The 220286-nt window shown below is 57.4% G+C and carries 209 protein-coding genes, 1 tRNA gene, 2 pseudogenes and 3 riboswitches (1 of these 215 only partly in view); of the genes and pseudogenes, 106 read left to right on the forward strand and 106 right to left on the reverse strand.

What is annotated here, in order from left to right; translation table 11 throughout:
• Both CMN55_RS05200 and CMN55_RS05205 read left to right on the forward strand, forming a co-directional pair.
• A protein-coding gene (locus CMN55_RS05200; RefSeq protein ID WP_293948482.1) for a CoA transferase subunit A crosses the window boundary here: on the forward strand, positions 1-602 show its 3' portion. 106 nt of this gene lie to the left of the window's left edge; 602 of the gene's 708 nt are visible here — the last part of the coding sequence; its start codon lies off the left edge, out of view; it ends in the stop codon at positions 600-602.
• A 29-nt stretch (positions 603-631) separates the two neighbouring features.
• Entirely contained in the window at positions 632-1276 is a 645-nt protein-coding gene (locus tag CMN55_RS05205; RefSeq protein WP_293948483.1) for a CoA transferase subunit B, read from the forward strand.
• A gap of 86 nt (positions 1277-1362) precedes the next feature.
• Here the strand turns inward: CMN55_RS05205 and CMN55_RS05210 are convergent, their stop codons facing one another.
• From CMN55_RS05210 to CMN55_RS05225, 4 genes are all read right to left on the reverse strand, one after another.
• Positions 1363-2313: a DMT family transporter gene (locus CMN55_RS05210; RefSeq protein WP_293948484.1), complete on the reverse strand. Its 951-nt coding sequence runs from the start codon at positions 2311-2313 to the stop codon at positions 1363-1365.
• A gap of 63 nt (positions 2314-2376) precedes the next feature.
• Positions 2377-3615 (reverse strand): class I SAM-dependent methyltransferase, encoded by a 1239-nt coding sequence (locus CMN55_RS05215; protein WP_293948485.1) that lies wholly within the window; start codon positions 3613-3615, stop codon positions 2377-2379.
• 7 nt (positions 3616-3622) lie between these two features.
• Positions 3623-4603, reverse strand: coding sequence for an NADPH:quinone oxidoreductase family protein (locus tag CMN55_RS05220; protein WP_293948486.1), 981 nt, complete (start codon positions 4601-4603; stop codon positions 3623-3625).
• 79 nt (positions 4604-4682) lie between these two features.
• A complete protein-coding gene (locus tag CMN55_RS05225; protein WP_293948487.1) occupies positions 4683-5729 on the reverse strand; it encodes an asparaginase in 1047 nt (348 codons plus the stop codon).
• Positions 5730-5802: 73 nt separating this feature from the next.
• On the opposite strand from CMN55_RS05225, the gene CMN55_RS05230 reads away from it, so the two are divergent.
• The 3 genes from CMN55_RS05230 to rlmN all read left to right on the forward strand — a co-directional run bounded on the left by CMN55_RS05230 (position 5803) and on the right by rlmN (position 8176).
• A complete protein-coding gene (locus CMN55_RS05230; RefSeq protein ID WP_293948488.1) occupies positions 5803-6342 on the forward strand; it encodes an RNA methyltransferase in 540 nt (179 codons plus the stop codon).
• A 101-nt stretch (positions 6343-6443) separates the two neighbouring features.
• Positions 6444-6962, forward strand: coding sequence for an invasion associated locus B family protein (locus CMN55_RS05235; protein ID WP_293948489.1), 519 nt, complete (start codon positions 6444-6446; stop codon positions 6960-6962).
• A 47-nt stretch (positions 6963-7009) separates the two neighbouring features.
• Positions 7010-8176 carry a dual-specificity RNA methyltransferase RlmN gene (gene rlmN, locus CMN55_RS05240; RefSeq protein ID WP_293948490.1) on the forward strand — a complete coding sequence of 389 codons (1167 nt, stop codon included), beginning with the start codon at positions 7010-7012 and terminating at the stop codon, positions 8174-8176.
• On the opposite strand, the gene CMN55_RS05245 is transcribed toward rlmN, so the two are convergent.
• A complete protein-coding gene (locus tag CMN55_RS05245) occupies positions 8177-8647 on the reverse strand; it encodes a GNAT family N-acetyltransferase (RefSeq protein ID WP_293948491.1) in 471 nt (156 codons plus the stop codon).
• Between the two features lie 34 nt (positions 8648-8681).
• Complete coding sequence (locus CMN55_RS05250) at positions 8682-9854, reverse strand: benzoate/H(+) symporter BenE family transporter (RefSeq protein ID WP_293948492.1); 1173 nt, start codon at positions 9852-9854, stop codon at positions 8682-8684.
• Between the two features lie 96 nt (positions 9855-9950).
• Here CMN55_RS05250 and CMN55_RS05255 point away from each other — a divergent pair, with 96 nt between their 5' ends.
• The gene (locus tag CMN55_RS05255; protein ID WP_293948493.1) at positions 9951-10517 is read left to right on the forward strand and encodes a helix-turn-helix domain-containing protein; all 567 of its coding nucleotides are present in this window, start codon (positions 9951-9953) and stop codon (positions 10515-10517) included.
• A gap of 120 nt (positions 10518-10637) precedes the next feature.
• Positions 10638-11849, forward strand: a complete 1212-nt coding sequence (locus CMN55_RS05260) for an argininosuccinate synthase (protein ID WP_293948494.1) — start codon at positions 10638-10640, stop codon at positions 11847-11849.
• A 16-nt stretch (positions 11850-11865) separates the two neighbouring features.
• On the opposite strand, the gene CMN55_RS05265 is transcribed toward CMN55_RS05260, so the two are convergent.
• The 5 genes from CMN55_RS05265 to CMN55_RS05285 all read right to left on the reverse strand — a co-directional run bounded on the left by CMN55_RS05265 (position 11866) and on the right by CMN55_RS05285 (position 15441).
• A complete protein-coding gene (locus tag CMN55_RS05265) occupies positions 11866-12180 on the reverse strand; it encodes a hypothetical protein (protein WP_293948495.1) in 315 nt (104 codons plus the stop codon).
• A gap of 8 nt (positions 12181-12188) precedes the next feature.
• On the reverse strand, positions 12189-13073 hold the full coding sequence (gene folD / locus CMN55_RS05270) for a bifunctional methylenetetrahydrofolate dehydrogenase/methenyltetrahydrofolate cyclohydrolase FolD (protein WP_293948496.1): 885 nt from the start codon (positions 13071-13073) through the stop codon (positions 12189-12191).
• Positions 13074-13103: 30 nt separating this feature from the next.
• Positions 13104-13415 carry a DUF167 domain-containing protein gene (locus CMN55_RS05275; RefSeq protein WP_293948497.1) on the reverse strand — a complete coding sequence of 104 codons (312 nt, stop codon included), beginning with the start codon at positions 13413-13415 and terminating at the stop codon, positions 13104-13106.
• A gap of 2 nt (positions 13416-13417) precedes the next feature.
• Positions 13418-13753, reverse strand: a complete 336-nt coding sequence (locus tag CMN55_RS05280) for a YggT family protein (protein ID WP_459253646.1) — start codon at positions 13751-13753, stop codon at positions 13418-13420.
• Positions 13754-14580: 827 nt separating this feature from the next.
• Positions 14581-15441 carry a crotonase/enoyl-CoA hydratase family protein gene (locus tag CMN55_RS05285; RefSeq protein ID WP_293948499.1) on the reverse strand — a complete coding sequence of 287 codons (861 nt, stop codon included), beginning with the start codon at positions 15439-15441 and terminating at the stop codon, positions 14581-14583.
• A gap of 123 nt (positions 15442-15564) precedes the next feature.
• Between CMN55_RS05285 and CMN55_RS05290 the strand changes: the two genes are divergently transcribed.
• Complete coding sequence (locus tag CMN55_RS05290; RefSeq protein WP_293948500.1) at positions 15565-15927, forward strand: DOPA 4,5-dioxygenase family protein; 363 nt, start codon at positions 15565-15567, stop codon at positions 15925-15927.
• Here CMN55_RS05290 and CMN55_RS05295 read toward each other — a convergent pair.
• Together CMN55_RS05295 and CMN55_RS05300 are read right to left on the reverse strand one after the other, a co-directional pair.
• Entirely contained in the window at positions 15924-16247 is a 324-nt protein-coding gene (locus CMN55_RS05295; protein ID WP_293948501.1) for a GcrA family cell cycle regulator, read from the reverse strand. The two genes, CMN55_RS05290 and CMN55_RS05295, sit on opposite strands and share 4 nt — an antisense overlap.
• Positions 16248-16381: 134 nt before the next feature.
• Positions 16382-17638, reverse strand: coding sequence for a PQQ-dependent sugar dehydrogenase (locus tag CMN55_RS05300; RefSeq protein WP_293948502.1), 1257 nt, complete (start codon positions 17636-17638; stop codon positions 16382-16384).
• Between the two features lie 135 nt (positions 17639-17773).
• Here CMN55_RS05300 and CMN55_RS05305 point away from each other — a divergent pair, with 135 nt between their 5' ends.
• Positions 17774-18520 (forward strand): glutamine amidotransferase, encoded by a 747-nt coding sequence (locus CMN55_RS05305; RefSeq protein WP_293948503.1) that lies wholly within the window; start codon positions 17774-17776, stop codon positions 18518-18520.
• Here CMN55_RS05305 and CMN55_RS05310 read toward each other — a convergent pair.
• The 3 genes from CMN55_RS05310 to CMN55_RS05325 form a co-directional block, all read right to left on the reverse strand.
• Positions 18498-19688 carry a CaiB/BaiF CoA transferase family protein gene (locus CMN55_RS05310; RefSeq protein ID WP_293948504.1) on the reverse strand — a complete coding sequence of 397 codons (1191 nt, stop codon included), beginning with the start codon at positions 19686-19688 and terminating at the stop codon, positions 18498-18500. The two genes, CMN55_RS05305 and CMN55_RS05310, sit on opposite strands and share 23 nt — an antisense overlap.
• Before the next feature lie 123 nt (positions 19689-19811).
• Positions 19812-20333 carry a cold-shock protein gene (locus CMN55_RS17080; RefSeq protein ID WP_366931973.1) on the reverse strand — a complete coding sequence of 174 codons (522 nt, stop codon included), beginning with the start codon at positions 20331-20333 and terminating at the stop codon, positions 19812-19814.
• A 319-nt stretch (positions 20334-20652) separates the two neighbouring features.
• Positions 20653-21174: a putative pterin-binding protein gene (locus CMN55_RS05325; protein ID WP_293948505.1), complete on the reverse strand. Its 522-nt coding sequence runs from the start codon at positions 21172-21174 to the stop codon at positions 20653-20655.
• 148 nt (positions 21175-21322) lie between these two features.
• On the opposite strand from CMN55_RS05325, the gene CMN55_RS05330 reads away from it, so the two are divergent.
• Positions 21323-22276 carry a glycosyltransferase family 9 protein gene (locus tag CMN55_RS05330; RefSeq protein WP_293948506.1) on the forward strand — a complete coding sequence of 318 codons (954 nt, stop codon included), beginning with the start codon at positions 21323-21325 and terminating at the stop codon, positions 22274-22276.
• A 16-nt stretch (positions 22277-22292) separates the two neighbouring features.
• On the opposite strand, the gene CMN55_RS05335 is transcribed toward CMN55_RS05330, so the two are convergent.
• Positions 22293-24095: an ABC transporter ATP-binding protein gene (locus tag CMN55_RS05335; protein ID WP_293948507.1), complete on the reverse strand. Its 1803-nt coding sequence runs from the start codon at positions 24093-24095 to the stop codon at positions 22293-22295.
• A 359-nt stretch (positions 24096-24454) separates the two neighbouring features.
• Here CMN55_RS05335 and CMN55_RS05340 point away from each other — a divergent pair, with 359 nt between their 5' ends.
• Complete coding sequence (locus CMN55_RS05340; RefSeq protein WP_293948508.1) at positions 24455-24937, forward strand: MarR family winged helix-turn-helix transcriptional regulator; 483 nt, start codon at positions 24455-24457, stop codon at positions 24935-24937.
• Here the strand turns inward: CMN55_RS05340 and CMN55_RS05345 are convergent.
• Positions 24934-25821 carry a DMT family transporter gene (locus CMN55_RS05345; protein ID WP_293948509.1) on the reverse strand — a complete coding sequence of 296 codons (888 nt, stop codon included), beginning with the start codon at positions 25819-25821 and terminating at the stop codon, positions 24934-24936. The two genes, CMN55_RS05340 and CMN55_RS05345, sit on opposite strands and share 4 nt — an antisense overlap.
• Positions 25822-26036: 215 nt before the next feature.
• Here CMN55_RS05345 and CMN55_RS05350 point away from each other — a divergent pair, with 215 nt between their 5' ends.
• A complete protein-coding gene (locus tag CMN55_RS05350) occupies positions 26037-27077 on the forward strand; it encodes a metal-dependent hydrolase (RefSeq protein WP_293948510.1) in 1041 nt (346 codons plus the stop codon).
• Between the two features lie 188 nt (positions 27078-27265).
• Complete coding sequence (locus CMN55_RS05355) at positions 27266-28204, forward strand: DMT family transporter (RefSeq protein ID WP_293948511.1); 939 nt, start codon at positions 27266-27268, stop codon at positions 28202-28204.
• A gap of 18 nt (positions 28205-28222) precedes the next feature.
• Here the strand turns inward: CMN55_RS05355 and putA are convergent, their stop codons facing one another.
• From putA to CMN55_RS05385, 6 genes are all read right to left on the reverse strand, one after another.
• A complete protein-coding gene (putA, locus tag CMN55_RS05360; protein ID WP_293948512.1) occupies positions 28223-31930 on the reverse strand; it encodes a bifunctional proline dehydrogenase/L-glutamate gamma-semialdehyde dehydrogenase PutA in 3708 nt (1235 codons plus the stop codon).
• A 192-nt stretch (positions 31931-32122) separates the two neighbouring features.
• Positions 32123-33670: an acyl-CoA carboxylase subunit beta gene (locus tag CMN55_RS05365; protein WP_293948513.1), complete on the reverse strand. Its 1548-nt coding sequence runs from the start codon at positions 33668-33670 to the stop codon at positions 32123-32125.
• A 144-nt stretch (positions 33671-33814) separates the two neighbouring features.
• Entirely contained in the window at positions 33815-34690 is an 876-nt protein-coding gene (locus CMN55_RS05370) for a pirin family protein (protein ID WP_293948514.1), read from the reverse strand.
• A gap of 31 nt (positions 34691-34721) precedes the next feature.
• Positions 34722-35504 (reverse strand): 3-hydroxybutyrate dehydrogenase, encoded by a 783-nt coding sequence (locus CMN55_RS05375; RefSeq protein ID WP_293948515.1) that lies wholly within the window; start codon positions 35502-35504, stop codon positions 34722-34724.
• Between the two features lie 56 nt (positions 35505-35560).
• Positions 35561-37336 carry an SLC13 family permease gene (locus tag CMN55_RS05380; RefSeq protein ID WP_293948516.1) on the reverse strand — a complete coding sequence of 592 codons (1776 nt, stop codon included), beginning with the start codon at positions 37334-37336 and terminating at the stop codon, positions 35561-35563.
• Positions 37337-37383: 47 nt separating this feature from the next.
• On the reverse strand, positions 37384-37773 hold the full coding sequence (locus CMN55_RS05385) for a nuclear transport factor 2 family protein (RefSeq protein ID WP_293948517.1): 390 nt from the start codon (positions 37771-37773) through the stop codon (positions 37384-37386).
• Between the two features lie 183 nt (positions 37774-37956).
• Between CMN55_RS05385 and CMN55_RS05390 the strand changes: the two genes are divergently transcribed.
• The 12 genes from CMN55_RS05390 to CMN55_RS05445 all read left to right on the forward strand — a co-directional run bounded on the left by CMN55_RS05390 (position 37957) and on the right by CMN55_RS05445 (position 57489).
• Positions 37957-39204 carry an MFS transporter gene (locus CMN55_RS05390; RefSeq protein ID WP_293948518.1) on the forward strand — a complete coding sequence of 416 codons (1248 nt, stop codon included), beginning with the start codon at positions 37957-37959 and terminating at the stop codon, positions 39202-39204.
• 151 nt (positions 39205-39355) lie between these two features.
• Positions 39356-40690 carry a TolC family protein gene (locus tag CMN55_RS05395; protein WP_293948519.1) on the forward strand — a complete coding sequence of 445 codons (1335 nt, stop codon included), beginning with the start codon at positions 39356-39358 and terminating at the stop codon, positions 40688-40690.
• Positions 40691-40692: 2 nt separating this feature from the next.
• On the forward strand, positions 40693-41820 hold the full coding sequence (locus tag CMN55_RS05400) for an efflux RND transporter periplasmic adaptor subunit (protein WP_293948520.1): 1128 nt from the start codon (positions 40693-40695) through the stop codon (positions 41818-41820).
• 33 nt (positions 41821-41853) lie between these two features.
• Entirely contained in the window at positions 41854-45486 is a 3633-nt protein-coding gene (locus CMN55_RS05405; RefSeq protein ID WP_293948521.1) for an efflux RND transporter permease subunit, read from the forward strand.
• Between the two features lie 89 nt (positions 45487-45575).
• Positions 45576-46592: a TRAP transporter substrate-binding protein DctP gene (gene dctP, locus CMN55_RS05410; RefSeq protein ID WP_293948522.1), complete on the forward strand. Its 1017-nt coding sequence runs from the start codon at positions 45576-45578 to the stop codon at positions 46590-46592.
• A gap of 109 nt (positions 46593-46701) precedes the next feature.
• A complete protein-coding gene (gene pgi / locus CMN55_RS05415; RefSeq protein ID WP_293948523.1) occupies positions 46702-48327 on the forward strand; it encodes a glucose-6-phosphate isomerase in 1626 nt (541 codons plus the stop codon).
• A 182-nt stretch (positions 48328-48509) separates the two neighbouring features.
• On the forward strand, positions 48510-49649 hold the full coding sequence (locus CMN55_RS05420; RefSeq protein WP_293948524.1) for an efflux RND transporter periplasmic adaptor subunit: 1140 nt from the start codon (positions 48510-48512) through the stop codon (positions 49647-49649).
• Positions 49649-52771 carry an efflux RND transporter permease subunit gene (locus CMN55_RS05425; RefSeq protein ID WP_293948525.1) on the forward strand — a complete coding sequence of 1041 codons (3123 nt, stop codon included), beginning with the start codon at positions 49649-49651 and terminating at the stop codon, positions 52769-52771. The genes CMN55_RS05420 and CMN55_RS05425 overlap by 1 nt, the downstream gene beginning before the upstream one ends.
• Before the next feature lie 18 nt (positions 52772-52789).
• The gene (locus CMN55_RS05430) at positions 52790-55111 is read left to right on the forward strand and encodes a heavy metal translocating P-type ATPase (RefSeq protein ID WP_293948526.1); all 2322 of its coding nucleotides are present in this window, start codon (positions 52790-52792) and stop codon (positions 55109-55111) included.
• An 83-nt stretch (positions 55112-55194) separates the two neighbouring features.
• Positions 55195-55779 (forward strand): HdeD family acid-resistance protein, encoded by a 585-nt coding sequence (locus tag CMN55_RS05435; protein ID WP_293948527.1) that lies wholly within the window; start codon positions 55195-55197, stop codon positions 55777-55779.
• Between the two features lie 158 nt (positions 55780-55937).
• Positions 55938-56672, forward strand: a complete 735-nt coding sequence (locus tag CMN55_RS05440) for an SDR family NAD(P)-dependent oxidoreductase (RefSeq protein WP_293948528.1) — start codon at positions 55938-55940, stop codon at positions 56670-56672.
• Between the two features lie 37 nt (positions 56673-56709).
• On the forward strand, positions 56710-57489 hold the full coding sequence (locus tag CMN55_RS05445; RefSeq protein ID WP_293948529.1) for an SDR family NAD(P)-dependent oxidoreductase: 780 nt from the start codon (positions 56710-56712) through the stop codon (positions 57487-57489).
• Between the two features lie 36 nt (positions 57490-57525).
• On the opposite strand, the gene CMN55_RS05450 is transcribed toward CMN55_RS05445, so the two are convergent.
• From CMN55_RS05450 to CMN55_RS05460, 3 genes are read right to left on the reverse strand one after another with little or no spacing between them, the layout of a single operon-like run.
• On the reverse strand, positions 57526-57990 hold the full coding sequence (locus CMN55_RS05450) for a MaoC/PaaZ C-terminal domain-containing protein (RefSeq protein WP_293948530.1): 465 nt from the start codon (positions 57988-57990) through the stop codon (positions 57526-57528).
• A 58-nt stretch (positions 57991-58048) separates the two neighbouring features.
• Positions 58049-59284, reverse strand: a complete 1236-nt coding sequence (locus CMN55_RS05455) for an MFS transporter (RefSeq protein WP_293948531.1) — start codon at positions 59282-59284, stop codon at positions 58049-58051.
• A 3-nt stretch (positions 59285-59287) separates the two neighbouring features.
• A complete protein-coding gene (locus CMN55_RS05460) occupies positions 59288-59797 on the reverse strand; it encodes a nuclear transport factor 2 family protein (RefSeq protein ID WP_293948532.1) in 510 nt (169 codons plus the stop codon).
• 87 nt (positions 59798-59884) lie between these two features.
• On the opposite strand from CMN55_RS05460, the gene CMN55_RS05465 reads away from it, so the two are divergent.
• A complete protein-coding gene (locus CMN55_RS05465) occupies positions 59885-60667 on the forward strand; it encodes an enoyl-CoA hydratase/isomerase family protein (protein WP_293948533.1) in 783 nt (260 codons plus the stop codon).
• 42 nt (positions 60668-60709) lie between these two features.
• On the opposite strand, the gene CMN55_RS05470 is transcribed toward CMN55_RS05465, so the two are convergent.
• From CMN55_RS05470 to CMN55_RS05505, 9 genes and pseudogenes are all read right to left on the reverse strand, one after another.
• Positions 60710-61687 carry an NAD(P)H-dependent flavin oxidoreductase gene (locus CMN55_RS05470; RefSeq protein WP_293948534.1) on the reverse strand — a complete coding sequence of 326 codons (978 nt, stop codon included), beginning with the start codon at positions 61685-61687 and terminating at the stop codon, positions 60710-60712.
• 149 nt (positions 61688-61836) lie between these two features.
• The gene (locus CMN55_RS05475; protein WP_293948535.1) at positions 61837-63507 is read right to left on the reverse strand and encodes an acyl-CoA dehydrogenase family protein; all 1671 of its coding nucleotides are present in this window, start codon (positions 63505-63507) and stop codon (positions 61837-61839) included.
• A gap of 47 nt (positions 63508-63554) precedes the next feature.
• Positions 63555-65441: an acyl-CoA synthetase gene (locus tag CMN55_RS05480; protein WP_293948536.1), complete on the reverse strand. Its 1887-nt coding sequence runs from the start codon at positions 65439-65441 to the stop codon at positions 63555-63557.
• 248 nt (positions 65442-65689) lie between these two features.
• Positions 65690-68032: a 5-methyltetrahydropteroyltriglutamate--homocysteine S-methyltransferase gene (gene metE / locus CMN55_RS05485; protein ID WP_293948537.1), complete on the reverse strand. Its 2343-nt coding sequence runs from the start codon at positions 68030-68032 to the stop codon at positions 65690-65692.
• Between the two features lie 109 nt (positions 68033-68141).
• Positions 68142-68358: riboswitch (cobalamin riboswitch) on the reverse strand.
• A gap of 154 nt (positions 68359-68512) precedes the next feature.
• Positions 68513-68692: pseudogene (locus CMN55_RS17085) on the reverse strand (Arm DNA-binding domain-containing protein); the annotation flags it as partial.
• Positions 68693-68856: 164 nt separating this feature from the next.
• Positions 68857-68931: transfer RNA gene (locus tag CMN55_RS05490), tRNA-Gln, on the reverse strand.
• 79 nt (positions 68932-69010) lie between these two features.
• Positions 69011-69868, reverse strand: a complete 858-nt coding sequence (locus CMN55_RS05495; protein ID WP_293948538.1) for a 4-(cytidine 5'-diphospho)-2-C-methyl-D-erythritol kinase — start codon at positions 69866-69868, stop codon at positions 69011-69013.
• 15 nt (positions 69869-69883) lie between these two features.
• Positions 69884-71626, reverse strand: coding sequence for a tetratricopeptide repeat protein (locus tag CMN55_RS05500; RefSeq protein WP_293948539.1), 1743 nt, complete (start codon positions 71624-71626; stop codon positions 69884-69886).
• Positions 71627-71762: 136 nt separating this feature from the next.
• On the reverse strand, positions 71763-73412 hold the full coding sequence (locus tag CMN55_RS05505; protein ID WP_293948540.1) for an electron transfer flavoprotein-ubiquinone oxidoreductase: 1650 nt from the start codon (positions 73410-73412) through the stop codon (positions 71763-71765).
• A gap of 311 nt (positions 73413-73723) precedes the next feature.
• Between CMN55_RS05505 and CMN55_RS05510 the strand changes: the two genes are divergently transcribed.
• The 7 genes from CMN55_RS05510 to CMN55_RS05540 all read left to right on the forward strand — a co-directional run bounded on the left by CMN55_RS05510 (position 73724) and on the right by CMN55_RS05540 (position 81216).
• A complete protein-coding gene (locus CMN55_RS05510; RefSeq protein ID WP_293948541.1) occupies positions 73724-74551 on the forward strand; it encodes a uracil-DNA glycosylase in 828 nt (275 codons plus the stop codon).
• 1228 nt (positions 74552-75779) lie between these two features.
• On the forward strand, positions 75780-76388 hold the full coding sequence (locus tag CMN55_RS17445; protein WP_459253648.1) for a lytic transglycosylase domain-containing protein: 609 nt from the start codon (positions 75780-75782) through the stop codon (positions 76386-76388).
• Positions 76375-76923: a molybdenum cofactor biosynthesis protein B gene (moaB, locus tag CMN55_RS05520; protein WP_293948543.1), complete on the forward strand. Its 549-nt coding sequence runs from the start codon at positions 76375-76377 to the stop codon at positions 76921-76923. The genes CMN55_RS17445 and moaB overlap by 14 nt, the downstream gene beginning before the upstream one ends.
• Before the next feature lie 902 nt (positions 76924-77825).
• Positions 77826-78923, forward strand: coding sequence for a PA0069 family radical SAM protein (locus CMN55_RS05525; RefSeq protein WP_293948544.1), 1098 nt, complete (start codon positions 77826-77828; stop codon positions 78921-78923).
• A gap of 25 nt (positions 78924-78948) precedes the next feature.
• Positions 78949-79566, forward strand: coding sequence for a ribonuclease HII (locus tag CMN55_RS05530; protein WP_293948545.1), 618 nt, complete (start codon positions 78949-78951; stop codon positions 79564-79566).
• Positions 79567-79676: 110 nt separating this feature from the next.
• Entirely contained in the window at positions 79677-80759 is a 1083-nt protein-coding gene (locus CMN55_RS05535; RefSeq protein ID WP_293948546.1) for a site-specific DNA-methyltransferase, read from the forward strand.
• Positions 80760-80814: 55 nt separating this feature from the next.
• Positions 80815-81216 carry an EF-hand domain-containing protein gene (locus tag CMN55_RS05540; protein ID WP_293948547.1) on the forward strand — a complete coding sequence of 134 codons (402 nt, stop codon included), beginning with the start codon at positions 80815-80817 and terminating at the stop codon, positions 81214-81216.
• A gap of 19 nt (positions 81217-81235) precedes the next feature.
• Here CMN55_RS05540 and mutY read toward each other — a convergent pair whose 3' ends face one another.
• Positions 81236-82330: an A/G-specific adenine glycosylase gene (gene mutY / locus CMN55_RS05545; protein ID WP_293948548.1), complete on the reverse strand. Its 1095-nt coding sequence runs from the start codon at positions 82328-82330 to the stop codon at positions 81236-81238.
• A 72-nt stretch (positions 82331-82402) separates the two neighbouring features.
• Here mutY and CMN55_RS05550 point away from each other — a divergent pair, with 72 nt between their 5' ends.
• The 8 genes from CMN55_RS05550 to CMN55_RS05585 all read left to right on the forward strand — a co-directional run bounded on the left by CMN55_RS05550 (position 82403) and on the right by CMN55_RS05585 (position 89731).
• Positions 82403-82885 (forward strand): DUF721 domain-containing protein, encoded by a 483-nt coding sequence (locus CMN55_RS05550; RefSeq protein WP_293948549.1) that lies wholly within the window; start codon positions 82403-82405, stop codon positions 82883-82885.
• 107 nt (positions 82886-82992) lie between these two features.
• The gene (locus CMN55_RS05555) at positions 82993-83664 is read left to right on the forward strand and encodes a DsbA family protein (protein ID WP_293948550.1); all 672 of its coding nucleotides are present in this window, start codon (positions 82993-82995) and stop codon (positions 83662-83664) included.
• Positions 83665-83685: 21 nt separating this feature from the next.
• The gene (gene smc / locus CMN55_RS05560; protein WP_293948551.1) at positions 83686-87147 is read left to right on the forward strand and encodes a chromosome segregation protein SMC; all 3462 of its coding nucleotides are present in this window, start codon (positions 83686-83688) and stop codon (positions 87145-87147) included.
• 124 nt (positions 87148-87271) lie between these two features.
• Positions 87272-87622, forward strand: coding sequence for an AtpZ/AtpI family protein (locus tag CMN55_RS05565; RefSeq protein WP_293948552.1), 351 nt, complete (start codon positions 87272-87274; stop codon positions 87620-87622).
• Between the two features lie 63 nt (positions 87623-87685).
• Positions 87686-88423 carry a F0F1 ATP synthase subunit A gene (locus CMN55_RS05570; RefSeq protein ID WP_293948553.1) on the forward strand — a complete coding sequence of 246 codons (738 nt, stop codon included), beginning with the start codon at positions 87686-87688 and terminating at the stop codon, positions 88421-88423.
• Positions 88424-88476: 53 nt separating this feature from the next.
• The gene (locus CMN55_RS05575; RefSeq protein ID WP_293948554.1) at positions 88477-88701 is read left to right on the forward strand and encodes a F0F1 ATP synthase subunit C; all 225 of its coding nucleotides are present in this window, start codon (positions 88477-88479) and stop codon (positions 88699-88701) included.
• Between the two features lie 53 nt (positions 88702-88754).
• The gene (locus CMN55_RS05580; RefSeq protein ID WP_293948555.1) at positions 88755-89246 is read left to right on the forward strand and encodes a F0F1 ATP synthase subunit B family protein; all 492 of its coding nucleotides are present in this window, start codon (positions 88755-88757) and stop codon (positions 89244-89246) included.
• Positions 89246-89731 (forward strand): F0F1 ATP synthase subunit B family protein, encoded by a 486-nt coding sequence (locus tag CMN55_RS05585; protein ID WP_293948556.1) that lies wholly within the window; start codon positions 89246-89248, stop codon positions 89729-89731. The genes CMN55_RS05580 and CMN55_RS05585 overlap by 1 nt, the downstream gene beginning before the upstream one ends.
• A gap of 121 nt (positions 89732-89852) precedes the next feature.
• On the opposite strand, the gene gcvPB is transcribed toward CMN55_RS05585, so the two are convergent.
• The 5 genes from gcvPB to CMN55_RS05610 all read right to left on the reverse strand — a co-directional run bounded on the left by gcvPB (position 89853) and on the right by CMN55_RS05610 (position 95164).
• Entirely contained in the window at positions 89853-91424 is a 1572-nt protein-coding gene (gene gcvPB, locus CMN55_RS05590; protein ID WP_293948557.1) for an aminomethyl-transferring glycine dehydrogenase subunit GcvPB, read from the reverse strand.
• The gene (gcvPA, locus tag CMN55_RS05595) at positions 91424-92767 is read right to left on the reverse strand and encodes an aminomethyl-transferring glycine dehydrogenase subunit GcvPA (protein WP_293948558.1); all 1344 of its coding nucleotides are present in this window, start codon (positions 92765-92767) and stop codon (positions 91424-91426) included. The genes gcvPB and gcvPA overlap by 1 nt, the downstream gene beginning before the upstream one ends.
• Positions 92764-93141, reverse strand: a complete 378-nt coding sequence (gene gcvH / locus CMN55_RS05600) for a glycine cleavage system protein GcvH (RefSeq protein ID WP_293948559.1) — start codon at positions 93139-93141, stop codon at positions 92764-92766. The genes gcvPA and gcvH overlap by 4 nt, the downstream gene beginning before the upstream one ends.
• A 20-nt stretch (positions 93142-93161) precedes the next feature.
• Positions 93162-94271 carry a glycine cleavage system aminomethyltransferase GcvT gene (gcvT, locus tag CMN55_RS05605; protein ID WP_293948560.1) on the reverse strand — a complete coding sequence of 370 codons (1110 nt, stop codon included), beginning with the start codon at positions 94269-94271 and terminating at the stop codon, positions 93162-93164.
• Between the two features lie 63 nt (positions 94272-94334).
• A riboswitch (glycine riboswitch) is annotated at positions 94335-94438 on the reverse strand.
• A 3-nt stretch (positions 94439-94441) separates the two neighbouring features.
• A riboswitch (glycine riboswitch) is annotated at positions 94442-94532 on the reverse strand.
• 65 nt (positions 94533-94597) lie between these two features.
• Positions 94598-95164, reverse strand: a complete 567-nt coding sequence (locus CMN55_RS05610; protein ID WP_293948561.1) for a hypothetical protein — start codon at positions 95162-95164, stop codon at positions 94598-94600.
• A gap of 305 nt (positions 95165-95469) precedes the next feature.
• Here CMN55_RS05610 and ispH point away from each other — a divergent pair, with 305 nt between their 5' ends.
• Both ispH and thrB read left to right on the forward strand, forming a co-directional pair.
• Positions 95470-96429: a 4-hydroxy-3-methylbut-2-enyl diphosphate reductase gene (gene ispH / locus CMN55_RS05615; protein ID WP_293948562.1), complete on the forward strand. Its 960-nt coding sequence runs from the start codon at positions 95470-95472 to the stop codon at positions 96427-96429.
• A 2-nt stretch (positions 96430-96431) separates the two neighbouring features.
• Positions 96432-97397, forward strand: a complete 966-nt coding sequence (thrB, locus tag CMN55_RS05620) for a homoserine kinase (RefSeq protein ID WP_293948563.1) — start codon at positions 96432-96434, stop codon at positions 97395-97397.
• A gap of 11 nt (positions 97398-97408) precedes the next feature.
• Here thrB and CMN55_RS05625 read toward each other — a convergent pair whose 3' ends face one another.
• Positions 97409-98131 carry a hypothetical protein gene (locus CMN55_RS05625; RefSeq protein WP_293948564.1) on the reverse strand — a complete coding sequence of 241 codons (723 nt, stop codon included), beginning with the start codon at positions 98129-98131 and terminating at the stop codon, positions 97409-97411.
• A gap of 185 nt (positions 98132-98316) precedes the next feature.
• Here CMN55_RS05625 and rnhA point away from each other — a divergent pair, with 185 nt between their 5' ends.
• Complete coding sequence (rnhA, locus tag CMN55_RS05630; protein WP_293948565.1) at positions 98317-98766, forward strand: ribonuclease HI; 450 nt, start codon at positions 98317-98319, stop codon at positions 98764-98766.
• Positions 98767-98839: 73 nt separating this feature from the next.
• Here rnhA and CMN55_RS05635 read toward each other — a convergent pair whose 3' ends face one another.
• Entirely contained in the window at positions 98840-99319 is a 480-nt protein-coding gene (locus CMN55_RS05635) for a peroxiredoxin (RefSeq protein WP_293948566.1), read from the reverse strand.
• Positions 99320-99421: 102 nt separating this feature from the next.
• Positions 99422-100267: a protein-disulfide reductase DsbD domain-containing protein gene (locus CMN55_RS05640; protein WP_293948567.1), complete on the reverse strand. Its 846-nt coding sequence runs from the start codon at positions 100265-100267 to the stop codon at positions 99422-99424.
• A gap of 135 nt (positions 100268-100402) precedes the next feature.
• On the opposite strand from CMN55_RS05640, the gene CMN55_RS05645 reads away from it, so the two are divergent.
• Complete coding sequence (locus CMN55_RS05645; RefSeq protein WP_293948568.1) at positions 100403-100978, forward strand: YqgE/AlgH family protein; 576 nt, start codon at positions 100403-100405, stop codon at positions 100976-100978.
• 10 nt (positions 100979-100988) lie between these two features.
• On the opposite strand, the gene CMN55_RS05650 is transcribed toward CMN55_RS05645, so the two are convergent.
• The 12 genes from CMN55_RS05650 to coxB all read right to left on the reverse strand — a co-directional run bounded on the left by CMN55_RS05650 (position 100989) and on the right by coxB (position 112003).
• Positions 100989-101576 carry a GNAT family N-acetyltransferase gene (locus CMN55_RS05650; RefSeq protein ID WP_293948569.1) on the reverse strand — a complete coding sequence of 196 codons (588 nt, stop codon included), beginning with the start codon at positions 101574-101576 and terminating at the stop codon, positions 100989-100991.
• Positions 101577-101599: 23 nt separating this feature from the next.
• On the reverse strand, positions 101600-102859 hold the full coding sequence (locus CMN55_RS05655) for a M16 family metallopeptidase (RefSeq protein WP_293948570.1): 1260 nt from the start codon (positions 102857-102859) through the stop codon (positions 101600-101602).
• 13 nt (positions 102860-102872) lie between these two features.
• The gene (gene thrC / locus CMN55_RS05660) at positions 102873-104273 is read right to left on the reverse strand and encodes a threonine synthase (RefSeq protein WP_293948571.1); all 1401 of its coding nucleotides are present in this window, start codon (positions 104271-104273) and stop codon (positions 102873-102875) included.
• Between the two features lie 110 nt (positions 104274-104383).
• Positions 104384-105883 (reverse strand): carboxypeptidase M32, encoded by a 1500-nt coding sequence (locus CMN55_RS05665; RefSeq protein ID WP_293948572.1) that lies wholly within the window; start codon positions 105881-105883, stop codon positions 104384-104386.
• Positions 105876-106601, reverse strand: a complete 726-nt coding sequence (locus CMN55_RS05670; protein ID WP_293948573.1) for an SURF1 family protein — start codon at positions 106599-106601, stop codon at positions 105876-105878. The genes CMN55_RS05665 and CMN55_RS05670 overlap by 8 nt, the downstream gene beginning before the upstream one ends.
• A gap of 1 nt (position 106602) precedes the next feature.
• Entirely contained in the window at positions 106603-106959 is a 357-nt protein-coding gene (locus CMN55_RS05675) for a DUF983 domain-containing protein (RefSeq protein WP_293948574.1), read from the reverse strand.
• Between the two features lie 29 nt (positions 106960-106988).
• A complete protein-coding gene (locus CMN55_RS05680; RefSeq protein WP_293948575.1) occupies positions 106989-107798 on the reverse strand; it encodes a cytochrome c oxidase subunit 3 in 810 nt (269 codons plus the stop codon).
• A 64-nt stretch (positions 107799-107862) separates the two neighbouring features.
• Positions 107863-108450, reverse strand: coding sequence for a cytochrome c oxidase assembly protein (locus CMN55_RS05685; protein ID WP_293948576.1), 588 nt, complete (start codon positions 108448-108450; stop codon positions 107863-107865).
• Positions 108450-108581, reverse strand: coding sequence for a hypothetical protein (locus CMN55_RS05690; RefSeq protein WP_293948577.1), 132 nt, complete (start codon positions 108579-108581; stop codon positions 108450-108452). Before CMN55_RS05690 ends, CMN55_RS05685 begins: the two co-directional genes overlap by 1 nt.
• Position 108582: 1 nt before the next feature.
• Positions 108583-109503: a heme o synthase gene (locus tag CMN55_RS05695; protein ID WP_293948578.1), complete on the reverse strand. Its 921-nt coding sequence runs from the start codon at positions 109501-109503 to the stop codon at positions 108583-108585.
• 17 nt (positions 109504-109520) lie between these two features.
• Entirely contained in the window at positions 109521-111125 is a 1605-nt protein-coding gene (gene ctaD, locus CMN55_RS05700; RefSeq protein WP_293948579.1) for a cytochrome c oxidase subunit I, read from the reverse strand.
• A gap of 26 nt (positions 111126-111151) precedes the next feature.
• Entirely contained in the window at positions 111152-112003 is an 852-nt protein-coding gene (coxB, locus tag CMN55_RS05705) for a cytochrome c oxidase subunit II (RefSeq protein ID WP_293948580.1), read from the reverse strand.
• Between the two features lie 479 nt (positions 112004-112482).
• On the opposite strand from coxB, the gene tldD reads away from it, so the two are divergent.
• Positions 112483-113913, forward strand: a complete 1431-nt coding sequence (tldD, locus tag CMN55_RS05710; protein WP_293948581.1) for a metalloprotease TldD — start codon at positions 112483-112485, stop codon at positions 113911-113913.
• Positions 113914-113977: 64 nt separating this feature from the next.
• A complete protein-coding gene (locus tag CMN55_RS05715) occupies positions 113978-114751 on the forward strand; it encodes a hypothetical protein (protein ID WP_293948582.1) in 774 nt (257 codons plus the stop codon).
• On the opposite strand, the gene CMN55_RS05720 is transcribed toward CMN55_RS05715, so the two are convergent.
• Positions 114745-116112 carry a glutamate--cysteine ligase gene (locus CMN55_RS05720; RefSeq protein WP_293948583.1) on the reverse strand — a complete coding sequence of 456 codons (1368 nt, stop codon included), beginning with the start codon at positions 116110-116112 and terminating at the stop codon, positions 114745-114747. The two genes, CMN55_RS05715 and CMN55_RS05720, sit on opposite strands and share 7 nt — an antisense overlap.
• Before the next feature lie 140 nt (positions 116113-116252).
• Positions 116253-116996, reverse strand: a complete 744-nt coding sequence (locus tag CMN55_RS05725) for a 16S rRNA (uracil(1498)-N(3))-methyltransferase (RefSeq protein WP_293948584.1) — start codon at positions 116994-116996, stop codon at positions 116253-116255.
• Positions 116997-117095: 99 nt separating this feature from the next.
• Between CMN55_RS05725 and ubiA the strand changes: the two genes are divergently transcribed.
• The 7 genes from ubiA (at position 117096) to CMN55_RS05760 (ending at position 123952) form a co-directional block, all read left to right on the forward strand.
• Complete coding sequence (ubiA, locus tag CMN55_RS05730; RefSeq protein WP_293948585.1) at positions 117096-118025, forward strand: 4-hydroxybenzoate octaprenyltransferase; 930 nt, start codon at positions 117096-117098, stop codon at positions 118023-118025.
• A gap of 73 nt (positions 118026-118098) precedes the next feature.
• Positions 118099-119607 carry a UbiD family decarboxylase gene (locus tag CMN55_RS05735; protein WP_293948586.1) on the forward strand — a complete coding sequence of 503 codons (1509 nt, stop codon included), beginning with the start codon at positions 118099-118101 and terminating at the stop codon, positions 119605-119607.
• A 62-nt stretch (positions 119608-119669) separates the two neighbouring features.
• On the forward strand, positions 119670-120440 hold the full coding sequence (locus tag CMN55_RS05740; RefSeq protein WP_293948587.1) for a sulfite exporter TauE/SafE family protein: 771 nt from the start codon (positions 119670-119672) through the stop codon (positions 120438-120440).
• A 61-nt stretch (positions 120441-120501) separates the two neighbouring features.
• The gene (locus CMN55_RS05745) at positions 120502-121857 is read left to right on the forward strand and encodes a TldD/PmbA family protein (RefSeq protein WP_293948588.1); all 1356 of its coding nucleotides are present in this window, start codon (positions 120502-120504) and stop codon (positions 121855-121857) included.
• Positions 121854-122657, forward strand: a complete 804-nt coding sequence (locus tag CMN55_RS05750) for a 3'(2'),5'-bisphosphate nucleotidase CysQ (protein WP_293948589.1) — start codon at positions 121854-121856, stop codon at positions 122655-122657. Before CMN55_RS05745 ends, CMN55_RS05750 begins: the two co-directional genes overlap by 4 nt.
• A 97-nt stretch (positions 122658-122754) precedes the next feature.
• Positions 122755-122922: a hypothetical protein gene (locus tag CMN55_RS05755; RefSeq protein WP_293948590.1), complete on the forward strand. Its 168-nt coding sequence runs from the start codon at positions 122755-122757 to the stop codon at positions 122920-122922.
• A 583-nt stretch (positions 122923-123505) separates the two neighbouring features.
• Entirely contained in the window at positions 123506-123952 is a 447-nt protein-coding gene (locus CMN55_RS05760; protein WP_293948591.1) for a hypothetical protein, read from the forward strand.
• Here CMN55_RS05760 and CMN55_RS05765 read toward each other — a convergent pair.
• Both CMN55_RS05765 and xseA read right to left on the reverse strand, forming a co-directional pair.
• Complete coding sequence (locus CMN55_RS05765) at positions 123949-124761, reverse strand: M23 family metallopeptidase (protein WP_293948592.1); 813 nt, start codon at positions 124759-124761, stop codon at positions 123949-123951. The two genes, CMN55_RS05760 and CMN55_RS05765, sit on opposite strands and share 4 nt — an antisense overlap.
• Positions 124761-126203 carry an exodeoxyribonuclease VII large subunit gene (xseA, locus tag CMN55_RS05770; RefSeq protein WP_293948593.1) on the reverse strand — a complete coding sequence of 481 codons (1443 nt, stop codon included), beginning with the start codon at positions 126201-126203 and terminating at the stop codon, positions 124761-124763. Before xseA ends, CMN55_RS05765 begins: the two co-directional genes overlap by 1 nt.
• Positions 126204-126288: 85 nt before the next feature.
• On the opposite strand from xseA, the gene purD reads away from it, so the two are divergent.
• From purD to CMN55_RS05785, 3 genes are read left to right on the forward strand one after another with little or no spacing between them, the layout of a single operon-like run.
• A complete protein-coding gene (gene purD / locus CMN55_RS05775) occupies positions 126289-127569 on the forward strand; it encodes a phosphoribosylamine--glycine ligase (RefSeq protein WP_293948594.1) in 1281 nt (426 codons plus the stop codon).
• A gap of 29 nt (positions 127570-127598) precedes the next feature.
• Positions 127599-128669, forward strand: a complete 1071-nt coding sequence (locus CMN55_RS05780) for a phosphotransferase family protein (RefSeq protein WP_293948595.1) — start codon at positions 127599-127601, stop codon at positions 128667-128669.
• A 50-nt stretch (positions 128670-128719) separates the two neighbouring features.
• A complete protein-coding gene (locus CMN55_RS05785; protein ID WP_293948596.1) occupies positions 128720-129769 on the forward strand; it encodes a phosphotransferase in 1050 nt (349 codons plus the stop codon).
• Positions 129770-129843: 74 nt separating this feature from the next.
• Here CMN55_RS05785 and CMN55_RS05790 read toward each other — a convergent pair whose 3' ends face one another.
• The 3 genes from CMN55_RS05790 to CMN55_RS05800 all read right to left on the reverse strand — a co-directional run bounded on the left by CMN55_RS05790 (position 129844) and on the right by CMN55_RS05800 (position 131936).
• Complete coding sequence (locus CMN55_RS05790; RefSeq protein WP_293948597.1) at positions 129844-130074, reverse strand: hypothetical protein; 231 nt, start codon at positions 130072-130074, stop codon at positions 129844-129846.
• Positions 130075-130220: 146 nt separating this feature from the next.
• The gene (locus CMN55_RS05795; RefSeq protein WP_293948598.1) at positions 130221-131423 is read right to left on the reverse strand and encodes an acyl-CoA dehydrogenase family protein; all 1203 of its coding nucleotides are present in this window, start codon (positions 131421-131423) and stop codon (positions 130221-130223) included.
• Positions 131424-131477: 54 nt separating this feature from the next.
• Entirely contained in the window at positions 131478-131936 is a 459-nt protein-coding gene (locus CMN55_RS05800) for a nucleoside deaminase (RefSeq protein WP_293948599.1), read from the reverse strand.
• A 113-nt stretch (positions 131937-132049) separates the two neighbouring features.
• On the opposite strand from CMN55_RS05800, the gene CMN55_RS05805 reads away from it, so the two are divergent.
• The 3 genes from CMN55_RS05805 to rsmD are packed head-to-tail and all read left to right on the forward strand — an operon-like array spanning position 132050 to position 134311.
• Entirely contained in the window at positions 132050-132763 is a 714-nt protein-coding gene (locus tag CMN55_RS05805) for a gamma-glutamyl-gamma-aminobutyrate hydrolase family protein (RefSeq protein ID WP_293948600.1), read from the forward strand.
• A 4-nt stretch (positions 132764-132767) separates the two neighbouring features.
• Complete coding sequence (locus tag CMN55_RS05810) at positions 132768-133706, forward strand: pseudouridine synthase (protein WP_293948601.1); 939 nt, start codon at positions 132768-132770, stop codon at positions 133704-133706.
• Positions 133706-134311: a 16S rRNA (guanine(966)-N(2))-methyltransferase RsmD gene (rsmD, locus tag CMN55_RS05815; protein ID WP_293948602.1), complete on the forward strand. Its 606-nt coding sequence runs from the start codon at positions 133706-133708 to the stop codon at positions 134309-134311. The genes CMN55_RS05810 and rsmD overlap by 1 nt, the downstream gene beginning before the upstream one ends.
• Here rsmD and CMN55_RS05820 read toward each other — a convergent pair.
• From CMN55_RS05820 to CMN55_RS05865, 10 genes are all read right to left on the reverse strand, one after another.
• Complete coding sequence (locus tag CMN55_RS05820; RefSeq protein ID WP_293948603.1) at positions 134259-135023, reverse strand: phytanoyl-CoA dioxygenase family protein; 765 nt, start codon at positions 135021-135023, stop codon at positions 134259-134261. The two genes, rsmD and CMN55_RS05820, sit on opposite strands and share 53 nt — an antisense overlap.
• Entirely contained in the window at positions 135016-136194 is a 1179-nt protein-coding gene (locus CMN55_RS05825) for a BaiN/RdsA family NAD(P)/FAD-dependent oxidoreductase (RefSeq protein WP_293948604.1), read from the reverse strand. The genes CMN55_RS05820 and CMN55_RS05825 overlap by 8 nt, the downstream gene beginning before the upstream one ends.
• Positions 136195-136244: 50 nt before the next feature.
• Positions 136245-138086, reverse strand: coding sequence for a DNA mismatch repair endonuclease MutL (gene mutL / locus CMN55_RS05830; protein WP_293948605.1), 1842 nt, complete (start codon positions 138084-138086; stop codon positions 136245-136247).
• A gap of 67 nt (positions 138087-138153) precedes the next feature.
• Positions 138154-139503, reverse strand: coding sequence for a M16 family metallopeptidase (locus tag CMN55_RS05835; RefSeq protein ID WP_293948606.1), 1350 nt, complete (start codon positions 139501-139503; stop codon positions 138154-138156).
• A 10-nt stretch (positions 139504-139513) separates the two neighbouring features.
• Positions 139514-140881, reverse strand: coding sequence for a M16 family metallopeptidase (locus tag CMN55_RS05840; protein WP_293948607.1), 1368 nt, complete (start codon positions 140879-140881; stop codon positions 139514-139516).
• Positions 140882-141012: 131 nt separating this feature from the next.
• Positions 141013-141618, reverse strand: a complete 606-nt coding sequence (locus tag CMN55_RS05845; RefSeq protein ID WP_293948608.1) for a DUF3035 domain-containing protein — start codon at positions 141616-141618, stop codon at positions 141013-141015.
• Positions 141615-142091, reverse strand: a complete 477-nt coding sequence (gene lspA, locus CMN55_RS05850) for a signal peptidase II (RefSeq protein WP_293948609.1) — start codon at positions 142089-142091, stop codon at positions 141615-141617. Before lspA ends, CMN55_RS05845 begins: the two co-directional genes overlap by 4 nt.
• A gap of 1 nt (position 142092) precedes the next feature.
• Positions 142093-144912, reverse strand: a complete 2820-nt coding sequence (gene ileS / locus CMN55_RS05855) for an isoleucine--tRNA ligase (RefSeq protein ID WP_293948610.1) — start codon at positions 144910-144912, stop codon at positions 142093-142095.
• Between the two features lie 267 nt (positions 144913-145179).
• On the reverse strand, positions 145180-146160 hold the full coding sequence (locus CMN55_RS05860) for a bifunctional riboflavin kinase/FAD synthetase (RefSeq protein ID WP_293948611.1): 981 nt from the start codon (positions 146158-146160) through the stop codon (positions 145180-145182).
• Positions 146161-146188: 28 nt separating this feature from the next.
• Positions 146189-146620 (reverse strand): MaoC family dehydratase, encoded by a 432-nt coding sequence (locus CMN55_RS05865; protein ID WP_293948612.1) that lies wholly within the window; start codon positions 146618-146620, stop codon positions 146189-146191.
• A 234-nt stretch (positions 146621-146854) separates the two neighbouring features.
• On the opposite strand from CMN55_RS05865, the gene CMN55_RS05870 reads away from it, so the two are divergent.
• Positions 146855-147241: a response regulator gene (locus CMN55_RS05870; RefSeq protein ID WP_293948613.1), complete on the forward strand. Its 387-nt coding sequence runs from the start codon at positions 146855-146857 to the stop codon at positions 147239-147241.
• On the forward strand, positions 147241-147870 hold the full coding sequence (locus CMN55_RS05875) for a protein phosphatase CheZ (protein WP_293948614.1): 630 nt from the start codon (positions 147241-147243) through the stop codon (positions 147868-147870). The genes CMN55_RS05870 and CMN55_RS05875 overlap by 1 nt, the downstream gene beginning before the upstream one ends.
• Positions 147871-147901: 31 nt before the next feature.
• Here CMN55_RS05875 and CMN55_RS05880 read toward each other — a convergent pair whose 3' ends face one another.
• Together CMN55_RS05880 and CMN55_RS05885 are read right to left on the reverse strand one after the other, a co-directional pair.
• Complete coding sequence (locus tag CMN55_RS05880; RefSeq protein ID WP_293948615.1) at positions 147902-148777, reverse strand: TIGR01459 family HAD-type hydrolase; 876 nt, start codon at positions 148775-148777, stop codon at positions 147902-147904.
• A 12-nt stretch (positions 148778-148789) separates the two neighbouring features.
• A complete protein-coding gene (locus tag CMN55_RS05885) occupies positions 148790-150019 on the reverse strand; it encodes an EAL domain-containing protein (protein ID WP_293948616.1) in 1230 nt (409 codons plus the stop codon).
• 155 nt (positions 150020-150174) lie between these two features.
• Between CMN55_RS05885 and CMN55_RS05890 the strand changes: the two genes are divergently transcribed.
• On the forward strand, positions 150175-151008 hold the full coding sequence (locus CMN55_RS05890; RefSeq protein WP_293948617.1) for an SDR family NAD(P)-dependent oxidoreductase: 834 nt from the start codon (positions 150175-150177) through the stop codon (positions 151006-151008).
• A gap of 16 nt (positions 151009-151024) precedes the next feature.
• Here CMN55_RS05890 and CMN55_RS05895 read toward each other — a convergent pair whose 3' ends face one another.
• From CMN55_RS05895 to CMN55_RS05915, 5 genes are all read right to left on the reverse strand, one after another.
• Positions 151025-151981 carry an acetyl-CoA carboxylase carboxyltransferase subunit alpha gene (locus tag CMN55_RS05895; protein WP_293948618.1) on the reverse strand — a complete coding sequence of 319 codons (957 nt, stop codon included), beginning with the start codon at positions 151979-151981 and terminating at the stop codon, positions 151025-151027.
• A gap of 112 nt (positions 151982-152093) precedes the next feature.
• Entirely contained in the window at positions 152094-153080 is a 987-nt protein-coding gene (locus CMN55_RS05900; RefSeq protein ID WP_293948619.1) for an HpcH/HpaI aldolase/citrate lyase family protein, read from the reverse strand.
• 93 nt (positions 153081-153173) lie between these two features.
• Positions 153174-154067 (reverse strand): site-specific tyrosine recombinase XerD, encoded by an 894-nt coding sequence (gene xerD / locus CMN55_RS05905; protein WP_293948620.1) that lies wholly within the window; start codon positions 154065-154067, stop codon positions 153174-153176.
• Position 154068: 1 nt separating this feature from the next.
• Entirely contained in the window at positions 154069-155865 is a 1797-nt protein-coding gene (locus CMN55_RS05910; RefSeq protein WP_293948621.1) for a hypothetical protein, read from the reverse strand.
• The gene (locus CMN55_RS05915; protein ID WP_293948622.1) at positions 155846-155986 is read right to left on the reverse strand and encodes a hypothetical protein; all 141 of its coding nucleotides are present in this window, start codon (positions 155984-155986) and stop codon (positions 155846-155848) included. The genes CMN55_RS05910 and CMN55_RS05915 overlap by 20 nt, the downstream gene beginning before the upstream one ends.
• A gap of 211 nt (positions 155987-156197) precedes the next feature.
• Here CMN55_RS05915 and CMN55_RS05920 point away from each other — a divergent pair, with 211 nt between their 5' ends.
• From CMN55_RS05920 to CMN55_RS05935, 4 genes are read left to right on the forward strand one after another with little or no spacing between them, the layout of a single operon-like run.
• Positions 156198-156800 carry a shikimate kinase gene (locus CMN55_RS05920; RefSeq protein ID WP_293948623.1) on the forward strand — a complete coding sequence of 201 codons (603 nt, stop codon included), beginning with the start codon at positions 156198-156200 and terminating at the stop codon, positions 156798-156800.
• On the forward strand, positions 156797-157936 hold the full coding sequence (gene aroB / locus CMN55_RS05925) for a 3-dehydroquinate synthase (RefSeq protein ID WP_293948624.1): 1140 nt from the start codon (positions 156797-156799) through the stop codon (positions 157934-157936). The genes CMN55_RS05920 and aroB overlap by 4 nt, the downstream gene beginning before the upstream one ends.
• 20 nt (positions 157937-157956) lie before the next feature.
• Positions 157957-159234, forward strand: a complete 1278-nt coding sequence (locus CMN55_RS05930; RefSeq protein WP_293948625.1) for an HlyC/CorC family transporter — start codon at positions 157957-157959, stop codon at positions 159232-159234.
• A 38-nt stretch (positions 159235-159272) separates the two neighbouring features.
• Positions 159273-160148, forward strand: coding sequence for an AEC family transporter (locus CMN55_RS05935; RefSeq protein ID WP_293948626.1), 876 nt, complete (start codon positions 159273-159275; stop codon positions 160146-160148).
• Between the two features lie 4 nt (positions 160149-160152).
• Here CMN55_RS05935 and CMN55_RS05940 read toward each other — a convergent pair whose 3' ends face one another.
• Complete coding sequence (locus CMN55_RS05940) at positions 160153-160419, reverse strand: ribbon-helix-helix domain-containing protein (RefSeq protein ID WP_293948627.1); 267 nt, start codon at positions 160417-160419, stop codon at positions 160153-160155.
• 127 nt (positions 160420-160546) lie between these two features.
• On the reverse strand, positions 160547-160804 hold the full coding sequence (locus CMN55_RS05945) for a BolA family protein (RefSeq protein WP_293948628.1): 258 nt from the start codon (positions 160802-160804) through the stop codon (positions 160547-160549).
• Between the two features lie 213 nt (positions 160805-161017).
• Between CMN55_RS05945 and CMN55_RS05950 the strand changes: the two genes are divergently transcribed.
• Genes CMN55_RS05950 through cobT form a run of 3 tightly spaced genes read left to right on the forward strand, consistent with a single transcriptional unit; the run spans position 161018 to position 164547 of the window.
• Positions 161018-161620, forward strand: coding sequence for a J domain-containing protein (locus CMN55_RS05950; protein ID WP_293948629.1), 603 nt, complete (start codon positions 161018-161020; stop codon positions 161618-161620).
• 48 nt (positions 161621-161668) lie between these two features.
• A complete protein-coding gene (gene cobS, locus CMN55_RS05955; protein WP_293948630.1) occupies positions 161669-162670 on the forward strand; it encodes a cobaltochelatase subunit CobS in 1002 nt (333 codons plus the stop codon).
• Between the two features lie 8 nt (positions 162671-162678).
• The gene (cobT, locus tag CMN55_RS05960; protein WP_293948631.1) at positions 162679-164547 is read left to right on the forward strand and encodes a cobaltochelatase subunit CobT; all 1869 of its coding nucleotides are present in this window, start codon (positions 162679-162681) and stop codon (positions 164545-164547) included.
• Between the two features lie 3 nt (positions 164548-164550).
• Here the strand turns inward: cobT and CMN55_RS05965 are convergent, their stop codons facing one another.
• The 3 genes from CMN55_RS05965 to meaB form a co-directional block, all read right to left on the reverse strand.
• Entirely contained in the window at positions 164551-165318 is a 768-nt protein-coding gene (locus CMN55_RS05965) for a dienelactone hydrolase family protein (RefSeq protein ID WP_293948632.1), read from the reverse strand.
• Positions 165319-165459: 141 nt separating this feature from the next.
• Positions 165460-165747: a 50S ribosomal protein L28 gene (rpmB, locus tag CMN55_RS05970; protein ID WP_366931974.1), complete on the reverse strand. Its 288-nt coding sequence runs from the start codon at positions 165745-165747 to the stop codon at positions 165460-165462.
• A 112-nt stretch (positions 165748-165859) separates the two neighbouring features.
• Positions 165860-166852: a methylmalonyl Co-A mutase-associated GTPase MeaB gene (meaB, locus tag CMN55_RS05975; protein WP_293948633.1), complete on the reverse strand. Its 993-nt coding sequence runs from the start codon at positions 166850-166852 to the stop codon at positions 165860-165862.
• A 115-nt stretch (positions 166853-166967) separates the two neighbouring features.
• Here meaB and CMN55_RS05980 point away from each other — a divergent pair, with 115 nt between their 5' ends.
• Entirely contained in the window at positions 166968-167972 is a 1005-nt protein-coding gene (locus CMN55_RS05980) for a proline racemase family protein (protein ID WP_293948634.1), read from the forward strand.
• Positions 167973-167976: 4 nt separating this feature from the next.
• Complete coding sequence (cdd, locus tag CMN55_RS05985) at positions 167977-168381, forward strand: cytidine deaminase (protein WP_293948635.1); 405 nt, start codon at positions 167977-167979, stop codon at positions 168379-168381.
• Here the strand turns inward: cdd and CMN55_RS05990 are convergent.
• Complete coding sequence (locus tag CMN55_RS05990; RefSeq protein ID WP_293948636.1) at positions 168378-169415, reverse strand: histone deacetylase family protein; 1038 nt, start codon at positions 169413-169415, stop codon at positions 168378-168380. The two genes, cdd and CMN55_RS05990, sit on opposite strands and share 4 nt — an antisense overlap.
• 62 nt (positions 169416-169477) lie before the next feature.
• On the reverse strand, positions 169478-171628 hold the full coding sequence (gene scpA / locus CMN55_RS05995; protein WP_293948637.1) for a methylmalonyl-CoA mutase: 2151 nt from the start codon (positions 171626-171628) through the stop codon (positions 169478-169480).
• 377 nt (positions 171629-172005) lie between these two features.
• Here scpA and CMN55_RS06000 point away from each other — a divergent pair, with 377 nt between their 5' ends.
• The 8 genes from CMN55_RS06000 to CMN55_RS06035 all read left to right on the forward strand — a co-directional run bounded on the left by CMN55_RS06000 (position 172006) and on the right by CMN55_RS06035 (position 179344).
• Positions 172006-174948 (forward strand): helicase-related protein, encoded by a 2943-nt coding sequence (locus CMN55_RS06000; protein WP_293948638.1) that lies wholly within the window; start codon positions 172006-172008, stop codon positions 174946-174948.
• 3 nt (positions 174949-174951) lie between these two features.
• The gene (locus CMN55_RS06005; protein WP_293948639.1) at positions 174952-175362 is read left to right on the forward strand and encodes an RNA-binding S4 domain-containing protein; all 411 of its coding nucleotides are present in this window, start codon (positions 174952-174954) and stop codon (positions 175360-175362) included.
• Positions 175363-175389: 27 nt separating this feature from the next.
• Positions 175390-175881 (forward strand): hypothetical protein, encoded by a 492-nt coding sequence (locus tag CMN55_RS06010; RefSeq protein WP_293948640.1) that lies wholly within the window; start codon positions 175390-175392, stop codon positions 175879-175881.
• 16 nt (positions 175882-175897) lie between these two features.
• Entirely contained in the window at positions 175898-176587 is a 690-nt protein-coding gene (locus tag CMN55_RS06015) for a fumarylacetoacetate hydrolase family protein (RefSeq protein ID WP_293948641.1), read from the forward strand.
• 115 nt (positions 176588-176702) lie between these two features.
• The gene (locus CMN55_RS06020) at positions 176703-177062 is read left to right on the forward strand and encodes a hypothetical protein (protein ID WP_293948642.1); all 360 of its coding nucleotides are present in this window, start codon (positions 176703-176705) and stop codon (positions 177060-177062) included.
• A 314-nt stretch (positions 177063-177376) separates the two neighbouring features.
• The gene (locus CMN55_RS06025; RefSeq protein WP_293948643.1) at positions 177377-178102 is read left to right on the forward strand and encodes a hypothetical protein; all 726 of its coding nucleotides are present in this window, start codon (positions 177377-177379) and stop codon (positions 178100-178102) included.
• A 92-nt stretch (positions 178103-178194) separates the two neighbouring features.
• On the forward strand, positions 178195-178857 hold the full coding sequence (locus tag CMN55_RS06030; RefSeq protein WP_293948644.1) for a glutathione S-transferase: 663 nt from the start codon (positions 178195-178197) through the stop codon (positions 178855-178857).
• On the forward strand, positions 178847-179344 hold the full coding sequence (locus tag CMN55_RS06035) for a DUF1643 domain-containing protein (RefSeq protein ID WP_293948645.1): 498 nt from the start codon (positions 178847-178849) through the stop codon (positions 179342-179344). The genes CMN55_RS06030 and CMN55_RS06035 overlap by 11 nt, the downstream gene beginning before the upstream one ends.
• Positions 179345-179419: 75 nt before the next feature.
• Here the strand turns inward: CMN55_RS06035 and CMN55_RS06040 are convergent, their stop codons facing one another.
• From CMN55_RS06040 to CMN55_RS06055, 4 genes are all read right to left on the reverse strand, one after another.
• A complete protein-coding gene (locus CMN55_RS06040) occupies positions 179420-180553 on the reverse strand; it encodes an acyl-CoA dehydrogenase family protein (RefSeq protein WP_293948646.1) in 1134 nt (377 codons plus the stop codon).
• A 12-nt stretch (positions 180554-180565) separates the two neighbouring features.
• Positions 180566-181762, reverse strand: coding sequence for an acyl-CoA dehydrogenase family protein (locus tag CMN55_RS06045; RefSeq protein ID WP_293948647.1), 1197 nt, complete (start codon positions 181760-181762; stop codon positions 180566-180568).
• A 183-nt stretch (positions 181763-181945) separates the two neighbouring features.
• On the reverse strand, positions 181946-183544 hold the full coding sequence (locus tag CMN55_RS06050) for a rhodanese-like domain-containing protein (protein ID WP_293948648.1): 1599 nt from the start codon (positions 183542-183544) through the stop codon (positions 181946-181948).
• On the reverse strand, positions 183541-184119 hold the full coding sequence (locus CMN55_RS06055) for a cysteine dioxygenase family protein (protein WP_293948649.1): 579 nt from the start codon (positions 184117-184119) through the stop codon (positions 183541-183543). The genes CMN55_RS06050 and CMN55_RS06055 overlap by 4 nt, the downstream gene beginning before the upstream one ends.
• A 41-nt stretch (positions 184120-184160) precedes the next feature.
• Between CMN55_RS06055 and CMN55_RS06060 the strand changes: the two genes are divergently transcribed.
• The gene (locus CMN55_RS06060; protein WP_293948688.1) at positions 184161-185678 is read left to right on the forward strand and encodes a M20 family peptidase; all 1518 of its coding nucleotides are present in this window, start codon (positions 184161-184163) and stop codon (positions 185676-185678) included.
• A gap of 3 nt (positions 185679-185681) precedes the next feature.
• On the opposite strand, the gene CMN55_RS06065 is transcribed toward CMN55_RS06060, so the two are convergent.
• The gene (locus tag CMN55_RS06065; RefSeq protein ID WP_293948650.1) at positions 185682-185927 is read right to left on the reverse strand and encodes a ParB N-terminal domain-containing protein; all 246 of its coding nucleotides are present in this window, start codon (positions 185925-185927) and stop codon (positions 185682-185684) included.
• 110 nt (positions 185928-186037) lie between these two features.
• Here CMN55_RS06065 and CMN55_RS06070 point away from each other — a divergent pair, with 110 nt between their 5' ends.
• The 5 genes from CMN55_RS06070 (at position 186038) to CMN55_RS06090 (ending at position 189470) form a co-directional block, all read left to right on the forward strand.
• The gene (locus tag CMN55_RS06070) at positions 186038-186226 is read left to right on the forward strand and encodes a YegP family protein (RefSeq protein ID WP_293948651.1); all 189 of its coding nucleotides are present in this window, start codon (positions 186038-186040) and stop codon (positions 186224-186226) included.
• A gap of 74 nt (positions 186227-186300) precedes the next feature.
• On the forward strand, positions 186301-186711 hold the full coding sequence (locus CMN55_RS06075) for a PaaI family thioesterase (RefSeq protein WP_293948652.1): 411 nt from the start codon (positions 186301-186303) through the stop codon (positions 186709-186711).
• Between the two features lie 165 nt (positions 186712-186876).
• Positions 186877-188595, forward strand: coding sequence for a long-chain-fatty-acid--CoA ligase (locus CMN55_RS06080; protein ID WP_293948653.1), 1719 nt, complete (start codon positions 186877-186879; stop codon positions 188593-188595).
• A gap of 60 nt (positions 188596-188655) precedes the next feature.
• Positions 188656-189207 carry a 3'-5' exonuclease gene (locus tag CMN55_RS06085; RefSeq protein WP_293948654.1) on the forward strand — a complete coding sequence of 184 codons (552 nt, stop codon included), beginning with the start codon at positions 188656-188658 and terminating at the stop codon, positions 189205-189207.
• Positions 189208-189302: 95 nt separating this feature from the next.
• Entirely contained in the window at positions 189303-189470 is a 168-nt protein-coding gene (locus CMN55_RS06090; protein ID WP_293948655.1) for a hypothetical protein, read from the forward strand.
• 37 nt (positions 189471-189507) lie between these two features.
• On the opposite strand, the gene CMN55_RS06095 is transcribed toward CMN55_RS06090, so the two are convergent.
• Positions 189508-189714 carry a hypothetical protein gene (locus tag CMN55_RS06095; RefSeq protein ID WP_293948656.1) on the reverse strand — a complete coding sequence of 69 codons (207 nt, stop codon included), beginning with the start codon at positions 189712-189714 and terminating at the stop codon, positions 189508-189510.
• A gap of 107 nt (positions 189715-189821) precedes the next feature.
• Positions 189822-190124, reverse strand: coding sequence for an SCP2 sterol-binding domain-containing protein (locus CMN55_RS06100; RefSeq protein ID WP_293948657.1), 303 nt, complete (start codon positions 190122-190124; stop codon positions 189822-189824).
• Between the two features lie 190 nt (positions 190125-190314).
• Between CMN55_RS06100 and CMN55_RS06105 the strand changes: the two genes are divergently transcribed.
• Positions 190315-191187, forward strand: a complete 873-nt coding sequence (locus CMN55_RS06105) for an SDR family oxidoreductase (RefSeq protein WP_293948658.1) — start codon at positions 190315-190317, stop codon at positions 191185-191187.
• On the forward strand, positions 191187-192347 hold the full coding sequence (locus CMN55_RS06110) for an acyl-CoA dehydrogenase family protein (protein ID WP_366931980.1): 1161 nt from the start codon (positions 191187-191189) through the stop codon (positions 192345-192347). Before CMN55_RS06105 ends, CMN55_RS06110 begins: the two co-directional genes overlap by 1 nt.
• A gap of 107 nt (positions 192348-192454) precedes the next feature.
• On the opposite strand, the gene CMN55_RS06115 is transcribed toward CMN55_RS06110, so the two are convergent.
• Positions 192455-192988: an EF-hand domain-containing protein gene (locus CMN55_RS06115; protein ID WP_293948660.1), complete on the reverse strand. Its 534-nt coding sequence runs from the start codon at positions 192986-192988 to the stop codon at positions 192455-192457.
• 150 nt (positions 192989-193138) lie between these two features.
• Here CMN55_RS06115 and CMN55_RS06120 point away from each other — a divergent pair, with 150 nt between their 5' ends.
• The 3 genes from CMN55_RS06120 to CMN55_RS06130 are packed head-to-tail and all read left to right on the forward strand — an operon-like array spanning position 193139 to position 195135.
• Positions 193139-193762, forward strand: a complete 624-nt coding sequence (locus CMN55_RS06120) for a TetR/AcrR family transcriptional regulator (protein ID WP_293948661.1) — start codon at positions 193139-193141, stop codon at positions 193760-193762.
• Positions 193763-193801: 39 nt separating this feature from the next.
• Positions 193802-194233, forward strand: coding sequence for an acyl-CoA thioesterase (locus tag CMN55_RS06125; RefSeq protein WP_293948662.1), 432 nt, complete (start codon positions 193802-193804; stop codon positions 194231-194233).
• Positions 194230-195135 (forward strand): thioesterase family protein, encoded by a 906-nt coding sequence (locus CMN55_RS06130; RefSeq protein ID WP_293948663.1) that lies wholly within the window; start codon positions 194230-194232, stop codon positions 195133-195135. Before CMN55_RS06125 ends, CMN55_RS06130 begins: the two co-directional genes overlap by 4 nt.
• On the opposite strand, the gene CMN55_RS06135 is transcribed toward CMN55_RS06130, so the two are convergent.
• Positions 195118-195759: a TetR/AcrR family transcriptional regulator gene (locus tag CMN55_RS06135; protein ID WP_293948664.1), complete on the reverse strand. Its 642-nt coding sequence runs from the start codon at positions 195757-195759 to the stop codon at positions 195118-195120. The genes CMN55_RS06130 and CMN55_RS06135 overlap by 18 nt on opposite strands.
• 220 nt (positions 195760-195979) lie before the next feature.
• Between CMN55_RS06135 and CMN55_RS06140 the strand changes: the two genes are divergently transcribed.
• Positions 195980-196921 (forward strand): homocysteine S-methyltransferase family protein, encoded by a 942-nt coding sequence (locus CMN55_RS06140; RefSeq protein WP_293948665.1) that lies wholly within the window; start codon positions 195980-195982, stop codon positions 196919-196921.
• 201 nt (positions 196922-197122) lie between these two features.
• Here CMN55_RS06140 and CMN55_RS06145 read toward each other — a convergent pair whose 3' ends face one another.
• The 5 genes from CMN55_RS06145 to CMN55_RS06165 form a co-directional block, all read right to left on the reverse strand.
• Positions 197123-198259 carry an acyl-CoA dehydrogenase family protein gene (locus CMN55_RS06145; RefSeq protein WP_293948666.1) on the reverse strand — a complete coding sequence of 379 codons (1137 nt, stop codon included), beginning with the start codon at positions 198257-198259 and terminating at the stop codon, positions 197123-197125.
• 171 nt (positions 198260-198430) lie between these two features.
• Entirely contained in the window at positions 198431-200221 is a 1791-nt protein-coding gene (locus CMN55_RS06150; RefSeq protein WP_293948667.1) for an acyl-CoA dehydrogenase C-terminal domain-containing protein, read from the reverse strand.
• A gap of 13 nt (positions 200222-200234) precedes the next feature.
• Positions 200235-202568, reverse strand: coding sequence for a 3-hydroxyacyl-CoA dehydrogenase/enoyl-CoA hydratase family protein (locus CMN55_RS06155; protein ID WP_293948668.1), 2334 nt, complete (start codon positions 202566-202568; stop codon positions 200235-200237).
• A 1-nt stretch (position 202569) separates the two neighbouring features.
• The gene (locus tag CMN55_RS06160) at positions 202570-203706 is read right to left on the reverse strand and encodes a thiolase family protein (RefSeq protein WP_293948669.1); all 1137 of its coding nucleotides are present in this window, start codon (positions 203704-203706) and stop codon (positions 202570-202572) included.
• A gap of 120 nt (positions 203707-203826) precedes the next feature.
• Complete coding sequence (locus CMN55_RS06165) at positions 203827-204255, reverse strand: MerR family transcriptional regulator (RefSeq protein ID WP_293948670.1); 429 nt, start codon at positions 204253-204255, stop codon at positions 203827-203829.
• A gap of 166 nt (positions 204256-204421) precedes the next feature.
• On the opposite strand from CMN55_RS06165, the gene CMN55_RS06170 reads away from it, so the two are divergent.
• The 10 genes and pseudogenes from CMN55_RS06170 (at position 204422) to CMN55_RS06215 (ending at position 214503) form a co-directional block, all read left to right on the forward strand.
• Positions 204422-204757 (forward strand): DUF962 domain-containing protein, encoded by a 336-nt coding sequence (locus CMN55_RS06170; RefSeq protein WP_293948671.1) that lies wholly within the window; start codon positions 204422-204424, stop codon positions 204755-204757.
• 354 nt (positions 204758-205111) lie between these two features.
• The gene (locus CMN55_RS06175) at positions 205112-206029 is read left to right on the forward strand and encodes a sulfite exporter TauE/SafE family protein (protein ID WP_293948672.1); all 918 of its coding nucleotides are present in this window, start codon (positions 205112-205114) and stop codon (positions 206027-206029) included.
• The gene (locus CMN55_RS06180; protein WP_293948673.1) at positions 206029-206814 is read left to right on the forward strand and encodes a TIGR02186 family protein; all 786 of its coding nucleotides are present in this window, start codon (positions 206029-206031) and stop codon (positions 206812-206814) included. The genes CMN55_RS06175 and CMN55_RS06180 overlap by 1 nt, the downstream gene beginning before the upstream one ends.
• A gap of 129 nt (positions 206815-206943) precedes the next feature.
• Complete coding sequence (locus tag CMN55_RS06185; RefSeq protein WP_293948674.1) at positions 206944-208179, forward strand: MFS transporter; 1236 nt, start codon at positions 206944-206946, stop codon at positions 208177-208179.
• Positions 208180-208203: 24 nt separating this feature from the next.
• Positions 208204-209034 carry a CoA transferase subunit A gene (locus CMN55_RS06190; RefSeq protein WP_293948675.1) on the forward strand — a complete coding sequence of 277 codons (831 nt, stop codon included), beginning with the start codon at positions 208204-208206 and terminating at the stop codon, positions 209032-209034.
• Positions 209031-209786, forward strand: coding sequence for a CoA-transferase (locus tag CMN55_RS06195; RefSeq protein WP_293948676.1), 756 nt, complete (start codon positions 209031-209033; stop codon positions 209784-209786). Before CMN55_RS06190 ends, CMN55_RS06195 begins: the two co-directional genes overlap by 4 nt.
• Positions 209787-209823: 37 nt before the next feature.
• Entirely contained in the window at positions 209824-211020 is a 1197-nt protein-coding gene (locus tag CMN55_RS06200; protein WP_293948677.1) for a CaiB/BaiF CoA transferase family protein, read from the forward strand.
• A 123-nt stretch (positions 211021-211143) separates the two neighbouring features.
• A pseudogene (locus CMN55_RS06205) lies at positions 211144-213474 on the forward strand (xanthine dehydrogenase family protein molybdopterin-binding subunit).
• A 9-nt stretch (positions 213475-213483) separates the two neighbouring features.
• Entirely contained in the window at positions 213484-213933 is a 450-nt protein-coding gene (locus CMN55_RS06210) for a YaiI/YqxD family protein (protein ID WP_293948678.1), read from the forward strand.
• A 135-nt stretch (positions 213934-214068) separates the two neighbouring features.
• Positions 214069-214503, forward strand: coding sequence for an SET domain-containing protein (locus CMN55_RS06215; protein ID WP_293948679.1), 435 nt, complete (start codon positions 214069-214071; stop codon positions 214501-214503).
• Positions 214504-214579: 76 nt separating this feature from the next.
• Here the strand turns inward: CMN55_RS06215 and CMN55_RS06220 are convergent, their stop codons facing one another.
• Positions 214580-214981 (reverse strand): DUF1398 family protein, encoded by a 402-nt coding sequence (locus tag CMN55_RS06220; RefSeq protein ID WP_293948680.1) that lies wholly within the window; start codon positions 214979-214981, stop codon positions 214580-214582.
• 50 nt (positions 214982-215031) lie between these two features.
• On the reverse strand, positions 215032-215493 hold the full coding sequence (locus CMN55_RS06225) for a MarR family winged helix-turn-helix transcriptional regulator (protein ID WP_293948681.1): 462 nt from the start codon (positions 215491-215493) through the stop codon (positions 215032-215034).
• A 363-nt stretch (positions 215494-215856) separates the two neighbouring features.
• Here CMN55_RS06225 and mobC point away from each other — a divergent pair, with 363 nt between their 5' ends.
• Entirely contained in the window at positions 215857-216240 is a 384-nt protein-coding gene (mobC, locus tag CMN55_RS06230) for a plasmid mobilization relaxosome protein MobC (RefSeq protein WP_293948682.1), read from the forward strand.
• Positions 216237-217664: a relaxase/mobilization nuclease domain-containing protein gene (locus CMN55_RS06235; protein ID WP_293948683.1), complete on the forward strand. Its 1428-nt coding sequence runs from the start codon at positions 216237-216239 to the stop codon at positions 217662-217664. Before mobC ends, CMN55_RS06235 begins: the two co-directional genes overlap by 4 nt.
• A gap of 150 nt (positions 217665-217814) precedes the next feature.
• Here the strand turns inward: CMN55_RS06235 and CMN55_RS06240 are convergent, their stop codons facing one another.
• Positions 217815-218165, reverse strand: coding sequence for an ArsR/SmtB family transcription factor (locus CMN55_RS06240; protein ID WP_007803330.1), 351 nt, complete (start codon positions 218163-218165; stop codon positions 217815-217817).
• Between the two features lie 63 nt (positions 218166-218228).
• Between CMN55_RS06240 and CMN55_RS06245 the strand changes: the two genes are divergently transcribed.
• Positions 218229-219080: a cation diffusion facilitator family transporter gene (locus tag CMN55_RS06245; protein ID WP_007803328.1), complete on the forward strand. Its 852-nt coding sequence runs from the start codon at positions 218229-218231 to the stop codon at positions 219078-219080.
• Between the two features lie 377 nt (positions 219081-219457).
• Here the strand turns inward: CMN55_RS06245 and CMN55_RS06250 are convergent, their stop codons facing one another.
• On the reverse strand, positions 219458-219706 hold the full coding sequence (locus tag CMN55_RS06250; RefSeq protein ID WP_293948684.1) for a hypothetical protein: 249 nt from the start codon (positions 219704-219706) through the stop codon (positions 219458-219460).
• 371 nt (positions 219707-220077) lie between these two features.
• Between CMN55_RS06250 and CMN55_RS06255 the strand changes: the two genes are divergently transcribed.
• Positions 220078-220257 carry a hypothetical protein gene (locus CMN55_RS06255; protein ID WP_008891788.1) on the forward strand — a complete coding sequence of 60 codons (180 nt, stop codon included), beginning with the start codon at positions 220078-220080 and terminating at the stop codon, positions 220255-220257.
• Positions 220258-220286 lie beyond the last annotated feature (29 nt).

A 220286-nucleotide genomic window follows, 5' to 3' on the forward strand; every position in this document is an offset into this window, starting at 1 on the left:
AAACCCTGATCGACGCCGTCAAGGACTCCGGCATTACCGGACTGACGGTCATCTCCAACAATGCGGGCGTTGACGGGATCGGTCTCGGCGTTCTTCTGGAAAGCAAGCAGATTTCCACCATGATCTCCTCCTATGTCGGGGAGAACAAGCTGTTTGCCGAACAGTTCCTGAACGGCGATCTGGAAGTTGTCTTCACGCCGCAGGGAACCCTGGCGGAACAGATCCGGGCGGGCGGCGCCGGAATTCCGGCTTTCTTCACCAAAACCGGTGTTGGCACCCTTGTCGCTGAAGGCAAGGAAGTCCGTAACTTCGATGGCGAGGATTATGTGATGGAGCGCGGACTCGTCGCCGATGTCTCGCTTGTCCATGCCTATATGGCGGACAAGGAAGGCAATCTCGTTTTCCGCAAAACCGCCCGCAATTTTAACCCCATGATGGCAACCGCAGGCAAGATCACTGTTGCCGAGGTGGAACATCTGGTCGAACCCGGCGAGATCGACCCCGATCATATCATTGTGCCGGGCATCTATGTCCAGCGGATCGTGCATGTGCCCAATCCGGTCAAGCATATCGAAAAGCGCACCACCCGCCCCCGTAATTAAGACGCCCCGCAGAGGAAAAGGACAAAATCATGGCCTGGACAAGAGAACAAATGGCGCAGCGCGCCGCCCGGGAACTGCAAGACGGCTTTTATGTCAATCTTGGCATCGGCATTCCCACACTGGTCTCCAACTACATCCCGGACGGGATGGAAATCATGTTTCAGAGTGAAAACGGCATGCTCGGCATGGGTCCGTTTCCCTACGAGGGAGAGGAAGATCCGGATCTCATCAATGCCGGCAAGCAGACGGTGACCGAACTGCCGACGACCAGTTATTTTTCCAATTCCGACAGCTTCGGCATGATCCGCGGCGGACATATCAACCTGTCCATCCTCGGCGCCATGCAGGTCGCGCAGAATGGCGATCTCGCCAACTGGATGATTCCCGGCAAGATGGTCAAGGGAATGGGCGGCGCCATGGATCTGGTCGCCGGGGTGAAGAAGGTGATCGTGGTGATGGAGCATACCGCCAAGGGCGATCCGAAACTCCTCAAATCCTGCAACCTGCCGCTGACGGGCAAGGGCGTGGTTGACATGGTGATCACCGATATGGCGGTCTTCAGGTTCGATAAATCCGGCGACACCACGGTGATGAAGCTGATCGAGCTGGCCGATGGGGTGACCCTCGATGAGGTCAAATCATCAACAGAGGCCGAATTTGAGACGCATCTGTGATCGCGCCCGCATAAGATAAAGGCCCCGGATGAGATATTCCGGGGCCTTTTTTCATTCCACCCCTCTGACAGGGATTAGCTCGTCCCTCATGTCGGGCCGGTCCGGGTTTCCGCCTTGGTCTGCGCCAGGATTTCCCTTTTCGCGCTGCTGCGCCGCGCCTCGCGAATAGCGATATAGATGGAGGAGGCAAAAATCACCGCCGCGCCGATATAGGTATAAAGATCCGGCTCCTGCATGAAGAAGATAAACCCGATCAGGGCGGAGAAAATAAGCCGGAAAAAATCGAACGGCATCACCACCGACGCATCGGCCAGCGAATAGGCCTTGGTGAAGGACAGATGACCGAGCGTTGCCAGAAGCCCGATCAGGAGAATGGCGATCACCTGCTCCAGCGTCGGCATCTCCCAGACGAAAATCGCTGGGATCAACGACATGGGCAGAATCAGTATCTGGGTCCAGGCGACAATTGCCGCCGGGCTTTCGGTGCGGGAAAGCAGTTTCACCATCATCACCGCAAACGCCATGGTCACGGCGGAAAAAATCGCCGCATAGGCCCCCAGGCTGAGCTCGGCAAAGCCCGGCCGCAGAATGATCATCGCGCCGCAAAACCCGACCAGCATGGCAAGGCTGCGGCGGATACCAACCATCTCTTTCAGAATGAAAATGGCGAGAATGGTGCCGAAGATGGGCGCCGTGAAGTTCAGCGCCACGGCATCGGCCAGCGGCAGGACGCTGACCGCATAGAACCAGCTCAGCATGGAGGCGAAGCCGACCATGCTTCTCAAGCCATAAGCACCGATCCGCCGTGTCTTTAGAACACCGAGCCCGTTTTTGAACAACCAGGGCAGAAAGTAAAGCAGCCCGGCCACATTGCGCAGGAAAACAAGCTCAAAAACATGCATTCCCGTATCGGCGACATAGCGGATCACCCCCGCCATGATCGACAGGACAAGACAGGCAATAATCATCAGAATGACGGCCTGCAACACCGGAGAGATTTTCTGAAAGGGGGTCGTAAAGAAACGAAATAGGGCCATGGACCAACAAATTTTACCCGGTTAATTGAGGCGTGTCAGAGGTTTTCCGATGCACCATATACCTTATCCCGTCTTAAGCCATAGAAGATTGAGTCCGTTCAGCATTTTATAGACCGGCGCAAAACGGGCGCGAAACGTCGGCCAGCTTAGGGAAAGGCTGGCCTGAATGTCGCGCAAACTCCGTTTGCCGTCAAGCAGGCGGACAAATTCCGGGCTGTGTTCGGGAATGTCTATCCGGGTGGCAACGGAATCAAAATTCACCGTCAGAACCGTCTTGCCCATGAGCGCCCGCGCGAGTGGCTCCGCCTTTCCCTCTTTCAGGATGGGAATCATCTGCGGATCGAAGGCGGCAACACCCGGCGCCGTCCCCGTCTTTTTGCGGATATAGAAGCTGTGCGTCTTGATTGTGCCTGCAAGGTTTTCCGCGAGCGCGGCCCGGTCCGCGTCGTCAAGCTCGCGGGCACGCTTGCGAAGCTCCTTGTCTTTCAGGTAAGTCTCCGGCTCATAGCGCACGGGCTCGATAAAGCCGAGAAGCGCCATCCCGGCGCTGTCCAGCAGCTCGATAATTTCCGGTACGAGATATGCCCGATCCCGCGGATGCAGCAGCAGATCATACAGCGCCGCATCCTCTCCCAGCTTGTGATCGCCCAGCATGGGGTTGCGGTTAAACCAGTGACTTGGCGGCAGCTCTTTCAATAGATCCTTGGCAAGCGTGACCTGATCCGCCGTACCATCCCCGCCGGTCAAGGCCTTCAAGGCATTCTGCACCGGGTAAACCCCGCTCCGTCCGAGAGTTGCATACAGCATCAGCCCCATGCCGCCTTCCGGCTTCAGAACGGCCGCAAGGGCGGCAAGCCCCGCCTCCGGTTCCTCCAGATGATGCAGAACCCCGCAGCAATCGATATAGTCAAAGGGGCCAATACCCATATCCGTCAGATCAAGCAGGGAACCGGTCAGGAAGTTGATATTCCGAAGGTCCCGCGCCTCGGCCCGCGCTTCCGCCACTTTACGGCTGGCGGTAGAAAGATCGAGATAGGTGACACGGCCCGCCTCTCCCCGATCCGCAAGATGCTGCGCCAGCATGATGGCGGCATCGCCCGTCCCACCACCGGCAACAAGCGCATGAAAGGGCGCGGAAAAATCCCGCGCCCCGGCAAAAAGATAGTGGTTCAGCTCATCCAGATGGCTCGGGCTACCTTCAATCAGGCGGCTTTTTTCATCCCTGGGATCACGAGGGGGATAGGGAAAATCCTCATACTGGCGTTTGACCGCCCGGTCACGCCCCCCTCGTCCCCTGGCCATCCGGCTGTCAGTCCTTAACCGTGATGATGACTTTACCCGTGCTCTTGCGCGACAGCAGCGCCTTCATCGCCTCCGCGCCTTTTTCAAGCGGGAAATGCATGGAGACATGCGGCTTCAGCTTCCCCTCCTTCACCATGTCCAGCATGGTGATGAAGTTGGCGCGGTTCTTTTCCGGATAGCGGCGGGTCCACTCGCCCCAGAACACGCCGATGACGGAACAGCCCTTCAGAAGCACCAGATTGGTTTTCAATTCCGCGATCCGGCCGGAGGCAAAACCGATCACCAGCAGACGGCCATCCCAGTTGATGCAGCGCATGGACTGGTCAAACGCATCGCCGCCAACGGCATCATAAATCACATCGGCGCCCTTATCGCCGGTGAGTTCCTTGACCCGGTCGCGGATATTCTCTTTTGAATAGTTGATGACATGATCGGCGCCATACTGGCGGACGATATCCATTTTCTCGTCCGATCCGACCGTGCCGATCACCGTCGCGCCGAGGGCCTTGCCGAGTTCAACGGCATTCAGCCCGACGCCGCCCGCCGCGCCATGCACCAGCAGCACTTCCCCCGGCTGCAACCGTCCGCGATCCACCAGCCCGTGATAGGTGGTGCCATAGGTGACCGGGAAACCGGCGGCCTGATCATAGGGCATGTTATCCGGGATTTTGTAGGTGTTCTGCGCCGGGGCGAGCACATATTCGGCAAACCCGCCAACCCCGTGATTGGCCATCACCCGGTCGCCCACGGCGATATCGGTGACCCCTTCGCCCACTTCGGTCACGATGCCGGAAGATTCCATCCCCGGTGAAAAGGGAAAGGGCGGCTTGAACTGGTATTTACCGGCGACCATCAGGGTATCGGGGAAGTTGAGACCGACGGAATGCACCTCGATCTTGACCATGCCCTTTGTCACCTTTGGTTCCGGTACATCCTCCATCACGAGGATATCGGGATCGCCAAATTCCTTACAAACCAGTGCTTTCATGTTTTCCTGTCCTGTCACATATTATTATTCTGGATCGTCTGATTGCTGCCCACAAACTAACCCCGATCAAAAGCCGAGGTCAATCACCGACGCCCGTCCGGGGCGGAATTACCGCCCGGACATGCCCAACCACCCGGTTATTGCGGTTATGCAACTCGGGGCGGACATACGGATCAATCGCCCGGTGAATCTCTTCATCCAGAACGCCAAGCTCATCCAGAAGGGCGCCGAGCGCCGCCTCCGCCGCGCGGGTCGTGCCGTCCAGCGCCTTGATGGCCACGCCGAGCCCGGCGTCCGGCAGGGCGGCGAGATACACCGCCTCCGCCCCGACCTTGGCAATCACCCGCCCCTTCGCCGCGCGGTTGATCGCGGTGCACAGCCGGTCGGAACCGGCAATCATTTCCGGATGGGCCGCAATTGCCTTTTGCAGCCGCAGGCAGGCCGCCGCGCGGTCTGCCCCAAGTTTTGCAGGATCGGCGAAACGGGCAATCGCCGTCGCGGCCTTATCCAGCGGGATGCCGATTGTGGGGGTGGAGCATCCATCAATGCCGACCGGGGCCCTGGAAAGATCGAGGCCGGTGAAATCTTCAAGCACCCGGACAATGCGTTGCTGCACCGGATGATCGAACGAGATATAGCCTTTCACCCCCTCCTGCAAATGCAGGGCGGTGCAGAGGAAACCCGTATGCTTGCCCGAACAGTTGTTATGCGCGGCGGTGGGTTTCTTCCCTTCGGCGGCGAGCGCCCGCGCGGCGGCGTCATACGTCGGCCAGTGGCTGCCGCATTCAAGATCGCCAATCCCGAGACCCATCCGCGCCAGCCAGCCGGTTACCGCCGCCACATGGATCGGCTCCCCCGTATGGGAGGCGCAGGCAAGCGACAGCTCCTTCGCGGAGACATTGAAGGCGTCCGCCGCCCCGCTTTCAATCAGCGGCAGCGCCTGCAACGGCTTGATGGCCGAGCGGAGATAAACCGGGCTTTCGACATCTCCCCAGCTTCTGACCAGCCGCCCCTTGGCATCAGAAATGGCGGCAATGACCATATGACGGCTCTCCACCATCGGGCCGCGGGTTACCTCGACAGTGAAAGGAAGGCTTGCGGTATCACGGGAGGAACGGGTATTCATGGCATCCGGATCATGTCGCTGTTGGAAACAAGATGGCTTTTTACCAGCAAACAGGTCAGGAGAGTAGGATATTATGACAATTTCCCGTGGATATTTCGGGGTCGGCGTTGAGGGAATCAGCAAGCCGATGAACGCCGGCAATCTTTTCCGCACGGCCCATGCCTTCGGCGCCAGCTTCGTTTTCACCATCGGCGCGGATTATTCCGTGCGCCGCGCCCGCTCCGACACTTCCGTCGCGCCAAAGAATATCCCCTGGTATGACCATGACACGATAGACGACATGCTGCTGCCCAAGGGATGCAAGATCGTCGGCGTGGAACTTCTGGACGAAGCGACGGACCTGCCAAGTTTCTTTCACCCCATCAATGCGGCCTATGTATTGGGGCGTGAACGCGGCTCCCTCTCCCCCGCGATGCAGGAAAAGTGCGATTATTTCATCAAAATTCCGACAAAGTTCTGTCTCAATGTTGCAACCGCAGGGGCAATTGTTATGTATGACAGGGTTGTTTCTCACGGACGGTTTGCCCGGCGCCCGACAAACGGGCTTGGCGCGGCGGAACCCGTGAAGCCCCATATTCAGGGCGCGCCCAAGAAACGGCGGGCGCAGATTTGATGACGCGCAAATAAAAGCAGGTTGAGTAAATGTTCCCGATTAAACAAAATTTGAACAAGCCCGGGCTGGAAAAAGCGGTCCGGGGCGGTTATGCTTTGTCCATGAGCAAGTTGGCATCCCTTTTGTTTCTGATGACGGCCCTTTCGCTGGGTCTGCCCGGCCCGGCCCACGCGCAGCAATCGGAGCCGCGGGCCCTCGGCAGCTTTACCGACTGGCTGGCCTATAGCTGGATCGAAAATGGCAATAAAGTCTGCTACATGCTGTCCCGGCCGCTCAAATCCACGCCGCAGAATGTGAAACGCGGTGATATATATATTATGATCGCCTATCGGCCGCAGTCCAGCTCCAAGGAAGAGGTGAGCCATGTCGCCGGTTATCCGTTCAAGGACCAGTCAACGGTGGAGGCCATGATCGGCAATGCGAAATTCCTGCTGGCGACCAATGGCGAGGTTGCATGGGTCCCGGAAGGGGAAAGCGATGCGAAGCTGATCAACGCCATGCGCGGCGGATCGAGCATGGTCGTCCGGGGCACCTCAAGCCGCGGCACCCTGACAGTCGATACCTATTCCCTGCAAGGCTTCACCGCCGCCCATCAGCAGATTAGAAAAAGCTGTACTTGACCGGCTGTACAAGAGTATAAGCCGCTTTTTAACCTGAAGTGAAAGCCATGGAACATCTGATTCCCGACGTCGATGCCATTGACCGGCAGCCGGAGTTGCTCGCCATCCGCAAGAGCCTGATCGGCCTTGACCGGACCGAGATTGCGGCTGCCCTGATGGAGGCGGGCGTCGATGCCAAGGCGGCCAAGATGCGCGCCCGGCAGCTTTTTCACTGGCTGTATTACCGCGGCGCCAGCAACTTCGAGGATATGACCTCGATCTCCAAGGACATGCGTGCCTGGCTGCCCGCGCATTTCACGGCGGACCGGCCGGAAATCACCTCGCTGCTTGAATCAACCGACGGCACCCGCAAATGGCTGGTGAAATTCCCGGACGGGCAGGAAGTCGAATCCGTGCATATCCCCGAGGAAGACCGCGGCGCGCTCTGTGTTTCCAGCCAGGTCGGCTGCACCCTCACCTGTAGCTTCTGCCATACGGGCACCATGAAGCTGGTGCGCAACCTGACGGCGGGCGAAATCATCGCCCAGATGCTGGTGGCGCGCGATACCATCAATGAATGGCCGAGCCCGAAGGGCGAGCGGATGATCTCCAACATTGTCATGATGGGCATGGGGGAGCCACTGCTGAACTATGACAATGTGGCGAAGGCGCTGAAGATTATCATGGACGGCGAAGGCATTTCCCTTTCCAAACGGCGGATCACCCTTTCAACATCGGGTGTTGTGCCGAAAATCCGCCAGTGCGGTGAGGAACTCGGCGTCAATCTCGCCATTTCGCTGCATGCGGTTAATGACGATGTGCGCGACATTCTGGTGCCCATCAACAAGCGCTACCCGATCAAGGAACTGCTCAAAGCCTGCAAGGAGTATCCGGCCAGCAACAATGCCCGGCGGATTACCTTCGAATATGTCATGCTGGACGGGGTGAATGACAGCCCGGCCGATGCGCGGGAGCTGGTGCGGCTGCTGAAAGACATTCCGGCGAAGGTCAATCTGATCCCCTTCAACCCCTGGCCCGGCACCAATTACATCTGCAGCAGCAACAACGCCATGCACCGCTTCGCCAAGATCGTCAATGATGCGGGCTATTCCTCCCCCATCCGGGTGCCGCGCGGGCGGGACATCATGGCGGCCTGCGGGCAGCTCAAATCCGCGAGCAAGAAACTCACCGCCGCAGAACGGCGGGCGGAAAACCCGGCATCCCCCGCCCTCTGATCATAACTCAATTTCCATGACAATGGCTGTCGGACGATCATAGCCGGTGTGGGCGGTCGTCCCGGTCTGGCGGAACCCCTGCCGCCGGAAGAAATCATGCACTTCGGAGAGTTCCACACGGGATTCGAGCATGATCCGCCTCTTGGCCCTTGACCGGCAATGGGAGAGGGCATGATCGACCAGCGCCCTGCCAATCCCCGATTGCTGCGCCGCCGGGTCAACGGCCAGCTTGCCAAGATACATTGTCTCACCCAGATCGCGCAGGAACACGCAGCCGATCAGCCGGCCCTCCTCATAGGCCAGCAGCAGCGTTTCCGCCTGCGCCTTCTCGGCAATCGTCTGCTCATCCAGCAGCCGCAGGGAGGACGGCGGATCAATGCGCGCCTCCATATAGGCGAAGGCGTGCCGGATCAGCGCCAGAAGCTGCGGCCAGTCATCAAATTTTTCGTCCCTGATTGCAATATCAACCACAGATGCTTCCCTTGTCCGGTGATGGCATGGATTTTCACCCCTTTGCCCGCGACGTAAAGCGTTTTCGAAACAGATAGGCGATCATGCCGATCACCAGTCCCCAGAAGGGTGCACCGATGGACAGCAGCGTCATGCCCGAGGCAGTCACGGCGAAGGTGAGGATGGCGGCATCGCGCTCCGCCTCATCGCGCAGCGCCGCGTCAAGGCTGTTCGCTATGGTGGTGAGCAGCGCAAGACCCGCAATCGCCATGACGAGGGACGCCGGAAAGGCAATGAACAGCGCCGTCAGGGCCGCGCCGAACAGCCCTGCAAGGCAATAGAAGAACGCCGCCCAGATCACCGCCGGATAGCGTTTTGCCGGATCCGGATGCACCTCCGGGCTCATACAAAGGGCCGCCGTGATGGCCGCCAGATTGAAGGCAAAGCCGCCGAAGGGGGCCAGCACCAGCCCGGTAAAGCCGGACCAGCCGATCAGCGGCGATGCGGGCACGTCATATCCATGGGTGCGCAGCGCCGCGATCCCCGGCACATTCTGCGAGGCCATGGTGACGATGAACAGCGGGATACCGACGCCGATCAGCGTTGCGATGTCAAATGTCGGAAAAGTGAAAACCGGCATGGTGAGGGAGAAATCCCCCGCAAACGGTTTCATCTGGCCCGTCGCGGCGGCCAGGATGATCCCGACCAGAAAGGTCAGCGGGATGACATAGCGGGGGACAAACTGCTTCGTCAGCAGATAGGTCACGACCATCAGCCCGACCATCAGCACATCCGACTGCAGGGCAACAAAGGCATCAAGGCCGAAACGCAGCAACACCGCCGCCAGCAGGGCCGCCGCCAGGGATTGCGGCACAAAAGCCATGATCTTCTGAAACAGCCCGGTCACCCCGCTCAAGGTCAGCAGCAGGGAGCAGAACAGAAAAGCGCCGATGGCGTCACTCATCGGCACCCCCGGCAGGCTGGTCACCAGCAGCGCCGCGCCAGGCGTTGACCAGGCGATCAGCACCGGCTGCCGGTAGCGCAGCGTCAGGGCCAGGCTGCTCACCCCCATACCGATGCCGAGCGCCCACAGCCAGGAGCCAATCTCAGCCGGGCTGGCCCCCGCTGCATTGGCCGCCTGAAAAATGATCGCACCGGCCCCCGCATAGCCGACAAGCACCGCAACAAACCCCGTCAGAACATATCCGGGGGAGAAAAAGCGCAGCATTTGATCTGTTCCCTTCCGCTTTTATACGTTATAACGCACAGGCGGTGACGCTAACAGATATACGTTATAACGCACAAGCACAAATTCGGAGCCTGAATGCAGAATCTGAAAGACCATCTTGCAAAGACATTGAAAGACCTGCGGAAATCGCGCGGCTGGAGCCTTGACGCGGCGGCGGCGGCAACCGGCGTCAGCAAGGCGATGCTGGGGCAGATTGAACGCGGCGAATCAAGCCCGACGACGGCTGTCCTGTGGAAGCTGGCGACGGGGTTTCAGGTCTCTGTCTCCTCCCTCATGGAGCCACTGCCGGAACTGGTCGCGGAAACCCTGATCCGCGATGCCGGGACAATCCGCAATATCCCCGGCGACAAGGGCATGGCGGTGGCCCCCCTCTTCCCGTTTGAGGCGCGGTTCGGCTTTGACCTGATGGAGCTGACTTTCCTGCCCGGATATGAACGGCTGTCGGAGCCGCATGAGGCGGGCGTCATTGAACATGTCACGATTATTTCCGGGGCAATGGAAATCTGCACGGAGGGGGAATGGCACCCGCTCACGGCCGGTCAGTCCATCCGCTTTCGCGGCGACCGGCCGCATGGCTATCGCAACCGGAATGAGGAAAAGGCCGTCACCCTGTCCGTCATTCATTATCCGCACCGCGCCTGATTTTTGCGGAATTTAGCGGAAATATGCGGAAAAGGGCGCTTGCGAAGGCGCGTCTTTTCGCCTAGGTTGCGCGCTGCAAATTTGCCCGAATAACAGATTCCTTAATCGAGGTTGCCTGTCATGTCCCAACAAATCAAAAAAGTCGTTCTCGCCTATTCCGGCGGGCTTGATACCTCCGTTATCCTGAAATGGCTGCAGACGACCTATAACTGCGAAGTCGTTACCTTTACCGCCGATCTCGGCCAGGGGGAGGAGTTGGAACCCGCCCGCGCCAAGGCGGAGCTGCTGGGCATCAAGGAAATCTTCATCGACGACCTGCGCGAGGAATTCGTCCGCGATTTCGTCTTCCCCATGTTCCGCGCCAATGCGGTTTATGAGGGGCAGTATCTTCTCGGCACCTCCATCGCGCGGCCGCTGATCGCCAAGCGCCAGATTGAAATCGCCCGCGAAGTCGGCGCCGATGCTGTCGCCCATGGCGCAACCGGCAAGGGCAATGATCAGGTCCGGTTCGAGCTGGGCTATTACGCCCTCAATCCCGATATCAAGGTGATCGCGCCATGGCGGGAATGGAACCTCAATTCACGCACCAAACTGATTGAATTTGCCGAGAAGAACCAGATTCCGATCCCGAAGGACAAGCGGGGCGAGGCTCCCTTCTCCGTTGACGCCAACCTGCTGCATATCTCGGCGGAGGGCAAGGCCCTCGAAGATCCGTGGGAGGAAGCGGGCGAATATGTCTATTCCCGCACCGTCGCGCCGGAGGATGCCCCGAACACCCCGACCTATATCGAAATTGAATATGAGAAAGGCGATCCCGTCGCCGTTGACGGCAAGCGGATGAGCCCCGCCGAACTGCTGACCGCGCTCAACAAGCTCGCGGGCGATAACGGCATTGGCCGTCTTGATCTGGTGGAAGGCCGCTTTGTCGGCATGAAATCCCGCGGCATTTACGAGACACCGGGCGGCACCATCATGCTGGAGGCGCATCGCGGCATTGAACAGATTACGCTGGATCGCGGCGCCATGCATCTGAAAGACGACATCATGCCCCGCTATGCGGAGCTGATCTATAACGGTCTGTGGTTCTCACCGGAACGGTTGATGCTTCAGGCGCTCATCGACAAGAGCCAGGAAAAGGTCACCGGCACGGTGCGGCTCAAGCTCTATAAGGGCCGGGTCAGCGTTGTCGGCCGCAAGAGCCCCTATTCGCTTTACTCGATGGAACATGTCACCTTCGAAGAAGATACCGTTTATGACCAGCGCGATGCGGAAGGCTTCATCAAGCTGAACGCCCTGCGCCTGCGCCTCCTGCACCGGCAGAAGGGCGAATAATCCGCCAATGAGGTGATCAGTGAAGGCGGGGGCCCGATCCCGGGTCCTCGTCCTCCTCCTCGAAATCGGGGACATCCTCCACATAGGGGACATAGCGATCCTTGATAAACAGGATCGCGGCAAAGCCCGCGCCCGCAATCGCCCCGGCGGTGAGGATAAGGGGCGCGGACGGCACCCATGGCAAGGACCAGCCCATATCCAGGGCGCTTGTCACAAACAGCAGGGCCGCCAGCGGCAGGGCGACAAAGACCACGCTGAACACAATCCCGACCAGCGCCCCCACCGCGACAAATTTGCCAAACCGCCCCAGAAGTTCGCGGGAAAAACGCACAGGTTTCCTTATACCTCCGGCACCTCGACCCCGGCCTGACGGCAGGCGGCGGTGATGGTATTGGCCAGCAGGCAGGCGACGGTCATCAGCCCGACGCCGCCCGGCACCGGCGTGATGGCGCCCGCCACTTCGACGGCCTCAGCAAAGCAGACATCGCCGACAAGGCGTGTCTTGCCATCCTCTTTCGGAATGCGGTTAATCCCCACATCAATGACGGTGGCGCCCGGTTTGATCCAGTCGCCGCGGATCATCTCCGGCCGTCCGACGGCGGCGACCAGGATATCGGCCCCGCGGCAGACCGCCGGAAGATCTTTCGTCCGCGAATGGGCAATGGTGACGGTGCAGTTTTCCGCTAGCAAAAGGCTCGCCATCGGCTTACCAACGATGTTAGAGCGGCCGACGACAACGGCGTTGAGACCGGAAAGATCGCCCAGCACCTCTTTCAGCATGATGATACAGCCAAGCGGCGTGCAGGGCACCATGGCGGGCAGCCCAACGGCCTGACGCCCCGTGTTGATGACATGAAAGCCATCCACATCCTTCATCGGATCAATGGCGTCAAGGATAACCATTTCATCCACCTGTTTCGGCAGGGGAAGCTGCACTAGAATGCCGTGGATGGCGGGGTCCGCGTTGAGCCGCCGGACAACGGCCAGCACTTCATCCTGCGATGCCGTATCCGCCAGGCGGATTTCCTCCGACTTCATGCCCGCTTCCGCCGTCGCCTTGCCCTTGTTGCGGACATAGACCTGGCTGGCCGGATCCTCCCCCACCAGAACAACGGCGAGGCCCGGCGTCAGCCCGTGCGCCGCCTGTAGCGCCGCGACCTGCCGTCCGGCCTTCTCACGGACGCGGCTTGAGAAAATCTTGCCGTCAATGATTGTTGCCGTCATCCACTCATCCCCTCACCGGCAATCCGCCAGTCACACAGTTTCAAGCCACTTTTTAATGTCGATTTCGGTTTCCGCCGGATCGCCCAGAACCAGCACCGTCTTGTTGCGATCCAGCTTGCCCGCGGCCACTTCGATCCGGCCCTTGCCGCATTTCAGGGATTTCGCGAGCAGTTTGACCAGCGCCTCATTGGCTTTTCCCTTTTCCGGGATTGCGGTCACCTTGACTTTCAGCCGCACCCGGCCGTCGCCATCCATGAAAATCTCTTCAATCCGGTTTTGCGCCGCGCCCGGCGTCAGGCGAATATCCAGAAACGCCCCCGCCGCCCCGCGTCGAACGGGCAACGTCACATCACCCGTGGCGCATATTCAAACAGGAGGTTGCGCAGGAAGATCAGCACCAGGATCAGCACCACCGGCGAAATATCCAGCCCCCCCATGGTCGGGATGATCTTGCGGATCGGCCGGAGCGGCGGTTCGGTCACCCGATAGAGGAAACTGCCGACCGTGTTGACGAACTGATTGCTCGTATTCACCACATTGAAGGCGACCAGCCAGCTCAGGATCGCNTTGGCGATCAGCAGCCAGATAAAGATTTCAATCAGGGTACTGATCAGAATAAGGAAAGATGCCATGTATATACCTGTTCGATTCAACCCCCCTACATTTAGGCCCTCAGGCATAAAAAGGCAACTGTCGAGCGGGGCGGACGGCGGTAAATATTCCCCCGCCCCGGCCTCATTCGCGCGCTCTAGTAATGCAGGGCGGCGGCGACGGACTTATTGACCGTCTCTGTCAGCAGCGCCTTGGCAAAATCCGCCTGGCTCAGGCCCGCCTCTCCCCCGCCCAGATTCTGCATCGCAATATCCGGCAGGGTCAGGGAGAGTTTCGTCGAAAAGGGATAAAGACGGCCGCTGAGCTTGCCGCCGGTGATCGCAACATGGTCAACGCGCAGCTTTTTATCGTCCCCGCCCGCCCCGTCGGANGCCAGCGCATAGGCCGCNGCCGCCGCCAGAATAATCGCGAGGTTGGANCTGGTGGCGCTGGTTTCAAGGTCAATGGCCGGACCCGCAACCTCAATNGACTGGATATGCAGCGGCCCCCACANAAGGCTCCAGGGCACGATGCGGATTTCCGCCTTATCGACAACAAAACTGGTTTTTGAGGAACCAATTGACGAATTGGGCACGGTCAGACCGGATATGGCGCCGCGGCCGGTGAAGATATTCACCTCGAATGCGCCGAGCGTGACTTTCTCGCCGGTGGCCGCGCTGCCAACCGTGACGATGGCGCCTGCGCCCGCCTCATTGGCATATTTTTCCGCCTCCCGCACACCCACGACAACCGCCGCAACGATGACAACGAAAAGGCCGCCCGTAACAAGAAGGGATGAGAGTTTCATGGATTATCTCCGGCTCCTGTAAATTGANAACAGGAACCGGATATAATTCATGATTGATTATATTCAATCAGAAATNCNCTTTATNNGTGCATTTCATACGCCGCTATATCACTTGAACTCCGGNTCATCCCACCAGGGNTAAAAATCCGGCATTTCCGTCGCCGGGCTCATGGTGAATTTCGCCGGGCGCTTTTCCAGGAAGGANGTGACGCCTTCCGCCACATCCTTGCNNTGCCCCATGGTGGCAATGCCCCGGCTGTCCACGCGATGCGCCTTCATCGGGTGATCCTCACCCAGCATNCGCCACATCATCTGACGGCAGAGGGCAACGGAAACGGGCGCCGATTCCGCGATCANCTCCTTGGCNAGCGCNCGCGCCGCCGGGATCAGATCATCGGGNGCATANACCTCTTTCACGAGACCGCCGGACTTGGCTTCCGATGCCGGGAAAATCCGCCCCGAATAGACCCATTCGGCCGCCTGCGAAATGCCGACAAGGCGCGGCAGGAACCAGCTGCTGCAGGCTTCCATNACNATGCCGCGGCGGGNGAANACAAAGCCGATCCGNGCATTTTCCGATGCCAGGCGGATATCCATCGGCAGCGTCATNGTGGCGCCGATCCCGACCGCCGGGCCATTGATGGCGCCAATGATCGGCTTTTTCGACTGATACATGCGCAGCGTCACCTGACCGCCGCCGTCGCGGTGCAGGCCGCCCACTTCCTGTTCGCCCTTGGCGACATAGTTGAAGGTTTTGGCGCCGCTGCTGAGATCGGCCCCGGCGCAGAAGGCCCGCCCCGCCCCGGTCACGATGATGGCGCGCACGTTATCATCCGCATCCGCCTTGTCATACGCATCAATAAGTTCCTCCCGCATGATGCTTGTAAAGGCGTTGAGTTTGTCGGGCCGGTTCAGGGTGATGGTCAGGATCTGATCCTCAACGTCATACTGGATATGTTGATAGGACACGTCTTACCTCTTGTTATTTATATGTTCATTTTCCCGCATCATATGCGGTGACAAAGCGGTCAGGCTTCCCTATCTTTACAAATATCACCCGATCACCGCCAGCGAAATTTAAGGAATGTCCAGATGCCTGTAGCGGCGAAAGACCTTATCAGGGGCTATCACGCCCATATCTATTACCGGCCCGCGACAAAGGCCGTGGCCGCGGAAATCCGCGAGCAGATTGCCGAAAATTTTGATGTGCGGCTCGGCCGCTGGCACGATATGCCGGTCGGCCCGCATCCCATATCCATGTATCAGGTTGCCTTCGATATCGCCCTTTTCGCGGAGTTCGTGCCCTGGCTGATGCTGAACCGTCAGGGGCTCGACATTCTTGTGCATCCGGAAACGGGCGATGATCTGGTTGATCACCGCGACAACGCCCTGTGGCTTGGGAGCAAGCTGCCGCTCAAGCTGGAAATGTTTGAAAAGGGGATAGCCGGCCCTTAATTGCCGTCCTTGTTCTGATACGCCATATTGCAATGCTTGAGGCAATAGGGCTTGCTGGGCACCGCTTCATCGCCGCAGAAGTGGAAATTATCCTCCCCTGGATGGCCGATCGGCCATTGGCAGGCGCGATGCGCGGGAACGACCTTCTTTTTCGGTTTGGCGGTGGCGGGCGACGATTTGGTCGACAGGCCCAGCCGGTTCGCCTTGCCGATGACGGCATTACGGGTCACATCCCCCAGCTCATCGGCAATTTCGGCGGCGGTTTTGCCCGATCCCCATAACTTTTTGAGTTTTTCAATCCGTTCTTCGGTCCAACTCATTCCAAGATCTCTTGTTGCGTTTGCATGATATCCGTTAATGCGGCGCCCGATACGCGACAGTCAATTCCGGCCGCTAAAGCCCCCCTGATATATCCTCGCTCTCGCGCTGAGTCTATAGAATATCCACAATCCCCCTATTCGCCGTAAGAGATGCGCCAGACCGTCTGGCTTACCGCGTCCGAGATCAGCAGGCTGCCGTCCGCCGCCATGGTAATGCCAATCGGCCGTCCCCAGACATTCGCCGCGCCGGGTTTTTCCGCCTCTATGCGAAAACCGGTGGCGAAATTCTGATAAGAGCCAATGGGCCGCCCGTTTTCAAACGGCACACGGACAATCTTGTAACCGGTCGGAACGGACGCGTTCCAGGAGCCCTGAAAGGTAACAAAGGCATCACCGCGATATTCCTCGGGAAACATGTCACCGGTATAGAACGCAAGGCCGAGCGAGGCGGAATGCGCCTGGAACAGGACATCGGGCAGAAGGGACTTCGCCACCATATCGGGCGCCTTGTCGCCATAATCGGGATCCGGTATCTGCCCCGAATAGGCGTAGGGCCAGCCATAGAAGCCGCCCTCCTTCACTTCCGTCAGATAATCGGGCACCAGCCCGTCGCCATAGCCATCGCGTTCATTGACAACCGTATAAAGCGCGCCCGTGTCGGGGTTGAAGTCCATCCCCACCGGATTGCGCAGGCCCGAGGCGAATGTCTCCATCCGCCCGTCATCGAGATAATATTTCTGGATGGTCGCCCGCGGCAGCGCCTCAACCCCGATGTTCGAGCGGCTGCCAATGGCGATATAGAGGACATTTTCAGCGGGATCATGCAGCAGGATGCGGGTCCAGTGCCCGCCGCCATCGCCGAAGGTACCCGGCTTTGTGACATGCTCCACCTCCCCCGTTACCTCCAGATCGCCGACCTTGAAGGGAACGCGGGAAAGCTGCATGCGCTCACCGATATAGAGCCCGTCACCGATCACCGCCATGCCGTGCGGCGTATCCAGGCCGCTGACCAGCAGGCGCTCGATCTCCGCTTCCCCGTCGCCATCGGCATCCCGGAGCAGGGTAATCTTCTGCCCCCGCGGCTCGGCCAGCAGGATATCGCCATTTTCCAGCGTATAAAGCCAGCGCGCATGGGTCAGATCCTTGCGAAAGGCATTGACGCGAAAGCCGGGCGGCAGGTTAAGTTCCCCCTCCTTGTTGCTGCTGACCCGGTTGGGGCCCAGCGCCTCGACCGGCGTCTCGTAGGGTTTGGGCAGATCTTCCGCGCGGATGGTGATGCTCGCGCCGATCTCGTCCGTATCCTGGGCCTGGCCCGAGGATAGCGGCACCGCCGCCAGCAAAAGCGCAAAAATCGTCCCGAGGTATCTTGCGCGCGCCGCTGTCTCTCCCATATTTCCTCCACGGTAATGAATTACCAACCATTTTCTCATAATATCGGGATATGGTCTTGTCACTGCCCGAAGGAAAGCTAAACTGTCCGTGAGGGCGGAACAAGTGTAGGGTTATCAGCTATATTGCATCACAACATGCCACAAAAAGTACTTCTGGTTCTTCATCAGGCCTCCTCCGATCCCGGGCGCGTCGGGGAAGCCATCCGCACGCGCGGGTTTGAACTCGACATGCGCATTCCGGCAATCGGGGAGCCGCTGCCCGAGACGATGGAAGGCCATGCCGCCGCCGTCATCTTCGGCGGCCCGATGAGCGCCAATGACGAGCAGCCGTATATCCGCGACGAAATGAAGCTGATCGAGCGGCTGCTGAAGGCGGAAACGCCCTATCTCGGCATCTGCCTCGGCGCGCAGCTTATGGCGCGCACGCTCGGCGCCCGCGTGGCGGAGCATGGGGAGGGGTTTCGCGAAGTCGGTTATTACGAACTGACCCCGACCGCTCCGGGATGCCCGCTGTTCCCCCGCCCGATGATGGCCTATCAGTGGCACCGGGAAGGGTTTGACCTGCCGGAGGGGGCGACCCTGCTGGCCAAGGGGAATGTCTTTCCCAATCAGGCCTGCCGCGTCGGCCGCAACGCCTATGGCATCCAGTTTCACCCCGAAGTGACCGAGGCGATGAACCGCCGCTGGGCCACCCGCGCCGCGCATATGCTGAGCGATCCGGGCGCGCAATCGCGGGAGGCTCAACTGGAAGGGCGCCGCCTGTATGACGACGCCCTTCGGGAGTGGCTGGATAGTTTCCTGGATCACTGGCTGCCGCCCCTTGACGGGGCGCCGGCCGCGACTTCAGGCGCGGCTGCGCTCAGACAACCCGCTTTTTCCTGAGTTCGGCAATCTCATCCGCCGAATAGCCGAGACTTTCCATAATCTCGTCCGTATGTTCGCCAAGGGTCGGCGCGCGGCGCTTCATTTTCGTATCGGTTTTTGACATCTTGATCGGCAGCTCGGCGACCGGGATTTCCTTGTCGAACCCCGGATAGGATGTCTTCGTCAGCAGCCCCATGGCTTTCAGATGCGGATCATCCAGCACCTGCTGCGGGCTGAGAACCGGGCCGCAGGGAAGGCGGATCGCCTCCATTTCGGCGAGCGCCTGTTCCGTCGTCCGCTCGGCGCACCATTCGGCCATCCGGTCCGACAGCACATCATTGTTATCGCCGCGCTTCTGATCGGTGGTAAAGCGCGGATCGGAGAGCCAGTGATCTTCTCCCATCAGCTTCGCCCAGCGTTCGAACAGCGGTTGGCCGAGCGCCTGCACCAGCACCCAGCCGTCCTTGGTCTTGAAGGTATCGGCCGGCCCGGCATTCTGGCCGCGGTTGCCCGTGCCGACGCGATTGATCTTGAGCATCTCCTGTTCGATCAGCGCGACGCTGGAAATCAGGATGGAGGAGCCGAACAGCGAGGTCGTCACAAGCTGCCCCTCCCCCGTCATGTCGCGGTGGCGCAGCGCCGCCATGGTGCCGAGCGCGCTCATCATCGCCGTTGTATAATCGACCCACGGGCCGAACAGCTTGCGCGGCTCCCCGTTATCGCCGGTCATATACATGACGCCGGACATGGCCTGTCCGAGACCGTCAAACCCGACGCGGTTCTTGTAAGGCCCGACATCGCCAAAAACCGACCCATGGGTGAGGATGATATCTTCCTTGATCGCCTTCAGGCTGTCATAGTCGAGGCCCATCGCCTCCAGCGTTTCGATCGGCAGGTTGGCAACCACCACATCGGCGGTCTTCACCAGCCGCTTGACCACGTCGCGCCCTTCCGGCTTCATCGGGTTGAGCGTGAGGCCCTTCTTGTTCTGCCCCATCTGCATGATCATGGCGCCATCGCCGGACTGGTCTTCGGTCATCGGGGTGATATAGCGGTCTTCACTGCCGTCGAGCTTTTCAATGCGGATCACTTCGGCCCCGAAATCGGACAAAATCGTCGCGCAATAAGGTCCCGCGATATAGCGGCCGAAATCCAGCACCCGGATTCCTGAAAGAATATTTGTCATAACACGCCCTCCAGACGACTGTTCTTGATTATTATTTAAGGCATTCCGGCCTTTCGAAAGCAGGGCAAGAGTGCCCGCAATCGCCGTTCTTGGCAATCGTTTTAAGGGGAGTAGTGACGGAAATCAATCGTCGGCTGGCGTCTCATGCGTTAAAATCTGCAATCCCTCCGCCGTGGGTCCTTTTTCGTTATCCAGCACCTTCAGCCGGACACGCTGCCCTTCGCGTAGCGCCCCAAGGCCGGATTTTTCCAGCGCCTTCATATGCACGAAGATGTCCGTGCCGCCCGCATCCGGCGTCACGAAACCGAACCCCTTGCGGCCGTTGAAGAACTTGACCGTGCCGAGAATGAAACGGCAGGCCGCGTCATCATTTTCAAGCACCGGCGCCGGGCCGAGATCAATAATCCGCAAAACCTGCAACCCGCGCTCCGTGACATCAAGGTCGCAGATAATCATCGCCCCTTCGGGAAGCCCCTGCAGATTGTGCGGGACCAAAGCGGAGATATGGACGAAGGCATCCTCATTCCCGTCAACGGGCGCGACAAATCCGAACCCTTTTGTGGTATTGAACCATTTGACCCGGCATTTGACCGCCTTGTGCGATTCCCTCGCCGGGTTCTTCGTCCTTTCAACATTCTGCATCATACACCCCTACCCCGTGCAACCGAAACGTCTCTCTCGGAACCGCAGACAGTCCCGCCTCTGATGACAGCCTGAACTGCCCATAAGACTGCCATTCTGTGCGGATTTATCCGCGAGTGCATTGATTTGCGTCAAATTGTCATCTTTTCCGCCCTCTTGAGGATAAGACGCTCCCCATTCGGATTTCAGGAAAAATATTTGCGCAGGCAGGATAGGAGAGCGGCCGCATCACCCGTGACATGGCAGGGAGGGGCGGAATATTTTTCTGCTACTGCGGGGCGGGGCAAGGCCTCAGCGCGGTGGGGAAACCAGAAGGCGCCGCCTAGTCCACGACAATCTTCGTCACCTGCCAGAGCGACCGGGCATAGTATTTTTCCTGCGCCAGCTCTTTCTGGCTGTTGTAGGGGTAAATGATCCAGAAAGGCCCATAGTCCCCCGGTTTCAGCCATTCCCCGTTCATTTTATAGGCAATGATGACATCATATTTCTCGGCATCGGAGACGGGAATTTCGACCGTATAGCCATCTGCGGCGGAGACTTTCAGCACTTTGCCGCTGGCCGCGACATTTGCCAGCACATCGCGCAGCAATACCCCGCGAAATACCGTTTTGCCGGTCGTCCAGGGGCTGGACGTGGTAATTTCCGTTGCCGGGGACGCCGCCATATCGCCGGGGGTGTAGTAGATCAGCCCCTGTTCGGACTTGACCTTGCCGCTGATCGTCAGCCATTCGGAGGAGGCGCCGGCCATCACCGGAGACAGCAGATTACCAGCCGCCAGACAGAGTAAAATAAATGATATCCGTCCAATGGGGCGCCATTTGCGGCGTCTGAGTATCCTCGTCAAAATACCATCCTCTGTGTCACGTTCGGATGCGGCGCCTGCCTCATCTGCCAAAAACAAACCGCCCCCGTGACGGCGCATTAATGATGGAGGCGCGGGCAATAATCGTATATGTAGCCGATACTGAAGATGACGTTCAAAGGTTTTTTTGATGAAGCGCACGCTATTCGTCGCCTCCAACCGGCTCGGGGATGCCGTTCTGACAACGGGCGTTCTCCATTACCTGCGGGAAACGGAGCCGGACGCGGCCATCACCGTGGTCTGTGGCACCATTCCGAAAAGCCTGTTTGAAGATATTCCGGGGGTTGAACGGGTGATCGGCATCGAAAAACGCCGCTTCAGCCTGCACTGGCCGGAAGTGGCCCTGAAGCTTGGTCCCGTCTTCTGGCACCGCATCGTCGATTTTCGCGCCTCCCTCCTCGGTTTCCTGCCCGCCCGTCACCGGCATATCTGGCGCGGCGGCAATGACACGGTGCACAAGGCCGTCGCCAATGCGGCGCTGATCGGCGTCGATCATCCCCTCCCGCCGCGCCTTATCCCGACGGCGGAACAGCGCGCCCGGGCGGCAAGATGGCTCGGGGATGATCCGGGGGAACGCCCCCTCCTTGCCCTCGCGCCGACGGCCAATTTCTATCAGAAACAATGGCCGCATGAGAATTATCTGGAGCTGGCAAAACGCCTGACCGCGGCGGATGGTATTCTTCCCGGGGCGCGGGTCGCCGTCTTCGGCGCGCCGGGGGAAGAGGCGCAGGCCCTGCCGGTGGTGGCGGGGCTCCCCGCCTCCCAGGCGATCAATCTGGTCGGCAAAACCAGCCCGATGGAGGCGGCGGCCCTGCTCACCCGCGCGGCGCTGTTTGTCGGCAATGATTCCGGCCTGATGCATACGGCCGTCGCCGTCGGCATCCCGACGGTCGCCCTGTTCGGCATCGGCAAGCCCGCCGTTTACGGACCGTGGGGAGAAAAATCGCTGTGCCTTGAAAGCACGCCCAAAGGCACGCCGATCATCCGCGGCGGCAATCCCGCCGATCCATCCGGCGATCCCCTGCCGCTGGACCGGGTGCTGGCGGAGACAGAGGCGTTTTACCGGCGGATAACGGCCGCCTGAGCCTGGTTTCGCCGGATCAGGGTTTAATCTCGCGCAACGGCGTGACCTGCCCGTCGAAGGAAAACTGGTGCCGGTACAGATCCGCATAGACGCCGCCCAGCTTCAACAGCGCCTCATGCGTCCCGCTTTCAACAATCTCGCCCGCGACCACCACATTGATCACATCCGCATCAAGAATGGTCGAGAGCCGATGCGCAATCACCAGCGACGTGCGCCCCTTCATCAACTGATTGAGGGCGATCTGGATCTTGCGCTCCGATTCCGTATCAAGGGCCGATGTCGCCTCATCAAGCAGCAGGATCGGCGCATCCTTCAGCATCGCCCGCGCAATGGCGATACGCTGCTTCTGCCCGCCCGACAGGCGCACCCCGTGGCTGCCGACAAGGGTGTCATACCCGTTCGGCAGGGCGACGACAAAATCATGGACGGCGGCGGATTTCGCGGCCGCAACAATTTCCGCGTCCGTCGCCTCTTCCCGGCCATAGGCGATATTGGCGCGGATGGTATCGTCAAACAGGAAAGTATCCTGACTGACCAGCGATATTTTCTGGCGCAGCGACGCGAGGGTGACATCGCGCACATCCTGCCCATCCACGAGAATCTGCCCCGCATTGACATCGTAAAAGCGCGGGATGAGGTTGAGAATGGTGGATTTGCCGCCGCCCGACGGCCCGACCAGCGCGACCCGCTTCCCCGCCTTCATTTTGAGGGAAATGCCTTTCAGAACGCTTTCCTGCGGATTGTAGGAAAAGGCGACATCGCGGAACTCCACCTCGCCGCGGTGAAATTCGAGCGGCGCCGCCTCCGGCTTGTCGATGATTTTATGCTCCAGATCGAGGAGGTTGAAAATCCGCTGCGCGGCAGCCAGGCCCGTCTGCATGCGCGGGAACAGCTTCGCGACGCTTTTGATCGGCTGATAGGCCAGCATGATCGCCGTGATGAAGGCAAAAAAGGTGCCCGGCGTCGTCACCCCTTCAATGACATTGCTGGCGCCATAAAAAATGACACCGGCGATCAAAAAACCGGCCAGCGTCTCGACAATCGGACTGCTGGAGGCTTCAATCCGGAGCGCCTTGAATTGCAGCCTGAATCGGTCCTCCACCACCTTATCGCCCTGCGCCACCGCCATTTTCTCGCGGTTATAGGCCTTGACGACGCGGATGCCCTGAAAATTCTCCTCCAGGAAAGAGCTGAGATCGGCCGTCTGCTCCAGCACCCGGTTCGACGCCTTGCGCGACCGCTTGCCGAGCTGGCGGATGGCGAGAATCCCGGGCGGCAGCGCGACCAGCGTTACCAGCGCCATTTTCCAGTCGTAATAAAACAGCGACGCGATCAGGAAAATCGCCGTCAGGCTGTCCTTCGTCAGCACCACCAGGGTCTGGGTCGCCACGGTTTTCAGATAATTGGTGTCAAACACCACCCGCGAAATCAGATGCCCCGATGAATGATCATGAAACCACGCAAGATCGGCATGGACGAGCTTGTCAAACAGGACTTTCTGGATATCCGAGATGACCCGCGTCCCCACCCAGTCCATGACAATCGTCTGGCCATAGGTGGCAAACCCGCGCGCCGCAAAAATCGCCACAACCGCGAGCGTCGTGTAAATCACAAACGCCGGATTCTGGTCAAAAAACACTTCATCGACGATCGGCTTCATGACAAAGGCCGTCGCCGTCGCCGTCAACGCGCTGATGATCATGAAAAAGATCGCCAGCAGCAAACGCCATTTGTAACGGGAAACATACTCCCGCACGAGACGGCCATAAATCGCCGTCGTCGCCGTATTCTGGACTGTTTCTGGATTGGAATGGGTCAATTTCTGTCCGGTGCCCCGTTAAAATTGACCAACAGGTATCATAGGGCCTTTCTGTGCAATAGGAAAAAAGCAGCCCCGCCATGCCGTTCTCAACGTCACTAGGACCGAGATACAACAGTTCTCGCCCGTATCCTCCGGGGGCGAGCCTAAAAATCTGCGGGAATGTGGAAATTAAGGACAATATTATATAGTCTTTCCGAATATAACGCAAGAAAAATCGACCACACCCCCGGAGGCCCGGCGACAAAGGCGGCATATCCGGCGCGGGAGATGCCCAGCCGACACTTTCCCGTCATCTATCTGGGCCGCGCCTATAATTTCACTTCCACAGACTGTAAAATCACTGGTATAATAAAATCATGAATGCAAAAACCGAGACCGGCAAATATGACCGGAAGGATGAACTGCCTTCCTCGGATTTTCGGATCATTAACTGGATTACGACCATCAGCCAGTTAAGCGATACGAAAATGCGACAGCTTCTCGACGGGACGGACGTGCCGCCACCGCAATTTTTCATTCTCAATCATTTCATCCATCAGCCCGAAGACAGCAAAACCGTCTCCAGCATCGCCTGGGCCATGCAGCAGCCGCAGCCGGGCATCACCAAAACGGTGGCCAAGCTGCTCAAAAAAGGGTTCTTGCGCGCCGAAAACAATCCCGCCGACGGCCGGTCCAAATTTCTCTATCTGACCGACAGCGGCATGGCCGCCCATGCCCGGGCCAAGAAACGGCTGGAAGCGGCCTTTGCGGAAACATTTGACGGCTGGCGGGAATGGGAGAAGAAGGACCTGTTCGGATTGCTCGACCGTCTCAAAAGCTATCTGGAAGAAACCCGTTAAGCACCGTCTTCGCTGGCCGCCTTTGGGGGCGCGGCATGGGACGCCCGCAGATTAATGATGGCCACCCCGATCAGGGTGATAACGCCGCCGATCACAAATCGCAGCGTAATCGGCTCGGCAAACAGCACAACGCCAAACGCCACGCCGAAGATCGGCGCCAGCAGGCCAAACGGCGTCAGCACGGAGATCGGATAGCGCTGCAACAGGTAATACCAGCCGCCATGGCCAATGATGGTGGTGATGATCACCACAAAGGCCAGCGCGCCGACATCCAGCCACGTCGCCGTCTTCAGGGCCTCCATCTGGCCGCTTTCCGTGAACAGCGAGAGCAGCATCAGCGGCAGGACGGAAATAATGCCGATCCAGCCCTGCATCGCCATTGTCCCCACATTCCGGATCTGCCGCATCAGAATCAGCCCGACCGCCATGAACAGCGCGGCGACGGTGACCAGCGCCACCCCTTCAAGCTGATCGAAGATAACCGGATCAAATCCGAGGAACATAACCCCGCCGAACGCCAGCACAATGCCGAGAATACGCCGCCAGCCAACGGTTTCTTTCAGCACGATAACCGCCAGAATGACCGAAAAAGGCGCGATAAGCTGGCTGGTGATGGCCACCGCCGTCACCCCGCCCGCGGCATAAATTCCGAGATAGAGAAAGGTAAAATGAAAAACCCCGACGGCCAGCGCAATCCACAGCACCGATTTCATCTGACCTTTGACAATGCGCAAAAAGGGCGACAGAAGAAGGGCCACCAGCAGAAACCGCAGCCCGGTGAAAAACAACGGCGGGAAATGATCCAGCCCGACTTTCGAGGCGACAAAGGAAAAGCCCCAGATCGCGCTGACCACCAGTGCAATGAAAAGATGCGGAAGGGCCATTTGACAGTCTCACAAATCTTGCGCCGGAGGCGCCGGCCGGTCACGCGCGCACATAAAATGGATACGTACTGTCGCGACATGAATTATCTTTTCCGTCATTTAAATGTCGCAACGGGAACGTAACGTCACTATTTCAGCTTCATGCACACAATGCAATTATGAAGTTTCAGGATAGGAACCGGCGAATTCATCAGGACGCGCCGAGGGAGTAACAGATGGATTCAGTCACCCAGTTTCTGTTGGGCGCCAGTATTTCGGGCGCTTTGCTTGGTCCGCGCATCGGCGCAAAATCCCTGCTGATCGGCGGGCTTGTCGCGACGCTGCCCGATCTTGACAGCCTTATNCCCTATGACGATCCCATCGACAGCATGACCCATCATCGCGGCTTCAGCCATTCGCTGCTGGTGCAGACGGCGCTCGCCCCGCTCNTCACCCTTGCTGTCGGGAAAATCGTGCCCGCCGCGCGGGNGCATCTGAAAATGCTGCTGCTCACCATCTGGCTGGTCCTGATCACCCACAGTGTGCTCGATTCCCTGACAACCTATGGCACGCAAATNTTCTGGCCGCTGAATGTGGGGCCGCCGGTGGCCTTTCCCGCNGTCTTCATCATTGATCCCGTCTACAGCCTGATGCTGCTGGCGGGGNTCCTGACCTTCTTTTTTGCGCGGAAAAAGCCGGGCGGCGGCCTNCGNTTNAACCGGATCATGCTGACGCTGAGCNGCCTCTATCTNGCTCTCGGGATCGTCGGCAATNTCGTCATCACCAACCGGGCNAGCCAGGATCCNATGCTCCGCGACATGCGCCTTCATGTGCAGCCGACCGCGTTCAACCTGCTGATCTGGCAGGTGACCGGCGTNTCCGAGGATCGGCTNGTCACCGGGCTGATGAGCCTGACGGGGGAGTGCGCGCTGCGTCATGCGGTGACGGCGGANCGCCACGCCGCGCCCACCGGNCTGACCGAGGTTTCCCCNTCCGTCAANCGGCTGGAATGGTTTACGGACGGTTTCTATTCCTATGGCGTTCGGGANGGGGTTGAAACCATCACCGATCTGCGCATCGGNTTTTANCCCAANTATGCCTTCTCCTTCAAAATCGGCGAAGAGAGAGACCNNGCCTTCANCCCCGTGCCGCCGGAGCGNNTCCGGCTCAGCTATNAGGANCGGGCGGGGGANATGTTCTCCCTGATNGCNNANACCGCNNCCGGCTGCGNNGATNCGNCGGANCGCGACACGGCATGGCAACAGGGANCAAATTAACGCTGGCGACATTCGGCGACGGGGGCTAGTCTTAANAAAAACAAAGAATGGCAGGGGGCGGAAATCGATAGCTTTGCAGNAACAGNCGGGATTTTANGGCGCCCNATGACGGAANANCCCCTTCTGCGGAACAATCTGCCCGCCNNCCGGTTCAAGNGACAGCGCCGGGCGGAAGCCGCCGCCGCGTCATGACCGANCCNGTTATCCCGGCCGATCCCCCGCATGATCCGGGACACGCCGCGCCGCCGTTTGCGGGCCTGTTGCCGCATNTNGCGCTNTTAAGCGCGGTGTTTCTGCTCGGCCTGTCCTTTGTCGGCATCCGCGCGATCATGGCCGATAGCGANGCCGCCGCCTCGCTCGGGTTTTTCCGCTACGGTCTGGCGGTGATCATGCTGCTGCCGTTTCTGCTGTTCCGCCCCNTCGTCCTGCCGCCGCCGCGGGCGCTGCTGACCATCATGCTGCTGGGCGGCNTCCAGTTCGGCATCTTCCATCTGCTGGTCAATACGGCGCTGGAACAGCTTCCNGCGTCNCGCGGNGCGGTGATNTTCTCCCTGATCCCGATTTTGACGATGCTGATCGCCGCNCTGTCGGGNCGCGATTCNCTNAATAAAATCAAGCTGTTCGCTGCTGTCCTGTCGGTTGTCGGCGTTTNCCTCGCNCTNGGNGAGAAGGCNTTTTCCGCCGCGCCCGGCGCCACGGGCTGGACCGGNGAATTATTCTTCCTCATCGCCGTCTGCTGCGGCGCGACCTATAANGCCTTTTCAAGCCGGTTGATGCAGAACCGCTCCGTCGTTCTCCTCACCGTCATCGGCATGAGCGTCGGCACNCTCACCATTTTCCCCTTTGCCTATGCCGAGGGTCTGCCGCGTGTGNTCGCGAGTTATGACATGCAGGACTGGCTGTGGGTGCTGTTTCTCGCCGGNCCGGCGGCCGCCCTCAGCCTGTTTCTGTTCAACTGGGGCCTGCANCAGCTCTCCCCGTCGAAGGCGGCGATCTATGTGCCCATCGCNCCGATCATTTCNGCGGCCTCCGGCGCNCTGCTGCTGGGGGAGCATCTGTCCAGCCTNTTCCTGATCGGCCTCGCCTGCGCCGTTGCCGGNCCGCTGCTGGTCAACTGGCGGCGCTAGGCGGTCCTTGCCAGGCTATCAGGCTTCATTGGCGGCGAGCAGGCGGGTATTGCCGCCCGACGCCGTCGTATCAATGCACAGCGCCCGCTCGGCAACATAAGCCTCCCACATCTCCGCACCGACAATCAGCGGCACAATCGCCCCCTCCCGGCCTGCCAGCGCCCGGCGATAGGCGCCGAGATCATACTGCCCCGGCGTCAGTGCGAGGGCGGCAAGATGCGGCATCTCCTGCGCCAGGGCCGGGGTGAGTGCCGCATCAAGGCGGGTGACCAGCCCCGACAGGCCCTTTTCTTTCGCCAATTCCGTGACAAGCGCGTCCAGTGAGGCCGCAACATCGGCGAGCAGAACGGCATTGCCCGTCAGCAGCGCCATAGCGGCCAGCCGCACTGCCCCCTCCCCCGCGCAGAGGATGACGCCCCGGCCATGCAGGCTGAGGCGGTTACTCTCCCCCGTTGGTCCCGTCAGATCGGTAGGCTGCGGGCTGTAGTCCGCCGCCCCCTCCAGCGTTGCGGTGAAAGCTGCGGCCGCGTCCTTTTCCAGCCGCGCGGCCAGCTTTTTCAACACCTCCCGGCGATCCTCCCGCCGGTCCCAGATCCCTTGCGCCGCCCGCGCCGCCTTGAGCGTTCCCGCCGGAAGCATAATCTCCGTGCCGCTGTCCGAAGATGCGGCCTTGTCCACTCCGCATAGGCGCGGCGCCGTCTCCCCTGACCTTCTCATAAACCGGCGCAGGTAAAGCGGGCCGCCCGCCTTGGGGCCGGTGCCGGACAGCCCTTCCCCGCCGAACGGCTGCACGCCGACAACCGCGCCGATCTGGTTGCGATTGACATAGAGATTGCCGACATGGGCCCGATCACAAACCTCCTGCACGCGGGTATCGACACGGGTATGCAGCCCCATGGTCAGGCCATAGCCGGTCGCATTGATGCGGCCGACCACCTCATTCACCTCTTCCGCCCGGAACGGGACGACATGCAGGATGGGGCCGAAGATCTCCCGCTCCAGCGCGTCGATCCCGTCGATGCGATAGGCGGCGGGCGCAACAAAGCAGCCGTCATCCGCCGCCGCCGGAAGCGGCAGCTTGCGGATCAACTGGCCCGCCGCCTCCAGCCTGGCGGAATGGGCCTCAATAACCTCTTTCGCCTCCGCGTCAATAACCGGGCCGACATCGACGGAGATATCCCACGGATTACCGATTTTAAGCTCGCTCATGGCGCCGTCCAGCATGCGGATCACCTTATCGGCCACATCCTCCTGCACATACAGAACCCGGAGGGCCGAACAGCGCTGCCCCGCCGACTGGAAGGCCGACGCGACAATATCCCGCACCGCCTGCTCGGGCAGGGCGCTCGAATCAACGATCATGGCGTTGAGCCCGCCCGTCTCGGCGATCAGCGGAGCCTCCGGATCGGCGTTGTCTGCCATGGCGCGGGCAATGCGCTGCGCCGTCTCGGTCGAGCCGGTAAAACAGACCCCGGCAATCTCCGGATGGGACACCAGGCCTGCGCCAACCACCGCGCCGTCGCCGGGCAGCAGTTGCAGCACCTCATCCGGAATACCGGCCTCCCGCATCAACGCCACCGCGCGGGCGGCGATCAGCGGCGTCTGCTCCGCCGGTTTGGCGATGACCGTATTGCCGCCGACCAGCGCCGCCGCGATCTGCCCGGTAAAAATGGCAAGCGGGAAATTCCATGGCGAGATGCAGATAAAAACGCCCCGCCCTTCCTGCCCGGCAAGCCGCGGGTCTGTTCGCATTTGATGCGCATAATAACGGCAGAAGTCCGCCGCCTCCCGCACCTCGGAAATTCCATCCAGCAGGGATTTCCCGGCTTCACGTGACAACAGCGCCATCAATTCAACCCGGTTTTCCTCATACAGATCGGCGACCCGTTCCAGCAGGGCGGCCCGCTCTTCCCCCGGGGTTTTCCGCCAGGCCGGGCTCGCGGCAACCGCATTCCGCACTGCCTCCGCCACCTGCTCCGCCGTGGCGTCAACGCAACTGCCGACAATATCCCGGCGATCCGACGGGTTCCGCACGTCATGGGCCTTGCCTTTGGCCGCCTTGCCGCCGATCAGCGGCGCGGCCTGCCAGCCTGCCGTTGCAAAGGGTTGGCGCGCCTTGTCAAACGCCTTCAGCACAGACGGGTTCGGGAAATTGATCCCGGCGGAGTTCCGCCGCACCGGCGCATACAGATCGGCGGGCAGCGGGATGCGGTCATTCCTGATAGCGGGATAGCCGAGAAGGGTGCTGACCGGATCGCGCACCACCTGCTCAGGCGGGACTTTTTCGTCCAGCACCTGATTGACAAAAGAACTGTTGGCGCCGTTTTCCAGCAGGCGGCGCACCAGATAGGCCAGCAAATCCTCATGCACGCCAACGGGCGCATAGATGCGGCAGCGGTTGCGATGCCGTTTCATGACAAGATCATGCAGCCCCTCCCCCATGCCATGCAGGCGCTGAAATTCGAAATCCTCCACCCCGTCGGCCATTTGCAGGACGGCGGCGATGGAATGGGCGTTATGGGTCGCGAACTGCGGGTAGATGTGATCCGTCATATTGAGCAGCTTTTTCGCGCAGGCGAGATAGCTCACATCCGTCGCCGCCTTGCGGGTGAAGACGGGATATCCCTCATACCCCATGACCTGCGCCAGCTTGATCTCCGTATCCCAATAGGCGCCCTTGACCAGCCGCACCATGATCTTGCGGTTATGCTTGCGGGCCAGCGCATAAAGCCAGTCCAGCACATAAGACGCGCGCGGGCCATAGGCCTGCACCACGACGCCGAAGCCGTCCCAGCCTTTGAGGTCCGGGCTTGCCAGCACGGCTTCGATTATATCGAGGGAGAGATCGAGACGGTCCGCCTCCTCCGCGTCGATGTTGAAGCCCATATTGGCGTTTTTCGCCTGAAAGACGAGCGAGGAAAGCCGCGGCACCAGCTCATGCAGGACGCGGTCCCGCTGCGCATATTCATAGCGCGGATGCAGGGCCGACAGCTTGACGGAAATGCCGGGATTCATGCGGATATCGGTGCTTTGGCTGTGTTCGGAGATACTGGAAATCGCCTTTGAATAGGCCATGAAATAGCGTTGTGCATCCGCTGCGGTCCGCGCGGCTTCCCCCAGCATGTCATAGGAGTAGCTGTAGCCCTTCGCCTCCATCCCCCGGGCGCGGGCCATGGCTTCCTGAATATTCCGGCCGAGCACGAACTGATGGCCGAGAATCTTCATCGACTGGGCAACGGCGGTCCGGATGACCGGTTCCCCGACCCGCTTCACCAGCCGGCGCAGCTGTCCCACGACATCGAGCGCGGCGTCCCCCCGCGGATGCACAACCTTGCCCGTCAGCATCAGCCCCCATGTCGATGCATTGACGAGCGGAGAAGCGGAATGCCCGAGATGCTTGCTCCAGTCCGCAGGCGCGATCTTGTCGCTGATCAGGGCATCCATGGTGGTTTCGTCCGGCACGCGCAGCAGCGCCTCCGCCAGACACATCAGCGCCACCCCCTCATCGGTGGAGAGGCCATATTCGCTGAGGAAGGTTTCCATCACCCCGGGGCTGTCGGCCCGGCGTAACTCGCTGACCAGCGCTGCCGCCGATGCGGCAATGGCGGCGCGCTCCGCATCCGGCAGATCGAGAAAATCAATGAGGCGGTGCACCGCCGCCGCTTCATTGGTTATGTAATGAAGCCTGATATCGTCGCGCAGACGCTGAAGCGATTTAACGGCCATGGCAGCCCTGATCCCTGACTGGAGTAAGATGGAATTGATCCCATCTTACCCGCAATCCGGCAGGCCATGTGACTAAAGAAATACCTCCAATCACGCCAAAGTCGCGCAGGAGAGATCAAATATTGCCCTTTCTCCTTCCGGCTGGAAAAATAGCAGGCAATATGACTAGCGTCTGTTTCTCACCGTCACGCGTCAGGGACGCACGCCGAAGCGCGGCTCTCCCACCTCACGGAGCGGCGCCGCCATATCGGCAAAATCGCAGAGCAGGCGGCGTGTCTCGCGGGGGTCGATGATTTCCTCCACCATGAAGCGTTCCGCCGTGCGGAAGGGGGAGCGGAGGCGGTTGAGCCGCGCCTCGATCTCCTCCAGCTTCGCCTTGGGATCCTCCGCCGCCTCGATTTCCGATTTATACGCGGCTTCCAGCCCGCCGGCGATGGGCAGCGAGCCCCAGTCGCCGGACGGCCAGGCGTAACGCAGATTGAAACGCCCGGCGTTCATATGCGCAGCGCCCGCCACACCATAGGTCTTGCGCAGGATGACGGCGCACCAGGGAACGGTGGCCTGGGCCACGGCGGCAAAGGCGCGCACCCCATGGCGGATCGTCGCCTGCTCTTCCGCCTGCCGCCCGATCAGGAAGCCCGGTACATCGACAAGATGCACGACCGGCAGATGGAAGGTCTGCGCCAGATCGACAAAGCGGATCACCTTCTGCGCCGTGTCGGCCGTCCAGGCGCCGCCGAACTGATACGGATCACTCGCCATCAGGGCAACGGGCCAGCCATCCAGACGGGCAAAACCGGTGATGCAGGAACGGCCCCATTTGCGGCCGATCTCGAAAAAGCTGTCCTTGTCGACGACCGCATTGATAATGTTGCGCATCTTGTAGACCTTGCGGGAATCGCGCGGGATCGCCTCGATCAGCCATTCGTCGCGGCGCGCCGGATCATCGGTCGGCGTTGTCCGCTCCGGCAGTTCATAGACCGACTGCGGCAGATAGGACAGAAACCTGCGCGCCATTTCAAAGGCTTCTTCCTCTGATTCCGCCTCGTCATCGACCGCGCCGTTACGGGTATGGATATTGGAACCGCCGAGCTCGTTCTTCGACAGATTCTGCCCGGTGCGCGCGACAACCGGCGGCCCGGCCACAAACATCTGCGAGGTTTCCTTCACCATCACCGAATAATGGCTGGCGGCCACCCGCGCCGCGCCAAGACCGGCGGTGGAACCGAGCGCCAGCGCGACCACCGGAATTTTCGACAGGCTGTCCGTCACCAGATCCCAGCCGCGCACGGCCGGAATATAGGTTCTGCCGTCATCTTCGATATTCTTGACGGAGCCGCCGCCACCCGTGCCATCGACAAGGCGGATCATCGGCAGGCGCAGCGAATTCGCCATATTCTCCACATGCACCAGCTTTTCCCGGATGCCCGCATCGTTGGCGCCGCCGCGCACGGTGAAATCATCGCCCGCGATGACCACCCGCCTGCCATTGACCCGCCCGCGCCCGGTGATCAGATTGGCGGGCTGCAGACTGGTGATGTTGCCCTGATCATCATATTCGACCTTGCCAGTGACCGAACCAACCTCTTCGAAGGAGTCCTTGTCCAGCATTCTGTCAATGCGATCGCGAACCGTCAGCTTTCCGGCATTGACATGGCGGGCGACCTTTTCCTCACCGCCCATATTCAGGGCCAGCTCTTTACGTTTCTTCAGCTCTTCGACTTCTTTTTCCCAACTCATGTTCGGTGTCCTTGTTATTGTTGTTATTCGGGCGCCTGACAGATTAGGAATGCCCTCAGAAATACGCCGGTGACTGGCCGGCAACATCAAACCTTTCCCGGCAGGGACTGTCAACTGCTTGTGCGCAAGATTCAATCCTGACGATCAGTCCGGCAGCGGGGTGAAGCTGTCATCCCCCGGAACCCCGGCAAAGCGCTGCGCTTTCCAGTCTGCTTTCGCCTGTTCGATCCGCTCCCGACTGGTGGAGACAAAATTCCAGTAGATAAACCGCGGCTCCGGCATTGTATCGCCACCCAGCACCGCGATGATGGAATTTTCCCGCGCCGTCAGGGTTACCGCCGGATTTTTACGCAAAACGGCGCATGTCCCGGCTTCCACGAGCTCGCCGTCCACCTCGATCTCGCCCTCCACCACATAAAGGGCCGCCTCGTCATAGTCCGGTGCGAATTGGACGCAGGCACCGGCCGCGCAGCGGATATCGGCGAAAAAATAGCGGCTCAATGTTTTGACCGGCGATGTTTCCCCGAACAGCGATCCCGCGACCAGCCGTCCCTGCCAGCCATCGCCAGAAATGGCGGGCAGGCCGGATTGCGGCGTATGGCTGAAGGCAGGCGCGGTTTCTTCATGCTCTTTCGGCAACGCGACCCACATCTGCAACCCGTTGACGGCGCGTTCCGTCTTGCGGGCCTCCTCACTGCTTCTTTCGGAATGGACAATGCCCCGCCCGGCGGTCATCAGATTGACATCGCCGGGGCATATCTCCTGCACCCAGCCAAGGCTGTCACGATGCATGATGGACCCATCATAAAGATAGGTCACCGTCGCCAAACCGATATGTGGATGCGGCAGGACATCCATTCCCTCCCCCACCTTCAGCATGGCCGGACCCATGTGATCGAGAAACACGAAAGAGCCGACGGCGCGGCACTCTGCCACCGGGATGATCCGGCGCACGCCAAACCCGCCGATATCCCGCTTCTTGCCGGTCAGCCGCAGGGCAATACTGCTGTTATTTTCCATTCATTCTGTCCTTCCGGATACGCGATACCGGTTACTGCGCGGTCCAGCCGCCGTCAATGGAATGCAGGGCGCCGGTAATATTCTCCGCCGCATCGCTGCACAGGAATACCGCAAAGGCGGCAATCTGCTCAATCGTCGTGAATTTCTTCGTGGCGGCGGCGGCCAGCATGACCTCGTTGATCACCTGTTCTTCCGTCATGCCGCGGGTGCGCGCCGTGTCGGGGATCTGCCGTTCCACCAGCGGCGTCCAGACATATCCGGGGCAGATGGCATTGACGGTGATGTTATCGCGCGCCACTTCCAGCGCCGCCGTCTTGGTCAGACCGGCGATACCATGTTTCGCCGCCACATAGGCCGCCTTGTTGGGGGAGGCGACAAGCGCATGGGCGGACGCGGTATTGATAATCCGCCCCCAGCCCCGTTTTGTCATGATCGGGATGGCGTGACGCATGGTGTGAAAGGCGGAGGACAGGTTGATGGCAATGATCGCATCCCATTTTTCAACCGGGAAGTCCGCAATCGGCGAAACATGCTGGATCCCCGCATTGTTGATGAGGATATCCATCCCGCCAAATTCCCGGACCGTCATGTCGAACATTTCGGCAATGTCATCCGGTTTTGTCATATCGGCGGAGCTATACAGGCATTTGATGCCATGTTCCTGTTCGATGGAGGTTCTCAGGGTTTCAATCTCTTGTGCATCGCCGAAACCGTTGATCACAAGATGACATCCCTCCTTGGCCAGCGCCCGCGCATAGCCTTCACCGATACCGGAGGTTGATCCCGTGATAACCGCAATCTTTCCTGATAGCATATCGCGCCTTTCCCTTGATGAATGAAGCCGGTCAGCAACCGCAGCAGGCCCACTCCTCAGAGCGGCCAGAAAAACAGGATGGCCGGAATGGAAACCGCAATGACAATGATTTCAAGCGGCAGGCCCATCCGCCAGTAATCCCCGAATTTATATCCGCCGGGGCCCATAATCAACGTGTTATTCTTATGCCCGATCGGTGTCAGAAAGGCGCAGGACGCCGCCACGGCGACAACCATCAGAAAGGCGTCCGGGTTGACATTCAGGCGACCCGCGATATCCACCGCGATCGGGGCGCTGACAACCGCCGTCGCCGTATTGTTCAGAACATCCGAAAGCGTCATGACGATAACCATAAGGACTGTCATCACGATCACAATCGGCAACCCCTCGGTCAGATCGACGATACTTCCGGCAATGAGGGCCGTTCCCCCTGTCGTCTCAAGGGCGGTGCCGAGCGGGATCATGGATCCCAGCAGGACAATGACCGGCCATTCGATATGGCTGTAGACTTCCTGTATGGGCACGATATCGAGCACCACATAGGCAATCACGACCACCGCGAGCGCAACCGCCAGATAGAGCCAGCCGAAACTCGCCATCGCGACGGCCGCGGCAAAGATACCGGTGGCCAGCCCGGCGCGGCGATACTGGGTCACGGACAGCCCGCGTTCGGCGAGCGGCAGGACGCCAAGCCATTGCGCCACCTCCGGCACCCGGTCAACCGGGCCGAGCAGCAGCAGGATGTCCCCCGCCTCGATATCCAGCTTGCGAACGCGGTCACGGAATTTCTGCCCCTGCCGCGACACGCCGAGCAGCGTGACCCCGTGGCGCGTCATCAAGCGCAGGGACATGGCGGAGCGGCCTTCGATGCGGGCCAGGCGCGGCACGACGAATTCCATCAGAATCATGCCGCCGGAGGCCGCTTTCTCATGGCGCTTCTCACCATCGAATTCCAGCTTCATGGCGCCGCGGAACTGGTCTATGCCTTTCGCCCCGGCATCCACAACCAGCAGATCCCCCTCGCGGATTTCCACATTGCGCGCCATTCCGGCAAGCCGTTTGTTATTGCGGACAAGGCCGACGACAGTCGCATCGCTGTCATCTGCGGGCTCATCCAGCTCGCGCACCAGCATGCCGATGGCGGGCGACCCCTCCGGCACCAGAAGCTCGGCGAGATAGCCTTCCTGATCCAGCAGATCGACAGACGGGGTATCGCTGTCGCGCGATCCGGGAATCAGCCGCCAGCCGATGAACATGATAAACAGAATGCCGACAACCGCGCAGGTGAGCCCGACCGGCGCGAAATCGAACATACCAAAGGGCGCGCCCATCGCATTTTCGCGATAGGCCGCGATAATGATATTCGGCGGCGTCCCGATCAGGGTGATCAAACCGCCGAGGATGGTGGCGAAGGCCAGCGGCATCAGCGAAACGCGCGGCGAGCGCTTGGCTTTCGCGGCGGCCTGCAAATCCACCGGCATCAGCATGGCCAGCGCGGCCACATTGTTCATAAAGGCGGAGAAAATGGCGCCCAGCCCACCCATCGCCGCGATATGCGACGGCAGCTTGAGCTCCATCGAGGTGAGCTTGCGTGTAATGAGGTCAACGGCGCCCGAATTCAGCAGCCCGCGCGAGACAACCAGCACCAGCGCAATAATCACCGTCGCCGGATGGCCGAATCCCGAAAAGGCCTGCTCCGTCGGCACCAGCCCCAGAATGAGCGCCACCACCAGCGCCGCAAACGCCACCATGTCATAACGCCAGCGCCCCCAGATCAGCAAAATGAAGACAATGACAAAGAGGCCGAACAGCAGGATTTGATCTGTGGTCATGTTTTTCTCTCGGTTACCAGTACTCTTATCCAGGGGCGATGATCACATCAGCGTTGCTTCGCCAGCATTGCCGCCATTTTCTGATGCACAAGGTTGATCGCCTTTAATGGCCGTATCATGACCTTGAAATCAATAATACGACCATCCTCCCCCCAACGGATAATATCAACACCATTGATGAGAATGCCGTCAAGAGTTGTCGTAAATTCAAGCATCGCCTCCCGCGCGCCCGCAATTTCCCGGACATAGGTAAACTCATCGCCGTTCAGAACCTTGAAGGCCGACATCAGATATTTATGGGTGACCTCCCGCCCCTGCTGCGGTGTGTGCACAACGGGGCTGTGAAAAACCGCCTCTTCATGCAGCAGGGCATGAAGTTTTTCCGCATTCTTTGTCTCCACACAGTCATGCCAGGCTGCGAGCGTATCCTTGATCATGCTTCCCCCTCTGTTTTAGAGGTGAATCTTAAACCTCTCGCGTCCGAATTCAAACCGCGATTGTCGTCTTTACATCATTCTCCTTTATTCAATAAATTTGATACGGAACACGGCATAGCTGTGATAAGGTTGTTGAAAAGCAAACAATTCAATGCTCATCGCTCAGCGGGAAAGGGCGGTTTCTTGTCTTCGGTTCATTCTCCGGGTGGTGCGGATACGGCTTACCTTGACAGCGGCTATTCATGGACCCGGCTTGCCATTTCCATGCTCATCGCCGTTGTCGGCAGCGCGGGCATGTGGGCGGTGGTTGTGGTGCTGCCGTCCGTCGAGGCGGATTTCGCCATTGCCCGCTCCGAGGCCTCCATTCCCTATACGGCGACCATGATCGGCTTTGCGCTCGGCAATTTCGTCTATGGGCGATTGATCGACCGTTACGGCATTGTGTATCCCCTGATTTCCGCCGCCATCCTGCAAGCCGCCGGATTTGCCCTTGGCTCCATGACGACAAATGTATGGATGTTCGCGCTGATGCAGGGCGGCCTGATCGGCCTTGGCTCGGCCATTACCTTTGGCCCGCTGATCGCCGACATCTCCCACTGGTTTTCCCGCAACCGCGGCATTGCGGTCGCGGCAACGGCGAGCGGGAATTATCTCGCCGGTTCCATCTGGCCGCTCATCCTCAAGGAAATTATCGCCGCCGGTGGCTGGCGGGACGCCTATATGCTGGTCGCCATCGTCTCCATCACCGCGATGATACCGCTTGCCTTTCTGCTGCGACGGCGCCTGCCGGTCCAGGTTCCGGATGTGACACCCACTGACGCGGGCATTTCCATCACGCGCCAGAAAGTCGATATCTCTCCCCGTCTGCTGCAACTCCTGCTGTGCATCGCCGGGATAAGCTGCTGCGTCGCCATGTCCATGCCGCAGGTTCATATCGTCGCCTATTGCGCCGACCTCGGCTTCGGCGTTGTCGCCGGGGCGGAAATGCTTTCCGTCATGCTGGCCGGGGGAATTGTCAGCCGCCTGCTGTCCGGCTTTCTGGCCGACCGCATTGGCGGCGTCCGCACTGTGCTGCTCGGCTCCTTCCTGCAATGCCTGGCGCTATTCCTGTATATTCCGTTCAACGGGCTGGCCTCCCTTTACATGGTGTCGCTGATCTTCGGCCTGTCCCAGGGCGGCATTGTGCCGAGTTACGCCATCATTGTCCGGGAGTATCTGCCCGCGCGGGAGGCGGGAGAGCGCGTTGGCCTTGTCATCATGATGACCGTTATCGGCATGGCGCTTGGCGGCTGGCTGTCGGGGCTTATCTACGACCTGACCGGCTCCTATCAGGCCGCCTTCGTCAATGGCATTGCCTGGAACATGCTGAATATCGGGATTATGGCCCTGCTGCTGTGGCGCAGCCGGGAGAGAGATCCCGCCCCCGCATAATCTATCCTGACCTCTGATGTGACGGCGTTTCCCGTTGCCCGATAATGTTGTTTCATCAGCCTTTCGAATCGCGCTATCGTTTTGACAGCGGCGGCGGGAACGTTTATTCTCCGCTTGTCATTATCAGGCTTGTTCAAGGGGGACTGTCGGGGTGGAATTGCGTCCGGTCATCGCTGCCGTTCTTCTCTCGCTCGCATTATCGCCGGGCCCTGCCTTTGCGGATGAAGTGCCGCTTCTCACCCTCGAAGATGCCATCCACATGGCGAAGGCGCAGAATTACCAGCTTAAAAACGCCGGGCTACAGATTGATGTGGTGGACGCCCAGAAAAAGGCGGTCGCCGCGAAACGCTATCCGCAGCTAAGCGCGCAGGTTCACGGGTTGCGCAATTTTGAAGATAATGAATATACCTTCGAGGAAGGATCCCTCGGCACTGTCGCAGGCAGCCCGGTTCCCTCCAGCAATGTGGCCATCGGCACCAGCTCCGGCTTCACGACCCATTATTCCCTGACGGCGACACAGCCGCTTGTCGGGCTGTATGAGATCAATCTCAATGTGGACAAGCTGGAAACCGAAAAGGAAATCGCCCGCCAGCAATCCCGGCAGGCGGAACAGTCCATCGCCCTGCAGGTGAAACAGCTCTATTATCATATCCTCAGCAGCGAAAGCACGATTGCCGCCGCCACGGCCTCTGTCCGCTTCAATGAAGAGCTGGTGAAAATCCTGGGCGATAATGTGGCGGCAAAAACTGAACTGGAATATCAGCTTCTGAATGGAGAGGCGCAGCTCGCCGCGGCGCGGCATCAACTTTTCGCCGATGAAAATGACATGCTGACCAGCAAGCAGCAGCTCAACGCCCTTCTCGGCCGTAATATCGCGACGGCCTTCCGGGTCACGCCGCAGGGCGCCGAGCCAGAAGCGACTTATGATACCGCCGTGGCCGCGGATCAGGCTCTCGCCAACCGCCCGGAAACGCAAGAGGCGCGGCTGCAGGTAAAGGCGGCCGAAACGGACCTTGAGATCAACAAGAGCGGATATCTTCCGGAAGTGAATCTCGTGGCCAGCTATGGCCGATCTGAAAAGACCCGGCTTCTCCCCGATGAAAGCCTGTATGTCGGCGTTCTCGCCAAGTGGGATTTCTTTACCTGGGGCGCCAATGAAAACAAAGTGTCGGGGGCCCGCCTTGCCCTGCTACAGGCGCAGAACGCCCTGCGCGACAATGAAGACCAGATCCGCGCCGAAGTCAGCCAGAATATTCGCAATCTTGAAGTGGCGCGCGCCCTTGTCCCCGTGACGGAACTGGCCAAAAAGGCCGCGGAAGAGGCGCTGCGGGTGAGTTTCAATCAATATAAGGAAAAAGCCATTCTGCTGAGTGATCTGCTGAACGCCCAGTCGGAACTGGAAGACGCCAACGACAATTATCATCAGGCATTGCTCGGCGTCTGGAATGCCAGCGCCGCGCTGGAACAGGCCTTGGGAGCGGAATGATCATGAACCGGTTTGCCCTCACCGCATGCGCCCTGATCGCCCTTGGCGCCCTTGCAGCCTGTGATTCCGAAACCGACCAGCCAGCAGCGCCCCTGCAACCGGTGCGAGCGGAACTGCCGACGCATGATTCCGGTATCGGCAATATCCACTATTCCGCCAATATCGAGGCAAATACGCAGATCAATGCAACCTTCAAGGTGACGGGCTATGTCACCTCCCTGTTGCAGGTCAAGGACAGCGGCAGCACGGATCGCGCTGTTCAGGCCGGGGATCCTGTTGCCAAGGGCGCCGTTCTGGCGACGGTCGATTCCAAGGATATCCGCGACAGCCTTACCCAGGCCAACAGCCAGGTCGCCGCGGCCGGGGCCAACCTCAACAAGGGCAAGCAGGATTTTGACCGGGCGACATCACTGTTCAATTCCGGCAGCATGACCGCGCCCAATTATGACGCGGCGAAACAGGAATATGAAAACGCCGTGGCGCAGATGGAAAATGCCCGCGCCGCCCAGAAAATCGCCCAGAATAATATTGCCGACTTCAATCTGACATCGCCGCTTGACGGGGTGGTGCTTCAGCGCAACGTCGATGTGGGAACACTGGCGTCGCCGCAGGTGGTGGCCTTTGTGATTGCCGATACCGCCACGGTGAAAGCTGTCTTCGGTGTGCCGGACAGCGCAGTGCAATCCCTCAAACTCGGGGATGAGATCCGCCTGACCACGCAGTCCCTGCCGGACCGCCAGCTGACCGGGCGGATTTCCGAAATTGCCCCCTCCGCAGATACCAGCAGCCGCGTTTTTAACGTCAAGGTCACGCTTGATAACAGCGACAGCCTGCTCAAGGTCGGCATGATTGCCGCCCTCAACCTGCCGAAAGGCGCGCCGACGGCAACGCTGCCGCCGCTGATCCCGCTGTCCGCCGTTGTTCGCGCCGCCACAGACCCCAAGGGCTATGCCGTGTTCATTCTCAACGATGGCGGCGACACGACGACCGTCCGGCTGACGGATGTCCGTCTCGGTGATGTGCATGGCAACCGGATTGCCGTTCTCGGCGGGCTGGATGAAAAGGCGCGGGTTGTTGTCAATGGCGCCTCCTTCCTCCGGGATGGGCAGCAGGTCGCGGTCATTCCGTGATGAGTTCGTGTTAATCTGACGGGGAGGCCGCCGGTGAAGGATATTACGGAAACCCGCAATACTGCACGCTATTTTACCGAAAACAGGAATATCGCCTGGGTCTTGCTGCTGGCGGTGCTGATGTGGGGCGCCTATGGCTATCTAGCCATGCCCAAAGCCAAGGATCCCGCCATTCAGGTGCGCGTCGCTTCCGTTATCACAAGCTGGCCCGGCGCCGAGGCAACAAAGATCGAACAGCTTGTTACCCGCCCGATCGAGCGCCAGATCGCCCTCAGCTCCGCGCTGCATCCCGTCACGCCAACGAAATTCGCTGTCAAATCGATGACATTGCCCAGCCTGTCCATTGTGCAGATACAGCTTGACGAAGACCTGAAAGACACCAAATCCGCCTTCAATGAGATAAACCTCAACCTTCAGTCCCTCAGCCTGCCTGCGGGGGCGGGCCCGATCCAGTTCAATGACGGTTTCGGCGATACGGCGGCGATCCTGATGACCATCGCAAGCCCGACGGAAAGCCCGATTGAAATCTCCCTTCGCGCCCGCGATATCGCGCGGGAGATCACCGCCGCCCGGCAAAGCGCGACGGGCACGGACAGCAACAGACGTTCGCTTATTGTCGTGATGCCCCGTGATATCTCCCTTGCCACCCCGGCCCGGCATATGGAGATGTTCAAGGATTTCCTGCGGGCAAGCGGCGCCATCGCCGATCCCGTCACGGTGAGCGGCGCAGGCTTTATCGGCCTTGATTTCACCTCCGGCCTTGCGGATACGGAGATATTGCAGGAGCTGGATCAGTTTCTTGAAACGAAACTCGCGCAGGCAAGTTTTCATGAAGACGCCTGGCCCGCCATCATGATTGATGATCCGGCTACGACGGAAGCCCGGTTGCTGGCCTCTCCCGGTGGCAAATACAGCTATCGGGAGCTCGATAATTTCAGCGACCTGATCATCCGCCACTTGCAAACCATTCCGCTGGTGACGGTGATCAACACCTCCGGTACGGTGGATGAGCGGATCTATCTTGAATATTCGCAGGATCTGCTTGCTTCCTACGGCCTGACGCCCGGCGATGTCAGCAACGCCATTGCCGCCCGTAACAGCGATATTTCCGGCGGCGAGTTTCATGCCGGTGGATCAAATGTTCTGGTGCAGCCCGTTGGCAAATATAAAAGCCCCGAAGAAATCGGCGATACCGCTTTCACCAAATCGTCGACCGGCGCGCCCGTTTATCTCCGCGATATCGGCGCGGTCGTACCGGGCTATGTCTCCCCGCCGAATTTCCTGAATTTCTACAACTGGCGGGATGAAAACGGCAATTGGCAGCGCGGCAAGGCCATCTCGCTGGCCATCCAGATGCGCGAGGGCGGACAGATCGGCAAATTCGGCGAGGCCGTCGATGCGGTCTTGCAGGAAATCCGTCCGCATCTGCCCGATGATCTGGTGATCGAGCGGGTATCGGACCAGCCCTCCCAGGTTGCGGAGAATATCGACCTGTTCATGACCGCCCTGATCGAGGCGATCGTGCTTGTCGTCGCCATTTCCTTCCTCGGATTCTGGGAGTGGCGGTCGGCCATTCTGATGATGGTTTCCATTCCGATTACATTGGCCATGACCTTCGGCATTATCGACACCCTCGGGATCGAGCTGCAACAGGTTTCCATCGCGACATTGATCATTGCCCTCGGCCTGCTGGTTGATGATCCGGTTGTCGCCGGCGACGCCATCAAGCGGGGCCTTGCCGAAGGCCAGCCGCGCACGCTGGCCTCCTGGCTGGGCCCGACGAAGCTGGCCCATGCCATCATGTTTGCGACGATTACCAATGTGGTCGCCTATCTGCCGTTCCTGATGCTGAGCGGGAATACCGGCGAATTTCTCTACAGCCTGCCCATTGTCATGACAACGGCGTTGGTCTGTTCGCGGATTGTGTCGATGACCTTCCTGCCATTGCTGGGCTATTACCTGCTGCGTCCGCGCAACCGGGCGGAACCCACCATCGAGGAACGGCGCCAGCGCGGCTTCAGCGGCCTTTATTTCAGGGTGGGCAGCTTTCTGATCAATCACCGGAAAAAAGCCCTGCTGGCGTCCTTGCTGTTCATCGCGCTGGCCATTCCGCTCGGCAAGACGCTGAAGTCTTCCTTCTTCCCCGATGATGTCCAGTACATCTTCTATGCGGATGTCGCATTGCGCAACAATGCCACAATCTATGAAACCCGGAAGGTGACCGAACAGGCCGTCGCCATCATCCAAAAGGTCGCGCAGGATTTCGGTGCCAGCCTTGATGCGGAGAGCAAGGGCGATCCGCTTGAGTCTATTGCCAGCTTTATTGGCGGGGGCGCGCCGCGTTTCTGGTTTTCCGTCACGCCCCAGCTGCATCAGCGCAACTATGCGCAGCTCGTCATGCAGGTCAATGACAAGGAACTGACCGGCGAGATTATTCCGCATATCCAGAAAGCGTTGAGCGCAGGCATACCCGAAGCCATCATTGATGTGCGCCAGCTCCAGACCAACCCGGTCCCCTACCCGATTGAAATACGTCTGTCGGCAAGATCCGCCGTGCAGTCGGAGGGGCCGGAATCGGAAGCGGAAATTGCGACCCTGCGTCGTCTTTCGGCTGAGCTTGTCACACTTCTCGCCAATGCCCCGACTGCCGCCCGGGCGCGGGATGACTGGGGCGGGGAGTCCCTGCAACTGCGAATCGACATTGACCCTGACAGGGCCTTTCTCGCGGGTGTCAGTAATGAGAATATTGCCGCCTCATCTTCCGCCGGGCTCAACGGCAACCAGGTCACGACTCTGCAGCGCGGCGACAAGAATATTCCCGTCGTCACCATTCTGACGCCATCGGAGCGGGCGCAGCTTTCCGATCTCGAAAATCTCTATGTTTTTCCATCCGTCGGCACGACCAAGGTGCCGCTTGGCCAGATTGCAACGGTGGAGTATCAGCTGCATACCGAACGCCTGCTTCGCGAGGAGCATTTCAGGACCGTCAATGTCCGCGCCTTCCCGCTTGACGGCGTTCTTCCTTCCGAAGTGATGGCGGAGATCAGGAGCGACCTTGAGGCCTTTGAAAAACGCCTGCCGCCCGGATTTTCCATGGCCATCACCGGCGAGGAAGCCAATGCGAAGAATGGATTCCAGCAGCTCATCATGGTGCTCGGCGTGTCGGTTGCGCTGATCTTCATCGCGCTTGTCTTCCAATTCAAAAGCACCGTGAAACCCTTCATTGTCCTTGCCGCCGTTCCCTATGGCGTGATCGGCGCGCTGATCGCGCTCGCCCTCACCGACAGTCCGTTCGGTTTCATGGCATTTCTCGGCATTGTCGCCCTGATCGGCGTGATCGTCAGCCATATCATCGTACTGTTCGATTTTATCGAGGAAATGCACAAAAAAGGCGAGCCCTTGCGGGAGGCGCTTCTGGATGCGGGAATTGTCCGTCTGCGCCCGGTTCTGATTACCGTCGGGGCGACCGTTTTCGGGCTTATCCCGCTTGCCGTGCATGGCGGGCCGCTCTGGCAGCCGCTCTGCTATGCGCAAATCGGCGGACTGACCATCGCCACCTTTACAACCTTGCTGCTGGTGCCCGTCATCTATTCCATATTCGTCCTGGATCTGAAGGCCGTGAAGTGGGAGGACAGGGAATCTTACCGAGTGCAAGCGAATGCGTGACAAATACGGTGCGGTATCAGTATAGTCTGCGGCGATATCTTCATCGGCTCCGGCCGTAAGGAATGGTGCATCAGCAGATCGTTAAAAAAATGTTCAAAATAAAGTATATGTTCGCAGTCCTGCTCGGCCTGTTTCTTGCTGTTGGAAGCGGTTATAACGCCGATGCCGCCCAGCTCATGCGATGCAGCCATCAGCTTCCGCCTGGTAGTCATATTGCAAAAGTCATTGATCAATGGGCGACAGAAATTGAAACACTGACCGACGGCAAGCTCGATGTTCAGATCAATGGGGCCAACAGCCTGGTTCTGGCGCCCCGCAACGCCGCCGCCGTTCGCGCCGGAGAGATCGAATGCGCCTTTTCCATGAACAGTGAGTGGGCCGAAAGCCTGCCCCTGATGGATGTGACGCTGGAACCCTTCGCCCTTCGCAATGTCGAGATATTGAAACGCTGGGACGGATCGCCACCCGCTGAGCTGCTTGAGCGGGAGATCCAGAAAACCGGCCTGACCAATCTGGTCTGGCTGTTTACCACCTGGCGGACCGCCATCACCTCGAACGATCAGTTTCTGATCAAGCCTGACGATTTCAAGGGTGTCCGCATCCAGGGTCTTGGCCCCCACTCGAATGCCGCTTTTGCAGCGCTGGGCGCCACGCCTGTTGAAATGGCCGACATGGCCGCTGTCGAGGCGTTACGGGAGGGAAAGCTCGACGCGGGGCTGACAAATCTCTCCTCCGCCCTGTCCAGCCGCTATTACACGGTACAGGATCATGTGACCATTCTGCCTCTTTTTGCGGTTTATTATAACGGCTACATCAATACAGAATGGTTTGCTGCCTTGCCGCTGAATTATCAGGAGGCCATCCGGGAGGCCAGCCGCAAGGCGGCTCTCTGGGCCATCGAAGCAAGTGAGATTTCCGCCGCCGCCGCGCCCGGATTGCTGCGGGAGGAGGGCATGAAAATCCATGTCGCCACGGAACAGGAAATCGAGGCACTGCAAAATATCATGCGCCCCGCCTTTAACCGGGCCTTTCTCGGTCAGACCGGTGAAAATGGCCGCAGGCTGCTGGAATACATGGACAGATATGTAACGGGGGCAACGCCATAAATTCGCCTTTTAGGCAAATTATCTGCATTTTGAAGAGTTCCTTAACCCGTCGCGGAATATGTTTGCCGAAACCGCTGGCGGCGGAATGCAGATTGGCAGGAGAGAAGGCATGCAAGAAGATATTTGGTCGGACCTGACCGGATATTACGAAACAGTACGCGACCTGCCTCTGACCGGGCTGTTTGAGCGCGATAGTGCGCGGTTCGACCACTTCTCCGTCATCTTTGATGACATGCTGCTGGATTATTCCAAAACCGCCATCGACAGGCGGGCCCGTGACCTGCTTCTCCGCCTCGCAGACGCGGCAGATGTGGAAGGCAAGCGCGATGCCATGATGCGCGGCGGCATTGTCAACCGGACGGAAGGGCGCGCCGCCCTGCACACCGCCCTTCGAAACCGCAGCAATCACCCTGTCACTGTCGGCGGTGAGGATATCATGCCCGGTATCAATGCCAATTTGGTGCGGCTCGCCGCCTTCGCCGACGGCATTCGCAGCGGCCGGATCACGGCGGCGGACGGCGGACCTTTCACGGATGTCGTCAACATCGGCATTGGCGGATCGGACCTTGGTCCGGCCATGGCGACCTTTGCCCTCTCCCCCTATCATGATGGTCCGCGTCTGCATTTCGTCTCCAATATCGACGGGGCGGAGATAGGCGACCTCCTGAAGCGGCTGGACCCGCAGCGCACGCTTTTCATTGTCGCTTCCAAGACCTTCACCACGATCGAAACCATGACGAACGCCGAAACAGCCCGGCGCTGGATGCAATCGGCGCTTGGTGAGCGCGCCGCCGATCATTTCGCCGCCGTCTCCACGGCGCTTGAAAAAACCACCGCCTTTGGCATACCGCCGGAACGGGTTTTCGGATTTGCCGACTGGGTTGGCGGGCGTTATTCCCTCTGGGGCCCAATCGGACTGCCCCTGATGATCGCCATCGGACCCGAGCGATTTGACGAATTCCTGTCCGGCGGGCATGAGATGGACCGGCATTTCTGCACCGCAGCGGGGGCACAGAACATGCCGCTCATGCTCGCCCTTGTCGGCATCTGGCACAATAACATCTGTGGTTTCAGCAGCCGCGCCATTCTGCCGTATGATCAGCGGCTTGCCCGCCTTCCGGCTTATTTGCAGCAGCTCGACATGGAAAGCAACGGCAAACGCATCACCCTTGATGGAGAGTTGATCCTCCGCGATAGCGGACCCATTGTCTGGGGTGAACCCGGCACCAACGGCCAGCATGCCTTTTACCAGCTTCTGCATCAGGGCAGCCGCATTATCCCGTGCGAATTTCTGGTGGCCGCGCAATCCCATGAAGCGCATTTGCAGAACCATCACCGGCTGCTCCTCGCCAATTGCCTGGCCCAGTCCGAAGCCCTGATGAAGGGCCGAAGCTATGAGGAAGCCTCAGCGCGCCTTGCCGAGGAAGGCAAGACAGCCGCCGTGCTTGACCTGGCGCGCCACAAGAGTTTTCCGGGCAACCGGCCCTCCACCACCCTGCTGTATCGCAAGCTGGATCCGCGCACCCTTGGCCGGATTATCGCCCTTTATGAGCATCGCGTTTTCGTCGAAGGCGCGATCTGGAACGTCAACAGTTTCGACCAATGGGGCGTTGAACTTGGCAAGGAGCTGGCCGCCCTCCTGCAACCGATGATCGGAGAAGACGGGCAGTACGCGGGCCGTGACGGCTCCACCCACGGTCTTCTGACGGCCATTGCCCGGCTCCGCCGCGACTGATCCCATATCCGGCGCTTTCCGCTGCCGTTTCAGGAAATTTTACATCTCCAACTGACCGTTTTGTTGAATTGGTCACACTTTTGGCGGAAATCCTCCCGTTACATACGAACCTGTGGTTTACGGATCGCGGCAGAAATGAAAGAATGCCGCTTCGGTTGTTGTCCCCCATCAGGAGAAGTTTTATGCGGCGGGTTTCCGGTTCCTTTTGTTCCCTCATTCTGGTTCTGGCGGCCATCGTCGTGGCCATTATTCCCACCGGACAGGCCGCCGCACAAGGCGCCCCCAACGGCGCGCCGCCCGTGCCTGCGGTACTGGTTTCAAAGGCCGCGGAGATGGATATTTCTGATGAAGCCATCTTTTTTGGTCGCGTCGAGGCGACGGCCCGTGTCGATATCAACGCGCGGATCGACGGCTATCTTGCCGAAGTTGCTTTCACCGAAGGCAGTATGGTGCAGGCAGGCGATCTGCTGTTCCGGATTGAAAGCGGCGTCTATGAGGCCAATGTGGCGCAGGCGCGCGCCAACCTGGCAAGCGCCAATGCCGCTGAAAAGCTCACAAAGCTGAGCTATGAACGCTCCCGCGAACTGGTCAGCCGCAAAACTGTCTCTCAGGCCCAGCTTGATCAGGACCTTGCCAAATATGAGGAGGCGCAGGCGAATGTCGCCGCCCGCCGGGCTGAACTCACGCTGGCGGAAATCAATCTCGGCTATACGGAAATCCGCGCGCCCATCACGGGCCGCATCGGCAAGGCGAACCAGTCCAAAGGCTCGCTTGTCGGCCCGGCGAGCGGCTCCCTCGCCCTGCTGGTGGCGCAGGATCCCATTCATGTCGCCTGGCCGGTATCCGACAAGCTGTTTACGGAAATCAGCAAAACCCGCCCCGATACAAAGAATGTGACGGTGCGCCTCAGGCTGCCCGATGACAGCATCTATGAACATACGGGACATATCATCTATGCGGAGCCGAGCGCGAACAGCACGACCAACACGATTACCGTTCGCGCCGAATTTCCAAATCCCGACCAGCTGCTGGTGGACCGTCAGCTCGTCAATGTCCTGATTGCCAGTAACGATACGCAGAAATATCTTGTCATCCCGCAGGATGCGCTGCTGCTCGATCAACAGGGCGCCTATGTCTTTGTCGTCAACGATGAAAACAAGGTGGAAATACGGCGGATCACAACTGGCCCACAGCGGGGCCTGTCGCTCGTCGTTGAACTGGGGCTGAAAACCGGTGATCGCGTGATTACCGCCGGGCAACAGAAAGTGCAACCGGGCATGACCGTTAACGCGACACTTGCGCCTGAAGCTGCGGGGAACTGATGATCTACGATTTCTTTATCCGCCGGCCGAAATTCGCGCTGGTGCTTTCCATCGTCATCACCCTGGCCGGCATTCTGTCCATGTATGTCATTCCGGTGTCGCAATATCCGGAGATTACCCCGCCGACGGTTCAGGTCTCCACCAGCTACGCCGGGGCCAATGCCAAGGTTGTCGCCGATACGGTTGCGCAACCGATTGAAAGCGCGGTCAATGGCGTTGACAACATGCTCTATATGAAGTCCGTCAGCAATTCCGACGGCAGCTATGCCCTGACCATTTCCTTTGCTGTCGGAACAGATCCGGACCTTGCTACCGTGAACACGCAGACACGGGTCAGCCAGGCCCTGTCCCTGCTTCCCGATACGGTGCAGCAGAACGGTGTGACGGTCCGCAAGCAGTCCAATTCGATATTGCAGATTTTCGGCTTTTATTCCGATGACGCCAGCCTCGATCAACTGCTGATCAGCAACTATCTGACCATCAATGTCATTGACCAGTTAAAACGCATCCCGGGGGTTGGCGATGCGTCTGTCCTCGGCGCCTCCACATATGCCATGCGCATCTGGATCGACAACCCGACGCTGATGTCCAATCTGAGCCTGACCAATCAGGACATCATCAACGCCATCCAGCGGCAGAATATTCAGGCCCCCGCCGGTCGGTTGGGGGCGCCGCCCGTTTCCGATAACCAGAGCCTGCAACTCATCGTCACCACCAAGGGGCGGCTGTCCTCGGCGGAAGAGTTCGGCAATATCATCCTGCGGGCGCAGGCGGACGGCTCCATTGTCAGGCTGCGCGATGTCGCACGGGTTGAGCTTGGCGCCCAGAGCGCGCAACAGGAAGTCAAGCTCGGCGACGCGGAAACCGCAGGCGTTGCCATCTATCTGGCGCCCGGCGCCAATGCCGTGGTCACCGCCAAGGCCGTGGATGAGAAGATTGCAGAACTTTCCGAACGTTTCCCGGCCAGCATGACTTATCGGAAATTCGTCGACAGCGCCGAATTTGTCGATGACATGATCACAAAAGTCATTGAGACCCTGCTGGAGGCCTTTGCGCTCGTCGCTATTGTCGTCTTTGTCTTTCTCGGGCGCTTCCGCGCGACCATTATTCCGCTGTTTGCCGTTCCCGTTGCCATCATCGGTGCCATAGCGGTGATCTATCTTTTTGGCTATACGGCCAATATCATCTCACTTCTCGCCCTTGTGCTGGCCATCGGTATTGTCGTCGATGACGCCATTATCGTCGTTGAAAATGTCGAGCGGGTGATGGAGGAAGACCCTCACCTCACCCCCGCGCAAGCGGCCAAAAAGGCAATGAACGAAATTGCCGGATCGATTATCGCCATCACTTTCGTGCTGCTCGCCGTTTTTGTCCCGGTCGCCATTCTGCCCGGCTCCTCCGGCGTGCTGTTCCGGCAGTTCGCCATTGCCATATCGGCCGCCATGGTGATTTCGGCCATCAATGCCCTGACCCTGTCTCCGGCGCTGTGCGCCCTCTTTCTGCGCCCCGGCAAGCCGATTGTCTTCATGCGCCCCGTCACCGGCTTTATCAACCGGATCGGCGATGGCTATGCCGGTCTGATCAAGAAGCTGGTGCGGGTTTCCGTCCTCTCTATCGTTGTCGCCATCGGCTTTGGCGCGATTGCGGGATACGGCGTGAAGACGACCCCGGCCGGGTTTGTCCCCGAGGAGGACAAGGGCTATGTCATGATCATCTTCCAGCTACCTGCGGGCGCGTCATTCAATCGCACCATCAAGGTCGCGGAAATGACAAGCAAGGCCCTGGAAGGCGATCCGGCCGTCAATGTGGTGGGCCGGGTGACCGGCCTCGACCTTCTGAGCGGAAGTATCGCGTCCAACGCCGGTGTCGTCTTCATCAACCTGAAGCCCTATGCAGAGCGCACAACGCCCGAGATGAGCTCCACCGCCGTGCTGATGCGGGCGATGCAGAAACTTTCCGGCATTGCCGAAGCCACCTTCATCCCCATTAATCCGCCCGCCATTGACGGCCTTGGCAATGCGGGCGGCTTCGAATATGTGCTGCAAGCCCTGCAAGGGCAGGAGCCCTCGGAAATGGGCGCGGTGCTGCGTAATCTGCTGGTTGCCTCCAATCAGAATCCGCATATCGCCGCCGCCTTTTCAACCTTTGAAGCCAACACGCCGCAAGTCTCTCTTGATATCGACCGGGACAAGGCAATGACTCTCGGGGTTGAGATCGCCGATGTGTTCGGCGCGCTGCAAAGTCAGCTTGGCGGCTATTATGTCAACGACTTCAATCTGTTCGGACGGACATGGACCGTCTATGTTCAGGGCAGCGAGGAGTATCGCTCCAGTATCGACGATATCTACGATATCCAGATCCGCAATTCGGACGGCGAAATGGTCCCCGTCTCCAGCTTCACCGAAGCAAAGCTGATCAGCGGGCCGCGCCAGATAACGCGTTATAACAACTATGAAGCCGCCTCCGTCATCGGCAATCCGGCGCCAGACAGCGGCATCGGCGTTGCCATGACAGAGATGGAGGCGATTTCAGCGGAAAGCCTGCCCTCAGGCTACGCTTACGAGTGGACGGGGCTCGCCCTGCAACAGGTGGAGGCGGCGGGAAAAACCTCTCTGGTGATCGGTCTCGCCTTCGTTTTTGCCTATCTGTTCCTCGTCGCGCTTTATGAAAGCTGGAGCATTCCTGTCGCCATTCTGGCCTCTGTCATTGTCGCCGTGGTGGGGGCTGTGGCCGGGATTCGCATCGCCGGATTGTCGTTCGATCTCTACGCCCAGATCGGTATCGTGGTGCTGATCGCGCTGGCCGCGAAAAACGCCATTCTGATCAATACCTTTGCGCTGGAGCAACGCAATCTCGGGCATCCGCTGGCCCAATCGGCATCAGATGGCGCCCGGCTTCGCTTCCGTCCCGTCATGATGACCAGCTTTGCCTTCATCATGGGGCTGGTGCCGCTGGTCATCGCCAAAGGGGCCGGGGCCGGGGCGATGGTGGCGCTCGGCATCCCCGTCTTCGCCGGCATGCTGGCCGCCGCAACTGTTGGCATGATCCTCATCCCGATGCTATATGTATCCTTCCAGTGGCTGCGCGAGAAGGCGGGCTGGAGACCCATCGTCGAAAGGTAACATAGCAGGATTATCCTCATGACCAGTACAGGCGCGGAAACGGCGATTGATCCGGTCTGCGGCATGACCGTCAGATTGGACGCGGGCAAGCCGACCCACACCCATAATGAGGAGACCTTTCACTTTTGCAGCCAGAAATGCTGCAATCGCTTTGCCGCCGACCCCTATTTTTATCTAAGCGGTGGCCACAAGAAGCGCCAGAAATCCGCGCCGAAAGCCGCGCAATACACCTGCCCCATGCATCCGGAAGTCATCAGCGATCATTTCGGGGACTGTCCGAAATGCGGCATGGCACTGGAACCCATGGGCGCGCCGACGGCGGATGACGGGCCAAATCCTGAACTGACAGACTTCACCCGCCGTTTTTGGGTCAGCCTGGTGCTTGCCATACCGCTGATGATTGTCAGCATGGGCGAAATGGTCGGCCTGCCGATTGAAAACTGGCTTGGCGCCCATCTTGCCAACTGGCTGCAGCTTGCGCTCGCCACCCCTGTTGTGCTGTGGGCCGCTCTTCCGTTTTTCAAACGCGGCTGGTCCTCGATCGTCAATAAAAGCCCCAACATGTGGACTCTCATCATGCTGGGGGTCGCCGCGGCTTATGGCTTCAGTGTTATTGCGACCCTGCTGCCCGGCAGTTTCCCCCCTTCCTTCCAGACCGCCGCGGGTGTTGTGCCCGTCTATTTCGAAGCCGCCGCCGTCATTATCGCGCTTGTCTTTCTCGGGCAGGTGCTGGAGCTGCGGGCGCGGGAACAGACAGGCTCGGCCATTCGGGCATTGCTCAATCTCTCCCCCAAGACCGCGCGGCGGATCAACCCCGATGGATCGGAATATGACGCGCCGCTTGAAAATATTCTGGCCGGGGATCTTATTCGTGTGCGGCCCGGCGAGAGCATCCCGGTTGATGGTGTCGTGACCGATGGATATTCCGCCGTTGATGAAAGCATGATCACCGGCGAGCCGGTTCCTATCGAAAAGATTGCCGGGGATAAGGTAACCGGTGGCACGTTGAACGGTACCGGATCCCTCGTCATGCGCGCCGAACTTGTCGGTGCCGATACCATGCTGTCCAAGATTGTCGATATGGTGGCCAGTGCGCAACGCTCCCGCGCCCCCATACAGGGCATGGCGGACAAGGTGGCGGCCTGGTTCGTACCGACGGTGGTGATTGTCGCCGTAATCGCCTTCATTGCCTGGAGCCTGGTCGGACCCTCTCCCGCCCTGATCCATGCCATTGTCGCCGCTGTCTCGGTTTTGATCATTGCCTGCCCCTGCGCCCTTGGCCTTGCCACACCGATGTCGATCATGACCGCCACGGGGCGCGGCGCCTCTGTTGGCGTGCTGGTCCGCGATGCCGAAGCACTGGAACGCTTTGCCGGGGTTGACGTACTGGTGGTTGATAAAACCGGCACACTGACCGAAGGCCGCCCGCAGCTAACCGATGTCATCACTGCAAAACCGGGGGAGGAGGATATGCTTCTCACCCTTGCGGCCGCTCTTGAAAAAGGCTCAGAGCATCCGCTGGCCGAGGCAATTGTCGCGAGCGCGACCGAACGCGGCCTCCGTCTTCCCGCGGCCACTGAATTCAATGCGGTGACCGGCATGGGGGTTGTAGGTCAGGTTGACGGGCAACGTATCATACTTGGCAACCGGGCGATGATGGCGCGCCATGCTATTCAGCTGGACGATTTCGAAGGCCACGCGATCAAACTACAGGAAGACGGCAAAACGGCCATGTATGTGGCGCGTGAAAAGTCCCTTGTCGGCATTGTTGCTGTCGCGGATCCCATCAAAAAAACGACGGAACAGGCCATCGCCAAGCTGCATGAGCTTGGCCTGAGCATCATCATGGCGACCGGTGATAATGAACGGACGGCGAAAGCCGTCGCCGCCCGCCTCCATATTGACGATGTCCGCGCCGATGTGCTGCCCGCAGACAAACAGAAGTTGATCGAGACATTGCGCGCAAAAGGCCATCGCATCGCCATGGCGGGGGACGGGGTCAACGACGCCCCCGCCCTTGCCGCCGCAGATGTCGGCATCGCCATGGGCACCGGTGCGGATGTCGCCATGGAAAGCGCCGGGATCACTCTGGTGAAAGGGGATCTGACCGGTATTGTCCGGGCCCGCAAGCTGGCCATCTCCACCTTACGTAACATCAAACAGAATCTCTTCTTCGCCTTTGCCTATAACGGCGCCGGTATTCCGATTGCCGCCGGCATTCTGTATCCGTTCACCGGCAGCCTGCTCTCGCCGATGATTGCCGCCGCGGCGATGAGCCTGTCTTCCGTTTCGGTTATTTCGAACGCCCTGCGGCTTCGCACCCTCACGCTTGACGAGTGATGCGATCCGCAAAATTCCGCTTTTGATTTATAGCACTCTGGTTTTATAGTTCCCGTATGCCCTTGACTTCTCGGGAGCCTGCCATGAGTGAAATCACACCGCCCAGTCTCGACGATCTGAGACAGAAAATGTCCATTGAACTCGCCAAACACTGGAAACTGATTATGTTCCAGGGGCTGCTGATCGCCCTGCTCGGCGCCGGGGCCATTCTGCTGCCGCAATTTGCAACGCTGGTTGTTAATATCTTCATCGGCTGGCTGCTGATCATTGGCGGTATTTTCCGGGCGCTGACCCTGTTCCAGTCTCCCCGCATGCCGGGCATGGCATGGTCCGCTCTGGCCGCCTTGCTCGCGATTGTGCTCGGCGTGCTGCTGGTCGCCAAACCAGTTGAGGGCATGATGACCCTGACCATGATCATGGTTGCCTTCTTTATTATTCAGGGCGTTCTCTCCATCCTGCTTTCCCTGCATTTTCGCCGCATAGTCCGCAGTTGGGGCTGGACATTGCTGAGCGGCATTGTCGATCTCATCCTTGCCTACCTGATCTGGCAGGGCTGGCCGGACACCGCTACATGGGCCATCGGCCTGCTGGTGGGTATCAATATGCTGTTTGCGGGGATGGCGTTGATCACTGCAGCAATCTCATTGCGAAACACGGGAGGTAGCTAAACCATCCCAACCTCAGCTACTCCGAAGCCCCGCCGATTTTCAGCGGGGCTTTTCACTTATATGGAACAGACGCACCGCGCAGGGGATTATGCAACTAATGCTTTACTCCCGCCTCCTCTCGCCTCTAGACTTCAAGAAAATAAAAAGGGAGATTAAGCGTGAAAGACCTCGACTTTTCCAACAAAACAGCCCTCGTCGTCGGCGGATCCAGCGGGATCGGAAACGGCATCGCCCACGCGCTGAAAGACCGGGGCGCAACCGTTCATGTCTGGGGCACGCGCGATGCCGCCAAAGATTACGATGGCGTCGAAGGGTCGGATTTACGCGGGCTGCATTATGACAAGATGGATGTCGCGGATTTTGACGCGATTGAGAATTATACTTCGCCTTTTGACACGCTGGACATTCTGGTGCTCTCGCAAGGCACAGTCGTTTATAACCGGGGCGAGTTCGAGATGCCCGGCTGGCTGAAGGTTATGGATGTCAATCTCAACAGCCTGATGGCCTGCGCCGCCAAGTTTGACGACATGCTGGAAGCCTCGAAAGGCTCCCTCGTCATCATCAGCTCCACCGCCGGATATCACGCGACAAAAGGCAACCCCTCCTATAACGCCTCTAAAACCGGCGCGATCGGTCTTGTCCGCACGCTCGGACAGGCATGGGCCGGGCGGGGCATCCGGGTCAATGGCGTGGCGCCGGGACTTGTCGATACCAAGCTCACCAAGGTCACTACGGACAATCCCACACGCCGGGAAGCCGCCATTTCCCACATCCCGGCCAAACGTCTTGGTACGCCGGAGGATATTGCCGGGGCGGTGCTGTATCTCGCCTCTCCGCTCGCAAGCTATGTCTGCGGTCAGACCATTCCGGTCGATGGCGGGCTGATCCTTTAACAGACCGGATAACAGGGAACAGAAAAGGGAGCCGACAATGGCGCGACTATCAAAACTGAGCCGGTCCATCGCGGGCAAAACCGCCCTCATCACCGGGGCGGCGAGCGGCATGGGGCGGGCGACGGCGCATCTGTTTGCCGATGAAGGCGCAAAAGTCGCCGTTATTGACCTGAATGCGGAGGGGGTGGAAAAGGTCGTCTCGGAAATTCGCGATGCAGGTGGCAATGCACGGGGCTGGCAGCTTGACGTGGCCGATAAGGCGGAGATTGAAAAGGTTGTGCAGGAGGTTGCCGATCATTTCGGCGGGCTGGATATCCTGATCAACAATGCCGGTTTTTCCCACCACATGTCCGTTGAGCATGACGAGTTTGAAGCCAACTGGGCGCGGCATATGGATGTCATGCTCACCGCCCATGTCCGGATGGTGCGCGCGGCGTTGCCTTATCTCAAAAAATCCGGCGCAGGCCGGATTGTCAATATCGCCTCAACCGAAGGCCTCGGCGCAACGCCGGGTATCTCTCCCTATACGTCCGCCAAACACGGGGTGATCGGTCTGACCCGGTCCCTGGCCGTGGAGCTGCCGAAATACGGCATTACCGTCAACTGCATCTGCCCCGGCGCTATTCATACCGGCATCACGGCCCGCATCAAGGATGAGCATAAGCAGATTTTCTCCCGCCGCCGGATCCCGCTCAACCGCTACGGAGAGCCGGAGGAGGTCGCGCATGCGACGCTCAGCCTTGTCCTGCCGGCCGCATCCTATATCAATGGCGTGGCCCTGCCCGTTGATGCGGGACTGACGATCAAGAACGCCTGACGCAGGGCGCGAATAGCGGGCAGGATCGCCGAAAATTCAGTTGCCGTTCCGGCATTTCATCATGCGCAGCGGTGTGTATTCGATCACCGTTTCTCCCCGCTGATTGACAATGCGATTGCGGGTGCGGACCAACCCGCGGCCGCGCTTCGAGGTCAGTCGTGCCTCGACCACTTCGCATTCCACATGAATGGTATCTCCGGCCACGACGGGCCCGAGAATATTCAGCTCCATCCCGAGAAAGGCAACGCCGGTATGCTGAAGCGTGGCGACAAGAACCAGCCCTTCGGCCATGGAAAAGACCAGCGAACCCGGCGCCACACGCCCGCCCTTGATATCGGAATGCTGGGCAACATATTCCATATCCGTGAACAGGACTTCCGTCATGCCCGTCGCGCCGACGAAGTTGACGATATCCGGCTCTGTAATGGTTCGCCCTACCGTGCGAAAGGTCCGGCCAACGGGCAGATCCTCAAAATGCAGTCCCAGTCCGATCGTTTCCATGAAGCTGTTTTCCTTTGCTTGTTTTCATTTTTGCCGATACCGGCTTCTTTTTTGCAGCTTACGTCCCCGTTCGCGGGCTGGCAAGCATCAGCCAGAGTCCAACCGCCCCGACCATAAGGGCGCAAACGCCATAGGCAGGCCAGTATTCACCGGTCTGCCCGACAATAAAACCGAACATTGTCGGCAGCATCAGGACACCCAGCGCCATCGTACTTGCGCCGAGGGCTGTTGCTTCGGTTCGGTACTCTCCGCCATAGGCCGCAAAGGCGGCATATCCGATGCCTGTGAACCCGCTTGCCGTTGAGCCGGCAAGGGATGCAATAAACAGAATGAGCCAGATAGACCAGTCTTCCGAGATTTGGCCCGCCGCGAGAGCGGCGACCGCCATCACTAACCCGAGAATACCGAGCAGCCGGACGGAAGTGATAAATTTATCCGCCACCCAGCCCCAGAGCGGCCGACTGGCAACGCCCGATATCTGATACACCGCCAGCACCTGCCCTGCCATAATCAGATCGACCCCGGCCCGCTCCGTCAGATGCAGGGCCATAAAACCGATAAAACAGAGCTGAACTCCGGCATAGAAAAAACAGGTCAGCGACAATCGCCTAAGCAACACGCTATCCCGCAAAAGATAGAAGGGGCGCCAGAATTCCGTCTTGAAAAGCTGATGCGCCGGTTTGCGGTCGACATCCCAGTCTTTGCGATATATCTGCAAAATAAAGATGACCAGCAGGATCGGCAAAATCTGTGCCCAGAACGCATGCTGCCAGCCGATCATCTGCGCCAGCCCGGGCATGATCAGCGCCGCCAACACACCGCCAAGCGGCACGCCGATCTGACGGATCGAGAAAACGAGATTAAGCGTTTTCGGATTTGTGCGCGGTATCAGCAAATGTGTGGAAATCGGCGCAATCGCACCATATCCCACGGCCATAACAAAGGCACAGATCGCCATTGCGCTAAAACTGCCAATCCCGGCAATCATCAACATCGATATGGCGCACAACATGGTAAACTGTGCAACCCGGACGCCGCCGAATTTCTGGATGAAATCCGGTGAAAAAAGCGCCGAGAACATGCTGAGGCCATATATGGTAGAGACAAAATAGCCGATCAGATGGCCATCCACTTCAAGATCACGAACAATGTCGGGAGCAAGCGTGGGCACCGCAAAAATTGCCATTGTCGCGAGTGCCTGCATGGCCGTCGTCATGACAAGCGGACCAAGAGGAAAGCCGGTCGGTGGATGGCTGTTATTCCCGGTTTCGCCCGGGTTATTATTATTGGACATATGTTAGGATCCGTTTCCCCGCGATCCCTTTTCCCGTGCGAGAAAGTCTTGCGTTTCCGGCGTCGCAATCAACATCTTCGCCCATTTGGCGCAAACTTTCGCAAGGCGTTCCGGCTGTACGCCGAGTTGCGCCATCGCGACCCCGCCATTTACGGATTCGCGATAATCAGCGATCAGGCCGCCCCTGAGTTCAAACCGGCTCATGCCGTCAATCACGACGCGGCGGCCCGCGAATTCCGGAACCGTCGATGTGAAGCTGGAAAGCGACCAGGCATAGGCGAGATCACCGTTACAGACAGGATCAAACATCTCCCAACGGTAATCATCGCCCGCATCCCGGTGAAAAAGGTCCGACATCATATGGGAGATATCGGCCCGTCCCGTATGATCGCCATAGACATAATCATGATAAACGGCATCCTCTGTAAAGCAGGCGGCGAAGGCATCCCCGTCCCCAGCCTCCGCCGCGGCGGAGAATCGTGCAAGCAATTCCGTGAATTCAGCAGTATTCATCCCTGTCTCTTTTTATTGTTTTTCTGGCAACAGCATGCGATACGAATTTGATTCAATCCAGAGAATACTGAAAGAAACGAAATAAAAATGCACGAATTCTCCCTGCTTCACTACACTGTAGAAGATGGCATTGCGGAAATCATTCTCGATAATCCGCCAGCCAATGTCATCAACCCGGAAATGACGGCGGAATATTTTACCGCCCTTGATCTGGCGAACACAGACCCGGATGTGAAGATCATTCTCATCTCTGGCAAGGGCAAGGGGTTATCCGGAGGTGTCGACCTTAAATTGCTCGATACCTATGGCCCGACCGACATGAAGATCTTTCTGTCTAAATTCTATGTGGAAATGATCGAAAAAGTACGTAGCCTGTCCAAGCCCATTATGGCTGCGGTCCACGGTTATGCCATGGAAGGCGCCTGCACTCTTGCCTTCGCCTGCGACATGGTGATCGCATCTTCGGATGCAAAGTTCGGCTATCCGGGCGTTCCCAATCTTGCCGCCCCGCCCGGTATGCATGTCTGGTTCTTGCAGCGCTTGATCGGCCGCATGAAAGCTGCCGAGCTGATTTATACGGGCGACAGCATCTCCGCTGTGGAAGCGGAACGGCTCGGGATGATCACCCGTGTTGTCCCGCCGGAAGAGCTGATGTCAGAAAGCCGGAAGCTGGCGACAAAGGTTGCATCGATGTCTCCTGTCGGCTTGAAAGCGGCGCGGGAACTGATCTATCGGATGGAAAATATGGATTTCAAAACCGTCCCGGGTACGGCCCTTGATGCGGTCGCGCTCGCCTTCGCATCAGAGGACAGCAAGGAAGCCAGAAGGGCCTTTGTTGAGAAGCGCAAGCCCGTCTGGACAGGGAAATAGGGCTGAAAGTTGGAATACTTTCAGCCCGGAAGATAAGCGCTATTAAGCGGACAGCATCTTTGCCAGACGCCCCTGGATGATCTCTTCCGCATCCCCCATGATCCGGTCGATCAGTTCCTTGCAGCTGGGCACGTCATGAATAAGGCCCGCAACCATGCCGCAACTCCAGGCACCGACATCCACGTCGCCCTTCTGCATCACCTTCGGATAAACGCCGCCCACCAGATCGACAATATCCTCGATCTTTGTATTGGCGCCTTTCTCCCGCTCGATCTCGATTACCTTTTCAACAGCCGGGTTGTTCAGCACCCGCTCGGTATTGCGCAAGGGGCGCATGATGAGGCGGGTGTCCAACTCGCTCGCCTTGACGATGGCATCCTTGACATTCTGATGAACCGGGGCTTCTTTCGTAACCATGAAACGGGTGCCCATGTTGATGCCGTCCGCGCCAAGCGCGAGAGACGCCGCAAGCTGCTGACCATTGCCGATACCGCCGGAGGCAACGAAAGGCACCGTCAATTCCTCCGCTGCGCGGGGCAGCAGGATCATGTTGGGGATATCATCTTCACCCGGATGGCCACCGCATTCAAACCCGTCCACACTCACCGCATCACATCCGATTTTCTCGGCCTTCAGGGAATGGCGAACAGAGGTGCATTTGTGAATAACCTTGATCCCGGCATCTTTCAAAAGCGGCATATAGGCTTCGGGGCTGCGGCCCGCAGTTTCAACGATTTTCACCCCGCCTTTCACGATGGCGTCGATATACTCCGGATAGGGCGGCGCGCTGAAGGTCGGCAGGAAGGTCAGGTTAACGCCGATCGGCTTGTCCGTCATATCCTTGCAACGCGCGATCTCGTTGGCGAGGTCCTTCGGCGTTTTCTGAGTGAGCGCCGTAATGATGCCAAGACCGCCCGCATTTGACACGGCCGCCGCCAGTTCGGCCAGCCCGACAAAATGCATGCCGCCCTGAATGATCGGATGCTCGATGCCAAAAAGTTCCGTGATTCTCGTTTTCATGGATGTCTCCAGTTGTTGTCATTCTTGATTTTATAGAAAGGATCACCCGTACCGCAATAGACCGTCGCATGGGGTAACCGTCAGGATATGATTCCGGATTGATCGCTTCCGGAATCAGGCGTGTTTTTATTGCTTATTTCTCTCCCTTGTTACATCGGCGCCCCAGCCCGTTCCAGTATACTATTGAAATCCGCCGTGTCCGCAAGCGTTCCATACGCACCGGACCAGTGATTGCCAAGACGCGAGGCACAAAACGCATCGGAGACCGCCTCAGGCGCATGCTGCACCAGCAGCGCCGCTTGCCAGGCGAGCGCCATCATTTCGGTAATACGGCGCGCTTTCGCTTCAAAATTGCCGCTCTCCCACACCATTGCTTTCAGAGAATCAAGATGGGCGTCCAAAAGGCTGTTGCCTCCCCTCGCCTGCTCGATTTCCTGAAGAAACGCCGGCAGCGCTCCCTCATCGCGGTACAGCGCTCGCAGCACATCGAGGCAGATGACATTGCCCGACCCCTCCCAGATGCTGTTGACCGGCGCTTCCCGATAGAGGCGCGGAAGAATGCTTTCCTCGATATATCCGGGGCCACCATGGCATTCCATCGCCTCATAAACAAATCCGGGAGTTCGCTTGCATATCCAGTATTTTCCAATGGCCGTCCCGATCCTTGCCAGCGCCGCCTCCGCCGGATCCGTCTCAGCCGCGCCGATCGCCCGGCCAAGGCGCAGGAAAAGTGCCGTCGCCGCCTCGGATTCCAGCGCCAGGTCAGAAAGCACATTCTGCATCAGCGGCTGCTGGATCAGCTTTTTCTGAAAGGCGGACCGGTGGGATGTGTGGTGGAGGGCCTGTGTCAGAGCCTGCCGCATTAGCGACGCTGATCCGATGGCGCAATAATAGCGGGTCCCCTGCACCATCTCGATAATTGTCCGGACACCGCGCCCTTCTTCGCCCAGCATCAGCCCCCAGCAATCGACAAGCTCCATCTCGCTCGACGCATTGGATTTGTTGCCAAGCTTGTCCTTCAGCCGCTGGATATAAAGGCCGTTTCGCCCCCCATCCGGACGCCAGCGCGGCAGCAGGAAGCAGCTCAGACCATTTTCCGTATAGGCAAGCGACAGAAATGCATCCGACATGGGGGCGGAGCAGAAAAATTTGTGTCCGGTCAGGAGATACGGCGCACCGGGGCCGGTCGCCGCCCCCTCGGGCCGCGCTGTCGTGGCGTTGGCGCGCACATCGGAGCCGCCCTGCTTTTCCGTCATGAACATGCCCATGGTGATGCTTTTCTTCTCGGCGGCCGGAATATCACGCGGGTCATAATCGGTTCTCAACAGGCGCGGAATCCATACATCGGCAATCTCCGGCGTCGCCTTCAATGCCGGAACCACCGCATAGCTCATCGCCATGGGACAGAGAACGCCCCCCTCAATCTGGTTGAGCAGATAGGAAAGGGCCCCATGGGCCACATGATTGCCCGGCCGCGGATTGTTCCAGGCAAAACTCGGGAGGTCATTCTCAATCGCCAGCGCCATCAGGCTATGGTAGGCGGGATGAAAGGTCACCTGATTGACCCGCATGCCATTCCGGTCAAAGGCCTTCATTTCCGGCGGATACCGGTTGGCCTGATTGGCCCATTCCATCACCTCTTCCGCCCCGGCCTTTCTGGCGAAATCGGCAACTTCCTGCATGGCCCAGCCCGCACCTTCCCGCGCCAGCCCTTCCTGCAGCGGTTTATCCACGCCCCACAGATCCTGATCCCCGAGGATGGGCGGAACATTTGTCACTTCGTGGGTAGGCAGGTTGGAAATCGGGCTTCGGGCGGTCATGATGAACTCCTTGGCAAGGCGCGATCCCTCTTTATACATCCATCCTTTCAACTCTGCCAAACAACTTCATGACGCAGGGTATAAGGGCCCAGCTTCTCGGCAATGATCGGGGCCAGCGATGCCTGATCTCCCCCCTTGACCGTGACGGTCGCCAGGCTGCCATGCACAGGGTGATTGTCCACATTCACGGAAATATCGACACCCTTTCCTGAAAGGGAGGCCAGATCCGCCATAAAAACCTTTATCGCCGCATCATGGCGCAGCGCCGGCTTGAAAATCTTGCCAACGCCGGTCAGCGGCATCGTTTCGATCAGGGTCATGTCAACCGGATTGGCCGCCCGCTCGGGGATCCGCGCCCGCGCAAAATCCTTAAGCTCATCCGCCGTCGCTTTCGCGCCGGGCTTCAACTGCACATAGGCCACCGGCAATTCGCCCGCATAGGAATCAGGCCGCCCCACCGCCGCCGCCAGCTCAACTGCCGGATGTTCATGCAAGGCCTCCTCAATGATGGATGGATCAATATTATGGCCGCCCCGGATAATGACATCCTTGGCCCGCCCGGTCAGCCAGATATACCCGTCCGCATCAATCCGGCCCAAATCACCGGAGCGCAACCAGCCATCTTTTGTGAAGGCCTTCCGGTTATAATCCGTCTGCACATAGCCCGGCATGATCGAAACGCCCCGCATGATGATTTCACCGATTTCGTCCGGATCCGCAAATCGTTCGATTTGCCCCTCCTCATCCACATGCGCCGCGGCAATATCGGCATAGGGAAGCCGCAACCCGACAGACCCGGGACGAGCCTCTCCGTTTTGCGGCTGCATGGTGATAAAGCATGTGGTCTCCGTCATGCCATACCCTTCAAGAATAGGCGCCCGCGCATAGCCCGTCATTGCCTTCAGCACCTCTACCGGCGCAGCGGAACCCCCTGTCAAACCCGCGCGGAGTGTGCTGATATCCGCCTCCCCAACCGGAATATTCAACAGCGCCGACAGCATGGTCGGCACCCCGCCAAGAACGGTGATCCCGTATTTTTCCACCAGCCGCCAGTAATTGCCGACAATCAACGGGTCGCGAAACCCCTGCGGACTGGTAATCACCAGCGTCGCGCCGTTCATGATGGGCACAATGCCGACAACAATGGAACCGCTGATATGAAACATCGGCAGGCCGGCAAGCAGACAATCCTTATCGGAATAGCCGAGCCCGAAGCCGCTTGACGCAATCTGTGCAAGCTGCATCCGGTTTGTATGCGGGGCGAGCTTGGGCACTCCGGTCGTCCCCCCCGTATGATAGTAGCCGACGATATCATCCGGTTCCTCGTTGATCGGCCCGTTAATCCGCGTCGCATCCTGCTGCATGATCATGTCATCAAGGGGAAAAATCTTCTTCCCGTCGCATTCCGACCCACCGCCGAGAACATACACCGCCTTTAGGTTCGGCATCCGCTCCATCACATAGACGGCTTTGTTCCAAAGCTCTTCACTTAGGGCGCGCCCCGTGGCGATCAGAATGGTGGCATTCGCCGCCTCGGCAATCCCGAGAATATGCTCCGGCTCCAGCAATGGATTGACGGCATTCACCGTCCCCACCGCTTCCGCGCCGAACATCGTGAAATAAGCCTGCGGACATAAGGGAATGAGATAGGTAACGGTTTCCCCCTTCCGCAATCCTGCGGACAGGAACAGATTGGCCGTCTGATGGACCCTCGCCAATAACTCGCGATAGGTAATGACCCTGGGCTCTCCCATCGGATCCCCCGGCGGCAGGGCGATCAGCGATGGCTTGTCACCATATTGTTCCACAACCCCTTTGAGGGCGTCATAAATATTCCGGTACGGCACCCATTGTTCAACCGGAGTCTGTTCGAATTTTTCGACATCCTTGAGGGTAACAAAGGGCAAATTGAATTTTTTGAAGGCTTCCGCCATCCTGTTCCTCCCATTCAGTGCCTGAGGATGGTTCACCATCCTTCTGTTGGCGTTCATGATGCCAGATACCGAACAGGATACAACCAAAAATAATATCAGATTACGCGCAAGTGAATGGCAAGGAGAGTCCGCATTATCCCTCAATCGGGTGTCTTTGGGACATCGGCTAGAAAGCCGGAAAAAGAAGGAGTTTCCATTTCGATGGAGTCAGGCTGCGATGTCCAGACCGCCGCCTGATACATGAAACCTCAAACCCGGTCAGCCCGCAGCGCTTTCGCCGCCGCCACCATATTGACGAGCGCCGGGCGCACCTCTTCCCAACGCCGGGTTTTCAATCCGCAATCCGGATTGACCCAGAGCTGTTCCGGCGTAAGACGCTGTTTCGCAAGTTTAATCAGCGCCGACATGTCGTCAGCACCGGGAATACGCGGCGAGTGAATGTCATAGACACCCGGTCCGATTTCATTCGGATATTGATAGTTCAGGAAGGCATCCAGCAATTCCATCTTGGATCTGGATGTTTCAATGGAAATTACATCCGCATCCATATCTGCGATCGCCGCGATGATATCATTGAACTCCGAATAACACATATGCGTATGAATTTGGGTCGCATCCGCGACGCCGGACGCGCAGAGGCGGAAGCTGTCAACGGCCCAGTCAAGATAGCTTTTCCATTCCGATGTTTTAAGCGGCAGCCCTTCACGCAGCGCGGCTTCATCAATCTGGATCATTTTTGCCCCCGCCTTTTCAAGGTCGGCCACCTCATCCCGGATGGCCAGTGCAATCTGGCGGCAGCTTTCACGCCGCGGAATATCATCCCGCACAAACGACCAGTTCAAGATCGTCACTGGGCCGGTCAGCATCCCCTTGACAGGCTTTTCCGTGCATGACTGCGCAAAGTTCCACCAGTCAACGGTCATTGCATGGGGGCGGGAAACATCTCCAAACAAAATCGGAGGCCGGACATATCGGGAACCATAGCTTTGCACCCACCCGTGTTTCGTAAAGGCAAAGCCGGACAGCTTCTCCCCAAAATACTGCACCATGTCATTGCGTTCAAATTCGCCATGGACCAGCACATCGAGGCCGATTTCCTCCTGCCAGTGAATTGCCGCTTCGGTCTCGTTTCGAAGGAAGCTTGCATACTCCGTATCACTCAATTGCTGCTTTGTATGCGCGGCGCGCGCCTTCCTCACCTCAGCAGTCTGCGGGAAAGAGCCAATCGTCGTCGTTGGAAAAAGCGGCAGCTTCAGTATATCNCGCTGCACACGGGCACGGGCTGCATATGCGCTGTGACGATGGCCCATGNCGGGCGTNACGGAACGCAGCCGGGCCGTCACGGCCGGATCATGAACTTTTGGGGAAGCCTTTCTGCGATCCGCCGCAAGCCTGGAAGCGGACAGTTGCCCGGCCACCGCATCGGGGCCAGTTTTCAGCGCCGTTGCCAGGGTTACCAGCTCTTCGATTTTCTGAACCGAAAAGGCGAGCCACTCCTTCACGTCCGGATCAAGATCGATCTCCTGGTCCAGGTCAATCGGGACATGCAGCATGGAACAGGAGGGGGCGAGCTCAATGCTGCCATCGGCACGCTGCGCAATGACAGGCTTCAGCCATCCATACAGACGCTCAAGATCCGCGCGCCAGACATTGCGGCCATCTATCACGCCGAGGGACAATACAAGATCATGCGACGCTTGCGAGACCGCCGTCTCCAGCATCTCGGGCGCCCGGACAAGGTCCAGATGCACCCCTGAAACGGGCAGGTTCAGCGCAAGGTCAAGATCATCCCCCAAACCGCCAAAATAGGTTGCAAGCATGATTTTCAGTTCGGGCAGCTTTTCAGCAAAATACGCATAGCTGCGACGCAGGGCATCCCGCGTCTCCGTATTCATGTCAAGGACGAGGCAGGGCTCNTCCATCTGTACCCAGTCCGCCCCGCTGGCACTCAGCTTACCGAGGATTTCCGCATATACGGGAAGCAGCCGGTCCAACAGGGAGAGCGGATCGAAATCGGCGTCCGCACTTTTACCAAGTCGAAGGTAAGTCACCGGCCCCAGCAAGACGGGGCGTGTGTGATGCCCAAGCGATTTCGCCTCCAGAAAATGTTCCAACGGCTTTTGCGACGCCAGTGTGAAGGCCTGATCCTGCGTAAATTCAGGCACCATGAAATGATAGTTAGTATCGAACCATTTGGTCATTTCCTGCGCCGGGGCGCCCGCCCGGGACTCACCTGGCCCACAGCCGCAAGCCGTCTGATCGCCACTTTTACCGCTGCCNCGGGCCATGGCGAAATAGACATCCAGTGCCACCTCGCCACTTTTCCAGCCATAAATATCGGGGATCGCACCGACCATCACGCTGGTATCCAGCACATGATCATAAAGGGAGAAATCATTCGAGGGAATATTTGCCACTCCGGCAGCCGCCTGCCGCGCCCAACTCTCCGCCCGGAGGCGCGCCGCCGTCTCAAGAAGCGACGAGGCATCTGATTTGCCGGACCAGTATGATTCCAGTGCAAATTTAAGCTCCCGTCGTGAACCGATCCGTGGCACGCCGAGAGTAGTGACATGAAGTGATTTAAAAGACATCGGTTTAACCTCTTTGAATTTGGGGGAGGCAAGGACCGAGCGGACACGAAAGTTCCTTCAGCAGCCGAGCTGCTGTGAAACGGACGGACCACCGGGGCACCCCGCCCAGGGTTGTCATATTGTCGTGGCAGGTCTCCTGGCTCGCAGGTCCTCACCCTTATCCTGCCTTCCCGTAGCATATCTTGCCACAGTGGCGTTCGTCGGATAACGGTTCGCTGCATACAGTTGCGGGGGCAGCTCCGGCCTTGCTTGCAAGCGCACCGGATTCCCTTTTAATCCGGGAAACAACATCTGCATCCCGAAAAACCATGACTCGCGAACTATCTCACTTCGCATATAAGATTGTCAATATAAATATATTGTTATATCTTTATGTAAATTTTAAACTATGTAAGATACGATAGTTGTCCTGATTGTCAAACCCGGCGAAAGACTGATGGGCGCCAGACGGCTCTGCCAGCAACAGGGCGGCAGATTTTATGACGTTTCTGGATATACCCCCAAGGCCAGAAGCTTTTCCTTGCCGACAAACCGGTATTTATAACGTCAGTATTTGCTGCCATTAGGCCGGACCTCCAGATAAAGGCCTTTTCCATCGGACAGCTTATAAGCTTTTTCCTTCGCTGCTGCCTTCTTGGTTTTGATATCGGTTAGCGGCATTTTGGGGGTACATTATTTTTGGCATTTTCGATGCACCCCCGAGTTTACCCCCAAATTTTTTAGATGTAAGAGGTTAATATCGGGCAGAGTAAGACGTAGAATATACGCAATTCATTGTTTTACGTTATATTTTGGATGATATTGGATTTGGGGAAATGAGGTTCTGGCTGGGGTGGCAGGATTCGAACCTGCGCATGACGGGATCAAAACCCGTTGCCTTACCGCTTGGCGACACCCCAAAGAGGAGCCTCTTTCTATCGAAAGGACCCGCCAAGCTCAAGCCAAATTTTGAAAAAACGCCACGCTTTACGGCAGGCGTCATGCCCCTGTCATAATGCGGGCGGCCGACACCCACCAGTCGGGATGCTGCTGGCCGATCCGCCGGGCTGCCGCCTCCGCGGCCTCGGCTGCCGCAAACAGCCCGAAGACAGTCGCCCCGCTGCCGCTCATCCGTGCAAACTGGCATCCATCCAGATTTTCAACGGCATTCATGACCTCGGCAATCTGCGGGACGATTGCAATGGCCGGAGCCTGCAGATCATTCCGCGTTCCTTCCAGCAGAGCGGCAAACTCCACAGCTCCTACGGGAGGGGTAAAGTTCGCCTCTCCTGTATTTTGAAGGGTCAGCCGCCTAAAAACTTCCGCCGTAGAAACCTGTTTTTTACAATTAACCAGTAATATGGAGCTGATGCCGGAAAGCTTTACTACCTGTAGCTCTTCGCCGATCCCCCGCATGAGGGCAGGCTTTTCCAGCAGGCAAACGGGTACATCCGCCCCGAGGGAGAGACCCAGTTTCGCCAGCCTCTCATCAGTGATATCAAGGCGCCAGAGACGGTTCAGAAGCTTCAGCGTTGTCGCCGCATCCGAGGATCCGCCGCCGATACCGGACGCCACCGGCAGTCTCTTGTAGAGACGGATGCGCGCACCCGGCCTCCCCCCACATTCCTGTTGCAGAAGGCGCGCCGCTTTCAGCACCAGATTATCAGGGCCCGCGTCTATATCGTGAGCGAACGGGCCGGAAATCTCAAGACTAAGGTCATCCGCCTGCTCAACAGAGATGTCATCGCCATAATCCGCAAAGACGACAAGACTTTCAAGGAAATGATACCCGTCGGCACGCTTGCCTGTCACATGCAGGAACAGATTGATTTTTGCCGGCGCCAGTGAGGTGATCATCCGTATATGATCTGCTTATTTTTCAGCCTTCGGCGCATCCACAAGCCCATGCTTCAGCTTCTCTTCGATCAGGGGAACCTGATCTTCCGCCGGGTCGAGCCAAAGTGCCCGCTGCCATTGATAGCGCGCCTCTTCCCGCCGACCAACACGCCAGTAGGCATCGGCAAGATGGTCGGTAATTGTCGGGTCGGCCGCCTCCAGCGAAACGGCCTTCTCAAGCTGGATAACCGCATTGTCATACTCGCCCAGCCGGTAATAGAGCCACCCGAGACTATCAATGATAAACCCGTCCCGCGGCCGCAGGGACACGGCCTTGATCAGCATCTCCCGCGCCTTGTCGAGATTCTCATTTCTGTCCACCCATGAATAGGCGAGATAGTTGAGCACCTGGGGATGATCCGGGCGTAACTCCAGCGACCGCATCAAATCCGCTTCGGCCAGCGGCCATTGACGGGACTGTTCATGGGCCACCCCCCGGGCATAGAAGAGCGACCAGTGCCGCGGTTCATATACCTTGATGCGATCAATCGCCCGGCCATATCCCTTTGCGGCCTCCGTCCATTCTTTGGCGTCCCGGCTGACATCGGCCAGCACGACCAGCGCCTCAATATCATCCGGATAGGCGGCGGCGACATTCTCAAGGCGCGCCCGCGCCTCTTCCTTGCGGCCAAGCTTGTAAACGGCCCAGGCCGCGCGGATTTCCGCATTCTTGCCATAGGGCGACGCCGGATTGATATTGCTGTAAAGATCGAAGGCCTCCTGCCAATTGCCCCGGTCCTCAGCCGTTTCCGCCAGCAGCATCCGCGCCATCGGCAATTCAGGTTCCAGATGCAGGGCAAAATGAATATAAGTGGCCGCCACACCGATCGCGCGTTCCTGTCCAATGATTGACGCCGCGCTGTACAGGGCCTCCGCCGCACCGGAACGGGCATCGCTTACAACCGGCTCAAGCGGCCGCCCCGCAGCAAGGTTGTCAAGTTCCGCCTGAATGGTCGGGCTGAGCGGAAACTGGGCGAGATATTCTTCATAGATCGGTTTCACCTGATCCCGGCGCCCGGTTCGATCAAGAAAGGCCCCGTATGATTGAACAAGGCGAACAGTCCGTCCGGACGGCCCGTTAAGCGCTTCGGAATATTTCTGATCGGCAAGCAGCCTGTCGCCCGAGACATCGGCCAACAGCGCTGACTGATATTCCTTAAGGGCGTCAAAACCATTATATCTGTCCAGCGCGTCGAGCTCAGCGAAGGCATCATCCACATTGCCAAGCGCCAGCCGGACCCAAGCCATGAGAAGCGGTTTCAAAAGAACGTTAAAGCCATTATCCGAAGTTTGCTGAAAATATCCTTCAGCCGCCGCGAAGTCGTTTTTCGCCAGCGCCTCAATCGCGAGGACTAGATTGGCGGTTGACTGATCTCCCTCCCCCTTGACGGCGAAAGGGGCAATTTTGACAGCCCGCGCGATATCTCCCTTGGCGAGCGCCGCCTGTAACGCCATGCCGAGCAGAATGGTATCGTCGGCGCGTTCTTCCAGCGCATCATCGAAATAATGCAGCGCCGCGTCGGCATCCTGCTCACGCAGGGCCTCGCGGCCCGCCAGATATTCGCCAAAATAGGTTGACGAAAGGACATCCGTTGTCCCTCCCGCATCCTGAAAGGCATTCGGCAGAGCGTTGCCTTCACTTGACACGCCATTTGTGGCGCAGGCACCGAGCAGGACTGTTAAAATAACGCCGCTGATAACCGTTTTATACTTTTCCACGCCTGCACCCGCCATTCCTGCACATCCATTGTCACTTTCCGGCTTTGACGGCCGACCAGTCGGACGCCCGCGCTTTTATTATGTAGGGCGCCCTTCACCGGCATTAAACAAATTTCCTGTGCCCAGGAACGATTTTCTACATATTCGGATAGTTCGGCCCGCCGCCGCCTTCGGGAACCACCCAGTTGATATTCTGCGTCGGATCCTTGATATCGCATGTCTTGCAATGCACGCAATTCTGCGCATTGATCTGCAATCGCGGATTGGAACCATCATCATCGGTCAGGAATTCATAGACCCCCGCCGGGCAGAAGCGCTGCTCGGGCCCGGCATATTCATCATAGTTGATTTTGACCGGGACCGTCGCGTCTTTGAGCGTCAGGTGAACCGGCTGATCCTCTTCATGATTGGTATTGGACAGGAAAATCGACGACGGTTTGTCAAATGTATAGACCCCGTCATACTTAGGATAGTCGATTTTCTTGCAGTCCTTCGCCTTTTTCAGCACTGAATGGTCGTCATGATTCTGGAATGTCCAAGGCGCCTTGCCGCGCAGGATTTTGAGATCAAGGCCGGTGTAAAGAGTGCCCGCCAGCAATCCCCAGCGGAAAGACGGACGGCTGTTGCGGACCCGGTACAGCTCATCATAAACCCAGGAATTGCGATATAATTCCGGATATGCCTCCAGAACTTTTGCCGGGGCATCGGCATTTTCCTTCAGTTGCTCTATGATTGCTTCCGCCGCCATCATGCCGGACTTCATAGCGGTATGGGAGCCTTTGATCTTCGGCACATTGAGGAACCCGGCTGTGCAACCGATCAGGGCTCCACCCGGAAAGACCAGTTCCGGCACGGACTGGAAGCCGCCCTCATTGATGGCGCGGGCGCCATAGGAAATTCGCTTACCGCCCTTCAGCATGTCCTTCATCATCGGATGGGTCTTGAAACGCTGAAATTCATCGTAGGGCGAGAGATACGGATTTTCGTAATCCAGCGCGACAACAAAGCCCACATAGGCCTGGTTATTCTCCAGATGGTAGACGAAGGAGCCGCCGTAGGTATCGCTGCCGAGCGGCCAACCGAAGCTGTGGAAAATCTGCCCTTCGTGATGCTTTTCCGGGTCGAGCTCCCAAAGTTCTTTGATGCCGATGCCGAAGGTCTGCGGATCGCAATTCTTCCGCAGGCCGAATTTTTCGAACAACCCCTTGGTCAGTGAGCCACGCACCCCTTCCGCAAAGAGAGTGTATTTGGCATGCAGCTCCATCCCCGGTTCATAGCCGCCTTTCTTTTCGCCATCGCGGCCGACCCCCATGTCACCCGTCGCAACGCCTTTGACGCTGCCATCCTCGTTATAGAGAATTTCCGCGCCCGCAAAACCGGGATACACCTCAACGCCGAGTGCTTCCGCCTGTTCCGCCAGCCAGCGGCAGAGATTACCAAGACTGATGATGTAATTACCATGGTTATGAAGCTGCTTGGGCAGCAGGAAATTGGGGAATCGCAGCTCGCTCGATTCCGTCATGAAGAAGAATTTTTCCGTCTTAACCGGAACATTGAGCGGCGCGCCTTTTTCTTTCCAGTCCGGGATCAGCTCATCCAGCGCGCGGGTTTCGAACACATTACCCGAAAGGATATGGGCGCCAATCTCGGAGCCTTTCTCAATGACGCAGACAGAGACATCAAGTCCTGCTTCCTCGCTGAGCTGGCGCAGCTTGATCGCCGCCGATAGCCCCGCCGGGCCGCCGCCGACAATAACGACATCAAACTCCATAGATTCGCGTTCCATTACAACCCTCTTCTTACTCTTACGGTCGGTTTGCGACCATTGCTTGTTGTTAGTCCGGGACCCGGGCCAGCACCCGCTTCAACGCCGGGACAGCCGCATAGCTCGTGATTCTCAAGCCCTTTTATTGCGCATCATATCCGATTGCAAAGGGTTTTGGCGGATTTCTGCGATTTCAACAGATGAAAAAACAGCCCAAGATGACCCGGTTTCCCTAATTTCTCACTGAAACTAACATATCAGATTGGAAAAGTTCCAGAAAATCCTGCCACTGTCCGCTTCTCGAAACGGAACTGGTGCTGTTATGATACGGCATGGACATGAAGATCGACATGCAAAGCCTGATCCATTTTTATCTGGAGGCTGGCGTTGACGAAACAATTGACGATGCACCCGTCAACCGGTTTGTACAGTCTCCCGATCGGGAGATGCCCCTGGTGGCTGGCCGTGAAACAGGGCCTTCAGAGCCATCTGCGCCTGTCAGGCCTTTAGCGGCCCGAAAAAAAGCGGAAAGCGCCCCTCCCGCTCCGGTCCCGCAACTTACCGACGCCATCCGCTTCGCACAGCAGGCGGCGCAAAACTGCAAGACAATTGACGACCTCCGTCAGGCCGTTGAAACTTTCGAATACTGCTCCCTCAGAAAATCAGCCAACCATACGGTTTTCGCCAAAGGTGACCCCGGCGCCCGGCTGATGATTATTGACAGACAGCCTTGCGATGAAGAGGACCGCAGCGGCCTGCCCTTTTCCAATGGCTCCGGTGAACTGCTGGAAAAGATGCTGGCGGCGATCGGCCTGTCTCCCGCGGACGCGTATTATGTCAGTGCGATTCCCTGGCGCCCGCCTGGAATGCGCGAACTCACAGACGAGGAAAAGGCACTCTGCCTGCCCTTCATCCACCGCCATATTGAGATCACAAACCCGGGTTATATCCTTGCCTGCGGGGAAGCTGCGGGCTACCTGCTCGACGTCAAAACAGGCATCAACAAATTACGCGGGAAATGGAAAGATTTGCAAATCGGGCAAGGGCACGCAAAAATACTGCCTATATTTCATCCTGCCTTTCTGATGAGCCAACCGGCCCTGAAGAAATATGCCTGGGCCGATCTGTTGATGCTGAAGGCGGCGATGGGGGATGACTAAACCTGTTCAGTGCGGATCTGCCATCCCCGGCAGATCCCTTATTCGATAAATGGCGACTGGTATGAATGAGCGTTTCGGAATTCTCACCGTTCTGACGATCCTTGCCTCCATCGTGCTGGCGCTGGGCCAGGTTGCAAGAGCAGAAGGCGCCCCCTCTGTTCTCTCTGCCGATGACACGGCCCGTTACAAATCCATCTTCGAATATCAGAACCGCGGAGACTGGAAACAGGCGGACAGGCTGATCTCCGCCTTAAAGAGTGATCTGCTTCTTGGGCATGTAAAATTTCAGCGCTATATGCATCCGACAAAATACAGGGCCCGATATGAAGAGCTGCATTTGTGGATGAAAGCCTACGCCGACCATCCCGGAGCAGAGCGTATTTATAAACTGGCGGAAGGCCGCCGCGAGCGCGGCTGGAAACCCCTGCCGGAACCCGTTCATGGTCAGTATCTCGGCGGACATGGATCCGGTCAGCCGGTCTATCTTTCACGCTCTTATAAAAGTAATACAAAGCGCAGTGCACAACAACGCAATGATGTCGAGCATACAAGACGTGTTATAAACAGATATATACATAACGATCAGCCAACAAAGGCCGCCGAATATCTGTCACAGAAAAATGTCATAAAGCTCCTTGACCAGGTTGAGATAGACCAGCTTCGTGAAAAAATCGCCCAGAGTTATTTTCTTAATTCCCGCGATGATAAAGCCATTGAATTCGCCGAAGCGGCCCTTCGCAAATCCCGCGATTATGTTCCGCTCGCGGACTGGACCGCCGGGCTTGCCGCCTGGCGAAGCGGTGATATNGCAAGAGCCGCCGAGCATTTCACCGCTCTTGGTGAGGTGAANGACCTGTCCGACTGGAATTCAACAGCGGCGAACTGGTGGGCCTCNCGCGCCTATCTGAAGCTGGGCNCNCCCGAAAAGGCTTATCACTATCTGGAACGTACGGCGAGCCAGCCCAGAACCTTCTACGGCCTTCTCGCNCTGCGCCAACTCGGGATTGACAAGCCGTTCAACTGGGANCTGCCGGATCTCGACAANGGTGAAATNGCCTTTCTGATGAAAATCCCCGCGGTGAAACGCNCCATTNCTCTCNGTCAGATCGAAGAGTATGACCTNGCGGCGGAGGAGCTCCGCAGTATTTTNCTGAATGCCGATGANAATCTGGCGCCGCAACTTCTGGCCCTGTCAGAACAGATTGGCATCCCGTCCGTCGCCATGCGTATGGGGCTCTATCTNTGGGATACGGAGAATGTCACATGGGACGCCGCNATTTATCCGGTNCCCAAATGGCAGCCGGAAGAAGGTTTCAAGGTNGATCGCGCCCTTCTCTATGCCTTCATGCGTCAGGAATCGGGCTTTCTGGCAAGCGCGCGGAGCGGCGCGGGCGCCACCGGCCTCATGCANATTATGCCGGTGACTGCCAGCTATATCTCCGGNGANAAATCGCTGCGCAACGGGAAAAGTGAAAAGCTGCTCGANCCCGCNTACAANCTTGANCTTGGCCAGCAGTATCTCAATTACCTGATGAATTACAAGGATGTGGACCGCAACCTGTTCCATCTCGCNGCCGCTTACAATGGNGGCCCCGGCAACCTCAAGAAGTGGAAGTCGGAAACGGCGGCNGGCGANGACCCNCTCTTTTTCATCGAAGCCATGCCGAGCCGGGAGACACGTATTTTCATAAAGCGGGTTCTGACGAATTTCTGGATATANCGCCACCGCATGGGGCAGGACCTGCCCGGCCTTGACCAGATTGCCCGCGGCGAATGGCCGGAATANCAACCGCTCGACCAGCAAGAAAGCGAGATAGCCGACAATGCCGGGAATTGACACATCNCGCCCTTTCATCCCTGTCCGTATCGCCGTTCTGACGGTCTCCGACAGCCGCGGTNTGGCCGAGGACCGNTCCGGCCAGACCCTTNTCGANCGGCTGGANNCNGCNGGNCATATCCTTGGTGATCGCAAAATCGTCAGAGATGAATTAACCGAAATACAGCGGGTTATCAAAGGCTGGCTCATTGANCCGGATATNGANGTGNTCATNTCAACNGGNGGCACCGGCGTNACCGGNCGCGATGTNACACCCGAAGCTTTCGCCGGTCTTTTTGAGAAGGAAATTCCGGGATTTGGNGAATTGTTCCGGATGCTGAGCTATCAGAAGATCGGCACNTCGACCATCCAGTCCCGCGCCACGGCGGGCGTCGCGAAGGGAACCTATCTGTTTGCGTTGCCCGGCTCCACCGGCGCNGTCAAGGANGCCTGGGACGATATNCTCGTNCATCAGCTTGATTATCGCTTCATGCCCTGCAATTTCGTCGAACTNTTNNNCCGNCTTCAGGAACANCAGAAACGCAGCAAGGATTAAGCCTGCCGGGNGCGCCGCTGGCCATATCGTAATGGATTNNCTCCANTTCCACCCCCCGCAAGCGGCTAGATCGAANCCCAGTAACCCCGCCGGTCAAGGCAGGAGATTTCCACATGGCGCGTCGTGCGCCCCCGCTGNGTCAGGGTCTGGCGGTATTGCCGACAAAGATTACCATANCCATCAAAGCCTTCGCGCAGGATCACAACACTGCCGGACATCAAGCCGTCCTGCCACCGGATCATTTTGCCGACGGGAGCATCAAGCGCNATATAGACCGACTGATGATGATGTTCGATTTGTCGTGGCGACAGGGGNTATATGAAGGTTACATTGATGAACGGCCAGAAAAACCCNCGNTAGGAATATGNNCCCCGATAGCGCGNGGTATGGTGCGGCTTNACATATACATATGTCGGGCCNCGGTAGCTGTAGCGCGGAACCGGTTTATGCCANGCATCATGCCCNCGTCCCTTNCCCCANTTCGGNCCCCTGAAATCCGAATNCTTGCGGTGCCATTTTCCGCCGTCGTTATGTTGCAAATATCCGTGGTGCTTCTTATCCCGCGACNTTTTATGCGCTTCTTTCTTTTTATGAGGCCNGTCCCGGTCGGCCCCCTGTTTGCCATAATGGAGNTTCTGACCGATATTCGGTTGCCCCTGTTGCCATTTGTCAAAGGGGGAACNGCCTCCCCCGGCTTTTCCATCCTGNTGCGCCGCCGTTGGCCCGGCGAGAAGACACATGNACAATATGATCCCGGTTGCCAGCCATCCCGATTTTTTCATTTTATCCTCCTCCCGATGACGCGGAATACTCATTGAACGGNCGGNCCAGACAAATCCGTCGCCTCTTTAACATAATAAATATGTTCTTGTTTTGTTCTNTTNTNGTGNTATTCTGATTANATGTCAGATGATATCATACCCATCCCCAAAGAACAGCGCCGGGGCCGCGGAGCGACAAAAAACCCCGAAGGGCGGTTCGAGATCGCCGCACGGGACTTTATTGATGACGGCTGGCATCACATGGCGCAGGGAGAAGAGACAGAAAGCCCCGTCACCACCATCACAACCGAGTTTCCAAAAACGATCATCAGCCGGAACAGCTCGCCCGATCTGCCATTTGACCGCTCCATCAACCCCTATCGCGGGTGTGAACATGGATGCATCTATTGTTATGCCCGCCCGTCCCATGCCTATATGAATCTCTCCGCCGGGCTTGATTTCGAAAGGCTGCTGTTCGCCAAGCCTAATGCGCCGGAGTTGCTGGCACGGGAGATTGCGCGGCCCAGCTATAAATGTGCCCCCATCGCCCTTGGGACCAATACGGACCCGTATCAGCCGATTGAGCGCCGCCTTGCCATCACGCGTCAGGTTATCGAACTGCTTGGCCAAGCCCGGCATCCTTTCACAATCACGACCAAGTCAAACCTGGTGCTGCGGGATATTGATCTGCTCGCGAAGCTGGCAAAGGACGATCTCGTCGCTGTCGGCATTTCCGTTACGACTCTGGATCGGCGTCTCGCCCGGCTGATGGAGCCGCGGGCAACTGCCCCCCACAAACGGCTGGCCGCCATCGAGGCCTTGGCCGCGGCCGGGGTTCGGACATTCGTTCAGGCTTCGCCGATGATCCCCGGCCTCAACGATCAGGAGCTGGAGGAGATATTGACGGCCGCCCGTGAAAAAGGAGCAACGAATGCGAGCTGCATTCTGCTCCGCCTGCCTTGGGATGTAGCTGAACTGTTTGAAAGCTGGCTGCAGGAGCACTTCCCCGACCGCGCCGCCCGGGTGATGAGCCTTGTTCGCTCCACACGGGAGGGAAAGAATTATGACGCCGCATTCAGCCAGCGTATGGTTGGCAGCGGGCCTTACGCAAAACTTATTGGCAACCGTTTTCAACTTGCCTGCAAACGGCTCGGTTTTGAAAGGCACGGCAAATATAATCTCCGATCCGATCTTTTTATCCCGCCGGGGCGGGACTGGCGACAAATGGATTTATTTTAAGTTGCGCGCCTGTTAATCAGAAGGGATGCAATATGTCATTCCGCCGATGCCGGACTTCTCTCTTGAAAATGCTGAAACGGGTCTTGTCGTCGGCATTGACGAGGTGGGGCGCGGCCCCTTTGCCGGTCCCGTTGTTGCCGCGGCGGTTATACTGGATCGCGGCAACATTCCGCTCGGGATTATGGACAGCAAGAAAATCCCCCGCGCGAAAAGGGAACAGCTTTTCAATCGTATTCTTGAGACCGCCCAGGTCGGGATCGGCGAAGCTTCGGTTCAGGAAATCGACAGCCTCAATATCCTTCAGGCCAGCCTGCTCGCCATGCGACGGGCATTTACCGCCCTGCCACACCGCCCCGATATCGCCCTGATCGACGGAAACCGGGACCCAAATCTGGGCATTCCGAGCCGCCTGATCGTGAAAGGGGATGCCTGTTCCCTCTCCATTGCGGCGGCTTCCATTGTGGCAAAAGTGACACGCGACCGGAAAATGTGCGCCCTCGCCGAGGAATTCCCGCATTACGGATGGGAGAGAAATGCCGGATATGGAACCGCCGAACACCGCAAGGGGTTGCGGCAGTTTGGCGTGACGCCACAACATAGGCGAAGTTTCGCCCCAATCCGCGCTCTCCTCTCTACGGATTAGGAACTGCATAAGGATTCTTCCATAACATACTGATTCAACAAAATATATTGACGCGGCGAATCGACCGAATCACTATATTCGACAGTTGGAAAAACAGCATTGTTTGAAAAATGAAGAATCAGAAACTACCACTTGACCGGATCCTGAAGGGTGACTGCATCGAGTTGATGAACAGCCTGCCTGAAAATTCCGTTGATATGATTTTCGCCGACCCCCCCTATAACATGCAGCTTTCGGGGGAATTGCGACGCCCCGATGACAGCTTCGTCGATGCGGTCACCGATGACTGGGACCAGTTCGAAAGCTTTGCAAGTTACGATGCTTTCACCCGTGACTGGCTGACGGCCGCGCGGCGCGTGCTAAAAGAGAATGGCACGCTCTGGGTCATCGGTTCCTATCACAATATTTTCCGCGTGGGTGCGAGTTTGCAGGATCTTGGCTTCTGGATTCTCAACGATGTGATCTGGCGCAAGACAAACCCCATGCCGAATTTTCGCGGCACCCGTTTCACCAATGCCCATGAGACCCTTATCTGGTGCTCCAAGGGGCCGGACGCCAGAAATATCACCTTTAATTATGATGCCCTCAAAGTCATGAATGACGATGTGCAGATGCGCTCCGACTGGCATCTGCCGATCTGCAACGGCGGCGAAAGATTGAAGGTAGAGGGGGAAAAGGCCCATACCACCCAGAAGCCGGAGGCCCTTCTCTACCGGGTGCTGACCGCGGCCTCCAATCCCGGTGATGTTATTCTCGATCCGTTTTTCGGCACCGGCACGACCGGCGCCGTTGCCCGCAGACTGGGGCGGCATTTTATCGGGCTGGAGCGGGAAGAAAAATATATCGCCGTCGCCCTTGATCGAATCCGTAAGGTTCGCCAGATGCCTGAAGAGGATCTGGAATTTACGCGCGGTAAAAGACAGGAACCACGCATTCCGTTCGGCTCGGTCGTTGAACGCGGCCTGCTGTCCGCCGGGCAGGTTCTCTTCGATGCGCGCAAACGTTACAGGGCGCGGGTTCGCGCTGATGGTAGCCTCATTGCGTCCGATGTGTCAGGCTCCATCCACAAGGTCGGCGCCCAGCTACAAGGCGCCAGCAGTTGCAACGGCTGGACTTTCTGGCACTTCGATGTGGAAGGCAAGGCCGTCTCCATCGATGTGCTCCGCCAGCAGGTGCGCGCGGAAATGAACTAGGGGCCATCCACTGCCCCGTATGACTGAAAAAGGGGACGTGATGAGAAAATATTGCATGACACTTCTCGTTTGCGGCGGCCTGCTGTCCGCCGCAATACAGCCTGCCCATTCCTTTGCGGAGAGCCGCTTCCTCGGCATGGATCGGGATGCGGATAATTTCATCTCTCTTGAGGAGGCGGAAGCCTATCGCATCCGGTTGTTCAAGGAATATGACCTCAATAGCGATGGAAAGGTGGAATTTGAGGAATATGTTGAGGCAAAACGCCTGCGACCGGCAACTGCCGCGCCCCATTCCAAAGTAGACGTTCCGGATGAATATCGGGAAATGGACGCAGATGGCGACAGCATTCTGACCCTCGAAGAAGTCAAGTCGGTCGGCGTCAAACGGTTTCAGGCCCTCGACAAGAACGGCGATGGAAAGATCTCGAAGGAAGAGTTCGTCAGCCCCGGCCTCTGATCAGGGGGCGGCAGGACAATTATTTCCGGTCCGTTCCCAGAACTGACCGGGCAACTTTTGTCATCAGTGTCGGCAACGCATACTCACCAAATTCATGTGGGCTGGCCCAGACAACTTCCTCAAGAGGAAGGAGATCCGGGCGGCTCACCCCGAGAATAACGGGTTGCAGCGTCAGATGAAAATGAGTGAAGGTATGGCGAACTGGGCCTGTCAGAGTCACTTCCGTAAATTCCCCCCGCCCTTCAATTTTAAAGAAATTATTTATCGCCGCCTCGGGTGTGACCGCCTCTTCCTGCCAGTCGGTTGACGGAAACTCCATCATCCCGCCGAGCAGTCCTGTCTCAGCCCGACGACGGAGGAGGATCCGCCCATCCGGCTGCTGCAGCCAGAATATGACCGCCTGACGTGTCGGCTTTTGTTTCTTGGGCGCCTTGACCGGATATTCCGTCATATTTCCGGCGGCGCTGGCCGCACATAACTTGCGGGCCGGGCAAAGACCACAAGCCGGATTGCGGGGCGTACAGATGGTTGCGCCCAGATCCATCAGCGCCTGCGCATAATCCCCGGCCCTTTCCCGGGGCGTGAGCAACGCGGCCCGTTCGGTGATTTCCTTCTTGGCGGCCGGCAGGGGTGTCGCAATTCTGTAAAGGCGGCTGATCACCCTCTCGATATTTCCATCCACCACCGTTTCGGGCCGATCGAATGCAATTGCCGATATTGCCGCCGCCGTATAGGGGCCTATGCCGGGCAGGGCGAGCAGCGCCGCCGGATCATCGGGAAAGCGGCCATTATGATTCTCCGTCACCGCAATCGCGCATTTATGGAGATTACGCGCACGAGCATAATAACCAAGCCCCGCCCAGGCTGTCAGGATATCATCAAGGGGCGCCGCCGCCATATCTCCAACCGTCGGCCAGGCATCCAGGAATTTGTGGAAATAGGGTCCCACCGTCACAACCGTTGTCTGTTGCAGCATGATCTCGCTCAGCCAGACGTGATAGGGATCGGACTGCTTGCCAGGCGGGCTGCGCCAGGGCAGTTTGCGGGCGTGCCGGTCATACCATTGCAGTATCTGGCGGGAAAAAGTCTTTTTATCGGGCGCTGTATAGATCATATTAACTGGCAGTTATGATCAATTACAGTCCTCCGGGTCAATGAGAGTTTCGATTTCCAACAAAGGATCAGGATGAGACAGTCCCGAACGCAGCAGGGTCCGAAAGCGATTGCCGCGCTTGTCGGCAAGTCATCCCGCGCGGCGCTGGTCCGGCGCGGCTTCGCAGAGGCCGACATTCTCAATCAATGGGGCTCGATCGTCGGTCCGAATCTCGCGGAAGTGTCGAGCCCGGAAAAGCTTGGCTACACCCGACAGAGCAACCGGGAAGCCACGCTCCGTATTCGTGTCGCACCGGGCTGGGCCCCTGAATTCCAGCATTTCGAACCGCTGATTATCGAGCGTGTCAACAGTTTCTTCGGTTACAAGGCCGTCGCGCGCCTCCAGCTTATACAGGCGCCGGTCAAAAAAAATACTCCCCCGAAACGGATCCCCCCCACCCCGCTGACAGACGCGGAAAAACAATGGATAGAAGCCTCAGTTGCAAAGGTGACCGATGAAGAATTAAAGCAACGACTCATTGCCGTCGGAACGGCCCTGCTACAGGCCCGGCGATAAGACAAAATCTCGTGATGATCCTTTCTTCGCATTTGTTTACCGGTTTTAAATGACGTATTTCCCGCTGATCTGTAGGTGGACTGCAGGAATCATTTGAGGATTGAGAAATGAGCAGCTATACTGACACCATATATAGTAGGAAAGATAAAATTTTGGCTATTTCCAGGCGACATTTTGTAGCGGCAGCCGCCGCACTTCCCGCGGTCTCGCTGGCGGGCGGCATGCTGATGCCTTCCACGGCGCACGCGGCAAAACCGCAGATCCTGCAAAGCGATCATGTTCTCGGCATGCCTACGGCGCCGATCACTATCATCGAATATGCCTCGCTGACCTGTGGCCATTGCGGCAATTTTCACAAATTCACCTATGGGGAACTCAAGAAAAATTACGTCGATACCGGCAAGGTGAAATTTGTCTATCGTCACTTTCCTCTGGATCGGTATGCGTTCATTGGCGCCATTCTTGCCGAGTGTGCAGGCGAAAAAGGCGACTTCTTCGGCATGATTGATGCCATTTTCCAGCAGCAGGAAGCCTGGACACGACAATCCGACCCGGCTCTCGCCCTGATCGAACTTGGCCAGCAGAATGGCGTAGCGCTTGAGGAATTCGTGACCTGCCTGACCAATCAGGAGCTTGTGGGTGCCATCGCGTCGGAAAGCCTGATCGGCTCGTCCCAGTATGGCGTCAACTCCACACCGACAATTTTCATTCAGGGCGAAAAATATGAACGCAGCCGGGATTTTCAGGTGATGGACGATTATCTCAAAACCCTTATGTAGCTTACGTGTAATGGTGAGGCAGTGAAATTTGCGCATTTGAAACTGTCGGGCTTCAAGTCATTCGTTGAACCGACAGAACTTCTGATCAAAGACGGGCTGACCGGCATCGTCGGCCCGAATGGATGCGGCAAATCCAACCTTGTGGAAGCCCTCACCTGGGTCATGGGAGAAACATCGGCCCGGAACTTACGCGGCGGGGCAATGGATGATGTGATCTTTGCAGGCACGACATCCCGCCCGTCCCGCAATGCGGCCGAGGTGACCCTCGGCCTCGACAATCGGGAGCGCAAGGCCCCTCCGCTCTATAATGAATCGCCGGAACTTGATGTCACCCGCCGCATCCGGCGTGACACGGGATCCGATTACCGGATCAACGGCAAGGTTGCCCGCGCCCGTGATGTGCAGCTGTTATTTGCCGATCTGGCGACCGGCGCTCATTCCACCGCAATTGTCAGCCAGGGCCGCGTCGGGGCACTGATCAACGCCAAGCCGAAGGAACGACGGCATCTTCTGGAAGAGGCCGCCGGGATTTCCGGGCTGCACTCCCGGCGACATGAAGCCGAGCTCCGGCTCAATTCGGCCGAAAACAATCTGGAGCGGGTGGACGATGTGATCGAGCAGCTCGAAGCGCAGCTCGGCAATCTCAAACGGCAGGCACGGCAGGCGAACCGGTACCGCAATATCTCCGGGCATATCCGCAAGACGGAAGCCATGCTGCTGTATCGCAAATATCAGCAGGCACAGCAGAAAGCGGCGCAAGCGCGCGAAAAATATGAACAGGCGGTTCTTGCCGTCAATGAGCTCACCCGTCAGGCCGCGGCGGCAGAATCGGCCAGCCTCAGAGCAAACGAAGCGTTAAAGCCGCTGCGGGAGGCCGAAGCAAGCGCCGCCGCCGCCGCACATCGCCTCACCCTTGCCCGCGAGAATCTCGACGCCGAGGAAGAGCGGGCCAAGCGGCTGAAACAGCAGCTTGAAGACCGGCGCAAGCAAATTGCCGGGGACATGATCCGTGAAAAGGATCTGGAAAAGGATGCCGCAGAAGCAATGGAGCGGCTGGAAGCAGAAAAAATCACCCTTGCCGAAGCGGAAGAAACCGCCGGACCGCGCGCCGATTCACTCCTTTCCAATGTCAATGAAAAGGCCGCCGCGCTCGAGGAATTACAGTCCGCTTATGACCTCAAAACCGAAATCGTCGCCACCCAGTCGGCGGAACGAAACAGCCTCAGCCAGCAGATTGATACCGCAACTTTGCAACTTGAAAAGCTGACGACGCGTCTTGGCGACCTTGCGCAAGAGAAAGCAAGACTTGAGCAGCAGCTTGGCGCAGGCGGATCGGAACCGGCCTCATCTGCGGCCCTTAAGAATGCTGCCGCCGCCTTTGCCGAACTTAATACCGCCTGCGACGAAGCGGAGCTGTCACGTCAGGCCGCCGATGGCGCGGAGCGGGAAGCGCGCGAGAAAGTCAAACATGCGGAACGGGATGTCACGGCACTTGAGGCTGAAGAAAAAGCCCTGTCCCGCCTGCTGGAAAATGCCGAGCGGGGCGAATGGCCTGGGATCATTGAAGGGCTGAAGGTTAGCAAAGGCTATGAAGTGGCCCTTGGCGCCGCCCTTGGCGATGATCTGGAGGCCCCGGCCAACGAAGCGGCATCCGCCTACTGGCCCGCCACTGGCGGCAAGCAACCGGATCAGGGGTTTGCAGATAATCTTGCAACCCTCGATCAATTCGTGACCGGCCATGATGCCCTCAAGGCCCGGCTCTACCAGATCGCTATTGTCGAGGCAAAAGATGGCCCGGCCCTTCAGGAAACACTCAAACCCGGACAGCGACTGGTCAGCCGGGAAGGCGATCTCTGGCGTTGGGACGGATTTGTCTGCCGCGCCGGGGCCAAAACAGCCGCCGCCGCACGGCTGGAACAGCGCAATCGACTTGCCGAGATTGAAAAGGAACTGACGGGCAAGCGTAATCACCTTAACAACGTGTCAAATGATCTCAAGGGGTGCGCCGCTCGCCTCTCTGAGGCAACGAACACCCTCAAGGATCTGCGGCGCAAACAACGCGAGCAGGAACAGGAGCTCAGCAAGCTCAGGGCTGTCAATGCCAATGAAATCCGCGAAAATGCGGCGCGCCAGTCACGACTCTCCTCTCTTGACGAATCCATGGCCGATCTTGCCGGGGAGAAAAGTGAGCTTGCGTCCAGCCTTGAGGCAAAACAAAAACTGCTGTCTGAGCTGCCCGACATGACGGAAAGCCGCACTGAAGTTGATAATCTGCGCGGTCAACTCCATGAGAAGCGCGATGAACTGGCCGTTTTGAGGAGCGAATCGGATCAGCTAACCCGTGAGGCCGCAAGCCGCCGAGATCGAAACGCCGCCATCGACAAGGAAATCACCGGTTGGATCGACCGGAACCGCAATATGGCAGAGCATTTCACACAGCTTGAAATGCGCTTCCGGGATACTGCCGCGGAGCTGGAAGAGATTGACGGAAAGCCGGAAGAGATTGCGCAGAAACGCAACAACCTGATGGACGAAATTGCCCTTGCCGAAGGTCGGCGCAGCAACGCCCGCGACCGTCTCGCGGAAGCCGAATCGGTTCTGGCAGAATGCGATGCGGCCCTGAAAAAATGTCAGGATTCACTTACCCAATGTCGTGAAGAACGGGTCCGCCATCAGTCTGACGTCGAGCATATGACAGAGGTCCTGAAAGGCCTTGCCGAACAAATTCGCGAAAAATTGAAATGCGCGCCCGAACAGATAAAGACGGCGGGCGGCATTGAGGAAGGTGAGGAAATTCCGCCGACTGAGGAAAGCGAACGCAAACTTGAAAGGCTGAAACGCGAACGGGACAGCATGGGTCCGGTCAACCTGCGCGCCGAAATCGAAGCGGATGAAGTGCAGGAGCAGCTCACCACACTGATCAATGAACGCGAGGATTTGCTGGCGGCCATAGCACGGCTCCGGCAGGGAATTTCCGCCCTCAACCGCGAAGGTCGGGAGCGGCTGCTGGCAGCTTTCACCAAAGTTGACGAACATTTCCAGCAGCTCTTCCGTCAGGTGTTCGGTGGCGGCCAGGCACATCTGACGCTGACCGAATCCGATGATCCGCTGGCCGCCGGCATTGAAATCATGGCCAGCCCGCCCGGCAAGAAATTGCAGCTCATGTCCCTTTTATCGGGCGGCGAACAGGCATTGACGGCCGTCGCCCTGCTGTTTGCAGTCTTTCTGACGAACCCGGCGCCGATCTGCGTTCTCGATGAAGTGGACGCCCCGCTTGATGATGTGAATGTGGAACGGCTTTGTCATCTGCTGGACAATATTGCCCGCAATTCCGACACCCGTTTCCTTGTGGTGACCCACCATCCCATCACCATGGCCCGCATGGACAGGCTGTTCGGGGTAACGATGGCGGAACGCGGCGTATCGCAGCTTGTTTCCGTTGATCTCGCAAAAGCGAAAGAGATTACGGAGAGCGCCGCCTGAGCCTGATTTGCACTGCAACAAAAAAATCCGGACAGCAATAACCAATGAGGCGAAAAAGCGGCGTGTAAGGGCTTGACACCCAAGGGGGCAGACCGTATGTTTCCCGCGCTTTCTATGGGGGTGAATGGACGGCAGCGTTTGCTGTCAAAGGACGACAATGGGCGCATCTGAACCTCCCTCGAAAGAAGATTTCAAGGCTCGGCTTGAAAAGGCGCAGCAAAAACGGGAGGAAGCCTCCTGGGAACGCAGCGACTTGAAGATCGAGCAGTCCGGCGCAGCCGGCAAGGCATGGCGACTGTCCGTCGAGATGGTGGCTGCATTGCTGGTGTGCGGCGGTTTTGGCTGGCTGCTCGACAAATGGTTGGACACGAAGCCATGGTGGATGCTGGTATTTTTGGTTGTCGGCGGCATTGTTGGCATATACAACGTGTTCAAGGTTGCCCGGCGCATGAATAACGGCGGAATTGAGGAATAGGCGGCGATCTTCGGATTTGGCGCCTTATTACTGGTTGATACAGGTAAAGACAGGAAGAGCATCGTGGCGTCAGATCATAGCCCTCTTGCACAATTCGAGATTAAGCGTCTGGTTCCGATGGAAATAGGCGGCCTCGACGTTTCTTTCACCAATTCTTCTCTGTTTATGGTCATTGCCATTGCGGCGATTACCCTTTTCCTGACCTGGAGCATGCGGAGCCGTTCACTGGTTCCCGGCCGGATGCAGTCAATGGCCGAGCTCAGCTATGAGTTCATCGCCAATATGATCAAGGACAATGTGGGCTCGGAAGGGCGGAAGTATTTCCCCTTCATCTTCTCGATCTTCATGTTTGTTCTGTTTTGCAACCTGCTCGGCATGATCCCCTATAGCTTCACGGTGACGAGCCATATCATCGTCACTTTTGCCCTGGCGGCGCTGGTTTTCCTTGTTGTGACAATCGTTGCAATTGTCCGCCATGGTTTCAAATTCCTCGGCTTTTTCATTCCGAGCGGCGTTCCGGCGATCCTGCTGGTTCTGCTGGTGCCGATCGAAATTATCTCTTATTTTGTACGCCCCGTCAGCCTGTCGGTCCGACTGTTCGCCAACATGCTGGCCGGCCATACGCTGATGAAAGTTTTTGGCGGGTTCGTGATTGCCCTCGGAATTTTCCTGGGCTGGCTGCCGCTCGCCTTTATCGTTGCCTTGACGGGCCTTGAATTCCTGGTCGCATTCCTGCAGGCCTATGTGTTCGCGATCCTGTCATGCCTCTATCTTAACGATGCACTTCACCTGCATCATTGAGTTTAACCTAGACATCAAACATTGGTTGTTCTTGTTTTAGAAGGAAGAATATTATGGAAGCAGAAGCCGCAAAGTATATTGGCGCAGGCCTTGCAACTATCGCTCTGACGGGTGTTGGTTTGGGTATCGGAAACATCTTCGGTTCCTACATCTCCGGCTCCCTGCGTAACCCTGCTGCAGCTCCGAAGGTTTTCGGTAACGTGCTGCTCGGCTTTGCGCTGACGGAAGCTGTTGCTCTGTTCGCACTGGTTATCGCCTTCCTGATCTTGTTCAGCTAATCAGAAATTCGCTTAATTTCTGATAACTGACCCTACAGGATTAAGGAGCCGGTATGCCGCAACTTAATATTGCTGATTTCCCGCCCCAGCTTATATGGCTCGCGATAACTTTCGTTGTCCTCTATTTTCTGATGGCGAAAGTCGCGGTACCCGGTATTTCCGACGTTCTGGAAAACCGGCAGAACCGTATTACGTCGGATCTGGAAGAGGCAAAACGGCTGAGTGAAGAAGCGGAAAAGGCAAGAGCCGATTATGAAGAGGCCCTTGCCGAAGCCCGCAGCCAGGCCCATGGCATCGTTTCCGAACTGAAAGCCCAGGTGGCGAAAGAGCAGGAAACGAGCAAGGCGGAGCTGGATGCAGCCCTTGCCAAGAAGACAAAGGCCGCAGAAACAAGCATCCGCGAAGCCAAGGAAACAGCGCTTAGCCATGTGCGTGAGATTGCGGCGGATACCGCAAAATCGGCTGTCGCCAAGCTTGTCGCCCTTGATATATCCGACAAGGATGTCGATGCCGCCGTGGCTGCCAGCATGAAAGGAGAGGCGTGATGCTGCAAGATCCCTCATTCTGGGTCGCCGTTGCTTTCTTTGCGTTTCTAGCGGTTCTTGTGTATTACAAGGTTCCGCCGCTGATTGTCCGTCAGCTGGACGCCCGGGCAGACAAGATCCGCGCCGAGCTTGATGAAGCCAAGCGGCTTCGCGAAGAAGCGCAGGTTCTTTTTGCTGATTACCAGCGCCGCCAGCATGAAGCCATGCAAACGGCAGAGGATATTGTTGCCAAGGCCAAGGAAGATGCTGAAATTCTTCGCGCACAAAGCGTGAAAGAGTTGGAGATCGCTCTGGCGCGGCGTCAGGAAATGGCCGAAGCGAAGATTCGTCAGGCTGAAGAAAAAGCCGTCGCCGAAGTTCAGGGCATTGCCGTTGATGTCGCGATTGCCGCTGCCTCCAAGCTGATGCAGGACGGCATGAAAGCCGACAAGGCCAATGCACTCATTGATCAGTCCATCAAGGACCTTCAGACACATCTGAACTGATCGAGAGCCATTACCAATATAAAAAAGCCCCGTCTTAAACGGGGCTTTTTTTGTTGTCCGCCCTAACTTGCTGTAATCACAGAAAACCCCGCCAAATGGCGGGGCTTTCATTTCCGCTATATCAGGAGGCTGCTGTCCCCTTCTCCTCTTCCGTCGAGGGCGAATAGCGCAGCACCGGATTACGTGCCGCGCCGGTTTCATCAAGCCGCCTGCGAGGGGCGAAATGCGGCGCTCCTTGAAAATACGCCACGTCCCCCGACTTCGCCCGTTCCAGCAGATGCCGCATCGCGCCAATGAACTGATCCAACGTCTCCCGACTCTCACTTTCCGTTGGCTCAATCAGCATCGCCCCATGCACAACCAGCGGGAAATACATGGTCATAGGGTGGTAACCCTCATCAATCATTGCCTTGGCAATATCCAGTGTGGTGACACCGGTGCCCTTGAGCGTGCTGTCATCGAACAGCGCCTCATGCATGCAGATTCCGTCAAACGGTGAGTTCAGCATGTCATTAAGCCCGACCCTAACATAATTGGCATTCAGAACCGCATCTTCGGCAATCTGGCGAAGACCGTCCGCCCCATGGCTCTGCATATAGGCAAGGGCGCGGATAAACATGCCCATCTGGCCGTGAAACCCCTTCATGCGACCGAAGCTGTCCTTCGCAAGGCCATGACGTGTCTCCAGAAGCTCAAAACCTGCCTCTCCCTGCACGACATAGGGCAAGGGCGCGAAGGGCGCCAGCGCCTCCGACAGGACGACAGGCCCTGCGCCGGGCCCTCCTCCCCCATGGGGAGTGGAGAAGGTTTTATGCAGATTGATATGCATGGCATCCACGCCGAGATCGCCGGGACGCACCCGCCCCAGAATGGCGTTGAGGTTGGCCCCGTCACAATAGAAGTAACCGCCGACCTCATGGATCATATCGGCAATCTGTTTCACTTCGGTTTCAAACAGCCCACAGGTGTTCGGGTTTGTCAGCATCACCCCGGCAACATCAGGGCCCAGCTTTGCCGCGAATGCCTCCAGATCCATCCGGCCATCTTTCCGTGCCGGAACTGCGTCAACCTTATATCCACAAAGCGCCGCTGTTGCCGGATTGGTGCCATGCGCCGATTCCGGGACCAGAATGCGCAGCCGTGTTTCACCTTTCGCTTCATGCGCCGCCCGGATCGCCATCACACCGCACAGCTCCCCATGAGCGCCCGCCGCGGGCGACATGGCCACTGCCGGCATACCGGTAATCGTTTTCAGCCAGTGCGCCAGACTGTCGATCAGCTCCAACGCCCCCTGTACCGTGCTGGCCGGTTGAAGCGGATGCAGATCGCCAAGACCTGAAAACCGCGCCACCTTCTCATTGATCCGCGGGTTATGCTTCATCGTACAGGAGCCAAGCGGGTAAAAACCCGCATCAATGGCGTAATTCTGACGGCTGAGACGCACAAAATGACGCAGCACCTGCGGCTCGGACAAATCGGGAAGACCAATTTCGCCTTTGCGCGCCAGATTGCCAAGGCGGCTTTTCACGGGCGCAGGTTCTTCCATATCGACGCCGACACGGCCGGGCACGCCCTGCTCGAATATAAGCGGGGTTTCAAGCGCAAGGCCATGATTCCCGGTGAAAGTTTCCACCGTTACCATATTGTCATCCGTTTCCATTGGCTGTGTCGGGCGCCCTACATTATTCAACATCAGAGCACCTCTCTCAGCGCTGCGGCAAAAGCATTCATATCCGTCTCCGTGCAGGTTTCCGTTGCGGCGACAAGCAGCAGATTGGCCAGTTCCGGCTGTTCGGGGATCAGGCGGGAGACGGGAACACCGCCCAAAATACGCCGCGCTGCCAGCTTCTCAACCACGGTGGCCGCCTCTGTTGGCAGCTTGACGGTGAACTCATTGAAAAAGCTGTCATTGAGAATTTCAACGCCATCAATTTTTTCCAGCCTGTCCGCCAGCGTGGCGGCCTTGGAATGATTGAGCGCCGCCAGTTCGGTAAAACCGGTCTCGCCGAGCAGGCTCATATGAATGGTGAAGGCGAGCGAACACAGCCCCGCGTTGGTGCAGATGTTACTGGTCGCCTTTTCGCGGCGGATATGCTGCTCTCGCGTTGAAAGGGTCAGGACAAAACCCCTCTTGCCATTCTGATCAACCGTCTGGCCGCAGAGCCTTCCCGGCATTTGGCGGACAAATTTCTGGCGGGTGGCCAGAAGGCCGACATGCGGCCCTCCAAAGGAAAGTGGCACACCGATTGACTGACCTTCCCCTGCAACAATATCCGCGCCCATCTCACCGGGTGATTTGACAGCACCGAGGGAGATGACCTCATTCACCACAACGACCAGCAGCGCCCCCGCCTCATGGCATTTCTCTGCCAGTGCGGAAAAATCCTGCAACCGCCCGAAAAAGTCCGGATTCTGCACAACGACACAGGCGATATCCGGCCCGATCAGGGAGGTGAAGTCCTCCACATCCGTAGCCCTCGCCGGAAGCGTAGCCGTCTCAAACTCGGTGTATTGCAGCGTTGTCGAGGTGACATCACGATAATGGGGATGCAGGTTTCCCGACAGCAGGGCTTTTTTGCGCCGCGTCACCCGGCAGGCCATCAGCACCGCCTCGGCGCAGGAGGTCGCACCGTCATACATGGAGGCATTGGCCACCTCCATCCCGGTGATCAGCGCGACCTGGGTCTGAAATTCAAACAGGGCCTGCAATGTGCCCTGGCTGATTTCCGGCTGATAGGGGGTGTAGGATGTCAGAAACTCCGATCGCTGGATCAGATGGTCGGCGACAGACGGAATATGATGCTGATAAGCCCCCGCCCCAAGAAAAGAGGGCACATCACCGGGGGAGAGATTCTTGGCCGCCAATGTCCGGAAGTTCTTCTCAACCGCCATTTCGCTTTGGTGCAGCGGCAGATCAAGCAGGCCATCGAGACGCGCCTCTTCCGGGATATCGGTGAACAGATCGTCTACCGATCCGACCCCGATTTTCGCCAGCATTTCCTTCCGCTCATTGGCGGTATGAGGCATATATCTCATTCGTCGAGGCCTTCAACAAAACTCTTGTATGCGGTTTCATCCATGAGCTCTTCAATCTCCGATGCATCCTTGATGCGGATTTTGGCGAACCACCCAGTATCCATGGCGTCTTCATTGACGAGGGTCGGCGCGCCTTCCAACTCGCCATTCACCTCGACAACCTCACCGCTGACGGGGGAATAGACTTCGGAAGCGGCCTTGACACTCTCGACAACTGCCAGTTCATCCCCCTTGCTTACATCACCACCGACAGACGGCAGTTCCACATAGACCACATCGCCAAGCTGACCTTGCGCATAATCGCTGATCCCTATTGTTGCGATATTGCCTTCCACCAGCACCCACTCATGATCTTCCGTGAACCTATAGGACATTCAATGCCTCCACTTGATGATTAACCCCGATAATAACGCTGTTCGACGAAGGGCATTTTCGCGACCATGGCCGGTCGCGGCTTCCCCCTGACAAGAAGATTTATTTTCGTTCCCACATCTGAAAATGCAAGCGGGACATAACCCATGGCGATGGGTATTTCGAGACTGGGAGAGAATCCGCCCGATGTGATCTCGCCGATGACATTGCCTGCCTCATCGGTAATTTCTGTATGTTCCCGCGCAGGCGCCCGCCCTTCGGGCAGGATCCCGACACGCCTCATCGCTGGTTTGTTGGCAATTTCCGCCTGAATGGCTGCCGCGCCGGGAAAGCCGCCTTCCGTCCGGCGCCGCTTTGAAATGGCCCAGAGAAGCCCGGCGGCAACCGGTGTCGTTTCCTCTGTCAGGTCATGTCCGTAAAGGCAAAGCCCCGCCTCCAGGCGCAGCGAATCACGCGCCCCGAGACCAATCGGCTTCACTTCCGCTTCGCCCAGTAGCTTACGGCAGAGCGTAACCGCCTGATCCAAGGGGATTGAGAGTTCAAATCCATCCTCCCCGGTGTAGCCGGACCGGGTCACAAAACAGGGAACCCCCGCAATTGTCATCTCGCGATAGGTCATGAACGGCATGGTGGCCACGTCTTTTGCGAATCGCGCCAGAACCTCCGCCGCTTTCGGTCCCTGCAACGCGACCAGCGCCCGATCGGCAAGCTCCGTCACCTCAGCCTGCCCGCGAAGGCCGTCCCTCAACAGGGCCGTATCCTGTTCCTTGCAGGCCGCATTGACGACGACAAACAGATCCGCCCCCCGACGGGTAACGATCAAATCATCCAGAATGCCCCCCTTGTCATTGGTGAGAAAGCTATAGCGCATTTCTCCGGGTGCAAGGGACTGGATATCGCCGGGAATCAGGCTTTCGATGGCCTTCGCGGGGTCTGCACCGCTGATAACAAGCTGTCCCATATGCGACACGTCGAAAAGGCCGGCTGCACTGCGGGTATGAAGATGCTCCTTAAGGATGCCATCCGGATACTGGACAGGCATGTCATAACCGGCGAAGGGCACCATTTTGGCGCCCAGCTCGACATGCAAATCAAAGAGAACGGTCTTTTTTATCGACGGATTTTCACTCATGGTTCGATCCCGGTTAATGACAAAGGACAAGCAACCCCGGCACGCAGCGCCGTGGCTTACCCCCTCTGTCTTATAACCTGAGAGATTTGACGTTACCGGCCCCTGTTGACAGAACCAGTAGCGCTTACCCCTTCGGTGAAATTACCAAGGTAATTTACTTTCCAGAGTTTCATCCCCCTGCGGTCCGTTTGCCTGAGAGTTTCCGGGGCGGTTGCTCCTTCGGCGATAGCCCCTTACGGCCATCTCTCCCGCCGGGATCGACTGAATGGGCGGAATAATATAGGCCGAAGCGGAATAGTCAAACGCTATTGAATCAAAGCACGAAATTAGCTTTGCAGACCCATCTGCTCTTTCGTCAGTTGAAATCCGATGATGATGACATAGTCATATCCGGTCTTAATACCGGTCAGCGGGATACGCTGTTCGATCTCTTCCTGAACGGCACCGCGCCGACGCCCTTCCGCAATTTCAACCGGGCTCGAAAAAACCTTTTTCGCCAGAATTTTACCATCCCTCTGGGCAATCGCGACGAAGAAGGGAAAATCCTCGCTCTGGCTGGTGGCGGCGGGACCTTTCGTTGCATCAATGCGCAGGATCAGATTTGCAACAACTGCCGTTTCATCGTCCACATACTGGCATTCCCCGCTGACCGGGGTAATGACCCCTTCAAAGCGGACATCAACGAGATCACGTCCCACTCCTTCGCGAAAGATCGTAATGGCGTCCGCGCCCGGCAACACTTCCACCTGCGGGCAGGGCAACGGCGCCTTCGGCCCGCTGAAAATGCTCATCACATCTGTATCGAAACTGCCGCTACAGGCCGAAACAGCAAAAAGCGAGCCCGCAAGCATCATCCCGCGTGACATATTTCTGAAGCAATCAACGAAAGACATTATGTACCAGCATTTTGAAATTCAATCAGTTTGCAAGCTCTGCAATGCACAGGCCTTGCTCCGGGTTCTGCCATGAAATCCGCCGCCGCGCCACGCGAAATTGACGGATTTTCCGATATGGCGGGATTATGGTCGAAAGTTCCTGCTTTGTGGCCCATTTTCCCGCCCTCACCACAATTTACGTTGCCTTGAACTGGCATTCCCCTTGAAACTGTTGTATGAGTTCCGCAAATCTAGAATGGACGGCCGGAAATGGCAAGCATTCACGAGACATCGGGCGGCTCAGGCCCGGGCCAGGATTGATCATGGAAAGAGAAAAGCGGACATTGCGGCTCGCCGCACCGCGGGGGTTCTGCGCCGGGGTGGACCGGGCAATACAGATTGTCGAGCGGACGCTCGAAAAATATGGCGCGCCGGTCTATGTACGCCATGAAATTGTTCACAACCGTTTTGTCGTCGAAAGCCTGGAGCAGAAGGGCGCTGTTTTTGTTGATGAACTGGCCGACATCCCAAAAGGCTATCCTGTAATTTTTTCGGCGCACGGGGTCGCAAAATCCGTCCCCGCCGAAGCGGAAAACCGGCAGATGTTCTATATTGACGCCACCTGTCCGCTGGTCAGCAAGGTGCACCGGGAGGCGGAACGCCATGAACGGGACAATCATGAAATCATCCTGATCGGTCATCGTGGTCACCCGGAAGTGATCGGCACCATGGGCCAGCTCGCCGAAGGGGAAATTACGCTGATCGAAACAGCGGAGGAAGCGCGCAACTTCCGCCAGAAACAGCCCGGTAAAAACCTTGCCTATCTGACGCAGACCACTCTCTCCGTTGATGAAACCCGGGATATTGTCGATATTCTGCGCGAACGCTTTCCCGGTATCGAAGCGCCAAAGAAGGAAGATATCTGCTACGCAACGACAAACCGACAGGCCGCCGTCAAAATCCTTGCCGACCGGTGCGATGGCCTGCTGGTTATCGGCGCGCCCAATTCGTCCAACTCCATGCGGCTGGTCGAGGTCGCGGAAAAGGCCGGCTGCCCCAATGTCGCCCTGGTCCAGCGGGCGAGCGATATCCCCTGGGATTGCCTGAAATCTGCAAAGACGGTTGGCATCACGGCGGGCGCGTCCGCCCCCGAAACGCTGGTCGAAGAGGTTGTTGCCGCCTTTTCAGAACGCTACGACGTTACGGTTGAGGAAATCGTCACGAACGAAGAGCAGGTCGTTTTCAAAATGCCAAAAATTCTTGCCTCCGAAGCGGCAGAATAAGGATGGCCGTTTATACAGAGATTTCCGATGACGAGCTGGATGCCCTGCTGGATCAGTATGATCTCGGACAGGCGCTGTCGTGCAAAGGTATTGCCGAAGGGGTCGAAAACTCCAACTTTCTGCTGCATACGGAAGGCGGATATTTCATCCTCACCCTGTATGAAAAACGCGTGAATGCGGAGGATTTGCCATTTTTCCTCGGCCTGATGGAGCATCTGGCAGCGGGCGGTTTCATGTCCCCCACGCCGGTCACCACCAGGGATGGCCGCAACCTCACCGAAGTTGCCGGACGCCCTGCCGCCATAATCGAATTTCTTGACGGACGGTCCGTCCGGCGGACCACGCCCGCTCACTGCGCCCTGCTTGGACAAACACTGGCAAAACTCCATACCATCGGCAGTGATTTCACACTGAAACGGCCCAATACATTGTCATTGGCAAGCTGGCGCCCCCTGTATGAGGCCTGTGCACGCAGCTGCGCGACCAGTCTGGAGCCGGGCCTGCTTTCCGAAATTGAGGCGGAGATCACCTTTCTGGAGGGCCATTGGCCGTCAGACCTTCCCTCCGGCGTGATCCATGCGGATCTATTCCCGGACAATATTTTCTTCCTTAAAGAGGAAGTCAGCGGCGTTATCGACTATTATTTCGCCTGTAACGACTTTTTCGCCTATGACCTTGCCATATGCCTGAACGCCTGGTGCTTTGAAAGCGACGGCAGTTTTAATATTACCAAGGCGCGCAAGCTGCTGAATGGATATCGGGAAATCAGGCCCTTTTCACAGGAAGAGCTGGCGTTTCTGCCCCTGCTGTGCCGCGGGGCAGCGATCCGGTTTCTGCTGACACGCCTTTACGACTGGCTTAACCAGGTTGAAGGAGCCCTCGTCAAGCCAAAAGACCCGATGGAGTATTTCCGGAAATTACAATTTCATCAGGCGGTGAGCAGTGTCGCCGCCTATGGTCTGGACTGACAGGCCGGGGATCAGCCAAACAGGGAATCAATCTCATCCTGTGATATTTCATGCCCTTCGGGGCGCGGACCGCTGAGTTCGACATCTTCATCAAACTGCGGGACGAATGGAACCACCTCCATATCCTTGAATTCATCTTCCCCACCCAGAATATCAACCATCTTGGTGATGCGTTCATCAACGAAGCCAAGAGTGGCAACAACCTTTGAAATTCTCTGTCCCGTTACATCCTGAAAATTACAGGCTTCATAAATCTGCATGACGGATTTGCTGATCGCTTCAATGCATTCCGTCTCTTCGGGAGACCCGGCGTTAAGCTCAAGGCTTTCATTCTTGTCCTCGATAATCTCCACCGCTTCCAGAATGGAATTAGTCGCGGCTTCTGTATCGCCAACAACCGCGCCGAGCTGATCGGTGACGGAGTTCAGCTTCTGCCCATGTCTGGAGGAGTTGAGCGATGCAATTTCCCGCCGCGTTTCATGAATGACATCCGATAGTTCCTGCAATTCCTGATGCAGCCGGGCCAGTTCCGCAACCGCCTTTGATTCCACGTCATCGACCGGCGATGCAGGACGGGAGCTGTCATCAATCCCGAGCCCGGCCTTGATTTCGACCAGGGCGTCCATAATTTCCTTGTATTGCGCGGAGTTGATCGTGGAGACTTCCGATCCAATAGCCTCGTATTCGGCTCCGCCAAGCTTCCGGATTTCCGCCGAGAATAGTTTTTTCTGCATATTGTCCACTCCACTTCATCGCGGGAAAGAGTAAGGGTTCCCGCCTTGACCCTGGAGCAGCATAGGTAAAAGCCGCTAATTTTAGGTTAAAGAAATACCGCCGCAGGATTTGCCGTCCCCCTTTAACCATGCTAAGAGCCGAAACGCCGGACCAGTGTCATATATCGCGTATCGGGAGTTCCAGTATGTCGGAAAATATTGTTGTGATTTATACGGATGGCGCCTGCTCCGGAAATCCCGGTCCGGGAGGATGGGGCGCCCTCCTGCACTATAAAGAGCAGACAAAGGAACTTTGCGGCGGCGAGATGGAAACCACTAACAACCGCATGGAACTGACCGCCGCAATAAAGGCAATCAGCGCGCTGAAACGCCGTTCCGTGGTGGAGCTTCACACCGACAGCACCTATGTCAAGGACGGCATTACCAAATGGATGGAAGGCTGGAAACGCAACGGCTGGAAGACAGCGGCCAAAAAGCCGGTAAAAAATCAGGATCTCTGGCTGGCGCTAGATGAGGCGATTTCCCAACATCAGATTCGCTGGAAATGGGTCAAAGGCCATGCGGGCGATCCGGGGAACGAGAAGGCGGATGAGCTCGCGAACAAGGGGATGGAAAAGTTCAAAAAGAAACGTTGAGAATTCCCGATAAAGGCAAAAGGGGAAAGCATCGCCTTCCCCTCACCGCCGTTAGAGCTCGGAGTGACCTGCGTCAGAGCTGCCCGAGCAGCGTATCCGCATCAGACACTTCGAAGCCGCCCGTCTCTTCAAGGTTGAGTTGCTTGACCACGCCATCATCTACCAGCATCGAATAACGGCGGGACCGCACGCCAAGCCCCGCGCCCGAGGCATCAAATTCCACGCCCATTGCCTTGGTGAAGGCCGCATCGGGATCAGCAACCATCTTGATGTGGCCCGCATTGTGATCCTTGCCCCAGGCCGCCATGACAAAAGGATCATTCACCGAAAGGCAAACAATCTCATTGACGCCTTTTGCCGACAATTTTGCCGAATTATCAACGAACCCCGGCAAATGCTTTGCCGAACAGGTCGGGGTATAGGCCCCGGGAACCGCAAATAACGCGACTTTCTTGCCACCGAACAGATCCGCCGTTGACATTTTCGTCGGTCCCTTCTCGGTCATCATCATCAAATCTGCATTCGGAAGTTTGTCACCAACTTTTATCGTCATCATCATTTCCCATTTCAAAGTTGCGGCGTATCGCCCCTGATAACCTTAACATATATTGGCAGATGAAAATGAAAAGCTTTTGATATTTAGGGCTGCGGTTTTTTACTCTACCGCGACTCTTTTTTGCGTGGCGCGCTCCCCGTCAATAATCGTCACCATGAGGTGCTGATCCGCGAGCCGGTCAGCTTTTGACGGCAAATCCGCCCTCATGAAAAAGCGGGCTTCCTGTCCCGCCGACATAAATTTCCGGGAAATCTCCTCGAAATAGCTGCCCGCCTTGCCCTCAACAATAACCTGCGGCGCGGCAAGCGGCTGCGTACTCAGAACGATCAGGGTAAACTTCCCCTCCTCCGTCGCCTGCACGGCAACATCCGTAGCGATGGCGCCGACTGCGCCTGCCTCAGCCGGAACGCGGCGGGCGAAGGTTTCTATCAGGTCCGCCTCGCGGGAGCGTACAGCCGCGCCTGCGGCCAGTGACAACTCCAATTCCTGTTCATAGGGGATGCAGATCTTTTCGCATAGTCCGAGTTGCAGACGCAGCTTCAGATCGAGCGGTGCGCCTTTTTCTTCGAGAACCACATCTATGGGAAAAACAACTTCGTCTTCATATCCCCAGCTGCCGATGCCGTAGGATTCGAAATATTCCGGGACCGGCCAGTGAATATGCGCTGCATCCAGATTGCGTGATCCGCTCCAGTCGAATGTTGGCGGGATGCCAGCCTCTCCCGGGCTGCGCCAATAGGTTTTCCATCCGGGCGCCAGGCGAATTTGCACACCGATCCGCACCGCCTCCTGTCCCTTTGTTCCTTCTACGGCGGAAACCAGTTGAAGGTGCGCCTGCTCAAGAACCGGTGGGCCATCGGCTGTCGCAACCAGCGGATTACCGGGCAGGCACACAAAAAATACGGAAAAAAACAGGCCGATTGTGGCGATTTGAGGATTTTTCATTGCCGATGTACTTCCATCTTACAATGGGATTTCAACCGCTTATATAAAAGATTATTAAGGGTTGGTGTGTCACAATCGCGTCATGAATATCACCACGCTCTGGGCTGCTCTATAACAGATACATATATTCATACTATGACGATACATAAAATCGAAGGCGGATATCTCGACGGTAAGTTGCTGGTTGCCATGCCAAACATGAGCGATCCGCGATTTCAGAAGGCCGTTATTTTGCTCTGCGCCCATTCGGATACCGGCGCTATGGGTATCCTGCTCAACCGGTCGCTCGACGCCCTCAGCTTTGATGACCTGCTGGAACAGCTCGATATTCCCAAAACGGATAAGGACAGCCATATCAATATCCATTTCGGCGGTCCAGTTGATACCGAACGCGGTTTCGTTGTCCATTCCACGGACATCCTGTATGAAACAACACTCAAAATCGGGCAGGATATGGCCCTGACCGCCACCGTTGACATGCTGAAAACCATCGCAGGCGGCAGCGGTCCGGAAAGCAGCTTTCTCGCTCTCGGATATTCCGGCTGGGGCCCGGGGCAGCTTGAACAGGAAATACAGGAAAATGGCTGGCTTGTCGTCGATCCGGATCTTGATATCGTCTTCGGACCGGAACTCGATTTGAAATGGGAAGTCGCCATTCACAAACTCGGGATTGACCCTCGTCTGCTTTCAGGTGACGTGGGGCACGCATAGGCAGACCGTCCTAACGCGGGGCAACAGGGTCTTTGTCCAGCAGCGCATAAAGCAGATGGTCGTGCCAGACGCCGTTGATGCACAGATATTCCCGCGCCCGCCCCTCCCGGGAAAAACCTACTTTTTCAAGCAGCTTCGAACTTGGAATATTGGATGGCAGGCAGGCCGCCTCGATCCGGCGTAAACTGAATTCATAAAACAGGAAAGGCATCAGGCCGCACAGCGCCTCAAACATATATCCTTTGCGGGCATGCGGTGCCCCCGTCCAATAGCCGATGGTGCCGGTCTGGGCAACGCCGCGGCGGATATTGCCAAGCGTGATACCGCCGACAAGATCGTCGCTATCGCGGCGGAAGAGAAAAAAGCCTTGCCCCTGATCGTCTCTCACATCCCTTGAAATCCGGCGGAGCCGGGCGCGGAAACTTGCTTTCGACAGGGAATCCGGACCCCATAACGGCTCCCACGGGACAAGGAAAGAACGACTTTCCCTCCGCAATTCCGCCCATTGCTCCCAGTCTGACATTTTCGGGGGCCGCAGGATGAGACGTTCGGTTATCACCTGCGGCGCGCGTCCCATCAGTGACAACTTTTCAAGCATCCCCCCGCCCCCGTCATTCGGACCTAGTTGAATCTGGCGGCAATCCGCTCATAGGGATCAAGGTTTTTGAGCGGTCCCAAAGCGGCAATCGTCGGCGTTACACCATAAAACAGCCTGCCCGCCAGATTTTTTACCTCCTCCAGGCTGACCGCATCAATGCTTTCAGTAATTTCCGCGGCGGGCAACACCCGGCCATAGATTTGCAACTGACGGGCATGCACTTCGGCCCGCGCCGCCGGCCCTTCCATGCCCATCAGCAGGGACGCTTTCAATTGCGCCTTCGCACGTTCGACCTCCGACGTCGATAGATCATCGCTGACCCGTCGCAATTCATCCGTCAGGACATGGCTGAGCTCATTGATGTGCTCTTCGCCTGTTCCGGCATAGACCGTGAACGTGCCCGAATCCATGAAGGAGGAGGCAAAGCTGAAAACCGAATAACACAGCCCGCGTCGCTCCCTGATTTCCTGGAAAAGTCGCGAGGACATTCCCCCGCCCAGCAGACCGGACAGAATTTGCAGCGCGTAATAGTCATCATCCATATAGGACGCGCCCGGTACGGAAAGCGCATAATGCACCTGTTCCAGCTTCCTCGCTTCCCGATAGTCGCCGCCCCGGTAAACGGCGGGCTCCATTTCATATCCCCCGCTCGCGGAAAGATCTCCAAAGGCCTCCTCCGCCAGCCGGACGAGGGCATCATGATCCACCGCCCCTGATGCGCTCAACACCATGCCGGGGGCCAGATAATGCCGGTTCATGTAATCGGCGATCATCCCTCTCTCAAATCCGCGCACCTGCGAAACCGTCCCCAGGATGGAACGGCCGATCGGTTGATCGGGATAGGAGGTTTCCTGAAGATAATCGAAAATGATATCATCCGGTGTGTCGAACGTTTGACCGATTTCCTGAACTATCACTTCTTTTTCACGAGCGATTTCCTGCTCGTCAAACACGGAATGTTGCAGTATATCGCTGAGGATATCAACGGCGAGGGGCACGTCATCTTTAAGCACCCGCGCATAATAGGCGGTCTGATCCCGACTGGTATAGGCATTGAGATGCCCGCCAACCGACTCAATTACCTCGGCAATCTGCAGGGCCGAACGTTTCGACGTGCCCTTGAACGCCATATGTTCCAGCACGTGGGAAATACCGTTTTCCGCCGCCGTTTCATGTCGCGCGCCGGTATCGACCCAGACTCCCACGGCTGAGGTTTCAAGACCCGGCATCGGATCCGAGATCACCCGTAAACCATTCTTCAACGTGGTGACTTTAACATCCATCAATTCATTCACCTCAATGCGGCGCCAAAATACGCGCCCGTTCCCTTATATAGGATTTTACCGTTTCAATATCATTAGGCAATTGCGCAAACCGCTCCTCGCGCGCGAAAAGGTCAGACATATGTTTAGGCAGGGCGGGGCGTTCACCCGTCGCCTTTTCCACCGCGTCCGGAAATTTCGCCGGATGCGCCGTTGACAGGGTAACCAGCGGGATATGGCTGTCTTTACGGCAGTTTTGGCCCGCGAACAGACCAACCGCAGTATGCGGATCGACCAATGTCCCCGTCTCCTCGAAAGTTCGGCGAATGGTTTCAATCGTCTCCGCTTCCCCGCACTTTCCGGCAGCGAAGAGACTATCATTCAGACGCAGCCGATCAATGACGAACCCGCCATCGCTGTCCAGTCGGGCCATCAACTCCGAGACTGCCGCCCCGTCACGACCATATAGATCGGCAAGGTAACGCTCAAAATTGCTGGAGACCTGGATATCCATGCTCGGGCTGATGGTGGGATCCACACCCGCCTTGCGGTATTCGCCGCTGTTGAAGAAACGGGACAGGATATCGTTGCGATTTGTGGCGACGATAAGCTGCTCGACCGGCAGCCCCATTCGGCTGGCGGCATAGCCTGCATAGACATCGCCGAAATTGCCACTCGGCACCGAGAAGGAAACAGGCCGGGCCGGGCCACCAAGACTGACCGCCGCCGTGAAATAATAGACGATCTGCGCCATCACCCGCGCCCAGTTGATGGAATTAACGGCGGAGACGGCAAGGCTGTCGCGGAAGTCGTGATCGTTGAACATGGCCTTGACCATGGCCTGACAATCATCAAAATCCCCCTCCACGGCGATATTATGGACATTCGCATCCAGCACGGTGGTCATCTGCCGCCGCTGCACTTCGGACACGCGCCCCTTCGGATGCAGAATGAAGATATCCACCGCTTCTCGGCCGCGGCAGGCTTCAATCGCGGCAGACCCTGTATCGCCAGAGGTCGCGCCAATAATGGTCACGCGCTTTCCCTGCCGGGCCAGCAGATGGTCATAAAGCAGGCCGAGAAGCTGAAGCGCCACATCCTTGAAGGCGAGCGTCGGGCCGTGATACAGCTCCATCAGGAAGTCATTTGCGCCCATCTGCCGGATCGGCACCACCGCCTCGTGGGAGAAGGCGGTATAGGCCTTCTCGGTCATGGCGTGGAAGTCCGCCGCCTCTATGCTGTCCCCGAGGAACGGTTGCAACAGAAACGCCGCCGCTTCTGCATAGCGCATTCCGGCAAGGGATTGGATATCGTCATGCGAAAACTGCGGCCAGCTTTCCGGCAGGTAAAGGCCGCCATCGCGCGCGAGACCCGTCAGGACCACTTCTTCAAAATTCAGTACCGGCGCTTTGCCGCGCGTGCTGATATAACGCACTGTCTAACTCCTTACACGGAACAAAAGGCGGCTGAGAGTAACCATATGCCGCCGCATCACGCAAGGGGGGATATCTCCAAAAGGCGTGCAAACTCCCGGCTATTAACGCCCTAAAGATACCGTTCCTGCAAATGCGCCTTGAATGCGGCAGCGGTGAGCGGTGCGCCCGTCGCCGACTTCAGGATATCATCCGTCGAGCGAGAACTGCCAAGCGCATGGACATTGTCACGCAGCCATTGCAGCAGGGGGGCAAACTCTCCTTTTTGCACCTGCGCTTTCAGAGCCGGGATAGTCTCCTTCGCCGCCTGGAATATCTGCGCCGCCGCCATAGCGCCGAGGGTATAGGTCGGGAAATAGCCGATCGCCCCGCCCGGCCAGTGAATATCCTGCAAACAGCCAAGCCGGTCATTGGGCGGCGTGATGCCAAGAGCCTTGCGCATCCCATTGTTCCAGGCCGCCGGAAGATCGGCGACGGGCAGGTCACCGGACAGCAGCGCCGTTTCCAGTTGATAGCGCAGGATGACATGCAACGGATAGGTGACCTCATCCGCATCGACCCGGATAAAGCCCGGCGCCACCTGCTGATAGAGGCGCAGGATATTGTCCATCTCCCACGCCGGCCCCGATCCGTTAAAGGCCGCCCTGATCCGCGGCAGCGCATAGACCATGAAGTCCGCACTGCGGGAAAGCTGCATCTCAATCAGCAGCGACTGGCTTTCATGCAACGCCATACCGCGCGCCAGCCCGACAGGCTGGGACCGCCAGGCTTTCGGCAGGCCCTGCTCGTAAAGGGCATGGCCGGTTTCATGCAGGGTCCCCATCAGGCTCTGCGTGAAATCATCCGCTTCATAGCGGGTGGTCAGCCGGACGTCATCAGGGACACCCCCCGTAAAAGGATGATGGCTGATATCAAGGCGTCCGTGATCAAAATTGAAACCCAGGGCCGTCATGAATTCAAGACCGAGGCTTCGCTGCACGGCTTCATCAAACGGGCCATCGGGCCGCAGACCCATGCCATAGCTTTTTTGCCTGTCCAGCACCGCCGCCAGAAAATCCGGGAGGAATCCTTCCAGATCGGCAAACAGCGGATCAATCATGGCCTGACGGCAGCCCGGTTCATACTCATCCAGCAAGGCATCATAGGGCGACAGATCAAATGCCGCTGACTTGGCGGCGGCAATCCGCTGCGTCAGTAAAACCACTTCCTCCAGATGCGGGCGAAGCGTGGCAAAATCATTATCCAGCCGGGCCGTGCGCCAAACCATTTCGCATCGCGACGTCGACCGCGAATGGGCTTCCACCAGATCCGGGTCCACTGCCGTCGCATGGCGCCAGCGATGGCGCATTTCCCTGAGATTGGAGCGCTGCCACTCGTCAAGGCTTGCGGTTGCGTCTTCCGCTTCCGTCAACAGATCCGCAATCTCTGGCCGGGTCAATGTTTCATGTGAAACAAGGCTGAGGGCGGCGAGCTGTTCGGCGCGCGCATCGGCGCCGCCCGTCGGCATCATCGCCGCACTGTCCCAATGCAGCATGGCCGCCGCCCCCGAAAGGGCCGAGAGCCGCGCAAATTTCTGCTCAAGCTGTTGATAGGCCGTAATTGGCTCAGGCATTTTTCTCATTCAGCGCCCGGCCGCGTTTCAGACCATAGAGCAGATAGATAATCACCATCGCCCCCGCCAGCCCCAGCCATGTGAAGGCATATTGAATATGGTTATTGGGCAGCGTGATGCGTGTCTGCCCGCCAATCGGCAGACCGCCCGGCACATTCGCCTTATCAAGCTCGACAAACACCGGCTCAACCGGAACCCCGAGATGTTCCGCCATCTCGTCAAGCTCCCCATACAGCCAGACATTATCTTCCCAGTTGTTATCCGGCATGAAAGACCAGGCCTTGCTCCAGGGTTTACGGACAATGCCGGTGACCGTGACCAGACCTTCAATCTGCCCTTCGGGGCGTGTGGCAGGCTCCTTGTTTGCCTCCGGCACCCAGCCGCGATTGACGAGAACAAGATCCCCTTCAACTGTGCGACGGAAGGGCGTGATAATCTGAAATCCCGCCCGTCCCTTGTCCGCATGGGCGAACAGGTGAATTTCCTTATCATGCTCAAATTCGCCGGTCAGGCGGACCCGTCGATATTGCCATTCTTTGGGATCAATATTTCCAGGAGGAAGCGTAACCGGAGCCTCCGCCAGCTGGCTGTTGATCGTGGCGACCAGATCGGTTTTCCAGTCATACCGGTTAATCTGCCACACCGTCAGCGCCAGCAGGATAAGAACGCATGGAATTGTCACCAGCGTCGGCACAAGCCCGGGGGAAAAATTTTTCATATCAATAACGCTCAATCTCTGAGCTGGCCTTATGCTTGATTTGCAGGGCGATCAGATAGGCCTTCGCGGGCCGCAACAGACCAACACTCAGAATAAATATGACCGGCAGCCAGATCGCGAGCTGCACCCAGTAAGGCGGGTGATAGATCAATTCCGCCATGACGGCAAGCCCGCAGACCAGAAAACCAACAATAAGTATAATGAAAACAGCCGGGCCGTCACCGCTGTTGACGGCGCTGAAATCCTGCCCGCAGGTATCACAGCAATCGGTAACATCCAGGAAACCGGAAAAAAGTTTCCCCTTTCCACAGGACGGGCATTTGCAGGTAAGCCCGGCGCGCAAAGGGGAAACTGGCATGCCATAGGAATATGCCATTACTTAACAGGTCAACTCCATGCAGGACCCGCGCCCCACCAGTAAATGGCGAAGAACAGGAACAGCCAGACCACGTCAACGAAATGCCAATACCATGCCGCCGCTTCAAAGCCGAAATGGTGGGTCGGCGTGAAATGGCCCTTCATCGCCCGGATCAGACAGACCAGCAGGAAGACCGTGCCGATGAACACATGGAAACCATGGAATCCGGTCGCCATATAAAAGGTGGACGGGTAAATGCCATCAGAGAAGGCGAACTGCGCATGGCTGTATTCATAAATCTGAACGCAGGTGAACGCGACACCCAGAATGACCGTCAGTGTCAGCCCTTGCACAAGCCCTTTGCGATCCCCATGCTGAAGCGCATGATGCGCCCAGGTGACAGTTGTTCCGGACAGCAGCAGGATAATCGTGTTCAGAAGCGGGATATGCCACGGATCAAACGTTTGAATGCCTTCCGGAGGCCAGACGCCGCCGGTGACTTCCGTCGGGAACAGACCCGCATTGAAATAGGCCCAGAACCAGGCGACGAAAAACATCACCTCGGACGCGATGAACATGATCATGCCATAGCGGAGACCTAGCTGGACAACCGGCGTATGGTGACCTTCATGCTCCCCCTCCCGGACAACATCACGCCACCAGGCGAAAGCCGTATACAAAAGGACAACCATGCCGACGGCGAAGACGGCATATCCTTTGTCATGCATCCACATAACGGCACCGATTGCCGTGACAAATGCCGCAATCGACGATAACGCGGGCCAGGGGCTCGGATCCACCAGATGGTAGTCATGCTGCTTGGCGTGAGAATCTGCCATTCTAAACTCCTGCAATTCGTCCGGATTTCATCCGGTCCTACTGATTATCAATATTTCCCGTTGGTCAATTTACATCAACCGATTTTTTATCGACTGTTGCCGACACATCCGTTTCTTCCTCTTCATCACTGACAAAGAAGGTATAAGAAAGCGTAATAACCTTGACATCCTTCGCGTTCGGGTCCTGATCAATGGCCGGATCGACAAAGAAAGTGACCGGCATTTCCACCCGTTCACCGGGCTTCAATACCTGTTCTGTAAAGCAGAAGCATTCGATCTTGGTAAAATACTGACCGACCTTTTGCGGCGTCACATTGAATGCCGCAGTTCCCGTCACCGTCTTGTCAGACGGGTTATAGGCTTCATAAAAGGCAAGGGCGGATTCCCCGACTTTCAACGTCATTTTATGCTGAACCGGTTTAAACGCCCAGGGCATGTCCCGCGCCGTGTTGGCGTCGAACTCAACCACGACCTCCCTGTCCAGCACCGTATCCGGGGCAAGGCTCGCCTGCTGTGTTGTTCCGCCATATCCGGTCACCCGGCAGAAAAGATCATAGAGCGGAACCGATGCATAGGCGAGGCCGACCATACCGGCCGCAACCGACGCCAGAATAAGTGCAAGACGTTTGGATTTTCCCTGTGTCTTTTTCATCAGCCTGTCGCTCCACCCGTCATCTTTACAATCGTGATAAGATAGAACAGAACCACCAGCGCCGCGAGAACGCCGCCAACGACAATGTTGCGAATGCGCCGCCGCCGGATAAAGTCATCATCCTTTGCCATATCAGATCACCGTGCGAGCCAAGCTTTCGCCGAGCAATATGGCGAATAGCAGAAACAGATAGAGCAGGGAAAAGGCAAAAAGCTGCTTGGCGCTTTTCTCATCCTTGCCTTGCCATACCTTCAACGCCAGCACAAGAAACAGGCCGCTCAAAACAGCGGAACCCGCCCCGTAAACCACGCCTGCATAGCCAAGAAAATACGGCATAACGGCAATCGGGAACAACAACACACTGTATAGAACAACATAGCGGCGGGTCACGTCACGCCCGGCAACAACCGGCAGCATCGGCACCCCGGCCTTGGCGTAATCAATATCGCGCCACAGGGACAAAGCCCAGAAATGCGGGGGCGTCCACATGAAAATAATGGCAAACAGCACCAGCGATTCAACGCTGACATCCCCGGTCACCGCCGCCCAGCCGATCATCGGCGGAAAGGCCCCTGCGGCACCGCCGATCACGATATTCTGCGGCGTCCGGCGTTTCAGCCACATCGTATAGACAAAAACATAAAAAGCGATGGTGAGGGCGAGCAGCGCCGCCGCCACATAATTGATCGCAAGCCCCATCAAAACGACCGACGCAACAGAGAGCACCGTCCCGAAGGCGAGGGCTTCATTCGCACTCACCCGACCGGCCGGGATGGGACGCTCTTTCGTGCGTTCCATCACCGTGTCGATATCCGCATCATACCACATATTAATCGCGCCGGACGCGCCTGCGCCGACCGCAATGCAGAGAAGCGCCGTAAACGCCAGCACCGGGTGCAGACTGCCAGGCGCAACCACCAGACCAACAAGGCCGGTAAAAACGACAAGCGACATGACCCGCGGCTTCAGCAGGGCGAAATAGTCGCTGACCCGCGTCAAATCCGTATTGACGCGGGCCTCGATCGTTTCTTTTACAACGCTTGTGTCAGACACAAGAAACTCCTCAGGCCTTATTTGATGACCGGCAGTTCATTGAACTGATGGAAGGGAGGCGGAGAGGACAGCGTCCACTCCAGTGTCGTCGCGCCCTCGCCCCACGGATTATCAACCGTTCTCTCCTTACGGACAAAGGCATGGATAACCGTGAACAGGAAGATCAGTACGCCGACGCCGGAAATATAGGATCCGATGGACGAAATCTCATTATAGCCGGCAAAGGCGTCCGGATAATCCGGGATACGACGCGGCATGCCCGCCAGCCCGAGGAAATGCATCGGGAAGAAGATCATGTTGACGCCGATAAAGGTGACCCAGAAATGCAGATGCGCAAGCTTTTCCGAATAGGTGTATCCGGTCATCTTGCCGAACCAGTAATAGAAGCCCGCAAAGATCGCAAACACCGCACCGAGGCTCAGAACATAATGGAAGTGGGCAACCACGTAGTAGGTGTCATGCAGCGCGACATCAAGACCGGCATTCGCCAGTACAACGCCCGTCACACCCCCGACCGTAAACAGGAAGATAAAACCAAGCGCCCAGACCATCGGCGGCTTGAATTCGATGGAGCCGCCCCACATCGTCGCAATCCAGGAGAAGATCTTGACACCCGTCGGAACCGCAATCACCAGCGTGGCGACCAGGAAGTACGCACGTGTATCAACATTCATACCGACGGTATACATGTGATGCGCCCAGACGATGAAGCCAACGGCGCCAATCGCGACCATGGCGTAGGCCATACCGAGATAGCCGAAAACGGGCTTGCGCGAGAAGGTCGACACAATCTGACTGATGATGCCAAAACCGGGCAGGATCAGAATATACACTTCCGGATGGCCGAAGAACCAGAACAGATGCTGGAACAGGATCGGGTCTCCGCCGCCCTGCGGCACGAAGAAGCTGGAACCGAAGTTGCGATCCGTCAGCAGCATGGTGATGGCGCCCGCCAGAACCGGCAGCGACAGCAGCAGCAGGAACGCCGTAACCAGCACCGACCAGACAAACAGCGGCATCTTGTGCATGGTCATGCCCGGCGCCCGCATGTTGAAAATGGTCGTAATGAAATTGATCGCGCCCAGGATGGAAGACGCACCGGCGATATGCAGGCTGAGGATGGCAAAATCGACAGCCATTCCGGGATGCCCGAGCGCAGACGAGAGCGGCGGATACATCGTCCAGCCCCCGCCGACACCAGTAGCGCCGGCCGGACCTTCCACAAAAATGGAAATCAGCAACAGCGCAAAAGCGGGCGGAAGCAACCAGAAAGAAATATTATTCATGCGCGGGAACGCCATATCCGGCGCCCCGATCATCAGCGGCACGATCCAGTTGCCAAAACCACCAATCATCGCTGGCATGACCATGAAGAAGATCATGATCAGCCCATGGCCCGTCACAAGAACGTTAAAGAAATGATAGTTGCCGTTCAGAAGCTGATCGCCCGGAAACTGCAATTCGGCCCGGATGAAAACCGACATGCCGCCGCCAATGATACCCGCAATAATCGCGAAAATCAGATACATCGTTCCGATGTCTTTGTGGTTGGTCGAATAGACCCACCGCTTCCAACCCTTCGGAGTATGATCGTCGTGTCCGGCTGCTGATGCGTAAGCCATTTTGTCTTGCCTCTTTCCTAGCCTGTTTATTCTGCGCTTGTCGCGGCAACCTTGGCGAATTTCATCGCCGGAGCGCTATTACTTGCAAACTGTTCTTTCGCCGTGACGAGCCAGCTTGCATATTCTTCCTTGCTGACGGCCTTGACCATGATCGGCATGAAACCATGCAGGGCACCGCAAAGCTCCGAGCACTGTCCGTAATACATGCCCTCTTTCTCGATCCTGATCCATGTCTCGTTCAAACGACCGGGCACCGCATCCATTTTCACGCCAAGAGACGGCATCGCCCAGGCATGGATCACGTCTTCAGACGTCACAAGAACCCGGATATTGGTATCCACGGGAAGGACAATCGCGTTGTCGGTCGTCAGCAGGCGCGGCTGGCCTTCTTTCAGGTCTTCCTCCTGGATCATCACGGCTTCGAAGGCGAGCCCTTCTTCATCCATATATTCATAACCCCAGTACCATTGATAGCCAATCGCCTTGAGAGTCATGTCCGGCTCTTCAATCCGGTCACCGAAATACAGCAGTTTCAGCGACGGAATCATGATGACAATCAGGATCATGATGGGAACCACGGTCCAGATAATCTCGATCAATGTGTTATGGGAAGTCTTCGACGGGGCGGGGTTGGCCCGCTTGTTAAAACGCAGGATTACGTAAATCAGCAGCGCCAGAACAAGCAAGGATATCGCACTGATAATCCAGAGCAGCAACTCGTGGAATATATGCTGTTCAGTCGCGACAGGAGAAAGCGCCTCCTGAAATGTCAGCTGCCAGGGCGAAGGCTGCCCTGCCCCTGCTGTCGCATTTCCCATTGTCAGGATCATGCCTGAAATTGCGGTCATAAATGCGACAAGATTTCTCACCATACTCATCTTTGCTTCCCGTCTGTGGTAACGTGACTATTTCTTATGGCTTTGCCTGTGAACCAGTATACCCCGGCCCGGCCTTATTTTGGACAGTTTTTTGATCCGGGCCGGCCCCTTGGCGGCAAATCAAAAAAAGCGATCCACTCGATTGCGCCGGAAACTACACCACCGATATGCTCCATAACAAGCCTGAGGTTGCATTTAATCGATTGAGCGGGTGAATTTTTTTTCAGCACGCTTTCGGAAAAAATGCAGTATCTTGTTATTTTTCAATATGTTAAAGCATATCTTCCTAACCTCCATTCGATAGCCTACACCCCCTTGATTTCAAAGGAATTGTGACATTTTGTCACAGCATATTGGCGCAAAATACTTGTCTCCTTTTAGAATCTTTCAAATCACTTTCAGCCTTGCCTCGACAATCCCCTTCAAAAGTCACATATTCCCTTAAACGGAATGATTTATGAAACGGCCGGAGCCATTTGATGACTGATATAACAACCGCCAACAACCTGTTCTTCACGCCGATGGGGATGGACCGGGGAAAGGTGGAAAAACAGGTCACGCAAGCCTTGGAAAATGCCGACGATGGCGAATTATACCTTGAATACCGCCAGTCGGAGGGATTTTCCTTCGATGATGGACGGCTGCAAAGCGCAAGTTTCGATACGACACAGGGCTTTGGTCTGCGCGCCGTCATTGGAGAGGCAACAGGCTTCGCCCACGCCTCAGAACTTAGTGAACAGGCGATCCGCAACGCGGCGAGTACCGTACAGGCCGTCCAGTCTGGCAAAAGCGGCGTGATGTCCCTGCCCGCCGCCGGATCAAACCGGTCACTTTATCGCGATGACAACCCGCTCAGCGAAATTCCGTTTGACGCCAAGGTCAAAGCCCTTGCGGAAATCGACGCCTACGCCCGGTCAAAGGACAGCCGCGTTGTACAGGTCTCCGCCTCTCTGGCTGGATCCTGGCAGGCCATCGAGATTATCCGCGCGGGCGGCGAACGGGCGGGCGATATCCGGCCTCTTGTCCGTCTCAATGTGACCGTGATCGTCGAGCAGAATGGACGGCGCGAAGCGGGTTCCTTCGGCACCGGTGGCCGTACCGGCTACGGCTTCTACCTGGAGGAGGCAACCTGGAAACGCGCCGTTGACGAGGCCTATCGCCAGGCTGTCATCAATCTTGACTCCGTCGATGCCCCGGCAGGCGAGATGGATGTGGTGGTCGGCCCTGGCTGGCCGGGCATCATCCTGCATGAAGCCGTCGGGCACGGGCTGGAAGGAGACTTTAACCGCAAGAAAACATCCGTTTTCTCCGGACTTATGGGCGAACGGGTGGCGGCACCCGGCGTGACCGTTGTGGATGACGGAACCATCCCGGATCGCCGCGGATCCCTCAGCATTGACGATGAAGGCACGGCGACAAGCTGTACCCCCCTGATCGAGGATGGCATTCTCGTCGGCTATATGCAGGATCGGCAGAATGCCCGCCTGATGGGCGTGGAACCCACCGGCAACGGCCGCCGGGAAAGCTACGCCCACCTGCCCATGCCGCGCATGACCAATACCTATATGCTGGCGGGTGACCGCGATCCTGAAGAAATTGTCAAGTCGGTCAAAAAAGGTCTGTACACCGTCAATTTTGGCGGCGGACAGGTGGACATTACCTCTGGCAAATTTGTCTTTACCTGCACCGAAGCCTATCTGATCGAGGACGGCAAGCTGACCGCGCCCGTCAAGGGGGCGACCCTTATCGGAACGGGAAGTGAGGCTCTCAAGAAAGTTCGCGCGATTGGCAATGATATGGCGCTGGACAGCGGTATCGGCACCTGCGGCAAGGCCGGACAGAGTGTGCCGGTCGGAGTCGGGCAACCCACGATGCTGATTGAGGGGCTGACCGTTGGCGGCACCGCATAACAGAACGGAATGGCGCGCATCAGGGCCTCTTATATGCCTGCTGTCACCACTCCTGATGTTTTGCATGATCTTGCCGCTGCGGGCGGACGAGCGAAACTGGCTGCCCCCCGGCAGCATGACAGACATAACCCGGGACCCACCCGCCGAATTGATACGGCAGGATACCGTTCGTGATAAGCAATGGCTTTATGGTCGGCTGCTGTTTCACAGCCCCGCCCTTCTCGGGGAAAGGGCCGTCCGGATCGGCCTCTCCTGCAATAGCTGCCATACGAACGGCCATATCAATGCCGATTTTTATATAGAGGGGCTGTCCGACCGACCCGGCCGCGTCGATGTGACCCATCGCTTCTGGCAAGCGGGGTTTGATGACGGAAAGGACAATCCCCTTGATATCCCTACTTTGCGTGGCATTCGGGATAGCGCTCCTTATGGAACAGCCGTGCGTCTCCCGGACCTTCCATCCTTCACCCGGCATGTGATCGTCACCGAATTCGCGGGGCCTGAACCGAATAGCGGCGATCTTGATGCGCTCATCCACTATCTCGCCTCACTAATGGACACTCCTCCCGCTCATGCGGATGAAGCGCAGCAATCCGGACCGGAAACATCCTATCTGACGCTTCTTGCGGGTCCGGTCGAGACAGAAAATTTTCACGAAGTTGACCGGCTTTACGAGCTGATCCGCAGTGATTACGGCCGCCGCATTGCGAAAATGGACACTATCCCCGCCAGTCTGCGCAATGAGGTCACCCTGCTCAAATCGCTGCATGAAAAAGCCGCCGCAGATGATTTTGCGGCGGCGCGGGTTTCCTATCAGGCGCTTATCGCCCGTCAGTAGGCATATTCCCTGAAAACCGGGTCGATATTCTCTTTCCATTCGCCATTAAACCGCTCCAGCATTTCTTCCGCGGGTGTACGGCCCTGCTTGACGATGGTCTTGAGAGCATTCAGAAAATGACTTTCATCTTCCCCGAAGCTGTCCAGCCGTTTACGCGCCTTGAGACCCGCCGCAGCGATATCCAGCACTTCAACTGCCAGTTCCTGCATGCGGCGTCCATCGGGCATGGGAGTTTTAAGGGCCATCGTATAGACGTCATTGCGGATGCGCTGGCGATCTTCCGCGGTCCAGCCTTTGACCAGATCCCAGGCCGCATCCAGCGCATCATCATCGTAAAGTAACCCGACCCAAAGCGCGGGAAGCGCACAGAGCCGCCGCCAGGGGCCTCCGTCCGCACCGCGCATTTCGAGGAAGCGTTTCATGCGCACTTCGGGAAAAAGCGTTGTCAGATGATTGTCCCAGTCAACAAGTGTCGGCTTCTCTCCCGGCAGGGCGGGCAGCTTTCCGGCAAGAAAATCCCGGAAAGACTGACCGGACGCATCCAGATAATCGCCATCGCGATAGACGAAATACATCGGCACATCCAGCGCATAATCGACATATTGTTCAAATGAAAACCCGTCTTCAAAAACAAACGGGATCATGCCGGTGCGGTCGGGGTCCGTATCGGTCCAGATGAAGCTGCGATGACTGAGGTGGCCGTTCGGCCGCCCTTCGGTAAAGGGCGAATTGGCGAACAGAGCCGTGGCCAGCGGTTGCAGGGCAAGGCTGGTGCGGAACTTTTTCACCATGTCGGCTTCGGAGCCATAGTCAAGATTGACCTGTACGGTGCAGGAGCGGAACATCATATCCAGCCCATGCTGTCCGCGCGTTGGCATATATCTTTTCATGATCTGGTAACGCCCCTTCGGCATGATCGGCGTTTCCTTCAGGGTCCATTTGGGGCTGAAGCCAAGCCCCAGGAAGCCCACCCCCATTTCATCGCCGACCTCACGCACCTGGGCAAGATGAGTATGCACCTCAGCGCAGGTTTCATGCAGGGTTTCTACGGCGGCGCCGGAAAGCTCAAGCTGGCCGCCCGGTTCCAGGCTGACCGAGCAGCCTTCCTTGGACAGGGCGATGATATTGTCGCCTTCATACTCCGGATGCCAGCCGAACCGCTGCAACCCCTCCAGCATGGCGCGAATGCCTTTCGGCCCTTCGTAGCTTAAAGGTTCATGAGTATCGAGAGTGAAACCGAATTTTTCATGCTCTGTGCCGATGCGCCATTTATCGCTCGGTTTACACCCGCTCGCCGCAAATTCGACGAGTTGCGCCTTGTCATTGATTTCAACGGCATTGCCTTTGGAAGGTCCGGACATGTGATCCCCTTGTTTATTCTCATGGCCGGGCAATGCGCCCTTAAGTCCGGCCTTGCATCCGAATTAAAGAATTGCGATGGCCGCATCAAGACAAAATTACATATTTTGTCTAACGGTCACATTTTCAGCGGTCTTCAGCGTCAGGAGGTCCAGTCGCCATGAAAGGCCTGAAGCAGGGCAAGGGCCGCAATCACTGCCGTTTCCGCCCGCAAAATTCTGGGGCCAAGTGAGATGGCATGGGTATTCGGTCGGGCCGCTATCATGGCAATTTCCTCATCCGCAAATCCCCCTTCTGGTCCGGTGACAATGGCCCATTTTTGCGCAGCCGCAAGAGCAGGGATAACGTCTCCGGCGCCATTGCCGGTCAGTCGTTCGTTACAGAACAACAGCACCCGCTCCGGCTCCAGCGCCTCAAGCGCCTGCTGCAGGGGCATCAGCTCGCCAACTATAGGGATATTAAGGCGCTCACATTGTTCAGATGCTTCCAGCACCTGCAATTCCATCTTGTCCTCGCGCAGCCTTTCCGCATTGGTGCGCGCCGTCTGCACCGGTTGCAGGTTCGCCACCCCGAGCTCCGTTGCCTTCTGAACGATGAGAGCCGTCTGAATTTTTTTGACCGGCGCAAACAAAAGGGAAATGTCCGGTTCATCAATCTGTGGCCGCAATTGCTCCGTCACATGGACAAGACAATGGTTCTTATGTACCTCTTGCAGGGTACCAATCCACTCCCCGTCCCGCCCGTTGAAAAGCGCGATCCGCTCCCCCGCCGACTTGCGCATGACATTCGCCACATAATGCGACTGGCTTTTGTCCAGCACCACGCCGACATCCCGGCCAAGATCACTCGGAACGAACAGACGAAGCGAATATGGTTTTGGAAACATGTATCTGAAAACCCGCGGCTGGATTGATGTGTTATATTGCGATACATAGCAATGAATATCATCTGCGTCATCTGTTGAGAGATCAGGAAACAAGTGAATATGCGACGAGCCGACCGGATTATAGCCGATGCCAGCAAGCAGAACTGGGTGGATTTATACGCGCCCGATGGCCTGCAGCCCTATATGAAGCTGTCCCGGCTGGACCGCCCCATCGGCACCTGGCTGCTATTGCTGCCCTGCCTCTGGTCCATCGCCCTTGCCGCCCCCGCAGGGGAATTTCCCGATTTGTGGCTGTTCATCCTGTTCGGGATCGGCGCACTGGTCATGCGCGGTGCGGGCTGCACCCTCAACGATATTGCCGACCGCAATTTCGACGGTCAGGTTGAACGCACCAAAAAGCGCCCCATCCCGAGCGGCCAGATCACTCTCATCCAGGCCTTCCTCTGGCTGGGTCTGCAATGTCTGATCGGCCTGATGATCCTGTTGCAGTTCAATCTCTTCGCCATCCTTCTGGGCACCGCCAGCCTGATTCTTGTCGCCATCTATCCCTTTGCCAAACGCTTTACCTACTGGCCGCAATTCTTTCTCGGCCTCGCCTTCAACTATGGCGCGATGCTGGGTTGGGCGGCAGTCAAGGGAGACCTCATCCTCGTCCCTGTCATCCTGTATCTCGGCGGCATCGCCTGGACACTCGGCTATGACACCATTTACGCCCATCAGGACAAGGAGGATGATATCCTTATCGGCGTCAAATCAACGGCTCTGAAACTGGGCGAGCAGACAAGACCCTGGCTCGCCGGATTTTATGCCGTGCTTTTCGCCTGCCTGCTGCTGAGCGGGTATCTCGCCGGCCTCACCCTCCCTTTTTATATCCTCATGGCGGGCGCGGGCGCTCATCTTTTCTGGCAGGTCAAATCGCTGAGAATTGACGATTCCGATCTCTGTTTGCTGCTGTTCAAGTCCAACAAGATATTCGGCCTGATTGTGCTGGCAGCCATCATCGCCGGGAAATTCGCGCTGCCCTTTTAAACCATGCTTTTGCTTTACCAAAGCAGCCCTCCTCGGGCATAGTCACGACGAATGCGAGTTTGAGGGAAAAAGAATGGCGTACGGATCACTACGGGACTTCATGGCGCAGCTGGAGCGGGACGGGAAACTCGTTCGGGTGAGCGAGCCGGTCTCAACCGATCTGGAGATGACGGAAATCCAGACCCGGCTGCTAGCCGAAGGCGGCCCGGCTGTCCTGTTTGAAAATCCGGTGAATGAGAAGGGTGAGAAGAGCGACATGCCTGTTCTCGTCAATCTGTTCGGTACTGTGGATCGTGTCGCCATGGGCATGAACCGCAAACCGGAAGAACTGCGCGAGGTCGGTGAAACCCTTGCCTTCCTGCGCCAGCCGGAACCCCCGGAGGGCGTCCGCGAAGCCATGGGAATGCTGCCGGTTCTTAAAACCGTGATGAGCATGCGGCCGAAAACGGTGAAATCCGCTGCGTGTCAGGAAGTGGTCCTGACCGGAGAGGATATTGACCTCGATCTGCTGCCGATCCAGACCTGCTGGCCGGGAGAGCCTGCCCCGCTGATCACCTGGCCACTGGTGGTGACAAAAGGCCCCGGTAAAGACAAGACGGACGATTACAACCTCGGTATCTACCGGATGCAGAAACTGGGGAAGAACCGAACCCTGATGCGCTGGCTGAAACATCGCGGCGGGGCACAACATCATGCGCGATGGGGCAAGGAAAAGCGGGAGCCGCTGCCCGTCGCTGTCGTGATTGGCGCTGACCCCGGCACCATCCTTGCCGCCGTCACGCCCATCCCCGATAATCTGTCGGAATATCAGTTTGCCGGGCTGCTGCGCGGGCAGAAGCTGGAACTGGTGGATTGCAAAACAGTCCCGTTGAAAGTGCCCGCCAGCGCCGAAATTATTCTGGAGGGGCATGTTTCTCTCGATGATTATGGCGATGAAGGGCCCTATGGCGACCATACGGGTTACTATAATTCGGTGGAAAGCTTCCCCGTCTTTACCATTTCGGCCATCACCATGCGGAAAAAGCCGATCTATCTGTCCACCTTTACCGGTCGGCCACCGGATGAGCCGAGCGTCCTTGGCGAAGCCCTGAATGAATTGTTCATCCCGCTGATCCAGCAGCAATTTCCCGAAATCACCGATTTCTGGCTGCCGCCGGAGGGGTGCAGCTACCGCATTGCCGTCATCTCCATGAAAAAAGCCTATCCCGGCCATGCCAAGCGGGTGATGATGGGCGCCTGGTCCTACCTCCGGCAGTTCATGTACACGAAATTCCTGATCATTGTGGATGACGATATTAATGCGCGCGACTGGAAGGATGTCATGTGGGCCGTCTCAACGCGGATGGACCCGGTGCGCGATATTACAACTGTCGAGAACACACCGATCGACTACCTTGATTTTGCCTCCCCGGAATCCGGGCTCGGTGGCAAGCTTTGCCTTGATGCCACCAACAAGCTACCGCCAGAAACCCATCGGGAATGGGGACGCCAGATCCGTATGGATCAGGAGATTATCGAAAAGGTTGACGATCTCTGGGACAGGCTCGGACTCCCGGGAAGCGGAAAAGCCATCTGGAAATAATACTGTTGCAGATCAGACAATAATTCTGACATTGCCGTCAGAGATAATAATGGAAGCGTCATATGACAATCATCCCGGATCCAGCCTTCTATCTGCTCGCCATACCTGTCGTCCTGATGATTGGCATATCCAAGGGGGGCTTTTCCGGCGCGCTCGGTATTCTGGCCGTCCCGCTTCTCACCCTGATCATGTCCCCGATGCAGGCCGCGGCGATCATTCTGCCTATCCTTTGTGTCATGGATATTTTCGGGCTGCTCGCCTATCGGCAAACGGCGCACTGGCAAAATCTGTTCTATATGCTGCCAGGGGCAATAATCGGCATTACGGTCGGATATCTCCTGTTCAATTATTTGAGTGCGGACATCATCAAAGTCCTGCTTGGCGTGATGTGCGTGGCGTTCACGCTCAATCACTATCTGCGCCGCGATCCGGCAGGCAAAGTGATGCAGGCAAGTCTGTGGCGCGGTTCTTTCTGGGGATCTATCGCTGGTTTTACCAGCTTTGTTGCCCATGCGGGCGGACCGCCGGTGCAGTTCTACATGCTGCCGCAAAAACTTAACAAAACACTGTATGTCGGGACATCCGTCTGGTTCTTTTTCGCCATCAATTATGTGAAGCTGATCCCATATGCCATGCTGGATCAGTTTTCGACGGAAAATCTCGGCACATCCCTCGTTCTGCTGCCCCTCGCCCCCATCGGCATATGGCTTGGCGTCAAGGCGCACAAAATGATCCCGGAAGTCATTTTCTACCGCATCGCCTATATCCTTGTGCTTGTGACGGGGGCAAAGCTGCTGTGGGACGGACTTCGGGGAATGGGAGTATTTTTCTGATTCCCATTTGCCGGAAGACTGCCTATGTATGAAGGGTTGTTACGTCAAGATCAGGAAATCCATGTCCGACCAAACCGCAGAAATGCAAAACTCGCTCGATATTCTCGCAGATCTGATCAAGATCGCCCGGCGCAAGGGAGCCGAGACCGCCGACGCCGTGCGCCTTCAGGGCTCCTCCGTTCAGGTATCGGTGAGGCAGGGAGAAACCGAGGAAGTCGAACGTTCGGAAGCGCATGATCTCGGGCTGCGCGTATTGATTGGCAAGAAACAGGCTTTCGTTTCCTCCAACGATGCGCGCCCCGTTGTCCTTGAAGAACTTGCAGATCGCGCCATCGCCATGGCCCGCAACATGCCGGAGGACAAATACTGCGGCCTAGCCGATCCGGCGAAACTCGCGCGTGATATCCCGGACCTTGACCTCTTTGACAAGACCAGTCTCACGGCGGACGATCTCGTTATCTCCGCCAACGAGGCTGAGGCGGCCGCCCTCGCTGTCAAAGGCGTCACAAACTCTGAAGGGGCCAGCGCCTCCAGTGGGCGCGTTTCCGTCGCCCTCGCCACATCGGACGGCTTCAGCGGCGCCTATTCGTCCAGCAACTTTTCGGTGGTTGCTTCCGTCATCGCGGGAGAAGGGCTTGGCATGGAGCGGGATTACGATTTCGACAGCCGTCATTATCACGCCGACATGATGCCTGCCGCCGATATCGGCAGAAGCGCCGGGGAGCGGGCCGTGAAACGGCTTTCCCCTCGCAAGATGCCAAGCGGCAAGGTCCCGGTTGTTTTCAGCAAGCGGGTTTCCGCCTCCCTGCTCGGGCATCTGGCCAGCGCCATATCCGGCGGCGCCATTGCCCGCGGCAGCAGCTTCTTACAAGACAGCCTGGACAAGAGAATTTTTGCCAAGGGGATCCGCGTCATTGATGATCCGCATCGCAAACGCGGAGCAGCGTCCAAGCCCTTTGACGGCGAAGGCGTCGCCAACGGCCGCCTTGATCTGGTGGACGACGGCATTCTTCGTTCCTGGATTCTGAATACGGCCACGGCCAAGCAGCTCGGCCTTGAAACGAATGGGCGGGCAACGCGCGGTACGGCTTCTCCGCCCGGCGCCAGCACGACCAATCTCTATATGGAAGCTGGGACGACTACTCTGAAAGAGCTGATCAGCGATATCAAATCAGGCTTTTACGTCACCGACCTGATCGGCTTCGGCGTCAACGAGATAACCGGGGATTACAGCCGGGGGGCGTCCGGTTTCTGGATTGAAAATGGCGAGATTGCCCACCCGGTTTCGGAACTTACCATTGCCGGAAACCTCAGAGGCATGTTCGAAAACCTGACACCGGCCGATGATCTGGAATTCCGCCGCGGCACAAACGCACCCAGTCTGCGTATCGAAGGGATGACGGTAGCCGGTACATGACAGAAAATCTTGATACAGATTTTGCCCTGCTCGATCACGCCATGCAGGAAGCCGGAGATATCGCCCGGCGATATTTTAACGGCACCGTCAAAAGCTGGGAAAAGAAGCCCGGCGATCCGGTGAGTGAGGCGGATCTGGCTCTTGACGCCCATTTCCGCGACAGCTTGCTCGCGGCGCGGCCTGATTATGGCTGGCTGTCAGAGGAAACCGCCGACAATCACGTCCGCCTCGGTAAATCCAGGGTGTGGGTCATTGACCCGATCGACGGCACACGCTCCTTCATTGCGGGCAAGCCGGAATTCACCATTGCCGCCGCGCTGGTGGAAAACGGGCGGCCGGTCATCGGCATCGTCTATAACCCGGTACTGGAAGAATATTATGAAGCGATCAAGGGGCGCGGCGCGAAGCTGAACGGCCGTCTGATCACCTGCAGCCCGAAAAGTGATCTTGCCAATACGCGCCTTATCGCCAGCCGCAATTCCTTCGATTGGCATGGCTGGCTGGAGGATGTGAAAGGCGCCAGTTTCAGCCATGTCAATTCCATCGCCTATCGTATGGTCAAGGTTGCCTCCCGCCATGCGGATGCCTCCCTTTCCCTCACCGAGAAAAGCGACTGGGACATCGCCGCGGCGGACATCATCCTTTCCGAAGCGGGCGGCATTACGACAACTACCGGCGGCGACTCTCTTATATATAACAGAAAATCCATCCATCAAAAGAACGTCATTTCCTCAGGCGAGGCGCTGCATCCGCAACTCATGAAGTTGCTGGAAAGTTTCGGACGCGCGAAATCCGGCTGACGAAGTGCCCGCGCTTCCCTCACTGCGCAAACAGTTGTAAATGCCGAATTCTTCACCTAAATTGTTTGCAGTGTATAATGAGGCGGAGGGCGCCAGAATGAAATCCATTGCCAAAGCAGTCTTAACCGTATCTTTTCTGTCCGTTGCCTTGCTGACTGCCGGATGCAGCAATACCTGGCAAGGCGTGAAATCGGACACCAGCAAGAATATGGACAAGGCAGGTGATACCGTCATCAAGGCGGGCGAGAAAATGAAATCCGACTAACCGTCACCGGACGAAGGGGGCTTCTCTTTCGATCCCGCGATCATGTCGCAGGCCTTTTTGGAAGGCCATGTCTCAAAGCGCCGGAAATCCCGTTTTCCGGCGCAAATTTTTCGGCTTTTCTTCCCTGCCTGATGGCTTAAACGGCATCGCCTGACCGGTAAATGGCAAGTTGTTGTGAATAAAGCGATTCGCCCTGCAACAGGCCCGTATGCTGATTATCGCAGCGAGATATATTTTTCACAAAAATTAACCATTTTCATTAACCATATAACATTCCGAATCCGTCAATATTTTTTGACATTTCCGTGATAGAAGCAAAACTTCAATCCGCACATAAAAAATACAACACTATGTAATGATTATATTTTTAGACGTATTTTATGCATATGAAGACGCTTTTCCATCTAAGTCTGCGTCCGCGGCCCGATTGACGGCTCCCCCTATGCTCCCGTAAAATTCCGTTTATGCCAGAGCTTTAACAGCCTGATCGCACATTAGCTTCAAAAGTAACTGTATTGATCTTCCGGAAAGAACTTCCCGGAACGGGGCCCATATGAGATCTTGGTCATACGCAATTTGCTGCTTGTTATTAACGGCGTTCTGGACGGCAGCCAAAGCCGCGCCGGTTCATGAAACTGAACGTCTTGCTCAGAATTTTGTAAATCAGGGCTGGATCACCGAGCTCTATCAAACCACAGCAGAGACATCCGTCGCCTATCTTGCGCATGAACAGTTCAGAAGCTTCCCGCAAGGCAAAACCATCCCGCTTGATTTCGGCAATGCCGGCAAAGACCGCCTTGATTTGCCATTTCGGGATCAGGGAACGGGAATTGCCCGGTTCCAATATGGCTGGATCAGCCAGCTGTTCGGGCAGCACTCATGGATTTTTGGGAATGACAGCAATGATATCTCCATTTCGGTGCATTCCACCTCTGCCATACCGCTGCCTGCCGCCCTGCCCCTGTTCATGGGTGCCTTTGCCTTATTCTGCGCAGGACTTGCTTTTGCGCGGCGGCGCAAAAGCTGTTAATCACCCGGCATTCCCTCAAGCAGAAGCTGTGGATCAAGGCGTGTATCGAACCAGTTGAGGCGCCAGTCAAGATGCGCCCCCGTTGATCGTCCGGTTGATCCGACTTCACCGATCTTCTCGCCCTTCTGTACAAACTGCCCCTCCTTGACCGTCAGCGCGCTGAGGTGCGAATAAACCGATATCAGGCCGTACCCATGGTCGATCATTACGGTACCACCGGTATAGTAGAGATCCGCCTCGGCCATCCGGACAGTTCCATCGGTGGAAGCCAGAACTTCCGTGCCTTCCGATGCAGCAATATCCAGACCGAAATGCGGCCGCTTCGGAATGCCGTTCAGAACCCGCTGGCTCCCATATACACCGCTGACACGGCCTTTCGCTGGCCATTGCCAGCCGGAAAGATACCACTCCTCTCCGGTCTCTATAGATCGGATGCGAGCGATCTCGGCATTTTCCGCATTGATCCGGGCAAGAGCTTCGGGGCTCGGCGTTACCTTGTCCGTCGCCAAACCATCAACCCGTTCGATCGGATACTCCCGTTGCGATACTTCAAGCAGCCTGTCCTCGGTCTCTCCATTCTTATAAAGAATTTTCAGAATGGCTGTCGGCTTGGAATCCCGGCCGAAACCAAACACAAAACGTCCTGATGGCGCCACGGTCAGAAGCTTGCCATCCAGATACAATGTTGCTTCGGGGTCGGTTGTGCCCACAACAAGCCCGCCTTGCGTCATATCACCGGATAGGCTGGTCCGGTCCGCGAATGCGGGCGTCGAGATGAATAAAAAAATGAGTAGAAGACAAAATCGCATTAAAAAAGAGTTTCCTGTTTTGGTTTCGAAGGCGATTTTCGTGGTTTTTTGGCTGCTGGTGATGCCTTCACGTCACCCGGTGCAGCACCAGAGAATATAGCGGCGGCCCGGCCATCGGCAAATTCCACTGCCACCTGACTCCCGGATGTCGCCCCACTCACGGAAGAGATCGGACGGCCGTCTTCATCCCAGACAATGCTGTATCCGCGCTTCAGCACCCGCCGGAACGACAGGCTTTCCAGAAGGCGTGCCGTCGCCGCCAGACGATCTGTTGCCCGTTCGCGGCGGCTTTCCACGCCACGCGTCATCTGCCTGTCAAATTGCTGCAGGCGTTCACTGTACTGCGCGAGTGTCCGTTCCAGAAGTTGCGGCCTGAGATTTGAGGCAGTAGCCGTAAATTGCTGGCCTTTGATATTCAGGTTGCCGACCACCGATTGCCTGAGCCTGCTCTCGAGATGATCGAGATGCTGCGTTTTTTCTGCAATCATTGAGGCGGGATCACGAAGGCCACGCGTCAACCCGGCAAGACGGTCCCGCCTGTCAGCAATGGCACGGGTCAGGTTGCGCCGAATACGCCGTTCCTGGTCTTCCACATAGGCAAGAAGCTCACTACGGACGGGCACCGCAATTTCCGCCGCCGCCGTCGGCGTTGGCGCCCGCTGGTCCGACGCGAAGTCAATCAGGGTCGTATCCGTTTCATGACCAACGGCAGATATCAGCGGAATCGCACTTTCTGCGGCGGCACGCACCACCTCTTCCTCATTGAACGCCCACAGATCTTCAAGACTGCCACCGCCGCGCGCCACAATCACAAGATCAGGACGCGGGATTTCCCCATCTGGTGGCAGGGCATTAAATCCACGAATGGCCTCCGCAATCTGTCCGGCTGCCGTTTCCCCCTGCACCAGAACGGGCCAGAGAAGCACATGCACCGGGAACCGATCCCGCAGGCGATGCAGGATATCACGGATCACCGCCCCGGTCGGTGATGTCACAACACCAATGACGGACGGCAAATAGGGTAATGGCCGCTTGCGCGCCGGATCAAAGAGCCCCTCGGCGGCGAGTTTCTTTTTACGCTCCTCCAGCAGCGCCATAAGAGCGCCGACGCCCGCCGGTTCCATCGCCTCGATCACAATCTGATATTTGGACCGGCCGGGATAAGTCGTCAACTTACCCGTACAGACCACTTCCAGCCCATCTTCGGGACGAAAGCCAAGCCGGTCGGCCGTCCCACGCCACATGACGCCGTCTATCACCGCCCGGTCATCTTTGAGCGTCAGATAGACATGACCCGATGCCGCCCGTTTGAGGCCGGAAATTTCGGCCCGGACCCGGACGTGACCGAAAACATCCTCCACCGTTCTTTTGAGGGCGCCACTCAGTTCGGAGACGGTATATTCATGAATATTTGAAGAGCCGGAATGATGATTATCTGACACGTTTTTCCTTCAACCTGTTTGGCCTGTCGCCACAGTATGCTACAAAACCTGCACTGTCCTTCAAGGGAAAATAAAGATTAAGAATATGAATATACTTGTGATTGGCTCTGGCGGCCGCGAACATGCTCTGTGCTGGGCGCTGAAAAAATCCCCCCTCGTCACACAGCTTTTCTGTGCGCCCGGGAATGGCGGCATTGCCGAAGTAGCGGAATGTGTCGCCATCAGTGCCGAAGATATTGAGGCTATTATCAAATTCTGCAAGAGCAAAGCCATTGACTTTGTCGTCATCGGCCCGGAAGTTCCCCTCGTCATCGGGCTGGTGGATGATCTGGAAGCGGCCGGAATCCGGAGCTTTGGACCCCGCGCGGCCGCGGCCGCCCTCGAAGGTTCGAAAGGCTTTATGAAAGATCTCTGCCGCGAGCATGGCATTCCGACCGCCGCCTATCGCCGCTTTGCCGATGCGGCAGCAGCAAAAGCCTATGTCGCAACACAGGATTTGCCAATCGTCGTGAAGGCGGACGGTCTTGCTGCCGGAAAGGGCGTGATCATCGTCCAGACACGTGATGAAGCCAACGAAACCATTGATGACATTTTCGATGGCATGTTCGGCGGCGCGGGCGCTGAAATCGTCATCGAACAGTTCCTGGCGGGAGAGGAGGCAAGCTTCTTTGTGCTGACGGACGGTGAAACCATTCTGCCGCTGGCCACCGCGCAAGACCATAAAGCCGTCGGTGATGGTGATACAGGCCCCAATACGGGCGGGATGGGCGCCTATTCCCCGGCCCCGGTGATGACGGACGAGATGATCAATGCCACGATTGAGCGGATTATCAAACCGACCGTCAAGGCTATGAAAGAACGCGGCACCCCCTTCACCGGTGTTCTTTACGCCGGTCTCATGATCACCGATGAGGGACCGCAACTGATTGAATATAATGTACGGTTCGGTGATCCGGAATGTCAGGTGCTGTGCGCCCGAATGGCGAGCGACCTGCTGCCTGCCCTGATGGCCACGGCCAATGGCAGCCTTGCCGATATCCGTCTGGAATGGCGGGAGGAAACCGCTCTTGTTGTCGTGATGGCGGCCAATGGCTATCCCGGCAATTACGAGAAAAACACGGTCATCGAGGGTCTTGATGAGGCCGCTAGAATCAAGGATGTCATCATCTTTCACGCCGGGACAAAACAGCAGGAGGGAAAGATACTGGCGACAGGCGGGCGAGTGCTTGGCGTCACCGCAATAGGAAAAACCGTTAAACAAGCGCAGAAAAATGCGTATAGTGGTGTCCACGCGATTCGCTGGCCGGATGGATTTTGCCGATCCGATATTGGCTGGCGGGCTATCAATCGCGGCGGGGAAGAGTAGAGGTAGACATATAACAAGAAAGGGCATCAATGTCCGACGAATCAACACAGTTTTCCGGAACGATGGAAGTGCGCGAGCGCCACCGCTTCGATGTTGCCGCACTGGAAGAATATCTCAAGAAAAACATAGTCGGCTTTAAAGGACCGCTTGACGTGGCCCAGTTCAAGGGCGGACAGTCAAACCCGAGCTATATGCTGAAAACGCCCGAGAAACAATATGTCCTGCGGCGCAAACCTCCGGGGAAACTCCTGCCCTCCGCCCATGCGGTGGACCGCGAATACCGGGTTCTGACGGCGCTTGCAAGAACGGATGTGCCGGTTCCGAAAACCTACTGCCTGTGCGAAGATGAAAATGTCATCGGGACGATTTTTTATGTCATGGAGTTCCTGAACGGCGATATCGAGTGGGATCCGTCCCTGCCCGGCTATTCGAAGGCCGGTCGCGTTGCCGCCTTTGACAGCATGAATGCCTCTCTCGCCGCGCTGCATATGGTGGACTACAAGGCCGCCGGGCTGGAAGATTTTGGCAAGCCGACAGATTATATCGCCCGGCAGGTGAACCGCTGGACGAAACAGTACCGGGCTTCCGAAACCGAGAAAATCGAAGCAATGGAAAATCTGATGGCATGGCTGCCCGACAATATTCCGGCAGCCGATGAGACTTCCATTGTGCATGGGGATTACCGCCTGGACAATACGGTTCTCGACAAGGAAAGTCATCGGGTGATCGGCATTCTCGACTGGGAGCTGGCAACGCTCGGCCATCCGCTCGCCGATTTTTCCTATCATTGCATGACCTGGCGCCTCGAGCCGGAACTGTTCCGTGGCCTCAAGGGGCTGGATTTGCCCGCACTCGGCATCCCGACTGAAGAGCAATATGTGAAAATGTATTGCGAGCGCACCGGCCGGGACGGCATCGAGAATTGGGACTTCTATTTTGCCTACAACATGTTCCGTCTGGCGGCCATCCTGCAAGGGATCGTCGGCCGCGTGAAAGAGGGAACGGCTTCCAACAAGAATGCCGCGGATGTCGCCGAGCGGGTCAAACCACTTGCCATGCGCGGATGGGAACAGGCGGAAAAAGTCATCAGGGGGAGCTGAGCTCCCCCTCACTTCCCTATAAAATCAAAAGTATATAAAGGAGGGACCCCATGTCTGATGGGACCATAATCATCCCGGTTCGGGAAGCGCACCAGTTCGACGAAGGGGCTTTATACGAATATCTCAAAGCCAATATCGATGGATTCAAAGGACCCCTGAAAGTCAGGCAGTTTCAGGGCGGGCAATCCAATCCAACTTTTCTGCTGGAAACCCCGGAGCGCGACTATGTCATGCGGAAAAAACCTCCCGGGGTTCTGCTTCCTTCCGCGCATGCCGTCGATCGGGAATATCGGGTCATCTCCGCCCTTCAGAACACCAATGTCCCCGTCCCCCGGACATATTGCCTGTGCGAAGATCCGGAGATTATCGGCACTGCTTTCTATGTCATGGAAAGAATTAACGGACGCGTGATCACGATCCCCTCAATTCCAAAAATGGCGCCGGAGCAGCGTTCTGCCATTTACGATTCCATGAATGATGCATTGGCCAAAATGCATAATGTCGATGTTGATGCGGTAGGCCTGTCCGATTTCGGCAAAAAAGGCGGCTATCTAGCCCGCCAGGTCAACCGCTGGAGCAAACAGTATCGCGCCTCCCAGACCCATGAGCTGGAAGGAATGGAAAATCTCATCAAATGGCTGCCAGACAACATCCCGGCGGATGATGAAAGCACCATTGTGCACGGTGACTTTCGCCTCGGTAATTTGATCCTGCATCCGACGGAGCCCCGGGTTCTCGCCATTCTCGACTGGGAACTGGCAACAATCGGGCATCCGCTTTCCGATCTCGCCTATAACTGCATGGCCTACCATTTCGTGCACCCTATCAACGGTGGGCTGGTTGATTTCAACCTGAAAGAAATGGGCATCCCATCGGAACAGGAATATATTGACGCCTATTGCAAACGCACCGGGCGCGATGGCATTGATAATTGGGAATATTACATTGCCTTTTCCCTGTTCCGCGTGACAGCGATTGTTCAGGGTGTTTACAAACGCGGCCTGGATGGCAACGCCAGTTCCGAAGTCGGTGAAGAATATACGAAATACGCAAAGATGGTGGCCGATCTCGGCTGGCAGTATATCGAGAAACGGGGCTGAAACTTTCCGCACGCACGAACAGGCCCTAATAAGCCGGGGCGGCACTCTCACCAGGCCGTCCCGCTTGCATCAGTTCAGTGACTTTCTGCATCCTCGACGCGCAAATCGGCCCAGCGCTGCACGCATTCCATTGGCTCCATCACAATACCGGCCGCCTCTCCTAAACCCTGAACCGGTTGCAATCCGGCATGCGCCGCCAGATCCTGTGTCAACCATTCGCAAGGATTAAGGCTTTCATATCGATAGAGAAAGCCCGCGACGACGACAATCACGCCAAGCATTATCCAGCCCAGGAGTTTGATCATTATTTCATTCCGTGAAAAGGCGGCAAAACGGAGATATGCGCCTGTATATAGGAAAGGCGGATCACCATGCTAACAAAAAATCAATCGTCAAAAAGAAAAGCCCTTCCGAAGAAGGGCTTTTCGCCATGTCGTCAATCAATAGCCGCTCAGTCGTACTTTTTAAGTTCCAACCGGCCGATCTGGTTACGATGCACCTCATCCGGCCCGTCGGCGAGGCGCAATGTCCGTGAGCGCGCATAGGCATAGGCGAGACCGAAGTCTTCGCTGACACCCCCAGCGCCATGTGCCTGGATCGCCCAATCAATGATTTTGCCGCACATATTGGGCGCGATAACCTTGATCATGGCGATTTCCGCCTTGGCAGCCTTGTTCCCGACGGTGTCCATCATATAAGCGGCTTTCAGCGTCAGCAGACGAGCCTGCTCGATCATCGCGCGGGATTCAGCGATACGCTCAAGGGTAACGGTCTGCTCCCCGATCGTTTTACCAAAGGCAACGCGATGCTTGACGCGTTTGCACAGCTTCTCCAACGCCCGCTCGGCAACGCCGATCTGGCGCATGCAATGGTGAATACGGCCCGGGCCAAGCCGTCCTTGCGCAATTTCAAAACCGCGTCCTTCACCGAGCAGCATATGGTCCGCCGGAACGCGGACATTTTTGAACTCCACTTCCGCATGGCCATGCGGCGCATCATCATACCCGAACACAGGCAGGAACCGCTTGATGTGAATGCCGGGTGTATCCATCGGCACGACAATCATCGACTGCTGTGTATAAAGCGATGCGGTTTTGTCAGTCTTGCCCATGAAGATCAACACTTTACAGCGCGGATCGTTTGCACCGGATGTCCACCACTTGGTGCCGTTGATGACATATTCATCCCCGTCACGCGTGATTTCAGATTCGATATTCGTTGCATCCGAAGAGGCCACCGCCGGTTCCGTCATCGCGAAGGCGGAGCGGATTTCCCCTTCCAGAAGCGGTTTCAGCCAGCGCTCTTTCAGCTCCGGGCTGGCATAACGCTCGAACACCTCCATATTGCCTGTATCCGGAGCAGAACAGTTGAAAACTTCGGGCGCGAAGCTGACCCGACCCATGATTTCACAAAGCGGAGCATATTCAAGGTTAGTCAATCCTGCGCCGAGATCACTTTCCGGCAGGAACAGATTCCACAAACCCGCCGCCTTCGCTTTGGCCTTGAGTTCATCAAGGATGGCCGTTGGCTGCCACCGGTCTCCTTCAGCGATCTGGTCGTAATAGACCTGCTCATTAGGATAGACATGCTCATCCATGAAGGCCTGCAATCTTTCCTGCAGTTCCTTCACCTTGTCAGAATATTCGAAAATCATCCGCTGTTTCCTTTTTCATTTTGTTCTTTTCATCGAGTCTGCATCTTTCAATATTTAGCGCCGGGTTTCAAAGAATTTCTTTAAAAGCCCTGCTGATTTACTCTCCTGTAAACCGCCGTAAATCTCGGGACGATGATGGCAGCTCGACTGATCGAAGATGCGGGCGCCATATTCGACGCCACCGCCTTTGGGATCATAAGCGCCAAAATAAAGACGCCGGATGCGCGCCAGCGAGATGGCCGCCGCGCACATGGGGCAAGGTTCCAGCGTCACATATAGATCGCAATCCACCAGCCGCGAACTGCCCAGCATATTTCCCGCCGCCCGGATCGCCAGCATTTCCGCATGCGCTGTCGGATCATGACGTCCGATCATCTGATTACCGCAATTAGCGACGACACGGCCGGTCCGCGTATCGACGATAACGGCGCCCACCGGCACTTCGTTACGATGCCCGGCAATTTCAGCCGTGGCCAGCGCCATATCCATATAATCAACGATTTCACGATCCATGCCGCACAGTCGCAATTAGAACCACGGCCGTCAAGAGACAGAAAAGCACGTAAATATATCTGCCCGTCAAAGAGGCCGGTTGAGTTACGATCAAGACAGGATTAAAAGGAGCTATGAAAACTCCTGTTATTGGCATCACCCTCGATTCAGAGGAAGCTGGCGGTTATTCCAAAATGCCGTGGTACGCGCTGCGGCAGAATTATGCTGATGTGGTGACGGCGAGCGGCGGTCTCCCATTCGCTTTGCCTCATGAACCGGACTTTGCCGCGGAATATGCCCGCCTGCTGGATGGCCTTGTCGTCACTGGCGGAGCCTTTGATGTGGACCCGGGGATGTTCGGCGCAACAACACGTCACGATACCGTGATCACCAAGGATCGCCGCACCCTGTTCGAGAGACGCATCACCGAAGCGATGCTGGCCGCGGACAAGCCCGTTCTTGGCATTTGCGGCGGGCAGCAGCTTCTGCATGTCATTCTGGGGGGTACGCTGATCCAGCATATCCCCGATGAAGTGGATAACCCGCTCGCCCACGAACAACCCAACCCCCGCACCGAGGCGGGCCATGACGTAAAAATTGTTCCGGGCACACTCCTGCATCGGATTGTCGGGAGCGACCGCCTGCCCGTCAATAGCGCCCATCATCAGGCCGCAAAAGATATCAGCGACAATATAACGATCAATGCCATTGCCGAAGATGGCGTGATTGAAGGGATCGAAGACAGCCGCTATCGCTTCTGCCTCGGGGTGCAGTGGCACCCTGAATATATGATCTCAACGGGCGATCGCCTTATCCTTGATGCCTTTATCAATGCCGCTGCGACGTAAAATCATGACAACAGAAACGGAACAGACAGAACGGATTGCCAAGCGGATGGCACGCGCGGGGCTTTGTTCCCGGCGGGAGGCGGAACGCTGGATCGAGGCCGGACGGGTCGCTGTAAATGGCAGAACCCTGGAAAGCGCGGCTGTCAATGTGACGCCTAATGATCAGATCACGGTAGATGGCAAGGAGCTTCCAGCCATCGAACGTCCCCGTCTCTGGCGTTATCACAAGCCCGCCGGTCTGGTGACAAGTCACCGCGATGAAAAGGGGCGGGAAACCGTCTTCGAAAAGCTGCCCGAGGAATTGCCCCGCGTCATTTCAGTCGGCCGACTTGACCTTAATTCGGAAGGGCTGCTGCTGCTCACCAACGACGGGGAACTGGCGCGCAAGCTGGAACTGCCTGCCACCGGATGGAAGCGGAAGTACCGTGTCCGCGTTCACGGTCACCCGAAGGACGCCGACATGCAGAAGCTGGCCAAGGGGCTGACAATCGATGGCATTAAATATGGCTCTATCGACGGCACAATTGACAGCACGAAAGGCGCCAACAGCTGGCTGACCCTTTCCTTCCGGGAAGGTAAAAACCGCGAAGTCAGAAAGGTAATGGAACATCTCGGCTATCAGGTCACGCGGCTGATCCGCGTTTCCTACGGCCCGCTCCAGCTTGGCGATCTACCGGCGGGCGCCGTGGATGAAGTAAAATCCAAGATCCTCCGCGATCAGATGGGTGTCGCCAAATTCGAGGAAGATGAGGCCGAGCCGCCGGTGAAAGGCCAGCGGCCGCCCCGTGGCATCCGTAGCAAAGGCCGTCCCGCTGCGTCAAGGCAGACAACAGGTGGCAGAAAAGCGTCGCCCGCCCCTTCCGGGAAAACGGCCCGATCGACCGGTCCGTCCAGCAAGCGGCCAACCTTGCGTGCCCGTCCCGCAAGAAGTAATAAAAGCTGATGCGCATTGTCGGCGGCAGCAAAAGGGGCAAGAAACTCCTGCTGCCCCAAGACAAACGCATTCGACCTACCGCGGATCGCACCCGCGAAGCCCTGTTCAACATTCTCGCCCATGACAGTGATATGAGATCGGATCACGGTCCCTTGCCGCAAGGTGCACGCGTTCTCGACGTATACGCCGGAACCGGTGCGCTGGGGCTTGAGGCGCTCTCGCGCGGGGCGGCACATGTCACTTTCATGGATAATCACCCCGACAGCCTCAATATCATCCGCGCAAATATCAGAGAGATGGGATTTCTGCGCAGCAGTGATGTGCTGAACCGGACGGCTCTCACCCCCGGGAAGCCGGGCGGGCCCTATGACCTGGTTCTCATGGACCCGCCTTATGGGGAAGGCCTGGCACTGCCGACCTTGCAGGCGCTTCAGGAAAATGGCTGGCTCGGGCAAAGAACCGTCATTGTGATGGAATTAGCGAAAAAGAGTGCCTTTGAAGCACCTGCCCGGTTTGACATTCTGAAAGACAGGCATTACGGCGCCGCGCGGCTGATTTTCCTCAGGCAAGTGCCGGATCAATATGACGATACTTCGCAAACTGCGCCTGAATAATATTGAGACGCTGCAGAAAATCCGGAAGACGGCGCGGGTCAATCAGCGGTTCCGCCAGCGGATCAAACGCGCAGTTTTGAAATTCGAATGACAGGCTCATCCGTGGATTGCGGGCATTATCGCCATATGTTCCGCCCCGGTGATACAGGTCCTGCCGCCAGCCGAGGACGCTTCCGGCTTTTGCGGGCAACGGCGTCTCTGTCCGCTCATTCTTCGGCTGCACATACATACAGCCGTTACTCTCATCCACATCGGTGAGCGGCAGCCATAGGGAAAGACTCATCAGAATGGCATCCTCCCCCTCACCAAAGACTGTCTCCGCATTGCAGTCGCGGTGCAGGGGCCATCCCGTCTCTCCTGCCTTTGACAAGTGCCAGGCCCAGAGATTTGGAAGGATGGCGTACTCCTCCCCAAGAAAATGCCGCAGCATTTCACCCAGCCGCGCAAATAACTGCCATGGCTGGTCATACAGATAAATATAGACGGGAGGAATGGTCGCTTCGGACAAACGCAGCATCCCCTGCCGCAGCGGTCTCAGTTCATCTTCGGAAAAGACGGGAGGAACGGCAATATATCCTTTTTCCCACAGGGAGCGGGAAAGAGGTGAGAGCTGATCCGGATCGAACGGGATTTCCTTCACCTCTCCTCCTGCGCCGATCGAAAGCTCCGGCAGCAATGCGCACCAGTCATCTTCTGTCATTCGCTCAGGCATACTGCCCCGCCACATAACCTGATGACCAAGCCCACTGGAAATTATACCCGCCAAGAAAGCCCGTGACATCAACCGCTTCCCCGATAAAGAAAAGCCCGGGCACATTCCGGCATTCCATGCTTTTGGAATTAAGCGCGGCCGTGCCGATCCCGCCAACCGTTACCTCTGCCTTGGCATAACCTTCTGTTCCCGTTGGATATATTTTAACCAGTTTAATATTATTTATAAGTTTCGATATCAGCCGATCGGAACAGTTACCAACTTCTGGCAGGTCATTAAAACCTGCCAGCAATGCTTCCACCAGCCGGTTCGCCAGATGCTCTTTCAGAAGCGTCGCAACCTTCAGCCGCGGCTGCGTTCGGCGGGCATCTTTCAACAGGCTTTCAAGATTGAGATCGGGCAGGAAGTCAATTTCAATGGCCTCCCCCGCCTGCCAGTAAGATGAAATCTGCAAGATGGCGGGACCGCTCAACCCGCGATGGGTAAACAGCAGATTCTCACGGAACACCCGCTTGTGAAAGCGAATATCAACATCCGCGGAGACACCGGACAGATTGGCAAAACGCCGCTTGTCCTCCTCCCCGAAGGTGAGCGGGACAAGCCCCGGGCGAGGGGACGATAGGGGCAGGTTAAAATGCTTCGCCACCCGATAGGCAAAATCATTGGCGCCAAGCTTCGGAATGGAGAGCCCGCCGGTGGCAATCACCACACTCTCCGCCCTCATCTGCCGTTCGCCCGCCATAACGAGAAAGCCCGTCGCCTCCTCGACTATTCTGTCCGCGCCGGTGCTCCGCCAGATGACAACGCCCTGCTGTTCACACTCCGTCTCCAACAGGGCTACGATATCGCGCGCACTCTTATCACAGAAAAGCTGCCCCAGCTTTTTTTCATGCCAGGCAATCCCGTGCCGCTCGACCAGGGCGATGAAGTCCTGCTGCGTATATTGTCGAAGCGCCGATTTGCAATAATGGGCATTATCGGAGATGAAGCGGTCAGGCCCGGCATGAAGGTTTGTGAAGTTGCAGCGTCCCCCGCCGGAGATAAGAATTTTCTGCCCGCATTTATCCGCCTTTTCAAGAAGCAGAACCTGTCGGCCGCGTTTGCCTGCCTCAATCGCACACATCAACCCGGCCGCCCCGCCGCCCACAATCACCACATCAAATTTATGCATATCCCGTGGCACCCAGGCGTCATCCGGCTGAAAAACTATGGAGGTTGCTTTTACCGGCGTCCGAAGAGTTTTTCAATATCGCCGAGTTGCAGTTCAACATAAGTCGGGCGGCCATGATTGCACTGCCCGCTATGGGGGGTGGCTTCCATTTCACGCAAGAGGGCATTCATCTCTTCGATGCTGAGCCGTCGCCCGGCCCGGACGGAACCATGACAGGCCATGGTCGCGCAGACATCGTCAAGGCGATCCTTGAGGGAGAGCGCGGTATCCAGTTCCGCCAGATCGTCGGCAAGGTCCTGCACCAACCCCCTGACATTGCAATCCCCCAGCATCGCCGGCGTCTCCCGGATGACAATGGCGCCCACGCCAAACGCCTCCAGCACCAGTCCCATCTCGGCCAGCTCTTCCGCCCGTTCGGCAAGGCGGCTGGCGGAAAGCTCATCCAGTTCCACCACCTCCGGCAACAGCAGCATCTGACGTGCCACGCTCTTTTCCGCAAGCTGGCGCTTCATCCGCTCCATGACCAGCCGTTCATGCGCCGCATGCTGATCTACCAGCACCATGCCGCGGTCCGTCTGCGCCACGATATAGGTTTCGTGAAGCTGGCTGCGGGCGGCGCCAAGCGGGAATTGTTCGAGGGGGTGCCCCTGCGCCTCCGGGGTTTGTGTCGGCTGTGTATCATACCCGCGTGCCATGGGAGCGGATTGCTGATGCAGGGGAGACTGAAATTCTGCCGCCTGCTCTGCAAGGCCGGGAGAAGGTCGCGGATTTTCAACTTCTGCCCATCGGCTCCAGCTTGTTGCCGCGCGCGGCTGCGATTGCAGGGGGAGGGTGTTCATATCGGCGCGAAACGCCCCGAGTGCCTGCCCCGAAATGGTCGAGGAGGCGCGATGCCCATGTTCGGCGAGCGCATTGCGAAGGGCGCCAACAATCAGCCCCCGCACACCGCCGGAATCCCGAAACCGTACCTCCGCCTTTGCCGGATGCACGTTTACATCGACCTCATCAGGCGGCACTTCCAAGAACAACGCCAGCAGCGGGTGACGGTTACGCGCCAGCAGGTCCATATAGGCGCCCCGCACCGCACCGGTAAACAGCTTGTCACGCACCGGCCGACCATTCACAAACATGAACTGCATTTCGGCATTACCGCGGTTGAAGGTCGGCACTCCGGCAAAACCGGCGAGCTTCACCCCGTCCCGTTCCGCTTCGATCCGCATGGCGTTTTCTGAGAAATCGCGCCCCATAATAGCGCCAAGACGATTGAGCCAGCCATCGAAAAGATCCCCCTCCGCCCCGTTTACCCGGAGGGCCACGCGATTATCATCTGCGAAGGTAAAGGAAATGGATGGAAACGCCATGGCAAGACGCCGCACCACATCAAGGGCCGCGCCAAACTCCGATCGTTCCGTCTTCAGAAATTTGAGCCGCGCAGGGGTTGCAAAGAAAATATCGCGCACCTCAACCCGCGTCCCGCGCGCGCCGCTATCCGGTTCCACCTCGCCCCGCCGCCCCCCTTCAACGGAAAGGGCCCAGGCATTTTCCGCCCCTTCCTGCCGGGTTGTGATACGCATCCGGCTGACCGAGGCGATGGACGGGATTGCCTCCCCCCTGAAACCGAGGTTGCGGATAAACACCAGATCGTCATCAGGGAGTTTTGACGTCGCATGCCGCTCGAAACAGAGCTCCAGCTCTTCCCGACTCATACCGGTGCCGTTATCGGTCACCGTGATGAGGGAGCGGCCACCCTCGCGCATCACCACATCAATGCGGCTCGCTCCGGCATCAATGGCATTCTCCACCAGTTCCTTGACGGCGGAGGCCGGTCTTTCGACCACTTCACCCGCGGCAATCTGGTTGACGATATTTTCTGGCAGGCGTCTTAAAGTCATGATGACCCCGATGGAACTCGTTCCGCCGACCTTAACAAAAACCCCTTCCCGGGCCTAGGGTCAGCGATCAATTCTTTTGAATACCCGCGCCGACCGGCTCCAGTTTGTCGGGTTTACCCGCAACAACCACGATCAGCTTGTCAGGGTCCAGCAACCGATTGGCCACACGTTTTATATCATCCGCCGTCACGGCATTGATCAGGGCCGCGCGCTCCTCCAGATAACTCACTGGCAGGTTGCTGTATTGCATGGCCACAAGGATATCGGCGATACGGTCATTGGTTGCAAGTCCCAGCGGGAAGGAACCGTTGATATAGGTCTTGGCCGCGCTCAGTTCATCTTCGCTGACATTTTCACTGCGTATACGGCGAATTTCCTGTTGCACCAGATCCAGCGCCTCTTTTACCGATGCATTGCTGGTTGCCAGCCGCCCCATCATCAGTCCGGCGGACTGCATGGGATAGAGATAGCTGTAGACGCCGTAGACAAGGCCGCGCTTTTCCCGGATTTCTTCGGTCAGGCGCGATTCAAACGTCCCTCCACCGAAGATATAATTGAACACATAAGCCGCGTAGTAATCGGGATCATCCCGCTTTACGCCTTCCCCGCCAAAGATAACGACACTTTGCGGGATATCTTCGGGAACGATTTCAATGGCGGCTTCCGGCAGCGGCTGCGTCTCGGGAACCGCCTTTGCCGATACCGTATCGGGAAGACCGCCGAAAGTGCTGTCGAGGAGCGGCGCAAGTTCCGCCGCCGTAATGTCCCCCACCACCCCGATCAGCATGTTATCCCGGCCGAGATGCGTGCGGGCAAACTCACCAAGATCGGCCCGCGTAATCTCGCTCATGGTTTCAATCGTTCCCTCAACCGGCTGGCTGTAGGGATGATCCCCGAACGCCAGATGGAACCAGGCGCGACTTGCGAGACTGCCGGGGTCGGAAAGTTTGCGATTGAGGGACGCAAGGATTTGCCCGCGAATACGTTCGACCGGCTCTTCATCGAAGCGTGGCTCACTAATGGCAAGGCCGAACAGGCGAAAAGCCTCCTCTGTATTTTCGCTCAGCGTTTTGAGTTCGCCGGAAAAGCTGTCCCGGCTCGCATCAAATCCAAGCTGGATGGCAAGATCGGAAAGTCGCTCCTGAAACGCCTTGCCGACAAGATCCCCTGCCCCTTCATCCATGGTCGAGGCCGCCAGATAGGCAAGTCCCGCCTTGTCGGCCGGATCGCGGCTCGCCCCGCCCCGCCAGGCGACATTCAGGCTGACAATGGGGATGGAGGGTTCCTCCACCAGCCATGCCTTTATCCCGCCGGGGCTGACCACCTCCTTGATCTCTACTGCTTTTGCGGAGAAGGCAAAGAATATGAGGATAAGCGAAAAGGACAGGATGGAAACCGAACGACTGACACTGGACATGGCTTTTTCCCTATTCATTCGGCTGTTCCGGCAGTAATCGACCGACGACAGACTGACGCTCATCAAAAATCATGTTCGCCGCCGCCTTGACATCTTCCGCCGTCACATCCGAAATCTGCTGCGGCCAGTTGACGATATTCTCAATGCTCTCCCCGTTGGCCAGCGCCGCCCCGAAAATATTTGCCGCGCCCTGCATGCTGTCACGGGCATAAATGGCGTCGGCCAGCATCTGCTTTTTCGCGCGGGCAAGTTCTTTTTCCGTAATGCCATTCGTCATCACATCGCGAATGATCGTCTTAACGGCCGCCTCCACATCCTCAATGCTGTGGTCGGGCGTCGGACTGCCGTAGAGCAGGAAGCTGGTATTGTCATAGGCGCCGGAATTGAAATAGGCCCCGGCATTTGTTGCAATTTTTCCATCAACGACAAGGTCATTGTAAAGACGGCTGGTAACGCCACCACCGAGAATCCGGCCCAGCACCTCAAGCGCCCGAAGCTCCGCCGGGTCCGTCTGTCGACTTACGGGACCAAGATAGCTTTGCCGCCAGCTTGGCTGACGCACCCGGCTGTCGGACATTTCAACAACCCGTTTCGCAAGCTGCGGCGGCTCCTGCACCCGTTCACGCTCTGGGATTTCCTTGGCTGGAATGGGGCCGTAATATTTCTCCGCCAGAGTAAAAACATCCTCCGCCTTCACATCCCCCGCCACAATCAGAATGGCATTATTCGGCGCATAATATGTATTGTACCAGTCCAGTGCATCTTGTGTGGTCAGCCCCTCAATCTCGTGTCGCCAGCCAATGATCGGGGTACCATAGGGATGCGCCATATATTGCGCGGCATTGAACTGTTCAGAAAACTGTCCGCCCGGTGTATTGTCCGTCCGCTGGGAGCGTTCTTCCAGCACGACCTTCAGCTCCGGTGCAACGACATCATCCGTCAGTTGCAGATTCTGCATCCGGTCCGCCTCCATCTTCATGAAGAGCGGCAGCTTGTCCACGCTGACATTCTGGAAATAGGCCGTATAGTCATAGGAGGTGAAGGCATTCTCCTGCCCGCCATTTTTCGCGACGATGGCGGAAAATTCGCCCGGCGCCAGCGATTTGGTGCCTTTGAACATCAGATGTTCAAGAAAATGCGCAATGCCGGATTTGAGAGGTTTTTCATCCGCCGCCCCGATTTTATACCAGACCATATGAGTCACTATGGGCGCGCGGTGATCTTCAAGAACGACCACTTCAAGCCCGTTATCCAGTGTCGTCGCCTTCGGATTGAACAGAGTGGGAATATCATCCGCAGCCTGCACATTTGCGACAAACCCGGTCAGGAGCAGGCAGAAAGCCAGGGCAATAACATAAGATGATCGTAACGGGCCCATCGGCGACCTCCGGTCCTAATCAACGGTTCTATACAATAAAAGGCCGATACCGGCACATTACAAGGTTGGAGCCGGACAATTTTATGTCATGTGGAAAGTGAGCAGAAGCTTCTGACCGGCATGGCGGGCTGTCAGTTGAACAGCCCTTGCAGAAGGGCGCGCTTCTTTCGCTCAATTGTTGGGGTTTCCCCTCCCGCACCCGGTGTTTCGCCAAGCGCGGCATTTTCCTGCAGCCGTTTCTTTTCCTGAGCGGGATCAACGACCGTGCCAAATGGCGGCTGTTCCTGCCAGAACATGATTTTCTCCAGGAGCGTCGCGTCATTTTCGGCAAGGACCGCGGTTTCCGTATTGACGATCTCCCGAATGGCCGGGTCCGCATTTTCCGCCCCGGCCTGACGGAGCAGGGCAAGTTCGCCAGTGGAAACGCCTGCGGCAACGGCTTCCGAATGGGTGACCGGCGTCGTATTCTGCCCACCGCCAAGCAGCGCCGCCTTTGCGCTGTTTTCAGCGAGAATGTCCTGCGGTCCCTTCTGGCCGGGAGCGGGCGGACGTAGTGAGAAGTCCGGCGGAATGATCAGCGGCGCTTTGGTGATGACTGTAAATTCATCCGGCGCTTTCTTGCCGCCGATACCCAACGCCTGCTTCGTCCCTTCGCATCCTGTCAATGCAAANGNGATAAGCAGAATAAAACCGGTTAGCAAGCTGCCGTGACGCATTTTCTTCAAGCCTTCCCTCATGACGATATTTTATCCGACTTGCGNCCGTGAAACAAGTTTTCAAGCAACAGCACGATGACACCGATAACAATTGCCATNTCNGCNACATTAAATGCCGGCCAGCGCATGAAAATCAGATCAAAATCAAAAAAGTCGGCGACAGCTCCCAGCCGGACNCGGTCGATGATATTGCCGATTGCCCCGCCGAGCACCAGCCCCAGACCNACAGCCAACAGCCGGTTTGTGGCTTTTTTAAGCCAGAGGAACATAAAGACGGAAATGGCCGCCGTCACCGCAACCAGAATCCAGCGCATGTCATTNTCGGCAAACAGGCCAAANCTGACNCCCCGGTTCCAGACCATGACGATGTTGAAAAAGGATGTCACCTCGATCCCGCCGGGATAGCGCTGCATCAGATCAATCAGATATACNTTGCTGAGCTGATCGACTGATAGGATGATCGCCGCTATGACAAGNCCGAGGCGCATCATCATTTTACGCCTCAACCTGTATCGGTAGGTTGCTCACCACATCGGCGCAGCGATGACAAAGATCGTCATATTTCTCGTGNGTTCCGACCTCATCGAGAATTTTCCAGCAGCGCTGACATTTCTCGCCTTCCGCAAGAGCGGGGNCGACGGCAACCCCCTTCACATCTTCCAGCGTGAAAGCNCCTTCCGGCGCCGGATCCGTTGANAGATGAANGCCGGAGGTGATGCAGAGATCGGCGAGNTCGAGCCCGTTGAGGANAGGAATATATTCNTCGCTGATATAAACCGTCGGNGCNGCCTGAAGGCTNGCGCCGATCCGCTTNTCCCGTCGTTCAACCTCCAGTGCGCCCGTCACNACNCGNCGNAAGCTGCGCACCTTGGACCAGCGCNCNTGNAAGGCNGGANTACGCCATTCCGNCGGNATTTCNGGAAANAGNCGCAGATGAACACTGCTGTCCTCTCCNGGAAAACGGGTCAGCCAGGTTTCCTCCGCCGTNAAGACNAGCATCGGCGCAAGCCACGCCGTCAGNCANTGGAACAGATGATCAAGNACGGTGCGTGCCGCCCGGCGGCGGATGTCCATTGCGCCATCGCAATACAGAACATCTTTGCGGATATCNAAATANAAGGCCGACANTTCCAGCGTGCANAAGTTATGNATNGCNGTNAANACACGGCTGAACTCAAACCGGTTGCAATTTTCCCGGATCANCGCGTCAAGCTCCGACAGCCGGTGCAGCACCCAGCGNTCCAGCTCNGGCATNTCGTCAANNGTNANNCGNTCNGCTTCNTCCCANCCNTCCAGATTNCCGAGGATANAGCGCAGCGTNTTNCGCAGGCGGCGATAGCTGTCCACCTGCCCTTTGACGATTTCATCGCCAATACGCATATCTTCCGAATAATCGGAGGCGACGACCCAGAGNCGCAGGATATCCGCGCCATTCTGTTCGATNANNTTNTGCGGCGCGACCACATTGCCGAGGGATTTCGACATCTTNCGCCCCTGCCCGTCCATGACGAACCCATGGGTCAGAACGGCCTCATACGGCGCNCGGCCNCGGGTGCCGCAGGATTCCAGCAGCGAGGAATGGAACCAGCCGCGATGCTGGTCCGTCCCTTCGAGATAGAGNGANGCCGGCCATTGCAGTTCGGGGCGCGCCTCCAGCGTGAAGGCGTGCGTGCTGCCGGAATCAAACCAGACATCGAGAATGTCCATGGCCATGTCANAGTCATCNGGATTGTATTTTTCCCCGAGGAAGCGCGCGGCGGGTGATTCGAACCAGGCGTCGGAACCCTCCTCCTCCATGATATCGGCGATNCGTTTGTTCACGTCNTCATCACGCANCAANTCNCCNNNTTCCTTATGTGTGAAAACGGTGATCGGCACGCCCCATGCCCGCTGACGGGACAGCACCCAATCGGGGCGGTTCGCGATCATCGCATGGATGCGATTGCGGCCCGACGCGGGATACCATTTCGTCTCGTCGATGGCCTTCAGCGCCTTCGCCCGCAGATCGTTCGTCTCCATGGAGATGAACCACTGGCTTGTATTGCGGAAGATCAGCGGCGCCTTTGAGCGCCAGGAGTGCGGATAGGAATGCACCAGCTTGCCCCGTTTGAGCAGAGCCCCAACCTTCTGCAATTCATCCGCAACGCCTTCGTTACATTTATAGACATGCTGACCGGCAAAGATCGGCACATGGGCATAGAAGGTCCCGTCCTCATCCACGGTATGCGGCACCTCAAGACCATGTGCGAGGCCAACCTCATAGTCCTCCTGCCCGTGGCCCGGCGCGGTATGGACAAATCCCGTACCGGCCTCCACCGTCACATGATCGCCATCGACAAGCGGCACGTCGAAATCATAGCCATGGCCGTGGAACGGATGCCGGCAGATAACGCCCTTGAATGCATCGCCCTTGCCGCGCCAGACGATCTCCGCCTCCGTGATCCCGGCTTCCTTCTTCACCTCGTCCAGAAGTTCCGCCGCAACGAACAGGGTCTCGCCCGCGACCGCCAGCGATCCCTCACTCACATCGGTCACCCGGATGCCGACATACTCCATTTCCGGGCCATAAGCGATGGCGCGGTTGCCAGGCATTGTCCAAGGCGTCGTCGTCCAGATAACAATGGCGCCGCCCATGAATTCCTCTGGTCCGGATTTGACCGGGAACCGGACATGGATGGTGGTTGACGTGTGGTCATGATATTCAAGCTCGGCTTCCGCCAGCGCCGTCTTTTCAACGGGCGACCACATGACCGGCTTCGACCCGCGATAAAGGCCGCCATTCATCAGGAATTTCAGCAGTTCCCGAACGATCTGCGCTTCGGCATCGAAGCTCATGGTCGTATAGGGGCGCTCCCAGTCGCCGATCACGCCAAGGCGCTTGAATTCCTCTTTCTGCACGCCGACCCAGTGGGCGGCAAAATCGCGGCATTCCTTGCGGAATTCCACAATCGGCACCGTATCCTTATCCTTGCCTGCGGCCCGGTATTTCTCTTCGATCTTCCATTCAATCGGCAACCCGTGACAGTCCCAGCCGGGCACATAATGCGCATTCTTGCCCATCATCTGCTGCGACCGGCTGATGACGTCCTTCAGGATCTTGTTCATGGCATGGCCGATATGCAGGTTGCCATTCGCGTAAGGGGGGCCATCATGAAGAATGAATTTTTCGCGGTCTTTCGATTGTTCCCGCTGAAGGCGGAACAAATCCATTTCCTCCCAGCGATCCAGCAGTCCCGGCTCTTTCGCCGGCAGGCCAGCCTTCATGGGGAAATCGGTACGGGGTAGAAAAATTGTCGATTTATAGTCAGTGCTCATCGCAGCGAACTGATCCTAACAGTAACTTGAATGGTGATGATTGACCGGCGGGAGATCGCCAGATTTCCGGGGCTTTTCCCTGATCATCAGGTACAAACCTCTCATACCCGGCCTTATTCGATAAAGGCCGGGCCGCTAATTCGACCGCCAATGACGAGGCATTCCGGAAAACCGGTATCGCAAACCCAGAATTTATTCATGGCAGGTGTTTTATCAACTCCCCCAACCTCTGTCGAGAAATCATGCGGCCATCCCGCAAAAAACTGCCTAATTGGGGACTTTCTTGTCAGCGTAACGCGTTTGCGCATTTTCAGGGCGCGCGAGAATGTCCCGCGCTTTGTCGGCATCCTTTACGATCTGCGCTGTCAGCTCCTCGATGCCATTGAATTTCATCTCGGGACGGATGTAATCGACAAAGGCAACCCGCAGGCTCTGGCCGTAGAGGTCTCCTGTCCAATCGAGCAAATGTACTTCAAGCAGGACATCCTGTTTATCAAACGTCGGCCGCATACCGAAATTGGCAACCCCGTCGATCCAGTCCACATGCGATCCGTGATGCAGGCCGATACGGACGGCATACACACCCAGCTTGGGATAGTGATAGCCGACAAGCGGGATATTGGCGGTCGGGAAGCCAATAGTGCGCCCGCGTTTGTCACCACCGACGACAGGGCCTTCCACTTCCCACCAGTGCCCCAGCAACGTCGCAGCTTTTCTTGGCTCTCCCGCTTTCAGGCATTCTCGTATTGCCGTTGACGAGAAGATCACCGTCTCCTCTCCGACCGGCTCAACCACCGTTACTCCGAACCCGTATTTCCGGGCCAGCTCCGCCAGGACAACGGTCGTTCCCTGCCGTTTATGCCCGAATATGAAATCATAGCCGACCACCACATGAACAACACCATATCCTTCGACAAGAACATCCCGGACAAATTCTTCCGCCGATTTCTGCGAAAATTCCCGATCAAACGTCAATGCCGCCATAACGTCAACGCCAAGCCATTTGAGATGCGCGGCCTTTGTTTCCATTGTGGACAGGCGAAAGGGCGGCGCGTCCGGCGCGAAAAACTCCCGCGAATGCGGCTCGAAGGTCATGACACCGGACGGAACCTTGAGGCGGGCCGCAATTTTCTGCGCCTCACCGATGACCGCCTGATGACCGCGATGAACCCCGTCGAAATTTCCAATGGCCAGAACCAGCCCCCGGCAGCCTTGCGGCACATCGTGATAATCTCGCACTATCTGCATCACTTTAAATCCGTCTCTTCCGGTCCCCTTACGGACGCCGGGATACCATCAAAGTCGCCTCGCCATCCAGCACAACCGTCTCTCCGATGGTGCAGGCGCAGTCAAAAGTCACTTTCTTGCCCGAGATCTCCCTCAGCGATACGCTGGCAACCACCGTGTCGCCGATGCAGACCGGCGCCTTGAAATTCAGGCTCTGGTTCATATAAATCGCCCCGGGTCCGGGAAGCTTGGTGCCGAACACGGTCGATAATAGTCCGGCAGACAGCATGCCATGGGCGATCCGCTCCTTGAAAATTGTCTTTTCGGCAAACTCCGCATTCAGATGCACCGGATTTGTATCCCCGGAAACTCCTGCATAAAGAAGGATATCCGCCTCGGTTATGGTCTTGGCATAGACCGCTGTCATACCGACTTTGAGGTCTTCCAGGAAATATCCGTGCAATTCTTCATATACTGACATTGTTATCCTGTTCTTTCTATCGGGAATCGGCCGGGTTATATAGAAGGAAAAACCGCCTCTCCGCAAGGGCTGCGGCGAAAATCAATCACCATGAATCATCTCCTGTCCTTTCCTTTTGCCAAAACATCGGTGGATTAACCATTTTTTCAACTTCACCCGCTACCTTGCGGGTTCGTTTCCATATATTTCGCATCCCGCGAGTGCGGGGTGTCAAGAATTGACAAGAGGGTTTCCATGGCTGTTGATATGAATATGCCGATTTTGATCGTCGACGATTACAAAACCATGCTGAGGATCATTCGCAACCTCCTCAAGCAGCTCGGCTTCAATGTTGTTGACGAAGCCGCCGACGGATCAGCTGCGCTGACCAAGATGCGCACCAAGAAATACGGCCTTGTCATCTCCGACTGGAACATGGAACCGATGACCGGTTACCAGCTTCTGAAAGAAGTGCGCGCCGATGATACCCTGAAGGCAACGCCTTTCATCATGATCACGGCCGAATCCAAAACGGATAACGTGATTGCCGCAAAACAGGCCGGTGTTAACAACTACATCGTGAAGCCGTTCAATGCGGCGACACTGAAATCGAAAATCACAGCGGTCCTGGGTGATTTCTAATGTCTGATGCGGAGGAAATCCTTCGTCTGAGGCGGCAGATTGCGACGCTTCATCAGGATTGTCAGGACCTCGCCAATTTCATTATGGCGGCGCGGTCCGAAATCGCACAAATCAGGCCCAATGATCTGAAGCAGGAGAAACTCCCGCGCGCCGGAAAGGAGCTCGACGCAATTGTCGAGGCGACGGAAGCGGCCACAAACCAGATCATGAGCGCGACCGAAATGATCATGTCCGCCCGTGTCACCGAGCCGGATGTGGTCAATGACGCCTGCATGGCGATTTTCGAGGCCTGCTCCTTTCAGGATATTACGGGCCAGCGGATCAGCAAAGTGGTTTCCACACTCAACTATATTGAGGAATATCTCGCCCGGCTGACCAAGGCGTGGGGGCATCATATTGACAATAATACCGCCCCTGGCACCGAAAATGCCGATACGCCAAATGATGAGGCCGCCCTGCTGAACGGACCGGCGCTGGATGGCGAAGGGGTGAATCAAGAGGAAATTGACTCGCTTTTCGACATCGAAACGCCCGCCACGGAGGACGCCAAGGCAACCGAAAAAAAGAAGACGGATGCCGACGCGGACCGCAGCAAGGCGCAGGATGAGATCGACGCTCTTTTCGACTGAGTGACCGGATGCCCGGCGCACGCCGACCGGTCTACCAGATCATATGGCCCGTCACGTAACGTGGTGAAAAGGCGTACTCGCCAACGACAGAGGCCACTTGCGCCGCACTCGGCAATGCGCCCCCCTGAAGGCCCCATTCATCCGCGTGAATGCCGCCGCTTACCAGGATACTGTCGATCCCGGCGCTGGCGGCGCCCTTGATATCGGTCCGCATGCTGTCCCCGACGGCAAGGATACGCGCGGGGTCACTGATCGCGAGCCGGGCCATAGCCTGCCGATACACTTCCGGATAGGGTTTCCCGAACAGCACAACCCGTCCGCCCATCTCCGCATAAAGCGCCGCTATCGCCCCGGCGCAGTAGATGGAGGCATCCCCGCGCATGACGGTCAGATCGGGATTGGCGCAGAGCATCGGCAGATCATGGGACAGCGCTTTACTCAGAAGATTGCGATAATCCTCCGGCGTTTCCGTCTCGTCATTGGTCAGACCCGTACAAATCAGGAAATCCGCTGCGGGCACATCAAAAACACGGGCATACTCAAGTCCGTCTTCCAGCCCCTTATCGCGGCTGGCGCCAATCTGGTAGAAGGCCTTGCCCCTATCCTTCAGGAACGGATGATCACGCGTTTCCAGCGCCTGACGTGTCAGATCGCCAGAAGTCAGGATATGATCATACCGGTCGCGGGCAACGCCCAGCCCTTCCAGAAAGCTGATCACAAAATTATTGGTACGCGGCGCGTTCGAGACGAGAATGATCTGCCGCCCCCCCTCCCGGAGCCGCGCCATACAATCCAGCGCGCCGGGATAGGGCTGCTTGCCATTATGCACCACCCCCCACAGATCGAGAATGAAGGCATCATAATCCGATGCGACGGCCTGAAGGCCGGGGATAATCGTGAAAGTCATTTGAAAAACCTGTTAGTTGACGGATTGCGGCGGGCGCGGCACCCCGAAGAGATACCCCTGTCCGAACCCGACTTCAACATCAAGCAGGCCGATAACGGTATCCTCATCCTCCACCATGCTGGCAATCAGCTCTATATTCTCGCGGTGGAGGGCTTCCCGCAGATCATCGGGATGAATATCCATGGGCAGGCCGGGCCGCCCGGGTAATAATTCAACCGCCGCGACCTTGAGATAGCGGAAGTTCCGCTTGCCGAGCACCGCAAAATCGAAATCCAGCCGATGCACATGATCAACCGAAAAGGTGAACCCCATCCGCGCCAGTGTTTTAAGGCCCGTCTCGACTACATCGGAGGCATTTTCGATATCTTCCTGCGCAAATTCCAGAATCAGGCTTTCCGCCAGATCCCGGTTTTCATCAAGAAATTCGATAAACTGGCGGAAAAACGCCGTATCATTCAGCGTCCGCGCCGATACATTGACGAAAAAGCCGATATCCACGTTGCGCTGACGCACCCGGCGGATAAGCTGCACGCAACGGATCAGCAACAGGTTGTCAATGGTACTGATCAGCCCCGTGTTTTCGGCCACCTTGAGATATTGGCCGGGCGTGATAACTTCGCCCCGCGGGCCACGAATGCGCGAAAAGGCCTCATAGAACAATGTCCGCCGCTGCGGCAGCCGGACAATCGGTTGCAGATAAAGATCGACTTTGTTTTCCTGAAGACCCGCGCGGACGATTTCGAGAATTTCATCGTCAAGCGGCTGGACCGGTTCCGTATCATCATCCGCTACGTCTTCATCCGCCACCGTCTGTTCGGCGATTTCCTCATTCTCGGAAAGAACAATTTCCTCTTCTTCCCCGGCAGCTTGGGAGGTCGCGTCTTCTGGCTGCTTTTCATTCGATAGCTGCCTCAGAAGACGGCGGAGTATCTGCATTTCGGAGGCGAAGCTTTCAATATTGCCATCCTTGCCCGCCAGCTTGCCCAGGATATTGTCAAAACGGTCCAGACCGGATTCGGCCATGTCGAGATCACTGCGCATTTTCAACAGATCCCGTTGGAACCGGGCCCGCTCCACATGCCGCATGATAAAATCATGCACCAGCGCGCACAGCAGGAAGAACACGCCACCCGCCCAGTATCCAATGATGGGATCAAGCCCCGCCACATACTGGGGCGCCTGCACCGCAATAACGACAGCCGTCAGCGCATAGGCGATAATGATAATGCCATGATAGAGCACGCGAGCCCTTCCCCCTTCCGTTATAGGCGCCAGTTTAGTCAAATTTTCCGAATAGGGAAGTTAATCCGGGCAGGAATTTGATAAACGCCGTATTCGCCCCCCTCATGATCTTGCTATAGTTGAGCAGCAATAACATAAAAAGGGAGGGTTAAGCGATGGCGCGGCTACAGGGAAAGGTCACGGTTATCACGGGCGGAACCAGCGGGATCGGCCTCAGGACGGTCGAGATATTTGCGAATGAGGGCGCGACTGTCGTCTTCTCCGGCCGCCGGGAAACAGAAGGCAGAAAAATTGCTGAAAAACTTGGAGACGCGGTGCATTTCGTCCGTGCGGATGCCAGTGTGGAGGCGGATATGCAATCGCTGATCCTTGGCACCGCCGAGAAATTTGGCCGTCTCGACTGCCTTTTCAACAATGCAGGCGGTCCAGCACCGGTCGGCAGCATTGAAACGGTTGATTTCGAAAAAGCCATGGCGGCGATGCGGCTGCTGTTCGGCGGGGTCCTGCTCGGCATCAAGCATGCCGCCCCCATTATGAAGAAACAGGGTTTCGGCAGTATCATCAACAATGGCAGCATCGCGGGCCATCTGGCGGGTTATTCCACATCAATGGTGTATTCCAGCGCCAAGGCCGCCGTTCTGCAACTGACCCGCAGCGCGGCCATGGAACTCGGGGAGAGCAATGTCCGGGTCAACAGCATCTCGCCCGGCGCCATTGCGACCGGCATATTTGGCAAGGCGCTCGGTCTGACCGGGCAGGCGGCAGAGGATACGGCGGAAATCGCCGGGGAGGTTCTTGCGAAGGCGCAGCCGATCCAGCGCGCCGGCCTCCCCGATGATATTGCAAAAGCCGCATTGTTTCTGGCGTCGGATGACTCTACCTTTATTAATGCCGCCGATATTCTGGTGGATGGTGGCATGATCGGCGGGCGTCACTGGACAGCCCATCAGGAAAGTGTCAAGGGATTGGGGAAAGCCTTTAGCGGGTGAGGGGGGGGCGGAAAGCTCAGCTTTCCTCCAGCCGTCCAATGGCAAGGAACTTGCGCCGCCGCTCTTCACGGAGCTCACCCGGCTCCTTTTTGGCGAGATCGGTCAGTTCTTCCTCGATGGCATCGCCGAGCGCTTTGATGGCCGCCGGGACATCGCGCTGGGCACCACCAACCGGCTCATCGACGATCCGGTCGATTACCTTCAATTTCAGAAGGTCCTGCGCCGTGATGCGCATGGCGGTGGCCGCCTCCTGCGCCTTGTCGCGAGTTTTCCAGAGGATGGCTGCGCAGCCTTCCGGTGAGATAACCGAATAGACCGCATGGGCAAACATCAACACTCGATTGGCGCTGGCCAGTGCAACGGCGCCGCCGGAACCGCCCTCCCCGACGATGGAGGCGATCATCGGCACCCGGACATCGAGGCATACCTCGATTGAGCGTGCAATGGCTTCGGCCTGTCCGCGTTCTTCCGCCCCGATACCGGGATAGGCGCCGGAGGTGTCGATAAATGTCAGGATGGGAATGCCGAAATGGTCGGCCATCTGCATCAGGCGTTGCGCCTTGCGATATCCTTCGGGACGGGCCATGCCGAAATTATGGCGCAGGCGCGTTTCCGTATCCTTGCCCTTTTCGGTGCCGATCACAACAACGCTGCGGCCGCGGAAACGGCCAAGGCCGCCGATAATCGCCTTGTCATCGGCGAAGGCGCGATCGCCTGCAAGCGGTGTGAAGTCGTCAATGAGCCGGGCGGTGATGTCGTTGAGTTTCGGCCTGTCCACATGGCGGGCTACTTGCGTTTTCTGCCACGGCGTCAGCTTTGCATAGGTCTGTTCAAGCTGTTGCAGGGCTTTCTGGCGGAGTTTGGCAATATCCTCTTTGATCTCAATATCGCTGCCATCCTCAAGCCCTTCCAGCTCGCGGATTTTGCCTTCCAGATCAGCAATCGGCTTCTCAAAATCAAGGAAATTATTCATAAACCGTCCAGACTCCACACATCATCAATGGACTGATTAATAAATTGACGGAACGGCTACGTCAATGAACCGTTCCGCCAGACATTAAAATTGTGACATCCGTATGAACGGATTACTTTTTGGTCCGCGCCGCAATAATATCGGCCTGGGTGACGAGCGCTTCCGCCTGTTTGATGGAGGCAATGTCGATCAGACCGCCATCCAGCGCAACGGCACCGGCGCCTTCTTTCTGCGCCTTTTCCATGGCTTCAAGGATACGGCGGGCCTTGGCGATTTCCTTCTCCGCCGGAGTGAAGATGTCATTGGCGAGCGGGATCTGTTTCGGATGGATCGCCCACTTGCCTTCACAGCCGAGAATGGCCGCCCGGTTACCGTGGGCAATGTAGCCGTCCGGATCGGAGAAGTCGCCGAACGGGCCATCGATCGGACGCAAGCCATTGGCGCGGGCGGCCACCACCATGCGGGCGATGGCATAATGCCACATGTCGCCCCAGTGGAAATCGCGGGAGCCATCTTCAGCCGGGTCGGTGAGAACGCCGTAAAGCGGGTTCGGCCCGCCGATGGAGGTTGTCCGCGCCTTGGTTGAGGCCGCATAATCGGCCACGCCGAAATGCAGGCTTTCGTTGCGCTTGCTGGCCGCCGCAATCTCATGGATATTCTGCATGCCGAGCGCGGTTTCGATGATAAGCTCGAAGCCGACCTTCTTCTTGCGGCCGATGGCCGTTTCAATCTGTGTCGCCAGCATATCGAGGGCATAAACATCGGACGCTGTGCCGACCTTGGGGATCATGATCAGGTCCAGACGCTCACCGCCCTTTTCCAGAATCTCGATCACATCGCGATACATAAAATGCGTATCCAGACCATTGATGCGGACCGACATCACCTTGTCACCCCAATCGATGTCATGCAGCGCCTCGATGATATTCTGGCGCGCCTTCGGCTTGTCGTTCGGCGCAACAGCATCCTCCAGATCAAGGAAAATGACATCCGCATCGGATTTTGCGGCTTTTTCGAACATATGCGGGCTGGAGCCGGGAACGGCAAGTTCACAACGGTTGAGGCGCGAAACGCTGGGTTCCGGAACAGTAAAGCTCATGTCGGTCACACTTTCTTGGTTTGTTGTAGTCGGATTGGGTGGAAATTGCGGCAGGCGGGAGGGAGAGTCAAGTATTCCCCTGATAATTTTGCATCAGGCCAGCGGATGATGGGTCGAGACGATCTCCATCAGGCGCTTTTGCAGAACATGGGTATAGATCTGGGTTGTTGAAATATCCGCATGGCCCAGCATCTTTTGCAGGGAGCGAAGGTCTGCCCCGTTGGCCAGCAGATGGCTTGCAAAGGCATGGCGCAGCACATGGGGCGAAACCTTGGCCGGATCGATACCGCTTCGGATCGCCAGATCTTTTAGAAGCTGGCCAAGCCGCTGGCGGGTAAGATGCCCCTGCCCGCCGCGCGACGGGAACAGCCATTTTGAATGCTGCCCCTCCGGACAGAAACCATCCCGCATGGCCAGATAGTCTTCCAATGCCTGCTTCGATGTCCGGTTGACGGGAACCAGCCGTTCCTTATTTCCCTTGCCGCGCACCATCAGAAAGCGGTCCTGATCGCGCAGTGCCGGAAACGGCAGGGTCACCAGTTCGGACACCCGCAGACCGGTGGCATAAAGCAGTTGCAGCAGCGCATGGAGCCTCTTTTCTTCCGCCGTTTCCCCTATTGCCGCCGTCAGCAGGCGATCCACCTCCTCTTCGCTGAGATATTTCGGCAGCCGCCGCCCGGCCCGCGGGCTGTCAATATTGAGGGAAGGATCATCACGGCGGATATCCTCCGCCAGCAGATAGGCGAAAAGCTGGCGGAGCGCGCTCAGGCGGCGCGCCTGTGTCGTCGCCTTAAGGCCAAGATCATCCAGAAACTTGAGATACGCCTGAATATCCGCCGGGCCCGCCGTATTGAGAGTGGTTCCGCGCCGGGCAATAAAATCCGTAAAATCAGTCAAGTCCCGGCGATAGGCAGCCAGGGTATTTTCCGCCGCCCCCCGTTCTGTCAGCAGCATCTCCAGAAATGCTTCCAGATAAGGCGCGGACATGTCAGAGATTCCGGGAGACAGCCGCCTCCAGCGCAAGCCGGCGCGCTTCCGCCTCAAGACCAATGGAACGAAGCGCGGCAAGAACATTGACGAGGGTATGGGTCGAGGTCATGGCCGGTCCGTCCTCCCCCAGCGCCGCGAGAGCCAGCGCAATGGTCTCTCCTACTCGATCCGCCGCCGCTGCAACCTGAAGATTCTTTTCAATTACAATATTCGATGTGCTGAGCCGGGGCGCCTGCCCGGCCTCAAGGACATCTCGCCACAGTGTTTCGGGTACACTCTCGCCGAGAGCCTCAAGGATGCCGAGATAGAGCCCGGCATTTTCATTCTGGACACCCCCGTCCGGCTGGCTGAAATCGCCCGCCTCGAATGTCGCGGCATTCCAGCGCGCAATCCCCGGAATTCCCGAGATCAGCATATAGGCATTGGCGCGGGCGATGCGGATGCGCGCGGCCTCACGGGTGGCATAATCACCCTTCAGAGACCCGCGCCGGATCATCCGCTCCCAAGCAGTGGCATTCTGCTGTTCGCCGGTAAGAAGTGAGACGCGAAGCGCATTGATCGCAAACTCCTCATCCTCATCGGACGGCGAGACCATCAGAAACGGCGGAACGGCAAGCCGGGCCGCCGCCAGATAGCTGCCATCGCGATCCCCGGCCGCCCAAAGCTCACTGACGATGCGCCTTCTTTCGGCTTCCGGTGTGGTGCTTGTCATTTCCCGGTAGAGTGCGGCCATATGACCCAGCTCGCCTGCCGTGTCGCCATTCTCGCGGAAAGCCCCCTCCCGGATCAGGCGGCGCGGCAGCTCTGCCGGAACGCTGCCAACCCCGAAGGATCTGTAGGCCGCCGGAAAGCGCTCATCGAGCTTTGCCGTTTCATCCTGCGCCAACGCCCAGAGAAAAGCATAGCCGGCATTTTCAATAACCGAGTAGGACAACTCGATCCCCGCCTGCTTCATCATGGCAATATGCAGCGGCGTCAACGCCTGATCATTTTCCGGCAACCGGGCTGCACCGCCCGCCAGGCGATCAAACAGCGCGAGGAACATCGGATCCTCACCGGCGGCTTCGTCGAGCAGGTTGAGGCCAATCTCCGCGCGGGCCAGATTGCCCGCCTGCAAATTGCAGAAAATATCAACCCGCGTCCAGAAACCGTCGGCTGTCTCGCTCTGCCGCCCACTGATTCGCTGGCAGGCCGCCTCTGCCGCGCCGCGCAGCAGATCAATCTCAACGGCGACCCGTTCAAGCGATGGCGTCATCTCGGAGGCCGGAATCCGGGCGATCAACTCTGCCGCATCGGTGACGAGCCCCGCATCCAGCAACCGGTTGAGACGCAGCGCCAGCAGCGCCGTCGGATCCTCCAGCCCTTGTGGAATGACCGCCGCCGTCAGTAGCAGCCGACGGAACAGCTGCTGCATTTCCGGCGAGGCGGCGGAAACCGGCAACTGACGCAACAGCGATACAATCTGTGCGGGAGCCGTCCCTTGCCAGATCCGCGGGCCGAAACCGCCATTGGCTTCCGTCAGGATGCCGATTGATCCAGGATCAATGCCGCCAAGGGACTGGATGACAACCGCCCCTTTCACGCCCGGACCCTCAATCACGTTTTTTTGATCTGGTTCCCGCTGCGTCTGCGGCGGCGCGCTATCCTTTGCCCGTTCATCCGTGGTTTGGCCCAGCGGCGGCACCAGACTGAGAGGCTTACCCTGCGCCCAGACAGTGGCAGAAGACATCAACAGCCCCCCCGCCAGCAGCGGAACGGCCAACAGCAAGCTGCTGTTATTTCGGAAACTGGTCATTCGGAATAACCTTTTCGACCTGTACCGACGGCGCCGGGATGTCCCAGGCGGAGAGAAAAACACCGCCACCAATGACAAGCGCGGCGAATAGAAAAAGCAGGAAAAGGGCAAATTTGGACATTGTCGATCACTGTATCCGGATACGCATCACCAAAAATTGGGGCTTGTTGGGCAAAACTGTTGCTATTAAAAGCGCTAAGCTGCGATTATGTTAAAAATCAGGCTTTATTGATTAGCACGGTTCGGCAAATTACATCAATAACCTTCGGGAAAAGTTATTGTGATCCATGTCCCGGCGCAGGGTCGTGCGCACGTTGTTGAAAAGTGACAGAATGAAAAGCAAACCAGAGGCCGAAGACGGCGTTGCCGCTGCGGCTGTTGATTATGGAAACCGGACCATTGTACTGGTCGGATTGATGGGAGCGGGGAAAAGCTCAGTCGGGCGGCGCCTTGCCGCTGCGCTCAATCTGCCGTTCCGCGATGCCGACACGGAAATTGAAACGGCATCGAACATGACCATTCCGGATTTTTTTGAATTGCATGGCGAAGCCGCCTTTCGCGAGGGCGAGCGGAAAGTGATCGCCCGCCTGCTGGAGGAGCCGCGTCATGTTCTCGCCACCGGCGGCGGGGCATTTATGGATCCGGAAACCCGCAGGCTGATCGCTGAAAAGGGCTGTGCAATCTGGTTGCGCGCTGATCTCGATGTCATTTATAAACGCTGCATGAAACGCAATAACAGGCCGCTTTTGAAGAGCGGCAATCCAAGAGAAACCCTGCAACGGCTGATGAATGAACGCTATCCGGTTTATGCCGAAGCGGATATCATCGTTGACAGCGGCGACGGCCCCCATGAAATCGTCGTGGACAAGATTATTTCGGCGCTCGCGACGAGCGCGTCGGAGGGCCACCTCCATGAAAATGCAGGAAACGAATGACATCCCCTTCCTCAAGCGCCGACCCGGCCCTATCTCGCGTTCCCGTCTCTCTCGGCGATCGTTCCTATGATATTCTGATCGGGGGCGGCCTTGTCGGCACGGCCGATACCCATATCAAGGGGCTGCTACGCAATCCCCGGGTGGCCATTATCACCGATGAAACGGTCGCGGAGCGGCATTTGCAGCTTCTTAAAAATGCACTGGACCGCGCCGCAATTGACAGCCGGAGTTTTGTTTTTCCGCCCGGCGAAGGCAGTAAGAGCATCGCCACCTATGCCGAGTTGATGAATGATCTCCTCGATGCCCGCATCCAGCGTGACGAGGCGCTGATTGCGCTCGGTGGCGGAGTGATCGGCGACCTCACCGGCTTTGCGGCGGCGACGTTGCGCCGCGGCGTTGATTTTATCCAGATTCCGACGACTCTTCTCTCGCAGGTTGACAGTTCCGTCGGTGGTAAAACCGGCATCAATGCACCGCAGGGCAAGAACCTGATTGGCGCCTTCTATCAACCGCGCCTCGTTCTTGCGGATATCTCCATGCTGGGTACCCTGCCGAAACGGGAGCTGCTCGCCGGGTATGCGGAGGTGGTGAAATACGGTCTGCTTGGCGATCATAGCTTCTTCGAATGGCTGGAAGTGAATGGCCGCCGAGTAATTGACGGAGACGCCGCCGCGCGCATTTATGCTGTTGAACAAAGCGTCAAGGCCAAAGCCCGCATTGTGGCGGAGGATGAACGCGAAGGCGGCGTGCGGGCCCTGCTCAATCTCGGCCATACCTTCGGCCATGCACTGGAAGCAGAAAGCCGATATGGCCCCCATCTCAATCATGGCGAAGCGGTTGCCATTGGTATGATCATGGCGGCGGAGCTGTCGGCACGTCTTGGTCTGCTGAGCGGGCAGGAATGCAGGCGGATCCGCGCGCATTTCGAAGCAGTCGGCCTGCCGGTTTCCGTGCCCGCCATTCCGGGCATCGACTGGACAGCCGAAAAACTGCTCGCGCATATGCGTCAGGACAAGAAGATCAGCGGTGGCAAAATCACCCTGATCCTGATGAAAGGGATCGGCGCGGCCTTCAGCACCCGTGATATCGCGGAAAAGGATATACGCACCGTGCTGGAACAGGAGCTGCAACGTTAATGGACACGGGAACAGGAGACATGAACTTAGAGCTGATCTTGTTGTTACTGGCCATCTTTGTTCTGTTGATGCTATCGGCCTTTTTCTCCGCGTCAGAGACAGCGTTGACCGCCGCCTCACGGGCCCGTCTGCATCAAATGGCGCAGTCCGGCAATAAACGGGCAGGCATTGTCAATCTGCTACGCGATCAGCACACCAAACTGATCAGCGCCATTCTGCTGGGCAACAATCTCGTCAATATCCTGGCCTCCGCGCTCGCCACCAGCATCTTCATCACCCTGTTCGGCGATATCGGTGTCGCCTATGCCACCGTGGTCATGACCCTGCTCGTCCTCGTCTTTGCCGAGGTGATGCCGAAGACCGTTGCCCTGCGGCTCTCTATTCCGGTGGCTCTTTTCGTTGCGCCGCTGTTACGGCCGATTGTCTTCCTGCTCTCGCCGATAGTGGCCTCAGTCAACTATCTTGTTGACTCAGTCCTAACACTTATCGGTTTACGCAAAGATCATCACGATGCGGACCGGCTGAGCGATGCGGCCCAAGATGAGCTCCGCGGTGCCATTGATCTGCATTCCGAGGATGCGGGCATCATCATGCATGAGCGTTACATGCTAGATACCATTCTCGATATGGACGAGGTGGACCTCTCCGAAATCATGGTCCATCGCAAGAATGTGGAAATGGTCGACTGTTCCAAGCCGGTGCGGGAGATTATTGACCAGGTGCTCGGCAGCCCCTATACGCGCCTTCCGCTATGGAAAGAAAACACCGAAAATATCATCGGCATTATCCATGCAAAGGACCTGCTGCGGGCGCTTATCCCGATGGATGGTGATTATGATCGCCTGGATATCGAGGCGATTGCCGTCGAACCCTGGTTCGTGCCGGAGACAACGACGCTGCGCAACCAGCTTACTGCATTTCTAAACCGCAAAAGTCATTTCGCACTGGTCGTGGATGAATATGGCGCCCTGATGGGACTGGTCACCCTTGAAGATATTCTGGAGGAGATCGTCGGCGAGATTGAGGATGAGCATGACCTTGCTGCCAGTGATGTTCGCAGGACGAAAGAAGGCGGCATCATCACGCGCGGAGAGGTGACAATCCGCGACCTCAACCGCCAGTTCAACTGGGCCCTGCCGGATGAGGAAGCCGCCACGATCGCTGGCCTTGTCATTCATGAGGCGCAAATCATTCCGGATGTCGGACAGGCCTTCATGTTCCATGGGTATCGGTTCGAAGTCCTGAAGAAGGAACATAACCAGATTACCGAGCTCAAGGTTACGCCGGTCGAGAGCTAACCTGTCGATCAGGTCGAACCGCTGGGGGAGCGGGTGCGATGTATGAAATTCTGCTGAACATCATCGCGCCGGTCGTTATTGTCGCGGCAATTGGATATTTCTGGTCGAAAAGCGGCCGGGCGTTTCATGCGGAAACAGTGACAAGCATTGTCACGACGATCGGCTCTCCCATGCTGATTTTCTCGACGCTTGCCAATCTCGACATGGCACTTTCAAGTTTTCTCGAATTCGCCATGTATGCGGTTCTGGCGGCGACATCATTCGCTGTTATCGGCTTTGTCATCCTCTCTCTTTGCCGGTTGAACATCCGGGACTATCTGCCAGGGCTGATGTTTCCCAACGCCGGTAATATGGGGCTTCCCCTCTGTTATTTTGCTTTCGGGGATCCGGGCCTTGCCCTCGCCATTGCCGTTTTCACTGTATTTTCCACCTTGCAGTTCACTGTCGGTATCTGGTTTTCTTCGGGTTCCTCCTCGATCCGGCAGTTAATACGGACCCCCCATCTTTATGCCGTTGCATTGGCCATCGGGTCAAAGGCCCTTGGTATCGGCATTCCTGTCTGGATAATGAATGCAACGACCCTGCTCGGCAGCCTCACCATTCCGTTGATGCTGCTGGCGCTCGGCGTCAGTCTTGCCAGCTTGTCCGTCAATCATATCCGGCTTGCGACGGGTCTGTCGGTTCTACGTTTGGCAATGGGATTTACCGTTGGTTACGCCCTGGCCGCGATTTTCGGACTGGAAGGCGTCGCCCGCGGCGTACTCATCCTGGAATGCTGCATGCCCGTCGCCGTCTTTAACTATCTTTTCTCTCTCCGTTATGAACGGGCGCACACACATGTCGCGGGGATGGTGCTGATCTCGACATTGCTGTCTTTCCTCACCCTCCCCGTTCTGCTGCTGTATCTGCTTTAGAGAATTATGAATCGAGCCTGCGTTCCCGATCCAGATAGTGGCTGAGAATGGCGGAGCGAATACGGGACGTGCGGGAATGTTCCTTACGATGTGCGTCCCGGTTGGCGCGGCAGCAGAATTCATTGATTGATATACTTTCCTCTGCGCAGATATTCCTGAGCGCCACCCATTCAATCTGCTCCAGCCGGATACTGGTCCGGTGCAGCTCCCCCGAGGCGGGGTCGATAACTGAAATATTCCTGTTTACAAGAGTCTGGCTAGCTTGCGGCATGATATCCTCCTTGTATGCTCCTATAAGTTGCCATTTATAATATTGCACTCTCAAAAAGAGCATATAGGCATACAATTTCAGCAGTTCAACAACCCTTGGTTCATTATTGTAAAAATTTACAACCAAACTACTCCCGCGCCGTCAGGGAAAACGCGTGCACCTTGTCGGCAAGCTCTTCTGAAAGCACGTCATATACCGCTCGCTGGCGCGCGACGCGGGACATTCCCTTGAAGGCATCAGCAGCAATTTCGACCCGGAAATGGCTCTCTCCATCGGGGCGGGCGCCCGCATGGCCAATATGCAGATGCGATTCGTCCACGACAATCAGCTCTCTGGGTGAAAAAGCGTCAGTCAGCTTTCGTTCAATGGTTTTTGCAACGGACATGTCGAATTTCCTCTTGCGGATGGGCAGATGACCGGCAATGTTGCCCCCATGGCAGATTTTTGCAAGAGCAGACGGCCATTCCGATGACCGGCAGGCAATTTATCATCGCCGTCGCGTCCGGTTTCAGGCTGTTGCGCGGATGACGCCCGGCTGCGGCAAAAGCGCCCCGTCGATCCATCCGGACTTGCTAGCATGCAGCCGGATATCCATAATATGAGGATGTCACGAAAGCGGAAAATATCAGCGGACGATATCCTGTCCAGAGCAGCGCAGCGGCCATGCGCCCACACCGGCTGTCCAGAAGCCGGGGAATTCCGCGCACCCAAAACACGGCTGCTCGATCGGGGCCATCCGGATGATTACCAGTGGTTCTGTCTCGCCCATATTCGGGAGTTCAACAAGTCCTGGAACTTCTTTGACGGGATGAGCGATGAGGAAATTGTCAGCTACAAGGATCAGGATATTACCGGCCATCGCCCTACATGGAAGCTCGGCTCCCGCACGGCGACGCAGCGCAATGGTAATAGCTATGGCTATCACGACCCGTTCGGCTTCCGCGAGGAAATGGAGGGGGACGGCACAACAACCGACACCTCGCAGGCCCAAACGGCGGCGCCCGTTGATCCAAAGGAACGCGCCGCCTTCGCCACTCTCAATCTGGAGCCGGGCAGCAGCCTTGAACAGATAAAACGTCGCCACAAGGAACTGGCCAAGAAATACCATCCCGATATTCACGGGGGCGATAAAAAGGCGGAAGAAATACTAAAAAATATCAATCAGGCCTATACACACCTACGAAGTTGCGCTAACTCCTAGTTTCGCCCGTAAAAGAAAAACCACACTTTGTGACACGGAACTGTATTTATGAAGTCCTTAGAACTTGCCGGCGATGCTCCGGAATTGACAATTGATATGCCCGATACAACGGTTTCTGTTCGGGAAGTCTTTAAAATCGACAGCGACATGCAAGTCCCTGCCTACAGCGTAAAGACTGACCGCGTGCCGGATCTGGATCCGACATATGTTTTCGACCGCAACACAACGCTCGCCATTCTCGCCGGTTTTGCCTTCAACCGCCGCGTCATGGTGCAGGGCTATCATGGCACCGGCAAGTCCACCCATATCGAACAGGTGGCGGCGCGCCTCAACTGGCCGTGCGTCCGCATCAATCTTGACAGCCATATCTCGCGGATTGATCTGGTCGGCAAGGATGCCATTGTGCTGCGCGATGGCAAGCAGGTGACCGAATTTCGTGAAGGCATTCTGCCCTGGGCATTGCAGTCCCCGGTCGCAATCGTATTCGATGAATATGACGCCGGGCGGCCGGACGTGATGTTCGTGATCCAGCGGGTTCTGGAGGTTGAAGGCAAGCTCACCCTGCTCGACCAGAACCGGATCATCCGCCCGCATCCCGCCTTCCGCATGTTCGCCACCACCAATACGGTCGGCCTTGGCGATACTACAGGCCTCTATCACGGGACGCAGCAGCTCAACCAGGGCCAGATGGACCGCTGGAACATTGTCACGACCCTCAACTATCTGCCGGAGGATGTGGAGAATGAAATCGTTCTCGCCAAACTGCCGAGCTATGACAATGAACAGGGGCGCAAGACCATTCGCGCCATGATCGCCTGCGCCGAGCTCAGCCGCGCCGGTTTCATCGCCGGGGATATCTCCACCGTGATGAGCCCGCGAACGGTGATCACCTGGGCGCAGAATGCCGAGATTTTCGGCGATGTCGGCTTTGCCTTCCGCGTCACTTTCCTCAACAAATGTGACGAGATGGAACGTCCGCTCGTCGCCGAATATTACCAGCGCAGCTTCGGCGAGGAATTGCCGGAATCCGCCGCCAACATCGTTGCTTAAGGACCGCCGTGGCCTTTATCAAGAACAAGGAGCCCGCGGCCGAACCCTTCAAGCGTGCCGTCACCGCAACGATGCGGGCGATGGCGCGGGAAAAGGAATTGCAGGTCACATACGGCAATGATGCGCCGGGGATCAGCGGTGATCGCGCCCGCTTGCCCAATCCGGCGCGCGACCTGCCGGTGGAGGATGTTCGCCTTGTGCGCGGCATTGCCGACAGCCTCGCCCTCCGCAAGCGCTATCATGACGATGGGCTGCATGCCCGCTACGCACCGGAGGGCGGTGATGCCCGCGCGGTTTTTGATGCCATCGAACAGGCCCGCGTGGAAGCCATTGGCGCGGGGCGCATGAAGGGCGTCGCCGACAATCTCTTCAGCCGGCTCGACAACCACTGCCGGGAAAAGGGCTTCGATCGTGTGTTTGACAAGGCCGATGCCCCTATCGATGAAGTCATGGGGCTGCTCGCGCGGGAGAAGCTGGCGGGCATTCCCGTCCCGGACAGCGCAAAAGGCATGGTCGATCTGTGGCGCGGCGAGATTGAAGAGAAAAGCGGCGATGATTTTATCGAGTTGCTGGAAACTGTCCGCAGCCAGAAGGAATTCGCCAGCGCCGCCCGCAAGCTGCTGAAAGATCTCGACCTGATCGACGACGCCGAAGGGGAATTCTCCGACAACGAGGATAACGCTGACGGCGATCAGGGCGAACAGGAGCCGGACGCCGAAACCAGCGGCGCGGAAGGCGACGATGAAGCGCAGGACGCGAGCGCCGCCGAGGATGCCAACACCCAGGAAGGCGCAGGCGAGGACGGCAGCGATACAGAGGCGGGCGAAAGCGCCGATATGGAGGCAAGCAGCACCGGCGATGAGGCCGGGCGCGACCGCCGCCCCGTCTATCCCGATGACTTCCGCAATGCGCCCGAGGCCGCCGTCTATAAGGCCTTCACAACGGAATTCGACGAAGTTATCCAGGCTTCCGACCTTTGCGAACCTGCCGAACTCGCCCGGCTGCGCCAGCAGCTGGACCAGCAGATGACCAACCTGCACAGCCTGATCAGCAAACTCGCCAACCGGCTGCAACGCAAATTGCAGGCGCAGCAGAACCGCTCCTGGGAGTTCGATCTGGATGAGGGGATTCTCGATGCCGCCCGCCTGTCGCGGGTCGTCGTCGATCCGCAGCTCCCCCTTTCCTTCAAGATCGAAAAGGACACGGATTTCCGCGACACCGTCGTGACACTCCTGATCGACAATTCGGGCTCCATGCGCGGGCGGCCGATTTCCGTCGCCGCCATGTGCGCGGATGTGCTGGCCCGCACGTTAGAGCGCTGCTCGGTCAAGGTGGAAATCCTCGGTTTTACGACCCGCGCCTGGAAAGGTGGCCAATCGCGTGAGAAATGGTTGCAGGAGGGCAAGAGCCCCAATCCCGGCCGCCTCAATGACCTCCGGCATATTGTCTATAAATCAGCGGACTTTCCCTACCGGCGGGCGCGGCAGTCGCTTGGTTTAATGCTGCGGGAGGGGTTGCTGAAAGAGAATATCGACGGCGAAGGTCTGCTCTGGGCGCATAACCGGCTGCTTGGCCGTCCGGAACAGCGGCGCATCCTGATGGTGATTTCCGACGGCGCACCGGTCGATGACAGCACGCTGTCCGTCAATCCGGGCAACTATCTCGACAAGCATCTCAGGGATATGATCAAGTGGATCGAAACCCGCTCACCGGTCGAGCTGATCGCCATCGGCATCGGCCATGACGTCACCCGCTATTACCAGCAGGCCGTCACCATCATCGACGCCGAGCAGCTGGGTGGCGTGATGATGGAGCAGCTTGCCGATCTGTTCGACGAGAACAAACCTTCCCGGCGCGACAAGGGCGACCGCTGGTAAGGATCAGCCCTTCAGATTGCTGTTGAAAAAGCCAAGGCTGCGCGACCAGGCAAGCTGCGCATCTTCCTGATCGTACCGGGCACCGGACGGGTTGGCGAAGGCGTGATCCGCATCATACCAGAAGACTTCTGGCGCGGGCTGACCGGCAAGCTTCATCTGCTCGACAAAACCGTCCACCATTTCCTTGTTGATCCATTTGTCCTTTTCAGCGAAATGCCCCATCACCGGGCCTTTCAGCGCCTTGAGGGCCGCCGCTTCGCGGGCAACGCTGCCGTAATAAACGATTGTCGCCTCGACCGGCGTGGCGATGGACGCATTCAGCGACCAGCCGCCGCCAAAGCACCAGCCGATGGTCCCGACATGATCGGTGGTTTTCTCATTGGCGCGGGCCCAGGCCACCCATTTCTGCAAGGTTTCCGTCGCCAGCTCCGGCTTGACCGCCTTCATATATTGCCCGGCCTCATCAGGGGTCGCGGCGACCTTCCCGTTATACATATCCACGGCAAGGGCGACATAGCCTTCACGGGCGAGTTCCGCCGCGACAGCCTTGATCTGATCATTCAGGCCCCACCATTCATGGATCAGCAGAACGGACGGCGCCGGTGTCACTTCGGGATAAATCACGGAAGCGGCCACCGACTGACCGCCATCGAGCGTTATGCTCACGTCCTCGGTCATATCGGCCGCCGCCCGCGCCAGAATGGGATCAGCCAGAATTGCGGCAAGCGGCAGGGTCGCCGCGCCCTTCACGATATCACGCCGTGCATACATGATGTGTCTCTCCTGTCAGAATATTATTTAAAGTCTGTGACAGAGAAGATAGGACGCCCGCATTCGGGAGGCAAACAGGAGATTAAAAAACGGGCGGGAATTGCTTCCCGCCCGCGTTTGTAACGTTATCCGGAAGCCGGATTATGCAGAAGCCGTTGCTTTTCTGATTTCGCGCTTTACCCGCTGGGCCTGCGTGGAGAGATTCTCGTCACGTGACTTCAGGAGGAATTTGTCGAGACCGCCATTATGTTCGACGGAGCGCAGGGCGGCAGCCGACACTTTCAGGCTGAAGGAACGGCCGAGCGACTCGGACATCAAACGGACTTCCTGCACATTCGGCAAAAACCGGCGACGGGTCTTGTTGTTCGCATGGCTGACATTATTGCCTGCCTGAACACCCTTACCTGTCAATTCGCAACGACGTGCCATTATGGACCTCTTTAACCAAATAAATAGGAATGCCGCCGCAAAGCGACGAACGTGAGGACGCTATTTAAGGAATGGCAGCGCATCCGTCAAGCATATAAGGCACAACATCGGCCTATTTTCCCAAAAACACCTTCAGAAGCTCCTCCGCGGCGGCGGCGGGAGCAATGCGGGCACTGCGCACATCTTCTTCCATCGTCTGCAGGCGCGCGGAAACCCCCTCATGCGCCCGGAACCGGGACATCAGGGAATCACCCAGTTCCGACCACATCCAGGAAACCGCCTGCTCGCGGCGCTGTTCCACTAGCTCCCCTTCCGCTTCGCGGGCTTCGCGATACTGGCCGATTGTCTCCCACAGCTTGTCGATGCCGATTTTGTTGAGGGAGGAAACCATCAGGACTTTCGGCTTCCAGTGCTTGCTTTTGGGCCGCATTAGGCCAAGGGCGCCCTTATATTCCCCGGCCGCGCGGGACGCCGCTGGCTTCAGATCCCCATCGGCCTTGTTGATGACAACGATATCCGCAAGCTCCATCACGCCGCGTTTGATGCCCTGCAGCTCATCGCCGCCGCCCGGTGCAAGAAGCAGCAGGAACACATCCGACATTTCGGCGACCGTCGTCTCCGACTGTCCAACGCCAACTGTCTCGACCAGCACGACATCAAAGCCCGCCGCTTCGGTCAGCAGCATGGCCTCCCGCGTGCGCCTTGCGACACCGCCGAGCGATCCGCCGGAGGGGGATGGCCGGATAAAGGCGTTGGGATCGCGCACCAGCTCCTCCATCCGCGTCTTGTCGCCGAGGATGGAGCCGCCGCTCCGCCGGGAAGAGGGGTCAATCGGCAGGACGGCGACCTTGTGCCCCTCTGCCGTCAAGAGCTTACCGAATGTCTCGATAAAGGTGGATTTACCGACGCCCGGCGTGCCCGAAATGCCAATCCGGACGGAATTGCCCGTATGGGGCAGGCAACGGCTTAACAATGCCTGCGCCATGTCGCGGTGATCGGGGCGGATTGATTCCACCAGCGTGATGGCCCGCGCCAGCGCCCGGCGGTCCCCCTTAAGCAGCCGTTCGGCGATATCATCGACAAATGCTGCGGTATTTTTTGCCATGTCATTCATAGCCTTGGGTATGGGAAAATCCCGCGCTTTCGTCAAGTCAATTGAAAGCCCTACCGGTTTTTATCAAACCGTCCTATCCTTGTCGCATGAGAACCCGGAGGAAATCATGATCAGCGCCATCCAGACGGTTGAAATGCATACGGGCGGCGAGCCACTGCGTATCGTGACGGACGGCATACCGGTGCCGGAAGGGCGGACCCTGCTGGACAAGCGCGCCTATTTGCGGGATCACGCGGATCAGTACCGCAAATTCCTGATGTTTGAACCCCGCGGCCACAAGGATATGTATGGCGCGCTACTGGTCCCCCCGGATCATCCGGAGGCCGATATTGCTGTCATCTTCATGCATAATGAAGGCTACAGCACTATGTGCGGCCATGCCATTATCGCCCTTGGACGCTATGTTCTAGATTACGGGCTGAAGGTGAAGGAAACGGATGAAACACCGGTCAATATCCAGTGCCCCTGCGGACTGGTTCGCGCAGTGGTCGAGACAAAGGAGGGGGTGACCGGCGCCGTCCGCTTCGAAAGTGTCCCTGCCTTCGCCTACAAGCTCGGGCAGTTCGTGGAGACAAGGGAATATGGCCCGGTTGAGATTGATATCGGCTATGGCGGAGCCTTTTATGCGGTTCTGGAGGCGGCAACCATCGGTCTTGATGTCAGGAACTCGCCTGCCCGCGATCTGACGGCGGCGGGGGCGGCGATTAGCGAAGCGGTCAAGGCGCAAATCCCCATCAGCCATCCGGAAGAAGCCGATCTCGGCTTCCTCTATGGCACCATCCTCACCGATGGAAAAACCGGCAGAGACGGAAATTCGAGCGCCAATATCTGCATTTTTGCCGACCAGCAGGTGGATCGCAGCCCAACAGGTTCGGGCGTGACGGCCCGTATGGCCCTTATGGCGGCCCGTGGAGAGATGGCAGCAGGAGAAACCGCGATCTTCGAGAGTATCACCGGCACCCGTTTCAACGGGAAAATCCTGCGCGAAACAAAAGTCGGCCCGCATGCCGCTGTCACGGTGGAGGTAACTGGCCATGCCTATTATTCCGGAACGGCGGAATTTACCTATGAAGATGGCGATCCGCTGGCGGGCGGGTTTCTGCTAAGGTGACATCATGAGCGGAAATAAACTTAACAAAGCGGCTGAAACGGTATTGGAAGCGGCCTATGCCCCCTACTCCGGCTTTCGCGTCGGCGCAGCCGTTGTGACGGAAAGTGGCGTGGTTCATACCGGCTGCAATGTGGAAAATGCCTCCTACGGCCTCACCCTCTGTGCGGAACGGAACGCGATCGCCCGCGCCGTCGCCGCAGAAGGGCCCGCCATGAAAATCCGTGAAATATATATCACTAACCGCACCGCTTCCGGTGTCGCCGTTCCCTGCTCCCCCTGCGGGGCCTGCCGCCAGGTGATAGCCGAATTCGCGACCGCCGATACCCTTATCCACTATCACGGTGAAGACGGCATCGTCTGCAAAACCATGGCGGAACTGCTACCCGACAGTTTCACCTTCAGCCGCTAACCTCTCGCCCCTTCAAATCCGGCAATAAAGCTGGCGATATTAGCGCCGAGATAATCGCGGTTATATCCCCCTTCCTGCACCAGTACCGTCGGCATATCGAGACGGGCAATAGCGGCGGCGATACGCGAAAACCCTTTCGTACTGATCGAGAGGCCGATCAGCGGGTCCTTTTCGAACGCATCAAGGCCAAGGGCGACAAACAGCACATCGGGCGCATAGGCCCTGAGGGCGGTGAGCGCCTCTTCCAGATAGGTGAGATATGCGTCATCGGCCGTTTCTGGCGGTAGCGGCAGGTTCAGGTTATAGCCCTCACCGGCCGCGCTTCCCCGCTCATGGGCATAGCCGGCAAAGTAAGGGTAAAAATCCGTCGGATCACAATGAAGCGAGATCATGAACACATCCGCCCGGTCATAAAAGATGCCCTGTGTCCCGTTGCCGTGATGTACATCCACATCCAGAATGGCGACACGGGAAACACTGCCGCGCGCATATTCAGCGGCAATGGCGATATTGTTGAGAAAACAGAACCCACCCGCCTGATCCTTGAAGGCATGATGCCCCGGCGGACGGCAGAGCGCATAGGCGGCCCGTTTTGCAGGGACATCCTCCAGCACATGGCGCGTTGCCGTCAGCGCCACATTATTTGCGGCAACTGCGGCCTGCCATGTTGAGGGACCAATCGGCGCTGAAATATCGGTCGTGTAATAGCCGACCTCCCCGACGATGCCCCGCGGCATGGAGGACATATGCCGCCCCGGATGAATGTTGGGAAGGACTTCCTTGCCCCCCAATTCACCGGCGATCCAGCGGGCATGGATGGTTTCCAGAAAATGGAGATAGCCCGGCGTATGAACCGCGGCGCGCGGGGCAGGGCCGAAATCCTCCGGCGCGACAATCTCGTGCCCGGCCTCTTTCAGGCCGCCGACAAGCGCCTCCGCCCGCGATGGCACTTCCTGCGGCTCGTGAAACGTTCCGCCCTTGAAATAGGTTTTCGGATCATGCAACGCATGATCCGGGCTGTAGACGATTTTCATGACTCCCTCCCCCGTCTGTGCGGTCCCTGATGGGGATCATACCGCGACAGGCAGGGTCAAGGTCAAGCCGCCTTGCGCCGCTTGCGGATCAGGTCGAGGACTTTTGCGGCAGACTCAGGGATATTGGTCCCCGGGCCAAAGATGGCGGCAACGCCCGCATCATAAAGTGCCTGATAATCCTGCGCCGGGATAACACCGCCACAAATGACCAGAATGTCATCCGCGCCCTGCTTCTTCAGCTCGGCAATGATCTGCGGCACCAGCGTCTTGTGACCCGCCGCCAGCGACGAAATGCCGATGACATGCACGTCACTTTCGATGGCGTCCTGTGCGGCTTCCGCAGGGGTCTGGAACAAGGGCCCGACATCGACGTCAAAACCGATATCGGCGAAGGCCGTGGCAACCACTTTGGCGCCGCGGTCGTGACCATCCTGACCAACCTTCACAACGAGCATACGGGGACGGCGCCCCTCTTCTGCCGTAAAGGCGTCGATATCCGCAGCAATTTGCATGAATCCCTTGTCCCCTTCATAAGCGGAGCCATAAACGCCGGAAATTGAACGGATTTCCGCACGATGGCGGGTAAAGACTTTTTCCATGGCATCGGAAATCTCGCCAACCGTCGCCCGCGCCCGTGCCGCATTGACACTAAGCTCCAGCAGATTGGCATTGCCTTCCGCGCCCTTTGTAAGGGCCTCCAGCGCCGCCTGACAGGCGGCTTCATCCCGGCTTGCGCGGATTTTCTCAAGGCGGGCAACCTGCTGACGCAGCACTTCGGTATTATCCACATCGAGAATTTCGATATTGCTGTCGTCCTTGTCGATCCGGTATTTGTTAACGCCGACAATCACCTCTTCGCCCCGGTCGATCCGGGCCTGACGGCGGGCGGCTGATTCCTCGATTCTTAGCTTTGGCATACCGCTTTCAACGGCTTTGGTCATGCCGCCCATTTCCTCAACTTCCTCGATCAGCTTCCAGGCTTCCTCGACAAGGGAATTGGTCAGGCTTTCGACATAATAGCTGCCACCAAGCGGATCAATCACATGGGGGACGCCGGTTTCCTCCGACAGGATTAGCTGCGTATTGCGGGCAATACGGGCTGAAAAGTCGGTCGGCAGGGCAATCGCCTCGTCCAGCGCATTGGTATGCAGGCTCTGCGTTCCGCCAAGAACGGCCGCCATGGCCTCATAGGCCGTGCGGATGACGTTGTTATAGGGGTCCTGCTCGGTCAGGCTGACGCCTGATGTCTGACAATGGGTCCGCAGCATCAAAGAGCTCTGGTTTTTTGGCTCGAACTCCTTGATCATCCGCGCCCACAGGATGCGGGCCGCACGAAGTTTCGCGATTTCCATAAAGAAGTTCATGCCAATGGCAAAAAAGAAGCTGAGGCGCGGCGCGAAATCGTCGATCTTCAATCCGCTCGCCATGGCAGCGCGGGCATATTCCAGCCCGTCCGCAAGGGTGAAGGCCAGTTCCTGCACCTGTGTCGCGCCCGCTTCCTGCATATGATAGCCGGAAATGGAAATGGAGTTGAAGCGGGGCATTTTGGCCGATGTATAGCCGATGATATCCCCGATAATCCGCATGCTGGGTTCCGGCGGGTAGATATAAGTGTTGCGGACCATAAACTCCTTCAGAATATCATTCTGGATGGTCCCGGCCAGCTTGTCCGGCGACACGCCCTGCTCTTCCGCGGCAACGATATAGTTTGCCATGATCGGCAGAACCGCACCGTTCATCGTCATGGAAACGGACATTTCATCGAGCGGAATGCCATCGAACAGGATTTTCATATCCTCGACACTGTCGATGGCAACGCCCGCCTTGCCGACATCGCCGACGACGCGCGGATGATCCGAATCATACCCGCGGTGGGTCGCCAGATCGAAAGCGACGGAAAGGCCTTTCTGCCCCGCCGCCAGGTTGCGCCGATAAAAGGCGTTCGATTCTTCGGCCGTCGAAAAGCCGGCATATTGGCGAATCGTCCACGGGCGGTTCGCATACATGGTGGCGCGCACGCCCCGTTTGAACGGGGCAACCCCGGGCAGATCATCGGCAATATCCAGATCGGCCGTATCCGCAGATGTGTATAGCGGCTTTACAGTAATGCCTTCGGGCGTTTCCCAGTTCAAATCGCTCGCCTTTCGGCCCCGCAATTCTTTTTCCGCCAGCTTTTCCCAGTCCGGCAATGTCTGCTTTGGAAAGTCGCTCATTCTTTCTATTCCACCTTTTATTATTCCGCCGTTCTGTCGCTGCCTGATGGCGCCCCGGTTTGGCCGGTTCGGCATGATTGTAACATAGCGCGGGAGCTATATCATAAATTTTCGCAAACACCAAACGAGCGTTAGCTTAACTCCACGCGCCGAAATCCGCCCGATTTCCGGATACGCTTCATATATATGGCACACCGGTCAAAGGGGGCGCCCGCCCGATATTTTTCAATTTTCCGACGGATACAGGAGATATTTTCGTCATAATCGCCATATAATGGGGCAGCAGCAGCGAACGGTGGATCCTCGACTTGCCGGAAGCGCTGAAATTAAGGTATGTGCGAGGCAACACTATGTCTCCACTGAGGAGCTGATCAGGAATGCATTCCGGCAACATATCTCCCCGGACGTTCAAGACAAGCCATGTTACCGCCATCCTGGGCCCGACCAATACCGGCAAAACCCATCTGGCGGTCGAGCGGATGATGGGACACCGGGACGGCGTGATCGGCCTGCCGCTCCGCCTGCTGGCCCGCGAGGTTTATGAGCGGGTCGTCGCGGTGAAGGGCGCCGCAAATGTTGCACTTGTCACGGGGGAGGAGAAAATCATCCCTCCGCAGGCCGCCTATTTCATCTGCACGGTGGAGGCGATGCCGCTCGACCGGGGATTTGAATTTCTGGCCGTTGATGAGATACAGCTCGCCGAAGATCCCGAGCGGGGGCATATCTTCACGGACCGCCTTCTCTACGCTCGCGGACGGGAAGAGACATTATTTCTTGGCGCGGAAACCATCCGGCCCTGGATCAAGCGACTGATACCGGACGCCTCCTTTGTAAGCCGCCCGCGTTTTTCAAAGCTGACCTATCGCGGCGCCAAGAAAATCTCCCGCCTGCGTCCCCGCACGGCCATCGTTGCCTTTTCATCAAGTGACGTCTATGCCATCGCTGAGCTGGTCCGGCGTCAGCGCGGCGGCGCGGCGGTTGTCATGGGCAGCCTGTCCCCGCGCACCCGCAATGCCCAGGTTGCCCTCTATCAGTCCGGGGATGTGGACTATCTGGTGGCAACCGACGCCATTGGCATGGGCCTCAACATGGATATCGACCATGTCGCCTTTGCGGGGACAGTGAAATATGACGGCGCCCTGTCACGCCGCCTGTATCCGACGGAATTCGCCCAGATTGCCGGGCGGGCCGGGCGGCATATGAACAATGGCAGCTTCGGCACCACCGCCAATGTGGAACCACTGGAAGAAGAGCTGATCGAGAAAATAGAGAACCATGAGTTTGATCCGGTGCGCAATATCCGCTGGCGCAATCAGGAGCTGGATTTCACAACGCCGCGTGATCTGCTCCGCTCCCTCGAAAAGCTGCCAACGATAGAGGGCATGATCTCTCCGCGTGAGCCGGATGACTATAATGCCTTTAAAACCCTGATCCGGGATGAGGAGATCAAAAGGCATTCACAATCAATGCTCAAGGTGCGTCAGTTATGGCATGTCTGTCAGGTGCCGGATTTTCGGAAAACCATGCATGATGCCCATGTCAGACTACTTGGGGAAATCTATATCCATCTTCAGGGAAAACAGGGAAAGCTGCCCACTGACTGGGTGGCTGGTCATCTGAAAAGCCTTGATAAAACCGATGGAGACATCGATACGCTCGCAACACGTATTGCTCATACGCGGACTTGGACGTATATTTCCCACGTTTCGGAGTGGATGGACGATTACCGGTACTGGCAGGATGCCGCGCGTGCCATAGAAGATAAACTTTCAGACGCTCTGCATGAGCGGCTGACCCAGAGATTTGTAGACCGCCGCACCGCGATGCTGGTGCGAAAACTGAAAGACAGAAGTCAATTGGAAGCACAGATTAACGACGCCGGAGAGGTCCATATCGAGGGACATTATCTCGGAACCCTCAAAGGCTTGAGATTTACCGCCGACACCAGCCTCAACAATACCGAAGCACGAACGCTTCGCAATGCCGGGAACAAGGCCGTCGCCGCCGAAATTGCAACCCGTGCGGCCCGCCTCGCGGCGGCGGAAGATGCGGACATCGCTCTCGATGAAACAGGCAAGGTCATCTGGCAGGAAACTCCCGTCGCCACGCTGGCAAAAGGGGAAAGTATTCTCAAGCCGCGCCTCATCCTGCTGGCCAGTGAACAGCTTAACGGTTCGGCGCAGGAAGCGGTGACCCGACGTCTCAATGACTGGCTCTCCGGCACAATCGAAAACCGCCTCAAGCCCCTCGTACAGCTCGAATCCCTGCCGCTTGCCGGACCTGCGCGCGGCATTGCCTTCCAGCTCAGTGAAAATCTTGGCGCCATGCAGCGCTTCAAACTCAACGACCAGATTCGCCTACTCGATAAAAAAGATTACGGGCGCCTCAAATTCGGCGGCATCCGGGTTGGCTATGAACATGTCTTTATGCCGATCCTGCTGAAACCCGATCCGACGGCACTGCGCTGCCTGCTCTGGGCTGTTTATCAGGAACGGCGTGAAATTCCACCCGCCCCGCCTGCAGGCCGGGTCTCCTTCGAGATCGACGGCAAACTGCCCTGGACCTATTATATGACAGCGGGTTATGCGGTTTTTGACAAGCTCGCCGTGCGTCTGGATATGCTCGACCGGTTGGCAAGCCTTCTCCGCCGCGCCTCGCGCGGGCTGCTGGAGACCACTCCGCCGCCCGCAACGGCTGAAGCCCCCTCGGAAGCCGCACCCGATACAGCGGCTGAAGCGACTGTGGATGTAACCGGCGAAAATTCAGCGGAAGTGCCGGAAAGCAACGCAGCAGCGCCGATTGCGGAGACTGGTACGGATGGCGCCGATGCCACGGCAAGCGTAAAAGAGGCGGAGATTGCCGCCCCTCAGGAAAGCGTCGCCGCGGCGACTGTAACGGCGGAAGGTGAAACCGAAGCACCGGCGGCCTCTTCCGGGGAGGAAGGAGCAACTCCAGCCGCAACGCCAGAAACATCGGCAAAGAAAAGGGACATGCCCCGCAATCTGCCGTTCAAGCCAACGCATGAAATGCTTTCCCTTGTCGGCACGACGCGGGAACAGTTTGCCTTGATTCTCGACAAGCTCGGCTATGTTGCGGAAGGCGAAGGGGAAGATCTCACCTATCGCAAAAAATCCTTCAAGAAAAAGGCCCGCGGCCCGCGCCCGCAACCGCAGAAGAATGAACAGAAGCCTACGGCGACTGACCGCAAGAAATCCAAAGGGAAACAGACCGAGCAAAAACGTCCGCAGGTGAAGGAGAAAGAAAAGGAGATCGACCCCGATTCACCCTTCGCCATTCTGAAGACCCTCGGCAAAAAATAGCGCATGAGTGAGGGCACCGGCACCGCTTCCTCCCCCAGCATTCGCGTCGATAAATGGCTCTGGTATGCACGCTTTTTCAAAAGCCGGTCGCTGGCGGCAAAGGTCGTGCAGTCCCGCAAGCTGCGCCTCAACAGCGTGATCGTGACGAAAGCCAGCGCCATGGTGAAACCCGACGATATCCTCACTTTCGCGCAAGGCAAGGCCATCCGCGTCATCCGCATTCTTGATATCGGCGCCCGGCGCGGCCCCGCCGCAGAGGCCCGGACTCTTTATGAGGATCTCGCCCCGATCGAGCGGAAAGCGGAGAGGGACCCCCCGGCGGCACCGGTTGCAACGCGGGACGCGGGTGCGGGACGGCCCACGAAAGCGGATCGGCGCGCGCTTGACAAATTGCGCGCGAAGATCGAGGAATAGGAAAATCGCGCCACAAAGGACATTCAGGTGAATACCACTACACCGTTCGACAAGTTTTTTACCGCATGGGATGCGGACGGCATCGGCTATTTCAAGGTTGCGCAGGTGTTCCTGAGCGAGACAGAAAATGCCAAGAAACTGGAAGCCGCCGCCAAAAGCGCCGCCCGCGATATCGAGGCGGAAGTCTTCTATGCCTGGAACCTCGGCAATCCTAGAAGCGATGCCTGGTGGCTCGGCTGGGGCGGCTATGATCTGGAAGAAGACATCCCTTTTTATGCCGCCATGTCCAGGCCGGAAGTACAGGAAAAAATCAACGCCTTCGATCCACGGGATAATGAATTTGAATGCGCCACGCTGGAGGAATATAAAGAGCTGCTGTTCAATGCCTATGATGAAGAACTCACTGCCGCTGAGCTGGTTCAGGGCTTCCGGGACTGGGTCCGCTCACTGGATAAGCCAGCGCAACAGACCCTGATGAAGGATTTGACGGGCTGGAAACAGAACGCGGAAACGCTATAAGCCAGAGGAACAGCTCATGCAATTTGCATTCGATCCCATCCCGACACCATCCCTCGCCATTCAGGGGAGTGATCTGCGCTATCCCGTCCGGCGGATTTTCTGCGTCGGGCGCAATTATGCCGATCACGCCCTCGAAATGGGGGGGGACCCCAATCGCGAGCCCCCTTTCTTCTTTACCAAACCGGCGGATGCCATTCTGGAAAGCGGTTCGGAAATGACCTATCCGAAGCTGACCGAAAAGCTGCATCACGAGCTGGAACTGGTGATCGCCATCGGCAAGGGCGGCGACAATATATCGAAGGACAAGGCGCGCGAACATATCTTCGGCTACGCCATCGGCATCGACATGACCCGCCGGGATTTGCAGGATGAGGCGAAGCAGACGCGTCGCCCCTGGGACAGCGGCAAGGCATTTGACCAGTCCGCCCCCTGCGGACCCATTACGCCTGCGGATCAGCTGGCCCACCCCGACGATTTGCAAATCAGTCTGACGGTCAATGGTGATGTGCGTCAATCCTCGTCAACGAACCGGCTCATCTGGACGATAGACGAAATCATTGAACATCTCTCGCACTCCTTCACGCTTGCGCCGGGGGATCTGATCTACAGCGGCACACCGGCAGGGGTCGGCCCGCTGGTTCCGGGAGATCATGTGGTCGCCACGGCCGAAGGGCTGGAGACGCTGGAGATCACCATAACAGGATAGTTTATTTTATTATCGCAAAGCCGACCGAATTGAATTCCCCGGCTATGGCGTTAAATCGACAGAATGGGATGGCAATCAACGCCATTCAAAACCGCACATGCACGGCAGGGGAGCCATGAAGAATTTGAACAGACTGTTTTTTTGCAGCCTTATTTTTGTCTCAGTCGCCTCCTGCGCGGGAAATCCCGACTATCTGCAAAGCAGCCTCACGCCTTATGCACCGGAAGATTGTAAACCCGTCGTCGAGCAGGAAATCGACCGCCTTGCCATTGACCGGGATAAAATAACCGGGACCGATTATCTCACCTCCTATCTATCGGATGGAGAGGTTGGCAACGACTATAATTATCAGGCCTGGATGCGCTTTAACAGCTGTACCGGGCATTATGTTGTCGACATGAACAAAGCCTGTCAGATCGAGCGCAGCTATGCCATGGGGAATTGCAGACTGGAAGATATTGTCGCCAGCAAATAACCCGCATAGAGGCTTCACCCGATATGGATTCTGCCGCATGTTAACCATAAGCCAATGATATGGCTTAATTTTCCATGATATTCAGATGCAAAAATGCTCCCATTTCGGTAATATCCATCGCATTTCGAGCGGTTTTTAACTTTTTTCGAAAAATTAGTTCAATTTTGATTGAAATTAACCATAAATCTTAGATTTTCTGTAGTTTCGCCGCTTTTTTCCCGTTAAAATACAGACTGCAATTTGACGCAGGTCGTCACGGTCGCAATAGCCGGATTGCGCCCAATCATCGAGGATGAAACGGAATAACGCACCATATGAGCTTCGCTCGACAAAATCCGGGAAAACCTCTCTTCAGCCAGGCGCAGATCATTTCCGCGCGGGAACGGGTGTTGCTCGCCGAGAACCGGCAGCTACGGGATCGTAACAGACGCCTGAAAGACGCCATGCTGACGCTGGTCGAGCGAATTGAAATGCAGCTTCCCTATCTCAAGGAAAAGGATGCGGCGTTTACAAAATCCAAACCGCAGGAAAATGCGCAAAGCCGGGTTCGTGAAGAAACATTCCGCGAGCGCTCCCGCCGGTATCAGGCGCAGCCACCGAAGATGGAGATTTTCGAAGCCGTCGAAGAACCCATCGAATTTGGAGAGCCGGCCCCGGAAATGCGCTTTGGCGGCAAAGCGGAGACCGCAACCCGCAAACAGGGGAAAAGCAAACCAACCGTTGCTGCCGATCCTGCCGCGGCGGATTATCATATTTCCCCTGATCTCGCGCCGGAAGAAATCGACATCCTGAAATCTCCGACGCGCGAACGGGTGCGTCAACGGCCGGTTCATCGGGAAACCGTCGAAGTCGTAGATTTGCATCCGGCTCGCAAAACCGGGAACGGGACGGCGGAACATTACGAAGCTGGCGGGACGGCGGCCTCCGATATTCCGGCATTCGAATTTTCTTCGGATGAGCCCATTGTCGATATTGATTTTGAGCGCAAAGAGACCCTTCGGGCAGCCATGCGCCGCCGGGTGAACCGCCTGCGCTGGTAAAAATCACAGACATCCGTTAGGTTGGACCGAACTGGCGAGATTTCGCCCGCTATCAACCAATAACCGATATGATGCCTGCATCGAACCACGATATGACGACCCTGCCCATTCTCTACAGTTTCCGCCGCTGTCCCTACGCCATGCGGGCGCGGATGGCTATTCTCGGCTCCGGCCGCCCGGTGGAGCTACGCAACATCCTGCTGAAGGACAAACCGCCGGAAATGCTGACGGCAAGCCCGAAGGGAACCGTTCCCGTCCTCGTCCTTGACAATGGCGACGTACTGGAAGAGAGCATTGATATCATGCTCTGGGCGCTGAGCGGGCACGACCCGGACGGTTGGCTGCCGCATGACCGCACGGCGTCGGACACGGCCTTCGATCTGATTGCGGAAAATGATGGCCACTTCAAAACAAATCTTGATCGCTACAAATACCATGTGCGTTTCCCGGATCATCCGAGGGAAGCCTATCGCGCGGAGGGGGAAGCTTTTCTCTCCCGGCTTGAACAGCGTCTCGCCTCCAACCGCTATCTGTTGGGAGAGCGGCAGACTCTTGCTGACATTGCCATCTTCCCCTTCATCCGCCAGTTCGCCAATGTCGATCCCGACTGGTTCGCCAACGCTCCCTATCCGAGGGTGCGGGCCTGGCTGACGGATTTTACAAACGGGACCGCCTTTCGGGACATCATGAAAAAGCGCCCGCTCTGGACGCCGGGAACCGTCGGCGAGCTGTTGCAAAAATCCGATGCAGCCTGAATATTTTCGCGATTCCGGGGCCAATTTCAGCCCCTGCGGTGCCTATCGCTACCGCCTCTGGCGGCGCTGGCGCAGCGGACCGGGCGTTGCCTTCATTATGCTGAACCCATCGACGGCGGACGCCACCCATAACGATCCGACCATCGAACGATGCCACCGCCGCGCCGTGGATATGGGGTTCGCCGCGCTGGATGTCATCAACATCTTCGCCTATCGAGCAACCGATCCCCGCAACCTCAAAGCGTGCGCACAACCCGTCGGTCCGGAGAATGATGCGGTCCTTATCGAAACGGCAAGATCAGCGGCAATGGTCATCTGTGCATGGGGAAGTCACGGGACCCATCAGGACCGACATCAGGAGGTAACAAAGCTGCTGAAGCAGCACGGGATTCGCCCCCATGTCCTTTCCTTGACAATGAAGGGACTGCCGGGCCACCCGCTCTATCTTTCCTATCGCAAACAGCCCGTTCCCTGGCCGAATTTCTAAGTCATCTGCCAAAAAAACATAAAAAACCGGAGAGGATGTCCCTCTCCGGTCCGATCATGTGTAACGGGCAGCCGATCAGGCCAGCGCCGCATAGCGTTTGAAATGATAGTCGGTATTGCCAAGAAGCATTTCAATGGTCATCAGACGCTTGAAATAGTGACCGATGGAATATTCATCCGTCATCCCCATGCCGCCATGCAGCTGCACTGCCTGCTCGCCGACGAATTTGGCGCCCTGGCCGATTTTCGCCTTGGCGGCGGCCACAGACCGGCGACGGTCCTGCACATCATCAAGACCCAGCTTCATCGCCACCATATCGGACATGGATTTGGATTGCTCCGCCTCCATATACATATCGACCATACGATGCTGCAAAACCTGGAACTTGCCGATTGGCGCCCCAAACTGTTTGCGCTCCTTAAGATATCCATTGGTGATCTCAATGGCCGCCTGCATCGCGCCAACCGCCTCTGCACAGAGGGCGGCAATGGCCCGGTCCACGATCTTTTCAATCACCGGGTAGGCCTTGCCTTCACTGCCCAGCAGCGCATCGGACCCGACTTTTACATTGTCAAGCGTCACATCGGCGGCCCGCTGACCATCGATTGTGCGATAATCGCGGCGGCTCAACCCTGCGGTATTATTATCCACGATGAAGAGGGAAATCCCATCCTCATCCCGGGAACTACCGCCGGTGCGGGCCGAGACGATAATCTTATCCGCCGTTGTCGCATGATAGACGACAGACTTATGGCCGTTCAAAACATAACCATCACCGGATTTTTTTGCCGTTGTTTCAACGTCATTGAGATCAAAGCGGGATTGCGGCTCCGCATAGGCGAAGGCAAGCATAAGTTCGCCTTCAATAACCGCCGGGATGATCGCTTCGATCTGGGTATCATTACCCGCCTCTGCAACCAGTCCGCCGCCCATGACTACCGTTGTCAGGAAAGGCTCCAGCACCAGACCGCGGCCCATGCTTTCCATCATGATCATGGTTTCGACAGCCGTGCCGCCAAAACCGCCCACCTCTTCGGAGAAAGGAAGTCCAAGCCATCCGAGCTCGGCCATCTTCTTCCAATGGTTGCGGCTGAAGCCCGTTTCCGTTTCAGAGAGCTTGGCCCGCGCTTCGGCGGAGTAGTTATCCTTAACAAACCGTTCGACGCTGTCTTTGAGCAGGTTCTGCTCATCGGAAAGTTCAAAGTCCATTTTTTAATTTCCTTATAATCCCAGAACCATTTTGGAGATGATGTTGCGCTGAATTTCGTTACTGCCGCCGTAGATCGTCGCCGCCCGCAAGTAAAGATGCTCTGCCATCGGCCCAAACCCATAATCCGGCCCGACCTGCGCTTCATTACGACCTTCGTAATTTTGCTCCGCTTCATATGGCGCGCCATACATGCCGAGGGATTCCACCAGCAGACTGGTCAGCCGTTGCTGGATTTCCGTTCCCTTGATTTTCAGAACGGACGGTTCCGCCGACAGATTCTTGCCATGCGACATCATCGATAGATACCGGAGTTCGGTATATTCCAGCGCCATCAGGTCAACCTCGATCCGGTTGAGCTTGTTCATGAAATCTGGATCTTCCGCAAGCGGGCGTCCCCCGCTCCGCTCGGTTTTGGCAATCACATGGAGCCGTTCGACCTGCCGCTTTGAACGGGCAACGCGCGCGATACCATTACGTTCGTTTCCAAGAAGGAATTTGGCGTAGGTCCATCCCTTGTTTTCTTCCCCGATCCGGTTCTTGACCGGAACACGGACGTCTTCAAAGAAGACCTCATTGAGGCTGTGTTCCTTATCGAGGCCGATAATCGGCTTCACGGTGATGCCCGGCGTTTTCATGTCAATGAGAAGGAAGGAAATTCCCTCCTGCTGCTTGACGGAGCTATCAGTGCGCACGAGACAGAAAATCATGTCCGCATTCTGCGCGAAGGTCGTCCAGATTTTCTGGCCGTTCACGATGTAATCATCCCCGTCGCGGACAGCTTTCGTCTGCAGGGATGCAAGGTCGGAACCCGAGCCCGGCTCGGAATAGCCCTGACACCACCAGTCATCGGAGTTCAGGATACGCGGCAGATAATAGTCCTTCTGCTCCTGATTACCGAAGGTATAGATCACCGGCCCAACCATACTTACCCCGAACGGCAGCGCGATCGGCGCCGAGGCATGCCCGAATTCATGGGCAGCAATATATTTCTGCGTGACGGTCCAGCCCGTGCCGCCATATTCCTTTGGCCAGTTCGGCGCCAACCAGCCTTTTTCGTTGAGAATTTTCTGCCAGCGAACCTGCCCTTCCTTGGTGGCATGTAGCCCGCGGTCAAAGCGTTCCTTCACGTCATCAGGCAGGGATGTCGCAAGAAATTCCCGCACCTCGTCGCGGAATGCCAAGTCTTCTTTACTAAATGATAGATCCATCCGGTTTCTCCATTATTTTCATGGGGTTCTTTGGGCCCATTTTGGGCCCATGCTAGGCTGGCTTTTCCTTCTTTGCAAGCATGGCTTTCATTTTATCCGCCTCAAGGTAGCGAGGCGGACAATCCGTTGCGTTACAAGTGCCGGACTCGCCTGAAAAAGTCATCATATATTCCAAATTCAGCGCTAGAATTTACGGAATCGCGCCAGTCCGTCACGGGCGATCTGCTCCATCAAACCGACTTCCCAGGTCAGATATTCCTGCATCCGCCGGCGAACGCTTTCCCTGTCGCTTGTATCATAGGGTTTATACCAGACGTCATCAGCCTCGCTCAGCAGCCGCGTCTCCCCGCTTTCGAGGGGAAGAGAGGATTTTTCCCATGCATCGGTTCCACCGGCCAGCACCCGGACAATTGTCTGCGGCCTCAGACGGGCCACCTCGGGCGCCGCGAGATGCGCGAGTTCACCGTCAGGCGACGTCAGGATTACCAGCCCCGCCGCCGGCATGAAGACAAGATCCTTCTCCAATCGTGCCCGGATCGCCCAATAAGCGCCGGGGACATGGCCGGCGCGATAGTCCAGCGAACTGGCAAGATCAATCACCGCCACCGCTTCGCCAGAAGCCAGAACCGCATCCAACTCATAGGGCGTCACCGTTTCCGCCTTTTTCACATCACCGCCAGGGGCCGGGCCTTTTTCCGTAAGAGCCTCCGGCCCCACCGTCAGGGCGTACACTTCCGTCCAGTTCATCTGGATTAGCCAGGATGCCGTCATGATGGCGCGGACGGCGCAGTCATCTATCACGACGATGCGTGCATTGCGAACGCCGATATATTCATCCGTCGCCTGCACCAGCTGCCCACCCGGCGTATGGCGGGCGCCGGGCAGATGGCCGTTCAGAAATTCTTCTTCCGTCCGGACATCACAGAGAAACAATGTCCGTTCCTGACGTTCCGCCTGCATTTTTCCGAGGGTTTCAAGATCAATCGACCGGACACCGAAACGCTCCGCAACGGCCTTCGCTTCCCGCTGGCTCCTGGCGAGAGCCTCTGTCCCCGGCGCGGGCGCCACCCTGTCTTCGCGGTGGGCAAGATCAAGCCCCGACAGATACCACCCCATCGTTCCGTCTTTCAGAGCCGTGATCGGGTTTTTTATGCCCGCGTTGATCAGGGACTGTGCGCCGATAATACTGCGCGTTCGCCCGGCGCAATTGACGACAATCGGCGTTGTCTCATCCTGAACGCTTTCATGCACCCGGTGCACCAGCTCTGCCCCCGGCATATCAATCCCTCCGGGAATGGACATGCGGTGAAATTCCGGAAAAGGGCGGCTATCGAGAATAGCAATCTTCTCGCCTTGCCCTTGTCGTCTCGCCAGTTCTTCCGCCGTTATATGCGGCGTGCCACAGTTTTCCTCGACAAACTCTCCGAACGCCTTGCTCGGCACATTAACGCCGGTGAACAGCTCGAAACCCGCCGCATGCCATCCGGCAATCCCCTCCTCTACCAGATAGAGATTGTCATAGCCGAGGGATTGCAGGCGTTCTGCCGCCCGTTCTGCAAGTGGCAACTCCGGCCCCTGGTCCAGTATATAGACGGGAACGGTTTTACGCGGCATCAGCGCCGCCGCCCGCAGTTCCAGATGGCTGAGTGGCAAGGGAACTGCAAAGAAGGGATGGCCCTGCGAATGCACGCCCTGCTCCCGCACATCAATGAGGGCGTATTCTCCGGCATCTTCCTGCATCAAGAGACGCAGGGCCTGCGGCGTGATTGTCTTGATGGTCAACGGCGCGCCTCTCGAATGTCTGTATGGGCGGGAAAGGTTTTCCATTCCAGAGTCCGGCTGTTCCAGAATTTGCGCTCATGCAGCTGTTCAAGCGCCAGGCCATACATATGGAAATTCATGACCGGCCGCCCTTCTTCAATATGAATGGTGTGAATATCCCCGGGCAACATGGCGATCCCCGTTCCCGGCTCAACCATATGCCGGCCCGCCTCGGCAACGCCCTCGGGTGTCTTTGTGTAAAACCGGTTTTCCTCCTGACCGTCGATACCGACAATCACCGCCCAGGTAGTATGGTCATGGGGCGGCGCACTGACTGCCCCATCGGCAACATTCAGATAGAGGGCGAAGCGATGATCCGCATCCTCCGACAGGCGGTAAAGACAGCTACGGCGTTTCGAGTCCGCTTCAGGCGGCGGGAAATCCGTGATGGGGAAATATTCCTTCTTTGCGGCAAGCGCTATCAGCTCCTCTCTGATATCCTCCAGAACCGGGCGCGTGATCTCATGGTCCTCTGTCTTCTCGCGAATACGCGCGACAGTTTCCGCAACGGCCTTCTGACGTTCACTGACGTTCATCCTCCCACTCCCCTTTTTTCATTGCCTTTACATTTAGCATCCTGCACCCTGCAAGGAAAGCAAAGGCGGTTAAAAAATCAGGCGGACGGAACAAAATCATGATCAGGAAAACCCTTCTTCTGGTGGTCATTCTTCTCCTCGCGCTGATTGGTGTGATTGCCTACAAAACCTTCACCAATAAACCCGCCGAAGTAACAGTCTCCGCCGCCGAAATGCCGCCCATAGATGCGCTCGCGGCTGCCGAACGGCTGGCGAAGGCCGTCAGGATCCGCACCATTTCCACCGGGCGCGACGATCCGCCCGCCAGCGCCGAATTTGACCGGCTGCATCAGTTGATCAACACCGCCTATCCACAGGTCGCTGAAAGGCTGAAGCGGGAAGTCATTGGCGGATACAGCCTGCTGTATACATGGGAGGGGAGCGACCCCACGTTACCGCCGATCCTGCTGATGGGGCATATGGATGTGGTGCCTGTGGAGCCGGGCACGGAAGACGACTGGCAGCAGGATGCCTTTTCGGGCGCCATAGAAGACGGGATGGTCTGGGGGCGCGGCACTCTGGATGACAAGGTTTCCGTCTTTGCCATTCTGGAAGCGGCGGAGCATTTGCTGACAGACGGCTTTAAGCCAACGCGCACAATATACTTTGCCTTCGGCCATGATGAGGAGATTGGCGGCGAGAAAGGCGCGGCTCAGATCGCTGCTTTGCTGAAGAAGCGCGGGGTAAACCTCGCCTTTACCCTTGATGAGGGAATGGTGATTGTCAGCGGCCTGATGCCGGGGATTGATAAACCCATTGCTTTTATTGCACTCGCGGAAAAGGGCTATCTCACGCTTCAATTGACCGCCGCGACGACAGGTGGCCATTCCTCCATCCCGCCGCGAACGACGGCCATCGGCAAGATCGCCCGGGCAATTACACGGCTGGAGGAAAACCGCCTGCCGGCAACATTACAAAGCCCGGCTTCCGATATGTTCGATACCCTCTCGCCGCACATGTCCCTGCCGCTTCGGGCGATTATCTCGAACCGCTGGCTGCTGGATCCGCTGCTGGTGAGAGAGCTGGGCAAGGGCGGGGCAACCAATGCCATGGTCCGCACCACAACCGCCGTCACCATTGCGGAAGGCGGGACGAAAGATAACGTCCTGCCTTCCACGGCGATGGCAACGGTCAATTTCCGCCTGCTGCCGGGAACAAGCATTCAGGATGTCATCGACCATGTTACGAAGGTAATTGATGATGCCGACGTGACAATCGACATCAAACAGGGAAATGAGCCGTCCCGTGTTTCCAGCCGGGAAGGAGACAGTTACCGATTGATTGAGACAACTATTCGCGAGACATTCCCGGATGTCCTCGTCTCTCCCGGGTTGATGCTGGCCGGGTCCGACAGCAAGCATTATGAAGAGGTTGCGGAGAATAACTACCGTTTCCTTCCCATGCGGTTCGGGCCGGAAGATCTGGCGCGGGTTCATGGCACGAATGAACGGATCGTCATCGACAATTACGTGGAAATTATCCAGTTCTATCGCCGCCTGATGGAGAATTCGGGCGGCTAAGCCTCAATGCCGCCGCGCCTGAACGATAATGGCCTCAATGGTGGCCTCACCCAGGGATTTGATGGCTTCCAGACGGTGCTGCCCCTTGATCAGCACATAACGATCCTGCCCCATACGCACCTGTATCGGCGTTTTCTGCCCATTGTCCAGAATATCTTCCGCCAGCTCTTCAACACGGGTCGAGTTTAACTCTTTGCGCATCTTGACCGGCACATAAATCTTGTCGGTGTCAATAATGACGGTTCTCATCTTTTCCCTGCCTTTATTGCAGCCGTAGATATTCCATGGATGCCCATATCCTGTATCACAAACACCCCGCCGGTCGCGTCTCATCCTATATTCAGATACTGGAGACGAGGATGACAGACAAAGGGCACGCTGATAAGTGGGAATTTTATCAGGATCACAATGTAAAGCATCATAAATGGCGCTGGCGGCGAACCGCTCCAAACGGCCGGATCGTCGGCGCATCCACCCAGGGCTATGTAGATCGCGATGAATGCATCGAAAACGCCGTCCGCAATGGCTATGTGAAAGACGCGGGCTGAGTGAGCATCAGCCCTCTTGCGCTGCAAGGCATTATCGTCATACTGGGCCCAAAATAATAAGCTCAGGTACCAGTATGACACTCTCCCCCATCCCGGAAGGCTTTCGCCCCTTTACATCCCGCGGACGCTATACGGAAAAGATCGGCCCCCTCTATTACCGCGAGGAGGGCGACAGCTTCACTTATGGATTCCTGGCCGATGAAGGCCACGCCAATGCCAATGGCATCGTTCATGGCGGCATGCTGATCAGCTTTCTGGATGAAGCACTCGGCCAGATCATCTGGCGCAGTGTGGACCGGCAGCGCTGCGCCACCATTTCCCTGAATTGTGATTTCGTCGCGTCTGCCAAACCGGGCGACTGGATCGAGACGCGCGCCACCATCAGCAAACGCGGGCTGGCCGTCGTCTTTATCCGCGGGGAGCTGGTTGTCGGCGACAGGACGATCCTGATCGCTGACGGCATTTGGAAAATTATCGGCAAGTGAATCCGAGTGGCTGACAACGACGCAGCCTGCAAATTCCCTTACTGCGAGCCTTATATGTCCCAGCCTATTGAAAAGATTACCGAATGAACAGTTTCCATTGACCGATCTCCCCTTTGCAACGTACCCTGTCACCAACAGGGACATCAACTCAATCCAGGGGATATTATGTCAAATTTTCTATGGGAGAAATCTTACCCGAAAGGGGTTTCTTGGGACATCACGATCGAAGACAAGCCCGTCTATGCCCTGCTTGATGAAGCGGTGCGCAAATGGTCCGGCAACTATGCTATCGACTTTATGGGGAAGCGATACACCTATGCCGAATTGGACGCCCTCGTAAATCGCGCCGCGAAAGGATTTCGCGCTCTTGGTGTAAAAGAAGGTGTGCATGTCGGCCTCTATCTGCCGAATACGCCACACTATATGGTCTGTTTTTTTGGCATACTGAAAGCAGGCGGCACGGTGGTCAACTATTCACCGCTGGATGCCGAGCGGGAACTCCGTCACAAGATCGAAGACAGCCATACGGATTTCATTGTTACGCTGGACCTGGAGGTCCTGTATCCGAAAATTGCCGGAATGCTGAACCAGACCCGGCTCAAGAAAATCATCGTCGGTTGCCTGAAGGAAGTTCTGCCTTTTCCGAAAAACTTCCTGTATCCGCTGCTCAAGTCAAAGGAGATTGCCAAAGTTCCGAATAACGCTCAGAACATGACTTTCCATGACCTGATCAATAATGATGGCAAGATCGAGGCGAGCCCGGTTCCCGATCCAGGCGAACGGGTTGCCGTCCTGCAATATACCGGCGGCACGACCGGGCTTCCCAAGGGCGCGATGCTCACACACCGGAACCTGATCGCCGCCTGCCAGCAGTATCGCGCCATGCAGCAGGGGGATGAGGCGGTTCTCATTGACGGACAGGAAAAAATCCTCGCTGTTCTGCCGCTTTTTCATATCTACGCTCTTTCCGTTATCATGACTTTCGGCATTGCCGGGGGGTATGAAATCATCCTGCATCCGAAGTTTGAGCTGGAGGCGGTAATGAAGGACCTCAACAAGAAAAAACCGACGGTTTTCCCGGGTGTTCCGACCATGTATATGGCCATTGCCAGCCACCCGAAGATCAAGGAATATGACCTGTCGTCTTTGAAATTCTGCGCCTCTGGCGGGGCACCGCTCCCCTTTGAGGTGCAGGAACAGTTCCAGAGGGTCACCGGCTGCCGCCTGCTGGAAGGCTGGGGGATGACGGAGACCTCTCCCTCCGGCACCAGCACGCCCATGACCGACAAGCGCGTTGCCGGAGCGGCCGGCGTCCCGCTGCCCGGTATCGAAATCCGCATCTTTGGCGTTGATGACAAAAGCAAGATTATGCCCACAGGAGAGATCGGCGAGATCGGCATCAAGGGTCCCAACGTCATGAAAGGCTATTGGAACAAGCCCGAAGCCACGGCAGAATCCTTCGTTGACGGGTTTTTCCTGAGCGGTGATACGGGCTATCTCGATGAAGACGGATATATGCATATTGTCGACCGCACCAAGGACATGATTACCTCGGGCGGTTTCAACGTCTATCCCCGCCTGATCGAGGAAGCGATTTTCGAGCATCCGGCCGTCGCCGAGGTCACCGTGGTAGGCATTCCCGACGATTATCGCGGTGAGGCGGCAAAGGCATTTGTCAAACTCTCGCCGGGCGCCAAGGAATTTTCGCTTGAGGAGCTTCGTACTTTCCTGAAAGATAAGCTCGGCAAGCATGAGTTGCCCTCTGCCCTCGAATTCCGGGCGGAGTTACCGAAGACGCTCGTTGGCAAGCTGTCCAAAAAGGAACTTGTTGAAGAGGAAAGACAGAAATATGAGGCGCGGAAAAAGGCCGAAACCGGAGCCTGACCGACCTATTGCCTTACAGATGCGCGCCTGCCCTGAGAGAGCAGGACGCCGGAGGATCGTATGAGTAGCTTTCTTGCCATAGATTTCGAAACCGCCAACAACCAGCCCGACAGCGCCTGCGCGATCGGGCTGGTCCGAGCGGAAGAGGGGGAGATCGTTGCTGAGGCAGCGTTTCTGATCCGGCCGCCCAGCCCGGAATTCTACTTTACCCATATCCATGGCCTGACCTGGGCCCATGTGGCGGATGCGCCGGACTTCGGCACCCTCTGGCCCGACATGTCCCCCTTTTTTGATGATGTGGATTTTTTCGCGGCCCATAATGCAGGCTTCGATGCCAAGGTTCTTCGTCAATGCTGCGCGCGCTATCAACTCGCCCCACCGACACAGGAATTTACCTGCACCGTCAAGCTGGCCCGCGGCATGTGGGAAGTCCGCCCGACAAAATTGCCGAATGTCGCGCATTTTCTGGGGCTTGACCTCAACCATCATGACGCCCTGTCAGACAGCCGGGCCTGCGCCAACATCATCCTGGCGGCAGAACGGGACGGCTGGTCATTTGAAACCGGCTATGACAATGTGGGCGAAAGATATATCGCCATGGATCAGCATTGACACGGGCTTTATTGCGACTCATTCGCAATATCTATTGACGCAACATTCATCCTATTATTTAATAATGACAATCATTCGCATGATTGGAAGGTTAAATGATTCTCATTAGATATCTCGCCCCTGCTGCTTTGGGATCACTGCTGGTAAAAGCGGCGGAAGAGCAGACGGCGATCAGGGAGAGCTGCAAGACCAGCACGGAAGGTTTTCGCGACGCGCAGCGTCTGTATTCGGCCGAGGGACAAAAAGAAGGGCGGCCCCAATAACGGGAGCCGCCCATTTCTTAAACTCTGGTTGTTTGGGTCAGGCAGCCTGCTGCGTCGCGGCCTGCACCTTCTTCAACTGACGGCGCGCCGAATGACGGCCCTGCGCCCGCAATGTCAGTTTCCGGGCTGCGCGCTGCTGGCTGGAACGGCTGTTCTTCGTCAGGCCATTCCCGTTGCCGCCGCCGCCTTTTTTCCGGTTCTTGCCGCCCTGATTGCGGCCATTCCGTGCTGTTCTCGCTGTCATGTGACTAGCTCCACTCGCGTTTCATCAAAATTCGAAGGGCACTACATAAAGCTTCAAAGGCAAAAGGTACAGAAAAAATTTTGCCGGATCCGCAATTTTTCGCGATTTTATGAAAAAATCTTCTGCAGCTTCATGGCGATCCCCATGCTACCGGCAATCTTAAGCTTCCCCATCATGAAGGCAGTGGTCGGATCCAGATCTCCCTTGGCGAGCGCTTCGAAATTGTCTTTGGAAATCGTGATCGTGCAGTCGGCGTCCTTGTCTTCATTCGAGACGACATTCGGAACTGACGCCGCATCGAGATATACGATCCCCTCATCCCCGAAATCAAACTTCAGCGTTGCATCAAGTCCGCTGTCCTCGCCGACCCTTTCCCGCAGGCCTTCGGTAATTTCTTGCAGCGTCGCCATCTGTCTTTTCCTTTCAGGATTGAATGAAAACCGTCTATAAATTCATTTCCGGCGCACTGTTTCTGATGCCCGGAAAGGCTTGACGTTAACGTAAAGGTCAAGGTTTAATCTGTCAATTCCTGATCCGCTGTCATTGGTCGGCATCGGGCAGGACCCTGAAAAGCAAGAATAACAAAAGTGGGAGTTTTTGATGAACTATCGTTCCATTTATCGGCCGGGTCTTTTCGATGGGCAATCCATCATCATTACCGGCGGCGGCAGCGGCATCGGTCGCTGTACGGCGCACGAACTTGTCGCGCTCGGCGCCCGGGTCGCCCTGATCGGCCGTTCCATGGACAAGCTTGAAACCGTCAAGGAGGAACTGGCCAAAGAAGGCGGCGAGGCCACCATTCATAGTTGCGATATCCGCAATGAAGAAGCTGTTCGAGATACCGTTGCCGATGTTATCAAACAGCATGGCGCCATCCATGGCCTGGTCAATAACGCGGGCGGGCAATTCCCTTCCCTGCTGGAAAATATTTCCTTCAACGGCTGGGAAGCCGTGGTCCGCAATAATCTGACCGGTGGTTTTCTGTTCAGCCGCGAATGCTATACCCAGTGGATGCGGGATAACGGCGGCGGCTCCATTGTCAATATCATCGCTGATATGTGGAACTCCATGCCCGGCATGGGGCACTCCGGCGCGGCCCGTAAAGGCATGCTCAGCTTGACGGAAACCGCCGCCCTTGAATGGGCCCCGGCGGGTGTCCGGGTCAATGCCGTCGCCCCCGGCCTGATCATTTCATCGGGGATGTATAATTATCCCGAATCATGGATTTCGCGCGTCAAGGCACGCATCGCCTCGCATCCGGTAAAGCGGCTCGGCACCGAATCAGAAATCTCTTCCGGGATTGTTTTCATGCTCTCGGAAGCCGCGGCCTTCATCACCGGAAGCTGCCTGCGGATCGACGGGGGCGCGCCCAACATCCGCATGAACTGGGATATTCCGGATCATAAAAACAACAAGCCCTATAACGGCTTTCACCTGGCCGACGTGCCGGAATTCTTACGGGAGGAAGAATGATGATTTACGGACCGGAACATGAGGAGCTGATCCGCTCTCTCACCAAATTCATTGATCAGGAGATAAATCCCCATGTCGATGAATGGGAGGCGGAAGGGGAATTCCCCACCCATGCGCTGTTCAAGAAGCTCGGCGATAAGGGATTTCTCGGCGTCTGTAAACCGGTCGAATTCGGCGGCCTCGGCCTAGATTATTCCTACAGCCTTGCCGTTTCGGAAACGCTTGGGAAAATTCACTGCGGTGGCGTCCCCATGGCCATCGGTGTGCAGACGGACATGGCAACCCCGGCCCTCGCCCGCTTCGGCTCCGATTATGTGCGCGAGACCTATCTCCGCCCCGCTATCGCCGGCGATTTGGTCACCTGCATCGGCGTTTCGGAGCCCGGCGCGGGGTCGGATGTCGCGAACATCAAAAGCCACGCCCGCAAAGACGGCGAGGATTACATCATCAACGGCCAGAAAATGTGGATCACCAACGGCACCAAGGCCGACATCATGACCATGCTGGTCAACACCAGCGACGGGGCCATGCATGAAAGCAAATCCCTGATTGTTGTCCCCATGGACAGCCCCGGCATCACCGTCGCGCGCAAGCTCGACAAGATGGGCATGCGGTCCTCCGACACGGCGCAGCTTTATTTTGAAGACGTCAGGGTTCCCGCGCGAAACCTGATCGGCGAGGAAGGCAAGGGTTTCACCTACCAGATGCTGCAATTTCAGGAGGAACGCCTGTGGGCCGCAGGCGCCGGTCTGAAACCGCTGGAAAAAGCGATCAACGATGTCATCGACTATACCCGAACTCGTCAGGCGTTCGGCAAGCCGCTGCTGGATAATCAGTATATTCATTTCCGTCTCGCCGAATTGCTGACCGAGGTGGAGCAACTCCGTTCCCTCACCTATCGGGCTGTCTATGAGTATGTGCGCGGGGGCGATGTCACGATGCTCGCCTCCATGGCGAAGCTAAAAGTCGGGCGGCTAACCCGGGAAATCGCAGATGCCTGCCTGCAATATTACGGCGGCATGGGGTTCATGAATGAAACACCGATCACCCGGTTTTTCCGGGATGGGCGCCTCTCCTCCATCGGCGGCGGAGCAGATGAAGTCATGCTCGGGATCATCTGCAAGTATATGGATATTCTGCCAAAACAGCGGCGCGGATGAAAATCGCCAGATGCCTGGAAACGGGTATGATTTAAGGAAATGGCCCGCCCTGCCGGGGAAGCAGAGACGGGCCAACCGGAACGCGACGACAGAGAATGCCGCGCCCGTTATCCGTCCTTCTTTTTCATAGCGCCCATTTTCGGCCCCATCTTTGCCAACTCATCGGCAGAGAGGGCGCCATCTTTATTCTCGTCAGCGGCGGCAAAGCGATTGTCCGACGCGGCGACAAATTCCGCCTTGGAAACCGTGCCATCCCCATCGGTATCAAGGATTTTCAGCATCCGCGCGCCATGACGACCTTTCATTTCTTCCCGCTTCTGCTGGCGAAATGCCTGGGCTTCTTCCTTGCTCACCGCACCGTTCTTGTCCGCATCCATCGCATCGAACATTTTCTGCATGCGAACGGTCATATCCTCAACCGTTACGGCGCCGTTACCGTCCGTGTCCATCCGTTGAAACCGTGCGGTCACCGTCGCTGTCATTTCTTCAAGTGTGACCTGACCATCCTTATTACTGTCCAGCCGCTCGAACATGCCGCCCTTGTGCATCCGTTTTCCGGCCCCGTCATCCGTCGCCGCAATGGCCACTACAGGAACGGCGAGCGCCGCAATCAGGGAACCGACGATCATTTTGCGTTTCATGCTTCAAGTCTCCTTTCGTATTGACTTATCCATTCAACGGCCCACACAAAATATTCCGTCGCGAAAAAAAATCTTCAAAATCCCATGCCCTGCCTCAAAATTTATTGAACATTGTTCATTATAATATACAATGACTCATCAGGAGGGAGCATGACCAAAACGGGGAAGCAGCGGGAGCGGGCCGACAGCCTGAAATCTTTCAAGCGGCAGCATATTCTGGGCGCGGCCCGGCGCCTATTTGAGGCCCAAGGCATGGATGGTCTCAACATGCGCGCCATTGCGGCGGAGGCCGGATATTCCCTCGGCGCGGCCTATGCCTATTTCAGGACGAAAGAGGAAATCGAGGCTGAACTCCTGGCCTGGATCATTTCTGACCTGACCCGCTTTATCCGGACATCTTCCGCCGGGGCGGACAATCCTGCGCTGGCGGGTTTCTCCTTCTTCGCCCAATATTTCAATGACAGGCCCGAAGAAAGAAAGCTGCTACTTTCTATGTTGGCGGGAATAGAGGCCGCGACCTCTCAGGCCGATAAGACAAGCCGGAAGGAGCTGGATCGCCGCATTATTACGCTGCTTGGCCTGCTCGCCAATAATCTGCATCGTCACAGCGCCGCCTCTCCCACCCGCGTGCAGAATGAAACGATGGACTTCTTCACCTATCTTCTCGGCCTGCTGATGCTGCAGGCCGGTGGTCAGCTTTCGCTTCTTGATCAACGATTGCAAGAAATGGTCGACCGATACGGACAGCAGATGTTATTAAGATTGGCGCAATAAGAAGAACAACAACGACGTGGAGACAGGAGCGACCCTTCCATGAGCGGTTTTATAGAAAGCTATCGCGGTCAGGTTCTGATGCGTGAATGCGATAATATGGGGCATATGAACGTCCAGTTTTATATCGCCCGTGTCAATCTGGCCATGTACAGCATGTTCCACCGGACGGGCGTGGATGCGGATGCCTATCTGCAACAGAAAGTCGGCATCGCCGCGGTTGAGCAGCAAAACCAGTTTCTGGCGGAACTGCGCGCCGGGGATCTCATTCACATGGAAAGTGCGGTTCTTGGCGCGACAAACAAATCCATGACCTTTACACACCGCCTTTATAACAGTGCTGACGGCAAGCTCGCCTTTACCTGCCGGATGGTCGCGGTCTATATGGATCTTGTCACGCGGAGGGCCATTCCGCTCACCGATGCCATGCGCCGACGGATCGAAGAGACGAAAGCAGAGGAGGAGGCCGCATGAGCAGCAAACTGATCTCCGGCTATCGCGGTGGCGTGGAACAATGGGAATGCGACCAGATGAACCATATGAACGTACAGTTCTATATGGCGAAGGCGGCAGAGGCGTTTGGCCATCTGCAAAACGCACTCGGCTTGTCCCCTACCGTCCTGCGCACCGGGCGCAAAGGGCTGTGGCTCAAGACACTTCGTACGCAATACAAATCCGAAATGCATAGCGGCACACCAATAAATGGCCTCTGCGGTATCCGCAGTCTCGATGGAGATGTTATCAAAGGATTCATTCATCTGTTTAACGCGTCAAAAGACAGGCTGTCGGCTGTCTATGAGTTCACCGCCGACTATGCGGACTATGACACGGACGCGTCTCTCCCGCTGCCGACGGACATCCGCAAGGCGGCGGAAGCACTGGCGGATGACCATCCGGACATGTTTAACCCGGCCCCCTTTTCCGGACCGGTCATGCCGACAATGCCGCTCGATCATCTCTTTGATAGCGCGCGCGGAACCGTTAATGTTTGGGAAAGCGACCCCTTCGATCATATCGAAATGCGGAATATCGTCGCGTATTTTTCCAATGCCGCCACCCATATCATCCATAATGTCGGCTTGACCCGCAAGATCATCCGCGAGCGTAACCTGGGTTCCGCCGCGCTCGATTATTATTCCGAATTTCACGCGCCGGTCCGCAAGACGGCGGCGGTCTTGCTTAAAAGTGGCCTGATGGGAGCGGAAGGAAAGATTTTCCGCTTCGGTCATCAGCTTATCAACATGGATACGGGGGAGATCGCCGTCACCACCACCGTTGTCGGCTGTTACTTCGATATGACAAGCCGTAAATCGGTGGCCCTGCCGGAAGAGTTCACCAACTACCCCAAGGAGAAGCTGTTAATGGCCCAGCTTTAGCGGCCGATCCGATTGTACCGGGCTGAACAGCAGCTTGATGTAGGACCGCAGAAGCAGTATCTGGGTCGCGAGCTTCTCCGGCTCCCGGGTCGCCTTGGACATGATAATGCCGCCTTCGACGACCGTTGAGACAAGATCGGCCACTTCCACCAGGTCAACATCGTCATTCGGCGGGTAAATCTCGCTGATTTCTCTCAGCACGTCGAGGAATCTTTGCCGCCAGGCGAGAACGCCGCTGCGGGTCATGTCATGGATGTCCCGATCGAAAAGCCGTTCCTGATAACAAATGGTCGCGACAAGACAGCCGGGATGCCCTTCCGGCAGGTCCGTCATCATTTCGGCAAACAGCTTGAGACCGATCAAAAATGCATGGAGCGGATCATCATTCAACTCTCTGGCGCGGTTGAAAAGCCCGTCAAGAACAACCTCATCCTGCTCCAGATAGCGATGAATAAGCGCCCGAGCCAGTTCCGTCTTGTCCTTGAAATGGTAAAAAAAGCCGCTTTTGGTTATTTCCGCTTCAGAGATGACCTCTTCGATTGAGGTCGCCCCGAATCCCTTTGCCAGAATCGCCGCTTCGGCAATTGCCAGAAGCCGCTCTCTCGTCTCAATGCCTTTTCTCATGATTTTCTCGCCCATTCTGTACCGCGAGTACTGTACCATCGGTACAGATTTTTCCGCAGCCGACCAATTCTACCATATAAAGAGATGAAATGAAATAATTCAACGCACTGAAATATATAAGACATTCATAAGACTTCATTACTGTACCATGAAGCCGCTAGTTTCAGCGCCCGGTCACCAATATTTTCCCATCACTCATACATGAAGGGAGAATATCATCATGCAAGCAAAGTACCGTCATCACCTGCCGCAGAGCGGCGACAATATATTCCTGACCGACGGCGGAATAGAAACCACCCTGCTGTTTCTCGAAGGCTTCGATCTGCCGTATTTCGCGGCATTTGATCTTATGCGGGACAGCAAAGGCAGGCGGGCGATTGAAAATTACCTGCTGAAATACATCGATCTTGCCAAAGAGAACGGCACCGGGATTATACTGGATACCCCGACCTGGCGCGCCAGTCAGGATTGGGGCAACCTGCTCGGCTATAGTCCGGAGGCGCTGGACGCGGTCAACCGTGAGTCCATTGAAATGCTGCACGCCCTGCGGAATGCCCATGAAACCGAAACGACAAAATGCGTCATCAACGGGGCTATTGGTCCGCGCGGTGACGGTTATAATCCGGCGTTTCTGATGTCCGTGGAAGACGCAACCGATTATCACCGGGCGCAGGTCACCGCGTTCGCCGAGACGGGCGCCGATATGATTTCGGCAGTCACGATGGCCTATGCGGAGGAAGCAATTGGCATTGCCCGCCTCTGCGCCGAGGCCGATATCCCGGTTGTCATTGCCTTCACTGTCGAGACGGATGGCAAGCTGCCGACCGGCGAGTCACTGGAAGAGGCTATTCGCCGGACGGATGATGCAAGTGACAAACGCCCGGCTTATTACATGATCAACTGCGCCCATCCGACGCATTTTGAAAGCACCCTGAAATCGGGGGGAAGCTGGCAGAACCGGATTGGCGGGCTGCGCGCCAATGCGTCCAGTCTCAGCCATGCGGAACTGGACGAAGCCGAAGAGCTGGATGACGGCAACCCGGCGGAATTCGCGACGCAGCATACGGAACTTGCCCGGTATCTGCCAAATCTTGTCGTGATCGGTGGCTGTTGCGGCACCGATCACCGTCATATCAGCGCCGTGCACGCGCACTTTCATTAACGACAGGCACCGGGGGCCTTTTCACAAGGCCCCCAGTCTCCTGAGGACAACATGCAATGCATTTCAGATACGACTGGTCAGAATCCGGTGTTTCACATGAAACATTAAAAGCCCCAAATGAATTTTATTCGCTTCAAACCCCCGGGATTGCTCCGGCAAGGTCCGGCTGGTTTCATCGGGTTCTGGTCATTCTTGTCGCGATTATAATTCCCTTGATATCAGTTCTTTCATGATTTCATTGGTGCCGCCGTAAATCCGCTGCACGCGGGCATCGGCATAGGCGCGGGCTACCCGGAATTCCCACATGAAGCCATAGCCGCCATGCAGCTGCAGGCACTCATCGATCACCTTGTTTTCGGTATCGGAGCACCAGTATTTCGCCATCGCCGCCGTGGAAACGGCCAGCTTGCCCTTGATCACCTCTTCGATACATTTATCAACGAAGGTCCGGGCAATCTGCACCTGCGTCTTCAGCTCCGCCAGTTTGAAACGGGTATTCTGGAATTTGATGATACTCTGGCCGAACGCTGAACGATCCTTCGTGTATTCAATGGTTTCCTCCAGCACCGCTTCCATGGTTGCGGTGGCGGTGATGGCGATCTGTAACCGCTCCCACGCCAGCTCCTTCATCAGGCAGAAGAAGCCCTGCCCTTCCCCGCCCAGTATATTGCTGGCCGGAACCCGCACATCATCAAAGAACAGCTCGGACGTATCCTGCGCCTTCATCCCCAGCTTTTCGAGGTTACGCCCCTTCTCAAACCCCGGCGTGCCCGCATCAACGAGGAACAGCGTCGTTCCCTTCGCGCCCGCATTGGGGTCCGTCTTGGTCACCACAATCACCACGTCGGACATAAAGCCATTGGTGATGAAGGTCTTGGAGCCATTAATGACGTAATGATCTCCATCCTTGACCGCGCGGGTCTTGACGCCCTGCAAATCGGAACCTGCCCCCGGCTCCGTCATGGCGATGGCGCCAATAATCTCGCCCTTCGCCATTCTCGGCAGGTAGTTCTTCTTCTGCTCTTCCGTGCCATAATTCAGGATATAGGGACCGACAATTTCGGAATGCAATCCAAAACCCGGGCCGGTCGCGCCCGCACGGGCCTGTTCTTCCATCATGATGATGCTGTAAAGCTTGTCCGCGCCCGCGCCGCCAAACTCTTCCGGGATGGACATGCAAAGCAATCCCTGCTTGCCCGCCTCCAGCCACGCGTCCCGGCTGACCTTGCCGTCCTTTTCCCATTTGCTGTGATGGGGGATGATATGCTCTTCATAAAAGCGGCGCACCGATTCCCTGAAAATATTATGTTCTTCGCTGAAAATTGTTCTTTCCATCATCTCGCCACCTTTTTTGTTATGGTTCCCGGGTTATATATTTTTATGCATGACAGGGCGTCATATTCGCGCTCATTCTAGACAGGAGAAGACCCCCTTGTCAGCAAAAAGCGCGGACGCAGACGCCGCCAACAAGCAAAGCAGGAACGGCGCCGAAGCGCCGTCCCATATTCTTTAGAATGCTTCCGCATCCAGCTCCATCATTGTTCTTGCCCCGGCGCTCATTTTCACCAGCAGGGAGGAGACATCGGGGATCATCCGCTCAAAGAAGAAACGGGCGGTCACCAGCTTCGTCTTGTAAAATTCCGGATCATCCGTCCCGTCAGCCAGTTTCTGTTTGGAAATCTTCGCCATCTGCGCCCACATGTAGCCGAGCGCCACCAGACCGAACATGCGGAGATATTCGCTTGATGCCGCGCCTGCCTCATCCGGCCGGGTCATGCCTTTTTCCGCAATCAGCGCGGTGCCCTGCTGAAGTTTGGCAAAGGCCTTGGCCAGCGGCAGGATATAATCCTTCATCTCCGGGTCCATCATGTTTTCCTGAATGAAGGCATCCACCGGATGGAAGAACTGGCGGAGATTCCGCCCCATATTCTGCGGCAGCTTGCGGCCGACCAGATCGAGCGCCTGAATGCCGTTCGCCCCTTCATAAATCTGGGTGATGCGGGCATCGCGGACGAACTGCTCCATCCCCCATTCATGAATATAGCCATGGCCGCCGTAGCACTGCATGGCCGTCGCCGCAAGCTTGAACCCCATATCGGTGAAATAGGCCTTGATCACCGGCGTCAGGAGGGAAAGCCCCTCGTCAGCATCCCGGCGGGCGTCCTCATCGGGGTGCTTGTCCACCATATCCACCTGCAATCCGGCCCAGAGACCAAGGGCGCGCGCGCCTTCCGTGAAAGCGCGGATCATCAGGAGATTACGGCGGATATCCGGATGAACGATGATCGGATCGGCCGGTTTGTCCGGCGCTTTGACGCCAGAGATGGACCGTCCCTGCAAGCGGTCTTTTGCGTAGATGACCGCATTCTGATAGGCAACTTCCGCCTGGCTGAGGCCCTGGATACCGACGCCGAGACGGGCCGCGTTCATCATGGTGAACATGGCGCGCATGCCTTTATGCGCCTCCCCCAGCAGCCAGCCCGTCGCTTCGTCATAATTCATGACGCAGGTGGAGTTGCCATGGATACCCATCTTATGCTCGATCGAGCCACAGGCGACGCCATTGCGTGTCTCCGGTTCCCCGTCCTTGTTCAACAGGAACTTCGGCACGATGAAAAGGGAAACGCCCTTGATCCCCTCCGGTCCGCCCGGAATTTTCGCGAGCACGAGATGGACGATATTATCCGCCATGTCATGCTCCCCGGCGGAGATGAAAATCTTCGTGCCTGAGATTTTATAGCTGCCATCCTCCTGCGGCACCGCCTTGGTCCGCATCAGGCCAAGATCCGTGCCGCAATGCGGTTCGGTCAGGTTCATGGTGCCGGACCAGTCGCCGGTCACCATTTTCGGAAGCCAGGTTTTCTTCTGTTCCTCCGTGCCATGCTTGAGGATGGCGGCATAGGCGCCATGGGTAAGGCCCGGATACATGCCAAACGCCATATTGGCGGAGCTCATCATTTCCGCAAAGGCAATGCCGAGCACATGTGGCAGGCCTTGCCCACCATATTCAGGATCGGCATCCAGCCCCATCCAACCGGCGGCGCGATATTCGTCATAGGCGTGCTTGAAGCCGGTCGGCGTCGAAACCTCGCCATCCTTCCAGACACAACCTTCCTTGTCACCCACCTGATTGAGCGGCTGGATGACTTCACTCATCAGCTTGGCGCCCTCTTCCAGAATGGCGTCAATCATATCTGGCGTTGCCTCTTCAAACCCCGGCATGTTGGTGAGCTTGTCAACACCAAGCAACTCATTGAGGACAAATTTGAAGTCTTTGACCGGTGCGTTATAAACGGGCATCTCGATACTCCTTCTAGTTCCTGAGCGGCTTGCCGGTGGTGAGCATATGCTCGATCCGGTCCAGCGTTTTATGGTTGTGGATCAGCTTCATGAAGCCCTCGCGTTCCAGTTCCAGCAGCTTTTTCTCGGTGACCGGCTGGGTAATGTCCGTATCCCCGCCAGAGAGAACACGGCCAACCGCCGCACTCACAACCGCATCATAGGCTGTTGCCTTGCCCATGGTGACGAAGCCGGAAACCGCCATGTCAAAGGCCGCCGCCGCCGTCGGGCCGGGCAGGTTGATCTCCACCTGCTCTGGCGCCTTATATCCCTCTACCATGGCCAGCGCCCGCTTCTTGGCGTCCGGCAACACCCTTTTCCGGTTCATGCTGATGCCATCTTCAGGCCGCAGGATCAGCATATCCCGTGCCTCCGCCGCACTTGTCGCGACCTTGGCCGTTGAAATCGCCTCAAAAACCGCGGCAAGCGCGGGCATCGCACCGCCCGGCCGCTTTTTGTTCAGGATCGCCCGCATCACCAGCTCTTTACAGCCGCCGAAGCCCGGGATGACCCCGACACCGACCTCGACAAGCCCCATATAGCTTTCCGCATGGGCCTGGACGGCGGCGGCGGACAAAACAATTTCACACCCGCCCCCCAGCGCCATACCGGCCGGGGCCGCGACCACCGGGAAAGGCGCGTATTTCAGCTTCATCAGGGCGTTCTGCCCCTCGCTCATGGAGTTTTCGATCACCGGCCACATGGCGGCATTGGCGGCAAACAGGGCGAGCCCCACATTGGCGCCGACCGAGAAATTATCCGCATCATTGCCGATGACCAGCGCCTTGAAGCCTTTCTTGTCGATCTTGCCCGCCTCCTGCAGCATGGCCACGACATCCTGATCGATGGAATTCATCTTGGTGTGGATTTCAAGGCAGGCAACCCCGTCCCCGAGATCCCAGATACTCGCCCCCTTGTTCGACATGACAGGCTCGCGCCCGCGCTTGATATCCGCCAGCATCCAGGCGTCATCGGCGACCGGAACCACGGCATAATCGCCCTTGACCGTCATATAGAAGGCATCCGTCCCCTCTTCCTTATACAGCGGGCGATCGCCAACGGTTTTAAGGAAATCCGGCACCGGCAGGCCTTCTGCGGCAAGCCGGTCAATGAAATACTGATTGCCGAGCTGATCGAGCTGTTCGAAGGGGCCATATTTCCACGCGTAGCCGGTTTTCATGGCCGTATCTATGGCGATGATATCATCGGCGATTTCACCGACCAGCGACGCCGCATAGGAAATGGTTTTTGACAGGATCGCCCAGGCGTATTCCCCGCCTTTGTCATCATATTCGACAAGGGCGCGGAGGCCCTTTTTCGCCGCCTTGACGGACGCTAGATCAGGCTTACCCGCCTTGGCATAGTCGCCGGTTTTGAGGTTGCGGGCTTCTTTGACCTTCTTCCCGCCGTCCTTGTTCATGCGATAGAAACCGCCCTTGCCTTTCCGGCCGGTATAGCCATCGGCAATCATCGTCTCAATGGTTTTGACCATCGGATGATCCGGATCATATTCCTTTGCGAAAGTATCGCTCTTGGGGAGTTCCTTCAGCATGGAGGCGATGACTTTCGGGCCGAGATCGATCCCGGTCAGATCGCCAAGCCCGAAAATCCCGGTCGAAGGAATGCCCATCGGCTTGCCGCAGACGGCATCCGCCTCCTCCACCGTGAGGCCGAGATCATAGGCCGAACGCGTCGCGACGGAGGACCAGTAAATGCCAATGCGGTTGCCGACGAAACCCGGCGTGTCATACGCATCGACCACTTCCTTGCCGAGCTTGACATCCGCGAAATCCCGCAGCGCCGTCAGCGCCTCTTTCCGCGTCTTTGCCCCGCCAACCAGTTCAAACAGCCGCATATAGCGCGGCGGGTTGAAGAAATGGGTGATGGCGAAATCTTTTTGCAGGCTGTCCGGCATCCCGTCCATCAGGGATTTGAGCGGAATGGTCGAGGTGTTGGAGGTGACAATCGACCCTGCTTTGCGCACGCCCTCAAGCCGTTTGTAGAGATCCTGCTTGATGGCCGGATTTTCGACAATCGCCTCGCAGATCCAGTCGCAATCGGCAATGAGATCGAGGTTATCCTCCAGATTGCCGGGGGTGACGAGACGCGCGTTCTTCTTGTGCATGAAGGGCGCGGGGTTGGTTTTCAGCAGGGCCGCAATCGCGCCTTCGGCCAGCATATTGCGATTTTTTGCATCCGCTGGAACGATGTCCAGCAGCACGACCGGAATGCCCGCATTGGCGACATGGGCGGCAATCGCCGCGCCCATGACACCGGCGCCGATAACGGCAACCTTTTCAATGGCCATCTCAGCAGGCCTCCAGAACCGTCGCAATACCCTGACCGCCGCCAATGCACTGGGTCGCAAGACCGAGTGCCTTTCCTTCGCGTTGCAGCAGGCTGGCCAGCTTGCCGGTGATGCGCGCGCCCGTCGCACCAAGCGGATGGCCCAGCGCAATGGCGCCGCCATCAATATTGGTTTTGGCAAAATCAATGCCGGTCTCGCGAATGACGGCCAGCGCCTGCGCTGCGAAAGCTTCATTCAGCTCGACAATATCAATGTCCGTGATACTGACTCCGGCGCGTTTCAACGCCTTTTCGGTCGCCGGAACCGGACCTATCCCCATGATTTCGGGGGCACAGCCGGCCACCGCAATGGAACGGATGCGCGCCAGCTTCTTGAGACCGTTTGCATCGGCATATTCTTCAGAACAAACCAGCGTGACCGATGCCCCGTCGGTCAGCGGGGAGGACGTCGCTGCCGTGACCGTGCCCTTTTCATCGAAGGCAGGCTTCAGGCCGGCCAGCGTTTCCATCGTGGTTTCGGGGCGGATGCAGCCATCCTGATCCACCCGGATGTTGCCATCAACAATCGGGATAATCTCGTCAGTGAATTTGCCAGCCTCCCGTGCGGCGCTCGCGCGGGCATGGCTTTCAACGGCAACTTCTTCCTGCTCCTTGCGGGAGATATCATATTTCTTGGAGAGGTTTTCCGCCGTAATGCCCATGGAGACATAGGCCTCCGGATATTTTTTATAAAGGCCCGGATGCGGCGCCGGGTTGAAGCCGCCCATGGGAATGCGGGTCATGCTTTCGATCCCGCCGCAGATAAACACATCGCCTGCGCCCATCTGGATCGCGCCCGCCGCCATATGGATCGACTGCATGGAGGAGCCGCAGAAACGATTGACGGTCGTGCCCGCCGCGCTGATCGGAATCCCGGCCAGGAAGCTGATGAGCCGCGCGACATTGAGGCCCTGCTCCGCCTCCGGAAAGGCGCAACCGATGATGACATCCTCGATATCCGCCGTATTCACGCCTGATTTTTCAATCAGCCCCTTAACCACCTGCGCCGTCATTTCATCGGGCCGAACCTTGACCAGTTCTCCCTTGTTGGCGAGGGTGAAGGGGGAGCGTGCATATCCCGCGATTACAACATTCTTCATTGTCCCGACTTCCTTTCAGTCATCCAAATGAACCGGCCCACTCCCGGTCGTTTTCTGAACCTGGGCCCGCATCGGGACCCATATGTCAAACGATTGATCCGCTTACCGCGGACCCACTCTTTACGCGATTGTTTTTCTGGCACCCTTTGACGGCTTGCCGCCAGTGCTGAGATAATCCTTGAGCTGGCGGATGCCGTCCTCAAGTTCGGAGATCGCCTCATTGATATCGGCGCGCTGAATATTCAGCTTCGCAAGCTGCTCTTCACATTTCTGCAAGGTAAAGGTGAGCTGATCCTTCGCGCCGCTTTCCGGAGAATACATATCCAGCATCTTCTTGATATCCTGAAGGCTGAATCCAAGGCGGCGGCCGCGCAGAATAATCTTGAGGCGCCCCCGGTCCTTGCGCGAATAGACCCGTGTAGTCCCTTCCCGCGCGGGGTTGATCAGCCCCTTGTCTTCATAAAAGCGGATGGTGCGCGAGGTTACGCCAAATTCTTCGGCCAGCTCCGTGATGGAAAAGCTGACCCGTTCCTCCGTGGCGATTTTCATTCTGGCATTCATGTGAGTCCCAATCTCTACCCTGACCATGAATATAGTTGACGTTTACGTAAACGTCAACCTTGATCAAAACATTCAATGGTTGGAAAAACTCACCCGTATTCTGCTATAATAGCAAAAAAGAAACGGCGTGAATACTCAAAGGGAGGTGATGGGCATGTCGGAAAGAATTACCAGCTATCAGGAGTTCTGGCCCTACTATCTGCGGGAGCATTCGAAACCCGCCTGCCGGAAACTGCATTTCTTCGGCACGACGCTGGCCATCTTCAGCCTGATTGCCGCCCTCTGGCTGCAATGGCCCTGGCTGATCCTGCTGGCACTCGTCGCGGGATACGGCCCGGCGTGGGTTGCTCATTTCTTTATCGAACATAATCGTCCGGCAACCTTCAAATATCCTTTCTGGTCACTTTACAGCGATTTCCGCATGTATTTTTGCTGGCTTGGCGGTAAACTTCCGGCGGAACTGCGCAAGGCAGGGGTGACGGCAACCTGATGGTATTATTTCCTTAACCGGTTAATTAAAATCCTGATGAATGCCGGCTCGTCATGCCGCCCGCTTACGGGAATGAAGCCATCTGCATCGCGATAGAATGGACGCGTGGACGCAAGGTAAAACACCCTGAAGGACGGGCAGCCGCCGCGGTGAAACGCCCCCGGATTTGACCCCTGCTGCGCGCCGAAATCGCCCGTTTCCGCAGACTATGGCAAATAGGTCGCTATAATCGCATGACAGGCCGAAGTTTTCCCTGCCTCCCCTTCCCTTTATCAGGCTTTTCATGTATAGGCAGACTATCCAGCGCCACGCCTCCCGTCATCAGCGTAAAAGAAGAAGGCAAAAGCTTCAGAAATGACTGTTTATCTGCCCATTGCCGAGATTTCCGTCAATCTCTTTCTGGTGTTGGGCATGGGTGGCGCAATCGGTTTGTTATCCGGCATGTTCGGCGTTGGCGGCGGGTTTCTGATGACGCCGCTGCTGATCTTTATCGGCATTCCGCCCGCCGTGGCCGTCGCCACCGTTTCCAACCAGATCACGGCCGCCAGCGTGTCCGGCGTTCTGGCCCACTGGCGGCGGGGAAATGTGGATTTCAAGATGGGCGTCGTGCTGCTTGTCGGCGGTATTTTCGGCTCTATTTTGGGGGCGTGGATCTTCACCTTGCTCAAATCCATCGGTCAGATCGACCTGATGATCTCGCTCTCCTATGTGCTGTTTCTCGGCACCATCGGCATCCTGATGATGATCGAGAGCGTGAATGCCCTGATCAAGACCCGCAAGGGATCCATGACCCGCAAGAAGCTGCATCAGCATTACTGGATTCATGGCCTGCCCTTCAAGATGCGCTTTCGCAAATCGAAGCTTTACATCAGCGCCCTGATGCCGCTTGGCATTGGCGCCGTGGTCGGCATTCTGTCGGCCATCATGGGCGTGGGCGGCGGCTTTGTCATGGTGCCCGCCATGATCTATCTGCTGGGTATGCCGACCAGCGTGGTGATCGGCACCTCTTTGTTCCAGATCATCTTCGTCACCGCCAACGTCACCCTGCTGCACGCCATGAGCACCCAGACCGTTGATGCCGTGCTTGCCCTGCTGCTGGTGGCGAGCGCCGTCGTCGGGGCGCAGATCGGCACCCGGCTTGGCAGCAAGCTGCGCGGGGAGCAACTCCGCGGCCTGCTGGCCTTCCTGGTTATCGTTGTCTGCCTCAAGCTGGCGTTCGACATGGTTGTGACGCCCGATGATCTGTACTCCCTCGCCGATGGGGGGAACTGATGATCCAGCGGCATTCCTCTCTCCGGTTCCTGATCGCGGTTGTCACGATTTGCCTTTCTTCGTCCCTGACGGACAGGGAGGCGGCGGCGCAATCGTCTCTGATCACCGATATTTCATCGCATCTCATCTCGGTCACCTCCGACTTTACCGGAACGGAATTGCTGCTGTTCGGCGCGATCGAGCTGGACGCGGAAGATGTCGGCCCCGGCAACGGGGATGTCCTCGTCATCGTCCGGGGCCCCGAAAAGGAGGTTGTTGTCCGCCGCAAGGACAGGGTTGCAGGCATATGGATCAATCTGGAAGCCGTGGAGTTTCAGAGGGTGCCGAGCTTCTACGCCCTCGCCAGCAACCGCCCGGTTGAGGAAATTGCCCCGCCCGACGTGCTGCAACGGCTGCGCATCGGGCCGGACCGACTGCGCTTCCAGTCGGATAAACTGGGCGAAGTAAGCGCGCCGTTTGAAGAAGCGCTGGTGCGCCAGAAAACAAGGGAACGTCTTTATTCCGATCAGGATGCGGCGGTCTATTTCCTCGGCAACAAGCTGTTCCGGACGACCATCGCCATTCCGGCCAACGTGCCGGTGGGCGACTATATCGCTGAATTTTATCTGTTCAAGGACGGCGAACTGCTCAGCGCCTCCTCCTCCCCGCTGTTCATCAAGAAGTCGGGGCTTGGCCGGACGATCTACGAATTTGCCCATGATTATCCGGCCCTGTACGGCATCGCGGCGATTATTGTTGCATTGATTGCCGGGTGGCTCGCCTCCGCCGTGTTCCGCAAGGAATAATCGAACGATAAAGCCCGGGCGACAAAGAAAGGGCATTCAAATTTGCCGTCGGCTGGATTAGTATCATGGCCGAATGCTTTCCATGCCTGCTTATTCCCGGCAAAAACAACAAGAACGGAGCGGGGTTTTTTGACCGATCCCAAGAAAACAGAATTTGTGCCTCTTGCCATTGGCGTTATGGCCCTTTCCTTCATGATGGGAATGGTCGGGCGGCTTTCCTTTGAGAATTTCCCGAACCTTGTCACCCCGCTTGGAATGGAGTTTGACTGGTCGCGAAGCACCGTCGCCTCCATCTATTCCATGGGCGGGCTGGTGACGGGGCTGACCGGCCCGCTGGTCGGCACGCTGTTTGACAGGCTGGGCCCGCGTAATGTCTACGGCATCGCAATCCTCAGCGGCGGTCTCGGGCTGATCCTTTCCGGACTTGCGACAAATATCTGGCATTTCTATTTCAGCATCAGCCTGCTCATCGGTTTTGGCGTTTCCTGTAGCGGCAATGTGCCGAATTCGGCGCTGGCGAGCCGCTGGTTCCGCAAGCAGATCCCTCTCGCGCTCGCCATGATATATTCTTCGCTCGGGGCGGGGACCCTGCTGGGACTGGCGGTTTCGCAGCTATTCATTGAAAATTACGGCTGGCGTCATGCGCAATTCCTGCTGGGTGCAGGCGTCCTCTCGACCCTTCTTATCCTTGCCTTTCTGCCCTGGCGGCGGATTTCCGCAGGGCGGGATGATCTGGTGTCCACCCAGACCAGCACGATTGATGAGCCGGTTATTGACTGGACCCCGCGCAAGGCCATGAAAACAAATTATTTCTGGGGTCTTGCCGCGGTCTTTTTCTTTACCGGCAACGGCATGTTTTCTATCATCATTCAGGCCGTCACCTATATGATCGAGGTTGGCTTTCCGCCGATCGAAGCGTCGGTAAAGCTCGGCCTGATCGGTATATTCATTCCTGTAGGCATGATCGGCGCAGGATATCTCGCGCTCAAGATCGGGCTGTTCTGGACGGCCATGCTGACCTATGTCCTGACCATTACGGCCGTCATCTGCCTGTGGTTGCTGGATCAGGCGCATCCCGTGCTGCCGCTGTGGGGTTTCATTGTCTGCTTTGGCCTGTCCATGGGGTCACGCGGGCCGATGATCGGTTCGATTGCGTCGCGGCTTTTCCATGGCAAGAGTTTCGGGTCGATATATGGCAGTATTGCCGTGGGCGGCGGCCTCGGCATGGCGAGCGGATCATTTTTCTCCGGGCTGATTTATGACCTGACGGCGAGTTATCACGCTGTTTTTGCCTATTCGATTATTTGCCTTGTGATCGGCGCATCGCCATTTATTCTGAATAAAAAGATCCGCGCCCAGACGTAACCGGGTAATGGAAGGAGACGAAAGATGTCCGCAACGGCCGATACCCTTTCCATAGAGGCCTTCGCCGCCGCCATTCCTGATGGCGCAAAAGTTGCCATTCCCGCCGATTATGCGGGTGTGTCCATGGCGGCGACCCGCGCCCTTATCCGGCGGCGGGCGCGCAATCTGCATCTTGTCGGGGTGCCAACCAGCGGCTTGCAGGCGGAATTACTGATTGGCGCGGGCTGCGCCCATACGCTGGAAAGCTCCGCCCTCACCCTTGGTGAATACGGCCCCGCGCCGCGCTTTACAAAAGCAGTCCGGGAAGGGTCCATCCGCCTGATTGATGCGACCTGCCCCGCCATCCATGCGGCGTTGCAGGCCTCCCAGAAGGGCATCCCCTTTATGCCCCTTCGCGGCATCATCGGCAGCGATGTCTTGAAAAACCACCCGGACTGGAAGATTATTCAAAATCCCTTCTCGGAAGACGAAGACCCGATTGTCGCAATCCCCGCCATCCGGCCCGACATTGCGCTTTTCCATGCGCCCCTTGCCGACCGGGACGGGAATGTCTGGCTTGGCCGCAAGCGGGAGCTGGTGAATATGTCCCATGCCTCCAAAGCGGCGTTTGTCACGGTTGACGCGATTAGCGACACCAGCCTGTTCGCGAGTGAGGAAATGGCGGCCGGCGTCCTGCCCGCTCTCTATGTCGGGGCGATCAGCGTCGCGCCGAACGGAAGCTGGCCCCTGCCTTTCTGGAATGGCGCGAAAGGGGACGATGCCCATATGCGGGAATATATGCAGATGGCAGCCAGTGATGAGGGATTTGCCGATTATCTTGCGCGTTTCGTTGACAGGGAGCTTGAAGACGCATGACAGCTATTGCGGATGAAAAAAAGGCCCTGATCTGCCTGATCGCCGGACTGCTGCGCGATTGCAATCATGTCGCGGTCGGCGCCGCCTCCCCTATTCCGGGGGCTGCCGCCCTGCTCGCCAAGGCCACCTGGGGCACGCCGCGGCACGTCAATATTCTGGGATCGGTCGCCAATAATTTCTTTACCGGCGGCGGCGGCGAACTCTTCGATTGCGCGGCGCAAGGGCGAATTGATGCCTTCTTTCTCGGCGGCGGGCAAATTGACGGCAACGCCAATATCAACCTGATGGGCCGGGGCGATTACCCGCAGCAAAGCCCAAGATGGCCGGGCACGTTCGGTTCGGCCTATCTTTATTTTCTTGTCCCGAAAGTCATTCTGTTCCGGGAAGAGCATTCCCGCCGCACGCTGGTCGAAAAGGTTGATTTCATCAGTGCGCCCGGCGTCTCCGATGAGAAAACCTACCGCAAGGGAGGGCCGTTCGGCCTGATTACCAACAAGGCATTTTTCCGCTTCGACAAGGAAAAGGAGCGGTTTCGCTTGATCTCCGTCCATGCAACAAGCTCGCTTGAGGATGTTCTCGACAACACGGGGTTCGCCTTTGATTACACCGCTGACACGCCGGTGACGCCCGCCCCGGACCCGGAGCTTCTGGCCCTGCTGAACCGCGATGTCCGCGAGAAGGTGGCGGAGGTTTATCCGAATTTTGCAAACGCCATATTTCCGGTGACATCCGGCGCCGGTCGGATAAAATAGCAAGTCCTTACATTCAAACGAAGGTAGAATTCACGATATGTCAAGCAAAGGCGCCCTTGCAGGCCTGAAAGTGGTTGATCTGTCCCGTGTGCTGGGCGGTCCGTTCTGTACCCAGATGCTGGGCGATCATGGCGCGGACGTGATCAAGGTGGAGCCGCCACAGGGCGATGAGACCCGTGGCTGGGGCCCGCCTTATAACGAGGCCGGGCTCGCCGCTTACTTTTCTGGCACAAACCGCAACAAGCGCTCCATCGCGCTGGATATCCGGGCGGAAGACGGCAAGAAAATCCTGCTCCGCCTGCTGGAAGAGGCCGATGTCCTTGTCGAGAATTTCAAAACCGGCAGCATGGAGAAATGGGGCCTTGGCTATGAGGATGTTCTGTCGAAGAAATTCCCGCGCCTCATCCATTGCCGCGTCACCGGTTTTGGCGCCGATGGCCCGTTCGGCGGCTTTCCGGGATATGATGCCGTCATCCAGGCCTGGGCCGGACTGATCAGCATTAACGGATCGCCCGCGTCCGGTCAGGTCCGGCTCGGCATTCCGCTGGTCGATCTCGGCACCGGCATGAATGCGGTGATCGGCATCCTGATGGCGGTCAATGAACGGCATGCGTCGGGCAAGGGCCAGCTTGTCGAGGCGTCGCTTTATGACACCGGCATCCAGCTTCAACACCCCCATGCCGCCAATTACCTGATGTCCGGAAACGCCCCGAAACTGACCGGTAATTCCCATCCCAATATCGCACCCTATGATCTCTATCCGACGCAGACAACACCGGTCTTTCTTGGCGTTGGCAACAACGGGCAGTTTGCCAAGCTCTGCGCCTCCCTCGGGGAGCCGGAGCTCGCGCGTGACCCGCGCTTTGCGGATAATTCCCTGCGCGTTGCAAACCGCGATGCGCTCAATGCCGCCCTCACCCGCCTGTTTGCCGACAAGGACGGGGTTGCCGTGGCGACCGAACTGATGGCGGCGGGCGTCCCCGCCGGCGCGGCCATGTCCGTNCCCGAAGCCATGAACCATCCGCATACGCGCCACCGCGACATGGTGGTCGAGATGGACGGATATGCGGGGACCGGCGTCGCGGTCAAGTTGAGCCGNACGCCNGGNTCCGCCAAACTCGCCCCGCCGCTTTTCGGNACGGCCGGNCGNGATATTCTCCGCGATCATGGNTTCAGCGANGAGGAGATTGACCGCTTTCTGGCGGGCGGCATCCTGTTCGAAACACCGACCTGAGNACAAACAATCGGGCGGATGCAGCAAATCCCGTCTTGAAACCGGGCCTGTCTCCGCCGATACTGTAGGGCGGGCGCAGACTGCNAAACAANGCGGACATCGCGACAGNAACGGGGAGGTATCATGGTAAAATTCGGTGTAAACCAGTCGGTCGAGCGGAAAGAGGANTTCCGCCTTATNACCGGCACCGGCCAATATACGGACGATATTACGCTGGANGGGCAGCTTTATGGATATATGCTGCGCTCCCCCGTTGCNCATGCCCGGCTGCTCTCCGTCGATGTGGAGGAGGCGCGCGCCGCCCCCGGCGTCGTCGATATCATCCTCGGCAGTGANCTNGAGGCCGATAACGCCAACCAGCTTCCCTGCATGATCCCCCTCAAAAACCGCGACGGCAGCANCCGCGCCGATCCNGGNCACCCCGTNCTGGCNACGGANAAGCTCTGCTATGTCGGCGATAACATCGCCTTTGTGATTGCCGAAAGCCTGNCGCAGGCCAAGGATGCGGCGGANCTNATNCAGATTGATTTCGANGANNTNGNNGCCGTTGTGGATACCGGCACNGCNCATNANGNCNNCNANGCCNTTNTTCATGANNCNGCCGCCAACAATGTCGCCTTCGACTGGGGACAGGGGGACGAGAAGGNCGTCGCCAGCGCCTTNGANNNCGCCGCCCATNTCACNGAGATCGAGCTGATCAACAACCGNGTNGTCGTCAANTCCATGGAGCCGCGCGGGCTNATNGCCGACTGGGANGCGGAGGAAGGGAANATGACCCTCCGNATGGGGACGCAGGGNGGATGGGTGCTGCGCGCCCTGCTCGCCAATNCNATCCTGCATCTGCCGGAAGAAAANATCCGNATCATCACCCCCGATGTCGGCGGCGCNTTTGGCATGAAGCTCTTTTTCTATTCCGAATGNGCGGCGGCTGTCTGGGCNTCGCGCAAGCTNGGGCGNCCCATCAAATGGATCGGGGAGCGCAGCGATGCTTTCCTCTCCGATACGCAAGGGCGNGACCATGTTACCCGNGCGGCCATCGCCTTCGACGCCAATCACAAGGCCGTCGGCCTGAANGTGGAGACNNNGGCCAATCTCGGCGCGTATCTGTCCACCTTCGGCCCNATGATCCCGACCATGGCCATGGTCAAGGTCATGCCCGGCGTCTANGACATNCCGAATTTCTANTATCAATGCACCGGCGTCTTCACCAANACGGTGCCGGTNGATGCCTATCGCGGCGCGGGNCGNCCGGAAGCCATCTATATCATTGAACGGNTGATGGACAGGGCCGCGCGGGAGCTNGGCCTCAGCCAGGCCGATATCCGNCGNCGCAACTTCATCCCCGTCAGCGCCATCCCCTACAAGACCGCCACCGGCTGCGTCTATGACAGCGGCGAATTTGAACGCATCATGGACCGCGCGCTGGANGTCTCNGGCTGGGATGATTTTTCCGCCCGCNNGGCCGANAGNGCCNNNGNNGGNAAACGCCGCGGCATCGGCATGTGCTATTANATNGAGGCGACGGCNGGNAANCCGACGGAAACCGCCACCATCCGCTTTACCGATGAGGATCGCGTCACCGTCGCCGTCGGCACGCAATCGACCGGTCAGGGGCATTCCACNGCCTATGCCCAGATCGTGGCCGANCGGCTTGGCGTGCCCTTTGAAAATATCGACATCATCCAGGGNGACACGGANAAAATCAANACCGGCGGCGGCACCGGCGGCTCGCGNTCNCTGACGACGCAGGGCCCCGCCATTCATGCGGCCAGTGANGAGGTGATCCGCAAGGGCAAGGAGCTGGCCGGGCATTTTCTGGAAACCGCGGCGGTGGATATNGAATTTTCCGCCGATGAAGGGGAATTCACGATTGTCGGNACGGACCGGAAAATCGGCATTATGGAACTCGCCCACCGCGCCCGCGGCCTGGGCCAATTGCCGGAAAACCTTGCCGAGGGTCTGGATACAGAGGCCAGCTTCACGGTGGAGGCCTTCACCTATCCCAACGGCTGCCATATCGCGGAAGTCGAGGTGGATGACCTGACCGGTCAGGTCGAGGTGGTGCGCTATATCATCGTCGATGACTTCGGCACCATCGTCAATCCGGCGCTGGTGCGCAATCAGGTGATCGGCGGCGTCGGTCAGGGCATCGGGCAGGCGCTCACCGAATACACCGTTTATGGGGAGGACGGGCAGCTTCTGACCGGCTCCTTCATGGATTATGGCATGCCGCGCGCGGACAATATCCCGCTGGATCTGCATTATGAGACGATCGAGGTGCCCTGCACCATGAACCCCATGGGCGTGAAGGGCTGCGGGGAGGCGGGCTGCATCGGCGCTCCGCCCGCCATCATCAATGGCATTATTGACGCCCTGCATGAACTCGGCGTCGACCATATTGATATGCCGGCAACGCCGCGGCGGGTGTGGGATGCCATCCGCCAAGCCAGCTAGCAGGCTTCCTTGACCAGAATCTTCATTGATGCCGATGCCTGCCCGGTCAAGGAGGAAGTCTACCGCGTGGCAGGCAGGCACCGGCTGCTGACCTATGTGGTCAGCAACAGCTGGATGCGGGTGCCCGACAGCCAGTTGATCGAGCAGATCGTTGTCACGGACGGGTTTGATGCGGCCGATGACTGGATTGTCGAAAATGTCAGGATGCGCGATGTCGTCATCACCTCCGATATTCCGCTGGCTGATCGCGCCCTGCAAAAATCGGCCCTTGTTCTGGGCCCCACGGGCAAGGCTTTTACCGGCCAATCCATCGGCATGGCCGTCGCCATGCGCGAGCTGAACACCCATCTTCGCCAGACAGGGGAGATCAGCGGTTACAACGCCGCCTTCAGTAAAAAGGACCGCAGCCGGTTCCTCAATATCCTTGAAAATACCCTGCAAAAACTGCGCAAGGAATAAGGGCGGACGCTACTTTCATTCCGCGCTTTTTTCCGCTTGTAAATTGCCCCAATAAAGTTACTTAATTTCATTGCCAGCGAGCCGTTCGCTGTGCGGGGCTGCCGTCCCCATATTCCGGTCTGGAGACCAACTCACATGATGTTAGTTCGCACATTTGCGGCGCCCAGCGTCGTAGAAGGTGTCGGCGTTTTTGCGGCGGAACGAATCAAAAAAGGAACATTGATCTGGCAGTATCAGCCAACCTTCGACCGGCTTGTCCCGGAGGAATGGCTGTCTACCGGATCCCCTGTTATTCAGGAGTTCCTGAAGAAATATGCATATCCGGCCCATGATGAGCCGGGAATGCTGGTGATTGAGATTGATAACGGTCGGTTGATGAACCATTCGGAAGAGCCGAATACCGACTTTACCAGAATCTCGGAAGGCTATGCCCGCCGCGATATTGAAGAAGGGGAAGAACTTCTCTGCGACTATCGCGAATTTGACCCGGAGTTCGAACTCCTGCCCTCTCTGGTTGCCGAATTCGCCACGCGGCGTTCCAGCGAGGAAACGGGGATCGCGGCGCAGTAAGCGGCTCCCCGGCGCTGCCAATGATGAATGGCCGTCAGTCGATTTGCCTGGCGGCCATTTTCTGTTTCCGGCGCGGCTATTGCGGGAACATCTCAAGATGGGTTTCGGCCGTGCGGCCATAATACAGCACGCGTTTCCCCGGAAAAGAGACGATATACCCGGCGCAGCCTGCGGCTTTGACATTCCTGCAAAAGGCCGCATAGGAATAATCCGGCGGGTTGGCCTGCGCCCATTTGATTTGCCCGGCGATCCCGGCCGCGTCAAAGGCCGCCGCGACCCGCCCGGATGACTTCCGGTTTTCCAGCACCACGCTCTCCCCCGTCGCGAGATAATAGCTTGTTGTATTGCCCCGGTAATCCACCGCATAGCCTTCAAATCCGGCATTGATCAGCGTGCCGACAATTTCGGGAAATGACAAAGACCCGTCATAGGCGGCGTCCAGACAGCGCTGTGCGGTGGCAACAAATTCCCTATCCATAAATTCCCCCTCTTCCGGGATGTGAAGGATGAACGCACATGACGCAGGATTTAATCGAGCGCCAGCTTCCCCAGATCATGGCGCAGCACGAGACCCTGCAGAATTTTTCTCAGCAGCTGCCGCTCCATATCCGAAAGGACGCCAAAAAATTCCGCATCATTCTTGTCCGCCAGATCGGCAAGATAGGGCACCAGCGCCCGCCCCGCCCGGCTGAGGGCCAGGCTGTGCGCGCGTTTGTCATCGGGATTTTCCGCCCGCTCGATCAGCGCCTTTTCGGCCAGCCGGTCGGCGAGCCTTGACACCGCCCCCTTCGTCACGCCCATTTCTTCCGCAAGGCGGGAGGGGGCCATGCGGTCAACATCGAACAGCAGGCGCAGAACGACCCATTCGGCGACGGTCACCCCTTCCATCTGCAACTTGCGGGCAAAATTCTGGGACACGGCATTCGACACAACCCGGAGCCAGTAACCCTGATGCGCCTGCAGATCCGATGGCGGTTTATTGGCAGACATTCGTTCCTCCGATTTAGTTGACTAGTAAACTACATTGATAAAGTTTACTAGTCAACTAAATAGACGCTCATACCGCCGGGCCATGAGGCGCATTTCCGACTGAGATAAAATAATACGTCGGCGCGGGTAAACCCATCTGTCACACGACATAAGCTCGGAGCCGGCAGTGGATACAACGGAAGGGGTAATGAGACATCGTCCGAGGATAGTCATGTACTGTCGGGTACTATCGGGGGAAATGGCGCACCTAGGAGGAGAAAGTTCGAACACCTTGTTCGACATTCTCGCTCAATGGAATCAGTTGCTTAGCGCAATCCAAATCCCTGCAAACGCCCCCGAACGGGACATTTGCGGGGTGGCGCGATGACGACAAAGACACCTCCCTTTTCCCTCAGACTGACTTTTGAAGAGCGCGCTAGGCTGGAAGAGCTAGCTGGCGACATGCCGCTTGGGGCGTATATCCGCCGCAAGGTCTTCGATGGTCAGGGGCTCAAGAAGAAACGCGCACGGGCGCGGTCACGTCGCCCGATCAAGGATGAACAGAAGCTGGCGCAGGTGCTCGCCATGCTTGGGCAGTCAAGGATCGCAAACAATCTGAACCAGCTCGCAAAGATGGCAAATCTCGGCACGCTGCCCGTTCTTCCCGATACGGAACGCGACATTCGGCGCGCATGCGCCGACGTGGCGCTGATGCGGCGGGAGCTTCTTCGCGCGCTCGGCCATCGTACCGATGTGGAGCCGTCATGATCCTGAAAGGATCACAACGAAGCGGCGCAAAACAGCTCGGGCTGCATCTCCTCAAGACAGAAGAAAACGAGCATGTCGAGCTGCACGACATTCGCGGCTTCATGTCCGATGATGTCGTTGGCGCGCTCCGCGAAGCCGAAGCCATCGCCAAAGGCACAAAGTGCCGTCAGTTCATGTTTTCGGTGTCTTTGAACCCGCCTGAGAACGAGCGTGTCCACGTCCGCACCTTCGAAAAAGCGCTGGAAGCCATCGAAGAGAAGAACGGCCTAACGGGCCAGCCGCGCGTCGTTGTTTTCCACGAGAAGGAAGGACGGCGGCACTGTCATGCGGTATGGAGCCGGATCGACCCCGAGACGATGACCGCCAGGCCGATGTCGTTCTACAAGAACAAGCTTCGGGAAGTCTCGCGCCAGCTCTATCTTGAGAACGGCTGGCAAATGCCGCGCGGCCTGATCGATCCGAAGGACCGCGACCCACGCAACTTCTCGCTTGATGAATGGCAGCAGGCCAAGCGGATCGGACGCCATGCGGGCGAACTGAAAGAACTGATACAGGAAGCCTGGGCGACCTCGGATTCCTCTCGCACCTTCGCGCACGCCCTTGAAGAGCGCGGCTTCTTTCTGGCGCGCGGGGATCGGCGCGGCCATGTGGCTGTCACCTTCGAAGGTGAAGTCATTTCGATCTCACGGGCGACGGGCAAGAAAGCGAAAGAGTTGCAAGCCCGTCTTGGAAAGCCCGACGCACTGAACAGCGTTGAGGGGACCCGCAAGCGCATTGCTGAAGATATTCTCCCGCGCATCAAATCGCATATCGATGAAGCGCGCGCGTCCGCCCGTGCCGAACTCGATCAACTGAATGCGCGCCGCATGGAGATGGCGAAGGCGCATGCCTTGGAACGCGCCAAGCTGGACGCAGGCCAGAAGGCGCGGTTTGAAGCTGAAGCCCGCACAAGAGCGGATCGCTTCCGCAAAGGCATGATGGGCCTGTGGGATCGTCTGACAGGCAAGCGGGCTCAGCTAGAAAAGCAGAACCAGCTCGAAGTGATGTGGGCGCTGCGCCGCGATCAGGATCAACGGCAAATGACGATCAATGCGCAATTGCGCGAGCGCGGTGAGCTGCAAAAAGAAATCAACGCCATGCGCACCAAGCATGCGCAAGCCTTGCGCGCCCTGCATCACGATACCACCAACTATCGCCTAATGCGCCGTGGTGAAGAGCCCAAGGCAAAGACCGCCTTCGAGCGCTTGGATACGCTGCGAGCCGAACCGAAGAAGCGGCCGGAACGCCCACGTTTCGATAAGCTCAAGGAGCGTAAGCCCGAGCGCCAGACCCGTTCCACAACGTCGGCGCAGGATCGCCTGCGCAAACTGCGCGAGCAAAAAAGAGAAGGACCATCCTATGACGGCCCTGATCTCGACCGATAACACATTAAACTCAAGAAAGGAGAAATGCGGTCATTCGCTGCGTCTCGATTGATTGACCGCTCAGCGGACAAAGGGTGCATTCGCTGCGGATGCGCAGATGGCTGCTTCAGGTTTGGCGCACCGATAGGACATTGCAGCAGGTCGCGCCGGTTAGTCCGTATAGCTTTGGCAGGCATCAACTCCGTTGGCTGTCGAGGCAAGTAGCTGATCTGCATCACGGATGAGATCGGCGACCCGCCTGTCCGCCAGACGATACCGAACGAAGCGGCCTTTGCTGCGGCGACTGACCAGCCCGCATTCCAGCAGACAGCGCAGATGGTTCGAGACGTTGGGCTGACCCAAACCCGTATGCCCGACGATTTCCTGCACGTTGCGTTCGTCCGACACCAGCGCATCGAGGATCGTCAGACGGCTGGGATCGCTTAGGCCCCGGAAGAGCTTTGCCCGCAGTTCCAGTGTATCGGGTGCCGAAAGATCGTCTTGAATGTTTTGCGCTGTCATATCATTATCCACTGATACGTTAGCAGCGTACCTTTTCGCCCGCCACCACAAAAAGGATCGCACATGAGCCAGCCCGATAACAGCAAGTTGGCGACAGCCTCCTCCCCGATCCGAATGCGGGTGCAAGGCATGGACTGCGCGAAAGATGCCGCCGAGATCGAGCGCGCGGCCCGGTCTGCGGGCGTGGCCGAAGGCGACGTGAAAGTGTCCGCCGCCACCCACATCATGACATTGCGGATCGCGGACGGCGATCTGCCGAAAGTGCGGCCCGCGCTCGACGCGACCGGCTACGGTTTCGAGAAGATCGAGGACGGCGATACATCGTCCGATCCGGCCTACAAGGACCCGAGCTATCGCCGCGCGCTCTGGATCGTGGTCGCGCTCAATCTCGGATACGGCGTGGTCGAAATGTTCGGCGGGTTCCTGTCCGGTTCGCAGGCGCTGAAGGCAGACGCGCTCGATTTTCTGGGCGATGGTGCGATCACGTTTCTGGGCCTGCTCGCCATCGGCTGGAGCCTGACATGGCGGGCGCGGTCGGCGATGATCCAAGGCGTGTTTCTGGGCCTTCTGGGCCTTGGCGTTGTCGGCAGCACGCTCTGGCGTGTCCTCAACCAGACCACGCCAGAAGCCGGGTTGATGGGAGCCTTCGCGGTAGGTGCGCTGATCGTAAACATCCTCGCGGTGCTGCCGCTGCTAAAGCACCGCAAGGGTGATGCCAATATGCGAGCCGTCTGGCTGTTCTCTCGCAACGACGCCATCGGCAACCTCGCCGTGGTCATCGCCGCCGGGCTGGTCGCGTGGCTTGGCAGTGCATGGCCCGACCTGATCGTCGCGTTCGCGATCGCGGGGCTTTTCCTGCATTCGTCGTGGATGATCATCCGCGATGCCCGGAGTGACTTGGTGGAAGCTGACTAACTCCATCATGGTGCGACGCGCCGGACGAAAGCCGACATTCGCGCGCCCCGCAGCATCGGTGAGTCTGGGCTCTAATGAGGCGTTCGCTGCGCCGGGCCTCAAGGTCGGCGTAGGGCTTGGAACGGTCATATATCTTGCTGCGCAGCTAGTCTGCGCTTCTTGCTCAAGCCACGCGAGCACGTAGGCAACGGCCCCGCCATATTCGTCCGTGACATCGCTGTGCAGATAGTGCGGGCGATAGCCTGTCTCGGTGACGGGGATTATTCCATCGCCAATGACGTTGACTTCGATGTGGTCGAACGTGGACCACTGATGCCGATGATAGCTGACGCTTATCGCGACGCCGCGCCAGTCGATCTGACTGGAGACTGGGGCGCTCATGAGCGCCCCGCGTCGTTTGCAGGTGAAGCCGTGTCTTCCAGCGGCTCGCGCAAGACGATCCGACCGCCGACAGGCAGGGATTCGAGCTGAATCGTGTAGCCTTTGGCGTCCTTGTGCATCCACGCTGCGCCGACTTTGTTCCAGAAGGATTTGTCGCCTTTCTGGGTGACGTGCCACGCCAGAAACTCCGGTGCGCGGAACTCGCGTGTGCGCCCTTGCGCGGTTTGGGTGTTGTTGCGTGCCATGATTGATCTCCTTTGTTCGGGTTGGCTTGTTAACGCCCCCCGATAAGACCGAAGGCAAAGGATCGCCGCGTCATGTCCAACACGGGTGAGGCCACTGCCGAGCTGGTGCGGGCAGGATATTGATGCACGATCCGCTTTCGGTCAGGGGAAAGGCGAATTGCTGCAAGCCGTGCGCGGGCAAAGGTCCGATCATGCTGCGCTAGCTTCCGAAAACGAAAGTCTGTTCACGCGTTTTTCAGCGCCACCTTCTGATTGATTTCTAGTGCGTTACCCCGATCCATCAGCGCCTTCACTGGGCCATGGATGATGTGTGCGAGGGCCGAAAGGCCCTGAACGGTTCGGGGCCTCCTGACAATCAACAGGAGGTGACGATGAGACTCATCACACGCTTCGATGCAGCATCGCGCAGCACAGCCGAACTGCATGCCCTCTTACGCGAGGCTTTCAACGCCTTTGCTTCCGCTCCTCGCGGATCGATTGAACGCAGCAATGCTCTTGCATCGCTGCACAATATCGAGGCCGAACTGGCGGTCCGCCCGCCAGGTCTATGAGGCCATCAACGCGGCTGGCCCGAAGGCCA

Origin of the sequence: Sneathiella sp., assembly GCF_002694385.1 — a bacterium.
Lineage (GTDB): Bacteria > Pseudomonadota > Alphaproteobacteria > Sneathiellales > Sneathiellaceae > Sneathiella.

Excerpts from the sequence above, each read along its gene's own strand:
- CMN55_RS05205 (WP_293948483.1), top strand. The coding sequence starts at position 632 with ATGGCCTGGACAAGAGAACAAATGGCGCAGCGCGCCGCCCGGGAACTG.
- CMN55_RS05210 (WP_293948484.1), bottom strand. The coding sequence starts at position 2,313 with ATGGCCCTATTTCGTTTCTTTACGACCCCCTTTCAGAAAATCTCTCCG.
- CMN55_RS05215 (WP_293948485.1), bottom strand. The coding sequence starts at position 3,615 with ATGGCCAGGGGACGAGGGGGGCGTGACCGGGCGGTCAAACGCCAGTAT.
- CMN55_RS05220 (WP_293948486.1), bottom strand. The coding sequence starts at position 4,603 with ATGAAAGCACTGGTTTGTAAGGAATTTGGCGATCCCGATATCCTCGTG.
- CMN55_RS05225 (WP_293948487.1), bottom strand. The coding sequence starts at position 5,729 with ATGAATACCCGTTCCTCCCGTGATACCGCAAGCCTTCCTTTCACTGTC.
- CMN55_RS05230 (WP_293948488.1), top strand. The coding sequence starts at position 5,803 with ATGACAATTTCCCGTGGATATTTCGGGGTCGGCGTTGAGGGAATCAGC.
- CMN55_RS05235 (WP_293948489.1), top strand. The coding sequence starts at position 6,444 with ATGAGCAAGTTGGCATCCCTTTTGTTTCTGATGACGGCCCTTTCGCTG.
- rlmN (WP_293948490.1), top strand. The coding sequence starts at position 7,010 with ATGGAACATCTGATTCCCGACGTCGATGCCATTGACCGGCAGCCGGAG.
- CMN55_RS05250 (WP_293948492.1), bottom strand. The coding sequence starts at position 9,854 with ATGCTGCGCTTTTTCTCCCCCGGATATGTTCTGACGGGGTTTGTTGCG.
- CMN55_RS05255 (WP_293948493.1), top strand. The coding sequence starts at position 9,951 with ATGCAGAATCTGAAAGACCATCTTGCAAAGACATTGAAAGACCTGCGG.
- CMN55_RS05260 (WP_293948494.1), top strand. The coding sequence starts at position 10,638 with ATGTCCCAACAAATCAAAAAAGTCGTTCTCGCCTATTCCGGCGGGCTT.
- folD (WP_293948496.1), bottom strand. The coding sequence starts at position 13,073 with ATGACGGCAACAATCATTGACGGCAAGATTTTCTCAAGCCGCGTCCGT.
- CMN55_RS05290 (WP_293948500.1), top strand. The coding sequence starts at position 15,565 with ATGCCTGTAGCGGCGAAAGACCTTATCAGGGGCTATCACGCCCATATC.
- CMN55_RS05295 (WP_293948501.1), bottom strand. The coding sequence starts at position 16,247 with ATGAGTTGGACCGAAGAACGGATTGAAAAACTCAAAAAGTTATGGGGA.
- CMN55_RS05300 (WP_293948502.1), bottom strand. The coding sequence starts at position 17,638 with ATGGGAGAGACAGCGGCGCGCGCAAGATACCTCGGGACGATTTTTGCG.
- CMN55_RS05305 (WP_293948503.1), top strand. The coding sequence starts at position 17,774 with ATGCCACAAAAAGTACTTCTGGTTCTTCATCAGGCCTCCTCCGATCCC.
- CMN55_RS05310 (WP_293948504.1), bottom strand. The coding sequence starts at position 19,688 with ATGACAAATATTCTTTCAGGAATCCGGGTGCTGGATTTCGGCCGCTAT.
- CMN55_RS17080 (WP_366931973.1), bottom strand. The coding sequence starts at position 20,333 with ATGATGCAGAATGTTGAAAGGACGAAGAACCCGGCGAGGGAATCGCAC.
- CMN55_RS05330 (WP_293948506.1), top strand. The coding sequence starts at position 21,323 with ATGAAGCGCACGCTATTCGTCGCCTCCAACCGGCTCGGGGATGCCGTT.
- CMN55_RS05340 (WP_293948508.1), top strand. The coding sequence starts at position 24,455 with ATGAATGCAAAAACCGAGACCGGCAAATATGACCGGAAGGATGAACTG.
- CMN55_RS05345 (WP_293948509.1), bottom strand. The coding sequence starts at position 25,821 with ATGGCCCTTCCGCATCTTTTCATTGCACTGGTGGTCAGCGCGATCTGG.
- putA (WP_293948512.1), bottom strand. The coding sequence starts at position 31,930 with ATGGCCGTTAAATCGCTTCAGCGTCTGCGCGACGATATCAGGCTTCAT.
- CMN55_RS05365 (WP_293948513.1), bottom strand. The coding sequence starts at position 33,670 with ATGAGTTGGGAAAAAGAAGTCGAAGAGCTGAAGAAACGTAAAGAGCTG.
- CMN55_RS05370 (WP_293948514.1), bottom strand. The coding sequence starts at position 34,690 with ATGGAAAATAACAGCAGTATTGCCCTGCGGCTGACCGGCAAGAAGCGG.
- CMN55_RS05375 (WP_293948515.1), bottom strand. The coding sequence starts at position 35,504 with ATGCTATCAGGAAAGATTGCGGTTATCACGGGATCAACCTCCGGTATC.
- CMN55_RS05380 (WP_293948516.1), bottom strand. The coding sequence starts at position 37,336 with ATGACCACAGATCAAATCCTGCTGTTCGGCCTCTTTGTCATTGTCTTC.
- CMN55_RS05385 (WP_293948517.1), bottom strand. The coding sequence starts at position 37,773 with ATGATCAAGGATACGCTCGCAGCCTGGCATGACTGTGTGGAGACAAAG.
- CMN55_RS05400 (WP_293948520.1), top strand. The coding sequence starts at position 40,693 with ATGAACCGGTTTGCCCTCACCGCATGCGCCCTGATCGCCCTTGGCGCC.
- dctP (WP_293948522.1), top strand. The coding sequence starts at position 45,576 with ATGTTCAAAATAAAGTATATGTTCGCAGTCCTGCTCGGCCTGTTTCTT.
- pgi (WP_293948523.1), top strand. The coding sequence starts at position 46,702 with ATGCAAGAAGATATTTGGTCGGACCTGACCGGATATTACGAAACAGTA.
- CMN55_RS05420 (WP_293948524.1), top strand. The coding sequence starts at position 48,510 with ATGCGGCGGGTTTCCGGTTCCTTTTGTTCCCTCATTCTGGTTCTGGCG.
- CMN55_RS05425 (WP_293948525.1), top strand. The coding sequence starts at position 49,649 with ATGATCTACGATTTCTTTATCCGCCGGCCGAAATTCGCGCTGGTGCTT.
- CMN55_RS05430 (WP_293948526.1), top strand. The coding sequence starts at position 52,790 with ATGACCAGTACAGGCGCGGAAACGGCGATTGATCCGGTCTGCGGCATG.
- CMN55_RS05435 (WP_293948527.1), top strand. The coding sequence starts at position 55,195 with ATGAGTGAAATCACACCGCCCAGTCTCGACGATCTGAGACAGAAAATG.
- CMN55_RS05445 (WP_293948529.1), top strand. The coding sequence starts at position 56,710 with ATGGCGCGACTATCAAAACTGAGCCGGTCCATCGCGGGCAAAACCGCC.
- CMN55_RS05450 (WP_293948530.1), bottom strand. The coding sequence starts at position 57,990 with ATGGAAACGATCGGACTGGGACTGCATTTTGAGGATCTGCCCGTTGGC.
- CMN55_RS05455 (WP_293948531.1), bottom strand. The coding sequence starts at position 59,284 with ATGTCCAATAATAATAACCCGGGCGAAACCGGGAATAACAGCCATCCA.
- CMN55_RS05460 (WP_293948532.1), bottom strand. The coding sequence starts at position 59,797 with ATGAATACTGCTGAATTCACGGAATTGCTTGCACGATTCTCCGCCGCG.
- CMN55_RS05465 (WP_293948533.1), top strand. The coding sequence starts at position 59,885 with ATGCACGAATTCTCCCTGCTTCACTACACTGTAGAAGATGGCATTGCG.
- CMN55_RS05470 (WP_293948534.1), bottom strand. The coding sequence starts at position 61,687 with ATGAAAACGAGAATCACGGAACTTTTTGGCATCGAGCATCCGATCATT.
- CMN55_RS05475 (WP_293948535.1), bottom strand. The coding sequence starts at position 63,507 with ATGACCGCCCGAAGCCCGATTTCCAACCTGCCTACCCACGAAGTGACA.
- CMN55_RS05480 (WP_293948536.1), bottom strand. The coding sequence starts at position 65,441 with ATGGCGGAAGCCTTCAAAAAATTCAATTTGCCCTTTGTTACCCTCAAG.
- CMN55_RS05495 (WP_293948538.1), bottom strand. The coding sequence starts at position 69,868 with ATGATCACCTCACTGGCGCCGGCAAAAATCAATCTGTTCCTGCATGTG.
- CMN55_RS05505 (WP_293948540.1), bottom strand. The coding sequence starts at position 73,412 with ATGGAACGCGAATCTATGGAGTTTGATGTCGTTATTGTCGGCGGCGGC.
- CMN55_RS05510 (WP_293948541.1), top strand. The coding sequence starts at position 73,724 with ATGGACATGAAGATCGACATGCAAAGCCTGATCCATTTTTATCTGGAG.
- CMN55_RS05525 (WP_293948544.1), top strand. The coding sequence starts at position 77,826 with ATGTCAGATGATATCATACCCATCCCCAAAGAACAGCGCCGGGGCCGC.
- CMN55_RS05530 (WP_293948545.1), top strand. The coding sequence starts at position 78,949 with ATGCAATATGTCATTCCGCCGATGCCGGACTTCTCTCTTGAAAATGCT.
- CMN55_RS05535 (WP_293948546.1), top strand. The coding sequence starts at position 79,677 with ATGAAGAATCAGAAACTACCACTTGACCGGATCCTGAAGGGTGACTGC.
- CMN55_RS05540 (WP_293948547.1), top strand. The coding sequence starts at position 80,815 with ATGACACTTCTCGTTTGCGGCGGCCTGCTGTCCGCCGCAATACAGCCT.
- mutY (WP_293948548.1), bottom strand. The coding sequence starts at position 82,330 with ATGATCTATACAGCGCCCGATAAAAAGACTTTTTCCCGCCAGATACTG.
- CMN55_RS05550 (WP_293948549.1), top strand. The coding sequence starts at position 82,403 with ATGAGACAGTCCCGAACGCAGCAGGGTCCGAAAGCGATTGCCGCGCTT.
- CMN55_RS05555 (WP_293948550.1), top strand. The coding sequence starts at position 82,993 with ATGAGCAGCTATACTGACACCATATATAGTAGGAAAGATAAAATTTTG.
- CMN55_RS05565 (WP_293948552.1), top strand. The coding sequence starts at position 87,272 with ATGGACGGCAGCGTTTGCTGTCAAAGGACGACAATGGGCGCATCTGAA.
- CMN55_RS05575 (WP_293948554.1), top strand. The coding sequence starts at position 88,477 with ATGGAAGCAGAAGCCGCAAAGTATATTGGCGCAGGCCTTGCAACTATC.
- CMN55_RS05580 (WP_293948555.1), top strand. The coding sequence starts at position 88,755 with ATGCCGCAACTTAATATTGCTGATTTCCCGCCCCAGCTTATATGGCTC.
- CMN55_RS05585 (WP_293948556.1), top strand. The coding sequence starts at position 89,246 with ATGCTGCAAGATCCCTCATTCTGGGTCGCCGTTGCTTTCTTTGCGTTT.
- gcvPB (WP_293948557.1), bottom strand. The coding sequence starts at position 91,424 with ATGTTGAATAATGTAGGGCGCCCGACACAGCCAATGGAAACGGATGAC.
- gcvPA (WP_293948558.1), bottom strand. The coding sequence starts at position 92,767 with ATGAGATATATGCCTCATACCGCCAATGAGCGGAAGGAAATGCTGGCG.
- gcvH (WP_293948559.1), bottom strand. The coding sequence starts at position 93,141 with ATGTCCTATAGGTTCACGGAAGATCATGAGTGGGTGCTGGTGGAAGGC.
- gcvT (WP_293948560.1), bottom strand. The coding sequence starts at position 94,271 with ATGAGTGAAAATCCGTCGATAAAAAAGACCGTTCTCTTTGATTTGCAT.
- CMN55_RS05610 (WP_293948561.1), bottom strand. The coding sequence starts at position 95,164 with ATGTCTTTCGTTGATTGCTTCAGAAATATGTCACGCGGGATGATGCTT.
- ispH (WP_293948562.1), top strand. The coding sequence starts at position 95,470 with ATGGAAAGAGAAAAGCGGACATTGCGGCTCGCCGCACCGCGGGGGTTC.
- thrB (WP_293948563.1), top strand. The coding sequence starts at position 96,432 with ATGGCCGTTTATACAGAGATTTCCGATGACGAGCTGGATGCCCTGCTG.
- CMN55_RS05625 (WP_293948564.1), bottom strand. The coding sequence starts at position 98,131 with ATGCAGAAAAAACTATTCTCGGCGGAAATCCGGAAGCTTGGCGGAGCC.
- rnhA (WP_293948565.1), top strand. The coding sequence starts at position 98,317 with ATGTCGGAAAATATTGTTGTGATTTATACGGATGGCGCCTGCTCCGGA.
- CMN55_RS05635 (WP_293948566.1), bottom strand. The coding sequence starts at position 99,319 with ATGACGATAAAAGTTGGTGACAAACTTCCGAATGCAGATTTGATGATG.
- CMN55_RS05640 (WP_293948567.1), bottom strand. The coding sequence starts at position 100,267 with ATGAAAAATCCTCAAATCGCCACAATCGGCCTGTTTTTTTCCGTATTT.
- CMN55_RS05645 (WP_293948568.1), top strand. The coding sequence starts at position 100,403 with ATGACGATACATAAAATCGAAGGCGGATATCTCGACGGTAAGTTGCTG.
- CMN55_RS05650 (WP_293948569.1), bottom strand. The coding sequence starts at position 101,576 with ATGCTTGAAAAGTTGTCACTGATGGGACGCGCGCCGCAGGTGATAACC.
- CMN55_RS05655 (WP_293948570.1), bottom strand. The coding sequence starts at position 102,859 with ATGGATGTTAAAGTCACCACGTTGAAGAATGGTTTACGGGTGATCTCG.
- CMN55_RS05665 (WP_293948572.1), bottom strand. The coding sequence starts at position 105,883 with ATGCCTGAGCCAATTACGGCCTATCAACAGCTTGAGCAGAAATTTGCG.
- CMN55_RS05670 (WP_293948573.1), bottom strand. The coding sequence starts at position 106,601 with ATGAAAAATTTTTCCCCCGGGCTTGTGCCGACGCTGGTGACAATTCCA.
- CMN55_RS05675 (WP_293948574.1), bottom strand. The coding sequence starts at position 106,959 with ATGCCAGTTTCCCCTTTGCGCGCCGGGCTTACCTGCAAATGCCCGTCC.
- CMN55_RS05680 (WP_293948575.1), bottom strand. The coding sequence starts at position 107,798 with ATGGCAGATTCTCACGCCAAGCAGCATGACTACCATCTGGTGGATCCG.
- CMN55_RS05685 (WP_293948576.1), bottom strand. The coding sequence starts at position 108,450 with ATGAAAAAGACACAGGGAAAATCCAAACGTCTTGCACTTATTCTGGCG.
- CMN55_RS05690 (WP_293948577.1), bottom strand. The coding sequence starts at position 108,581 with ATGGCAAAGGATGATGACTTTATCCGGCGGCGGCGCATTCGCAACATT.
- ctaD (WP_293948579.1), bottom strand. The coding sequence starts at position 111,125 with ATGGCTTACGCATCAGCAGCCGGACACGACGATCATACTCCGAAGGGT.
- coxB (WP_293948580.1), bottom strand. The coding sequence starts at position 112,003 with ATGAGTATGGTGAGAAATCTTGTCGCATTTATGACCGCAATTTCAGGC.
- tldD (WP_293948581.1), top strand. The coding sequence starts at position 112,483 with ATGACTGATATAACAACCGCCAACAACCTGTTCTTCACGCCGATGGGG.
- CMN55_RS05715 (WP_293948582.1), top strand. The coding sequence starts at position 113,978 with ATGATCTTGCCGCTGCGGGCGGACGAGCGAAACTGGCTGCCCCCCGGC.
- CMN55_RS05720 (WP_293948583.1), bottom strand. The coding sequence starts at position 116,112 with ATGTCCGGACCTTCCAAAGGCAATGCCGTTGAAATCAATGACAAGGCG.
- CMN55_RS05725 (WP_293948584.1), bottom strand. The coding sequence starts at position 116,996 with ATGTTTCCAAAACCATATTCGCTTCGTCTGTTCGTTCCGAGTGATCTT.
- ubiA (WP_293948585.1), top strand. The coding sequence starts at position 117,096 with ATGCGACGAGCCGACCGGATTATAGCCGATGCCAGCAAGCAGAACTGG.
- CMN55_RS05735 (WP_293948586.1), top strand. The coding sequence starts at position 118,099 with ATGGCGTACGGATCACTACGGGACTTCATGGCGCAGCTGGAGCGGGAC.
- CMN55_RS05740 (WP_293948587.1), top strand. The coding sequence starts at position 119,670 with ATGACAATCATCCCGGATCCAGCCTTCTATCTGCTCGCCATACCTGTC.
- CMN55_RS05745 (WP_293948588.1), top strand. The coding sequence starts at position 120,502 with ATGTCCGACCAAACCGCAGAAATGCAAAACTCGCTCGATATTCTCGCA.
- CMN55_RS05750 (WP_293948589.1), top strand. The coding sequence starts at position 121,854 with ATGACAGAAAATCTTGATACAGATTTTGCCCTGCTCGATCACGCCATG.
- CMN55_RS05755 (WP_293948590.1), top strand. The coding sequence starts at position 122,755 with ATGAAATCCATTGCCAAAGCAGTCTTAACCGTATCTTTTCTGTCCGTT.
- CMN55_RS05765 (WP_293948592.1), bottom strand. The coding sequence starts at position 124,761 with ATGCGATTTTGTCTTCTACTCATTTTTTTATTCATCTCGACGCCCGCA.
- purD (WP_293948594.1), top strand. The coding sequence starts at position 126,289 with ATGAATATACTTGTGATTGGCTCTGGCGGCCGCGAACATGCTCTGTGC.
- CMN55_RS05780 (WP_293948595.1), top strand. The coding sequence starts at position 127,599 with ATGTCCGACGAATCAACACAGTTTTCCGGAACGATGGAAGTGCGCGAG.
- CMN55_RS05785 (WP_293948596.1), top strand. The coding sequence starts at position 128,720 with ATGTCTGATGGGACCATAATCATCCCGGTTCGGGAAGCGCACCAGTTC.
- CMN55_RS05790 (WP_293948597.1), bottom strand. The coding sequence starts at position 130,074 with ATGATCAAACTCCTGGGCTGGATAATGCTTGGCGTGATTGTCGTCGTC.
- CMN55_RS05795 (WP_293948598.1), bottom strand. The coding sequence starts at position 131,423 with ATGATTTTCGAATATTCTGACAAGGTGAAGGAACTGCAGGAAAGATTG.
- CMN55_RS05800 (WP_293948599.1), bottom strand. The coding sequence starts at position 131,936 with ATGGATCGTGAAATCGTTGATTATATGGATATGGCGCTGGCCACGGCT.
- CMN55_RS05805 (WP_293948600.1), top strand. The coding sequence starts at position 132,050 with ATGAAAACTCCTGTTATTGGCATCACCCTCGATTCAGAGGAAGCTGGC.
- CMN55_RS05810 (WP_293948601.1), top strand. The coding sequence starts at position 132,768 with ATGACAACAGAAACGGAACAGACAGAACGGATTGCCAAGCGGATGGCA.
- rsmD (WP_293948602.1), top strand. The coding sequence starts at position 133,706 with ATGCGCATTGTCGGCGGCAGCAAAAGGGGCAAGAAACTCCTGCTGCCC.
- CMN55_RS05820 (WP_293948603.1), bottom strand. The coding sequence starts at position 135,023 with ATGCCTGAGCGAATGACAGAAGATGACTGGTGCGCATTGCTGCCGGAG.
- CMN55_RS05825 (WP_293948604.1), bottom strand. The coding sequence starts at position 136,194 with ATGCATAAATTTGATGTGGTGATTGTGGGCGGCGGGGCGGCCGGGTTG.
- mutL (WP_293948605.1), bottom strand. The coding sequence starts at position 138,086 with ATGACTTTAAGACGCCTGCCAGAAAATATCGTCAACCAGATTGCCGCG.
- CMN55_RS05835 (WP_293948606.1), bottom strand. The coding sequence starts at position 139,503 with ATGTCCAGTGTCAGTCGTTCGGTTTCCATCCTGTCCTTTTCGCTTATC.
- CMN55_RS05840 (WP_293948607.1), bottom strand. The coding sequence starts at position 140,881 with ATGGGCCCGTTACGATCATCTTATGTTATTGCCCTGGCTTTCTGCCTG.
- CMN55_RS05860 (WP_293948611.1), bottom strand. The coding sequence starts at position 146,160 with ATGCAGATAGTGCGAGATTATCACGATGTGCCGCAAGGCTGCCGGGGG.
- CMN55_RS05865 (WP_293948612.1), bottom strand. The coding sequence starts at position 146,620 with ATGTCAGTATATGAAGAATTGCACGGATATTTCCTGGAAGACCTCAAA.
- CMN55_RS05870 (WP_293948613.1), top strand. The coding sequence starts at position 146,855 with ATGGCTGTTGATATGAATATGCCGATTTTGATCGTCGACGATTACAAA.
- CMN55_RS05875 (WP_293948614.1), top strand. The coding sequence starts at position 147,241 with ATGTCTGATGCGGAGGAAATCCTTCGTCTGAGGCGGCAGATTGCGACG.
- CMN55_RS05880 (WP_293948615.1), bottom strand. The coding sequence starts at position 148,777 with ATGACTTTCACGATTATCCCCGGCCTTCAGGCCGTCGCATCGGATTAT.
- CMN55_RS05890 (WP_293948617.1), top strand. The coding sequence starts at position 150,175 with ATGGCGCGGCTACAGGGAAAGGTCACGGTTATCACGGGCGGAACCAGC.
- CMN55_RS05895 (WP_293948618.1), bottom strand. The coding sequence starts at position 151,981 with ATGAATAATTTCCTTGATTTTGAGAAGCCGATTGCTGATCTGGAAGGC.
- CMN55_RS05900 (WP_293948619.1), bottom strand. The coding sequence starts at position 153,080 with ATGAGCTTTACTGTTCCGGAACCCAGCGTTTCGCGCCTCAACCGTTGT.
- xerD (WP_293948620.1), bottom strand. The coding sequence starts at position 154,067 with ATGTCCGCGCCTTATCTGGAAGCATTTCTGGAGATGCTGCTGACAGAA.
- CMN55_RS05910 (WP_293948621.1), bottom strand. The coding sequence starts at position 155,865 with ATGACCAGTTTCCGAAATAACAGCAGCTTGCTGTTGGCCGTTCCGCTG.
- CMN55_RS05915 (WP_293948622.1), bottom strand. The coding sequence starts at position 155,986 with ATGTCCAAATTTGCCCTTTTCCTGCTTTTTCTATTCGCCGCGCTTGTC.
- CMN55_RS05920 (WP_293948623.1), top strand. The coding sequence starts at position 156,198 with ATGAAAAGCAAACCAGAGGCCGAAGACGGCGTTGCCGCTGCGGCTGTT.
- aroB (WP_293948624.1), top strand. The coding sequence starts at position 156,797 with ATGACATCCCCTTCCTCAAGCGCCGACCCGGCCCTATCTCGCGTTCCC.
- CMN55_RS05930 (WP_293948625.1), top strand. The coding sequence starts at position 157,957 with ATGAACTTAGAGCTGATCTTGTTGTTACTGGCCATCTTTGTTCTGTTG.
- CMN55_RS05935 (WP_293948626.1), top strand. The coding sequence starts at position 159,273 with ATGTATGAAATTCTGCTGAACATCATCGCGCCGGTCGTTATTGTCGCG.
- CMN55_RS05940 (WP_293948627.1), bottom strand. The coding sequence starts at position 160,419 with ATGCCGCAAGCTAGCCAGACTCTTGTAAACAGGAATATTTCAGTTATC.
- CMN55_RS05945 (WP_293948628.1), bottom strand. The coding sequence starts at position 160,804 with ATGTCCGTTGCAAAAACCATTGAACGAAAGCTGACTGACGCTTTTTCA.
- CMN55_RS05950 (WP_293948629.1), top strand. The coding sequence starts at position 161,018 with ATGAGGATGTCACGAAAGCGGAAAATATCAGCGGACGATATCCTGTCC.
- cobS (WP_293948630.1), top strand. The coding sequence starts at position 161,669 with ATGAAGTCCTTAGAACTTGCCGGCGATGCTCCGGAATTGACAATTGAT.
- CMN55_RS05965 (WP_293948632.1), bottom strand. The coding sequence starts at position 165,318 with ATGTATGCACGGCGTGATATCGTGAAGGGCGCGGCGACCCTGCCGCTT.
- rpmB (WP_366931974.1), bottom strand. The coding sequence starts at position 165,747 with ATGGCACGTCGTTGCGAATTGACAGGTAAGGGTGTTCAGGCAGGCAAT.
- meaB (WP_293948633.1), bottom strand. The coding sequence starts at position 166,852 with ATGGCAAAAAATACCGCAGCATTTGTCGATGATATCGCCGAACGGCTG.
- CMN55_RS05980 (WP_293948634.1), top strand. The coding sequence starts at position 166,968 with ATGATCAGCGCCATCCAGACGGTTGAAATGCATACGGGCGGCGAGCCA.
- cdd (WP_293948635.1), top strand. The coding sequence starts at position 167,977 with ATGAGCGGAAATAAACTTAACAAAGCGGCTGAAACGGTATTGGAAGCG.
- CMN55_RS05990 (WP_293948636.1), bottom strand. The coding sequence starts at position 169,415 with ATGAAAATCGTCTACAGCCCGGATCATGCGTTGCATGATCCGAAAACC.
- scpA (WP_293948637.1), bottom strand. The coding sequence starts at position 171,628 with ATGAGCGACTTTCCAAAGCAGACATTGCCGGACTGGGAAAAGCTGGCG.
- CMN55_RS06000 (WP_293948638.1), top strand. The coding sequence starts at position 172,006 with ATGCATTCCGGCAACATATCTCCCCGGACGTTCAAGACAAGCCATGTT.
- CMN55_RS06005 (WP_293948639.1), top strand. The coding sequence starts at position 174,952 with ATGAGTGAGGGCACCGGCACCGCTTCCTCCCCCAGCATTCGCGTCGAT.
- CMN55_RS06015 (WP_293948641.1), top strand. The coding sequence starts at position 175,898 with ATGCAATTTGCATTCGATCCCATCCCGACACCATCCCTCGCCATTCAG.
- CMN55_RS06020 (WP_293948642.1), top strand. The coding sequence starts at position 176,703 with ATGAAGAATTTGAACAGACTGTTTTTTTGCAGCCTTATTTTTGTCTCA.
- CMN55_RS06025 (WP_293948643.1), top strand. The coding sequence starts at position 177,377 with ATGAGCTTCGCTCGACAAAATCCGGGAAAACCTCTCTTCAGCCAGGCG.
- CMN55_RS06030 (WP_293948644.1), top strand. The coding sequence starts at position 178,195 with ATGACGACCCTGCCCATTCTCTACAGTTTCCGCCGCTGTCCCTACGCC.
- CMN55_RS06035 (WP_293948645.1), top strand. The coding sequence starts at position 178,847 with ATGCAGCCTGAATATTTTCGCGATTCCGGGGCCAATTTCAGCCCCTGC.
- CMN55_RS06040 (WP_293948646.1), bottom strand. The coding sequence starts at position 180,553 with ATGGACTTTGAACTTTCCGATGAGCAGAACCTGCTCAAAGACAGCGTC.
- CMN55_RS06045 (WP_293948647.1), bottom strand. The coding sequence starts at position 181,762 with ATGGATCTATCATTTAGTAAAGAAGACTTGGCATTCCGCGACGAGGTG.
- CMN55_RS06055 (WP_293948649.1), bottom strand. The coding sequence starts at position 184,119 with ATGAACGTCAGTGAACGTCAGAAGGCCGTTGCGGAAACTGTCGCGCGT.
- CMN55_RS06065 (WP_293948650.1), bottom strand. The coding sequence starts at position 185,927 with ATGAGAACCGTCATTATTGACACCGACAAGATTTATGTGCCGGTCAAG.
- CMN55_RS06070 (WP_293948651.1), top strand. The coding sequence starts at position 186,038 with ATGACAGACAAAGGGCACGCTGATAAGTGGGAATTTTATCAGGATCAC.
- CMN55_RS06075 (WP_293948652.1), top strand. The coding sequence starts at position 186,301 with ATGACACTCTCCCCCATCCCGGAAGGCTTTCGCCCCTTTACATCCCGC.
- CMN55_RS06080 (WP_293948653.1), top strand. The coding sequence starts at position 186,877 with ATGTCAAATTTTCTATGGGAGAAATCTTACCCGAAAGGGGTTTCTTGG.
- CMN55_RS06085 (WP_293948654.1), top strand. The coding sequence starts at position 188,656 with ATGAGTAGCTTTCTTGCCATAGATTTCGAAACCGCCAACAACCAGCCC.
- CMN55_RS06090 (WP_293948655.1), top strand. The coding sequence starts at position 189,303 with ATGATTCTCATTAGATATCTCGCCCCTGCTGCTTTGGGATCACTGCTG.
- CMN55_RS06095 (WP_293948656.1), bottom strand. The coding sequence starts at position 189,714 with ATGACAGCGAGAACAGCACGGAATGGCCGCAATCAGGGCGGCAAGAAC.
- CMN55_RS06100 (WP_293948657.1), bottom strand. The coding sequence starts at position 190,124 with ATGGCGACGCTGCAAGAAATTACCGAAGGCCTGCGGGAAAGGGTCGGC.
- CMN55_RS06105 (WP_293948658.1), top strand. The coding sequence starts at position 190,315 with ATGAACTATCGTTCCATTTATCGGCCGGGTCTTTTCGATGGGCAATCC.
- CMN55_RS06110 (WP_366931980.1), top strand. The coding sequence starts at position 191,187 with ATGATTTACGGACCGGAACATGAGGAGCTGATCCGCTCTCTCACCAAA.
- CMN55_RS06115 (WP_293948660.1), bottom strand. The coding sequence starts at position 192,988 with ATGAAACGCAAAATGATCGTCGGTTCCCTGATTGCGGCGCTCGCCGTT.
- CMN55_RS06120 (WP_293948661.1), top strand. The coding sequence starts at position 193,139 with ATGACCAAAACGGGGAAGCAGCGGGAGCGGGCCGACAGCCTGAAATCT.
- CMN55_RS06125 (WP_293948662.1), top strand. The coding sequence starts at position 193,802 with ATGAGCGGTTTTATAGAAAGCTATCGCGGTCAGGTTCTGATGCGTGAA.
- CMN55_RS06130 (WP_293948663.1), top strand. The coding sequence starts at position 194,230 with ATGAGCAGCAAACTGATCTCCGGCTATCGCGGTGGCGTGGAACAATGG.
- CMN55_RS06135 (WP_293948664.1), bottom strand. The coding sequence starts at position 195,759 with ATGAGAAAAGGCATTGAGACGAGAGAGCGGCTTCTGGCAATTGCCGAA.
- CMN55_RS06140 (WP_293948665.1), top strand. The coding sequence starts at position 195,980 with ATGCAAGCAAAGTACCGTCATCACCTGCCGCAGAGCGGCGACAATATA.
- CMN55_RS06145 (WP_293948666.1), bottom strand. The coding sequence starts at position 198,259 with ATGATGGAAAGAACAATTTTCAGCGAAGAACATAATATTTTCAGGGAA.
- CMN55_RS06150 (WP_293948667.1), bottom strand. The coding sequence starts at position 200,221 with ATGCCCGTTTATAACGCACCGGTCAAAGACTTCAAATTTGTCCTCAAT.
- CMN55_RS06155 (WP_293948668.1), bottom strand. The coding sequence starts at position 202,568 with ATGGCCATTGAAAAGGTTGCCGTTATCGGCGCCGGTGTCATGGGCGCG.
- CMN55_RS06160 (WP_293948669.1), bottom strand. The coding sequence starts at position 203,706 with ATGAAGAATGTTGTAATCGCGGGATATGCACGCTCCCCCTTCACCCTC.
- CMN55_RS06165 (WP_293948670.1), bottom strand. The coding sequence starts at position 204,255 with ATGAAAATCGCCACGGAGGAACGGGTCAGCTTTTCCATCACGGAGCTG.
- CMN55_RS06170 (WP_293948671.1), top strand. The coding sequence starts at position 204,422 with ATGTCGGAAAGAATTACCAGCTATCAGGAGTTCTGGCCCTACTATCTG.
- CMN55_RS06175 (WP_293948672.1), top strand. The coding sequence starts at position 205,112 with ATGACTGTTTATCTGCCCATTGCCGAGATTTCCGTCAATCTCTTTCTG.
- CMN55_RS06180 (WP_293948673.1), top strand. The coding sequence starts at position 206,029 with ATGATCCAGCGGCATTCCTCTCTCCGGTTCCTGATCGCGGTTGTCACG.
- CMN55_RS06190 (WP_293948675.1), top strand. The coding sequence starts at position 208,204 with ATGTCCGCAACGGCCGATACCCTTTCCATAGAGGCCTTCGCCGCCGCC.
- CMN55_RS06195 (WP_293948676.1), top strand. The coding sequence starts at position 209,031 with ATGACAGCTATTGCGGATGAAAAAAAGGCCCTGATCTGCCTGATCGCC.
- CMN55_RS06215 (WP_293948679.1), top strand. The coding sequence starts at position 214,069 with ATGATGTTAGTTCGCACATTTGCGGCGCCCAGCGTCGTAGAAGGTGTC.
- CMN55_RS06220 (WP_293948680.1), bottom strand. The coding sequence starts at position 214,981 with ATGGATAGGGAATTTGTTGCCACCGCACAGCGCTGTCTGGACGCCGCC.
- CMN55_RS06225 (WP_293948681.1), bottom strand. The coding sequence starts at position 215,493 with ATGTCTGCCAATAAACCGCCATCGGATCTGCAGGCGCATCAGGGTTAC.
- mobC (WP_293948682.1), top strand. The coding sequence starts at position 215,857 with ATGACGACAAAGACACCTCCCTTTTCCCTCAGACTGACTTTTGAAGAG.
- CMN55_RS06235 (WP_293948683.1), top strand. The coding sequence starts at position 216,237 with ATGATCCTGAAAGGATCACAACGAAGCGGCGCAAAACAGCTCGGGCTG.
- CMN55_RS06240 (WP_007803330.1), bottom strand. The coding sequence starts at position 218,165 with ATGACAGCGCAAAACATTCAAGACGATCTTTCGGCACCCGATACACTG.
- CMN55_RS06245 (WP_007803328.1), top strand. The coding sequence starts at position 218,229 with ATGAGCCAGCCCGATAACAGCAAGTTGGCGACAGCCTCCTCCCCGATC.
- CMN55_RS06250 (WP_293948684.1), bottom strand. The coding sequence starts at position 219,706 with ATGGCACGCAACAACACCCAAACCGCGCAAGGGCGCACACGCGAGTTC.
- CMN55_RS06255 (WP_008891788.1), top strand. The coding sequence starts at position 220,078 with ATGAGACTCATCACACGCTTCGATGCAGCATCGCGCAGCACAGCCGAA.